Origin of the sequence: Chryseobacterium sp. VAUSW3, assembly GCF_002205795.1 — a bacterium.
Lineage (GTDB): Bacteria > Bacteroidota > Bacteroidia > Flavobacteriales > Weeksellaceae > Kaistella > Kaistella yananensis.
In genome coordinates this window covers 1-228985 of sequence record NZ_NIUY01000003.1, presented here as the reverse complement: position 1 = coordinate 228985, position 228985 = coordinate 1, and the positions used below count along the sequence as shown (strand labels likewise).

Here is a 228985-nt window from a genome sequence, read left to right as displayed (position 1 = left end):
ACTTTCTTCTTTGCCAAGCACCTGAAGAATATCCGGAACATCAGGACCTTTCAACTCCCCGACTAAAGCTAAACGCAGTGGCATCATCACTTTACCCATTCCTAATCCTCTGGTTTCAGCGAAATCGTGAATAATGTGTCTTAAATTCTCAGCTTCGAAGATTTCAGTTCCGTGCAATGCTTCCGCAAAATCATTCAGCAGGGATGAGGTTTGCTCGTTCCAGGCCTTTTTTACCGCTTTTTCGTCGTATGATGAAGGGGCTTCGAAGAAAAATTTACCGTCGGTATAAATATCTTTGATGAAGGTGGCTCTTTCCTTCATTAAAGAAATTATTTTAAGCAACTGGTCATCATCTAAATGACTAAGATTGATATCTTCAACTTTTTTAAATAATACGAGCGCTTCCTGATCGGAAGTCAACTTCAAATATTCGTGATTAAACCATTCTGCTTTTTCTTTACTGAAGCGTGCTCCGGCTTTATGAACTTTATGAAGATCGAATTCCTTTGTCATTTCCTCCAAAGAAAGAATTTCTCTGTCGTTGGCCGGACTCCAGCCCAGGAGCGCAACCATGTTGATGAATGCTTCGGGGAGATAACCTTCTTCTCTGTAGCCTTTAGAGACCACTCCGGTTTCGGGATCTCTAAAATTCAGAGGAAATACCGGGAAACCAAATTTATCACCATCTCTTTTGCTGAGTTTTCCTTTTCCTTCAGGTTTCAGAATTAAAGAAAGGTGCGCAAATTGAGGTCTTTCCCAACCCATTGCTTCATACAACAAATAGTGTAAACCAAGAGACGGCAGCCATTCTTCACCGCGAATAACGTGTGTAATTTCCATTTCGTGGTCATCAATGATGTTGGCAAAATGGTAAGTAGGCATTCCGTCGTTTTTTACCAAAACTTTATCATCCAGTGTATTGGTATTTACCGAAGATTTTCCGCGGATGATGTCTTCCAGATTCAAGATTCTGTCGATAGGCATTTTGAACCGTACCACGTATGGAACATTTTCTGCCAACAAACGTTCTACCTCATCTTTAGAAAGTGTAAGTGAGTTTTTCAGCCGGTTTCTTGTGATATAATTATAGGCGAAAACTTCGCCGTTTTCTTCGTATTCTTTACGAATTTCATCGAGTTCTTCAGGCGTATCAAAAGCCAGGTATGCGTAATCTGTTTTCAGGATTTCTGCCAGATGCTTATCATAGATGTCGCGTCTTTCCGACTGGCGGTAAGGAGCAAATTTACCTCCGTGCTTGGGGCTTTCATCGGGAATAATTCCGCACCACTCCAGGGCCTCCATAATATAATCTTCAGCACCTTCCACGTACCTTGCGGTGTCGGTATCTTCAATTCTTAAAACGAATTCGCCGCCCTGGTTTTTCGCGAAAAGGTAATCGTATAAAGCTGTTCTAACCCCGCCTAAATGTAAAGGTCCTGTAGGACTTGGTGCAAACCGCACACGTACTTTGCTCATTGTTGCTAAAAATTTAAGCTGCAAATTTAAGTAAAAATTGAGTTTATACAGGATTTGAGATATTTTATTTAGTTTTGCATCTTAAACATTTTTTAAAATGCTGGAAATTGGCGACAGACCTTGGGGAAAATATTATGTTTTGGCAGATGAAGCTGCCTATAAACTGAAGAGAATTGAAGTGAATCCTGGCCAACGACTATCATATCAATATCATCATCACAGACAGGAATTCTGGACTATTGTGCAGGGTGAAGCCGTGGTAATTCTTGATGAAGTTGAGCATACTGTAAAATATGGCGAAAGCATTTTCATTCCGCAGGGTGCAAAACATAGAATCGAAAACAGAACTAATGAACTTTTGATTTTTGTAGAAGTGCAGACCGGAACTTACTTCGGGGAAGATGATATTGTGCGGATTCAGGACGATTACGAAAGAAGGTAAAAATTGTGAAAAATTATGAGGTTTTGGAGTTTAAGAAAGAGATATAAGCAGCTTAAACGGGATATAAAGTTTAAAAAGTCTGCAAGATTTCTTAATACTTCGTTGAGAGATCTTTCCTTTTTCGAGAACCATTCCTTCAATTTCAGAGAAGAACCTGAACCGGAAGTAAGTATTATTATACCCGTTCATAACCAACTTCTTTACACCTTAAACTGTCTTTGTGCCATATCTGAATGTAACGACAATGTTTCTAAAGAAATCATTTTGGTAAATGACTGCAGTACGGATAATACCCAAAATGTCATCTCACAGATAAAAGGAATATTGCTCATTAATAACACCGAAAATTTAGGTTTTCTAAAAAGTGCAAATACCGCAATAAGACAGGCAAAAGGTTCTTATATTTATTTGCTCAACAACGACACAAAGGTTCAAAACAACTACCTAACTTCACTTTTATCTGTCTTTCAAACCCAGTCGAATGTTGGAGCTGTAGGCTCTAAAATCATTTTCGGGAACAATAGTTTGCAGGAGGCAGGCTGTCTCGTTTTCAAAAACAAAGTGATTGTAAACCGTGGAGCTACCCAGTCAATCGATGCTCCGCAATTTAACTTCCTGCGAACAGTAGACTATGTTTCAGGATGCAGTTTGCTATTTAAAAGACAAGATTCTAAGGGTAATCTGAATCTTTTCGATGAAGTTTATGCACCTGCTTATTATGAAGAAAACGATCTTTGCATGCGGCTGAAACATCGTCAGGGTCTGGATACTTACTATCAACCTCAGTCAGAAGTGATTCATTATGAAACCGTAAGTTATAAAAAACACCATTCGAACAAGCACAATTTGATAAAAAAAAATTCGGTTATTTTCTATGAAAAATGGCAGAATTTTCTTGAAAACATTTGGAAAGAAGGCGATGATTTTTATAGAATAAATGACGATGCCCAATATGACAAATGTATTTTGGTGGCCGAAGAGTATATGCCGAAATTCGACCAGGATTCAGGCTCTAACAGGTTTACTGAGATTATAAAAATTCTGGTAAATAACAATCACAAAATATACTTGCTGATAAAGAATGAATTTTCTGCTGATGATACTGATTACATAAAGAAATTTCAAGATTTGGGTGTTGAGGTTATAAGAGAATACTTAACCCCTGAACGGAAAATAATCCGGAAAGCAAAACAGCTTCAGCAAATAAAAAACTCCGTAGATTATATCTGGATTTTCCGACCGGAAGGCTACGAGTATTATAATGAGTTTATTAAACCAATCGGTTTCCGTGCGAAGATAATTTACGATATGGTGGATCTTCATTATCTCAGATTTTCAAGAGAGAAGGCGTATTTCTTGAAAAACAAAGCCACGTTAAAGAGGGAAAAAGAAGTTTGCGAATTAGAACGGAAAGCATTTCTACGCGCAGACGCCATCGTAGCAATAAGCGATCATGAGAAAGAAATTCTCGCGATAGAAAAAATAAGTACTGAAAAAATATTTATTGTAAGTAATATCCATTCATTAAAAAAGAATCTGAGGCAGAAATCTTTTCATGACAGAGAAGGCCTTATCTTTATTGGCGGTTTTCTTCACAAACCTAATGTAGATTCTGTGCTGTATCTGCATGACGAGATCATGCCGTTGGTATGGAAACAAAACCCGGATATTAAAGTGTATATCGTAGGCGGAAATGCCCCAGAAGAAATCACGACATTAGATTCCGAAAGATTCAGAATTTTAGGTTATCAAAAAGAAATTGACAATCTCTTTACAAGCGCAAAAGCGATGGTTGCACCGCTGAGATACGGAGCCGGAGTGAAAGGAAAAATCGGCCAGGCACTGGAGTATCAACTGCCCGTAATATCAACTAAAATTGGTGTGGAGGGAATGAAGTTAACACCGAATATCCATGCCCTTGTTGCAGAAATTTCTGATCCTGAAGCTTTTGCCAACTACATCTTAGATATTTATTCCAATGAAAAAAAATGGATTGAACTCTACGAAGGCAGTAAAGATGGATTGCAGTATTTTTCAACCGAAAATCAGGAAAAAAATATCAAAAACCTGCTGAAATATCTTAATAATTGAAAAAACATTACTCAGCCTGCTATTACTCACTTAGCATTCTGAAAATCCACTCGCTGAAACTGTACTTTTTTACTATGTGCTCCGGCAATTCTTGATAAGGTCTTTTCAGGAACTCTAGAATTGCAGCGTTGTTGTCGTTTTCAATAACGAAAATATTGTCTGGATGGTAGAAATCATACTTTTTAACCATCAGATTATCGGTAATAATTTTTTTTCTGTAATACAAGCCCTCGAAAAATCTGAAAGACAAACCAACCTGTCTCGGATCCACGAAATCTACAAGAACATCAGATTTTTTTACGAACTCTATGTTTTCTGCAAAGGAAATTCTCTTTGTGATATACTGGATATGAGGATTTTTATCGTCGTTCTTGTCAAATTCCTGTAAATAAAAATCGAGTTTAAAATCATTAATAACTGCAAACTCTACAAAATTATTAATCTTAGACCGTCTGATTTCCCAATCTAAACCTACGAAATAAAAAACTGGCGGTATATTCTGCACGGGAGTCTGAGCAGCTTTGTAATTATCAAAATCAAAGTAAAAATTTGTAGTTTTTTTCACATTGCTGAAACCCGGTACCGTCTCAAAACAAAAGAACGTATTGAAGAAAGAAAAATAATTTTTCACTTCCGGGAACTTTTCAATTCCATCCCACTGGTAACCGATATATTTTGTGGTTTTATCCTTTAACTTTTCTATAAAAGAAGTAGGAAATGAATCTGGTCGGATTACGAAAATATAATCAAACATTTCATCCAATTCAGCTGTAATTCTTGAATATTCCGTTTCCTCAAATTGAGCGATAAGTTTCTTTTTATAACTTTTATCTTTTAAAAAAGTCTTCCTTATAAAATTGACCACTCGTTCAGATCCACGGTATTTATAAGCCGGAATTTTATTAATAATTAAGGATGCCTGAAATCCCAACTTTTCTAAGTTTCTGATGAAAAGTTCGGGAAAATCCGAATAATCGGGCATTACCAGGAGAATTTTTTTCGGTCGCATCTATTAAGCTATTTTAGTAAATAGGTGATTTGAAATAATTTGAATCGCTTTCTGAGACTGTTCACCGGATTTCTGACATAATATTTTTTTATCTGGTCAAATGATTTAATCGTGAGTTTGTTCATCGCTCTGTAATAAACTTCATTTTTGTGAGATAAATAAGTTTGTGAGGGTAAATCTGAATACGTTTTAGCCAATGATTTTTCAAGTCTGCTGATCACTTCATCGCTTAATTTTTCACGTTCACGGATGGCAAAATCCAGAAAAAGTTTCTTAAGGTAAACGTTATACCATTTTGCAATATCAACGTTTCGCTTTTTAATGTATTTTTCATGCACTTCTTCCAGCACCGAAATATACGATTCCAAATTTCTGTCGCTTAATTTACTTGTAATCGAATTTTCGTTATCCGTTCTGTAAAAATAGGTTTCGTGGTTCACGAACTTTACATTTTTTGCTACAAGCATCGTTTCAAAAAACCACAATTCATCTTCGTGAAGAATTCCGTTCTTAAAGCGGAGATTATTTTTATCGATGAATTCTTTACTGTACAAACGATTCTGCGCAACAGGGGTTAATGCAGATTCCATCGCTTTTGTTAAAACCTCAAAATGATTATTGCCATAAGTGATATCGCCTTCTTTCGGAGGATATAAATGTGAAATTTTCGATATAACTTCACGATCAATTTTTGACGTCACCGTAATTCCGGTTACGATATCGTTGTTGTCCACAGACGAAACCAATGTGCTGATTGCATCAGAACTTAAAATATCATCTGAATCCAAAAAAAACAGAAAATCTCCGTTTGAAATTTCAATTCCCCTGTTTCTTGTTGCTGAAAGTCCGGCATTTTCCTGTGTAACTACCTGGAAACGCCGATCCTTGGTTTCAAAAGATTTAATAATTTCAAGCGTATGATCACTGCTTCCATCATTGATTAAAATGCATTCCCAATTTTGATATTCCTGCTTAAGGACGGAATCGACACATGCTTCAACATATTTTTCAACATTGTAGCACGGAACGACGATCGATACCAGTGGTGCAGAAATCATTATTTATGAGTTAATCGCGCGTATAAGTTTGGGAAATAGTAATATAATCTTAAATAGAAGTAGTATTCAATTCCGATATCTGTTGGAGAATATTTTAAAAATGAATTAAATGCCCTACGGATTTCCTCTTTTTCAGATTTCATTTCATCTTCTTTCGTATTTCTGGTAATTCTTTTCAGAACCATCAGAAGTTTCCTGACGATATTTTTAACGATTTTGTTTCGATCCCCAACCTTTGCAGAATTTCTCCAAAATTCAAAAACCTCCATAATTGCTAAAAAAAATTGGTAAGCGGTCGCCGGGGAGAGGTTATGTGAAAGACTGTCTTCCCGCTGTATGTAATGGTATAACTTTTCATTGGATTTTACCACTTTTACTGCTTTATTGAAAATCTTGAAAAGTGTAGAATAATCCTCGAAACATTTTAGATTTTCAGGAAAGCATACGTTTTTTAAAAGGTCTGCTTTAAACAGTTTACCCCATGGATGACTCTGGATTTCCTGATCCTCCAGCAACAATACTAAAGCTCTGTTGCCATCAAATATTTTCTCGTCCGAAATTGGTTTACTGCATAACACATTTCCATTTTCATCCTCGTAAGAAGCTTCTACGATAGAAATATCGGCATTTTCACCGACAAGTAAACTGTATAATTCCGAACAATAATTCAATTCAGCCCAATCATCGGAATCCACAAAGCAAATATAATCTCCTGTGGCTGCTTTTACACCAGTGTTTCGAGCTTTTGATACTCCCGAATTTTGCTGTTTTAAAACTAAGATCCTTTCATCATTACTTTGAAATTTATTATAAATCAGCGATGTCTCATCTGTCGAGCCATCATCGATAATAATGATTTCAAGATTAGCATAAGATTGTTGAACTACCGACTCTAAACACTTTTCCAACGTTTTTTCGGCATTGAAACAAGGTATAATTATACTTATCAATGGATCATTATTCATATGAATTGCAATAGGATGTGATGTGTTAATTACTTCGGGTAAGTTTCACAATAAGTATGAAAAGCTTTTATTAATAAGTAGTTTTGCCGTCTGTATAATAACGCAATTTAATTGAAATTATTAAGTTGGACAAATTTTTGAGATCGTGGTTTTTTATAGTAAATTTGAATCAAAACCTTCCACTTACTTCATCTTGAGGGTTTAAATTATAACTGTAGCAAAATGAATATCGTATATTTAGTTTTTGGCAATAATCTGGAGCATTATCAGCAAATATATTTCTCGATCTTTACAGCCATGGCTCGAAAAAAAGAAAATGACAGAATTGTTGTCATCGCAGAGGATCCTTCGTTGTTTAATTTTTTTGAAGAAAGCGTAGAAATAATAGAGATAAACAAAGAAATTATTAAACGGTGGGAAGGCCAATATCAGTTTTTTTGGCGGGTAAAGATTAAAGCGCTACAGTTAATCGCCGAAAAATATCCTTCCGAATCTGTTCTTTATTTGGATGGCGATACTTTTTTTTACCAGGATCTCGATACCGTTAGGGAAGGCATGAACAATGGACAAAATTTTATGCATCTTGAGGAAGGTAAGCTGTCTTCACTATCATCAAAAACCGAAAAACTGATGTGGAAACAAATGCAGGGGAAAGAGTACAATCATATCAAAATTGATAAAAATTCCACTATGTGGAATGCCGGATTAATTGGAATCTCTAAACAACACTTAGATTCTCTGCAGATTGTATTAGATGTAAATGATGCAATGTGCGCCGATGACGTCACCCGAAGGCTTATAGAACAGTTTGCGTTCTCTCTGGGATTGGGAAAAAATGCTGAACTTAAACCTGCGAATCATATTGTTGGGCATTATTGGGGCAATAAAAAGCATTGGAACATTATTATTTGTAATTTCCTGAAAGAATCTTTCATGAAAAAACACGATCTGCTGCAAATCATAGAAAACTTAAAAGAGATGGACCTTACTCAGAATCCTGTTTGGGTAAAGGAATCCAATACGGAAAAAAGACTAACTAAGTTCTTAAATAAATTTTATCAAAACAAGAAAACTACTTATATCAAAAAGTAGCGGCTATTATAGATCTCTTAGTGTTCGGTAAGTTTCGTTTACGTATAAACTTTGCAGGTAACTAATTCTTAATCCGTCTACTCCATCAAGAATTCCTAATTTCAGGAAATAGGTTTTCACAAATTTGAAGATCACTTTTATATAATGCACGGCAATTAAATATTTTTTTCCTGTTTCAGCGAGTTCTTCTCCCTTCAGACGCCCGTAATAAAGCATCTTACTCTTGAACGACGTATAGTTTTCAAAAGAATAATGCAGAAGTTTGTTCTTTAAAACCCCTGTTGTTCCTTTAACACCAAGTGTTTCGTGCACTTTTTTGTGCTTTACATAAGATGCTTTTGACTTCTTAAACAAACGGAAATTCTTATCATTTTGCGTACCCGAAAAATTTATTTTTTTCTTCCCCACAAAAAAAATTCTGTAGATGTAATAAGCGTCCTTTGCATCCGGACGACTGATAGTTTCTCGAATCTCTTTTTCCAGCTCAGGTGTAATCCGTTCATCTGCGTCAAGAAAAAGAACCCAGTCATTTTTTGCTGCATCCAGTGCAATATTCCTTTGCTTAGTGAAGTCTTCAAATCTATGTTGAATAATTTTCACTTTGGGATTCCGGGAAGCAATTTCAACAGTGTTATCAGAACTGAAAGAATCGACAACAATAATTTCCTCACAAAAATCAAAACATTCAAGAACTTCCTGAATGTTTTTTTCTTCATTAAAAGTGATAATTAAACCGCTGATATGTTCTGTAAAACTCAACCTTTAAGATTTCTTAAATTCCAAAACTGTTTTTTCGATAATCGATACGCAATCCAAAATCTCTTCTTCAGTTATTACCAAAGGCGGTGCCAAACGGATGATGTTTCCATGAGTTGGTTTGGCCAAAAGACCGTTATCACGCAGCGAAAGACAAAGATTCCAAGCGGTTTTGCTTTCCGGAGTATCGTTGATGAGAATCGCATTTAAAAGACCTTTCCCGCGAACACCTTTGATAAGATCAGTCTTTTCGATTAATTTCTGAATTTCATTTCGGAAAAGCTGCCCGAGTTTTTCGGCTCTTTCTGAAAGGTTTTCTTCTTCCACAACATCCAAAGCAGCTACTGCAACCGCACAGGCAATCGGATTTCCTCCGAAAGTTGATCCATGCTGCCCCGGTTTAATTACATTCATAATTTCATCATTGGCCAAAACTGCAGATACCGGATACATTCCACCGGAAAGCGCTTTACCTAAAATCAGAATATCAGGCTGAACATCCTCATGGTGACATGCGATGAGTTTTCCGGTTCTGGCAATCCCTGTCTGTACTTCATCGGCAATAAAAAGAACATTATACTTTTCACAAAGTTCCGAAGCTCCTTTTAAAAAGCCTTCATCCGGTACATAAACCCCAGCTTCACCCTGGATGGGCTCAACCAAAAACGCAGCGATATGGGCTGAATCATTTTTTAAAGTTTCTTCTAAAGCTCCAAGATCATTGTATGGAATTTTTATAAATCCAGGTGTAAATGGCCCGTAATTTCTGTTGGCATCGGGATCGTTGGAAAAAGAAACAATTGTGGTTGTTCTTCCGTGGAAATTATTTTCGCAAACAACAATTTTTGCTGTATTTTCTGCAATTCCCTTTACTTCGTAGCTCCACTTTCGGGCGAGTTTTACCGCGGTTTCTACGGCTTCAGCACCGGAGTTCATTGGTAAAACTTTATCAAACCCGAAAAGGTCGGTAATTTTTTTCTCGTACTCGCCTAAGTTGGCATTATAAAATGCACGGGACGTTAAGGCCAACTTCTGCGCCTGATTTACCAAAGCATCAACAATTTTCGGATGCGAATGTCCTTGGTTTACAGCAGAATATGCTGAAAGAAAATCATAATATTTTTTACCTTCTACATCCCATACAAATACACCTTTTCCTTTCTCTAAAACCACCGGAAGTGGGTGATAATTGTGGGCGCCGTATTTTTCTTCGAGTTCTATAAAGTAAGAGGATGTTTTGTTTACTGTATGCATGCTGATGTGGTTTTAAGTGAACACAAAAATACGCATTTATTTTTATCTGTTGAAGCGTTTGCAGCTAAACTAAGAGCAACAAAATCAGGTCTTAATTAAGAAAAGCATGGAAAAAAATCCCTTAATCATTCCAAAAAAAAACCGGCAATTTACTGCCGGTTGATATTCACTTCTAATAAAGATTTTAGTAATTAAATTTCTGATCCATCACAAAATCTTCCATGAATTTTGTGGTGTAATTTCCGGCAAGATAGTTTTCATCTTCCATCAACTGTCTATGGAAAGGAATTGTAGTTTTTACGCCTTCTATATAAAACTCTTCTAAGGCACGCTTCATCTTTGCGATGGCCTCATCGCGTGTTTGCGCTGTAGTGATTAACTTTGCGATCATCGAATCGTAATTAGAAGGAATTGTATAACCTGAGTACACATGCGTATCAACACGAATTCCATGACCGCCTGGAATATTCAGCTCGGTAATTTTTCCCGGAGAAGGACGGAAATCGTTAAAGGGATCTTCTGCATTAATTCTACATTCAATTGAGTGAAGTTTCGGATAATAATTGATCCCTGAGATTGGTGCTCCTGAGGCTAAAAGAATCTGCTCCCGGATAAGATCGTAATCCACCACCTGCTCTGTAATAGGATGCTCTACCTGAATTCGGGTATTCATCTCCATAAAATAGAATTTGCGATCCTTGTCCACCAAAAACTCAATAGTTCCCACACCTTCGTACTTGATATATTCCGCAGCTTTTACTGCAGCTTTACCCATTTCTTCACGAAGTTCATCGGTCATAAACGGAGAAGGAGTTTCTTCAGTTAACTTCTGATTTCTTCTTTGTACAGAACAGTCTCTCTCTGAAAGGTGACAGGCTTTTCCGTATTGGTCACCGGCAATTTGAATTTCGATATGTCGTGGTTCAACAATGAGTTTCTCCATGTACATTCCACCATTTCCGAATGCCGCAGTAGCTTCCTGAACTGCAGAATCCCAATGTTCCTGCAAATCTTCAGCTTTCCAAACCGCTCTCATTCCTTTTCCTCCACCTCCGGCGGTAGCCTTAATCATCACAGGGTAACCGATTTCGGCAGCAAGTTTTGCAGCGGTTTCATAACCGTCGATTAAGCCTTCAGAACCGGGTACACATGGAACTCCTGCTTCTTTCATGGTAGCTTTAGCGTTTGCTTTGTCTCCCATTCTGTCGATCTGTTCGGGAGTTGCACCAATAAATTTAATGCCGTTTTCCTGACAGATTCTGGAGAAATTAGAATTTTCTGACAAAAATCCGTATCCCGGGTGTATCGCATCGGCATTGGTAATTTCTGCTGCCGCAATGATATTTGAAATTTTAAGGTAAGAATCTTTGCTCATCGGAGGGCCGATGCAAACTGCTTCATCAGCAAACCTAACGTGCAGGCTGTCTTTATCCGCAGTAGAATAAACTGCCACAGTTTTGATTCCCATTTCTTTGCAGGTACGCAAAATACGCATTGCAATTTCGCCTCTGTTGGCAATTAATATTTTTTTGAACATCGTACTGGAAATTTTAAATTTTGAATTTTGAATTTTAAATTATTTTTAAATGAGCTCCATTTAAAATCTATAATCTATAATTTAAAATTTCTTAAGAAGGATCAACTAAGAATAAAGGCTGGTCATATTCAACAGGCGAAGCATCATCTACCAAAATCTTCACGATTTTTCCTGAAACCTCAGATTCAATCTGGTTGAATAATTTCATGGCTTCGATTACGCAGACAACTTTACCGTTAGAAACCTCGTCGCCAACATTTACGAAAACATCTTTATCCGGTGATGGTTTTCTGTAGAAGGTACCGATCATTGGGGATTTAATGGTTACAAATTTACTATCATCCGAAACAGCGTCAGCAGCTGGTGTGCTCGCAGCAGGTGCAGATGCTTGTGCAGCAGCAGGTGCAGCTTGCTGTGGTGCAGTATGGTAAACAGCCGGTTGCTGCATATAGCTTACCTCGCTTCCTCCGAGTGGAGTCTTAATCGTGATTTCGAAATCTTTTGTTTTGTATTTTACTTCAGAAACTTCTGCTTTAGACACAAATTTGATCAGATTTTGTATGTCTTTAATGTCCATTATATTTTATATTTGTTTGTTATGCCAAAGATACTAAAAAACAGCAAAAAACAACAAAAAACCACTCAAAATTGAAAAAATTGAGTGGTTTTAGTATAAAATTGAAGTTTTTTAAGATTTTTTGTCTTAATTTTCTTCTGTAGTTTCTACTGTTTTTTCCATTACTACCTTACCTCTGTAGTACATTTTTCCTTCAAACCAATGCGCTCTGTGGTAAAGGTGCATTTCTCCTGAAGTTGCATCTTTTGCCAATTGAGGAACACTTGCTTTGTAGTGTGTTCTTCTCTTATCTCTTCTTGTTGACGATTGTCTTCTCTTTGGATGTGCCATTTCTTATAATTTTGTTTGATGAGCGATGAGTAGTTGATTGCTCACTTCTCATCATTTTAAACTATTTAATTTTTATCTTTTAACTTTTTCAAAGCTTCCCAACGGGGATCGCTTTCCGGTTCTTCATCTACTTCGTCTTTCGGACTGAATTTTTCGAGAATTTCCAAATCTTCATCAGAAACATTCGGCGAAATTTTCTTCATCGGTATTGCAAGCATTACTACTTCGTAGATTAACTGCGCCACATTGAATGCGTGATCGGTCATCGGAATGGTAATCACATCTTCTTCGCTGTCATCATATCCTGCACCGAATTTTACCAGAACAGCTAATTCATTTTCTATCGGATGGTCGAAATTTTCGTTGGTGATATCACAAACTAAATTTACCATTCCGGAAGTTTTGATATTTACCTCTAAAAATGTGGTATGCTTATCCATTAAAACATCAGCCACGATTTTAGGTTCTGTAAATTCCTGTTCAGTATCGAAAAGTTGAAAGAACGTTTTATCTATCTCAAATTGGAATTCGTGTTTGCCGTTTTTTTGACCCGAAAACACGATGTCGTAGTTTCTTAACCTGTCCATAAAATGAGTGTGCAAAAATATGCAAATTTTTTAATATTACAAATAATTTTCAAAACAATTATTTAAGAAAAACAATTTTAAAAACTTTAACTGTGTTTTTCCTGTGGCAAATCCTCGTCTACGCCATTTGCTGCAGCATTTTTACGTGGCTGCATACGGTTGGTCATTAGATCATTATACTCTTTTCGGTTTTTAAAAATCTTTATCGCAGTGAAAATTGCTTCGGTAAAACTCGTTTCATCGGCAATATTCTGCCCTGCAATATCATAGGCTACGCCGTGATCCGGAGATGTTCGGATGAAGGGCAATCCGGCGGTATAATTCACTCCCTCTTCATAAGCCAATGTTTTAAAGGGCGCCAGACCCTGGTCGTGATACATCGCTAAAACTGCATCGAAATTTTTGTACTTCACGGGTTGAAAAAAACTGTCGGCCGGAAATGGTCCGAACGTTAAAACCCCGTTATCGAAAAGCTCTTTAATGGCAGGTGAAATAATTTCAATTTCTTCCTTACCAATTACACCACCGTCGCCGGAATGTGGATTTAAGCCTAACACTGCAATTTTAGGCCGCGGAATCTGGAAATCTTCAATAAGACACTGATTCAGCATTTTAATCTGCTTCTTTATTTTTTCTTTTGAAATGCTTTCGGCAACCTGAGCAATCGGGATGTGGTGGGTAGATACTGCTACCTTCAGATCATCGGTCACTAAAAACATCAATCCTTTTTTACCAAATTTTTCTTCAAGATAACCGGTGTGTCCTGCATGCGCAAAACCATGTTTCATCATTTCATCTTTATTGATGGGCGCAGTGACTAAAACATCTATTTCACCTTTCATTAATGCTTCTGTTGCCGCCTGCAGCGAATCAATTGCCATTTTGGTCGATTCTTCCGTAGGTTTTCCTAAGTCTACATTTACATTTTCTTTGGTAAGATTCACCATATTAATCTTATCGCCCACCGCCTGAGTGGCCTCGGTGATATAATTAAAATTGTGCTGAAGCTTAAAAATGTTTTTCTGATAAGTAAACAGTTTCCCGGAACCAAAAATGATGGGCGTAAAAAATTCGGTAATCGCTTTGTCTTTCAGTGATTTCATAATAATTTCCGGGCCTATCCCGTTGAAATCCCCGATTGAAATTCCTACCCTTACTTTATGGTGTTTAGCACTCATTTTTAATTTATCTTTGAAGATTAATAGAATTTCACAAATTTAGCAATTTAGAAATAACTATTCTGTACTTATTTGAAACTAAATTTTTCTTTACCCAAAAAAAAACGATCTTATGTTCACAGGAATCATCGAAGCTACCGCAACACTTGAAAAAATTGAACACAGCGGAGAGAATATTAATTTTACACTCACCTGTCCCTTTACTCAGGAATTAAAGATTGACCAAAGTTTGGCGCATAATGGCTGCTGCCTTACCGTGGTAGAAATCAACGATAGAAGTTACACCGTTACTGCCATTGCCGAAACCCTGGAAAAAACCAATCTCGGAAAATGGATTGTAGGAACAGAAGTGAATTTGGAACGCTGTTTGAAGTGGGATGGAAGACTGGATGGCCACATTGTTCAGGGTCATGTAGATAAAACCGGAACCGTTGAAAAAATTGAAGACAAAGACGGAAGTTTTTTTATCACCATTCAGTACGACGAAACCGATGATTATGTTACCGTTCCCCAGGGATCTATTACGGTGAACGGCATCAGTTTAACAGTTGCTTCCAGCGATTCGGGCAGGTTTTCGGTGGCCATTATTCCTTACACATGGGAATTCACCAATATGAAAAATCTAAAGCCCGGAGATGTGGTAAATCTGGAATTCGACATTATAGGAAAATATGTAACGAAACTGATGAAAAAAAATGCCCTTCTCTAAATATAAAGGTTATAGCTTAAGAAATAAAGTTTTCTGGGGATTTCTCCTGATCTGTTTACTCAGTATCGCGAGTTCCTCTACTCTTTCCTATTTTATTTTACGCAACAATGCAGTAGCACAAAGCCGTACGGATCTTCAGAAAAAATCTGAAGCCCTGATGTCGGCACTCGATTATTCAGTAAGCCATACGCAGGTTGAAACCAACGATTTACCAAAGATTTTAGCCAATGACATTTTCGAAATTGCCGACATCAATAACCAGGATATCATCATTTATGACTTATCAGGTAAATTTTTGATTTCCAATAAGGACATTAATCTTATCGCGCAGAAAGAAATTCCGCTCGAAGTAATAAACCGCGTACTTAAAAGCGATACCAGAATAGATTTTCAGACGTACGATAAAAAAATCGGGGCCAATGTTTCTTCTTCATATATGATATTGAAGAATAATATGCTGGAGCCTATCGGTATTGTATTTTTTCCTTTTTATCATAACGACGGTGCTTACTTCAGTGTTTTCAACAAATATGTAAATTACATTATTATTGTCAATCTTTTCATCATCGCCATCTCCGTTTGGCTCAGCTGGATTATCTCGAATAACCTTACGCGCGCCGTTACAAAGTTTTCAGACAAAATCAACCAGATTACGCTGTTTGAAGACGATCCAAAACCCATTAAATATTATCATAACGACGAACTGAACCAGCTGGTGAAAGCTTACAACAAAATGATTCTCCAGATTCAGGAACAGAAACAGCGCCTCAGTTTTAAGGAAAAAGAAGAAGCCTGGCGCGAAATGGCAAAGCAGGTAGCACACGAAGTTAAAAACCCGCTTACCCCGATGAAACTCACCATACAAAACTTCGAAAGAAAATTTGATCCGGCAGATCCCGATATCCGAGACAAAGTAAAACATTTAAGCCGCACATTGGTAGACCAGATTGATCTGGTGGCAACCGTTGCAAGTGCTTTTTCTCAGTTTGCACAACTTCCTGAAAAAAACAACGAAATATTCGACCTGAATAAAGAAATTAAGAACATCATTAATGTTTTCAGCGACGAAAAAATTTATTTCCATTCCAACAGAGATATTATTATGGTTGAAATGGACAAAATTTATCTCTCCAGAATCATTACCAATTTGGTGGCAAATGCCCGCCAGGCGAAACACGACGACCGCGACAATATCATTAATCTTGACGTGGAACAGCGCCAAAAAAGAGTTATTATTACCGTGGATGATAACGGAACAGGAATTCCCGAGGATCTTTACGACAGGATTTTCGAGCCTAATTTCACTTCAAAAACAAGTGGGACAGGTCTCGGTTTAACCATGGTAAGAAAAATGGTAGAAGATTACAAAGGCCAGATTTCAGTAAAATCTGAGGTCGGTAAAGGTTCTACATTTACCATTTCTTTGCCTACAAATATGTAGATTTTCTTATTTAATGAAACCTTTTCACTTCCAAAAATTCACTGTTAATCAATCAGCAAAAGTCTTCCGTGTAGGAACTGACGGAGTCTTGCTTGGCGCCTGGTCAACGGTTGAAAAGGCTGAAAACATTTTAGAAATAGGCACGGGCACAGGATTAATTGCTTTAATGATCGCGCAGCGAAATCCAAAAGCCTTTATAACTGCCATCGACCTTAATGAAGAAGCCGTAACTCTCGCCTCAGAAAATTTCAGGAATTCGCCATACCGCGACCGATTAAAAGCTATTTTGCAGGATTTCAAGCAAATCAAAACGGAGGAGAAATTTGATTTAATCGTTTCGAATCCACCGTATTTCGAAGAAAATTCTTCAGAAAAAGATATTCTGGCCCGGCAACAGACAGAACTTTCTTTTGTTGATTTAATCCGAAACGCCTCAAAAAGTCTTTCCAGAAAAGGAATTTTATCGGTCATTATCCCGTTTAATTCCGGAAATGATTTTGAAAGAATTTGTAGAGAACACAACCTCTTCCCAACAAAAAAGATTACCATTTTTGGAATAAAAACTGCTACTCCCAAAAGACTGATTCTGGAGTTTGGATTAAACGCCGGAAAAGTAATCGAAACCGAATTCGTCATCGAAAAATCACCAAGAAAATACAGTGATAGCTACCTCGAGCTGACCAAAGATTTTCACGTCTTCAGAAAATAAGCCAATTATTTTGGAGCATTCAGCGTAACTACAATATCTTTATTGATGTTTTTAACCGACGAATATTTAGCGTCGCACACTGAAGTGGTAATGGTATAATTTCCTTTATCAATGAGTAAAAAATTCTGATTGTGGGCCGGTACATCAAGATTATAAAACTTTCTTCCGCTGATTTTTACGATGAGATTGCATTTCGATTTGTTTATGATCTGTATGTATGCATTTTTGCTTGTAGGATCAGTATTGAACATGTGGGTTAACAACTCAGCCGTTCGTTTATTTTTTTCACTAACGCCACCGCTTCTTGCTACATCTTTTTTAATCTCCGTTTTTAATTTACTTGTACTTATGGGCTTAACGCTAGGTTTAGCAACATTTGCTCTTTCAGCCGGTTCTTTATCACCGTTGATTACTGCAAGAAGTTTACGTTTGAATTCCGGAGTTTTAGGATGAGTAGGGTTATACTTAATAAAATTAGCAATCACCTGCGGATCTGTGCTTTTCTCTACCTGTGCAGCAGTGTATTTAGACTGCGCCGTAGAAAAAAACGGAATAAAAAAAACGAGAATATATAGATATCTTTTCATTAATACGATGATTTATAGAAGTTTAAATTTTACTAATAACGAAGAATTGTTCTTTTTAGTTTGCATGAAATTTATTATCTTTGCAACGCTTAAAATTAAAGCTAAACTAATCAATTTTTAATATAAAAAATAAATTTTATGTATACACCCGTTGCTGCAGACGTAGCCAAATTAAGAAACATTACAGGAGCAGGAATGATGGACTGCAAAAAAGCCTTGGTTGAAGCTGAAGGAGATTTCGATAAAGCGATTGAAATTCTTAGAAAAAAAGGCCAGAAAGTTGCTGCAAACAGAGCCGACAGAGAATCTACGGAAGGTGCTGTTATCGCTAAAGTAAATGCAGACAATACTGCGGGAGTAATTATCGCGTTAAACTGCGAAACAGACTTCGTTGCAAAAAATGACGATTTCGTAAAGTTGGCTCACGTGCTTGCTGAACTTGCATTAGGAAAAACAAAAGAAGAATTTTTAGCTTCAGATTTTCAGGGAACTACTGTTGCTGAAAAACTAATCGAGCAAACTGGTGTTATCGGCGAAAAAATTGAGATCGGTTCTTTCGAAACAATCGAAGGTCCATTCTTGGGAGCGTACATCCACGCAGGAAACAAAATTGCTGCCATCACTTCACTTTCTGCTGATGTTGACGGGGCCTCTGAAGCTGCAAAAGCTGTATCAATGCAGGTTGCTGCAATGAACCCAATTGCACTTGATGAAACGATGGTTTCTCAGGAAGTTATCGACAGAGAGCTTGATATCGAAAGAGAAATCTTAACGAAAGAAGGTAAACCTGCAAACATCATCGATAATATCCTTAAAGGAAAAATGCAGAAATTCTACAAAGACAACACTTTGGTTCACCAGGCTTTCATTAAAGACAGCGGTGTTTCTGTAGCTGATTACGTAAAATCTGTAAACGGAGATTTAAAAGTGGTAGGTTTTGTAAGAGTAAGTCTTGCATAATTACTGTTTTTATTCATATAAAATCTCTTCTACAATTAATGGAAGAGATTTTTTTTTGCCAATTATGAAGTAATTTTGTCACCCGGAAAAACACATGTCCAGAGCCAGAATTTTCAGCACTTTTACCCTGCTTTTCATCTTATTCAATATTTCTGCAAACGCACAGCAATATATAAGTGTAGATACCTCTACCTATACCGCAGAACAACTTGTACGCGATGTTTTTATCGGTTCTCAGAACGCCGGTTGCATTATCGTATCCAACGTTTCCACTTCAGGCTGGCAGAATTTTGGCGGCACCGAGGCAAGCTATGGATATTTCGAAAAAGGCTCACTGCCGTTTGACATCAGCAAAGGAATTATACTGAGTACGGGAGCGGTGCGTAATGCGCCCGGTCCTAATAATGTACTCTTGGATGACCAAGACGATCAGTGGCCGGGCGATCCGGACTTGGCAGCTGCACTGCAGGAAAGCGTATGGAATTACCTGAATGCGACTTCTGTTGAATTCGATTTTGTAGCAAATAATACTTCAGGAATAAGTTTCGAATATCTTTTTCTTTCAGAAGAATACCAGAGAAACAACTGTACCTACTCCGACGGATTTGCATTTCTTATTAAAAAAGCCGGCACCACAGATCCATATACCAATATCGCTCTCGTTCCGGGAACTCAGGATCCCGTGACTTCGCTTTCGATAAATACTGCCCCAAACTGCCCCAGAAATACGGGATATTTTGGAAGTTTCAACGGAACCAACGTTCCTACTGCCTTTGATGGTCAAACCAAAGTTCTTACGGCAAAAACCGATATTATTCCCGGTGTAAAATATCACATCAAACTGGTTATTGCCGACCATTTGGCAGGTTCCGACCGAACAGGCCGTTACGATTCAGCGGTATTTCTGAAAGCCGGGAGTTTTGTGGGCAAAAAAGATTTGGGCCCAGATCTTTTAATCTCCACGAATAATCCCGTTTGCGAAGGAAGTTCAAAAGTTTTAGATGCCACCACGCCAGGCGCCACATCTTACCAGTGGTTTAAAGATGGAACACTCGTTGCGGGAGCAACACAACCACAGCTCAGTATCCCCGGCGTAACTGCGAGTAACGGGAATTACGGAGTTGAAGTAAATGTTGGCGGTTGTATTCTGACAGGTTCTGTACAAATAGAAATTCAGGAAAAACCTTCCCTGAATTTAGGAACATATTCTCTGTGTGATGATAATTTATCAGGAAGCGTTCCGGTAGATTTCTCGAATCTGGATTCACAGATTATTTCAAATTTCAATTCAGGATATCAGACAAAATATTACCTCGAAAAATCCGCTTCACAAAGCGGAACTCCGGGAACAGAACTACAGAACGGCTTGCTCCTCACCGCCGACACACCCATTTACATTCGAATTGAAAGCGCTTTTGGCTGTAACCCGGAATATGGTGAAATCATTCTTAAAATTGGCAACAAAACACCCTTGATCACTAATTCTTTTTCTGATGATGTATGCGACAACGACCGTGATGGAAACATCAGTATTGATCTGAAAAATTATCAAACACGGTTTACATCTTCATCGCAGGCGAATGTAACATTTTACAATTCTCCGCAAGATGCTAGAAACAAAGTGAATCCCATTCCAGAAAATCAAATAATCAGTAATTCCAAAGTTTTTGGAATCAGAATCGAGAGTTTATCGGCCTGCCCGAATGTAGCGACATTAAGCCTAAACTTTAAATCACCCAAAAAATCGGATGATTTAGAGGACAAAGTGATATGCAGCAATGCCACAACGAGTTTAGACGCAGGTCCCGGCTTCGATTCTTATACATGGAGCACCGGCGAAATTACCCAAGAAATAAATAATGTTGGTATAGGACAATATTGGGTTGATTTAGGCTCTAACGGATGTATTTACAGGCAAAACGTGAAAGTTTCCGCCGCAACTCTACCCCAGATTACGAACATCGATGTTTCCGGAAATACGGCAACAGTCTTTGTAAGCGGTGGACTTCAACCTTACGAATATTCCTTAGACAATATCACTTTTCAGAATTCTAATGTATTTACACATATTCCGCGTGGACTGCAAAAAATATATGTTCGGGATGCAAAAAAATGCCAAACCGTAGAAAAGGAATTTCTGATCATTAATTTGATTAACGTTATTACGCCAAATGGCGACGGAATCAATGATGTGCTTGATTATTCGGATCTGAGGATTAAAGACAACGTTAGCCTACAGATTTTCGACCGGTTCGGCACCCTGGTTTTCACCTCGAAAGAACATCAGTTTATCTGGGACGGAAAACTCAGCGGCAGAACTTTACCCACCGCTAATTATTGGTATTTGCTGAACTGGACGGAACCGGACACACAAATTCCGATATCCTACAAAGGCTGGATTTTACTTAAAAACAGAAATTAAATTTACCTGGAAATGGTATCAAACTGCCGGAAACCATTAAGAAAATCTTTTAAATTCATCCGTTTTTTACCTTCAAGCTGTAATTCTTCCGGATAATAAATTCCGTTTTTAGCAAAAATTTTAAAAGAATGTTTGTCAATTTCTATACTTCCCGGAGTTTTTCCGTGCGGCAGCACCTCAAATTTACCTTTATAGATTTTCAGGATTTTTTCGTCCCCGCCAATTTTCAAAGTCGTAAACGCACAAGGATAAGGCGACATTCCGCGGATGAAATTATGAACTGTTTCTGCGTCTTTTGTCCAGTCGATTCTGGTATCTTCTTTAAAAATTTTAAAAGCATTTTTCGGATGCTCTACATCAGGCTGCGGTTTTTCCTCGATTGAATTTTCTGCCAAACCGTCTAAAGTTTCCACCACAAGTTTTGCGCCCATTTCCATTAAACGGTCGTGAAGTTCGCCCGCATTTTCTTCTGGTGAAATTTCGATTTCCTGCTGAAGAAGAATGTTACCCTCATCAATTCTTTCATTGATAAAAAAAGTGGTTGCGCCGGTTTTCTTTTCCCCGTTAATTACGGCATAATTAATCGGAGCCGCGCCACGGTAATCCGGCAGAAGCGATGCGTGAAGGTTGAAAGTTCCTAATTTTGGCATTTCGAATAAGACTTTAGGCATCATTCTGAAGGCTACTACTACAAAAACGTCAGCTTTCAAATCTTTTATACTCTTTAAAAATTCCGGATTTCTTAATTTCTCAGGCTGAAAAACCGGCAGATGATTTTCTACGGCGAAAGTTTTCACGGGTGATTCATGAATTTTTTGTCCGCGTCCGCTTGCTTTATCGGCAACGGTTACCACCCCGACAATTTTGTGTTGAGATTGGTGAATAGCCTGAAGCGAGGTTTTTGCAAACTCTGGAGTTCCGAAAAATATGACTTTTAATGATTTCATTTTTTATTTAAAGTTTTAGGCAAAATTATGCTTACTCATTCAATGCGTAAGTCCGGAAATTCAGCATTTTTACTTTTCCGGAATCTAGCAGATAGATAAGATTTTCAAGAATATTTTCCTTTTCGTAGTAATTTAATCTAATGGCAACCTCTTCTATGCTGGAGGGTTTCTGTTGAAGGATTTCGATGATTTCGTGGGAGATATCTCTTCCGAAAACGCCTTCTTTCTGTTTCTCACATACTGTACAGTTACCGCAGTTTTTAACATTCTTCTCACCGAAATAAGACAGAATAAGTTTCATTTTACAGAAATCGGTATCCTGTACAAAAAACTTCATTTCTTCCCACTTCTGAAGTTTATTTTTCTGAATCTGCTCAAAAAGATTCCAGTATTTTCCTTTAATGGCACGATCGTCACGGTGTTTAAGGAATTTGATGCTCGCCAGTGCACCATCGATATATTCCAGATAATTTTTCTGCTGCAGTTCCTTAATCCGCTCTCTTATAAGATGCGGGTCAACATTCATCCTATTACTGAGGGTAAATTCGCTGAAGAGGATTTTGTGGGTCGTAAGTCCGGAATAATTCCGAAGCAGAAGTTCTATAAAATATGCATCCTTTTTTGCCAGCAGATCGAGCTCTTCAGGATTAATTTTTAATTCCAGAGAAGAAAGCGAACGGTTATTGTTGAAAAAAACAATTTCCTGGTTGTGAAGAAAATTCAGTACATTTTTAATTTTCGCCATGGAAGTTTTGGTAAAATTCTGAATTTTCTGAACATGTAGTTGAAATACATTTTCCGGCAAATCATTTTCAGCAATCTGAAAACTGGAATAGAGATAAGAAACGATATTGTAAAACTCCTGTTTGGTGGGTGTTTGGTTCCGTAAGATCTGATCAAAATTTGCAAGTTCCTGCTCATTCCAGAACAGAAACGTTGAAGACGGCTGCCCGTCGCGACCTGCCCGGCCGATTTCCTGATAATAATTTTCCAAAGACTGCGGCGGAGAAAAATGCACGACAAACCGTACATTATCCTTATCGATTCCCATCCCGAAAGCATTGGTGGAAATTAAAACATGTTGCTGACTTTTCAGCCAGAAATTCTGTTTTGCATTTTTTTCTTTTGCGGGCAATCCTGCGTGGAAAAAATCAACATTCTGGATTTTGTTGCTTTGCAGAAACTTTACCAACTCTTCAGATTCTTTTCTTGTCCTTACATAAACGATTCCCGACGAGTTGTTATATTTCAGCAGGTTGAAAATTCTTTGATATTTATCTGAAATTTTGTCTGAAATGATTTTGATATTGGTTCGGCGGAAACTTTTTTTGAAAACTTCGGGATTCTTTAGATTGAGTTTGACCTGAATTTCCTGAAGAACCTTCGGGGTTGCCGTTGCTGTTAGCGCCAGGCATGGAATTTCTTTAAAATGGTCCCGAAAATCTTTGATGTGCTGATAACTTGGGCGGAAATCCTGTCCCCACTCCGAAATACAGTGTGCTTCATCTACCGCAATAAATGAAATCTGAATTTCTTCGAGGTTTTGCAGAAAAGTCCTGTTTGTAAGTCTTTCCGGAGACACATAAAGTAGTTTGGTAAGTCCTCCCTTGCATCGGTTAAAGATGGTTTCAGCATCGAATTCATCCAGTTCTGAAGACAGGTATTCGGCTTCAATCCCGTTATTTTTAAGCTGATAAACCTGGTCTTTCATTAGAGCCAAAAGCGGGGAAATTACAATGCACGTACCTTCTAAAATGAGTGCCGGAAGCTGATAACAGAGTGATTTACCACCACCGGTAGGAAGCAAAGCCAATGAATCTTTGCCAGAAATTACGGTATCAATGATCTCTTCCTGAGAATCTCGGAATGTGCTGTAACCCCAAAAATTTTTTAAGGTCTCGAACTTTAGCCAGTGAAAATCTTGGGAAGAAATCATGGAGTAAAATTACAGAAACAAAATTCATAAAACAAAAAAAGCCACGCAATGCGTGGCTTTAATATGATAATTACTGAGAATTATTTAGCTTCGAAGTACACTCTTCTGTTTGCTCTGTTTTTCCATTCAGGGCATTTTGTCGCTGGGTCGCACTCCGGATATTTCAGGTCTTTTTCACCTCTACCGATCGCTTCAAGTTTACCCGCTTCTACTCCATTCTGGATGAGATAGTTTTTAACAGAATTCGCTCTTCTTTCTGAAAGCTTCTGGTTGTAAGCATCTGAAGCTCTTGTATCTGTACCTCCGATCACATTGTAAGAACCGGATGAAGAGTTGATATAGTTTACAGCGTTATTAAGAATTGGTGTATTTGAAGGAAGAATTCTATCAGAATCCAAATCAAATTCGATACCTTCTAAAGTTCTTGTGTTATCTGTAACTGTTCCGCCTGTAGGACAACCGTTGTTTTCCACAGGGCCTGGCACGGTAACACATTTGTCATAAAGATCGATTACTCCATCTAAATCTGTATCCAGTGCTACCCCTGCTCCATCAACTCTTGCACCTGCAGGAGTATCAAGCTGTCTATCCCAATCATCACATACGCCGTCGTTATCAGCATCTCCTTTCTTACATACTTCAACATCCTGGTTTCTGTCTGCCAAAACATCAAGTTTGTAGTAGATTTCCTGTAACGGATCGTGCCACATCAGGTGAGATTGGTGTTTTCCCAATTTTAGAGACAAACCAAGGGTGGCATTAAAGAAGTTATCGGAAACCTGATCTTCACGCTGATTGATCGGGCTGTATTGTCCACCGCCTCCATCGAATTCATCGTCTCCGGTTACAAAGTACATTACACGTCCTTCGATATCAATTTTTCTGTTGACTTTATATTTCAACCCTGCACCTGCCTGACCGAACATCGAGCTCAGCTTGAAGGGCTTAATCTCGGTCATTAATCTTTGTCCGGCAGCATCTTCAAGATAAGCTCTGTACGCTAAAGTACCTATACCAGCATAACCGTGCAATGCCCATCTGTAAGGTGATTTGTTATCAACTCTTCTCAATAAGTTTGAAAAATTGATATCTCCCAATAATGAGATTGCGTCGTATTGTGTTCTCGCACCTACATCCTGGTATGGATTTCCTGTTCCTGATGCGTTATCTGTTTTGGTATTGAACCATCCCTGTCGGGTTTCACCCCTGTCGTACTGCAAATTTAAACCAAAAGCATGGGTAATTGCTTTATCGATACTTAAATATGCAGAATATCCAAATACGTTCTTACCGTTTCCGTTTTTAATTGAAGTTAGGTCGGCAGACTGTACCAGCGGAACGCCGGCTCCAGCAGAAATTGACCAGTCATTAAATCTCTTAGATTCCTGAGTAAAAGGAGAAACATTTGCAGACCCTGAACTAAAAGTATTAGGATAACCTTCAGTAGAAACCGCAACTGAGTCTTGTGCGTAGATAGCAGCAGGTAATACTAGTGCTAAAGCAAAGCTTGTTAAATTTAGTTTCATAATTTATTTATTTGTAATGTGATGTTTATTATTGTCCTGTGCTGTTACCAGTATTTACATTTACAGCGGCACCAGAAGGACAGCCATTATTCTCAACAGGTCCGGGAACGGTTACACACTGATCGTACAAGTCGATAACCCCGTCTAAATCCATATCCAGTGCTACACCTGCACCATCCACTCTCGCGCCGGCAGGAGTATCAAGCTGTCTGTCCCAATCATCGCAAACTCCATCATTATCATTGTCGCCTTTCTCACAAACAATAAATTCATCTGGAGTGTTCTCTAGAGTAGTTGTTCTGCTATAAGCTTCATGTAAAGGATCGTGCCATGCCAGGTGGGTATCGTGTTTACCCAATTTAAAGGATAACCCGAGATTTACAGTAAGAAGGTCATCGCTGTAAGAATCATTAATCAGGTTATAGTTGATTCTTGGCGAATTAGTATCTCTTCGATCTCCACCACCATCGAATTCCTCGTCACCACTCATGATATACATGGTTCTAAGTTCCAAATCAATCAACTTTGATGCTTTGTACTTAAGTCCCAGACCACCTTGGTAGAAAAACGAATTAATGGCGAATTTTTGGTCTACAGCAAGCGGAAAAGTTCGTGGATTATAATTAGAAATATCCTGATCCAGGAGTAAAGTTTCATAACCCTGAATTCCTACACCCGCGTACCCATGAAGGGCCCACCGGAAAGCTGAGTTGTTATCAACTCTTCGAAGAAGGTTAGAAAAATTAATATCACCAAGTAGAGAAACCTGTTGATATTTGGTCCATGCATCGGCGACTCCTGCTTTAATACCTTCAGCACCAGGCAATTGTCCCCGCTGGTTGGATTCTCCCATTTGATATTGTAAACCAAGACCAAAGGTGTGTGTAATCTGTTTGTCCAAACTTACGTATGCGTTCCAGCCCCAGTTAATTTCATCACCATAGAAAGATGTTAAATCAGCTTTTGCCATCAATGCTGCACCCCCACCAACCGAGATTGCCCAATCATTGAATTTCCTCGATGAATTATTGAAGTTGTAAACATTGGCAGAACCGTTGGAAAACGTGTTTGGATATTTCTGATTATCCGCTATAGAAGTGCCATCTTGGGCATAGAAAGCAATAGGCAGAAAAAATGCTAAAAATAAACCTAATTTCATATTTATGTTTTTAATGTTTTCTGATGCTTAACAACAATTTTTTAGAAAATTCCCGTTCTTTAACATGTTTTTCGTGAGGAATTTTTAATCTGCTGCAATTAAAATTCAAGTTCCCATAAAAGACAATATCTATATCAATAACCCTGTCTATATACCCTTTCGTTATCAATGAATCTTCTGTTCTACCCATTTCAAACTCTATTTTTTTTATTGAATTCAGCAGTTCTATGGGAGAAAATTGTGTTTTTATACGCAATGCAATATTACAAAAAATATTATTACTAACAAATTCTACAGGTTTTGTGCGCAACATTTCACTGCGACCAACAACATTACCAAGTTCATTTTCTATTTTGCTGATTGCAGTCTCTATATTTCGTTCCGGAAAATCTAAATTGCTTCCAAGTAACAAAGTAACCAATTGCTGCGACATATCCTGAAATATATAAAGATTATGAAAAGTTTTTTTAAAAATGTCTTAGCAAATATAGTAGCAATTATGCTGATTGGCGGACTTTTTTTTATGTTTTTGGTGATGCTGGTTGCCGTATCTGCTTTTAGCGGTAACAAAAAATCTGCCATAAAAGACAATTCTGTACTTACTTTGGACTTTAAAACAAATATTATCGACAGTCCTGCCGAAGACAACAAAGATATTTTCGATTTCAGTGAGAAAGAAAATAATGTGATGTTGTATGATATTGTAGAGGCAATAAGAAAAGCAAAAACCGATGATAAGATCAAGGGAATAAGCATTGAAACCGACGGACTGCGTGCGGGCATGACGCAGTTGGATGCCGTACGTGCTGCATTAGAAGACTTCAAAAAAACCGGTAAGTTTGTGTATGCATATGGCAATAATGTATCCCAACCTGCATATTATTTAGGTTCTGTAGCGGAGCAATATTTCCTAAATCCTGCAGGCGGCATCGAACTTAAAGGTCTAAGCACAGAGGTACTTTACATGAAAAGTTTTACCGACAAATTCGGAATCGGGACAGAAATCATTCGTCACGGAAAATATAAATCTGCCGTTGAACCTTTTATGAGAGACGATATGTCGCCGGAAAACAGAGAGCAGATTTCTACGATGCTGAATGATTTATGGTCTCACAATTCAAATAAAATTGCTGCATCCAGAAAAATGGATGTAAACCAGTTCAAAACTGTGGTTGACAGCCTTTACGGCATCATTCCGGATTTGAGCCTGCAGTATAAACTTGCCGACCGGTTGATTCAGAAAACCGAATATGATGACCTTATAAGAGATAAACTTAAGATAAAAGAAAGAGATAAACTTAACAAAATTTCGTTCAGCAAATACATCAGTTCCTATGAAGAAGAAAACTTTAAAAAAGACGACCAGATTGCTGTTTTATACGCTTCAGGAGCTATTTACAACGGAGAAGGCTTCGATGCAGTATACGCTGATAACTTCGTAAAGGAAATCAAAAAAATAACTGACAACGATAAAATCAAAGCTGTGGTTTTCAGAATAAACAGCCCCGGCGGAAGCGCAAATGCTTCTGATGAGATCCTTTTTGAACTTCAGCAACTGAAAAAGAAAAAACCATTAGTCGTATCTTTTGGTGATTATGCAGCCTCAGGTGGATATTATATTGCAATGGCGGCAGATAAAATTTATTCTGAACCCAACACCCTTACCGGTTCAATCGGGGTATTCGGAATTATTCCCTATTTCAAAGAACTTGCTAATAAAAACGGACTGAATTCACAGGTCGTTACTACCAATGCCAACTCCAATATGTATTCGACATTCAACGGAGTTACGCCTGGCGGAGTTTCAATTCTCACTAAAAGCGTAGAGCAAACGTATAAGCGTTTTGTGCACTTTGTTACTCAAAACAGAAAAAAATCTTTTGAACAAATTGATGAAATCGGTGGTGGTAGAGTCTGGAGCGGCACACGAGCGAAACAAATCGGACTTGTTGACGAATTGGGCTCATTAAATGACGCTATCAATTTTGCAGCACAAAAAGCTAAAATGAAAAAGTACAATGTTGCAGCATATCCTAAAAAAGTTTCAAAATTCGAACAGCTGTTTAAAGATATAGAAGAGGAACAAATCTCCAACAGGTTTATTAAAAATAAAATTGGAGAAGAGAATTTTAAAATATTTGAGCAGATCACCAATCCACAAATGCAGAGCAGTGTGATGATGCAGATGCCTTACGGAATTAAATTCTAAACATTAAATAAAAATCCCGGACTGAAGATTCAGTCCGGGATTTTTCTATTTTTTAGCGATTAAGCTCTTCTTGTTGCCATACCGTAAATCCAGAGAACCAATAAAGCTCCGAGAACGGCTAGGAACATACTCTTAATGTCGAATTCATCAACAGTACCCCATCCTAACATACTGCCGATCCATCCTCCAACGAATGCACCTACGATACCTAAAATAATTGTCATCAGCCAACCCATTCCTTGATTTCCTGGCATAATGAATTTAGCGATTGCACCTGCGATAAGACCAAAAATGATCCAAGTTAAAATACCCATAGTTTTAAAATTTTAATGTTAATATTTAGTATTTGGTTTTCTAAAATTAAGAAAAAGTAATTAAAACTATGTAATAATTGTTAATTACGTTTTCTGAAAAATGAATCTACAAATTCCGTTCCATTAAATAATTGCAGGTCCGTCATTTTTTCGCCAACACCAATATATTTCACAGGAATTTGGAACTGATCAGAAATTCCAATGACTACACCACCTTTCGCAGTTCCGTCTAATTTAGTGATCGCCAATGCATTAACTTCGGTAGCGGCAGTAAACTGTTTTGCCTGCTCGAAGGCATTTTGCCCTGTTGATCCATCTAAAACCAAAAGCACTTCATGCGGTGCATCGGGTAGAACCTTCTGCATTACCCTTTTTATTTTGGTAAGCTCGTTCATTAAATTCACCTTGTTATGAAGTCTTCCGGCAGTATCAATGATGACTACATCGGCATTATTAGCAACAGCACTTTGTACGGTATCAAAAGCCACAGAAGCCGGATCGGAACCCATTCCTTGTTTAATTATGGGTACGCCTACTCTTTCGCTCCAAATCACCAATTGATCCACTGCAGCAGCACGAAAAGTATCTGCAGCGCCTAAAACTACTTTTTTGCCTTCGGATTTAAACTGATGGGCCAGCTTTCCGATGGTTGTGGTTTTGCCTACACCGTTTACACCAACAACCATAATCACATAAGGTTTTTTGGTTTCATCGATATTTCCTGATCCTGCATGGGGATTTTCCAAAAGCAATCCGGAGATTTCTTCTCGGAGAATAGCATCAAGTTCATCTGTGCTCACAAATTTATCACGAGCAACTCGGTCTTCAATTCTTTGGATAATTTTTATTGTTGTAGAAGCACCAACGTCGGAAGCGATCAGCACTTCTTCAAGATCATCCAACACTTCGTCATCAACTTTCGATTTTCCTACAACCGCTTTGGAAATTTTTTCGAAAAATCCCTGATTCGATTTCTCGAGCCCTTTGTCTAAAGTTTCCTTTTCTTCTTTTTTAAATATATTTTTGAACCAACTCATTTTTCAGTATCAGTTTTATGTTGCTTATGGTCTTCTGTTTTAGCGATAGCAAATATAACAAAAAAACTACCCAATTATTTTTGGATAGTTTTATATCATAAAAGCTGTAGAGAATTATTTTTTCAAATAACCTTCAACCTCGTCAGCATTCATCACTTTTTCTTCGAAAACGTAAGCACCTGATTTAGGAGACTTCACCATTTTCACTACTTTGGTCATTTTTTTAGACCCTGCACCACCCTGTAGGGATGCTACTACTTTCTTTGCCATTTTTTATTCGTTTAAAAAATTACTTGATTTCCTTGTGAAGGGTATATTTTTTAAGAACAGGATTGAATTTTTTCAACTCCAATCTTTCTGTAGTGTTCTTTTTGTTTTTGGTCGTAATGTATCTTGACATTCCTGCGACACCGGTTTCTTTGTGCTCTGTGCACTCAAGAATCACCTGAACTCTGTTACCTTTTTTAGCCATTACTTATCTTTTTTTATAAATCCGTTTCTTGCTGCTCTTTCAATCGCTTCTTCGATACCAATCTTGTTGATAACTCTCAATCCGTGTGCAGAAACTTTTAAAGTTACAGATTTTTCTTGCTCCGGAAGGTAAAATTTCTTCTCCAATAAGTTAATTTCAAAACGACGCTTCGTTTTGTTATTAGCGTGAGAAACATTGTTTCCAACCATGGCACGCTTTCCTGTTATTTGGCAAATTCTTGACATATCTCGATGTTCTTTTTTACTACTAAATATTTGAGAGTGCAAAATAACAAAGAATTTTCCACTTAGACAAATATTTATGAATTAATTATTTATATTTTTTTTTAATCTTTCCTGATGCTTTATATGTTCACACTTCATGAAAGACTGCACTCCTTTTATTCAGACAATATTTACTTCTCTTTCCAACCCGATACCGAATTTATCTTTCACTGATTCAATAATCATGGTTGAGAAATCATAAATCTCCTTGCCTGTTGCATTGCCTGTTTTGTTAACAATAACCAATGCCTGAAGTTCATGCGATGCCACATTACCAACTTGTTTTCCCTTCCAGCCGCACTGCTCTATAAGCCAGCCTGCTGGTATTTTTACCATTTCTCCGTTTGGATAGTTCGGCATTTGCGGATAACTGTTCTGCACTTCTGTAAATTGCTGCAGCGGAATGGTCGGGTTCTTAAAAAAACTGCCGGCATTTCCCAAAATCTGCGGATCTGGAAGTTTGCTTTGGCGGATACTGATTACTGCCCGCGAGACATCCTGAATCGTAGGATTTTCAATGCCAAGCTTATCGAGTTCGTTTTTTATAGCACCATATTCGGTCTTGATCTGATGATTTTTTGTAGAAAGTTTAAAGGTGACTTCCAGAATTACGCATTTTCCCCTTACTTCCCCCTTGAAAATTGAGTCACGGTAACCGAAACCGCATTCTTCTTTATTAAATTCTTCAATCTCTAAAGTTTGAATATTCAGCACTTTACACTTTACAAAAGTATCTTTAATTTCTGTTCCGTACGCCCCAATGTTCTGCATTGGCGAAGTCCCAACATTTCCAGGAATTAGTGAAAGATTTTCTAAACCTCCATAATTTTCAGACAGACAGAACTGCACAAACTCATGCCAGTTTTCGCCGGCTTTCGCAGTGACTAAAACTTCATTTTCATTCAAAAACTCTTCAGAAATTCCTTTTAAATTGAGTTTTATTACCAAGCCGCCAAAGTCTTCAGTGAACAATATATTACTTCCTCCTCCTAAAAAGAGAATTTCAAAGTGATTGATTTTAGCAAATTCGATGGCATATTTTAAGTCATCAACATCTTTAACTTCCGCGAAATATTTCGCAGAAACATCAACTCCGAAAGTGTTGAGATTTTTTAAAGAGTATTTTTCCTGAATTTTCATTGCGTTACAAACGTTAACTTTTAATTTAGGCTAAAGCCAAAAGGTTTCAGAATCAGAAAACGGGCTAAAGCCCGTTCCCAGTTTTCTACAGATTGAATTCGAGTTTATACTTCTGAAGTGCGTCGTTCAGCAATTCCACACTTCTGCGCAAATCTTCTTCTTTTAAAACATACGCAATACGGACCTGTTTTTTTCCGAGTTCAGGATTGCTGTAGAAACCGCTCATTGGGGCAACCATTACCGTTTCGCCGTTGTGTGAATAATGCTCAAGAAGCCATTGTGCAAAAACATCGGTATCCTCCACCGGAAGTTCGGCAACGCAGTAAAATGCACCTTTAGGTTTCGGGCAGATTACGCCTGGAATCCCGTTAAGTAAATCAACCAGTAAATTTCTTCGGTGCGTATATTCTTCGCGTACTTTTCGGATGTATGCTTCATCGTCGTGGTGTGCGGCGGCCGCAGCAATTTGTCCCAGCAAAACCGGACTTAATCTTGCCTGTGCAAAAAGCATTGCAGCATCATGAATTTTTTTAGAACGTGTAATCATGCAGCCAATTCTGGCTCCGCACATACTGTACCTTTTGGATTCCGAATCTACGATGATGCAGTTTTCGGCAAGTTCGGGGAAATCGAACATCGAAACCTGGTGTTTTCCGTCGTAAACATATTCGCGATAAACCTCATCAGAAATTACAACTATATCATGTTTCAGAGCAATTTCCGCAAGTTTCTGAAGCTCTTCTCTTGTATAAAGATAACCGGAAGGGTTTCCCGGGTTACAGATAAGGATTGCACGTGTTTTATCTGTGATTTTCTTCTCGAATTCCTCAATCGGCGGCAGGGCAAAACCGGTATCAATTGTTGAAGGAATGGCCACAACTTTTACGTTGATCGCGTTTGTAAAACCATTATAATTTGCGTAATACGGCTCAGGAATAATCACTTCATCACCATCATCACAAAGCGTTGAAATTGCAAAATTCAGCGCTTCAGACCCTCCGTTGGTTACAATAAAATTATCTGTCGTTAGATCTGTAAAACCCAAAGAGTGGTAATAGTCCTTCAGTGCGGTTCTGTAATCCAGATTTCCTTCAGACAGGGCATATTCCAGCACTTTCAAATCGATGTTTTTCACAGCATCCAGCGCTTTTTGAGGAGTTTCAATATCGGGCTGACCAATATTCAGATGATAAACTTTTATCCCTTTCTGTTTGGCTTGCAGCGCATACGGAACAAGCTTTCTAACGGGTGACGCAGGCATATTTTCTGCTCTGTGAGAAATTTTCGGCATTATGTTGAATTTTTACAAAAATAAGGATTTTTTTCGGGAGCAATCAAGGGTAGTTTCTCTCGCCAAAGATCATCCGGCTCTTCGCTGCAATCTTTTTGCCTGTGCAAAAAGGATTTCCGCTGCGATCCGGGCTAAAAGTTCTGCCATTTTCCTTTCGATAAGACATAAAAAAACCGCAGAAAATTTCTGCGGTTTCACTTGAATAATAGTTTATTTAATAAATCCTTTGTTTTTCAACAATGGCTTAATGTCCGGCGTTCTGCCAGTGAAATCTTTATACGCTTGATTTAAATCCACTGAGTTTCCAACCGATAGAATATATTTCCTGAAACGGTCTCCATTGGCTCTTGTCATACCGCCGTTGGTCGTAATCCAGTCCCAGGCATCCGCATTCAGCACGTCACTCCACATGTAAGCGTAATAACCGGCCGAATAACCGCCGCCCCAAATGTGTGCAAAATAAGGCGTGTGATATCTTGGCGGAACTTCTTTCAGATTGAAACCATATTTCGCCAAAACCTCTTTTTCGAATTCTAAAGCAGGCTTAAACTGCGATTCATCCGTCACCGAATGCCAGTTCATATCCAGCGTAGCTGCAGAAACCAGTTCTGTTGTAGAATATCCCTGGTTAAATGATGCTGCGTTTTTGATTTTATCAACCAAAGTCTGTGGCATTGGCTGTTTTGTTTGGTAATGAAGTGCATAATTCTTCAGGATGGAAGGTTCCAATGCAAAAAACTCATTGATTTGCGACGGGAATTCGACAAAATCCCTTGGCGTATTGGTTCCGGAAACCGAAACATATTTCTGGTTTGCAAAAAGGCCGTGCAGCGTATGCCCAAATTCATGGAACATTGTGGACACATCATCGTAAGAAATTAAAGATGGTTTTCCCTCAGCAGGTTTTTGATAGTTGAATACATTCACAATCACAGGTTTCTGACCAAGCAGATGCGACTGTTCAACGAAGTTGCTCATCCAGGCACCGCCGTTTTTGTTGCTTCTTGTATAAAAATCAAGATAATAAAGTGCCATGGATTTTCCGTCGTTATCGAAAACCTCATAAGCCACTACATCCGGATGATAAACCGGCAGATCTTTTCTTTCTTTAAAAGTGATTCCGTAGAATTTTTCAGCGGCATAGAACACCCCTTTCTCCAGAACAGTTGTTACTTCGAAATAAGGTTTTATGGCATTTTCGTCTAAATCATATTTTGCTTTTCTCACTTGTTCAGAATAGAAATTCCAGTCCCAAGGCTCTACAGTGAAGCCTCCTTTATGTTTGTCGATTAAAGCCTGAATCTCGCTGCTTTCTCTTTTGGCAGTTTCTACAGCTGGTTTTGCGAGTTGAGCTAAAAGATTCATAGCATTTTCTGGAGTTTTCGCCATTTGATCCTGAAGTTTCCATTCTGCGAAAGATTTTTTACCGGAAAGATGTGCTTTTTCCATTCTCAGTTTGGCCTGTCTTTCGAGGATGCTTCTGGTGTCATCAGCATTACCTTTTTCAGCTCTGTACCAGGATGCTTTAAAGAGTTTTTCTCTGGTAGCTCTGTTTTTCAGATTCTGCAAAAGTGGCTGCTGGGTTGTATTTAAAAGCGTTAATAGATATTTACCTTGGTGACCTGCCGCTTTCGCATCTGCTGCAGCTGCGGCAATTTCGTCAGCGGAAAGTCCGTCTAATTCCTTCACATCCGAAATCAACACGGCTCCGTTCTTTCTTGCATCCAAAAGTTTGCTGGTAAACTGGGTTGAAAGTGTCGCCAGTTCTTCATTGATTTTTTTTACTTTCTCCTTGTTTTCGGCAGAAAGATTGGCTCCTGCGATCTCGAAATTTGTTTTGTACAACTCAAGAACTCTTTTTTCCTCAGCGCCTAAATTCTCTGTGCTGATGGCTTTAATTCTTGAATATAGCTTTTCATTCAGATAAATTTTATCGCTTAACCCCGAAAAAACCGGCGCATATTCTTCTTCAAGTTTCTGTAAAGCAGGATTTGTGTTGGAACCGGTGAGGTTATAAAAAATAATCTGCGCTCTCTTCAGGATTTCGCCGCTGTTTTCGAGTGCAACAATGGTATTGGCAAAGGTTGGAGCACTTGGATTATTCGCAATGTTTTCGATTTCAGCAAGCTGAACCTTCATTCCGTAATCAAATGCAGGTTTAAAATGCTCATCTTTAATCTTATCAAATTCAGGCGCCTGATATTGCAGCGCACTTTTCTTCATAAAAGGATTGGAAGCTAAACTTGCATCGGGAACAGGAATTTCTGTAGTTGTGGAATCTGTAGTTTTCATCGTAGAACAGGCAGTATTAATTGCCAGAGAGGAAATTAATAATACGGATGTAATATTTTTCATTTTAGAACTGTTAATTGAAGTAAAGATATTAAATTTAAGCAAATTAAAAACCAAACCATATGAAAACACTTATTACCACAGTGGCAGTTTGTGGATCTCTCCTGTCATGTTCAATGAAATCCGACATTATTTTTCCCTTGAACCTGACTCAAAAAGAAGGCAAAGGAATCATTAAAACATCGCAGTTTGAAATGAATATCAACGAAATAAAAGTAGCGCAGTCGATTTCCGCCGAAGTTGTGAAATCCGATACCGAAAAAGTGGTTATTACCGCTCCTTCCGATATTATGGATGATATTTTGGTTGATAATGTAGACGGGAAACTCTTCATCCATTTCAAACCAAACATGAATATTTCGGCAAAAAATGTGGCTGCAAAGATTTTCGTGAAAGATTTTACGCGTCTTGAAGCCACTTCCTCAGCTAAAATTACAGTTGAAGATAAATTTACACAGGACAAAACCGATGTAAAAGTTTCGAGTTCGGGAAGCATTACCGGAAATCTGGAAGCGAATGACCTTTCGGTAGATGTATCGAGCTCGGGGAGTTTTTCTGGAGAAATCTGGACGGTAAATCTGGAGGCAGAAGCGACTTCTTCCGGCCACATGAAATTTTCAGGTAAAGCTAAAAACGCTGAGCTGAGAGCTTCTTCTTCCGGCAGTTTAAAAGCCCGCGATCTTAATGCTTCTTCTGCACAAATTCAGGCGTCCAGCAGCGGAAGCGTAAGTCTTTCCGTGAGTACGGAATTGGATGCAGCTGCAAGTTCTTCGGGTGATATTTCGGTGTACCGCACGGGAAATCTTACTATTAAAAATCAGAAGAAAAGCAGTGGTGGAAGTATTTCGATCCATTAACTTTACATAACTCTGCTCACCTTAAAAACAATGTATGCTTACCCAAGTCCATCCCAAAATACCGATGCGAAACAAGAAAATTACCCGTGAATTCTATATCAATTCGTTGGGTTTTGAGGAAATTGGAACCGTAGATTTTGAGGGGTATTTAATGATTAAAAGAGATCAAATCGAGCTGCATTTTTTTCTGCTCGAAACCATCAGTCCGCTGGAAAACTATGGCCAAATTTACATTCGGACAGATGATATTGAAGGATTATACGAAGATTTCATCCGAAAACAAATCGAAATTCATCCAAACGGTAAGTTGCAACGAAAACCTTGGGGACAAAAGGAGTTTTCCATCCTCGATCCGGATGGAAATCTGCTGACTTTCGGACAGTTTTCAGATTAATTCATAAAAAAATCAGTCTCCAAAAAGACTGATTTCTTTTTATTTTTTTTCGAAAAATTTCACCAACCCCCTGAAGCGCCACCGCCACCGAAGCTTCCGCCACCGCCAAAACCTCCAAATCCACCTCCGGAACCACCTCCAAATCCGCCGCCTCCAAAACCTCCCCCACCAAAGCTTCCTGGGAATGGGAAAAATCCGCCCGGATAGGTTCGCCGCCCGCGCCGCGAAAGAATCACATCGTCATCGTCATCATGATTTCCTCCCCCGCCTCTGTTCCTGAACAGGATACTTAGAATCATCATCACAAAAAATGCGATGAAAATGATTTTCACAATACTAATTTCTCCTTCTTCCGGGGTTTCCTTTATGATAGGTTTGAATTTACCTTCAACTACTTCCATCAAAGCGGTCGTTCCACGGTTGATTCCCTCATACCAAAGTCCCTGTTTGAAGTTTGGAGTTACGATATAATCAAGAATCTGCCCTGCCACAGAGGCAGTGAGATATCTCTCAACACCCCTGCCCTGCTGAATGGCAAATTTCCTGTCTTCTGTCGCTATCAGAAATACGATACCGTTGTCCTGTTCCTTTTCCCCGATTCCCCACTTTTCACCATACATGGTCGCGAGATAATTGATGTCCTCGCCTTTTGTGGTGGGAATAATAATCACTGCGATTTCGGTAGAAGTGGAGTCGTAAAATTTAATAAGTTTCTGGTTAAGCTGCTCCCTTTCGGTTGCATTCAGCAAGCCTACTTCATCTGTCACAGGAAATATTTTCGCTGGTTTTGCAGGGACTAACTGGGCAAGAACAAAGATGTTCAGCCCCAGAAAAAGAACAGAAAGAAATTTATTTAGAGAACGTAATCTCATTCGACAGTTCATTGTGATTTTCTCCCGAAACCGGGAAATGTTTTTTGAGTTCGAAACCGGTTTTAAGGATGGCATTCCTTAAACCGTCGTGGTAATTTCCTTTGGCAAATTCCGCTGTAATTTGATCGTGCAGTTGGTCCCAGAAATTCTGATGAACTTTCTGATGAATGCCGGCATCGCCAATAATGGTGAGGTAATGCTGCTCGAAATTTACATGAAAAAGCACCGCGTTTTTTTCCGCAGTTTTATCCTTGCAAAGGGTTTTGAAGACTTCAAAAGCAATCTCCGCATTGTTTCCTTCAGAATTGGAATCAATATGCACACGGATTTCGCCGGTAGAATGATCTTCTGCTGACTGAATGGCTTCCACAAGGGAAGCCATCTGTTCATCTGTAAGGAAATTGCTCATTAATTGGTGAATACTTCAGGTGCTTTTTCGGCTCCTGCTGCAGCTTTGAAATAAGGCTTTTCTTTAAAATTGGTAAAGTTGGCCAAAATATTATTCGGGAAAGTCTTGATCGAAGTATTATAGTCCTGAGCCGCTTCGTTATAATAAACGGTTTCGCTTCGGATGCTGTTTTCAATCGCGGTGTATTCCCTCTGGAAATTCATATACTGCTGATCCGCTTTTAAATTGGGATACTGCTCTACTACGGCCATCAACCTGCTCAACGCTCCACTTAATTCACCCTGTGCTGCCTGGAATCTTGCCATGTCGGCCTCAGTCATATTCGTTGGGTCTACCGTGATAGAAGTTGCTTTTGATCGTGCTTCAATCACTTTCGTTAAGGTTTCCTGCTCGAATTGCGAATAGGATTTCACTGTTCTTTCAAGATTTGGGATAAGGTTCGCACGCTTTTGGTACACCGTTTCCACGTTAGACCATTTTGTATTCACAGTCTGTTCCTTAATCGTGAAACTGTTATAACCGTTTTTGCCCCAGAAAAATAAAATTGCGGCAATAACGAGAAGAGCAATACCGATGGTTCCGGCGCTCATACAACCTCTGTTTCTCATAGTTTAATATTTTTAATGTTTAATGATAGGTACCCAAATATACAAATTATATGCTAAATTTGTGAAAATTTAAGAAAAATGATCACAATTGTAGTGGCGATGGGTTTAAAGAATGAGATTGGTGCTGACAATCAATTGTTATGGCATTTGCCGAAGGATTTAAAACATTTTAAGGACATTACTTCAGGACACCCGATTATTATGGGCCGAAAGACTTATGAAAGTATTGGCAAACCGTTGCCAAACCGTACCAATATTGTGGTTTCAAGAAAAAAAGACTGGTTCGAGGAAGGCATCCTGATTGTAGGGAGTATAAAGGAAGCGATAAAATTCGCAAAAAAGCTTGATGAAAACATCTTCATTATCGGAGGCGGCAATATTTACGAACAGACCATTGATCTGGCCGACAGACTGGAAGTAACCCAGGTGCAAGCAGAACTGGAAGCTGATGTGTTCTTCCCGAAAATTAATCCGAAAATCTGGCAGAAAACTTCAGAAACCTGCCATGAAAAAGATGAAAAAAACAGCTACGATTTCTGTTTCCAGACTTTCGAGAAAAAGTCTAAAGTCTAACTTCTGAAGTTAACATCAAATTTCTATCTTTGCACTCATAAATTTTAACAATGAACAAATACATAAAATTCGTTATCGCAGGTTTAATGATTGCCGCTGGAATTTATCTCATGATGAACCGTAACATTGGTTGGGGAATCGTAGTCGTACTCCTTTCTTCTATTCCGGTGCTTTTGTTCTTCAAAAATGAATTCATCCTGGCTGCATTCTGGTATCTGAGAAAGCAGAATATGGAGAAAGCGACCAAATGGCTTTCTAAAATCACCAATTTCGAATCCCAGCTTCACCGTTCTCAGTACGGATATTTCCATTATTTACAAGGACTTACTTTGGCGCAGGATCATCCTCAAAAAGTAGAACCTTTAATGAAAAAAGCGTTGGAATATGGCCTGAACATGAAACACGACCGTGCCATGGCAACGCTGAACATTGCTGCAGGTGCGATGCAGAAAGGCAGAAGACAGGAAGCTACAAAACTGCTCGAAGAAGCAAAAAGATTAGATTCTGCAGGAATGATGACCGAACAGATCAAGATGCTGAAAGATCAGCTGAAAATGCCGACGATGCAGAAACACATGCACAATCCGAACATGAGACAGCGTGGGAAATTCTATTAAAATGCTCTCACTGTAAATCATAAAATCCTGAAAATTTTCAGGATTTTTTTTTGGAAAAATATTTGTAACGATTAATGGGATATGATGCCCAGCTAATCAACCCTACAGAAATTTTACATTTCCGAATTCTGTTCCACACCATAAAATTTAGGCATCTGCCAATGGTATTTCACGGCCAGTGTACGTATTGCAACTATAAGCAAAATGGTGGAAATCTGCACAAAAGCATAAGATAACCGGCTGTAATTTACCAAAATAAGAAAAACACTTCCGCCTACAATACAAGCCGTGGCATATATTTCTTTCCTGAAAATAAGCGGTATCCTGTTGAGTAAAATATCACGGATAATACCGCCAAAACAGCCGGTAATAGTGCCCAAAGTAAGACAGATCAATGGATGAAGATCTGCATTCAAACCCTTCTGAATTCCAATAATGGTAAAAAGTCCCAGCCCGAAACTGTCGAAAATAAACAGCGTCACCTGGAATTTGTTCTCTATTGATTTAAAAATCATCGAAAAAATACAGGTAATAAAAATTACCGTACACATGATCAGGTCATGCATCCAGAAGACGGGAACATCAAGCAGTAAATCGCGCACCGTTCCGCCACCAACAGAGGTAATGAACGCAATAATTAAAACTCCAAAAGGATCAAGCCGTTTCTGCATTGCAGCGAAACTTCCCGACATGGCAAAAGCTACCGTGCCGAGTAATTCTATGGCGAGATTAAGATTTTCGTGAACCTGCAAAATATTATTTTTTTATTGGAACCCGCACTGTATCCGGAACCAAAAGCTTATAATCACCACCGAAGGTAATAATTTCTCGTACAATACTGCTGCTGATAAATGATTTTCCCGCTGAAGTTAAAAGAAAAATTGTTTCAATCTTATTTTCTTTAGTAAGTTCCCGGTTTGTTTGGGCAATGGCTTTTTCAAACTCAAAATCTGCGGGATTTCTTAGTCCGCGGAGAATAAAGTTCACATTTTTGCTGTGGCAATAATCGATAGTGAGACCTTCAAAATGATCCACCTCCACATTCGGGAATTTTTCAAATGTTTTCTTGATGAATTCTACGCGTTGTTCCAGCGAGAACATATATTTTTTCTGTGAATTCTGGCCAATCGCAATAATGATCTTATCGAAAAGCGGGGCAGCTCTTTCCACAATATCGTAATGACCAAGCGTAATCGGGTCAAACGAACCCGGAAAAACAGCTACTTTCATAGTTTTTCAGTTTAATTTTTTTGCAAAGCTTTTTGTACCTCATTTCCGCATAAATCTTTAATGGATATTCCATAGATTTTTGCCTGCTGCGGCAGGATTGAAGCCGGTGAAAATCCGGGATTGGTATTCATTTCCAACATGTACGGAATTCCGTTCATAATGATGAATTCGCTTCGGGAGAAACCGCTCATGCCTAAAGAATTATAGGCTTTTTTAGCAATTTCCTCCACTTTTTTGCGGGTTTCTTCATCAATTCTTGCCGGCGTAATTTCTTCGGAAGCGCCTTCGTATTTGGCTTCGTAATCGAAAAACTCTTTATGGGGAACAATTTCTGTAATTCCCAGAACAATGGTTTCCCCATTGAAATCTACAACGCCCACCGAAACCTCCATACCGTTCAGGAAACTTTCTATTAAAATTTCGTCGTCCTCCGCAAAGGCAAAATCTACTGCTTTAGCAAAATCTTCTTTTACTTTTACTTTAGAAATACCAAGGGAAGAACCGCTTTGATTGGGCTTTACAAACAGTGGAAGGTTCAGCTCTGCGATAATTTCATCAGCATTATATGAGTCTCCTTTTCTCAGATAAACACTTTTGGCAGAAGGGATTCCGTATTTTGAAAGCACCGCGAGGGTATCTTTTTTATTGAAAGTTAAGGCACTTTGGTAAAAACCGCAGCCGGTATATTTTTGTCCGATAGTGTCCCAATAAGCCTGCAGTTCACCATTTTCGCCCGGTTTCCCATGAATGATATTGAAACATACATCAAATTTCACTTTGTAATCACTTTCAAGGGTGACCGAAAAATCTGCTTTATTGATGGGCAGATTCTGGTCTCTGTCGTCTACGAAATACCATTCGTCTTTCAGGATTACGACTTTATATACGTTGTATAAATCACGGTCCAGGGAATCGTAAATAAGCTGTCCGCTTTTCAGGGAAACCTTGTACTCATCGGAATATCCACCCATTACTACGGCTACATTTTTCTTTTTCATGCCTTTTAATCTAATCTAGCAAATTTAAACAAAATGTTTAAAATTAGCGTGGTAGCGCCTAATTATTATCCTTAAGATCCTCAAAAATAAAACATCGTCATTTCATGAAAAATTAGTGAAACCTGACTTTTCTTTACTCCGAAAAATCCCTATTTTTGCAGCCTATGAAAAGATGGTATCTCTACCCTTTTTCCCTTGGTTATCATTTCGTAACAAGCATCAGAAACGTAATGTATGATTGGGGAATTTCTAAATCGACGAAATTTAAAACTCCGATCATCAATGTCGGAAATCTTTCTGTGGGCGGAAGCGGAAAATCTCCTATGGTAATGTATCTGGCAGAATTGCTCTCCAAAAATTACAGAACCGGAGTCCTGTCCCGCGGTTACGGAAGACTGACCAAAGGCTACGGCATTACCAATTACGACAGCAATTATAAAACAGTGGGAGACGAGGCGATGCAGTTGTTCGAACGTTTCAAAAACCGTTTTGTCATAGGGGTTTCGGAAGAAAGGGTGCCCGGTGCTAAAAAGATGATTGACGATATGGATCTAGATGTTCTGATTCTGGATGACGCATACCAGCACCGTAAAATAAAAGCGGGATTCAACATTCTGATGACCGATTATAACGATCCATATTTTAAAGATTTTGTACTTCCTGCAGGCGACTTACGCGAAAGCCGAAGTGGTGCAGCTCGCGCACAGATCATCATGGTCTCTAAATGTCCGGAGGATTTAACGGAAGAGAACAAGCAGTATTATATTTCGAGAATCAAACCGCAGCATTACCAGAAAGTATTTTTTTCGAGCATTGGCTACGACGAGAATGTTTACAGCAGAGATAAAATGCTGCCCGATAATAATCTGAGTTATTACGACATCCTGCTGATTACAGGAATTGCCAATCCAAAGCCTTTAATCAACCACCTGGCGAAATTCTCTCAACGGGTGAAACATCTCAAATTCAAAGACCATCATAATTTCACCGATCAGGACATTAAAAACATTGTCGCAGAATACAAAAAACTTGGCGAATATAAAATCATCCTTACCACCGAGAAAGATTACGTAAGGCTGAAAACTTTTGATTATCTGCGTGATCTGGTTTATTACTGGCCAATCAACGTAAATATCGATAAAAGAGAAGACTTCAATAACACCGTACTCAGCTATGTGGAGAAAAACCGGTAAAATTTATCACTTTTAATTATTCAGCTTATTCAAGTCAGGAAATTGATTAGGGATTTAAGATTCTGCAGATACAAAAAACTAAACCCCAAAAACTGAGGAATTTGAATTTAATCTGAAATCAGTACCTGAAGCCCAAACATAACTAAAAACTTCAACCGATGATTCAGCGACAGAATTTGCAAAAGTTCAACCGTCGGATCATCAGTTTTTTTTTTATGCTCTTTTCCGAAAAGCAAATTTCTTAATTTTGCTTCATGCTACCCCAACGCAAAATCATTCATGTCGATATGGACGCGTTCTACGCCTCCGTAGAACAGCACGACAATCCGGAGCTCCGCGGAAAACCCATTGCGGTGGGTGGCGGCCAGTATGGCGTGGTGGCAGCTGCAAGTTATGAAGCCCGGAAATTCGGAGTCCGTTCTGCAATGCCGGGGAGAATGGCGCTCGAGAAATGTCCGCAACTTATCGTCGTAAAGCCAAGATTTCAGCGGTACAAAGAAATTTCGCAGCAAATCCGGACCATATTTTATGAATACACCGATCTGGTGGAACCGCTGTCGCTGGACGAAGCGTATCTGGATGTTACTGAAAATAAAAAAGGAATAGAATCGGCCAACGACATCGCCAGAGAAATCAGACAAAGGATTTTTGAGGAAACCGGTCTCACGGCTTCGGCAGGAATTTCGGTGAATAAATTTCTGGCAAAAGTCGCTTCAGATTACAACAAACCCAACGGGCAGAAAACCATTCATCCCACCCAAATTCTGAAGTTTATGGAAGAACTTCCCATAGAGAAATTCTACGGAATCGGAAAAGTAACCGCCAACAGAATGCACGAAATGCACATCTTCAAAGGTGCAGACCTTAAGAAAAAATCTCTGGAAGAACTTATCCGCCTTTTCGGAAAATCCGGAAACTATTACTACAATGTGGTGCGCGGCATTCATAAAAGTGAGGTAAAACCGCACCGTATCCAGAAAAGTGTCGCGGTGGAAGAAACTTTTTGGGAGAATCTGCTCGATGAAGATTCGGTTTTTAAACAGCTTCAGCTCATCAGTGAAGAACTGGAAATCCGGCTAGCGAAAAAAGAGATCAAAGGAAAATCTTTAACGCTGAAAATCAAGTACAAAGATTTTACCCAATACACCCGCAGTAAAACCCAGGAAGTATATTTTGACGGTGCGACGGATTTCTTTGAAACCGCACAGAAACTCTGGGAGCTTCGCCCTTTCGACAAACCGGTACGCTTGCTCGGCCTTTCACTTTCTAACCTCAACACCCAGGAAAAAAAACAGATTTCCGTTCAGCTCAAAATCCCTTTCGAAGAATTTGAGTGAACGGAAATCTGGATATTTAAATGACTTAAATTACGAGCAGCAGCTGTCGCCGGCGCTGTCTTTAATTCCGAATTTCTCCAGAATATTCCCAAGCAAACACCAGTTGGTAAAAGCCGACTGAAAAAGGTTAATGCCTACAAATCCGGTAAGGAAAAACCAATTCTGGTGTACAAAATTCCCCAAAAGCAGGCTTACTAAAATCATGGTGCCGGCTACGGCGTGAATCGTTCTTGTTTTCATAATTGTTCTGTTTTTATTATTAAATAATCTGTTCTACTGCTACGGCAGCCAGGTGAATCCTGGACTCGAACTCCTGTTGTGTATTGAATTTACGGATGCGTTCAGTAATCTTTTCAAGCACTTCGTCATCTGCAAATACGGTAAACAATAAAGATTCGGTTTCTGCGCCTGAAGAGGCAAACCAGTTTTCGGAAGAAGATACCGAACCGTTGGACTTAAATCCGCGGACTTCGCCGTAAGAAAATGCCTGAACTCCTGAATGCAGCAAAATATCTTTTACTTTTTTCTCGAATTCCTTTACTGCAATAATATGAATGAGTTTCATTGTTTTGAAATTTAAAAGGACACGGCCGGCACAAAATCCGGCCGTGTCCTGAGATTAGTGATGAGTTATACTTAAATTATTCAGGTAAATTAAGATTTAGGTTGTGATTAAATTCTTCTTCATCAGACACATTTGCTGCATGTATTTTCTCCCATTTCTTCTTTTCGGTCATGTAATAGATCAATGGAACTACAATCAGCGTAAGCACTGTAGAAACGATCGCTCCGAACACCAGAGAGATCGCAAGCCCCTGGAAGATAGGATCAAATAGAATAATCACAGCTCCGATAACGACTGCTCCAGTTGTCAGTAAAATTGGGGTTGTACGCACCGCACCGGCTTCAATAATGGCCTGCTTCATAGGAATTCCTTCGTTCAGACGGATTTCGATAAAGTCGATGAGAAGAACAGAATTTCTTACCATAACTCCTGCCAACGCAATCATCCCGATAAATGAAGTCGCGGTAAAGAATGCGCCCAATAACCAGTGACCCAACACGATTCCCACCAAAGAAAGCGGAATTGCGGCCATCATCACCAACGGTGTTTTGAAATTCTGGAACCAGCCCACAATCAGCATATAAATAATGATAATTACTACAGCAAAAGCAACTCCCAGATCACGGAAGACTTCGAGCGTAATCTGCCATTCTCCATCCCATTTCACCGTATAGTCGCTTTCATCTTTTGGCTGCTCCATATACAGTTCGTTGATTTTATAACCGGCCGGAAGCTTAATGTTTTTAAGTTTTTCTTCCATTCCAAGAATCGCATACGCCGGACTTTCCAGTGCTCCTGCCATGTCAGCAAGAACATATACTACTCTTTTCTGGTCTTTGCGGTAGATGCTTTTTTCCAAAGGACCTCTTTCCACTTTTGCCACGTCGCTTACCGGCATCATATTTCCTGCAGCACCTTTCACTTTCAGCGCAGTGATATCCTGTATGTTTGATTTTTCACTGTTATCCAGTTTCATCACCATATTTACAGGCTGGCTGCTTTTTTCATCATAAAGTGTAGAAACCGGATATTCTCCTAAAAGATAATTCAGATTTCCAACAAGTTGCTGCGGCGCGATGCCGTTCAGCATGCTTTTTTCTTTATCAGGAATGATTTTGAATTCACCCTGTGGCGCCTCCACCATCCAGTCAACATCTACAACATCTTCTGTATTAATAAGGATTTTCTGAACCTCATCTGCGATTCTGATCTGTTCCTGATAATCCGGTCCGTACACTTCTGCAACAATGGTAGAAAGTACCGGCGGCCCTGGCGGAACCTCAACAATCTTGATGTTGGCTCCATATTTTTTCGCAATCTTTTGGATTTCCGGACGGATGGTTTTAGCAACATCATGACTCTGTTTTGAGCGTTCGCCTTTGTTAAGTAAATTAACCTGGATATCCGCAGTATTGCTCGCACCCCGCAAATCATAATGACGAACAAGTCCGTTGAAGGTAATCGGTGATGAAGCTCCAACATAATTCTGGTAATTCACCACTTCCGGAACGGTTCTCAGATACTGTGAAACCTCTTTGGCCACCACTGATGTTTTCTCAAGCGTAGTCCCTTCAGGCATATCAATCACCACCTGGATTTCATTTTTATTGTCGAACGGAAGCATTTTTACCGCTACCCATTTGGTAAAGAAGGCGAGCATAGAAATCAGCAGCAAAACTCCGGTAATTCCCAACATTACCCATCTTCTTTTTGAACTGTCCAGGAACGGCTGCTCAATTTTTTTGTACCATTTATAGATGAAACCGGTTTCCAATCCCTGTTCTTCCTGATGTTCTTTTTCATCTTTCACTTTAAGCAGATGATAACCCAGATATGGAGTTACCGTCAATGCAACGAAAAGTGAAAGCAACATGGCAATCGACGCTCCAATCGGCATCGGCGACATATAAGGACCCATCATTCCGGATACAAAGGCCATCGGTAAAATTGCAGCGATTACCGTAAAGGTCGCCAGGATGGTTGGGTTTCCAACTTCATTAATCGCATAAATTGCAGCCTGTTTAAACGGCAGTTTCTTCATGTGGAAATGCCTGTGCATATTTTCGGCAATGATGATACTGTCATCCACTACAATTCCCACCACAAAAACAAGGGCAAAAAGCGTAATTCTATTCAGCGTGTATCCCAACATATAGTAGCTGAAAAGCGTAAGGGCAAACGTAAGCGGTACTGAAAGGAATACGACCAAACCACCACGCCAACCCATCGCCAGCATTACAAGAATGGTTACTGCAACAATCGCCACACCTAAGTGAAGCAAAAGTTCGGATACTTTATGCGAAGCCGTTTCACCATAGTTTCTGGTGACTTCCACGTGAACATCATTGGGGATTAAAGTTTTCTTTAAAGATTCCACTTTCTCCAGAAGCTGCTCCGAAATTTTCATCGCATCCGCCCCTTTCACTTTTGAAACAGAAAGCGTAACTGCAGGATATTCTGAAGGATTTTTTGTTCCTTTTTCAGTTCCTTTCCCGAAGCCCATGCTTACGTAATTGGCAGGCGAAGCAGGTCCGTCCGTCACGGTTGCGATCTGTTTCAGATACACCGGCATTGATTGCGAAGTTCCGACCACCAGATTTTCAACATCTTCCTGAGAAGTGAGGAACTGGCCGGTTTTCAGCAAATATTCAGTATCGTTGCTCACAAAACTTCCGCTCTGTGCGCTGCCGTTGTTGGCCTGAATCATCTGCATTACCGTCAGCGGATCTACAGCACTTTCAGCCATTTTTTCACGGTCGAGGATGATTTTCAGCTGTCGTGGGCGGCCTCCGATCACGTTGGTTTGAGAAACATCTTTTTCTTTTTTGATTTCGGAAGCCAGTTCTTCAGTAATCTGTCTCAACTCAAAATCATTGTATTTTTCGCTCCACAACGTGAGTCCCAACATCGGAACATCATCGATGGAACGGGTTTTCACCATGGGTTCCGAAATACCCGGAGGAAAAATATTTTTATTCTTCATGAGCTCGTCATACAGCTTCACATAAGAACGTTCGGTATCTTCACCTACATAAAACTGAACGATGATCATAGCACGGCCGTTCATCGCCATGGCATGCACATGCTCTACTCCTTTAATATTGGAGATAATTTTCTCTAAAGGTTTAACCACGCGGCTTTCCACTTCTTTGGGACTGGCGCCGGCATATCCCACCATTACATCGGCCATCGGCACAATGATCTGCGGTTCTTCTTCTCTTGGTATTAATGTAGAACTGTACACCCCGATAATCATCAATGCAATCATTAACAGAATGGTTAATTTTGAATTGATAAAAAACTCGGCTATACGTCCTGCGATTCCTTTTTCCATAATATAATCAGGTAATTAGTTAGTGTGCTGATAAGATCATTAAATGCTGATAACAAATCAGCAGATCATGCGATCATCAGATCATCACATTATTTTGTGGTTACTTTTGCACCGTTAAACAGTTTTCCGTTGGCGGAAACGATATAAGGTTCTTTGGCGGAAAGGCCTGAAAGAATTTCCACCTGATCGCCCATCACTTTCCCAGTTTTCACCCAGCGGAGAAGCGCGGTATTGCTTGAGCTTACGGTGTAGATTCCGGTGAGCTGTCCGTTTTCAACCAGTGCTGATTTCGGTACGGTTACGGATTCCTGAAAGTCCTGATTGACGCTTCCGCTTCTTTTGAACGGAAACTGCACATTCACATACATTCCCGGCAGATATTCCTTGCTTTGGGGAACACTGATTTTCACAACGTACTGTCCGCCGGTATTTGTTGCTGAAAGACTTACTTCCGAGACCTGACCTGCAACTTCCTTATTGGTAGATTTCATCAGAACTTTTACCGGCATACCCGGTTTGATTAAGGTGATGTGCTGCTCAGAAACCAGAACCTGTGCAAGTAAGTTCCCGGAACTTTCAATCGTAAGGATCGGCATTCCCGGATTGGCAAGATCGCCCTGACTCGCATATTTTGCGGTCACGACTCCGGAAATCGGAGCACTGATGTTGGTGTAACGATACTGTGAATTCACTTCGCTTTTCATCATTCTCGCGCCATCCAATGTAGCTTTCGCCATTTCGTAACGGGCACGCATATCATCAAGCTCTTTTTGGGAAGCACTTTGTGAGTTATACAAATTCTGGAAACGCTGATAATCCTTCGAAGCACTGTTAAAAGCCGCCTGCGCCTGTGCAATCTGGGCATTCGCCTGTCCGCCTTTCGCCTGAATATCAGTATTATTGATGCTTACAAGGGACTGACCTGCACTTACGAAATCTCCCACATCCGCTCTGAGCATTGTAATATAGCCCATCATTCTGGTCGATACATTGACGGAGTTTTTTGCCACAAGTGTCCCACTTGCATTAACGTATCCCAATGCGTCGGTTGTTCCCGTGCTGCTAAGGGTTACCTGAACCGGCTTGGTGTTGTCGGCAATTGCTGCGGGATCGGAGGAACAGCTTGCAAGAAGGGCTGAACCAAGCAGTAATGAAAGATAAATATGTTTTTTCATAAGAGATTATTTTCTGAGTTTAGTTTTTTTGAGAAATCGATGATAACGGTAACATTAAAGATTGATCTGTAAAATCTGCGATATTTTACTTCAAAAATTTATAATATTCCAAAGCAGTATTGTATTCCAGAACAGACTGATGATATTCGAGTTCTTTTTTAGACATCAGCGTTTCTGCATTCAGAACATCGGAAGCTTTCTCAAGCCCCTGCTCATATCGGTTCTTGCGGATTCGGTACGCTTCTGCAGTTTGCTCCCACGCCTGTTTGCTGAGTTTCACTTTGTGGTCGGCATCGGTTACTTGGCGGTAAGCTTTGGTGAGTTCAAGGGTGCTCTGTTTTTGGTACTGTGCAACTTCTGTTTCAGATTTCGCCATATCGGCTTTGTATTTAGCGATTTCACTTTTGGCTTTCATGCCGTCGAAAATATTCCAGGAAAGTTCAACTCCTACCAAATAACCTTTGGCATTGAACTGATAGGGTTTATTATCATAAAGTTCAAAACTTCCGAATGCGTTCAACCTGGGCAAAAATTTAGCTTCTGAAGATTTCACCAAATAATCATAGGATTCCAGGGATTTACGGAAAGCCTGAAGGTCTTTTCGCTCCTTACTCAATACAGGATCCGGTGTAAGAAGATCTTCCTGATATTCGAGGGTTTCGGAAGGTTTCATCACTTTATTTTCCGGAGATTCATCCAGCAGATAGAAAAGATAATCGGAGGCGTTCTGCACATTCGAATTTGCAAAACGGATCTGGCTGTCGATTTCTGCAACGCGCACGTTCATATCCAGTACATCAGATTTCTGAATCATTCCGTTTTTAAAATAATTGTCGATGACTTTTTTATTGGCCAGAACGGTGGCTCTTGCGCCTTCCAACACTTCCACGTTTTTATATGCCATCTGGAGCTGCATATAAGCTTTGTTCAGTTCAAATTTCAGATATTCGCGGGTGCGCTCCTGTTTCAGTTTCAGCACTTCCACCTTTACTTCACCGGCTTTCTTCATGTACACCGCATCTTTATTGTAAATGGGCTGCTGCACTTCGAGCTTGGTGGCGAAGTTGAAAATATTCTTGGGATTGTTGAGGTTGGCGGGATTAAAATCCTCCATCGTCACCCGTTCCTGATTGAGTTTGGAACCAAAGGCCATCAGCGGATTGTTGGTAGAGATCCCCGTATAGCTGGCTTTTATGTTAGGCAAATGCATCGCGCGGGACATTAGCAGATCGGCCTCAGCAGAATGTACTTCTGCAGACGCAATTTTAAGCTGAAGGTTGTTACGCTCTATTTTCTCTTCCAGATCCTGCCTGGAAACCTGCACTGTTTCCTGAGCCCAAAGGACTGTACTCGAGAACATTGCAAATGCGGCAATCAATAGTTTTCTCATGTTCCGTATAATTTTGTGCAAATGTACCTGCTATACGGAGCAGAGAACGTAACCTGAGTTACATACAAAAAAACACGGCCGACTGGCCGTGTGTACTGTTTTCTATTTTAAATTTCTTAAAAATCCTTCAGCAGCTTGATCTGGTTACGGTACAGCAGCACTTTACCGTCGTTCTCCAGTTTTTTAAGAAGGCGGCTGATCACGACGCGGGAGCTGGCCAAATCGTTGGCAATCTCTTCATGAGAAACATTAAGTACGGTTTTTCCGGTGATCTTTGATTTTTCTCTGAGATAATTGGTGAGGCGTACATCAAGACCGTTGAAAACTACCATGTCCAGCGCTCTCAGCATCTCGTAAAAGCGGTTTTGCATGGTGCGCATCACGAAACTTTTCCAGCTGGGATATTTATGCATCCAGGAGTCCATGTACTCTACCGGAATCATCCACATTTCCACATCGTCTTCTGCTACGGCCATAATTTCACTTTTGGCTTCCTGCATGCAGCAGGTGAACGACATGGCACAGCCTTGATTTGCATTCAGGTAATACATTAGGAGTTCACGCCCGTCGGGCTGCATCATGGATACTTTTAAGGTTCCCTGAAGTACAATCGGCATGAAAAGCAAACGCTGCCCAATACTGATGATTACTTCACCTTCTTTGGCTGTTTTCTTTTTACCGACGGCAAGGATCTCCTCCATCAGTTCTGGCTCGAAAAGGTCTTTAATTGATTCAGTGATTTCCATCTTACAAAATTACGGAAATAAAGTTCTTTCTCACAGCCATCATTCAAACCTTAAGTAACACAGGTTACCAATCCGGCATTTCAGATTCACTAATTTTGCACTACAGTATTTAGGACTTAATATGATGACTATGAATCAACAGAACTTCTGGAACCAGCGTTACGCCGATGAACACTATGCTTACGGAACGTTACCCAATGATTATTTAAAGGAAAAATCTGCGGATCTACGTCCCGGAAAAATTCTGCTTCCTGCGGAAGGCGAAGGCCGGAATGCCGTATTTATGGCAAAATTAGGTTGGGAAGTCGAAGCCTTTGACCAAAGTACAGCGGGGAAAAACAAGGCGCTTCTTCTTGCAGAACATAGTGATGTTAAGATCAGTTATACCATTTCAGATGTTGAAAACATACGATATCCCGAAAACAGTTTTGATGCTTTGGCGCTCATCTTTGCGCACTTTCCGGGAGAAGACAGAAGAATTGAGCACCGGAAGCTGAGCAGATTTCTGAAACCCGGTGGACATCTTGTTATCGAAGGGTTTTCAAAGAAACAAGCCACTTTTCAGCAACTCAACCCAAAATCAGGCGATCCGCGCGACGTTGGGATGCTGTATGACCTCGAAGAACTGAAAAAAGATTTCAATGATTTTGAATTCATCGAAGCAACAGAAGAGAAAGTAGTTCTTGCTGAAGGAGAATTTCATCAGGGTGAAGCCTCGGTGATCCGGATTTTCGCCGTTAAAAAATAAGGTATCCGTTTTGATGCCTTAACAAAAACACGTAACAACAATTTAAAATTAAAATATATGTTCTTTAAACACATTTATGATACAAGTTTAGCACAGGGCAGCTATTTAATCGGCTGTCAGGCAAAAGGTGAAGCGATTGTAATCGACGCGAAGCGTGATGTGGATACCTATCTGGAGATCGCTAAAGAAAATAACCTTACCATTACCCATATTACCGAAACGCATATTCACGCCGATTTCCTTTCGGGTTCCCACGAACTGGCAGAAATTACCGGAGCACAACTGTATCTTTCCGATGAGGGCGGCGCGGACTGGCAATACGAATTTCCCCATGAAAGTTTGAAACACGGCGATAAAATTAAAGTCGGAAACCTGACCTTGGAAGTTATCCATACACCCGGTCACACGCCGGAAAGCATCAGTTTCCTGCTCACCGACCATCCTGCAACAGATGAACCCGTGATGATTTTCACAGGAGACTTTGTTTTTGTAGGCGATATCGGGCGTCCCGACCTGCTCGAAAAGGCAGCCGGAATTACCGGAACTCAGGAAAAAGGAGCTCACGAAATGTACCGTTCTGTACAGGATTTTTCAAAACTGCCGCCTCATATTCAGGTATGGCCGGGACATGGTGCCGGTTCAGCCTGTGGTAAAGCTTTGGGCTCCGTTCCAAGTTCCACCGTAGGGTACGAGAAAATCAGAAACTGGGCATTCCAATTCGAAAGTGATAAAGAAGGTTTTGTGCAATACCTGCTGGAAGGTCAGCCGGAACCACCGAAATATTTTGCCATGATGAAAAAGCTCAACAAAGTGGAACGCCTTTTACTGACCGAGGTTCCCAAACATCCGAAACTTTCCGAAACAGAGTTTCTCCAAAAATATAATGAAGGGATAAAAGTAATCGATACCCGCAATAAAGTGGAGTTCGCCAAAGGATTTATTCCCGGAAGCATCAACATCCAGAACAACAAAACGCTGAGTACTTGGGCGGGCTGGTTGCTGAATTATGATGAAGATTTCGTGATCGTAGCTCCCGAAGAAGAAATGGATGAAATTACCAGAAAACTCATGCGCATCGGTCTCGACCGGATTGCCGGATTTATTTCCGAAGTCAATTTATCGGGGATTAAACTCGAGCAAGCCGACGTTATCAATATCGAGGAATTTAAAACCTATCTTGGCAAGGAAGAGGTGCAGATCGTCGATGTAAGAGGGAAAACCGAATATGAAGATGGACATATTGAAGGCGCGGAAAATGTTTTTGTAGGAACGCTTCCTCAAAACCTTGATAAAATAAGCAAAGACAAGCAGGTGATCATTCACTGCCAGAGCGGCGACCGTTCGGCAATTGCATATTCGCTCTTAAAGAAATACGGATTTAATCACGTAAAAAACTATTCCGGTGGGATGAAGGAATGGCGCGAAAAAGGAAATCCCGTAACATCTTAAAAACCAAAATGATTCAGAATATCACAAAAAACTGGAATATCTTCCGAATTCTCCGTCTCGCACTCGGCCTTTTCCTGATGACAGAAGCCATCAGAACCGGCGTATGGTTCATGACGATATTTGCCGCGGCAATCATGGCCCTGCTGAACATCGGCTGCTGTGCCGGCGGGAACTGTTCGGTTCCGGACCGTAAATCATCCGGCTCAGATACGGATGAAGTACAATTCGAAGAAGTAAAATCAAAATAAAGTAAAAGACATGTCAAAATTTCACGAACTTATCAGTCAGGACAAACCTGTTTTGGTAGACTTTTTTGCAGAATGGTGCGGCCCGTGCAAAATGCAGGCTCCCATTCTGGAAGACCTTAAAAAACGGGTGAACGACCAGGCGACCATCATTAAAATCGATGTCGATAAAAACCAGGGCGTTGCAGCAAAATACGGAATCAGAAGTGTTCCTACGCTGATGATCTTCAAAAACGGCGAAATAAAATGGAAACAGTCCGGTGTATTTCCTGCCGAAGAACTCGAACGTTTAATCAAAGAAAATATTTAAAGATGTACAAAAACATCATCATCGCTCTTTTCGCTCTGGTCATGATCAGCTGCAGCAAAGCCCAGAACACCGCAAGCACAACATCACTTTCTGCGACCGAGTTTTCAGAAAAACTAAAAAAAACTCCTAATGCCCAAGTGGTGGATGTAAGAACCCTTAACGAATATAAAAAAGGGCATATTCAGAATGCGGTAAACATCGACTGGAATGCTGACGATTTCGCAGAGAAAGCCGCCACCCTCGATCCGGCAAAACCTGTTTTCGTCTACTGCCTCAGTGGACCTCGAAGTGCTGCGGCAGCTGAAAAACTTAGAGAAATGGGTTACACAGAAATCTATGAGATGAACAGAGGAATGATGGAATGGCGCAGCAAAAATCTGCCAGAATTGAAATCCGCAGCTGCTACTGAAGGCATGAGCCTGCAGCAGTATAATGAGGAGCTGAAAAGCGACCGCCTCGTTCTTGTCGATTTTTATGCAGACTGGTGCGCGCCGTGTAAAAAGATGGAACCTTACCTCAGCAAAATCGCTGCAGAAATGCCCGAAAAAGTAAAAATTGTAAGAGTGAATGCCGACGACAATACGGAACTGTGCAAAGCGATGAACGTTTCTGCGCTGCCGGTTCTTAAATTATATAAAAACAACGAAATCATTTGGGAGAGCCTGGGCTTTGTAGAAGAAGCCGAAGTGCGAAAACAGCTCCTGAAATAACATATCAACACTACTTTAAAATGGAGAAAATTAAAATATGGTTCAGGAAAAACTGGAGTACTGCAATTCTTTTTGCCTTCTTCGTCCTGCTGCTGCTAAGTCCCGACGCGAAAGCCTGGTTCATGCGCCAGATTATTTCTACAGGAATTATGAATTCCAGCGTGGAAAAGAAAACTGAAAAGGAGACCGAAGCCGGCGATACTAACACCATTACTGAAAATTTCACCGTAGCAGACCAGTCCGGTAACACCATCAGTACTGCAGACCTGAAAGGAAAAGTCGTGTTCATGAATTTCTGGGCCTCATGGTGCCCGCCCTGTCGGGCTGAATTTCCTTCGATCCAGAAGTTTTACGATAAATACAAAAACAATCCGGGCGTCGTTTTCCTTACCGTGAATCTGGATGACCAGGTTTCATTGGGTGAAAACTACCTTAAAAAGGAAAATTACACCCTTCCGCTCCTCGTTCCGGCAGGGAACATTCCTACGGCTTATTTCAACGGGTCACTTCCGACAACAGTCGTACTCGACAAAACCGGAAAAATCCGCCTTCACCACGCCGGGATGGCGGATTACAGCAAAGCTTCTTTTTTTGAAGAGATTGATGGGCTTTTAAATGAATAATAATCCAAAAATCGGTCTCTTATAAATTAATCTGATTGACATATTTTAATATTTTAACAAAAAAACACAACCATGAACAAGGTAACCATTTTTGCAGTTGGAGCTTTTATAGTCACGGCTTTAAGCTGCCAGAAAGAGCAGACCAACGTCACTGAAAACACAACAACTGAAATACCGGCGGGGAAAAGTGAAGCGATTCCGGACGGGGAAATTCTGAAAAATTATGCAGCAGAAGCCCAGCAGCTCCTCGGCTCGCAGCTGAAACAGAAGATTGCGGAAGGCGGACCCGAAAATGCCCTGCAATTCTGCAACATCAACGCGATACCGCTGACTGACAGTATTTCTAAAAAATATAGCGTCAGCATTAAAAGAGTGTCGGATAAATACCGGAATCCCGACAATGCCGCAAATCCAGCTGAACTTGCGGTTATTACCACGTACAAAGCCATGCTTGCCGCGGGTAAAATGCCTGAAGGCCTGCTAAAAGACAATCATTATTATGCCCCGATCGTCACGAACGCCATGTGTCTTCAATGCCACGGAACACCCGGAAAAGAGCTGGCGGAGAAGACCCATCTGAAAATTAAATCCCTTTACCCACAAGACAAAGCCACCGGTTATGGCGTGGATGAACTGAGAGGAATTTTCAGCATCGCGATAAATCCGTAACCTCATCCAAAACGACTGACTATGAAGTAAACGGCGCAGGATTTCGTTGGGCTGCAGTTTATACTTTTCGCCGGGTATGTGTAGGAATGGCTGCAGCGGGTAAAAATGCCGGCTGCACTTACCGTTACGGGATGGTTTTCGGCTATGGTAGTTGCTATCGCCGCTGCTGCTCTTCTGTCTGAAATCCACTTACGTGGAAAAGCAGCTCATGAAGAAATATCCCACCTATGCGGACTACCGCAGGAGGACCGGAAGATTTTTCCCAAAATTATTTTAAGTTCAATCGCTGATTTTTTAGGCAGAACATTCCTTAGAATCTGATAAGGAATGCGATATGAATCCGGCGGCGTACCCGTCATCGGCAGACCGTTCTGCTGCCATTTCACCAGACCGCCCATCACGGATGATACGTCCGCAAAACCCCTTTCAGCAAGAAACTGAACCGCTGTTCTGCTGCGCAGGCCGTTGTTACAGATGAGTAATGTTTTCCTGCTTTTATCCAAAGTCGGAAGTTCCTCATCGAATTCACTGAAAGGGATATTCTTCAGATTTGGAAAAACTCCGCGATAGGTATTGAATTCAAACCGCTCGCGGATATCGAGGAGCAGAAAATCTTCTCCTAAAGAAGCAAGGTGGGAGGGACAGATGGTATTCATTTCTTTTTTTACAAAGTTCGCTTAAATCCCTGAGGTTTCCTGTTACCTGGGTTACATAAAGGAAAATAAAAGACTGCCTGAGTTTTATTTTTTGTTTTGAAGTTTGGCAACCAGCTTCAGCAGGGCATCCCGGTTTTTGGCCTCGTGGTAAAAGCGCGGCAGTTTTTCAAGAAGGGTAAAGTGAGTACGGTCTTTGTGTTCGCGCAACGTGGCAGAAATATAAGCTTCCAGATAATCCAGATGTTCGCGGTTAAATGCGACGAACTCTTCACTTTTGAAGGGTGCCGTGTACCACAGTTCCGCGTCGAAATATGCATTTGCTGCCACCTTCAGATGTCCACGCATGCCCAGCACTTCTATCGCTGTACCGGTGATTTTCGAATAGCCACAGTGCAGACAGTTGATTCGGGCCTCTTTCTTTTCGTGGTCTGCAGTGACCGTTGCCTTTTTGCCGCAACCCGGACATACCACATCGACGTGATCCTGGAAATGGCTGAGGCGGTGGTTCTGGTCCTGGAAACGTTGGGTCATGGGAAATAGTTTGCCTGTAAATTTATTAATGTTTTTTGAAATTGAAATTAAGCCAACTGCGCTATGATATGACGCTCAATCAAGGGCTGCGCATGCGTATCTTTCCGGGGAGTGCTTGGTTCTTTTTACCAAAGTATTCGATGGCTATGGGATTTCTTACTGATGCCTTATATCTTAGGGAGACTTTCCTTACCCTTTAAGGAGACCAACCTTTGGTACAGTGCAACTACGGCTCAACCTCCGGGATGTGTTTTCAGTAAAGCGTTACAGGAGTTTTAAATGGTGATATTCTAGCGTTTTTACAGACTTCAGTTGATCTTATTGAAAACCAAGGCCGTTGTACAGTAACTGAGTTTTAAAGGTAAGGAAAAATGTGGAAAAAGAAGTTAGTGGAATTAATAAAAACTCCACCTCTTCGGGTACAGCAGGCATAGTGTGAAGATTCTATTAATTCGCGTATTTCATGAGAATTCTTCTGTACTCCCCGGCAATTTCGTTACGAAAACTTTCCGGGGAAATCACAGTGACCCTTTCGCCGTAAGAGAGTATTTCCTGTTTGAAATCGTAGGTCGGACAGAGTTTCAGCCGGATGCGGAGTTCGTTTTCATCATCTGTTACAATCTCCTGAGAATGATGCAGCGGCAGGGATTTGATATACTGACCCTGATGGGCATCGAAACTTAATATGATATCTTCCGGCGCATGACCGTTGCCGGAAATAATGCCGAAAAGATTACTGTATTCTTCTGCCACACTATATTTCTTACGCTTAAAGGTCGTGTTTTTGATTTCCAGTTCGGTCATCCTGTCAAGACCGTAAGCTTTTATTTTTAGCTCATGATCAGCTGAAGTCGTAGCCTCTCTGCTGAATTCCTTTGCCAGGAGATACCAGCGGTAACGAAACTCTTTAAGTGCGTAAGGCTCGAGCACAACGGTCTTTTGGTACTCCATGGAAACTGACAACCTCAGAATTTTCAATCATCTTTTGAGTGATGCTCCCGTATTACTTTGTCAAAGTTCTTTACATGCGCATCAACCTTTAACAAAGTTTATTTTGAGAATGGATGGAGGTTCTTATTCGAACTTTGTCAAAGTAATAGTCATGCTGTTTAAAACTTTGACAAAGTAATGAAGATTTTCTTCGGGAGTTGTTGCGGAGTTGTTGCCGCAAGCTTGCCAAAAGAAGGGTGTTTTGGCAACAGTTCCGCAAGGAGTCCCGAACAAGTCTGCAACAAAACCCCTCAATCCTGAAAAAAGAAACCGGCTGAACAGTTATCAGCCGGTTTTGTAAAATCAAAAAATGTACTGACTTACCCAAAGCCAAAGCGTGATGAAAGCGGAGCAACACTCTTCCCAATCACTCCGCTTTTCCGTGATTATTATTTCTTAATCACTTTGCCTGAAGCCATCACATTTCCGGAAGTATTTTTCACTTGATAAAGGTAAACGCCGGGTTTGAGTGCTGCCGGGTTCAGCACATTGGTTCCTTTCACCAAAGCGTGGCTGCCCACCATTTTGCCTGTCATATCGTAGAAATGTACGGTGGCTTTATCCTGTGAAGTAACGGTAAGTATCTCCCTGAACGGATTTGGATATACGGAGATGTTCTTTTTCAGCGGATCTGCAGTTGCGAGCGCACCAAGATTCATCACCGCGAAAGGAGAAAAACTGGTGATTCCTGTTCCGGTGATGGTGTAAGGATTGCTGCCGCTCACCGCACCGGAGTTTTCGGCCGTCCAGACACCGTTTACATAATGTCCGACGGTGGCATTGTTCGGGTTAAAGGTTCCGTTCTGTTGGGAAGCATTCCAGCCTAAGGAAATGGTGGCATTGCTTCCGCCTGGCGTACCTTCCGAGATGTCCCAGGTTGCATTCACCGCACCGCCTGGCGCGTTCGCAATTCCTTCAGAGACTTTCACTGAAAAAGTATCAGAAGTTCCGGAGTTCGCCAGCGTAAGGGGATTGTAATTGTTCGCTGTTCCAACCGGAAGGTTTACCGTTCCTCGACCGGCATTTACATTTTCAACATTCACGGTGCCGGTACCGTTAGTGACTATGTAATTATTGGTGTTACCGCCGGTGATGGCGGAAGATGTTCCCTTGAGATTCACAGCATTGTTATTCAGCGTAATTCTTGAATTTAAATCTAAGTCCCCTGCAAGGTTTAAACTGCCGGAAACAATATGAAGTGGCGCATTGAGCGCAAGATTTCTTGCTGATGCTGCAGATGAAATTTCAACATCCGAACCAGCAGGAACCAGAGTGTCTTCAGAAGAAAGCGGCACCACCCCAGTATTCCAGTTGCCGGGAGCGTTCCACGAATTGCCGGCTGACCTGTTGAAGGTATAGTCACCCTGAAACTGGTACAGTTTCATCGCATTTCCCAGTCCTGCAAAAAAATACAGATTCCCGTTTAATTCATGAAAGCCAAAAGGATTGGAGCCGATGTTATTAGTTCCCTGCATCAGCGTAATGATATCAAAGGTTTTTACGGTCTGAACGCCGTCGGTGCGGTGCGGTTCCGCGAAATCATTATTTCCGGACATATTGGCGGTTCCACCAGCATACCAGGCTGTACCTTTGTAATCGACGAGATTTCCTGCATTATAGGCACCTGTAGAAACAATTGAGTAACCGTTTTCCTGATAATTGGTCCGGAAGATGGTTTTCTGGCTCATATTAAAACAGTAAAAATTCTGATTGGTTTTGGAAAACATGGAGCCCGAGCTCGTTCCCGCATCTATGGCGTCAGCAGGCGAAATCTGCACGGTGCCGCCGAGCGTCCCATCGGTACGGTATAGCGTATGCCGGGTGTTGTCGGAAGCGTTATGCAAAGTTGAAAATAAGAGATAATCATCCGTTGATGTGAGATTAAAAGTTGTGAGACTGTACACATTATTGGTAAGCGGGGATGTATTGGTAAAAATTTTTGTTCCGGAAGGCGTACCGTCGGAGGACCATAACTCTACCCCATTGGTTTCATCAAAACCCATAAAATAGAGTTTGTTTTTAAACGCCGCCATGCGCATAGTAGCTACAATAAAAATATTCGGAACATCAATCAGTTCTACGCTTCCCGTATTGCCGCTGATTTTCCACAATTTAAAATCGGAAGCAAAATAAACGTCATTATTCAGTCTTGTCAGTGCATTACCGGATTTATCAGCAATCATTGAGGTACCAGCAGCAGTGCCGTCCGTTTTCCATATTTTTCTGCCATTACTACCTGTATATCCGTAAAAGTACATTTCATTACCACTGAGGGAGCGGTTTACTGCTTCATATTGGTCAGTGGTGATGGATATGCCTTCAGTAGTCGCTCCCCGTTCATCGAACCGTTTCAGCAATACAGTTCCTGCGTCTGTACCATCCGACTTCCACAGTTCATCATACTGAACATAGGGACTCCAACTTTTATATACATAGACGTGAATATAAAAGTGATCCTTTGCAGGAATTATGGCCTTTATTGCAGCACTTAGAACACCGGAATGCCCTAAATTTTTAATCACCTTTGTTCCCGCGTCGGTTCCGTCGGTTACTGCTATAGCGACACTGGGCGATACTGTTACCCCGTAGTAGTGCTTGCCGTTCCAGCGGTTGTTTTGCCATATAAAGTGCTCGTTATCGGTAGGTCTTAAACCCGTTGCAGATACGTCTTTCACAACTGTAAGCTGGGCGCTGCCTGTAATGCCCAGCATCATTAAACTGAAAAGTAGAATTTTTTTCATGTCTGAATATTTTAAAAGGTAAAAAACCCAGCGGATTTCAGGGTCCGCCCGGGTAGGAATACATCAAAATTTATTTCACCGGAATATCGGTAAAGGTGCCGTACACTGAGGTAACGGTTCCGCTCGTCCAGGTCGCGTTAAAGGTGCCGGAAGCTTTGCCGTTTGCATTGGCGGTGATGACCACTTCGCCGGTTGCGGGAGTGGCTGTATTTCCGTTAAAATAAAACGCATTGGTGGCATTCACGGGATAGGTCGCAGGGGAAAGTCCGGAAAGGTTGAACTCAAACACCGTTCCCGAAGTTGCCGTGGCACCCGTAAAGGCAAAAATAGATTTGTACTGCGTACGCACTTCCGAAGATCCTGCGGTTTTCAGAGGTGCCGTGGTGGAGTTCTCACGCCAGCTAAATCCTGCGGAGGCAGGCGGTGTGGTGCTTTCCGGCTCACTGTCTCTTTCGCATCCCGTCATCAGTAAGGTGACTAAAAACAGGGAGAAAAACACGTAATGTAACTTTTTCATAAGAGGAATTTTTAAAATGATTTCACTGACACAAGATACCGGTTCACAGCTTCAAAACTAAATGACCTTCCCGGTTTTACTGTTTAACGTCCATTCTCGAAACGAGCAGGCGGTCGCCGTTCGGGGTTTCGCTGAAGAAGTACGTGTAATCACCAATCTGCAATCGGTTATGCTTAGGGTACAGGTAGTATTTCTTCTTCTCTAGGTCGCCCAGCGTTCTGAATTCCGAAGATTTGCCGGTAGCCAGGTCGAGCTTGCCATATTCAATGCTGTAGAAAGGAGAATAGGATTTGGTTGTCGTAGTTGTGGAAGTTCCTGAAAAGAAATTACTGAAGGTGCTTACATCCGTATCCACATCAATGGCTTTTACAATTTCCATCACCCAGTTTACTGACTTGCCGTCCTTACTTTCGATCAGATAACCGATGGCAGGAAAATTATCTGCCGTCATGGGTGAATTGTTAAAGAATCCTTTTTTGTTTTTCTGATCCAGCTGCACCGTATAATTTCTTACAAGATTGCCCTCCGGTGAAAAGTGAAGCAGATACATTCCTTTGTAAATCCGGTCGTAGCTGTCGCCGCTTCTGCTGGTGGAAACTCCGGCCAGTGCGCCCAGCATTTTACCGCCCGGCAACCCGATTCCTTTTCCTTCGGGCTTGTAATCCTGAACACTCAGCATCATGGAGCCATCTTTAAGAATCTGGAAGTTGTTGGTCACAAATTTCTTACCGTCAAACTCCAGGGCTTTCTTCATATCGGGTCCGGCTACAGCTTTGCTGTTCAGTTCTGCCATTGGCGTGGCTCTGATCACCGACAGCTGCTGCCCGGAAATCTTGGCGATAATGAAGTCATCATATTTTTTTTCATCCAAGGCATTGTCCAGCGACTGTTGAGACGGTGCCATATCGTCTTTTCCGGAAACCATGTTGGCCATTTTCCCGAGGCCGCCCAGCATACCGCCGGTGGACTTGGCCGCCGCCTGCTCATTATCATCCATACTGGATGGAGATACAGTGGCTCCTAAGATTTCATCGGCATACTTGCCCTCTTTTTTAATGCCCATACCGTACAAAATCACCTCATTTCCTTTTGCATAAGCATTGAGGATGCGGTATCCCGCAGAAGGCGCCGTGAAATTGAACTGCTCTTTAACATTTCCTTCCGGAGAAATCCGGAGATAAGTCAGCTGATTTGGATTTCCTGCGCTGCCTTTGCCGTAGATTTTGGTAGGTGCCAGAACCACGATCCAGTCCCGTGGGAAATCATCGTTCGAAACATCGCGGCTGTTTTCATCGAGCAGCGGTTTGGAGAATATAGGTTTTACAGGGCTTGGCGTGGCAACAGACGCTATTTTTCTGGACTCACCCGTATTCGAAATCTTCACCAGGTCCAGGCTCTGCATGGCCGCACCTTTGGTATAAGGATAAGCCAGGGCGTAAATCGTGCTGTCCCGTTCTACCTCGTACGCGCCGCTAAAAAGGTACTCTTCACCGTTTTCACTGGTGAGTTTCTGGCGGTCGAGCAGCTTCACTCTCTTCACGTAATCCCCGGCAAGCCAGTTGTATTTCGCCTTGATTTCACGCTTTTTGAACATCATTTTTCCTGTGAGGTTGGTGCTTACAGAAGCTGCCGTCGTGGTATATTCATCGCCTTTAAAGTTGAAGAATTTCCATTTTTTCTTTACTTTCTCTACGTCCCATTCGTCTTTCATGGTGTTGGTAAGGTTGGCATCTTTGTCGAACGTATAGGCTTCCACCTTCACTTTTCTACGGCTCGAGGGCAGAAAGTACACCATCTCGAAACCGCCGTTTTCCTTGGCTTCTACACCACCCAGATAGCCTTTCTTGGCTTTGCGGGAAATTTCGTAATCTTTTTCAAGAACATTGAAAGTCGTTTGTTGCGCAGTCGCAAACGAACCTGCCAGAACAAACGATGCAAACAGAAGAGATTTTTTTTTCATCATTTGGGTTTTTTGTTGCAGTAAAGGTAGAGCAAAAGCCACACGGCGATCTACCCGGCAGTGGGTATTTTGAGGACGGTAAGTGAGAATTTTTTAAGCTCAGTCGGCCAGCAGGTCGAGATCAGCTACGGCCTGTATGAGCTTGGGAACGGAATGGGTTTCCGTTTTTCGGTAGATGTTTTTGCGGTGGGTTTCTACCGTGCTTTCGCTGATGAAAAGAGCGGTGGAAATCTCCTTATTGGTACACCCGTCGATCATCAGTTTCACGATCTGCTTTTCGCGCAGCGTGAGTTTTATTTCCGGATAAACGATGACTTTGCTCTTAAACTGCTTCAGCGCAGTCTCTGCCTCGGTGCTGAGGTGCATATATCCTAAATGTACATCCTCCAGCGCTTTCACCAGATCCTGGCGGCTTACTTTTTTAGAAAGATAACCGTCAATCTTTACTTTTTCTGTCAGTTCATAAACCGTCTTCGGGTCGCAGTTCATCGAGAGGATAATGATTTTGATAGCCGGGAAATCCCGCTTAAGGATTTTGGCACATTCAAATCCGTTGATCGTGGGCATCATTAAATCCATCAGGATGAGATCGGGATGTATTTCCTCTGCCCTCAGTTCGTGAAGAAAATCAAAGGCATCGGTATAGGTTTTCAGGATTGAGATATTTTTCTCCAGACCGAGAAGCATTTCAATCCCGTCGATAATGATCTGATGGTCATCAATAATAACGACTTTCATAACGCCTCTCCTTTAAACGGTTGGAATCTGGATGAATATTCGGGTGCCCTCGCCCGCCGCACTGTCTATACGCACCTGCCCTTTCAGCAGTTCAATGCGTGCGTTCATATTCTGAAGTCCGAGGCCGTCTCTCTTGTCCATCACTTTCGCAGGGTCAAAGCCTTTGCCGTTGTCTGCAATTTCTGTGGTGATTCTTTGATCGGTCTGGATGACGGAGATGTCAATTTTATCAGCACCGGAATGTTTAATGGTATTGTTGATGCATTCCTGAATGATGCGGTAGAGCGTAACCTGGATATTCTGGTCAAGATCGTTGTTGAGCCCCTCAATCTGAAGGTTCACGGTAAGTTTGGGCGATGAGATTTTCTCAATGAGATACCTTAAGGCATTGGTAAGCGAATTTTTAATGAGCATGTTAGGCATCATCTGATGAGAAAGGGTACGGACATCGTTGATGGCGTCTGCCAGGATACCCGAAGTCCTGTGAATGATCGTATTAAAATTCTCCGGATCATTTTTATAGTCATTCAGCACGCTCACATTCATGTTGGCCGCCGTTAAAAGCTGCCCAACACCGTCGTGAAGGTGGCTGGCCATTCTTTTGCGCTCATTGTCTTCCGCGGTAATGACCGCCCGGGTGGCCAGATCCTGCTGGTGCAGAATGGCTTTCTGAAGTTCGGCTTTCTGGCGGTGCTGGCGGTTGCGGTAGAACACTGCGCCCAGCAGCAGTACGCCTACCAGCGAGAGCAGGGCCACGTTTCTTTTCAGGATTTTGGATTTCTGCTGAAGGATTTCACTGTCTTTCTTCAGGGTCTGGTATTTCTTTTCAAGTTCAGCCGTGCTGCTGCTTACTCCCACATTTACGAGCTCATTATCGAGCGCGATGTATTTCTCAAAATAATACTCTGCGCTGTCCGGCTTTGCCAGGTGATGATACACATTCGTAAGCAGTTTGTAGGTGGAAAGCTGGTTTTCCTTTGAATTTTCTTTTTCGAATAGCGGCAGGATTTTTAAAAGCATGCGCTTTCCCTCCGGATATTTTCCCTGTACAATGAGATGCTGCGCGACGTCGATACTGTTGCTTTCCTGATCGATTTTGGAATTGAATTCTTCACGAACTTCCTGAGACACCTGCAGGTTTACGGCGGCCAGGGAATCTTTTCGCTGAAGGGTATACAGGTTGCCCAGGTTTCTGTTGGCGAACGAAAAACCCTGTTTGTTGCCGACTTTATTACAGATCTCCGAACTTTTCTGATACTGCAGTTCTGCCTCCGTATATTTTTTCTGCATCTGGAATGCTTTTCCAAGGTTCAGGTAATTTTCGCAGAGTTTGTTCTCGATTTCCACGCTTCTTTCCTGAGACTCAAAATATTTTACGGCTTCACCGATATATTTCACCGCATTAGGATTGTCTTTCAGATCCACAAACAGAAGCCCGATATTCGCCTTTGTAATGTTCGCATTTCTGGCATCACCCTTTGCTTCAAAATATTTAAGGGCTTCCAGATACATTTTCATCGCTTTGGTGTACTGAAAGCTGCTTTGGTACACGGAAGCAAGGTTATTATTAAGTTTGGCAATCCCCGCAGCATTCTTATGCTTTTTCCGGATCTGATAGGATTTCAGATAATGCTGTTCGGATTTCTTAAAATCATTATTCCGGAAATGAACCGCTCCCAGATCGCTGTGAACCTGGGCAAGTAATACGGAATCCTGAAGTTTTTCGGTGGCTGCAATGGCTTTTTTACCGTAGCTGAGCGCAGAATCCACAGAAACACTGGCGTAATACCAGGTGAGATCGGCATACACCGATGCGCGTTTCTTATCGTCTGGATTTTTGGTGAGTTCCGATTTTAGGTTGCTGATGACCTCAGAAAGATTCTGTGCCTGTAGAACAGGGAACGCAAATAAAAACACGAATAATAACGCACGGAAGCCAACGACTTTGGTCAGCCGCAATTCATATAATCTACGGCACCCAGAGGGTTTTCGGTGAGTTGAACAGGACGTGGGGAGAGCTGTTTTCATATTTCAGTGGTTCTTTCCGGCCTTCTTTTTCCGGCATGATGATTCAGGACAAAGATGTACAAACTGGTGTAAGGTAAAAATACGCTTTTGAGCGTATATTAAAACAGAATGCTTTAAAGATTATGCGCTTCGTGCTATTTTTTCCTCGTGTCTGCGGTTTGAAGCTGAAATAAGTGCTGTATCCGTCAATCACTGCTGGAACTGAAGACTGTCATCTCCCACCTTAATTTTTCTGATTTTACTGATGTTCTTTCTTTTTCCCGACTCTTCATCTATCGTATACCCGGTCTGTTTTACAGTGATGCTGTGCGCCTTATTGCTATAAGCAAAGTCGGTATTAAATTCATAGTACCCTTTGTGGTTCCTGTTTCGGTTGCCCCGGTTGTTTTCTTCGGTAATCAGGCTCAGCATCAGTTCACCTTCCCGGTAGAATTTGGTGCCCACCGAATTGATTCCCATTCCTTCGTACGGATCATCCACCTTTAAAAGCTCGTAGCCGTCGCCTAAGTTGATCATTGATAAGGTATATGACTTTTCGCCAAAGGAGCCGTGTGTCGCAAAATTGCGTTTGAACTTCTGAATATAAATGCTGTCATTCTCTATGGTGTAAGAAAAATATCCAAGACTAACTCCGCACATGTGGCAGCTGTTGGCATTCACAAATTCTCCATCTTCATTGGAAACCATTGGCGATGTTCGGAAAACTGTATAATATACATTCTCATTTCCACGCTTGACGGTCATTGTGGTGTCAATAAAAGAATATAAAACGCTGTTCTCCCCAAGCTGCCCGTTAAATTCATGTACATCGCCGGGCGTGGCCAACCATTTTACTGCCTTTTGAGTGGCCTGGTATTCACCGTCCAGCAAATCATTGAGTATTTCAGCAGGGGTAGTGGATGCTGGATAATTCCCCGGTGATATGGCATACAGGCTGTTCGCAAAAAGCAATAACAGCAGCAGCAGTCCGGAACTGTTTGGTTTTTTATAATAATTCCGGAAATCCACCACTATTGCCAGGTGACGCTTAGCAGTTTTTAGAAATGTATTCATGAAAATGATGTTGATGATGTATTTTTCATAATTGGAAAGGCCCCCTGTTCTGCTTCCTGACTTTGCTGTAAATCATCAGGGCTGTTCCCGACAGCAAAAACCGGAACATCCAAGTAAACCCTGTGTAACCATATACCCCATCATGCTGATCCTTGCTGCCCACCATCACCCAATCCGGGATGTTTTTACTTCTTTTTTCTTTTGGCACGTATCGAATATACGGCGTTGCTGCTTTTAATTGTTCTACAGTCGGCAACGGTTCGTGCTGGGAATAAAACAGGGAATAATTGTGTTCTAAACTGTCCGGTACGCCGTCCCGCATGTAGCTCAGCATCAATTTAATACTCACCGTACTTTTCCAGGGATTGGGTATTACTTCCGCCCACTTTACCGATGATTTCACCACCACACTTGCTTTTGCATAAGCATCATCACGCAGGTAGGAGCGCACGCCCAGCAGGCCGGAGATGATGCCGAGTATAATGAATATGATGCCAATAAATTTTATAGCGTTACTCAACAATATTGATTAATTTTTGCACTGTTATATCACTGTTTCTTCTCTATCTACCTGAAGTGTTGACTAATGGCATAATACAAACCGAAACCCGTTGCCAGCACCCCTACTACAATGCTGCCTTTAAATCCTAATACCTCAGCCACCCACATCAGCATTTCCTGCCTGCCAGCCTGCGTGCTCGACAGTGCGATGGGCGTGCCTTGTTCCATATCGTAAGCAAATGCAACCAGTAAAGTTGAAAAAATGAGGATGGCAATTGCGTAAAGCCAGCGTTTTAGTTTTTTCATCTTGACAATATTTGCCAGGAAATTATGTTTCGTTATCTGGAATCCAACCGACTTTTAACTTCCAAGGGAAGATCAAAAACGCCATTGGATATTTTCACCAGGTTTTTAGTGTCCATGCTGCCATCCTCTTTCTGCAATACACCGGTAAATGAGAACCTGCCTTTGATCCTTGAAGCGGTAATTTCATCAATAGAAACTGAGCCTCCTTTTACCTTACTGGCATCGCTCCACCAGAACAGAAAATTTTTATTTTCACCATATTCTGCCCTGACCATGAAATCTGATACAACATCTTCCGGTAAAATTTTATATTCTCCTTTCGTAATGGTTTTGCTGCTGTCAGCGGGGGTTATATTCAATACCACAATATTGGCAGTGAGAATATCTGAAGTGGTCTGTGCAAGAATACCGACCGAACCGTCCTCTTTAATGGTAAACGCCTGAATTTTTCCCTGGTCAAACTGCATGGACTTACCGTTGACATTCATCTGTAAATGTGCGGTCGCCGTGTTTGCAGGTGCGGGGTTTTGGGCAGTAACGACAGTAGGAAAAAACATTCCAGTAAGGAAGGTAATCGCTGAGATTAAAAAACAGAGCATGTGCTTTCGGTAATTGGTGATTGTTTTCATCCTTTGTTTATTTGTTTATTTATATTATTTTACTCCTTTTCCACCGCATTCTGTGCAGATATTTGGGAATAGAATATCACCATATCTTGTGGTCGTGGTGTAGTGGCCATTCAGGTATCGGTCTACGCTGAAATTTTTTGATGAATTGGTTATACTTACCCTTGAATATCCTGCAACCTCTTTTCCATTACAGCGGGTACAGGTCGTGGCGGTATGCGCATCATTTGTCTGTTGCATTGCGGCTTTCGTACGGTCTGCGGCTGGATTCACTATTTTTGTAATGCTGCCATTTTCGATTGATACTGTTTCTTCGGTGGCCGGATAATGATAATTTCGCTTTCTAGGAACGCAGTCTGCGTCTGCCTTCCCTTTAAAGGTTACGCCTTCACGGAACGCAGTTTGCGCAAAGGCTGAAAATCCCATCATGAAAAACATAATTAATTAAAATTTGGTTTTTTTAAGTCAGTTTATAATAACCATAATGTTTGATACGAAAAGAATTGCGCTTTGTCTTTATGGAAAGCCTGAGTGTATTTTTTGTTTTGAAGCGGTAAAATCATCATTCTCACTGCCCTACAGTACAAAGTTGTATAATTATTTCCGCGCAGTACATACGCTGAACAGCGTATTTATGTTGAATTAATCTGCTTACAGCCAGTTATTTTTACGCGCCAGCTCCATCATCTCGCTCTTCGACGAAAGATGAAGCTTCTTATACACATTGTTCACATGGGTACGCACTGTATTGGGACTGATGAAGAGCCGTGCGGCGATATCGGAATAGCGGTGCCCTTTCACCATCAGTTTCAGGACATCCATTTCCCGGTCGGATAGCAGCTGGCTTTCGGAGGGGGTGATGTTGGGCCGGTTTTCTTCACATAAAAGACGCATCGCACTTCGCGCAATGGCCGGACTCATGGGGATATTGTCGTAATTCAGCACACTTTCCAGAGCTTCCACAATATTCACGGCCTTGTCTTCCTTCAGCAGATAGCCGTTGGCACCCGCCTTTATGGCCTCGAAAATACGGTCTGTATCTTCGTAGATGGTGAGCACAATAAACTTGAGCTCAGGATATTTAACTTTTGAAATTGAAATAGCCGAGATCCCGTCCAAGAAAGGCATCTCCAGATCCATGAGTACGATTTGCGGATGTTGAGCGGGTGCAAGTTCTTTCAGTTTTTCCAGATAATCAGCACCGTTATCTGCCTCCAGCACGAGTTCCACTTCCGCGTAAGGCAAAAGCTTTTCCTTGAGGGTTTTCCGGTTAAGGAAGCTGTCGTCAACGATTGCGAGTCTCATGTTTTTGATGTAAAATTAGTTAAATGACTTCCGGCTTTCTATACGCGGTTGGGCGTATTTCTTCCAGAACCAGAATGCTCCCCTTACCTTCCTCTGATGACAGTGTTGCAGTAAAGCCGATATTTGCGGCTCTGGCCTTTATATTTCCAAGCCCATAGCCTTCATGATGATCATCCGCAATAAATCCCTTTCCGTTATCCCGCAAACTGATTCTTACCGTATCCCTGGAAATCATATAAAGTTCGGCCTCGGTGGCACCGGAATGTTTCATGACATTCTGCAGGCCTTCCTGCAGGATTCTGAAAAGGTTTATGGTGATTTCTGATGGCAGAATCCGGTTGTCCCTTATGTCTTCCTCAAAACGGATGGTTATGCCGCTGTTTCTGAAGCTTTTCAGCGCGTACTGCTTTACATGATCATAAAAATCTTCTACGGTGATGGTGTCATTGTTCAGCACCCAGAGGGTTTGCCGCAGCAGACCCAGAATACTTTCGGCATGTTCGCGGAGGTCCTCCAGTGCTCCCTTCCCCGCTTTCTCCTCCACCGCAAGATAGTCGATCTTTGAAATCAGGCTGGTGGCATAGGCGCCTATATTGTCATGAAGGTCCCGCGAAATGGCGATGCGCTGATCGCGAAGCCGGTTGTCTTCCTCAGCTTTGGAAACTGCGTACTGCATTTCCAGCTGTTTCGAGATCATATTACTTCGCACCGCGATCACCGCATAAATCAGCGGAAAATAAATGGGCATCCCGATAAGATCCAGGTAAGGTTGCGGCACCTGATAAAAGTAGGTAGCAACAATTATAATCACAAGAAAAGAAAAAACGCAGAAAAGAAGAAGATTGATGAATTCGTGCGACCATTGGATTTTGATCTTTTTGAGCATAGCCAGGGGATCGGCAGGTTGAATATGCAGACGCTTGAGATAGCGTTTTGAAAAGTAAAAATAGATCAGCGGGATGCTCATTACCAGTATGTTTAGGATATTGTACGAAAGATTCTGGGCCGCGTTCACTTCCCGGAAAACCCGCATTTTATCTCCCTGATCCATCTGAACATGATAAATTCCGTACAGAATGGCCAAAAAAGGAATAATAAAATGAATCCAGGGTCTTTTGATTTCTCCGCCATTGTTCAGCAACACATAAAAATAAATGGCCGGACCAAAAAGTAACGGAATAAACGCCTGCAGAAAGAGAAAATCAAAATACGCCACATCCTGAGTGTAAAACAGGGCCAGATTGGCCATGCAGTTTACTGCCACGATCATAAAAATTGCAGAGAACGAAAGCCTGACACCCAGTCTTTCCTTCGTGTTGAGGAGCGTGGGAACAATCAGCAGGATGAGGATGAATATGACGGTGAGGTTCAGCAACAGTACCCAGGGATCACGGTAATCGATGTTCATGCATAAAATTTTAAGTCCTTATCAAAAATAGCAAATTATTGCTTTTATCGGTGAGATTACTTTATGCTAATATATTTCCCGGAATCAGGTGATATTCACGTTGCCTCAGATTACACCACACGTTAAAAAATCCGATATCTCTTACCTCAGATCTGCCCCAAAATAACTGCCGGCAGATATATGGTTCCACCAAATTTTTAACTTTGCCTAAAATACGTCCTTTTGGAATCTTGCGCGAACGGGTGGAAGAACTGGAGGATGCAACAGGTTCATTTCTGTAAACTTTAAAAATTCCTGAGCGTTTCTTATCATACATCAATTCGGGGGCAGTTTTCAAAGGCTACTTTTGCACTCGAATTAAACAACTAATTATTTATACAATGAAAAAATTATCAATTTTGGCCCTTTCAGCAGTTCTGCTTGCCGTATCATGTAAAGAATCAAAAACCGACAGCGTTACCACTGCAACTGAGCAGGCTGTAGCTGAACAAACCGGCGAAACTTTTACCGTAAATACCGACAGCACTACTGTAAAATGGACTGCTTATCATAAAGGCGGATTGAACCCAAGATTCGGAACGACCAAAACCACAGGAACATTTTCTGTAGAAAACGGAAACCTGGTATCCGGAAGCCTCACTTCAGATCTTAACACTTTAACTACTGACCCGGCTGCGGTAGATCCTGCAATGAGCGACGGAAAAACTTCTGCTGACCTTGATGCCCACCTGAAAAGTGCAGATTTCTTTGATACTGCAAAATACCCAAGCGTGAAATTCGACATCACTAAAGTGGAAGACCTTGCAGCAGGAACTCAAAGCAAAGTTGCAGGTGCCAACAAAACAGTAAGCGGAAACCTTACTATTAAAGACAAAACCGTAAACGTAAGCTTCCCTGCGAAAGTAGAAGTTACTGAAAACGGACTGACAATGGTTTCAAACTTCACCATCAACAGACAGGACTGGGGATTGGCTTACGGAACTGAAGGAGATCCTAAAGACTGGATGATCTCTCAGGAAGTTGACCTTGAACTTAACGTAGTTGCAGGTAAATAATATCCTGTCATCAAATATCATAAAGACCGCTTTTTGCGGTCTTTTTTTTGTGGCGGCAAAAACAGTGGATTCCACATTCAGCAGATATTAAGGTAAATTAACAGACTATTTTTTTAATTTTTGGTAAAACATTTGATTACTGAAACGGATAATTTATTCTTTAGTAAGAAAAAAGTCAGTAACTCTAAAAACCTCTACCCAATGGAAAAAGTATCCTTAAAAAAAGTAGCAGCCATGATGAAAAATCTTGATTTTTGCATGATGGTGACCAAAGACGGGCGCAACACGCTTCATTCCCGCCCCATGAGCAACAACGGGAAAGTTGAATACGACGGAGATTCGTGGTTTTTCTCTTACCGTGATTCCAACAAAGTAAAACAGATCGAAAATAATCCGATGATTTCACTGATTTTCCAGACGGATGATATGACTTTTGTTGACTGCTACGGCATGGCAACCATCACTGAAAACCGCAAAATGCTTGAAGAAAAATGGGTGAAAGGGTTGGAAATGTGGTTTCCCGACGGCATTGAAACCGAAGGAATCTGCCTGATTAAAGTTTCGGCACACAGGATCCAGTTCTGGGGCAAAAACGGCGACGGCGAATACAGAGCAGAATAAATCTGGTTAACACCGGTAATTAAAGACTTATCCAAATAAAAATGCACAGCCCCGAACTGTGCATTTTTTTTCAATTTGGCTTAAAGAAGTTCGAAACCTCCATGCAGCACAGTACCATGTACATAACTTGCCGAAGCAGAACTCAGGAACAGTAATCCCTGTGCTACTTCGCGCGGTTCATCCAACCTGCCTTCGCGGCTCATGGTCGGGATAATGTTTGCTTCAGTAAGGTTAAGGCCATAGCTGTTTATACAGATGATAAAAAGCGCAGGTCCCGGTTCTAACATTGAACTACACAAGAAAATCTTCAGAAGAAAAATAAATCTGAATAAGAGGTCCTGAATATTGGGATGATTTTTGCTCATGCGTCGTATTAAACTTTAACGATGAATGCAACAATAATTCAATTTTTCCACTGGTATTCGGAGGGAGACTGTAAATTATATGACGAAGCTGCTAAGGCGGCTGATTATTTAAAGGAACTCGGGATTTCTGCGGTGTGGTTTCCACCTGCATATAAGGCTAATGGCGGCGGTTATTCTGTTGGTTACGATCCTTATGACCTTTATGATTTAGGCGAATTTGACCAGAAAGGTACCATCCCTACAAAATACGGTACTAAAGAACAATATGTGAACGCTTGCAAAACTTTACAAGAAAGCGGCATTTCTGTAATTGCCGATATCGTTTTGAATCATAAAGCCGGCGGCGACGAAAAAGAAAAGTTCCATGCCGTAAAAGTAAATCCCGAAAACCGACAAGAAAACATTTCAGAACCTTTCGAAATTGAAAGTTATACAAAATTCACTTTTCCGAATCGTGAAAAGAAATATTCAGACTTCGAATGGAATTTCACCTGCTTTTCTGGCGTAGATTATGCGGAAGGTCAGGAAGACGGAATTTACCAAATCATCCACGATTTCGGCGATGGCTGGGAAGAAATGATCGATACCGAAAAAGGGAATTATGATTATCTGATGTACAACGATATCGACCACAGAAACCCATTCGTTCGGGAAGAACTCGACAAATGGGGCAAATGGTATCACGACCAGATTCATTTCGATGGAGTTCGTTTAGACGCGGTGAAACATCAATCTCCGGTCTTTTACAAAGAATGGCTTTACAAACTTCGGGAAAATACTGCTAAAAATATTTTCGCCGTCGGTGAGTATTGGGCTCCTGGCGAAGTGAATCTTTTGCAAGATTATATAAATGCCACCGAAGGTTGCATGAGTTTGTTCGATTCTTCTCTTCAACAAAATTTTCACATTGCTTCGAAAGAAGGTGCAGATTATGATTTAAGAAAAATATTTGATGAAACCTTGACTTTACTGAATCCCGCATTTTCTGTAACCGTGGTCGATAATCACGATACACAACCGCTACAAGCTTTGGAAGCTCCTGTTGAAAAATGGTTCAAACCATTGGCTTATGCCCTTATTCTTCTTCGAGAAAACGGATATCCTTGTGTGTTTTATCCGGATTTATTCGGAGCGCACTATACCGATAAAGACAAGGAAGGAAACGATCAGGAAATATTTCTGGACAAAGTAGAAAAAATAGAAGAACTGTTGAAAGCGCGACAACAATTCGCTTACGGAGCGCAAAAAGATTATTTTGAAGACGCGAACTGTCTTGCCTGGACCCGGGAAGGTGACGACGAACACGCTGGTTGCGCAGTAGTTTTAAGTAATAAAGATGCTTACGAAAAACCAATGGAAATGGGTGAAAAATATTCAGGGAAGCAATTTTATGATTTTATGGGATGGTTTCCCGAAAAAGTAACCATTGACGAAAACGGATGGGGAAATTTTCCGGTTCCGGCAGGAAATGTCTCGGTTTGGGTTCCTGAATAGGTGAAAAAATTCAGATGAAAAAAATTATTATCGAAGGCAAAAACATTAATAACATCGAGACCTTCTACGAGGAAGTAAACCGAGTGTTTATGTCACAAGAAAACTGGAAAATTGCGCAGAGCTTAGATGCTTTCAATGATCTATTATACGGATCTTTCGGTGAGATTAAAGGAAAAGAAAAAATCCAGCTGATTTGGAAAGATATCGAAGAAAACCAGAAATCACTGGGCTTTCAAACTACCTTGGAGTTTTATCAAAACAAATTGAAATCTCCAGAAATTTTTAACCGTAAATTTGTTCTAAGCAAAATAGATGAACTGCATCATGGTGTAGGACTTACTTTCTTCGAAATTATCTTGGAAATCATTTCCGATCACGACAATATTACAGTAATTAATAATTAAAAATTAATCGAAAAAATTTGCCGCCTTTGCATTATTTTTACTGAAATTTTTTTGAAATGTTGCAAAATTTGGCCTTCTATCTTACGTTAGTCATTATCATTGTGCTTCTAATCATGCTTGGGCAAAAGATAAAAGTAGCGTACCCTGTTCTTTTGGTTTTAGCGGGATTGGGAATTAGTTTTATTCCAGGTACTCCAATTGTAGAGATCGAGCCAGAACTCATCTTCTTTATTTTCTTACCGCCCTTGCTTTATGAAGCCGCATGGAATTCTTCTTGGAAAGAACTTTGGAGATGGCGAAGAATTGTCTTTAGTTTTGCGTTTGTAGTTGTTTTTTTTACTGCAGTTGTGGTAGCTTTTGCTGCAAACTATCTTATTCCTGGATTTTCTTTGGCATTAGGTTTTTTGTTAGGCGGAATCGTATCTCCACCAGATGCAGTGAGTGCAGGAGCTATTTTAAAATTTGTAAAAATCCCGAAAAGATTCCAATCTATTTTAGAAGGAGAAAGTTTGTTGAATGATGCATCGTCCCTCATTATTTTTCGGTTTGCATTAATTGCTGTGGCAACAGGACAATTCATATGGCATCAAGCTATTATCGATTTCGTTTGGATGTGTGTAGGCGGAGCAGGAATTGGGATTTTAATTGCTTTTCTCTTTATGAAAATGCATAAAATACTACCGACTGACGCCAATATGGATACCATTTTCACCCTTGCAGCTCCGTTTATCATGTATCTCGCTGCGGAAGAATTTCATGCTTCCGGCGTACTGTCGGTCGTAAGCGGTGGATTATTTTTATCAGTTCGCCGACATCACTTTCTTAGTGGCGCATCGCGGCTTCACAGCATAAATGTTTGGCAAAGTTTCAGTTTTTTACTCAACGGAATGGTATTTATGCTGATTGGGCTAGATCTTCCGCTAATTGTTTCGGGGCTTGGCGACACCAGCATCTATCAAGCAACGATGTATGGGGTGATAATCACCGTAGTTCTTATTATCATTAGAATGTTCGCCAGTTATGGAGCGGTTGTTTTCACGTTAATTATGCGAAATTTCATCAATGTTGCAGATGCCGAATCTCCCGGTTGGAAAGTCCCAATCGTTCTCGGTTGGACCGGAATGCGCGGGGTGGTTTCGTTGGCAGCAGCACTTTCAATACCTGTGACTTTGGCAGACGGAAGCCCTTTTCCTCACCGTAACCTCATCCTTTTCATCACTTTTGTTGTGATTTTACTTACTTTAGTTTTGCAAGGTTTAACGCTTCCTCTTTTACTGAAAAAAGTCAAATTAAAAGATAAAGATTTCATTAAATCCGAAAAAGAAATCGACTATGAAATTCGAAGCGAATTAGCAAAAATTGCCGTCGAAAAAATTAAAAAAGAGTATCCCGAAAAGTTGGAACAATTCCCAGCGCTCAAAGAGCAATTTCAAAGCTGGGAAAACAGAATTAACAGTTCCGAAATCATCATTAATTACCCCGAATACCAACAGATTTTTGCTGATATTTTGGAGCATCAAAGAATGTGGCTCATCAATAAAAACCGAGAAGAACTTCTTCTCGATGAAGAAATTGTTCGAAAACATTTAAGATTGATTGATCTTCAGGAAGAGAGACTAAGTCTCGGGAAATAAATTTTCTCCCAACGTTTTATTCATAATAGTTAAAACTTTAAGAAGAAATTATGACAACTCCATTTTTCTATTTTATAAATTTGAAGTCTTAAAAAATCTATATGAATACATCCTCTGTAAAAGCCTTCGGAACCGAAGCAAAAGATAAAGATTTGCAACTGATGCAAATTGAAAGAAGAGAAGTAACACCTACAGATATTGAAATCGATATCTTGTACTGCGGAGTTTGCCATAGCGACCTCCATACGGCAAGAAACGACTGGGGCGGAACCAAATATCCTTCTGTTCCGGGACACGAGATCATTGGCCGAATTACAAAAGTAGGTTCTGCGGTAACTAAATTCAAAGTAGGCGATTTAGCCGGTGTTGGCTGCCTGGTAGATTCTTGCCGAGAATGTGAGAGCTGCAAACAAAACCTGGAGCAATATTGTCTCAATGGCTCTACAGGAACTTACAACGGAAAAGATCCATTTTTGGGTGGTCATACTTTTGGAGGTTACTCCGAAAAAGTTGTTGTTGATGAGGCTTTTGGGCTACATATCCCGGAAAATTTAGATTTAAAGGCTGTTGCACCACTACTTTGCGCTGGCGTTACTACGTGGTCTCCTCTGAAACATTGGGACGTGAAGGAAGGGAGTAAAGTTGCAGTAGTAGGATTAGGCGGTTTGGGACACATGGCGATTAAACTTGCCAAAGGTTTAGGCGCCAATGTTACTTTATTTTCCAGAAGCCCCGACAAAATTCAGGATGCCCTGGATTTGGGCGCCGATGCTGTAGTAATTTCAACGTATGAAAATGAAATGAAGGCCGTAAAAGGAAAGTTTGATTTAATTATTGATACTGTTCCTTACGACCACGATATTAATCCGTATATCAGCACCTTAAATATCAGTGGAACTCTCGTATTGGTAGGTTACATCGGAAAAATGGAAGATGCACTTTTCACTCCACCCATGATTGGTGGAAGAAGATCTGTAGCAGGTTCTGTGATCGGAGGAATCAAAGAAACCCAAGAAATGCTCGATTTCTGTGGCGAGAAAAATATCCTTCCGGAAATAGAAATGATCAATATGCAAAACATCAACGAAGCTTACGAAAGAATGCTGAAAAGCGATGTGCGCTATCGTTTTGTGATTGATATGCAATCTCTGAAAAAATAATTTTTTAGCTAAAAAAAATGAAATATCCGGTTGATTGCTCAGCCGGATATTTTTATATAAAGTCTATTTCAAAACCTTTTTTGCCGTTTTCGGTGAACCGTCAATAGTTTGGGAAACTTTTAATCCTAAAATTTCAGCAACCATCGGATAAAGATTCACATTCCGAAACTTTCCGATTTTTTTTCCTTCTTTAAAAGCCGGACCGAATGCAGCGAAAGTCGCCCTCATTTCCGGAACTTTAAATGGATTGTAACCATGCTTTCCAGGTGTTTTTTTAGATCCGGATTCCAAGAAAACCTTCGGAGCATTAGGAACTAAAAGAATCTGCCCAATCCTTCCGAAACGGTCATCAGAAGTACGATAATGCAATTTTTTAGGAAATTTATCGGTAAGATAGACTTGGTAATCTCTGGTTTTATTTTTCTTTAATTCACGATAAACTTGCTTTACTTCAGCTTCATTTTTCACCATAACACGAAGTAAAGTTTGAGCATTGAAATAGGTGAAACGGTTCTTATTCAAAAGTAGTTCAGGAATTTCCAGGGGATTTTCCAAATCGACATCAATCATCCCGTGGTCCGATACAAAAATGAAATTTACATTCGGAAGCTGCAATTCATTTACTTTCTGAATTAATTTCCCTACAGCATCATCTACAAACTCAACTGCTTGGCGCAATTCGGGAGATTCTGTACCATAAAGATGTCCTTTTTTATCCACTTCAGGGAAATAAAAAGTGATCAGATGTGGCCTCTTATCTTCCGGAAGTTTCAGCCAGTTGAGGACAATATTGATTTTTTCATCTGCCGTAAATTTTTCATGATATTGGTAATAATAGGTTGGCCGAGTTCCTCCCGCATCACTGTTGGAAGCTACCCAAAACAACGAAGCAGCAAGTGTTCCCTGCTTCTCGGCGAGACTCCAAAGTGGAATTCCGCCAAGCCAGGAACCGTCGGAAATCTTTGACTGCATGCTCATTCCGAAAAGATCATTCCTTTTTTTATCATAGAAATAATTATCAACAAAACCGGTATGCGAAGGGAAAAGTCCGGTGATCATCGTATAATGATTCGGCCCCGTAATCGAAGGATAAGAAGGAATCATCGCTTTTGCGGAAACACCTTTTTCGGCAAGTTTCAGTATGTTTTTCGCATGGTATTTTTTTGCATAATCATATCTGAAACCATCCGCAGAAATTAAAATCACATAAGGTTTTGTAAGAGAAGCGTCTGTATTTTTTCGGTTCGGAACCACGACTTGCGCAGTATCGGTTTGAGAAAACCCTAAAACAGACAGTACGATAAACAATACTAAAAATAATCGTTTCATAACTTAATTTATCGTGCAAATTTAATTGAAATTGTGATGAGTTAAGGTCAAGTTCAGCTAATATGGGTTAGAAAAAAATTAAGAAAAATTTTAGCTTCAGCAAGCTTGAGGTGCATTTTACGTAAATATAGTTAACATTTATTAACTATATTTCAGAAATTATTAATAAAATATTACATTTGTAAAGAACTCTATATTTTGCCATGAAAAAACTTCTACTCCTTCTCCTTGCCTTCATATCCATAGCTACCTCAGCACAGCTCGACCGCGAACACTGGTTTGCGCCAATGGTGGACCGTGTTGGTAACGGATCGCAATTCCAATCGATATATATGTCAACCAATGAAACTACTCCATTTAAGGTTGATGTTTACAATAATAATGTTGTTATCGGTTCCGTTATGATAAGCAAAAATAATCCTGCAAAATTCAATGTAACGAGAAGCATGATTATAACCACTTTCCAGAGCGATCTTTTCAGGCCGGTCACTAAGGGAATCTATCTTAAAGGAGACAAACCTTTCTTTGCAAGTCTAAGATTTTCTATTATGAACCATGGTGAAATTTTAACCTCAAAAGGAACCGCGGGGATAGGAACGGAATTCCGCGCAGTAATGGCACCAATTACCGTAAACAACAGCATTCTGAATTTTATGACGAGTGTGATGGCTACCGAAGACAATACCACGGTAACCGTTACCGAATTTAATCCCAATGTTGGATTTTCGGATAATGTTCCGCGTAGTCAGATTAATTTCATACTAAATAAGGGACAATCTTATATTATTGATGGAAGGGGAAATAACTTCCAGAATTATACTGGATTTATCGGTGCAAAAATTGTCGCCAATAAACCGGTCTCCATAACAAACGGTAACTTTAACGGGCAGTATGCGGGGAGTCATTCGACTTCTTCAGACATTCTGATGGATCAGGGAGTTCCTGTAGAGAAACTTGGTCAGGAATTCGTTTTGATGAAGGGAAATGGGACAACCGTTTCAAATATGGAGAAAGCCATTATTGTGGCTACCGAAGATAACACTCAAATCTACGTTAACGGCTCAGTCACTCCCGTTGCCACTCTTAATACCGGGCAGTTCTATACCACCGACAACAGCGCATACATTAACCAAGGATTTAACCATTATAACATGCACATTAAATCCACCAAGAACATATATGTTTACCAGTTACTGGCTGGCGATAGCGGCAGTTCTATGGTTGCGACGGGTGGATTCAATTATATCCCGCCTTTAAGCTGTTATTTACCAAAAAAAATTGATGAGATTGGCAGAATTGATGAGAACGAATATTCTTCCAACGGAGTTTCCTATAGTGCCACTGTACCTACTAAACTTAATATTATCACCGAAAGAGGTGCAACAGTGGACGTTAAGCGGAATGGCACATCTATAGTACTCAGCGCGCTGAACGGCCCCTTTAACGTCGTAGGTAATGCAAATTGGGTAACCTATTCTATTCCGGGTGTTTATGGCAATATCGCAGTTTTTTCTTCAAAAGCTGTTACTGCCGGAATTTCCGCGGGAAACGATGCCGTAGGTTACGGCGGATATTTCGCTGGATTCTCTTTTATTCCGGCGATTACCAAAACCGAAGGCGACTGTTTGCCGGGAGTAAAACTTGAGGTGACTGAAGGTTTCGATTCTTACGAATGGCTGATTAAAAATCCCGACGGAACGTACAGTCCGGCACCAGGAACCAACAATACTTTTACATACATTCCACCGCAGGCCGGAATTTACGCGGTAAAAGTAAAACAGGGATCGTGTGCGGAAATTCAGACTCAGGATTTTAAATTCTATAACTGTACCACCTTTACCAACTACGATTACAACAGCTGCGGAAATGAGATTATTACGCCTGCTTTTGCGCTTAGCAGCCAGGCTGTGAATCCTTCAACTGTTCAAATCGTTACGCCACCAACAAAAGGTACCCTAACGATTGCAGCTGACGGAAAAGTGATTTATACTGCCAATCCGGGCGTAAGCGGAATTGATACCTTTAAATTTTCCTTCTGTGGAATCGGACCTATTCCGGACTGCGAAACGGTACAGATCACCATTAAAATGATCGAGAAATACGACAGGATTCTTGAAGAATGCTCAATCAACGGCATCGCTACCTATAATCTATCCCTGGCGCCGGTTTCTCCTGACACTGATATTACCAAGACTTATTTTACCACCCAGAACGGTGCTGAAAATGACATCGCAGGTGACCGCATTCTTAATTTCACTGCTTATCCCTCAGCGAATACCTCAGTATATGTCCGCATTAAAAACAGTATTGGCTGCGTTGCCGTGGCAAAAATTGATCTTCGCGCAAAACTGGCCCCCGAGGTAAAGGAAAATCTCTACACCAAACTCCACTGCGACGAAGATGTTGACGGAAAGATTGACGGAATTTATAAAGTAGACCTGGCTACCATTACACCTGTTGTTTTGGTTCAGGCTTCCAACTTTGTGGTAAAATACTATTCGGATGCCGGCTTAAGCAACAACATTACCGGGGTTTACAGCTTTACAGGAGATACTTCGATCTGGATTAAAGTTGATGCGCCCAACGGATGCCCGTCTGTAACTAAAGAAATTCAGTTAAAGACCGGTGCCAAAAGTACATTGATCACCTCATCGGTAACCAAAGACGTCTGCGATCTTAATCTGGACAATTCGGAAGCGGTGAATCTTGCGGACTACCTCAGTTTCTTTACTGGAGCTGGCGGAACCGCAGTAACTTACTTCAACACCATTGCTGATGCACAGAACAATCAGAATCCTGTTACGGCCAACCAGACCATTACCGCTGACCGCAGTTTTTTTTACCGTATTACGGTGCCCAGTTCATGTGCAAACATTGGAACACTGAATCTGAAACTTTCTGCGGGAACACCTTCCACAACACTTCCGGCAACGGTAAATGTATGTCAGGGAGCAACAACTACTTTAAATGTCGGAACCGGATATACCGCCATTTCCTGGAGTACGGGTGCTACTACTACGACGATAAACGCAGGTGCTGGTACGTATTGGGTAGATCTTACCAATGCGTCCGGATGTGTGTACAGACAGACTGTAACGGTTGTCGATTCTCCAAAACCTCAATGGAATATCACAGCTTATAACGCCACAAACTGTGATGATAATTTCGACGGCATCATTAATGTGAGATTCTCCAACATTACCCCGCTGATCGTACAGAACTCCGCGCTCTTTACCGTGGAATATTCACTTTTCTCAGACTTTAGAACACTTTTGCCTAATGACTGGACTTATGCTGCAGACACCACAGTATTTGTAAGAGCGTATTCAACGGTTTGTCCCGCTGAAGTAAAGCAGATTGATTTAAAAATCGGGAATACACTTCCGCTCCTTACTCCTGCCACCACAGTAACAGTGTGCGACAGTGACGTGAACGGCACGGAAAACATCAACCTGGCAACCTACAGAAACCTTTTCACCACAGATGCTGCGGCAACCGTAAGATATTTCGCAACGCTGGCAAACGCTGAAGCAAACACTCCGACAATAAGTGCTGCACAGGCACTTACCGGAAACAAAACTTTTTATTATCGATTCAGTAAAGCAGGGTTCTGCGATGTGATCGGGACTTTAAATCTGGAACTGAAAGCTGCGACACCCACTGCATTGCTGGATTCCTATACGGTTTGTCAGGGAAGTTCGATCACCCTTAATGCAGAATCAAGCTATACCGCCTGGCTCTGGAGAAAAGGAACAACGACAGTTTCTACCACACAGACTGCTGTCTTAACTGCAGGAGTTTACACGGTATCATTTACAAATGCTTCAGGCTGTGTTTTCACGAAAACCATTACGGTCACTGATTCGCCTAAACCTCAATGGAATATCACAGCTTACAATGCAGTGAACTGTGATGATAATTTTGACGGTATCATTAATGTGAAATTCGCTACCATAACCCCATTGATTATACAGAACGCTGCGCTCTTTACCGTGGAATACTCACTTTTCTCAGACTTTAGGACACTTTTGCCTAATGACTGGACTTATTCTGCAGACGCCACAGTATTTGTAAGAGCCTATTCAACAGTTTGTCCCGCTGAAGTAAAACAGATTGATTTCAAAGTCGGAAATTCTTTGCCGCTTCTGCACGCGAGTGCTGCGGTAAAAGTGTGCGATGATGATTCCGACGCTGTTAAATCAGTTAATTTGGCGAATTATCTTAAGGAGTTCACCGCAGATTCGGGAGTAACAGCCTCTTATTATTTGACTTTAGCTGATGCACAAAATAACGTAAATGGAATTTCGAATCAGGTAAGTATTTCCGGTACTGCAACTTATTATCTGAGATTCCATAAAAATAATTTCTGTGATGTGATTGGGCAATTGACGGTAAATGTTCAGATTCCAAAGAAATCTACAGAACTAGCAGATAAGGAAATCTGTCCGGGAACTACGACGGTATTGGATGCCGGTCCTGGATTCGACGCCTACCTCTGGAGCAATGGAGCTACCACATCATCGGTAACAGTACCGGTGGGTAATTATTGGGTAGATCTTACGCATAATGGCTGCACGTACAGGCAAACAGTTTCGGTAACCGCGGTTTCACTTCCGGAAATCACAAGCGTACAAATCCAGGGAAGTACAGTAACCGTAACCGTCACAGGGGGTAACCCGCCTTATCAATATGCCATTGACGGTGGAACCTACCAATCATCAAATATATTTACGAATGTAAGAGGCGGCGACCATATCATTTCCGTAATTTCTGCTGATAACTGTTCACCGGTTACCGCAACCATTAACGTAATTGAGCTTTACAATGCCATTACACCGAATGGAGACGGAATTAATGATGTGCTGAATTATTCGGCACTTCTCCAGAAAGAAGAGCCGTTCCTACAGATTTTCGACCGTTACGGAAAGCTGGTGTTTACTGGTGATCAAAACAACCGATTTACTTGGGACGGACGAATCGTCGGAAAAGGTGTAGGCACAGGAACTTTCTGGTACGTAATGAGCTGGAAAGAACCGGGATTCACTGCGGTTACCGAATATAGCGGTTGGGTTCTTGTAAAAAACAGAGAATAACTGCTCTCCCACTATAATCAAAAAGCCTGAATCCGATGAATTCAGGCTTTTTTTTTCTAAGTAAATTATTAATCAACCAAATCGGTTAATTTCATGACTGTTTTTTCGGTTTCAGCCTTGAGGTCTTCAATATTGCTGTTGTTGTAGATGACAAAATCTGCTTTTTTCACTTTATCTTTTTCGGGCATCTGTTTATCCATCACCGCTTCAACTTCGCGGTAAGTTTTGTCGTCGCGGTCCATTACACGTTTGATTCTGATATTATCATCTGCCGTAACAAGAAGAGATTTATAGCAGCTTTCATGAAGCTTCAGTTCAAATAAAAGAGCGGTTTCTTTAAAGAGAAATTCAGCGCTTTGACTGGCAACCCAGTTTTCGAAATCCAGCCTCACGGCAGGATGAATTAGTCCGTTCAGCTGCTTTAGCAGTTCTTCATTATTGAAAACGAGATCTGCCACATATTTCCTGTTATATCTGCCCGATTCATCGTAAGCATTTTCGCCCAGAAGTTTGCTGATGTCATTTTTCAGATTTTCGTTATCATTCACGATTTCTTTAGCCCTCACATCCGAATAATACACCGGAAATCCCAGTTCCTCAATAAATTCGGCAACTGTAGTTTTGCCCGAACCGATTCCGCCGGTGAGACCGATAATTTTTTTGTTGTGATTAAAATATTCTTCTTCCATGCTGTTTTCAGGTTAATAGCCAAAAACTTCGTTCATGGAGAAAGTTTCATCCAGACGAACACCTTTTTCAGTCATCTTCAGGCTGGCTAGTTCGTTGTGGGCATCGTGTTCGAAAAACAACAGATATTCATTATCAACACACTGTTTCAGGAATTTTGCTTTTTCTTCCATCGTCAGCAGCGGTCGCGTATCGTAACCCATGACATAAACCTGGGGGATATGACCAACGGTAGGGATAAGATCTGCCGCGAAAACAATCGTTTTTTCCTGATACTGAATCACGGGAAGCATCTGTTTTTCGGTGTGTCCGTCTACAAAAATCACATCCATTTTCAGATCTGGTGCGAAACCGTAATTCCCGCTATTCGGTGTAGGCAGAAAATTGAGTTGTCCGCTTTCCTGCATTGGCAAAATATTTTCTTTTAAGAAACTTGCTTTCTCGCGCGGATTGGGTTCTGTAGCCCACTGCCAGTGATTTTCGTTGGTCCAGAAATGTGCATTTTTGAAAGCAGGACGATAGCCGGTTTTATCATCATTCCACTCTATCGCGCCCCCGCAATGGTCAAAATGAAGATGCGTAAGAAAAACATCGGTAATATCATCGCGCACGAAACCGTATTTCTGCAGGTTTTTATCCAGAGAATCATCGCCCCAAAGTGAATAATGTCCGAAGAATTTTTCGTCCTGCTTATTGCCGAGGCCGCAGTCGATGAGAATGAGTTTTTTACCGTCCTCCACTAAAAGGGAGCGGGTTCCTAGTTCTATTAAATTTCTTTCGTCGGCCGGATTGGTCTTTTCCCACAGGGTTTTCGGAACGACTCCAAACATAGCGCCGCCGTCTAATTTAAATTTCCCACATTGTATTGGATATAGCTTCATATATTTTGTTTTTGATTTTCCGTTTCTAATTTAGCAATTTATTTTATTTCAACGGACTTGGCGGCTCTCCTTTTCGCTTATTTTTAACACAAAGAACTTCGTTATAGGTTTCTCATTTTCTCAGCAATACGCTGCGAATTTCCGTCCGAAGATTCCTCTAATTCTTTAATGATATTTCTGAAATCACTTTCATTTCTGTTCTGACTTAATTTATTAACAATGAATATTTCCGTAGGAAAAATATGGATTCCGAAAGCGCCTTTCATTTCATTTTTCACATATTCATCTTCCATATTTTCAACCAGCATTGGGCATTTCTGGTCTTTTTCATATTTAAAAGTCAGCTTTCGTAGATGTTCATAAAGTTCATCATCATTCATCAATTTCACCTTTCCACGTACCTGAACCGCCTCGTAATTCCAAGTTGAAACATTTTTGTGATCATACCAAGATGACGAAATATAAGAATGCGCGCCAAGAAAATCGCACAAAACTTCGTCGCCATCTTTCAGAACTTTTGCCTGAAAATTGGCTTTTGAAATATGAGTTTCCAGATAAAAATTCCCTTCATTTTCATTCGCCAAAAACATGGAATGCGTCGCGGCTAATTTTTCTTTATCTGAAATTAAAAGTGCAAAACCGTTTTCACTAATGATTTTTTTCATCAGTTCTTGGTCTTCGCTTTTATAAAGTTTAGGAATGTACATACGGTTAAAAAAGCTGATCCGGTCTTTTCGGTATGGAAATATTCAAATGTTTATAGGCTTTCTCCGTCACTTCCCGTCCTCTCGGCGTTCTGATAATGAAACCTTCCTGAATGAGAAATGGTTCATAAACCTCCTCCAAGGTCTCCGGATTTTCGCCAATCGAAGTAGCCAAAGCGGAAATTCCCACTGGTTTTCCACGGAAATTTTCGATCATCACGCGCATAATTTTATTGTCCATATCATCCAATCCGAATTCATCAACATTTAATGAATTTAATGCGAATTTGGTAATTTCAATTTCGATTTCACCATTGCCTTTTATTTCCGCAAAATCCCGAACTCTTCTTAGCAGAGCGTTTGCAATTCTCGGTGTTCCACGGCTTCTTCGGGCTATTTCCAATGCAGCATCTTCATAAATCGGAACGCCAAGAACTCGCGCACTTCTTTCGATGATCATTCCTAAAAGTTCAACGGTGTAGTATTCCAACCGCGATTGGATTCCGAATCTTGCCAACATCGGTTTGGTGAGCATACCGGAACGAGTGGTTGCGCCAACCAAGGTAAAGGGATTTAAGCCAATTTGTACGGAACGCGCATTGGGACCGCTCTCCAGCATGATATCGATTTTAAAATCTTCCATCGCGGAATACAGATATTCTTCCACAATCGGCGACAATCGGTGGATTTCATCAATGAAAAGGACATCGTTTTCTTCAAGATTGGTTAAAAGTCCGGCCAAACTTCCGGGTTTATCCAAAACCGGCCCCGAAGTTATTTTACAGCCCACTCCCAATTCATTCGCAATAATATGTGCCAAAGTCGTTTTTCCCAATCCCGGCGGACCATGCAAAAGCACATGATCCAGCGAGCCGCCTCGATTTTTGGCCGCCGCCACGAAAACTTCTAGATTGTCCAATGTTTTTCGTTGTCCGGCAAAATCCTGAAAACTCTGGGGACGGATTTTTTCTTCTTGTAACAATTCTTCGTCGGAAAAATTTTCTTGATCTGGGTGAAGAAAATCTGGCATTTTTTTGTTTTAAATTTTAAGAATCAAAGATAATTCATTTTAATTATCTAAACACAAGACCCTAAATAAATCCATCATACATAAGGCTTAGTTTATCCATTGATAAAAAACTTTGCTGGCATAATGTTTAAATGTTAAATTTACCAATATGAAAATTACTGGACCTTTCAAACAAATCGTTACGCTTGCCAATCTGCCTTTGCGGGGGAAATTGGCAGATGAACAACTCGAAATCATCGAAAATGGAGGAATTCTCTCCGAAAACGGAAAGATCGTTGATGTTGGAAATTTTAATGGTTTAAAAACAGCATATCCAACCGCTCAAATTGAAAATATCACAGGGTCGCAAGTTGCTCTTCCTGCTTTCACCGATGCACATACGCACATTTGTTTCGGTGGAAACCGCGCCAATGATTTTGCGATGCGAAATGCCGGAAAAACCTATTTGGAAATTGCCGAAAGTGGCGGCGGAATCTGGAGTTCCGTGCAACATACGCGAGCAGCTTCGGAGGATGAATTGCTGAAAACCACTTTAGAAAGAATTAATTTTTTAATTTCTCTGGGAATTACCACGATCGAGATAAAATCCGGTTACGGTTTGGATGTGGAAAACGAGCTAAAAATGCTCCGCGTGATCAAGAAAGCGCAAAATTTTACCAAAGCAACTTTAGTTCCGACTTGCCTTTCCGCCCACTTGAAACCACGAGATTTCGAAGGTGATAATGTGGAATATCTTCAATATATTTTAAATGAAATTTTACCGCAAGTAAAAGAAGAAAAGCTTGCGAACCGCGTAGATATTTTTATTGAAAAATCTGCATTTCAACCGGAAGAAAGCCAAGATTTCCTTATGAAAGCCAAAGAAATGGGCTTTGAAATTACCGTTCACGCTGATCAGTTTACACCCGGAAGTTCGAGGATTGCTGTGGAAGTTGGCGCAAAATCGGCCGACCATTTGGAAGCTACAGCGGATGAAGACATCGATTTTATCGCCTCCTCGGAAACCGTTGCGATTGCACTTCCCGGAGCAAGTTTAGGTTTGGGAGAAAGATTTTCACCGGCAAGAAAAATTTTAGACAAAAATGGCATTTTAGCCATCGCATCCGACTGGAATCCGGGTTCCGCGCCTATGGGAAATCTTATTACCCAAGCTTCAATTTTGGCCACTTTCGAGAAACTTTCCACAGCAGAAGTTTTGGCGGGAATTACGTTCCGTTCGGCTTTTGCGCTCGGTTTGGAAGATCGCGGGAAACTGGAAAAAGGCAAAAAAGCAGATTTTGTAACCTTCAAAACCGATAATTTTCAAAACGTTTTGTACCAACAAGGAAGTTTGAAAGCAGAACGCGTTTTTATTGACGGAGAAAAAATTTAATAAAAATAATTATCTTAACGCCTCAAAAATAATACAATGAGCAACTTAGAAATGTGGGAAGTTTTCATCCAAACAAAACCCGGACTTTCCCACAAACACGCAGGTACAGTACAGGCGGCTACTTCCGAAATGGCTTTACAGAACGCACGCGACGTATATACCAGAAGAATGGAAGGAACCTCGATTTGGGTAGTTCCGAGCAAATATATGGTAACATCCGAGGGCATAGACAAGGAAGCATTTTTCGATCCGGCAGACGATAAATTATACCGCCATCCCACTTTTTACGAAATCCCGAATGACGTAAAAAACATGTAAATTCTTAGAAACAAGATTCAAGAACAAACAATGAAAACTCTTAAATCTTGGCTCTTAAATCTCAAATAAAAATGAATCCACTCTTTAATTATCTTTTAAAACTTGCCGATGACACGCTGATTTTCGGGCAACGATTGGGCGAACTCTGCGGACAAGGACCTTATCTGGAAGAAGATATCGCACTCACCAATATCGCACTCGATTATCTTGGGCAAAGTAACAATCTGTATCAATATGCTGCAAAGGTTCAGGATTTGGGAAAAACAGTAGACGATCTTGCTTTCCTGCGTTTGGAAAAAGAATATTTAAACTGCCAGCTTTCGGAAATACCAAACGGTGATTATGCACAGACAATTTTGAAAGTATATTTCTTCTCCGTTTATCAGAAAATTCTGTATACCATTTTACAGGTGAGTGAAGATGCCCAGTTGGCTGCGATTGCAGAAAAATCCCTGAAAGAAGTAAAATACCATTACACGCACACTTCAACATGGATTAAAATGTTTGCCGGCGGGACAGAAGAAAGCAAGACACTGCTGAAAAATGCAGTAGAAAACCTTTGGGAATATACCGCCGGAATGTTTGCAGAAACCGAAGGCGAAAAGGATCTTAGCCAACTCGGAATCGCGCCAAATGCACAGGATCTCTATGAAAACTGGAAATTTTTGGTTGCAGAGGATTTCAGAAATTTCGGTATTGAAATTCCGGAAAACGAATTCATGCAGAAAGGTTCCAGAACCGGCTATCACACAGAATATTTTGGTTATATTCTTTGCGAATTACAATATATGCAGCGAACGTATCCGAATTGTGTTTGGTAATCTTTCATCAAAAGTAAATAATGTACAACCTTCTCGACATACTGGCTGAAATCCCCGATCCCGAAATCCCCGTGATCAACATCGTGGAGCTCGGAATTGTGCGCGATGCAAAAATGATTTCCGAAAATGAAGCGAAAATCGTGATTACACCGACTTATTCTGCTTGTCCGGCGATGTTTAATATTGAAGAAGACATCATTAAACTTTTCAAAGAAAAAGGAATTAATGCAAAAGTCATCACCAAAATTTCCCCAATATGGACGACCGACTGGATCACCGATGAAGCGCGGGAAAAACTCCGCATTTACGGGATTACACCTCCGGAAAAAGGCGCTCACGAAGATCACCTCAACATTCCGAAAAAATGTCCGAGATGCGGTTCAGAAAACACCAGACAGATCAGCCGCTTCGGCTCTACACTCTGCAAAGCCAGCTATCAGTGCAACGACTGCCTGGAACCTTTCGACTATTTTAAATGCCACTGATTTAATTTACTGCATAGTTTTAATTCTTCCGGACTTAAAAAATATTGGTAAATTGGAGCCATATAAACTCAAAAATATGTACACTCATCTCGAAATAGAAACCCATCTTGAAGGCAAACTTCAGATCGCTTACCTCAACCAGCCTGAAACGTATAACAGTTTAAACAAAACTTTACTGAAAGAGCTCCGGACATTTGTTCATGACTCCTCGAAAAACCCAGAAGTGCGCTGTATCGCAATCTCAGGCCGCGGGAAAGCGTTCTGTTCCGGACAGAACCTAAAAGATGCGCTTTCTTACGGTGATGAAGGTGAAGAAAGAGTGATTCAGAGAATTGTGATCGATTATTACAACCCTTTGGTAAAGGAAATTTCCAAATGCAGAAAACCGGTTGTTTCTTTGGTAAACGGTCCGGCGGTAGGCGCCGGCGCGATGTTGGCTTTGATTTGTGATATTACTTTGGCAACAGAATCCGCCTATTTTTCTCAGGCTTTCGTGAACATCGGTTTAATTCCGGATACCGGCGGAACGTATTGGTTACCGAAACTTTTAGGCCGTCAGCAGGCAAATTATCTGGCCTTCACCGGAAAGAAAATTGCCGCTCCGGAAGCAAAAAATATGGGTTTGATTGCCGATGTTTTTGAAGACGCCAATTTCACCGACCAGTCACTGGAAGTTCTTAAAACGCTTTCTTATTTACCTACAAAAGCCATTTCGCTTACGAAAAAAGCATTTAATGAATCTTACGACAACAACCTGAGTCAACAGCTCGATCTGGAAGGAATCCTTCAGCAAGAAGCTGCGGAAACGGAAGATTTCCGCGAAGGTGTTGCAGCGTTTCTGGAAAAAAGAAAACCAAATTATCAAGGGAAATAGATAAAAAATGCAAGAACCAAGAAGCGAAAGCCAGAATCCTGCAATCTCAAATTTCAAACCTCAGATCTCAAAAGTAGGAATTATCGGTTCCGGAACCATGGGAATCGGCATTGCGCAGGTTGCGGCAACTTGTGGCTGTGAGGTTTTTTTGTATGATGCAAATGCTGCTCAAACAGAAAAATCATTAACAAACCTTAAAAAAGTCCTGGACAAATTGGTTGAAAAACAAAAAATATCTTCAGAAAAAAGCGAAGAAATTTTCAACAAAATAAAACCATGTACTGAACTTTCAGACTTTAAAAATTGCGATTTGGTCATTGAAGCCATCATTGAAAACAAAGAAATCAAAACCAATGTTTTTCAAAATTTAGAAAAAATTGTTTCGGAAAACTGCGTGATTTCGAGCAATACTTCTTCGATTTCGATCACTTCCCTATCATCAGAATTAAAAAATCCGGAAAGGTTTATAGGAATTCATTTTTTCAATCCTGCGCCGCTCATGCCTTTGGTGGAAGTTATTCCTGGACTTTTAACGGAGAAAACTTTAGCGAGAAAAATGTATTCTTTAATGGAAAATTGGGGCAAAACTCCGGTTATTGCGAAAGATGTTCCCGGATTTATTGTGAACCGAATTGCCCGACCTTTTTATGGTGAAGCATTAAGAATTGCCGAAGAACAAATCGCCACTCCTGAACAAATCGACGATGCAATGCGGACTTTGGGAAACTTCAAAATGGGACCTTTTGAATTGATGGATTTAATTGGAATTGATGTGAATTTTGCGGTAACAAAAACGGTATATCAGGATTATTTTTACGATCCAAAATACAAACCGAGTTTGCTTCAGCAGAGAATGAGCGAGGCGAAATTTTTGGGCAGAAAAACCGGAAAAGGATTTTATGATTATGCGGAAAATGCGGAAAAACCTGCTCTAGAAAAAGACGACGAATTGTACCAAACCATTTTCAACAGGATTATTTCCATGCTCATCAACGAAGCTGTAGAAGCAAAAAGACTCGAAATTGCCAATGATGAAGATTTGGAATTAGCGATGCAAAAAGGTGTGAATTATCCAAAAGGTTTACTTGCTTGGGGAAATGAAATTGGCTACGAAAAAGTTTCAAAAACGCTTCAAAATCTTTACGAAACTTATCAGGAAGAACGTTACCGACAAAGTCCGCTCCTGAAGAAAATGTAACTGATAAAAATTAAAATTTATGAATCCAAAAATACTTCCGGCGCTTATTTCTGTTGTTGTTTCTTTCATCGTTCTTACTGTTCTCAGTTTTTTCATGACAAAATTTTTATTGAATTCTAACCAGGATTTTATGACATTTTTCGAGGAAAAATGGTTAGTGACGCTGGCTATTGTGGTCGTTTTTGTAGGCTACAAACACTTTTTCAGCAACAGAAAATAATTTCATTAAACTTTTATTTATAAATGACCCCACTCGAAACCGCTCAATATATGCTCAATCAAGACCATTTCTCCCAATGGATGGGAATAAAACTGATTGAGGTCCGCGAAAAATATTGCTTAATAGAAATGCCGGTAAAACAGGAAATGATCAACGGATTGAAAACCGTTCACGGCGGTATTACTTTTTCCTTCGCCGATTCAGCACTGGCTTTTTCAAGCAACAATACCAACGAAGCTTCGGTCGCATTGAATTGCACCATTAATTTCACCAAAGCCGTGAAAATGGGCGATATTTTGAGAGCAGATAGCGTCTTAATTTCCGATACTCGAAAAACCGGAATTTACGATATCAAAATCACCAATCAAAAACAGGAATTGGTCGCTGCTTTTCGCGGAACGGTGTATAAAATTGATAAAAAAGTGACGGATTTGTAAATTCAATTCTTATAAAAATATTTCACAATTCCCATTTTGGGAATTTTTTTTGTTATATTTGTATCAAATTATTTGGTTTTGAGAGTGATAGCAAAAAAAATTCTTCGTGAATTTTGGGAAAAACACAATGATTGTGAGCAGCAACTAAAATCGTGGTTTAAGGAAGCAAGCGTTGCAGAGTGGAAAAATGCTCACGATATCAAAAGTGAATATCCAAGTGCAAGTATTTTAAATGATCAAAGAATCGTCTTTAATATTAAAGGAAATCATTATCGCCTCATTGTGAAACTCAATTACGATTATCAAATGATTTGGATTCGATTTATTGGTACTCACGCCGAATATGATAAAATTGACGCCAACGAAATTAAAAAAAATGGAAATTAAACCAATCAAAACTGAACAAGATTATTCCGATGCATTAATGAGATTGGAAGAAATTTTTGATGCAAAAAAAGGAACAAAAGAAGGCGATGAATTAGAAGTTTTAGGAATTCTCATTGAAAAATATGAAGATGAAAACTTTCCGATTGATTTGCCAGATCCTATTGAAGCAATAAAATTCCGGATGGAACAAATGGATTATTCCCAAAATGATTTGGCAAAAGTTATCGGTTTGAAAAGCCGGGCCAGTGAAATTTTAAATAAGAAAAGAAAACTTTCTTTGGAAATGATCAGAAACCTGCATTCCATCATGAAAATTCCCACAGAAGTGCTCATTCAGGCCTATTAAATTTTAGAAATTAATTTTCAAAACTCAACTTCAAAAAACAATTTTTGAAGTTTTTTTTATTTCGATGTAACATATTTCCGAACTTCGTTGTCTTACCTATAAACTAAACTATGACTCACGCAATCTTTAAAGAAACGGTATTCTGTCTCAAGGATGAGATGTATCGTTTTGCAAAAAGATTTGTGATGAGCAGTGACGAAGCCGAAGATATTGTACAGGATTTAATGATAAAATTCTGGCAAAAAAAAGAAGAATTGCCCACATTCGGAAACCTGAAATCATACGCGATGAAATCGGTGAAAAACGAATGTCTGAACCGGCTAAAGCACCACGATGTGAAAATGGGTTTTGCAGATTTTCAATTTCACCGGAGCGAGCTTTACCAAATCGAAACCAATAATTTGAAAGATCAAATTCTAGGCTTCATCAGGCAACTGCCGGAGAAACAAAAAGCCGTGATTCACCTGAAAGATGTTGAAGAATATGAAATCTCGGAAATCGCAAAAATGTTGGAAATGGAAGAAAACGCAGTAAGAATAAATTTAATGCGTGCCCGACAAAAAATTAAAGAACAAATCACCAAACTGATGAATTATGAAAACCGACAAATCACAGGATAAATACAACGAAATCTTCCAAGAGCTCAGGGAAGAAAAGATGAACTGGGATTTCGAAGATTTCTTGGCGGAAGCTGAAAAAGAAAAAAACCTTACCACTAAAATTTCAGAAAAGAAAAGCGCGTCTTTCCCGAAGTTTTATTGGATGGCAGCGAGTGTAGTACTGCTTGTTTCCATGGGAGTTTTCTATAAAATTTCCGACCAAAGTAAGATGGATGAACAAGATCAATTGGTAAAAAATGAAATCTTAAAACAAAAAAATGATTTCGGTAAAGGCAACGAGATTGTCGCGATCAATAGCTCGAAAGATTCTCTGAAAACAGCTGCTGATAGTTTGGTTACCGACTCAGTATCCATCAACGATGGTGATGATGTAATAGAAAAAATTCTTCCGAAAAGAGGAAGGATAAAAAGACAGACGCGGCCGCAGTTTGTCGATAATTCCACACCAGAAAAATCTGCAAGGGGCAAAACTGCCCAAAATCCCGAGTACAAATCCAACTACGTGATTATCAACGGGCAAAAAATAGAAAACGAACAGGAAGCCATCGATCTAACGAAATATTCGTTCCGAATTCTTTCTGAAAATGTATCTAAAACAGTAGCTTCGACTGAAGCAGTGAACAGCTTTATTACAGATTACTAAAATTTAAAATCATGAAAAAATTACTCTTAATATTCGCCCTTACTTTCTCGTATTTTATCCAAATAAATGCCCAGAAAGACAAATTAGATCAGCTTTTTGATAAATACCAGGAATCCGAAGGGGTTACCTCCATCAAAATTGCAAAACCGATGTTCAACATGCTCAACAAGCTGAATATTAACGATTCCGAACTCGAGCAAATAAAACCTTTGCTCAGCAAAATTAATGGTTTACGAATCCTTATTGTAGAAAAACCGACCGTAGCAAACAATACGGGAAGCCAAAACAAACTCAATTTAGGGAATTTTCAAAGTCTTCAATCCGACATTCACAATTCCATTAAAAACATGAAATATGAGGAATTGATGACTGTGAACAGCAAAGACAATAAAATTAAATTCCTTTCTTCTGATGCAACCAACGGAATTTTAGACAATTTGCTTTTAAATATCAGCTCTGAAGGGAATACCGTTTTAATGATGCTCGATGGGAAAATTTCTATGGATGATGTGAACAAGCTGATCAACGAGACGCAAATATATGCAACGGGTGGATCGGATGGCAATAACTCTTCAACTTCATCCGGCTCGGCAAGAGAAGAAGTACGTAAAGTTGCCAGTTTCAGCGGCATTCAGGTTTCATCAGGAATCAATGTTTCCTTCACTCAGGATTCTAAACAAAAAGTAGTGGTAGATTCCGACAGACCGGAATTGGTAAAGACCGAAGTTGTAGGTGATATTTTGAAAATTTATGTCGATAACAACAATAACCGAAATCTGAAATTCAAAAAACTGAGTGTGACTGTCTCTGCTCCGGAACTGAGCAAAATCGCGGTAAATTCAGGCGCAAATTTTAACACCCTGAATACCGTAAAAAGCAATTATTTTCAGATTGCCACAACTTCGGGAGCAAATCTGAAAGCCGATCTGGAAACCACGGGAAAAGTAGAACTCTCCACAACTTCAGGTTCAAACGTAAGACTAAATGTAAATGCAGACGAGCTCGAAATGAGTGCGACCAGCGGTTCTTCGGCAACATTATACGGAAAAATAAAAGAAACAACTTTCGATGTTTCCAGCGCGGCTACAGTGAACGCACAGGATCTGGAAACACAGAAATCACAAATCAACGCTTCATCAGCAGCAAATATAAAGGTGAACGCAACTGAAAACATTAACGTTACCGGAACCTCGGGTGCGAGTGTAAGATACCGCAGCAATAATAATGTAAAGCGTAATGCATCACTCACTGGCGGAGCGTCAATGAAACCTTTGTAAAAACTTTCACCATGAAAAATTTGATCCTTATTCCTTTAGCTTTATTACTGCTGAGTCTGCAATCCTGCATCGTATCGAGGACACCAAAAATGGGCTTTTTCGATAATCCTCATTACGACTACGGCGGTGCAAAATTTACCAGTGTTAATGTACCCATGTTTCTCGCTAAACCTATCGTGAAAAAAGCTTTGAAAGAAGATGGCGAAAGCGAAGAACTCATCAACCTCATCAAAAAAGTTTCAGATGTGAAGGTGATGACCGTGGAAAATGGCAACAAGGAAATGTTGGGTGATTTTGCCAAATACCTTACTTCCAATAATTTTGAAGAATGGATGACTGTAAAAAAGGCCAATGAAACCATTAATTTCCAAGCAAAACACAGCGGCGATGTGATTAAAAAACTCCTCATCACCGTGCATTCCGGAAAAGAACTGGTTTTTGTAGATGTCACAGGAAAATTCACCCCCGACGACATCTCACGAATCATCAATTATTCTGAGAAAAATGATGTAAAAAAAATGACTTTGAAATAAAAATTAGAAATGACAGCAACGCTATTGCTGTTATTTTTTTTGAAGATAACATTGCGTGATCGCTTTTTTTAATACGAAAGAAAAACTCAATTTCGATTTTCCAAAAAAAAACCATAATTTTGCAAGAAAGTAAAGATGTCTATTCACAACAAAATCGTAGAAACTGCCATCACTTTCGATGACGTTCTACTTATCCCTTCTTACTCAGAAGTTCTGCCTAATCAGGTTTCCCTTAAATCAAGACTTTCCGATAAAATTACGCTCAATGCACCGATCGTTTCCGCTGCGATGGATACAGTTACCGAAGCCGAAATGGCCATTGCAATGGCGAGAGTTGGAGGTATTGGTTTCATCCACAAAAACATGCCCATTACCGAACAGGCCGAGCAAGTTTACCGCGTAAAACGTTCGGAAAACGGAATGATTTCCGATCCGGTGACTTTATCCAAAGATCATACTTTAGCTCAGGCAAAAGAAATGATGGCTAATTTCAAAATTTCCGGACTGCCCGTGGTTGATGCTGATAACAAACTTATCGGAATCATCACCAACAGAGATGTAAAATACCAGGAAAACCTCGATGCAAAGGTGGAAGAACTGATGACCAAAGAACAACTCATCACTTCCGACAAAGAAACCAATCTCGAACAAGCTAAAGCGATTCTTCTTCAAAACCGAGTGGAAAAACTTCCAATTGTGGACAAAGAATTCAAATTGGTGGGTTTAATCACCATTAAAGATATCGACAATCAATTGGAATATCCCAATGCCAATAAAGACCAAAACGGTCGCCTCATCGTTGGAGCAGGCGTTGGTGTTGGCGAAGATACGATGGATCGCGTTGCTGCATTGGTAAAAGCCGGTGTCGACATTATCGCAGTTGATTCTGCTCATGGCCATTCGAAAGGAGTTTTAGATAAAATTAAAGAAATCCGTACGGCTTTCCCAGATCTGGATATTGTAGGTGGTAATATCGTGACTGCAGACGCTGCAAAAGACCTCATCGAAGCTGGCGCAAATGTGCTGAAAGTAGGTGTTGGTCCTGGCTCAATCTGTACTACAAGAGTTGTTGCGGGAGTTGGTGTTCCTCAACTTTCTGCTATTTATAATGTTTTTGAATATGCTAAGACAAAAAATGTAGCCGTAATCGCAGATGGTGGAATCAAACTTTCCGGAGATATCGTGAAAGCTCTGGCTTCCGGTGCAAATGCTGTGATGCTCGGTTCACTTCTTGCGGGTACTGATGAAGCTCCAGGTGAGGAAATTATTTTCCAGGGAAGAAAATTCAAATCATATCAAGGAATGGGTTCACTCTCGGCAATGAGACGTGGTGGAAAAGAAAGATATTTCCAAAGTGAAGCCAAAAAATTCGTTCCAGAAGGGATTGAAGGGCGAGTTCCTCACAAGGGAAAATTAGAAGAAGTTGTTTTCCAATTGACCGGCGGAATCCGCGCTGGTATGGGCTATTGCGGGACAAAAGACATCGACACTTTACAGAAAGACGGCAAGATGGTGATGATCACGGGAAGCGGACTGAAAGAATCTCATCCTCATGATGTTATTATTACTCAAGAAGCTCCGAATTATTCGCTTTAGGAACATTAAAAACATACAAAAGGCGGCCACAGAATCCTGTGGCCGCCTTTTTAATAAATGATTTAAAAATTACTTTTTAATAAATTTCAGTTCGGTAGTGGTAGAATCTGATGAAATAACCTTCAGAATATAAAGTCCAGATTTCAAACTACTTAAATTAAGTTTGGTGGTAAAATCTAAAGATTTCACAAGTTGTCCTCCAGAATTGAAGATCTGAAGCGAACTTGCATTCGAAACACCAGTAATAGTCATAAAATCCGAAACCGGATTCGGAAACATCTGTATTTTCCCTTTTTTTACTGCTGTTGCTCCGAGTATAGAAGTATGTACATCTCCACTAATTGTTGAGTTGGTATCAGTAAGATTTCCACCACAGGCGCCTTCAGTGATGGCAACATTTTCAACCCACGTTCCTACAGTATTACTGGGCGGGTTCAGTGCACTGCTGTTGCCTGTGGAGTTGTAATAAAGCAGATAAGGGTTCACGAAATCTCCGTTACCACTATCGGCTAGAAATTCCCACCGGTTCTGCGTAGTATTCCACTCTATTTTAAATTCGCAGGTACCCAACCCTCCACATTCCTGATCACCGTTTACGGGAGTAGTGATGTAGATCTTTTTATTATTGGTACTGACTCCTGTTTGGGTAAAGATAAAATCCTGATTTTCAAACAGATTATGACACCCATTGAAGTTAATGGTACTCTGAGCGAAGAAAAATGTACCCGCTGCTACTGTTAAAAAGCTAAAAATCTTCTTCATAGCTTATGGTCTTGACGGATAAATACCCTGAGTAGCAATAATGCATTTCAAAGAAAGGTAAGGTTGCATGTTGTTATGTGGTTGGCTTCCACCAGCTACTCCCACCATCTGCTGATTCATGGTAACATCCAGATTTGTACCCGTGCTGTATTCTTTATCCAGCGCTTTTGTATTCGCAGGTACAGCTCCAGTTGGTAAATTTGCATTTCCTTCATCACTGGTTGCTCTTACAATATGGCTGTGCGTAGGCATTTCAGTCGTAATTAATGTATGCGTTTCCGCTCCGCCAATTTGTCCCTGTGTTTTGGGAGAAAGGCCATTACCTGTTCCCGCATGAACAATAACCCTTCCACGCATATCCGGTAAAGCAAAAGTAGTTTGTCCGTTTCCGCCATACATAGTTCCAAGAAGGGAGAATAAAGCCGTGTTCTGGCTGATTGATAACAACTGTCCATTGCACTCCGCCCAACCTTGAGGAGCAAAATTAAATGCAACAAATGCAATCTGTCCTAAAAATGGCTCAGCTTGTGCTTTAATATTAATGGCGGAAGATACCAGCAATAACGTAAGTAAAGTTTTTTTCATGATTCTTTTTTTAATAGTTTAATATGGGTATTATTGATGAAAAATCATTTTGATGTGATTTTTAACAAAGTTAAAATAAATAATCCTATTTCATATTAATCTAATCATAATTTTTCGTACTGAGCTTTACATATTACATTTAAATTATTTTCATAAATTAGGTCACATGAAATACTTCAAAACGATCTCTTTATTTCTCACCCAATTACTGTTGTTTAACTGCAACGGATTGCGTACAAATTCCGGCTCCTATTCCGCTCCTTCAGTTTCTCCTGAATCCAGTGAGAAAAAAGAATTCGCAGACCTGATGGAAAAAGACCAAATCGATAAAAACAAGAAAACCGCCGAAGTGCTTACTTATCTTCTTAATGATACAGATCCTGCAGATCCCTACACGGTTGCGGTCATCGACAACCTGTCCGGGTGCAATATCATCGTAAGGCTGGTAGCGGTAAAGGGAAATGAAATTTACAATCTGCCGGTTCCGAAAAACAGCAAAAATCATTTTAAAATAGCCAAAGGATCTTATACGATGCGATCTAATGTATGCGAATCCAAATATTATTCTCAAAAATTGATTAATGAGCCGCTTATTCTGAAACTTTCTGCCCCCTGATTTTGCTAAATGAACCAAGAAAAATTAGTTCAGAAGATTAAAATGATAAAACTCATAAGGCATAATTTCCAGAAATGATTTAATTAGGATAAATTTGTCCTATTAAAAAACAACAAAAAGAATATTATAAATGAAACAGATTTTCACAACCTTTGCAGTGGCCCTTTTAACCCTTCAGGCGTGCAAACAGAACCCGACAGATTCATCGGCAAAGTCTTCCGAGAACACCATGGAAATTAAAGTAAGCGGAGAAACTGAAACCCAGCAGAAAGTAAATCCACCTACAGTTCCGGCACCCGTTGGCGACAGAGCTGCAAAAAAAGTAATTGTTCATCTGGAAGCAACTGAAGAAGAAGGCGAACTGGCCGATGGCGTTACCTACAAATTCTGGACTTTCAACAGTACAGTTCCCGGAACTTTCATCAGAATCCGCGTTGGTGACGAAGTAGAACTTCACCTGAAAAACGCAAGTAACAGCGTAATGCCTCATAATATCGACCTTCATGCTGTGAACGGTCCTGGTGGCGGTGCAGAAGCTACAAATGTGGCCCCTGGAAAAACCGCAATTTTTAATTTCAAAGCCCTTAATCCTGGACTGTATGTTTATCACTGTGCTGCTGCACCCGTTCCGATGCACATTGCCAACGGGATGTATGGTTTGATTTTAGTGGAACCTGCAGGCGGATTGCCAAAAGTTGACCGCGAATATTACATCATGCAGAGTGAATTCTATACCAAAGGAAAAACTGATGAAAAAGGTCTTCAGGACTTCGATCAGGACAAAGGTGTTGACGAAAACCCAACGTATGTAGTCTTCAACGGTAAGAAAAATGCACTGATGGGCGACAAAATGCTTGAAGCTAAAGTAGGTGAAACCGTAAGACTTTATGTAGGAAACGCAGGACCAAACCTTGCTTCATCTTTCCACGTAATCGGCGAAATTTTCGACAGAGTGTATGTTGAAGGTGGCTCTAAAATCAACGAAAACGTTCAAACCACATTAATTCCAGCTGGTGGAGCGGTAATCGTAGAGTTTAAAGTAGAAGAACCCGGCGAATATGTACTTGTAGACCACTCCATCTTCCGAGCATTCAATAAAGGTGCAATTGGAAAACTGAAAGTTACCGGAGAGAAAAATCCACAGGTTTACAATAAGGTTCAGTAATTATAAATCATCAATAAAAAAGAAACTGCTATGTACGCAATTTTAAAAACAGTCCTCTACTTCAGCGGTTTCTTTTTTATTTTACAAAGCTGCACAGAAACGGCTGCAGAAAACACCTCCAAAGAAGTAATCACACAAACAAAGGAAGTAAAAATAAATCCTGATGTGAAGATGGTTACCATAAAAGGAGGAAAATACCAGCCTTTTTATGGAAGCGACAGTGCTCTGGTAGAAGTTCAGGATTTTTTACTGGATGAAAGACCCGTTACCAACCAGGAATTTCTGGATTTTGTAAAGAAAAACCCCAAGTGGAAACGCAGCAATGTAAAAGCCATTTTTGCTGACGAAACTTACCTCAGAGACTGGCAGAATGACGAAACATTACCAAAAAATGCTGACCCTGATGCGCCCGTAACTTTTGTTTCCTGGTTTGCAGCGAAAGCTTATGCAAAAAGTGCCGGCAAACGCCTGCCTACCATGGATGAATGGGAATATGTCGCCATGGCCGACGAAGAAACTGCCAACGCCAGAAACAAACCGAATTATTCTGCACACCTCATCAATCTTTATAACGAAAAATTCAGGGAGCGGAACAAAGTAAAAATTTCAAAACCCAATTACTGGCGTGTCTACAACATGTTCGATCTGGTTTGGGAATGGACGGATGATTTTAATTCAATCATGACTACCAGTGATTCGAGAACCGGGGAGTACGATGACAAGGGACTTTTCTGCGCATCTGCTGCAACAAGTGCCACCGACGTGCTAAATTACGCTTCATTCATGCGCTATGCATTCCGATCGAGTTTAAAAGCGAATTATACCGTTGAAAACCTCGGGTTCAGATGCGCCAAAAACCTTCAATAACATGAAAAATATATTGCTCTTCCTTTTTTCGGTACTTACCATTTTATCGTGCAAAGAAAATACGGAACAAACTGCTCAGAATAAAGAAAATGCGAACAGTTCTATCTTTTTGCTCGATTCAAAATGGCAGAATCAGGATGCCGAGGAACTTCAGTTAAAAGATTTGAAAGGAAAGAATCTCGTCATGGTCATGATTTTCACCAGCTGCAGAACGGCGTGCCCTATTCTTGTTGGCGATATGAAGAAAATTCATGCTAAAATTGAAAAAAACAAACTGAAGGACACTTCACTGGTTCTTATTTCCATAGATCCGACGAACGATACACCAGAAGTACTGAAAAAATTCGCAGCAGAAAGAAATATGGATTCCGAACCGTGGATTTTCCTGAAAAGTGATGAAGAATCTACCCGCGAGTTTGCGAATGTACTTGCGGTGAAATACAAGAAAATTTCTCCAATCGAGTTTTCACACTCCAATATCATCAGTGTTTTCAACCGAAACGGCGAACTGGTAAGCCAGGAAGAAGGCTCCGGAATCAATTCGGACGCGGTCGCAAAAACCGTGAACGAACTTAAGTAATTTTTGAATGCGACTGTAATTGCATTCATTTTTCTTTGAGCCAGAAATACAGAACTATTTAACGCAATGCAGGGCTTTCATCACATCAATGTCCCGGCGTTCATTCTGCTTATCCAATTGATCGGCCTTTTCAAGCTCGATGCAAGCTTCTGGAATTCTGTTCAATTTAATATAAGCAAGAGATCGCCCATAGCTTGAATCTAAATTTTCTCCGCCAAATTTCACCATCATATCAATCGCATCTAAAGCCGCCAGAAATTCGCCATTTTCATAATACGTACTGGAAATCATATTGTAAATCTGTGGATTTTCGGGTTCTGTAATCGTCATCTTCCGGAAATTGATGATTGCTTCCTCAAACTTTCCTTGCTTCCTCAAAACATTTCCCATGCGTAAATAAAGGCCTGCATACACGGGGTTTTTCTCCTGGGCTTTCCGGTAATAGGCAATCGCATCTTCTGAGTTTCCCAGGTGAAATTCGCAGTCGCCCAAAATGGTATAAGTTTCCCAGGTTTTTTCTCCTTTTTCTAATAATTTAAGGTAATTTTCTTTTGTAGTAACAAAATCTCCTTTGCTCAACGCGGATAATCCCTGCCGCTTGAATTCTTTTTTAGATTGCCCGAAACACCAAGAAATTGTAAGCAATACAAATAAGACATTAAATGCTTTTCTCATTGATTTTTATTTGTAATACTATAAAATTATTTACCGAGATTGTCTTTAAAATCATCAATTCTCCAATTGGTTCCTGCATTTCCTTTTTCGATTTTTTCTTTGGAATATAAACGGAAATCGTTTTCTGTTTTTTCTAAAAGATAATCATAAGGACCCACTGACGAAATTAATTTCACCAAAACCGGAGAAATCTCCAGACAGATAAAAAGTCCCATGATGAAAGCTGCTGCGATGCCGATAATGGGAGTATTTTTTCCTAGCTCATCAAGCGCCTGCAGTCTTGCCGCAAACCCGTTGAATTTATCTTCGAAAGTTTCGGTTTTGTTTCTCTCCGTTTCTATATTGGTATAAACTTTAGAAATTTCTTTGTCTAAATATTCCAATCTTGGTGCGATCTGTTTTTGATAATTTTCCAAATCCTGGCGGCGCTGTTCTTTCAATTCAGATTTCCTTTTGGCATTGCTTCCGAAGCCCACTTTTCCTGATGTTAAGCCGCTTTGTTTCCCTAAAATTTCTTTTTCGAGCTCCACTGCGGCAGAGTCATATGATTTCTGATACGATTCAATTTTAGCAGAAATCTGTTTCTTTTCCGTTTCAAATGGTCCTGACTGCTGAAGGATTCGGCTGTTCATCTCCGCCTGAAGCTGCGTTTTATTTCTTTGGATGATGGTATTCAGCTGCTTATTGACTTCTTTTTCGAAAATCTTCAGTTCTAAAGGTTTAGAAATGATAATTCCTAAGAATGTGGCGAGAATTAGCCTCGGAAGTGCCATTAAAATCTGATTCCACCAGGTTCCTGTTTTTTTGATAGAGGACACAATATATCGGTCTAAGTTAAAAATCATCAGTCCCCATAAAAGGGCAAAAGCAATAGAAATCCAGATATCATCAAACACTGTAAACATGGCATAGCCCGCAGATAGTGTGGCAAAAATTGCCGTAAAGAGAACAATTCCGCCAATGCCTGCAAATTTATTCCATTCGCTGGGCGTTTTTCTTAAGATATGAATATTTCCGCCAGAACAGACGAGCAGAAACTTTTGAAACCAATTCATTTTGTGGTTTACAGGACTTATATTTTGAGGTGCTTTTTGCATTGATTTAAAGTAAATGTTGTTATAATTTTATACAATTGGTCTTTGAAAACGAAGCATTGTTACAAATAGTATTAGGTTTTGCCAAGTAAAAATTATTAGATATACACAAAACAATATTACTGATTATCAATTATTTAATAGTTATTAAGTAACAAAACGTCTGTAAGCAACCCATTAATTTCTCTTGAATTTGGCGATGATGCGCGCGGTTTAATACTGTCTTATGTTGAAGGATCTGGCGCTAATACAGCGGTTGCAGGAATATTTATAATGGATCCGGCTGATAAAAGGGTTAAATTAAAGCTGGCAGATGGCACGTGGCAAAATTTATCGGGCGCAGCACAAGTTACCAATTCAATTCTTAGTGCACCCAGCACTATTCAGGAAAATGCGACAGAACAGGTGATCATTGGTTCAACTTCAATAACTCCGGTCCAGGTTCCAGGTATTCTTGTGCATTCGGATCCCAACACAGCGATAATTTTACCAAAAGTACCTTCTCCACATCTAAATATTAAGAATCCGTCAGCTGGAATGATTGAATATGATTCCGGTGAGAAAATGCTGGCATTATTCAATGATACACAATGGGCATTTTGCAAGCCTTAGAAAATAATTTCTGCGAACACACTTCTCTTTCAACAGCTGTTGAAGAAATTTTTTTGCCAATAGAAAATACCGGTAGAAAATCATAAAACCGACTTTTATAATCTTAACCACGATTAAATTTAATACAATAATTTTCTAGTATTTGATTAACATAATATTTCAAATTAATGCATATATTTATCGCGGAAAAAATACGCGGAGTTTGAAAGGCCTTTTAACCCCTTAAATGCATGCAAAAACTTCCGAAAAAGTTACTGATCAATTTAAAACTTACAATGACCCAAAATTCTACCTATTCTTACCGAAAGTTATACCAGAAACTTATACAACTCACCTTATTTTTATTCACTATTTTTATTTTCGCTCAATCTGCACCACCTCCGGTAGAAGGCGATTACCGCTCAAAGATTACCGGTAACTGGACTGAAGTCTCTACCTGGGAAATATACACATGTACAGGTGGAGTTTGCGTATGGATTCCCGCCACTACGGTACCTGGCGTTGGCACAACAGCTACGGCGCAGGGCAATTATAATGTATTTATTACGCAGGGTACTGAAGTAACGGTGAATACAAGCCAAACTTATTATTTCGGGAATTTGTATATACTGGCAAATAATCCGGTTTTGAATGTATTTTCTTCTGTTTCCTCAGGACCCGATGTGGGAAGAATAAATTTAGAAAATGGCCCAATTGAATTTAAATTATTGGGCGATAATCAGAATATCTACATTTTTGGTGGTGTTTTCTACTTCAAAACACTTAGCGCTTCACTTGGGTTAAGGAGCGGAAACTCTATTGTCATCACAGATTACAACGCTCTGGGTACCGAAAGTGGTTTGGGATCCAATGGTCTGCAGCAATTGGGTATAACCTGTACCGGCGACCAGAAGATTAAATTTTATAACAGCGATGGCACCTTAGTAGAAACAGAGTATGGCGTTTGCGCTTCAAGTTCACCCTACAACTTTGTACAGCTAAACAATTTTGGAGGAAGTTTGGCTGCTCAACTGCAACTTTATCCCCTGAAAGTTTGTGTAGGCGATACCAAAACTCCTGTTAATCTTACAGCCCACTATACCGGACTTATTCCTCCCGGGAAAAATGTTACTTACGAATTAAAACTGGAGAGCGCACCTGCCGGGTACAATTTCCCCACCCTTAGCGGAACTTTTATAAGTCCGGGAGATGCGGCAAGCATTCCTGATCCCTCATTGGGACCTTTTGCGCTTGCTGGCGTTTATACTTATTCGCTTACAGTATCTTATCCTTTTGATGACACTTCTACTTCGCATCTGATATCTTCTACCAGGTCAGTTACGCTGGAGGTAAGCCCTGCAGGCTCTATCAATTGTGCTTGTTATAAAGATCCCGTGATTGATACTGTAAATAAGTACCCAACAAAACTAGGCATTACCGCATTGGGAAGCGCAGGAGCAACATCAGGTACGCCAACCGATTTCTGGCCCGAAAAAGTACAGGGGGGACATATCGCTCTGGAGTCCCGACACAAAGGATTCGTTATCAACAGAGTTGAAAATACAGGGGCAATCCTAATCCCGGTGGAAGGAATGTTGATCTTTGACATGAGCGATGGGCAACCGAAAATTTACACCGTGAAATCAGGTGATACCACACCGGCCTGGCATACCTTCACTACCCCAACCTGCCCACCTTTTTAATTTTTAATAAGACATGAAAACATTTTTCACCCTATCAGCATTTTTATTTTCTACCATAGTTTTCGCACAGGTAATTATTAACCCTGGAACTAAAACAGAGGTTACCAATTCATCAGTTTCAGTAGAATTCGGATCACAAGAGCGAGGTATTATTCTACCGTATGTGGAAGAATCCGAAGCTTTAAACGCTGTTCCGGGAACTTTAATCATGGATTACAAGGATCGCATTATGAAACTGAAACTGGGTAACGGAGCTTGGCAAAACCTAACAGGAAATGCCAATAAAACCAACGGATTTGTCAATACACTTTTAGCATTTCAAGAAAATCCCAACACAAAATCGATCATAGGGCCAACGACGGTTCCACAGGCACAGGTTCCGGGGATTCTTATCCTTTCAGATCCTAATAAAGCAATGATTTTACCTAAGGTAGCGTCGCCGCATTTAAACATTAAAAATCCTGCAGCAGGAATGATGGTTTACGATTCCGAAAACAAAATACTGGCAGTTTTCAACGGTACACAATGGTCTTTTTGGCAACCTTAGATCGGCACTGAAATGATAAAAAATCTCTTTCAAAATTTTTGAAGGAGATTTTTTTATTTCAAACGGTCCGGATTCTGTTTCAGGAAACTTTCCCAACCGGAATAACTTTTCTCAGAAACCGCATTTCCCGAGTTGAAGTGATGACATACCGCCACCGCCAGTCCATCGGAAGCATCAAGATATTTGGTCGGAAATTCTTTTAAATTCAGGAGATTCTGCAGCATACCTGCAACCTGTTCTTTACTCGCATTTCCGTTTCCGGTGATGGCCATTTTTATTTTCTTCGGCGAATATTCGGTGATCGGAATGTCACGGTGCAGCGATGCGGCGATTGCAACCCCCTGCGCGCGGCCAAGCTTCAGCATACTTTGTACATTTTTCCCGAAAAAGGGAGCTTCCAGAGCCACCTCATCAGGATGAAACTCGTCGATCAGCGCTAAAGTTTTATCGAAAATAACCTTGAGTTTGGTTTCGTGATTCGGATATTTTTTAAGAATAAGTTCGTGAATGGAAATCATTTCCATCTTTCCTTTCACCACAGAAATCAGCCCGAAACCCATAATGGTTGTTCCCGGATCAATTCCTAAAATAATTTTTTCGCTTTGCATTGCCGCAAATTTACACAAATCATCGCAACTTAAAAGCGATTTAATTTCTTCCGCATGGTTGATGAAAAATGTTTAATTTTAATAAAAATATACAAAATGAACCGAAAAGAATTTCTCGCTACCACATTCGCAGCAGGCTTAGGATTGGCTTTTGTGCCGAGTCTGGTAAACTGCAGTTCATCAAAAATTGTAAGTCAACAGTTGTTCGAACCCTTGAAGTTAAGTGCAGGAAACCTCGCAAAAGTTGTTGGCAATGTGAGCAGATATACCAATAAAGGCGGAACGGTGGGCATTTTTGAAACCAAAGACGGATTTGTGGTGATCGATTCTCAGTTTCCGGATTCCATCCAACCTGTTTTAGACGGAATTTCTGGTAAAGGAAAACCAGTACTTTACCTCTGCAACACCCATCATCACGGCGATCATACTTCAGGAAATATTGCTTTTAAAGATCCAAACACCAAAATAATTGCCCATAAAAGAGTACCTGAACTTCAGCGCCTGGCGGCAGAAAAAAGCAACAAACTCGCCGAGCAGCGTTACGCCAGCATTCTTTTCGAAGACCGTTACAAAATTGATTTAGGAAACCAGAAAATCACCGGTTACCATTTCGGGAACGGACATACTTTCGGAGACGTTATGTATCATTTTGAAAATGACAATGTTGTACATATGGGCGATCTGATGTTTACCAACATGATTCCTGTTTACCGAACAGCGGATGGTTCAGATTCACGGAACTGGATTAAAATTCTCGAAAAAGCGCAGGCGACATTTGATAATGATACGGTTTTTATTTTCGGCCACGGCAATAAACCGGAATTTACAACAGGCAACAAATCGAATTTAAAAGAAATGGCAAATTTTCTGGAAGCTTCCAATGAGTTTGTTTACGGCAATATGCTGGCCGGAATATCAACAGAGAAGATTCTTGAAAAACATCAGTTCATTCCCGGCTTTGAAAACAGAAAAACGCCTGAAAGATTCGCAGGATTTCTGGATGAACTAAGAAAAACACTTAGCTGATTATTTTAGTTCTGAAACGGCATTTTCAACGGCATCGACGATTCTTTTAACATCTTTATGAGGGTTAAAAATCACATTTTTTCCTTTCGATTCATCTGCAATATTCGATAAAATCACCACCGAAGTTTTGGTTTTCGGATAATAAATATTGAGCGACGGCGAACCTTTCACATATCCGGAATGAAAATAAGACTCTAATTTTCCTTCATCCATCATGATTCCGTACCCGTAGCCTACTTTCCCCAAAATTGGATGAGCGGTTTCTGAGGATTTAGTTTTTAATTTTTCGAGCGTTGCTGGTTTAAGGATTTTTCCGCCGAAAAGTGCGGCATTCCACCGGTGCAGATCTGAAGCCGTTGATAAAATGCCGCCGGCTGCGACAGATATTTCTTTTGAAGCTAACCTTTTTGGCATATTTGCAATTTTTTCAAATCGTACAGCATTTCCCAGATGCGCGCCAGCCAAATGGTTGCCTTCAAATAAATTTGCCGTGGAAGCATGCATCATTCCTATCCTTTCAAAAAGTTCTTTTGCATAGTGATCGAAAGTTTTTTCTGAAACCCTGGCTACAATTTCTCCCAAAAACCGATATCCTTTGTTGGAATAGTTAAAACTTTCTCCGGGTTTCGACTGAAGTCCGCTCCCAAAATCGCTGATTCCCGAAGTGTGGTTCAGCAACTGATGAACCGTAATATTTTCAAACTGTTTATTCTGAAATTCGGGCAAAAATTCAGAAACCCGGTCACCGGTATTTAGCTTTCCTTCATCTTCCAGCATTAAGATCATCACGGCTGTAAACTGCTTGCTAACCGAACCAATCGCAAAAACCGAATTGCTGTCAAGTTTAGCTTTCGTTTTAAAATCCTCAAACCCATTTTGTTTTTCATAAAGTTTTTCACCGTTTCGAATTACAGAAATACTGCCGTTAAATTTCGTCTTCGAAAACACAGAATCGATTTGCTGCGCCAGTAATTTTTTTTGGAAAGCGGTAATGGTGCTGTCAATAATGATATTCCGCTCCTGGGCGGCGGTGGCAGCAACTTTTACCGCATCAGATTTGCAGGAAAATAAAATTAAAAATAAAACGAGAAGACTACCGGGATAAATTTTTGATGACATATTTGAAGTTTGAGTTACAGAATTCTATGGAAAGCAAAAACCGTGTCAAGCATTAACTTTTAACACGGCTTTTAAATTTATAAGCAGTTAAAATTACATATTCCTCCTGTACATCCCGCCGACTTCAAACAGAGCGTTCGTAATCTGACCTAAAGAGCAGTATTTTACCGCTTCCATCATCAGTTCAAAAAGATTCTCCTGATTAATGGCGCCGTGCTGCAGTTGTTTTAGAGCATTTTCAGTGTTTGCGGCATTTGCGTTCTGATAATTTTCCAGATTTTTGATCTGCAGTTGCTTCTCTTCTTCTGTTGAACGGATTACTTCACCCGGTAAAACCGTTGGTGAACCATCTTTGCCAAGGAAGGTATTCACCCCGATAATTGGATATTCGCCGGTATGTTTCAGCCATTCGTAATGCATGGATTCTTCCTGAATTTTGGATCGCTGGTACATGGTTTCCATAGCGCCCAAAACGCCTCCACGTTCGGTAATTCTGTCGAATTCAGCATAAACTGCTTCCTCCACTAAATCAGTAAGTTCCTCAATAATGAAAGAACCTTGTAAGGGATTTTCATTTTTCGCCAACCCGAGTTCCTTGTTGATGATCAACTGAATTGCCATCGCTCTTCTCACCGATTCTTCGGTTGGTGTGGTGATCGCTTCATCGTAAGCATTGGTGTGCAGCGAGTTGCAGTTGTCATAAATCGCATACAATGCCTGCAAAGTAGTTCTGATGTCATTAAAATCGATTTCCTGCGCGTGAAGCGAACGCCCGGAAGTTTGTATATGGTATTTCAACATCTGGCTTCTTTCGTTGGCGTTGTATTTTTCGCGCATTGCTTTTGCCCAAATTCTACGTGCAACACGGCCGATTACCGCATATTCCGGATCGATCCCGTTTGAGAAGAAAAAGGATAAATTTGGAGCAAAATCGTTGATATCCATTCCGCGACTCAAGTAATACTCAACATAAGTAAAGCCGTTTGCAAGCGTAAATGCCAACTGCGATATCGGATTAGCACCCGCTTCAGCAATGTGATAACCGGAAATCGAAACCGAATAAAAATTCCTCACTTTTTCTTTAATGAAATATTCCTGAACGTCGCCCATCAATCTCAAGGCAAATTCAGTAGAGAAAATACAAGTATTTTGCGCCTGATCTTCCTTCAAAATATCCGCCTGAACTGTTCCACGAACTGTTGCGATGGTTTCGGCTTTAATTTTAGCATAGGTTTCTGCATCTAAAATTTCGTCGCCGGTAAGTCCTAATAATTTCAAACCTAAACCATTATTAGAAGGCGGAAGTTCGCCGCTGTAAACGGGTCTTTTCAGACCTTTATCATCAAATTTTTCTTTTAATCTCGCTTCAACTTTGTCCCAAAGATTATTTTCGTTAATGTATTTTTCGCAATTCTGATCGATGGCTGCATTCATAAAAAACGCGAGCAGCATTGGCGCGGGACCATTAATTGTCATCGAAACAGAAGTCATGGCGTTCACCAAATCGAAGCCCGAATACAGTTTTTTCGCATCATCCAGAGTAGCGATCGAAACTCCGGCATTCCCGATTTTTCCATAAATATCTGGCGGAAAAGCAGGATCCTGACCGTAAAGCGTCACCGAATCGAACGCGGTAGAAAGTCTTTTGGCATCCATTTCTGCGGAAACGTAATGAAATCTTCGGTTGGTTCTTTCGGGTCCTCCTTCTCCGGCAAACATTCGCGTAGGATCTTCACCGGTTCTTTTGAACGGATAAATTCCGGCGGTGAAAGGAAATGCTCCGGGAACATTTTCCTGCCCTTTCCAACGAATTAAATCGCCCCAATCCTGGAATTTCGGCAAAGCAATTTTCGGAACCTTAAGTCCTGAAAGCGATTCTGATTTTGTTTGCACCTTAATTTCTTTACCGCGAACGAAGTACGAATAAGTATCCGCCTGCAGTTCTTCTTTGAAATGATGCCAGCCGTGCAGAAAAGCAGCATTTTCTTCAGTAAGCTCTTTTTTTGTTTTCAGGAAAACCTTTTCCAGTTTGTCACGCGTATGCTGATCGTCCTCAATAAGCACCCTGGAACCATCAAGGAGGTACATTTTCCTGGCAATAAGCACCTGATTTTCTACCTCTTTATCGTAATTTCTGTTGGTTTCTACAATTTCAGAGAGATAACGCACTCTTTTTGGAGGAATAATGGTAGTGTCATCGGACACATTTTGCTCTACATAGCCGCTTAAATTAAGGCTCTCAAACTTTTCATTTACTTTTTTAATCAGTTCGTTAAAAAGTTCCGTAGTTCCCCAATCGTTGAATTGGCTGGCTTTTGTAGAATATACAGGCATTTCTTCCAAAGGCTTCTCGAACAGCAGATGATTTCTCTGAAACTGTTTTTTCACTGCTTGCAGTGCATCCAAAGCTCCGCGTTTGTCGGATTTATTTAACGCAACTAAATCTGCATAATCAAGCATGTCAATTTTCTCCAATTGGGTTGAAGCACCATATTCCGGGGTCATCACATACATGGAAACATCAGCAATATCGGTAATTTCTGAACCAGATTGCCCAATTCCGGAAGTTTCGAGAACGATGACATCAGGTTTTGCTATTTTTAAAATATTTAATGCGGAATGAATGTGCGGCGACACGGAAACGTTGTTCTCCCTAGTTGCCATAGACCGCATATAAACGCGCGAATCATTAATCGAATTCATGCGAATTCTATCTCCCAGAAGTGCACCTCCGGTTTTCTTTTTGGAAGGATCGATGGAAATGATGGCGATTTTTTTCTCCGGATTGGAACGTAAAAATCTTCTCACCAATTCGTCGGTTAAGGAGGATTTTCCTGCGCCACCGGTTCCGGTAATCCCAATAATCGGAATGGTCGAATCCTTTGCTCTCTCGTCGATTTCTTTTACTAAATCCGGTTTCGTTTCGGAGAAATTTTCTACTGCGGAAATGACTTCAGCAATTGATTTTGAATCTTCAAATTTAATTTTATCTAAATCTTGAACGGTAATGTTTTCACCAGTCGGGAAATCGGATTTTTGCACCAAATCATCGATCATTCCTTGCAAACCGAGTTCCCGGCCGTCATCAGGAGAATAAATTCTGGTCACGCCATAATCCATCAAATCTTTGATTTCTTCAGGCAAAATAACGCCGCCTCCGCCACCAAAAATCTTGATGTGAGAAGCGTTTTTTTCTTTTAATAGATCATAAATATATTTAAAGTATTCGTTGTGACCACCTTGATAAGAAGTTAAGGCGATTGCGTTGGCGTCTTCCTGAACCGCGCAGTTTACAACTTCTTCAGCGGACTTATCGTGGCCGAGGTGAATGACTTCTACACCAGTTCCCTGAATAACGCGACGCATGATATTGATGGCAGCATCGTGTCCGTCGAACAGTGCGGCGGCGGTAACGATACGGATTTTGTTTTTTGGAGAATATTTTTGGGTTTCCATAATTGAATGTTCGAAGATTCCAAATATAATCAATTCTTAAAAACTTAAAAGGCGCTTATATATTTTTGATTGCTAACGAATTAAATAAAACACCGATCGAATGAGAATCTCTTTTTTTCAGAAGCAATGCGAAATCCTGTATACATTACCAAAATTCATCGCATAGCATATAAATAAGTTGGTTTCAAATTTTTAATCTTTATTTTTGCGGAAATATTATTTTTATGCAGCGCGCGATTATCTATTTTTTAGCCGGAACCTTCGTGAGTTTTCTTCTGAATTATTTTCTTCTGGGAAGTCAAGGTTGGGCGCTGGATCTTTATTATGGTTTTGCATTCGGGGCTGCGTGGGGAATGGCGTATTTTCTGGATGACGAAAAATTCACCTTGTCTCAGAAGCTTGGAATCTCGTTTGTTGGAATGGCGCTTTTAGTAGTGATCGGTACTACTCTCTTCGATTTGGAAAAAGCGGTGCCTTCGGTGATAAAATTCTCAATGGTTTTTGTCGCGTATTATGTTTTTGCGAGTTTCAAAAGTTCGAAATCTTTAAGAAAATAAAATATTCAGTCCTATCCTAATTTTTTTTAGAAATTTCCTTCTGGATCAGTTTTTATGACCATTATCTCATCATAAAGCGAATAATTACCATAATTACGTGCAAAAGTAAACGCAAGCCGAAAACTCTTATCAGCCTCTTCAACAACGTCTGAACCTGCAATAATATGAGGAAAATCGTTATAATATTTTTTCCAGATTGTATTTCCCCTGGTATCAGTCAGGAAGTAGGTTCCAGATTTACCTTCTTTCCCTATAAAGAATAAATTACCTGAAGTAGTTTCGACTACGGAATAAAACATATTATACATTTGTGCCGGACTATAAATTGTTTTTGCCCATAACTCCTGTCCTTGTTTATCAATTTCGATAATTTTCTGAGAACTGCTTAGTAGATAATTCCCGTTCTTTCTTTTAATCAGTTGATGACCAAGGTTCGTTTCACTATTGTGAAATGTTTTTTCAAAAATCGTAAAACCATCTGTATCGGTCTTTCGAACATAGAAAGCCTGTCTCGACATATTCGAATTAGAATTTAGACCTGAAACATCAAGATCACCATATACAAGGAGCTGATTATCCTGTAAATCAACATCTATAAATCTTAGATACATTGATTTGCTACCAGTTTCTGTAAATGTTGATCCGTATTGCTTTTCCCAAATATATGCACCGTCCTTATCTAATTTTGTAATCATACCTTTTTCGTGGGTTTCATTGGTAATATCGGCCAATGTTCCTACTACATAAATATTATCTTCCGCATCAACGGTAAAAGAATTGATCGTAGAATCTCCATAACCATTATCATAGGTAGTAATTCTTTTTTTCCATCTTAATACACCGTCAAGATTTAATTTTGCCACGTAATAGCTGGCAGTCAGGATTATTTCACCATTAATCTCTTTCATCTTAAAGGTTGGTGGCGAACTTTCGCATGGGATATCATAACCTTTCCTCCAAATTAGATTTCCATTGTAATCGATTTTAGTTAAATATACCGAGTAACCTCCAAAGGTCCCTTCATAACCACCTATAAGATAATTTCCATCTGATAATTTTAAAATGTTAACTGCAGCACCATACGTCTGATCCGATACTGGAAAATTATAATATTTAACAAAAGTCAAGTAATATTTTTTAGTTTGAAACGTAAATGGTTTAGCGGTGATATTTTTATGAGAATCAGTTGCTATAATTTTTCCGCTGTAATTTTTCAGTTCCTCTAAATTTTGGAACTTATAGCTTTTAGAATCAGAATTTTGCAAAACGGTTCGTCCCTCTAATTCAACACTATATTTCACTTCGTCATTTTCAGGGTCAATGGCTGAATCCCATCTTATGTATGCAGAATTATGCGAAATACTATCTATCTCAAATTTTACTATTGATGGGGGTTCATTAATTTCCACTTTTGGCGTTTGTATTTCTTCTCTTTCGGAACATGAAACTACAACCCATATAAATAAGAACATATAAAAATACTTCATAACTTTTTCCGCTAGTTAACCAAATATATGAATTATTACCGAAGATGCCTAAAAAATAAACTCTCTGGCGTACATAAATTCCGATTATTTTAAAAGCGATTATCTGCATGAAATTAGATGATTCTAGCACAGTCTTTTTAAGTTCTTTATTTAATAAAACCATCATTTTCAAAACGTTAGAATATTCTTTCCTAAAATATTTTCAGTTCCAAAAAAAATCTTTACCTTTGCACACCCTATTTAGGGAAAATTATGTTTAATCGTTAAACGAAAAAGTGTGAATACATTAAGTTACAAAACCGTTTCAGCTAACAAAGCTACCGCTAATAAAGAATGGGTTGTGGTAGACGCTGAAGGACAACCGTTAGGAAGACTAGCTTCTAAAGTTGCAAAGATTTTGAGAGGAAAGCACAAAACGAATTTTACGCCTCACGCAGACTGTGGAGATAACGTAATCGTTTTGAATGCTGGGAAAGTAACCCTTTCCGGGAACAAGTGGGCTGACAAGACTTACATTTGGCATACTGGATATCCAGGTGGTCAGAAGTCGATGACTGCTCTTGAACTTCAGAAAAAAGATTCTTTAAAAGTATTGGAAAAATCTGTAAAAGGTATGCTTCCAAAAAACAGATTGGGATCTCAGTTATTCAGCAACCTTTATTTATATGAAGGAACTGAACACAAACATGAAGCTCAACAGCCAAAAGTTATTAATATTAACGAATTCAAATAATTAATATGTCAATAGTTCATAAAATCGGAAGAAGAAAAACTTCAGTTGCAAGAGTTTATGTGAAACCAGGTTCTGGAGTGATCACGATTAACAAAAAGGATTCTAAAGACTATTTCGGTACTGATGTATTGGTTTACAAAATCAACCAGCCATTTTTGTTGACAGAGACTGTAGGTCAGTACGACGTAACAGTGAATGTTTTCGGAGGTGGAATTACAGGTCAGGCAGAAGCAATCAGACTGGGAATTTCCAGAGCAATGTGCGAAGTAAACGAAGAGTTCAGAGGATTATTGAAACCTCACGGATTGCTTACAAGAGATGCAAGAATGGTGGAGAGAAAGAAACCAGGTCAGAAGAAAGCAAGAAAGAGATTCCAGTTCTCAAAACGTTAATCAAAAAGATTCGAGAAACGAGAAACGAGATTCGAGACTTTCAAAAATCTTTGTTCTTGGCTCTTGGTTCTATTATCTAATCAAAAAATGCCCCGTTTAGTTTAGCACCCAAACTCTTCTCCCATCTAAAGAAAAGTTGATTGCGAAAAAGCGGAACGTAAACTAAAAACAAAAAAGCGACATGGCAAAAGCAAATGTTAAAGACCTTTTAGAGGCAGGTGTACACTTCGGTCACATGACCAGAAAGTGGAATCCAAATATGGCTCCATACATTTTCATGGAGAAAAACGGTATTCACATTGTAGACTTACATAAAACAGCAGTAAAATTAGACGAGGCGTGCAACGCTTTGGAAAAAATTACTTCTGCAGGCAAAAAAGTTCTTTTCGTAGCTACAAAGAAACAAGCGAAAGAAGTGGTGGCAAAACACGCTGCTGATCTTAATATGCCTTATATTACAGAAAGATGGCCTGGTGGGATGTTAACAAACTTTGTTACCATCCGTAAAGCTGTTAAGAAAATGAACCACATCGATAAAATGAAGAAAGATGGTACTTTCGAAACTTTATCTAAAAAAGAAAGACTTCAGGTTGACCGTCAGCGTGCTAACCTTGAGAAAAACTTAGGCTCAATTTCCGATATGGTGCGTCTTCCGTCAGCAATTTTCGTTGTTGATATCATGAGAGAGCACATCGCAGTAACCGAAGCTAAAAAATTGGGTATTCCTGTTTTCGGTATCGTAGATACCAACTCAGATCCAAGAAAAGTAGACTTCGTAATTCCTGGAAACGATGATGCTTCTAAATCTATCGATATGATCTTGAGCGTAGTTTCATCATCTATCAAAGACGGATTGTCTCAAAGAAAAGCTGATAAAGAAAAATCTAAAGAAGAAGGAGAAAAAGTATCTGCTGATGCAGATGCAGATTTCGATACTGCTGCTGAATAAGATTTAATCTTCAATACAAGAAAAGCTCAGATTAATTTCTGAGCTTTTTTTATGTTTAAACGAAAATAATTTTAATAACTAAAATTGAATCGAAAATAGTTACTTAATTCTAAATTTAAGATAAGTAATGGTTTTTCCTTTTGCTGAAAATAACCCCTCGTAATAGGTTTTTATTTCTCTTAAAAGTGGCGTTCCCGGCTCGTATTCCGGCGCTCCGTAGATGTCATGATGGGCAGAAATAATCTCGTGGCCTTGCCCCTGCAGCAACCCAAGTGTATATCCGTGCAAAAATTCTGAATCGGTTTTCAGATGAACGATACCATCCTTTTTCAGAATTTTTTTATAACGCTCCAGAAAATCCGGGTGGGTCATTCTGTGCTTTGTTCTTCGGTATTTTATTTGTGGATCGGGAAAGGTAATCCAGATTTCATCCACTTCGTCGTGATCGAAAAAACAGTCTACCAGTTCAATTTGTGTTCTCAGGAAAGCCACGTTGTTTAGTTTTTTTTCCACCGCTTCTTTGGCTCCAAACCAAAATCTGGCTCCTTTAATATCGATGCCAATAAAGTTTTTATCGGGGAAGGATTTTGCTAAACCTACGGAGTACTCCCCTTTTCCGCAACCCAGTTCCAGTACGATAGGGTTATGGTTTTTAAAGACTTCGGATCTCCATTTTCCTTTTAAAGGATATTTATTGAGTGCCTCTTCTCTGGTTGGCTGAAATACGTTCGGAAGTGTTTTGTTTTCGGCAAATCTTGCCAGTTTATTTTTACCCATTTTCTACATTCAAAAACGTGCAAAAATAAATAAAATTGTTCAAGGCTTATTTTTTTTCCTGAACTTTAACTTATTTATAACTACTGGTTTCCTAATGCAACCATCACCGCTTTCTGAACGGTTTTCTGCGATGCATACTGGGCACCACAAACAAGGCTTGTGAAAAGATAATCGCCTTTGGCAACCACAATGGTATTATCGCTTTGCGAAGGTATTGCGAGCCTGTATTTGGTGTTACCAATACCTTCGATTCGCATGATAATATTACACTTCGATTTGTTTTCGATGAGTACGATGCTTTCTTTACTGTTCGGATCGTTATCAAAGAGAGAATTCAGGATTTTTACGGTATTGTTTTTATGTTCAATAGGATTTACCGACATCAGCATCTCGAATTCCGCCTCTTCCGGATTTACGTAACCGGATGATGCGCCGCCCGCAGATGTTGACGGGGCTGAAACACCGGCATTGCCGTAAACTTTGGTTACATAGTTACCTGGTTTCTTTGCGCTCTCTTCGCGGTATTTTGCAATTTGCTTCTGGCGGATGCTTTCGTTCATCTCGTCGAAACTTATTCGTGTGGAGGGTTTTCTACGCAAAAGTGCGAGCTTTTCCTGAAAATCCTTCACCCTTTGGTCTGATGGGTGTGCTGTTTTAATATATTCATTCAGCAGTTTTACGAGCCGGGGTTTCAGTACAGATCGTTTGGGGTCATCGGGATGCGCTATGCGCAGATAAGAATCGATCTCGTAAATATTGTTACTGCGGAGGATGTTGGTGTAATCTTTCCCCTTACGCTGGGCAGAGAGATTACAAAGTGACAACAACATTAAAAAACAAAATAAATTTTTAACAAACGACATTCAGTAAAATTTATGAGTTAACATAAGGCAAGGACACTAAAACGGCAATAAAATACCATCATCCTTAAACGCGCCGCCAAATATAAAACTTTTAATTTAACATAAAAAATTAAAAATCACGAAAAATCACTTTGCAGCCTCCATTAAGTGCGAATTCCGCAATCGGCGCTGGTAAATTGGCAGATATTTTTCAATGTAAAGTGATACCGCTTCGTAGTTATTGTGCTGCACGTAAGGCAGGATATTATCTGAAGTATAAACGAACTGCAGGAAGTTATCGATATAATTCGCGGGTATTTTCAGGTTGGTAAAATATTCAGTTCCGAAATAATTCCTTATTCCGGCCACAGCTCCATTCATTGTTTCGTATTGCTGGGCTCTTTCCTTCTTTTTCCGGTCACCGGAAAGAATGTCGTAGATACTTTCCAGGCTGAATGTAAGACCGCCGCCCGCAAAACCAGCTACGGGAAGTTGGGGTGGCGTACCATCCCCTTTCGGAGCCGGCAGGCCAATCATTTTCTGCAGGGCCATATTTTTTTCACCGTTTTTCAGGGAGCTTACGTCTTTCCGCAGGTTTCCTGTAGGCTTAAATTTACTGATTACCACCTCCTGAATGTCGTAATACGCAATCTTCAGTTCCACGAAATTACTTACATTCTGAAGGTCTTCAGCGGTAACGGTGACGTCTTTTCGGTCGGTAACAATAGAAGTAAACCTGATGACATCGCCAGGTTTTGCCGGAATCCTGAAAGCCCCGAAATAATCGGTATAAACCGTACTTTGAGAAGTGAGGTTTGTTACATACACCTGATTCAGGTAATACACCGACTTATCTCTGATGATAATTTCTCCGGAAAAAAACTGGGCCTGAACTTTAAAAATCAACAGTAAAGTGGCGAGCAAAAAAGACTTCTTCATATACACGGCAAAAATAAATGAAATATCACATAACGCACCGTGATAAGATGGTATTTTACGGTTAAAGTTAGGTTAAATGGAAGATAAAACTGTTAAAAAATCCCAAAGGATCAACGGCGTAAACCGCACTGAGGATGTTTTAAATGCACAAAAAAATCCCCGGTGGTATTCCGGGGATTAATTTCTATAAAAGATGAAAATTATTTTTTGATAAATTTCACTTGGTTTATCTGTCCGTTATTATCTACGGAAATCATATAAACTCCTTTCTCTAACTGAGACACCTGTACTTTACCATTGGTAACTTTACCTTTAGATACAGCCTGACCAGCCATGTTGTAAATGGTATAAGAAGCTTTATCAGAAACTTTAGTAACATTTAGCAAATCGATTGCAGGGTTTGGATATACCTGAACAGCACTTGCTTTTACATTATCATTTACGCCCAAAGTAGGTGAAATCATTACTGCATAATCTTCTACTTCCCCGTAAGTATAACTACCGCAAGGAGTCATTTGAGGAGTACTGAATTTTAAAGCAACCCTCATTCCTACCGGTTTATCTCCGGAATATGCATCTGCAGGAACCGAGAAAGTATCGGTAACAGGAGTTGTTTTATCACCTGAAGTAGACATTACAAATTCATCATCATCAAAAGTTCCGCTTCTGTCGAAGTCGATCCAAACCGTCACCGCTTCGTTGTAGATTGTTCCAGTCCAGGCTTTGGTAACAGAAATAGTGTTGTTATTTGTTCCTTTTGCCAAACGTACCAATCTTGCAGGATCAGAAGAATAATTGGTGTAAGTTGAAGCACCTGATGAGCTGTCCACACCAGCTGCACCTTCAGCGGTAATCTTTACATTAGAGATATACTCATCACTTGAGTTGGTTGATGTGAGTGTACAGTACTGAAGATTTAATGTTGTGAAGTTAGTTACCGCAGTATACGTGCCTGTTGTACCTGAACATACAGAAGCAACCTGAACATTATAAACTGTACCTTCATCTAAATTCGTGATGGTGTAAGTGTTGGCCGATACCGGAACTTCAGTCCAAGTAGCATCAGCAGCTTTTTTGTATCTCACGATATAGGTTGCACTTGCGATAGGATCCCATGCAACAACTGCAGAAGCGGTTGTAACACCAGTGACATTAAGTCCTGCAGGAGCAGTACCGTCGCACGCAACAATTGCAGAAACTGTAACCGGCGCAATAGCGTAGAATACGTTTCCGATTGCTGAGATTCTAACTTTCAGCGCAGTATTTGTTGGAAAAGATGCGAAACTGAAATCTTCACTTCCGTCATTTGGTGTAGAAGCAGCAAGCTCCGTCCAGGTTGCACCATTATCCGATGTATAATCAATCTTAACATTAGCAACGTTGAAAGGCGCAGCGTTTGTTCCAACAACATCCCATGTCAATGGTCCCGGAGCATTGTTATATACTTTAGTAGAAGTAATTTTAAACGGTCCGTTTGCGTGTACGGTCACTTTCTGTAAAGCAGACTGTGTTTGCTTCTGAGTAACATCTGCATTATTATCGCGTACGGTAACGCGGAAGTTGGTTGTTCTAGCTACGGTAGAAACCGCTTCCCAATCAGCATTGTTTTTAAGATTTCCTGCTAAAACGGTAGAAAACTTAGGGAAATAACGCGTAGGACTGGCCGTAGGAGTCCAGGATCTAAAAGTAGGTCCGTTGGTTAAAGTTCCAAGGTTGGCAATGGTAGTCGAAGTACTTGCATTGTCAACTTGCTCCCAAGTATAGGTTAATGGATCACCTTCCGCATCGGTAGCCTGCGCTGTCAAAACAAAAGCGGTACTTTTCGGGATGGTAACATCTGCCATCGCAGTAATTACTGGTGGATTGTTGTTCACTGGAGTTTCAATATCACAAGTTTTTGCGATAAGGTTGTTCTGCACCTGAATGATTGAGTTAACGTGGAAATAAGCATCAGAATGCTGCTGAACATTCTGGCTGGTAATTCCCGCATAACCCATGATGGTAGAACCTGAACCTGGTTCAACATTCTGTCCTGTACCTTCTAAACCATGAGAAAAAGTATGGTTTGCCCCAAGCTGATGACCAATTTCGTGAGCTACATAATCGATATCGAAGTTGTCTCCCATTGGGATCCCGTCTGCCGGAGAAGTAATTCCCGAGCCTTTACCGTTTCCTGTTGGTACACCAGAAGTATTTAATGGTGGACTTATACAAACACAACCGATACAACCAGCATTACCACCACCACCAGAAGCACCAAACATGTGTCCGATATCGTAGTTAGCTTCACCAGCTACTGCTGTAATTGCTTTCTGAGCAGAAAGGTTCCAGCTAGAAAGCGTAGTTGAATATGGATCGGTAGCAGGATCCGGATAAATCAATCCCGGGAAATCCTGAAGAATCAGGTGAAGACCAAAATCCATTTCAAAAATACCGTTACATCTTGTCAATGTTGCGTTAATTGCAGTCATTGCACCTGCAACACCTCCAAAATACTGGGTATATTCACCGTTTGTGGTCATCGCCAGACGCATGGTTCTGTATTTTTTATCAGAAGCCTTACTAAAATCTGTTGGATTATTGGTAAAAGACTTTCCGGACATATACATTTTGTCCATTTGTGCCTTGGTCAAAGGAGCTTCACTTGTAGAACAAACAAAAGCTTTATCTTCTTCAGTTTTATTGGTTTTTGGGTGAACACCGTATACTGTTTTTGAAGTATTCTGAGGCTCAATGAATTCATACTTGCCGTTTCTCACGATCATCGACTGGAAATCATTCGGCGCTACACTGAATCTTACAATCGCATTAGGATCATCAATCCCTACTCCAACATACGACCCTAACTGGTATCGGTCTGCAATAGATTTTACTACTACAGGAGAGCTGTAGACTGCAAATCTCTCAATTTTACCGTTAAGTGTTGGGAGTTTAATTTCTACGGGTACAGCGTTGCTGCCGGTTTCCTGCGCATTGGCAAGTTTCGATCTCATTGCATTAAGATCCAGGGAATAATAACTCTTGACGTTTGACGCCGTACGAATTTTCTCACCTTGCATCGACGTGGGGCTCCATTGGGCAAATGCAGCCGTTGTCATCAATCCGCAAAGTAAAGAAGTAAAAATTCTCTTCATAGATTAATATTTTTTTATTGAATTAATCCCAAAAGTAATTTTTTTTTCCAGACCGTCAAAATAATAATGATATAATTTTATTTAGTTCACAAAACATTTGCGAATTATTCCATAAATTAATTATATAATTCGGATAAAATATGCGAAATTAGTAATAAAAATATAATCGATAAAACAATTTTAAGAAATTTGACGCTGAAACCTGGCTGAAAATTTACAGGTAAATTATTCAACGCATAATATCATAATCAACTTAGAAAAGGTAGGCAATATTCCACGCGAAACCTACATTGAATTTTGCTGAGCTTTTGCCAAAGCCGGGAACAATCATCGGCTTGATGTCGTCCTGTGTTGTTGAGAACAGTAAATATCTCGGCTGGATATTCACATCGATATAAAACGGAGATTCAAAAAGCTGAACTCTTCCACCAACCGCAGCTTCCAGCCAGTAAGAACTTTGCGAAGAGGCAGGGAATGCTACAGTAGTGTCGCTCCCCCCGTAGCCACGAACCGGAACCGCTTTATATTCCTGACTATAAAATGAACCCGCAGCTTTGGCACCGGCATAAAAGCCGTTCAGCTCATTCTCTTTGTCTTTTGCCAGCATATAAAAAGCACCTAGCTTGAGAAACGGACCGTTGGCAGTAGCATCGTAGCCGTTTTTCCGGTAAATATTTTTTTCATAACCTGCTTCGGCGACCGCATGAATGTTTTTCGAAACCCTTGAAGAAACAAAACCCTGAAAAAGCTGTCGGTCAGCAAACACTCCGATTCCCGCATTCAACACATCAATTCCGACCATGAAATTGGGTTCATATTTCCATTTAGTTTGCAGAGTGTCCGGCGCTTTCTGAGCAAAAGCAGCAAAAAACAGAAGACTAAAAAAGAAGGAAAAAATGAGTCTTGGATTCATCGGAAATTTGGGTTTGGTTTTGTTCGATATCGATTACGGGATCCGGAACCTCCAGAATTGCGCTTGCATTTTCATACACTTTTTTGATTCCGCAGGCTGGCGAAACATACTCGGATTTTGTGGTATAATTAATTTTTACCTCTGAAGTAACAGCGGTTTTTGATAAACCAACATATATTTTGGTGAACGGCGCGTCATCAACCCGCAACGGAATAAGTACAGAGTCGGTCTTTGTTTTGGCAGCAATTACAGGAATCTGACCGTTTCCGTAATCCACGTTCACAAAAAGAGAATCCATTGTTTTGAGTTTTCCTGTGGCCTTCGTCTTAAATTTCAGTTTCATTCTGGGAGTTGCTTCTCCACTGATACAGATATCATCATCACTTCCGCAGGAGAAAAGCGAAAATAAAAATACGCTAACGAGAAAAATTTTCAGGAACTTCATGACTCAAATGTAATTAAATCTTTACCAGAAGCGCAATATTCTCCACATGATGCGTCTGCGGGAACATATCTACCGGGAGAATCTTCACCAATCGGTAATGCTCTTTCATCAATGCCATATCTCTTGCCTGCGTCGCCGAATTACAGCTTACATACACAATTTTCTCAGGCGATAGTTTCAGGATTTGTTCTACCACTTTCTGGTGCATTCCATCTCGCGGAGGATCCGTAATCAGGACATCAGCTTTCGGATGATTTGCAAGGAATTCATCATTGAAAATGTCTTTCATGTCACCACAATAAAACGTGCAATTTGATAAGCCATTAAGTTCTGCATGTTCTTTCGCTGCATTGATCGCTTCCTGAACCGATTCGATACCAATAACTTGTTTGGCATTTCTGGCAACGTACTGCGCAATGGTTCCGGTTCCGGTATATAAATCGTAAACTATCTCATTACCTTTCAGATCTGCAAACTCCAGCGTTTTTCTGTACAGTTCCAGAGCCTGCTTATAATTGGTCTGGAAGAAAGATTTCGGACCGATTTTAAACTGAAGACCATCCATTTCCTCCATTAAAAATCCGTCTCCGGAATAGGTGACCACATGCTGATCGTAAATGGAATCGTTCTGTTTTGAATTGATGCAGTACACTAAAGTTTTGATCTGCGGGAATTCTTTCAGCAGAAAATCGAATAATTTTTCGCGGTGCTCTTTCTCATCACGGAAAAGCTGGAATAAAACCATCCATTCGCCTTTTGAGTTTTGACGCAACATTAAAGTCCGTAAAAAACCGGTCTGTTCTTTCACATCGAAAAACTCAAGTCCGTTGGCTACAGCATACTGTTTTACGGCAAGTCGGATGAAATTGGAAGGATCTTCCTGAAGCCAGCATTCCTTAAGGTCGAGAATTTTGCTCCACATCCCCGGAATATGAAAGCCCAGCGCATCGCGGTTACCGAAATTCTCTTCCGAACTGATTTCGTATTGGGTAAGCCAACGCGCATTGGAAAAGGAAAATTCCATTTTATTACGGTAAAAATACTGTTCCTCACTTCCCAAAATCGGCAACGTTTCGAAATCCTCAAAACCGCCAATTCTTTTGATATGGTTAAAGACTTCGTCCTGTTTGAAATCCAGCTGTTTTTCGTAAGCAAGATTCTGCCATTTGCAGCCGCCGCAAACCCCGAAGTGAATACATTTCGGCTCCACTCTGAAAGGTGATCTTTCCACAATTTCGGCAACATCCGCTTCAAAATATTTTGATTTCGATTTTTTTACACGTGCATTTACCACATCACCGGGAACTGCGCCGGAAACCAAAACAGTTTTGCCTTCTTCAGTTCTGCCTACTGCAACACCTTTCGCACCTGCTGAAACCAGTTTTATATTTTCTAAAACGATATTTTTACTTTTCCTTTTCATCTACAATTATAATGAGCACAAAAGTAAGGTTTTGAAAATAAAAAAAAGGCGATAAATCGCTGGGAGGAATTTGAATTTCACTAAATTATTTTTTACTAAAATGCAGAATAAACAAAATTTAGTATAAAGTCAAATAATAATTTATAAAGAAATGCGCTAAAGCTCTTTGTTATTACATCAAACTTATAGTTATGCGGAATAAGATTGACGATTCCTTAAGTAAAAATATCCTACAAAAGCTGCAAAAAGTAGAAATCCCAATGTCCATAAAAATCTCGAAGGATTTTGATTTTTAAAAACATCAATAATAAGAACAAAAGCAACAATAAAATTGCACAACACCGCAACATATGATAATATTTTTCCCATCTGAAGTGAGATACCAAACGATGTAAGATCAAAACTTACTGAAAAAACAGTAAATATGATCCCGAAAAGGACCAACCAGTAAAGTATGCTTGGAGAAATAAGTAAATCGTTTTTCATGATTTAATTTTAAACGAATATAAAAAAATCCTGCCCAAATAAAATGAGCAGGAAATATTTCAATTTCTGATGGAAATTACTTTGTTGGAGCAACTTCTGGCTGTGGCGACATTAAATCGTTCTGTAGAGTTGCTTCAGGCTGCACGGTTGGCGCTTTAAGACCGGTAAGTTTATCCAAAACGGTGATCAATTCCGGATCTCCTAAGTTGTAGAAGAAGCGGCTTGCCATTTTTCCGTCTTTATCGATAACGACGAAAGAAGGAAGTTTGAAACCGTAAATTCCCAAATCTTTTGCAATCTGCGAGGTCAGTCCGCCCTCACCGTAAACATTGTTTCCGGGAATGCCTTTCATCATGGCATTGCTGGTTTTGGTGAACTGCTCTTTAGTATCATCTAAATTCACGAAAGTGAAATCCATTTTAGATTTATAGAAATTTACAACTTCTTTCAGAACAGGGACTGTACCTTCAGAAATGTACGGATTCCAAGATGCATAGAACATTACGAGGTTTGGTTTTCCTTTTACATCGGCCAGTTTAAAGGCGCTTCCGTCCTGTTTGATGAGTTTAGAATCCGGTGCAGCTTCACCAGCTTTCGGGCCGGCGATTACAAACTGAATTCGTTGCATATCTTTTTTAATGCCTGCATCTTTAATGTTTTCATTAATGATTTTATTAATTTTAGCAGTATTTTCATCCGTCATACCCGGCGTAATATCACCACTTGAAAGTACGAATGCCAGAAGATAATCTTTGGTCAGCTGAGAAAGGTCTTTTTTGGTATCTAGAAATTTTGCAAATAATTCAGAAGATAATTGGTTTCCTGCTGTTGCTTGCTTGCTTGCAAAAGCCTGAAATTCCGGGCTTAGTTTACCCAAAAGATAATTTCTGTAAATCGGTTGGTTTTTCAGAAGTCTGTCGCTGTCTGCATTAAGCTTAGCTTCAGCATCTTTGAAATTTTTTGACGCTTTGTATGCTGGGTTTTGCGTAGCCTGCGGATGGTTAACTTCGTACTGGCTCATTAATCCTAAGACACTCGCATTCAGTTCGTCTTTTTTATATTCTACCACTTCATTATCTGCTGAAGTTTTCTTGGCAGCAGCATCAATGCTGTTCCCGATATCGGTACGGATTTTTTCAGCAGCTTTCAGGAAATCGGCTTCATTTTTCATTACAAGTTCGCCTACATTGATTTTCCCTGCATAACCCTGAATAAATTTAGTTACCTCTAAAAGGAAATCGTTATTATTTTTGGCATCACCGGTAATGGTAAACTGATTGGGGAAGTTGGCTGCCTGGCCTGAAATATTAAGTTCCTGACCTCCTTTAAGATAAATCATCGCTGTTTTTCCGGCGTAAGACATAATGTACATGCCGTTTTTAGGTGCTTCGAAGCTTCCGGAAAAACTCCCTTTACTGTCTACACCCAAATTCAGCAGCGGAAGTGTTGCCACACCGGAGGCTTCTATAAACTCGATTCTTTCGAGCGGTGACCCGCCGGCAAAATTACCTTTTACCTCTACTTTTTTTGAACAGGACATTGCTACGAAAGCGAACATCAATAATAAAAAATATCTACTCATGTTTTTTTGATTGTATATAAATTTTTCGATTTTTAACTTCAAACGGTGTAAACTTAATTTGCGCAAAAATAAGTTATATAAAGACTTGTAGAAAATTTTAATCATATAATTGGCAAAGTTTAACAAAGAAAAAACCGCTTTCGGCAGTGAAAGCGGCATTTTCGTAATAATTTTCTGTTTTATCCTCTGTCGATATTGGCAGAAATGTATTCTCTGTTCATTCTGGCGATCACTTCAAGAGAAATTCCTTTCGGACACTCCACCTCGCATGCGCCGGTATTCGAGCAGTTTCCGAAACCTTCTTCATCCATGGCCTTCACCATATTCAGCACTCTTCTTTTAGCTTCTACACGACCTTGCGGAAGTAATGCGTATTGTGAAACTTTCGCTCCAACGAATAACATCGCGGATCCGTTTTTACACGTTGCAACACAGGCGCCACACCCGATACACGCTGCAGCATCCATCGCTTTGTCAGCATCTTCTTTAGGAACCGGAATCGCGTTTGCATCCAAGGTGTTTCCTGAAGTATTTACGGAAACAAATCCTCCCGCTGCCATCACTCTGTCGAAAGCGCTTCTGTCTACCACCAAATCTTTAATTACCGGAAAAGCAGCACTTCTCCATGGCTCGATGTGGATGGTTTCGCCGTCTTTAAACATTCTCATGTGAAGCTGGCAAGTGGTGATTCCTGTATCCGGACCGTGAGATCGCCCATTGATGTACAGCGAGCACATTCCGCAGATTCCTTCGCGGCAGTCGTGATCGAAAGCTACTGGTTCTTTTCCTTCGTTTACAAGATTCTCATTGAGCATATCGAGCATTTCGAGGAAAGAAGAATCCGTAGATACATCAGAAATTTTATAGGTTTCGAACTGTCCTTTTGATTTATTGTTTTTCTGTCTCCAAATTTTCAGAGTCAGGTTTAATCCTTTTTTTGCACTCATTTCTATATTAATTTTTTGGAGATTATTTATAACTTCTTGTTTTAACTTCGATGTTCTCGTACACCAGTTCTTCTTTGTGCAATACTTCTTGGTTAATGTCTGCCCCCTGATATTCCCAGGCTGCTACAAATTTGAAGTTTTGGTCATCTCTCTCCGCCTCACCTTCCGGTGTTGCATGATCCCAACGGAAATGTCCACCGCAGGATTCTTCCCTCTTCAACGCATCAATTGCCATCAGCTGTCCTAATTCAAGGAAATCTGCCACTCTCAGCGCTTTCTCGAGTTCCATATTCATTTCATCATTCGAGCCTGGTACTTTTACATTCTTCCAGAAATCGTTTCGTACTTCCTCAATTTCCTTAATCGCTTCCTGTAGACCTTCAGGAGTTCTTCCCATTCCCACCTTATTCCACATAATGTGTCCTAATTTTTTGTGGAAGTAATCTACAGAATGGGTACCTTTATTATTGATGAAGAAATTGATTTTATCTTTCACCTCTTTCTCTGCCGCTTCAAAAGCTGCAGAATCTGTAGGAATTGAACCTGTTCTGATGTCTGCCGAAAGATAATCTGCAATGGTGTATGGAAGAACGAAATAACCGTCTGCCAGACCCTGCATCAGCGCAGAAGCACCCAATCTGTTTGCTCCGTGATCAGAGAAATTGGCTTCACCCAACACGAAACATCCCGGAATGGTCGACTGCAGGTTATAATCAACCCAAACACCACCCATGGTATAGTGAACTGCCGGATAAATCTTCATTGGAGTCACATAAGGATTCTCGCCTGTGATTTTTTCGTACATCACAAAAAGGTTTCCGTATTTTTCTTCAACCCAAGCTTTTCCTAAATCATAGATCTGCTGATCGGTAGGATTGTGAATATTTTTCTCGAGTGCTGCCTCTTTACCTTTTTTGGTAATTTCTGTAGAGAAATCCAGGTAAACGCCTTCTTTCGTATCATTATTTTCAATTCCGTAACCTGCGTCGCATCTTTCTTTCGCTGCTCTGGATGCCACGTCACGAGGTACAAGGTTACCGAAAGCAGGATATCTTCTTTCCAGATAATAATCTCTGTCTCCTTCTTTAATGTTTTCCGGTCTTAATCTTCCTTCTCTAATCGCTTCTGCATCTTCAATTTTCTTAGGAACCCAGATTCTTCCTGAGTTTCTTAAGGATTCCGACATCAAAGTTAATTTAGACTGCTGTGTTCCGTGAACAGGAATACAGGTCGGGTGAATCTGTACATAACAAGGATTTGCGAAATAAGCTCCTTTTTTATGAATTTTCCAGGCTGCGGAAACATTGGATCCCATCGCGTTGGTCGAAAGGAAATAAACATTACCGTAACCACCTGAAGCAATAACTACAGCATGTGCAGAATGTCTTTCGATTTCTCCCGTTACCAGGTTTCTTGCGATAATACCTCTTGCTTTTCCGTCAACAATTACAAGATCAAGCATTTCATGACGGTTGTACATCTTGATTCTGCCTTTACCAATTTGGCGGCTCATCGCAGAATAAGCTCCTAAAAGTAGTTGCTGACCGGTTTGGCCTTTTGCGTAAAAAGTTCTTTTTACCTGAACTCCACCGAACGAACGGTTATCCAGCTGGCCACCGTACTCTCTTCCGAAGGGTACGCCTTGCGCAACACACTGGTCAATGATATTTGCAGAAACTTCTGCTAGTCTGTAAACATTTGCTTCTCTTGCACGGTAATCTCCACCTTTAATCGTGTCGTAAAACAATCTGTAAGTTGAATCTCCGTCACCCTGATAGTTTTTAGCTGCATTGATACCACCCTGCGCAGCAATGGAGTGCGCTCTTCTTGGTGAATCCTGGTAGCAGAATGCTTTTACGTTATACCCCTGCTCTGCCAGAGTTGCAGCGGCAGAACCGCCTGCCAAACCTGTACCTACAACGATAATATCAATTTTATCGCGGTTGTTTGGGGCAACAAGGTTCATGTGATTTTTATGGTTAGTCCACTTCTCGGCTAACGGGCCGTGTGGAATTTTTGAATCTAATTTGCTCATTTTTAGAAATTTTAAATTTTAAATTTTAGATTTTGAATGATTCAAAACTTAAAATTAAGACTGCGTTAAAAAGTGATACAGTGCAATGATGATAAATCCTGCAGGAATCAAAATGGAATACCATGTTCCAAGCGCTTTGATTACCGGCGTATATTTGGGATGCCTTGCTCCGACCGACTGAAAAGACGACTGGAAACCGTGGGCCAAGTGAAGACCCAACAATACAAAAGCGATGATGTAGAAAATTACCCTCCACGCATCAGCAAACTTCGCATGAAGTTCGTGCCAGAATCTTTCGTTATCTGGTGTATTCGCTTCAACATATTTGAAGTTGATCTCGTGCCACCAGAAATCGTACATGTGCAGTCCCAAAAATGCCAACACTACCAATCCGGAGATAATCATGTTTCTGGACATCCATGTAGAGTTTGCTGAGCCGTTGTTCATTGCGTACTTTACTGGTCTTGCGCTTCTGTTCTTAAGTTCAAGAACAAAACCCATCACAAAGTGAAAAATGACTGCAAACCCCAGAATTGGCTGCATAAGGAACTGAATGAGCGGGTTGTAACCCATAAATTCGGAAGCCGAATTGAACGCACTTGGACTGAATACTGAAATTAAATTCACCGAAAGGTGCATGATAAGGAATAGGAGCAAAAACATTGCAGACAATGCCATTGCGTACTTTCTACCGATAGTAGAACTGGTTAATCCTGCCATAATATTGTTTAAATTGAATTTTCACAAAGTTAAAAAAATGTTAAGCTATAGAAAAGTGAGAAATGTCAGAAAATTTCAGTTTGTAATCTTTCTAAATAAGAAATGTGAAAACTGTTCTATTTCAAGTGATATTCTTTGCCGCTGATCACTATTTTTTCAACATCATCAGAAATGATTTCTGTTTTAAATTTACGGATTCTCCTCGATGTTAAATAAGGTTCAATAACAAATTTTTCAACCTTTCCCAAATTAGTATTTGCCCTCATCAGAAACCGAACCTCATCCTTCGTTTTTACAGAAATAATTCTTTCTTTATAGTAGTGATGTACCAAAACCTCGTTTATTTGTGACGCTCTGTAATTCAACAAAAACCTCAACGCAACAAAAAGGATGATGAAATAAGAAATTTTAAGCACATTTTTCAAACTGAATGTAATCACTGCAAACCTTAAAAACCCAATAATCACAAAACCCACTGCCATTTCGAGCAGAGTCATTGGAATCATTCTGTAAAACGCAAGATCGAGATTGGCAAAGAAATGTATCAGTTGTAAAGCGCGGGTTACCACAGCATCATAAAGAAAATTCAGCCAGCCAATTTGTACCGAAAATTCAATGAGTACCGTCATTAATAATGAAAAAATAATCAGAATTTCCGAAAACGGAATGACGATCAGATTCGCGACAATGGAAATAATAGAATACTGATGGAAATAAAAAACCACCAGCGGCAGTGTAACGATTTGCGCAGCAATACTTATCGAAACCACATTCACCATAAGATTCTGAAATTTATTTTTGGGTTTGGGAAGGTATTTCAGAATCGGTTGATTTAGCCAGAAAATACCGAAAACTGCAACAAAACTCAGCTGAAAACCCACATCAAAAAACTGATTGGTATCTGCAATTAAAATCCCGAAAGCGGCAACCGCCATCGCGTGAAGAAGGTCGGGTTTCCGCTGCAGCACAACAGAAATATAATAAGCGGAAATCATGATACAGCTGCGCACCACCGAATTTCCGTAATCGATAAATATTGCAAAAGCCCAGATCAGACTAAGCGACATAATTATTTTGTAATTCCTGAACCTGGGCGGAAATATTGGATTTAAAACCAGCAGAATCAGCCAGAAAATAATAGCCATATGCGATCCCGAGATGGCCAAAACATGCATCAGACCAGATTTTGTAAAATCTTCCACCGTTTCTGCATCCATCTCGGTACGGTCGGCAAGGATAATTCCTTTGGTAAATTCTCGCGTTCGTTTGCTTAAATTCGCGCTGTCGATTTTACTTAAAGTTGAAAGTCTTTTCTGCCGGATTTTTTCAGAAAAACTTAAATCATTTCGTAAACCGCGCTGAAAAGAATTCGGCAGATAGGCCTGAAAATAAATATCCTTCCGCGAAAGATATTTACCGTAATCAAACTGAAAATCACTGTAAGGTTTCTGGAACCGGTTAATGTAGGCTTCCGCCTTGTAGTAATGAAGAAAATTAAGCTCAGTTTCAGATTTTGGGACGGAAAGCACACTCAGAAAAGGTTGTTTTCCTTTCCAGGCTGAGATTTCGTAACGCCTGTTTTTCTCGTTTGAATTGAGTTTTTTGGTGATTTTAAAAACGATAACTTCCTTGCTTTTCAGCTCAGGAAGAAGAGGTTTCTTTGAATTGAGAAAATGCGCAAAAATTCCCAATGAAAAGAAAAGAATGAATAGAGAAACATGCCTGAACTGGTGAAAATAAAAATCTTTAACCAGATACAAAATCATCAGCAGAAAACTGAAAACCAACAACATATAAATATATTTGATCTCCAGTGAAACAAAATCCTGCAGAAGAATCCCAAGAATAAAACAAATGCAGAGAATAAGCAGCGGCTGTTTGTGCAAAGTAGTTTTTAGAGATAAAAGTATCGAACTTTATCTGTAAAAACTACCGTAAAATCACCCATTTATAATAATTTCAGCGGCGTGGTCGCTGGCGCCCTTCCCGCCTAACTTTTGGCGTAGGAATTCGAAATTATCAAGCATCTTTTGTCTGGTTTCCCCTACCAAAATGGCGTTCAGTTCCTTTACCAGATTTTCGGTGTTAAGGTCATTCTGGATCAGTTCGGTTACAATTTCTTCATCCATGATTAAATTCACCAGCGAGATGTATTTGATGTTTTTCACCACTCTCTTTCCTATTTCATAAGAAATCCGGCTGCTTCGGTAACATACTACTTCAGGAATATTTAGCAATGCAGTTTCCAAAGTCGCCGTTCCGGAAGTCACCAGTGCGGCTTTCGAACTCCGTAGTAAATCATAGGTTTTATTGGAAACAAAATGTACATTCTCGTCCACATACCTTTCATAAAAAGATTTAGGCAAACTCGGAGCGCCGGCGATGACAAACTGATAATCCTTAAAAAACGGACGGACCGAAAGCATAATTTCCAGCATTTTAGCGACTTCCTGCTCTCGGGAACCCGGTAAAAGCGCAATGATGTCTTTACTGTTTAGGCCGTTTTCTTTTTTGAATTTTTCTGAATCAATAGGCTTCAGATCCGAAATCGCATCGAGTAAAGGATGACCCACAAAGTGCGCATCAACTTCATGTTTCCGGTAAAAATCTTTCTCGAAGGGAAGAATCACCAGCATTTCATCCACGTAATTCTTTATTTTCTCAACACGGCCTTCCTTCCACGCCCAAAGCTGTGGCGAAATATAATAGATAATTTTTATGCCTAAACTTTTTGCAAACGCTGCAATACGAAGGTTAAATCCCGGATAATCGACCAAAATCAGCACATCAGGACGATAAGCTTTAATATCCTCCTTACAGAATTTAATATTCTTCAGAATGGTTTTCAGGTTTTTTGCCACTTCCAGAAAACCCATGAAAGCAAGTTCTTTATAATGTTTCACCGGCTGAATTCCCGCCACATCAGCCATCAGATCGCCTCCCCAAAACCGGAATTCTGCGGCCGGATCTTTCTTTTTCAGAGATTTCATCAGGTTGGAGGCGTGCAGGTCACCGGAAGCTTCGCCTGCGATAATGTAATATTTCAAAGTGCTGGGTTTAAATTTTATGGAGTCTTTTAAAATAACTGAGTGCGTTTCTATGACTTATTTTCTCTTTCAACTCATCAGAAAACAGATCCGAAATTCTGCTGTTGATGGTTGAATACGCCGTTGAATCGCCAAATTCGGGAAAGAAAAACGGATATCTGTCCTGCTCAGGATGGGATTTATCATCAAAAAAATCGGCTCCAAAACAAAGATGGTCTTCTGCTCCAAGTTTTATGGCATGTTCGATATGACGGTAAATTTCATTGTGATTTTCGGGGTTGATAAAGTATTTCACAAAATTCAGTCCGATTAAACCGCTGCGGTTTATAATTTCTGTTACAAGTTCATCGGGAAGATTCCTGTTATGATCAAAAACCGCCCGCAAATTCGAGTGGCTTGCCAAAACCGGGATATCTAAATTATTTTGATCAATAAAATTTAAGATTCCGTACGCCAGTTGATCGCTGGTGTGGGATAAATCTATGGCGATTTTGCGGCCATCCAAATATTCAATCAAACGCTTACCGTCATTTTTAAGTCCGGCTTGCGTAAAATTTCCGCCTCCAAAACGGTTCTCAAGATGATGCGTTAATCCTACATACATGATTTTCGCCTGAGAAATCAACCAATCAAGATTTTTAAATGCATCTTCCATCGGCTGATCTTCTTCGCAAAGTCCGGAGGCGTTTTCCACCGCTGCAATAATTCCTAAACCTTCCTGAAGTTCGGCCTTTTCAGGATAAAATTCATAAATACCAGGAAGATTCAGTAGACCGCGGTAACGCTTAAGTTGTTCTCTAACCTCATCAACACTTCCTTTCCCTGTCGCGGAATAAAAAGCCATGACCTGCATTTTCACATGTCCTGTAAAAAGTTTATCTACTGAACAGCGTACATCTCCAGTGGGAGAAGAATTGGGCTGCAGAAGATAAGCAGTAAGATCACAGTGAAGATCAAGGTTTACTTCCATGGTGATTTAATTTTGTTCGCGAAAATTAACGTAATTTTGTGTCAAAGATAAAATAAAAATGTCGGAAGAATTTGAAATCAAAAATAAAGTTGCAGACAGTGGTTTGGTAAATTTCGACCTTTCAGAACTGGTTCCGAAAGGCACACGAAAAGGGATCGATCTGAAAGATTTTCTTTGGGAAGGAATGATTCTTCGGGAAAAGGATTTCAGAGATAAAGTCGCCGCAATAAATCCGGAAGATTACCGGGAATGCTATGTTTACATTTATAATTCTGCGGATGCAATTGTGCCGCTTTGGGCCTATTTCCTATTGACCGCGAAAATTACCGACGATGCTAAAAAAATAGTTTTCGGTAACCGCGAGGATCTGGAAGTGTTGCTGATGCATAACGCAGTGCAGACTTACGATTTTACAAAACTTACGGACAAAAGAGTGTTGGTAAAAGGGTGCTCTGATGTAAATATCCCTGAAAACGCTTACATAGAACTTGTCGAACAGCTGAAACCCCTCGTAAAGTCACTGATGTTTGGCGAAGCCTGCAGCAATGTTCCTATTTTTAAAAATTAAACTTTAACAGTATTTTATTATTGTAAATATTCCTTATCGGAATAGATTTTGGTAACTTTGAGAATCTTCATTCAAGAAAACCAAAAAAAATAAAATATGAACTTAATCGAATTAATTACCGGAAACGCCGGAAATCAGGTAGCTTCTCAGGCCGAAAACAAATTCGGCATCAGTAAAAATCAAATTATTGCACTTCTGGCGGTAGCCGCACCACTGGTTATTTCTTATCTAAGAAAAAAATCTCAGGAAGACCCCAATGAAGCGGAAGCATTAAACAACGCACTGGACAAAGACCATGACGGAAGTATTTTAGATAATCCTGCCCAGGTTGAATCCAGAGTTCAGGAAGGAGGCTCGATCCTCGACCATATTTTTGGCGGCCAGAAAGCTCAGGTTGAGAACCAACTTTCGCAAAACACTGGAATTTCCATGGATAAAATCGGGCCTGTTCTTGCCATGCTTGCACCGTTGATCATGGGATACATCGGCAAAGAAAAACAGTCGAGTGGGGTAAATTCCGGCGGCGGTCTTGGAGATTTATTGGGCGGTATTTTAGGCGGTGCGCAAAACCAGGCACAAGCAGAACCATCAAACCCTTTGAATGATATTTTGGGCAGCGTTCTTGGTGGCGGTTCGCAGCAGTCTTCGGGAAATCCATTGAATGATATTTTAGGCAGTGTTCTTGGCGGCGGCCAACAACAGCAACAACAGCAAGGTGGCTTAGGCGGACTTCTGGGAAGTATTTTAGGGGGTAAATAAACCTGAATTCAAATTAAAAAACCGAAGATTATTCTTCGGTTTTTTTTGTTTTCGCAGCTTTGGGTTTAGCTTCTTTTGTCTCTGCTTTTTCAGCTTTTGGTTTTGCTGTAGCTTTTGGTTTAGTTTCAGTGGACACTTCTGCATTTTCAGATTTCTCTGTAGGATATCCCACTTCTTTTCTTACTTTAACTTTTGAATCTTTCTTCTCATCTTCATTCAAAACCTTTACCGGAATATTTTTAACGGATTTCGATTTTCGCGGCCTTTTTTTACCATAACTTCCTGCAGTCACTTTTCCGCGTCTTGATTTCTGATCTCCTTTTCCCATAATTAATACTGTTTTTTTGTTATTGATTTACACAAAGTTAAATAAAAAACACAATCATTGAAGCCTAAATTTTCATAAATTTTGCACTTTATTGCGTTTTGATTTTCGCCAGCTCCAGGGAGCAATCGGATCTTTATCCCTCCAAAGGCCAACTTTCTTTTTTCTTGCCGCTGTTTCCAAATCTGCATAGTTTTCACTTTTCGAATAGCGTTTATAATGCCACGCCAACCCATTGCGCACCAGTTCTTTGTTTAGGTTTTGGTTGTTATAAAAAATTTCACCAATCCATCTGCCGTTGCGGTCTTTCTTACCATTCCCGATGACTACAACCGTCTTCCCGAAACAAAAATCTGAGGCAAACTGTTTTGCTCTATTGCCAAATGGCTGGTTTTTCTCCGGCGCGTCAACATGTTCAAGCCTTACAACAATTTCCTTTTTTTCATGGAGAACAACAAACGTGTCACCGTCTTTTACACCAACAACTTTCGCCGTAATTTTCTGTGAAAAAACAAATGCATAACACAATACAATACATAATAAAACCAGTAACCTCTTCTTCATTTACAAAAATATATTGCAAAGCTACCTAAAAAATATCATCGTTTAAATGGCCGGATTGCCGACTATGATATGCTGGTGACAACTAAAAAAACTTTTCGTTCGAGAGGTTGAACCGTAGTTTTACCGTACCAAAGGCTAGTCAAAGTAATGTTTAAGTAATGTAAGAGTAATATTTAAAGAAGATAAAACTTATGTCTTGCTTAAACGGGAGAAAAACAATCTGAAAGACTCTTTCAACCCTTCGTTTAACAAAGATTTTCTCAATCAAAAATCATATCTTTGCACCTATTGAAATTGGACGTTCTGAGACTGCTGCTTTAATGCATTCCCGGCGTTCCTTACAATGATTAAACAACCAGAAACGACAAACTGAATATATGTTTAGAACACACACCAACGGAGAATTATCGCTTAAAAATCTTAATGAAGAAGTAACCCTTTCCGGCTGGGTTCAGACCATCCGCGACAAAGGATTTATGATCTGGATCGATTTACGCGACCGCTACGGAATCACACAGCTGGTTTTCGACCAAGACCGTTCATCTGCAGAACTTATGGACGAAGCTAAAAAATTGGGTCGCGAATTCGTAATTCAGGTGACCGGAAAAGTGATTGAACGTGTTTCTAAAAACCCAAATATCCCAACCGGAGAAATTGAAATTTTAGTTGAAAATCTAACAATTTTAAATGAATCTCAACTTCCGCCCTTCACCATTGAAGACGAAACCGACGGTGGCGAAGAACTGAGAATGAAATACAGATATTTGGACATCCGCAGAAATCCAGTGAAAGACAAATTGATTTTCCGCCATAAAATGGCACAAAAAGTAAGAAATTACCTTTCTGATCAGAATTTTATCGAAGTTGAAACTCCGGTTCTCATTAAATCGACTCCGGAAGGAGCGAGAGATTTCGTGGTTCCAAGTAGAATGAATCCGGGCCAGTTTTATGCACTTCCGCAGTCGCCGCAAACGTTCAAGCAATTGTTAATGATTGGCGGAATGGACCGATATTTCCAAATTGTTAAATGTTTCCGTGACGAAGATTTGCGTGCAGACCGACAACCGGAATTCACCCAAATCGATTGCGAAATGGCATTTGTAGAACAGGAAGATGTCCTGGAAATTTTTGAAGGAATGACCGCTACTTTATTGAAAGATATCACCGGTAACGATTTCGGAAAATTCCCGAGAATGACTTTCGCAGACGCCATGAAAAAATACGGAAACGACAAACCTGACATCCGTTTCGGAATGGAATTCGTGGAAGTAAATGAATTGGTAAAAGGAAAAGATTTCAAAATTTTTGATGACGCCGAATTGGTTGTTGGAATCAACGTTGAAGGTTGTGCAGATTATACCAGAAAACAAATTGATGAATTAATCGACTGGGTAAAACGCCCACAAATTGGTGCTTCCGGAATGGTTTGGATTAAATTCCAAAATGATGGCGTTGTCACTTCTTCAGTAAATAAATTTTACAATGAAGAAGATTTAAAGAAAATCACAGAAAAATTCGGAGCAAAAGCAGGAGATTTAATCTTCCTCATGTCCGGAAACGAAACTAAAGTAAGAACCCAACTTTCTGCTTTGAGAATGGAATTGGGGAACCGTCTGGGTTTAAGAAAAGGAAAGGAATTTGCGCCACTTTGGGTCATCGATTTCCCACTTTTGGAATGGGACGAAGAATCCGGAAGATACCATGCAATGCACCATCCGTTCACGTCACCAAAACCGGAAGATTTCGAACTCATTCATACTGAACCCGGAAAAGTTCGCGCCAATGCTTATGATTTGGTCTTGAACGGAAATGAAATCGGAGGCGGTTCTGTAAGAATTTTCGATAAAGATTTGCAGAGCAGAATGTTCGATTTGTTAGGATTCACCAAAGAAGAAGCAGAAGCACAATTTGGATTTTTGATGAACGCCTTCAAATTTGGAGCACCACCTCATGCTGGTTTGGCTTTTGGATTCGACAGATTGGTTGCGATTTTGGACGGAAATGAAGTGATCCGAGATTACATCGCATTCCCTAAGAACAATTCCGGAAGAGACGTGATGATCGATGCACCGAGTCCGATTGCGGATTTGCAGTTGGAAGAATTGGCATTAAAAGTTGATACTAAGGAATAACTGTTTAACCGGAAAGTTTTATTGTTATTCGTTATATTTTTGAAAGCAGAAAACTTTTCCATCAAATCCAAGCGAACGTTTAATGCGAATTTATTAGCTCTTTCCTTGCTAAAATTTTGAAAATTTAAAAGTATTGTGGTTTAAAGAATTTCTAAAAATACAGAAGCAATCTCAATATTGGGATTGCTTCGTCATTTTTAAGAAAAATCAACGCAGTGACAACATATTATGGCAACTTCGCCACGAGACTTTCCGGTAAAATTTTAAGAATATTGTAAATCGCTTTCCATTTAAAATTAGGAACATTGACAAAAGAGTTTCCAACATTCACAATTTTTCCGGCAACATAATCCGGTTCCATCATTAGAGATTCGTTCAATTGTAAACCTTCATTAATTTTACTTCGGATGTAACCCAACACAAAAACATTTACCTTAATTTTTCTTGAAGAAAGTTCTTGCCGAAGTCCTGCAAGATAAGTGGTAAAGGCCGATTTTGTGCTTCCATAAACAAAATTGCTCTTCCGACCGCGAACTCCTGAAAGAGAGGACAAACCGATAATTCTTTCCAAATTTTCGTTGGTTTTATCCATCGCGATGATATTCAAAATGGAAACCGCACCTGAATAATTGGTGTGCATCATCTGTAAAGTCTTATCAAAATCCTGAAAAGCATCCTCATTTTGAACCAAAAACCCCGCTGAATATAATACAACATTTGGTTTGAAAGGCAATTCACTATAAAACTTTTGATGGGAAGCGAAATCCACCGCATCAAAATACAGCAAATCCATTTGATCAGCATTCAGATGATTTTCTTTGATGAATTTCTCCATCGATTCTAAATTTCTCGAAGCCATCATCACACGGAAATTTTTCTGCAAATACAGTTTCGCACATTCTTTCGCCACGTCGGAATTGGCTCCTAAAATCAAAACACTTTTTTCTGAATTCATTTGAAATCTCAAGAGAATTTTATTGTTTCATCCTCAATCTTTCCTTAATCTTTTGAATATTTTCTTTCGCAGAATCTTCTAGAATTAAACTTGCACTCATCAAAATTCTTTTTGGCATTAATTGATCAAAATCTTCGGATCCTTCCCACGAAACTTTCTTGATTAAAGCCAAAGCATCCGCGCTTCTTTCGGATAATTTCTTCATAAAAGCTTCAATTTTCGCATCCATTTCTTGAATACTTTCAGAAACGGAATGATAAACATCGTGCTTTTCACACCAATCGGCGCTTCGGAAATCGGCATCAATCGACATCGCTGAATAGGCAGATTTTCCGACTTTTCTTTCCACAAATGGGCCAATTACAAACGGTCCAATTCCCAAGTTCAATTCTGTTAAAGCCATAGCGGAATCTTTCGTGGCAAAACAGTAATCTGCTGCGCAGGCAATTCCTACACCGCCGCCGGTGGTTTTTCCCTGAACGCGCACGATGACTAATTTTCCGCAAGACCGCATCGCATTCAGAACTTTTGCAAAGCCACCAAAAAATATTTTTGAATTTTCCAAATCGTCAATTTCGAGCAACTCATCGAAACTAGCGCCTGCACAAAATGCTTTTTCTCCTGCAGATTTTAAAAGTATGGCTTTAACCTCAGGTTTGGCGCCTTCATCAAGAATAGTCTGAGCCAGTTTTTCCAAGACTTCTCCGGGTAAAGAGTTGCTTTTTTCGGTTCCGAAAGTGATTTCGGAGATTTGATTTTTGATTTCTGTATTTACGAATCCGTTGTTCATGAATTTTTATTTAGGGCAATTAAATATTTGTCGATATAAAGTTCTTTTTCCTTACTCTTATACTGCTGAATATATCTGGGATGTTCCAAAACCGTGATATTACCGAACAGTTTTTCCCGATCGTTGATCTTCTTTAAAAAAGTGGCATTCTTCACCCCAAGCACAAAAACCTCCGAAACGTCGAGTCCAAGGCTGATATGCTTCTTTAATGAATCTATCATGAAATCTTCCACCTTGCTGAAAAGCTCTTTGTCATCATAATAATTGGCATTCAGATAAACTCCGTTTTTGGTTTGTCTGGTGATCGCCAACGGAAATGGCGAATTGATATAAAATTTACTGTAAAACTTTTCTACGCCTCCCAAAGCTTCGATCATATCATAAATGAAAACTGAAGAAACTTCGTGAGTTCGTGCAGACTCCATTATAATCCCGCAGGCGCTTTCCAATCTTTTGGTATCGGTAAACGGAACGCCTGTAACTCCGGCGCCGTGGCGGCTTGGGTTGATTCCTATGATGAATTTTCGTTCTTTATGATCATTGTAAAACTTCTTGTAAAAAGCTGTCATAACACTGAAGGTTTCGGGATTGTCGAGAAACGGGTTCATTACCTGAAAGCCTGTCGGAAGCTTTCCGGTATATTTTAAGTTGCTGTTGAATTCTACGACTTGTTCTCCGAAGGTCACTCTGTTATAATGTTAAATCAGTAAATTAAACCAGATTAAACTGCTCAAAATGGTGCGTAAAATGTTTCCGGTGGAACAGTTCCATCATTTCTTTGTTCAGCATTCCGAACCTAGGATGGTAATGCTCGGCTTGCGGGTTCTCGCGGTAATAGATCAGGAATTCTTTTAAAGTTTCCAGGAGCTTTTCTTTTGCTTCCGTAAGATTCTTAAATCGTAACTGCGGTTCTTCTCCTTCTTTAAGGAGCGGATATTGTGCACCCGGCCTGATTTTCTGGTCCGTATAAATCCAGTCCTGAAGCAGCTCGAGTTTGTCGGCAGGGATTTCAGGAAAGTCAGAAGGCTCCAAAGAACCGAAACCATTTCGCAAAACCTCTTCCACATGTTCCACCATCAATTGAGGCGTCATCAAACCAAATTTTCTTTCTGAATTTTCGGTGAGATTATTTAATATTTTCTGAATTTCTTTTGTTTTTAAATCAACGAAAGGAGATTTTTTTGCCACCAAAGTCAAAATTGTCGCAACACAAACAATTTCATCGCGCTGATTGACAACTTCAACCAGCCATTTCACCACGCCACTCGGAATATTTCTTCCTTTTGCCCCTTTGTTGATTTTTTCTTTGGCCGTTAAATAAACCGTAATCGTGTCTCCTGCATAAACCGGTTTGAAGAAACTTGCATTTTCCAATCCGTAATTGGCGATAACAGGACCTTTTTTTCCGGAAACAAACAAACCAGCTGCTGCAGAAAGGATAAAGTATCCATGTGCCACGGTTTTATCGAAGATTGTTCCATTGAGAGAAGTTGCGTCGGTATGCGCATAAAAATGATCCCAAGAAACATTAGAAAAGTTCACGATATCTGCCTCTGTTACTGTTCTTCCCGCTGTTTCCAAAGAATCTCCAATCTCTACTTCTTCAAAATATTTTCTGAAAGGATGTCTATCTGAAAATTTCTGCGTTGCACCTTGTTGATAAATTTTAGTAATCGCCGTCAAAATATCGGGCGAACCTTGAATAGCTGTTTTTTGCAAGAAAAAATGCAACCCGTTCAAACCGCCCATTTCTTCGCCACCTCCGGCTCTTCCTGGCCCACCGTGCATTAAAGTTGGAAGCGGAGAACCATGACCTGTGGATTCTTTGGCATTATCTCGATTTAAGACAAAAATTCTTCCGTGGGTTGTCGCCATTTTCCAGGAAGTTTCTGCGACAAATTTCTCGTCGTGAGAAACGATGGAACCAACCAAACTTCCTTTTCCTCGTTTTGCCAAAGCAGCAGCTTCTTCCGCATCTTTGTAAGGCATCAATGTGGAAACCGGACCGAATGCTTCGACTTCGTGCGAACTATTTTTATCAAAAGGTTTGTCGTTCAAGAATAGTTTTGGGGACATAAATGCACCGTTTTCGTAATCCGCATCAACTAAATCGTGTTTTCCGTCGTAGATGAGTTCGGTTTCGGCTTTTAATAAATCTATTTTTCTTTGAACTTCATCAAACTGAATTTTTCCCACCAAAGAACCCATTCTAGTTTCTCGATTGAGAGGATTTCCGATTTTCGTTTGGTCTAAAGCCTTTGACAAAGCATTTTGAACATCACCTATTAAATTTTCAGGAACGATAATTCTTCGGATTGCCGTACATTTTTGTCCGGCTTTTGTTGTGATTTCATTGCGAACTTCTTTGATGAAAAGATCAAATTCGGGAGTTCCGGGTTTTGCATCCAAACCGAGAATAGAACAGTTCAAAGAATCGGCTTCCATATTGAAACGAACCGCGTTTTTGGCAACGGAAGGAAGTGATTTTAATTTTCGTCCCGTATTTGCAGAACCTGTGAACAAAACGCTGTCACCATCCTGAACGAAATCCAAAATATTTCCGGGTTCGCCGCAAACCAACTGTATGGCGCCTTCCGGAAGTAAACCACTTTCAATCATATCCTGAAAAACGGCGTTGGTAAGATAAGAACCATATGGCGAAGGTTTTACAATGCTTGGAACTCCTGCCAACAAAGAAGTTGACAATTTTTCCATCATTCCCCAAACCGGAAAGTTGTAGGCGTTGATTTGTACGGAAACACCTTCGCTTGGCGTAAGAATGTGAGTTCCAAGGAAAGTTCCGTTTGCGGAAATTTTCTGCGTGTCGCCATCCACCCAAAATGGGGTATTCGGTAACATTCTTTTTGCTAAACCTGAGTACGTGAAAAAAGTTCCGAAACCACCCTCAATATCTACCCAAGAATCTGCGTGAGTTGCTCCGGTTTTATAGGAAAGATCGTAATATTTCTTTTTTCTTTCTAATAAATACAAAGCTACTTTTTTCAACATTTCACCGCGATCATAGAAAGTCATGGAGGAAAGATTTTTGTACCCGACGGTTCGTCCGTAATGAAGGGCTTCTTCGAAATTAATCCCTTGTGTATCGGAAATGGCGACCAATTCTCCGTTTACGGCGTTGTGTAGGGAAATTCCGTTTCCGGTGCCTTCAATCCATTGTCCGGCTATATAGTTTTTGAGTTTCATGCTAAAGTTTTAAAATACCTGAAAAATTTAAAGGTGTTAAGATACTGAAATTTTCAAATTTTTGGTTTCATAATTCTTCGGAAGCTTTTCATTAGTTTTATATTTCACTGTATACTTAACACTCAGTTGCTAGAGATTAACATTTTCATAATTTTATCATCATTTTTTTATGAATTTGGCTAAAAAAATCAATAAAAATTATTGCGCAGCCATTTCTCACACTTGCGGAGTCATTTCTCACATTTACGGAGCCATTACTACTGGCTGCGGAACCATTTCAAAAGGTTGCGGGATTATTTCTTAGAGTTGCACACGGAAAACTGAGATGTGCGCCAAAAAAAATCCCTTCCAAAAAAAATTGAAAGGGATGGTATAAAGGTTTGCAAGAATTATCTTGCGCTTAAATCTACGTAATCGCGTTTTTGAGCTCCTTGGTAAACCTGTCTTGGTCTTCCGATAGGGTCGTTGTGCAAACGCATTTCTTTCCATTGAGATATCCAGCCTGGAAGTCTTCCCAGTGCGAACATTACGGTAAACATTTCAGTTGGAATGCCTAATGCTCTGTAGATGATTCCTGAATAGAAATCCACGTTTGGATATAATTTTCTGCTTACGAAATATTCGTCTTCAAGTGCTACTCTTTCCAACTGCATTGCAATATCCAATGCTTTATCTTCAATTCCTAAAGAGTTCAGGATATCGTCTGCCGCTTTCTTAATGATTCTTGCTCTTGGATCGAAGTTTTTGTAAACTCGGTGTCCGAATCCCATCAAACGGAAATTATCGTCTTTATTTTTAGCTTTTTCCACGTATTTTGCTACATCGCCTCCATCTTTCTCAATCATTTCAAGCATTTCGATTACGGCCTGGTTTGCACCGCCGTGAAGTGGTCCCCAAAGTGCAGAAATACCTGCAGAAACTGATGCGAATAATCCGGTGTGTGCTGAACCAACCATTCTTACAGTTGATGTAGAACAGTTTTGCTCGTGATCTGCATGGAGGATCAATAATTTATCTAAAGCTCCTACAACAACCGGATCGAGTTCAAATTCGATATTCGGACGACGGAAACACATTTTGTAGAAGTTTTCTACATAATTTAAGCTATTATCTCCGTGGTTGATTGGTAAACCTAATTTTTTTCTGTAAGTCCAAGCACAAAGGTGAGAGAATTTAGCAAGAAGCATTTCCGCAGCGTGATCCATCTCTTCTTTTGAGTTTACGTTAACCGCTTTAGGATTAAATGCAGTAAGTGCTGACGTAAGGGAAGACAAAACACCCATAGGATGCGCAGATCTTGGGAATACGTCAAGAATTTTCTTCATTTCATCGGCTACGAAGTTGTAATTTTTGATTCCACCTTCGAATTTAGCGAACTGATCCTTATTTGGAAGTTCACCATGAAGCAACAAATACATTACTTCGGTAAAATTAGATTTTTCGGCAATCTGCTCAATCGGATATCCTCTGTAATACAACTCCCCGTTGTCACCATCAAGGTAAGTGATGTCGCTTAAGGTAGCGCCTGTATTTTTGTATCCTAAATCTAATGTAATTAAACCGGTTTGGTCTCTAAGCTTTGAAATATCGATACCTCGGTCTCCGATTGTGCTTTCTACGATAGGATATTCAAAAGAATTCCCGTCATAGTTCAATACTACTTTATTATCTGGCATTATGTAATTTTTTACTAATTTATGAATACTGATAGAAAATGGCAAATGAAATTCACCGTTTTCAATCAATTTTTTCTATTATCGTTTTATTTTGAATGCATCTAATCCCGGGAACACTGCCGTTTCTCCCAAAGCCTCTTCAATTCTTAAAAGTTGGTTATATTTCGCCATTCTGTCGGAACGTGATGCGGAACCTGTTTTTATCTGCCCGCAGTTCATTGCAACGGCTAAATCAGCGATGGTAGAATCTTCGGTTTCGCCGGAACGGTGAGACATTACCGATGTATAACGGTTGTGTTGTGCCATCTGCACGGCAGCCATTGTTTCAGAAAGGGAGCCAATCTGATTAACTTTTACAAGTATTGAATTTGCAATACCTTCGTTCACCCCTCTTGAAAGTCTTTCAACATTGGTTACAAATAAATCGTCGCCTACCAGCTGAACGCGGTCTCCGATTTTTTCGGTAAGCATTTTCCACCCTGCCCAGTCGTCTTCGTGCATACCGTCTTCAATTGAAATGATCGGATATTTAGCAGCCAATTCTGCCAAATAAGAAACCTGCTCACTGCTGCTGAATACCGCTGAATCAGGAGTTTGAAATTTTCTGTAATCGTAGTTTCCGTCTTTATAAAATTCTGAAGCTGCGCAATCTAACGCGATCATCACATCGTCGCCTGGTTTGTAACCTGCCTTTTCAATGGCTTGAAGCAAAGTATCCAAAGCATCTTCAGTTCCTGTAAAGGTTGGTGCAAAACCTCCTTCATCACCTACTGCAGTGGAAAGTCCACGTGAATGAAGGATTGATTTAAGGTTGTGGAAGATTTCAGTTCCTTTTCTCAAAGCGTGAGAGAAAGAATCTGCTTTTACCGGCATCACCATAAATTCCTGGAATGCAATAGGCGCATCGGAGTGCGAACCACCATTGATGACGTTCATCATCGGAACAGGAAGTGTATTGGCATTAACACCACCCACATATTTGTAAAGTGGAAGACGAAGTTCGGTTGCGGCTGCTTTTGCGGCTGCTAATGAAACACCAAGAATGGCGTTAGCTCCTAAATTGCCTTTGTTTTTAGTCCCATCCAGCTCAATCATAATCTGGTCGATGAAATTCTGGTCATAAACCGGAAGTCCTACCAATTCGGGAGCAATAACCTCTCTTACATTTTCTACAGCTTTCAGGACACCTTTTCCCATGTAATCTGTACCGCCATCGCGTAATTCTACGGCTTCGTGCTCACCTGTTGATGCTCCTGAAGGAACCGCAGCACGGCCCATTGCACCGTTTTCTGTAAAAACGTCTACTTCTATTGTAGGATTTCCGCGGGAATCCAAAATCTGTCTTGCTTCAATGTAGGAAATGTAACTCATCTTATGATTTTTTAACTTTATTTTTGGTTTACAAATTTAACGAAAATAGAACTATTTTAAGAGTTTAAACACATGATTTTAATATGGTATGCGTTAAACTTTCGTTAATGGTAACGATTTTTTAATTTTTTGAAAAGTAATCGTAAATTTGATCTACCTAAAAAACAAGATTATTATGAAAAAGAGTGTTTTTATTGCGTCCGCAGTTATACTTTTTACCATTGTGGGCTGCAAGAAATCAACAGAGGGCAATAAAAGTATTATTGTGGAAGATTCTGCTGTAACGAGCAAAACTGAAGAACCGGTAAAAACTGACAGTGGGGCGGTAGTAAGCGAGAGCGAAAGCGGTGTGAAAAAAGGTGAATATACCGATCGCTATGTGGCTGAAGACGGGTCTTCAGCTTTGGTGACTTTTAAAAATTCGGATAAGGAAAATACGATTAGCGTACGGAGTAATAACAAAACGATTTCGGCGCCGAGAAAAGCAGGCGCGGGACCGGGAGTTTATGGAAATTTCGATTTTGAAATTGTGTCACGAAACGACAGCGTTATTATCACGCAAGGTAATAATATCATCGGTCTGAAAAAGGCAAGAGGACAATAGTTAAGACTTAATAAAATTATAAACTTTCGTAAAATAAAAAGCCGCTCAAGTCAATTGAACGGCTTTTTTTATGTAAAATCTGTGAGTATTACTCAGCAGCTTTTTCTTCTGTAGAGTCTGCAGCTTCTGCAGTTGGTTCTTCAGTTTTAGCATCAGCTTTTGCCGGAGCTTCCTTTACTTCAGCAGCAACTGCTTCAGCTTTAGGAGCGGCAGATCTTCTGCTTCTTCTTGTTGTTTTCTTTTCTTCAGCGTTCGGGTTGTAAAGTTCGTTGAAATCTACAAGCTCGATCATTGCAGTATCTGCAGCATCGCCTGGTCTGAATCCAGTTTTGATGATTCTGGTGTAACCACCGTTTCTTTCTGCAATTTTAGGAGCAACAGTTCTGAATAATTCAGTAACTGCTTCTTTGCTTTGCAGGTAAGAGAAAACTGTTCTTCTGTTGTGAGTTGTATCTTCTTTTGCTTTTGTTAAGATAGGTTCAACAAAAACTCTCAAAGCTTTCGCCTTAGCAACAGTTGTGTTGATTCTTTTATGCTCAATAAGAGAACAAGCCATATTAGAAAGTAATGCACTTCTGTGTGAAGCGGTTCTTCCTAAGTGATTGAATTTTTTACCGTGTCTCATTGTTTTTTATTTATCAGCGTCTAATTTATATTTAGCAACGTCGAAACCGAAGTTAAGACCTTTTGCATGCACTAATTCTTCTAATTCTGTTAAAGATTTTTTACCGAAATTTCTGAATTTCATCAAATCAGACTTAGTATAAGAAACCAGTTCTCCTAAAGTTTCCACTTCAGCAGCTTTCAAGCAGTTTAATGCTCTTACAGAAAGATCCATATCTGTTAATTTAGATTTAAGGAGCTGTCTTGTATGTAAAGTTTCTTCGTCGTATTGGATCGATGCTTTCACGGCTTCAGTTTCCAGGGTGATTCTCTCATCAGAGAACAACATGAAGTGATAAATTAATATCTTAGAAGCTTCTGTTAATGCATTTTGTGGGCTGATGGATCCATCAGTCTCAATATCCAAAACAAGTTTTTCGTAGTCTGTTTTTTGCTCTACACGATAGTTTTCAACACTATACTGCACTTTTTTGATAGGAGTAAAGATGGAGTCGATTGCAATGGTTCCGATAGGAGCGTTGCTGGATTTGTTTTGTTCTGAGGGAACATAACCTCTTCCTTTTTCGATATTGAAAGTGATTTCAAATTTCACATCTTTATTGAGAGTACAGATTACCAATTCCGGATTTAAAACATCAAATCCCTGAATTGATTTTCCTAAATCTCCTGCTGTTACAGTAGTTTGACCGGAAACTTTTGCTGTAACTGTTTCTGCAGTTGCAGATTCGGATTTAGCTTTAAGTCTTAATTGTTTCAGGTTCAGAATGATTTCTGTTACGTCTTCAATTACACCGGGAATTGTTGAAAATTCGTGCTCTACGCCTTCTATTTTAATAGATGAGATAGCATATCCTTCTAGAGAAGAAAGTAATACTCTCCTCAAAGCATTACCGATGGTAAGTCCGAAGCCTGGTTCTAATGGTCTGAATTCAAATTGACCTTTGAAATCATCAGAGTTAAGCAGGATTACTTTATCGGGTTTAATAAATGTTAAAATTGCCATATAATTTGGGGTTGAGCAAAAATTTGAAAAAAATTATTTAGAGTAAAGTTCGACGATCAACTGTTCTTTGATATCTTCCGGGATTTGGATTCTCTCCGGAGCTGATACGAAAGTACCTTGTTTTGTTTCGTCGTTGAACTGTAACCACTCATAGTTTGCTTTAGAAGCCAATGCATCAGTAATTACTTCCAGAGATTTAGATTTTTCTCTCACTGCAACTACATCACCAGCTTTAAGCAAATAAGAAGGAATGTTTACCAATTCTCCGTTTACAGTAATGTGTCTGTGAGATACCAATTGTCTTGCTCCTGCTCTTGTTTTTGCAAAACCAAGTCTGTAAACAACGTTATCTAATCTAGATTCACATAACTGCAACAGTACTTCACCTGTTACGCCTTTTGCTCTTTGCGCTTTTTCGTATAGGTTCGCAAATTGTCTTTCTAAAATACCGTAAGTATATTTAGCTTTTTGCTTTTCCATTAACTGGACAGCATATTCAGATTTTTTTGCTCCTCTTCTTTTGTTAACACCGTGTTGTCCCGGTGGTTGGTTTTTTCTTTTCTCGAAGTTCTTATCGTCTCCGTAGATTGCAGCACCAAATTTTCTTGCAATCTTAGTTTTAGGTCCAATATATCTTGCCATAATGGTAATTTCTAAAAATTATACTCTTCTTCTTTTCGGTGGTCTACATCCGTTGTGTGGCATTGGAGTCACATCTACGATTTCACTAACTTCAATTCCTGAATTGTGAATGGTTCTGATAGCAGATTCTCTACCTGCACCAGGACCTTTTACAAACACCTTTACTCTTCTAAGACCTGCATCGTGTGCAACTTGTGAGCAATTTTCAGCAGCCATTTGAGCTGCGAAAGGAGTATTCTTTTTAGAACCTCTGAATCCCATTTTTCCGGCAGATGCCCAAGAGATTACTTCTCCGTTTTTATTTGTCAAAGAAATGATGATATTGTTGAATGATGCCTGAATGTGTGCTTCGCCGATCGCTTCAACTTTTACTTTTCTTTTTTTAACAACTTTAGTCTGTTTTGCCATAATTCTTACCGATTATTTACTTGCTTTTTTCTTGTTAGCAACAGTTTTTCTCTTTCCTTTTCGGGTTCTAGAATTGTTTTTAGTTCTTTGGCCTCTTAAAGGTAATCCCAGTCTGTGACGTATTCCTCGTTGGCAACCAATATCCATCAATCGCTTGATGTTTAATTGAGTTTCAGAACGCAATTCACCTTCTACTTTAATGTTTTCAGTGATGTAGTTTCTGATCAATGCCAATTCATCGTCATTCCATTCGCTGACTTTCTTGTCTTCGCTGATGCCGGCTGCTTTCAGGATTTCGGATGAAGTGCTTCTTCCGATTCCGTAGATGTAAGTTAAGCCGATAACGCCTCTTTTGTTTTTTGGTAAATCAATACCGGAAATTCTCGCCATAATTTAATTTTAGCCTTGTCTTTGTTTAAATTTTGGGTTTTTCTTGTTGATTACAAACAGAACGCCTTTTCTGCGAACGATTTTGCAATCAGCACTTCTTTTTTTGATAGATGCTCTAACTTTCATTTGTTTTGGTTTAATTTTCCAACGGTTAGATGAACTCCAAGTGATTCCACCCCCTTTTGTTTAAATATTTAAATGACCAATAAAACCGAATGATTTTATTTAGTTTTCTTGTTATAATAATTTCCAGATTACTCTGTAATTAGTATCTAAATGTGATTCTTCCTTTCGATAAATCGTAAGGAGAAAGTTCTAACTTTACCTTATCACCAGGTAAAAGTTTAATGTAGTGCATACGCATTTTACCTGAGATATGAGCGATTAAGACATGCCCATTCTCAAGTTCAACGCGGAACTGCGCATTGGAAAGTGCTTCCGTAATAACGCCGTCTTGTTCTATATGTTTCTGTTTTGCCATTTATTAATTACAGGTTTGTTGTTCTGGATAATTTCGACTGCATCAACCCATCATAATGGTGGTTCAGCAAATACGTGTTGATCTGTTGAACTGTATCGAGGATTACCCCAACCATGATTAAAAGCGATGTACCCCCGAAAAACAGGGCAAATCTATCCGTCTGAACAAACGCTCCATGCACAATTGCAGGAAGGATTGCAAAGATAGCTAAAAATATTGAGCCGGGCAAAGTAATTTTTGAGAGAATATCATCCAGATAATCAGCGGTATCTTTACCGGGTCTTACCTTAGGAATCAGTCCACCGTTTCTCTTCAGATCATCTGCCATTTGATTCACCGGAATGGTAATCGCTGTGTAGAAGAATGAGAAGATAATAATTAACAGTGCAAACAATACATTATACTGCCAGCTGAATACATTTTTAAATCCTGCCAGGAAAGTGTTGGACTCATCAACTTTAGTTAAAAGTCCCGGAACAAACATTAAAGCCTGTGCAAAAATGATCGGCATTACTCCCGAAGCATTTACTTTAAGTGGAATCCACTGTCTTGCACCTTGCATTAAATTTCTGTTTGATCCGCCTCTTGCCTGCGCACGGCTTACATACTGAATAGGAATTTTTCTTACAGCTACTGAAAGGATGATTGCTAAAAGCACCACCAACATCCAGAATAAGACTTCAATTAAAATCATAATAGTCCCTAAACCGCCTTTACCGGTTTGTGTAGCAACCTCCTGAATAAATGCTCCCGGAAGATCTGCCAAGATCCCTACCATAATTAAGATTGAAATACCGTTTCCGATACCTTTATCTGTAATTTTTTCTCCTAACCACATTGCGAATACAGATCCTGCCACCAAAATTACGATACTTGGCAACCAGAACATAACCGATTCGGGATGCACGTAATATGCCGAACCGAACTGTGCGTGCGGTAAGAACATCTGCGTAATTGAAGTAAGGTAAGACGGTGCCTGTACCAAACAAACTGCAATCGTTAACCATCTTGTAATTTGGTTCAGTGTATTTCTGCCGCTTTCACCATCTTTCTGTAATTTCTGAAGGTAAGGAATTGCCATACCCATCAGCTGAACGATAATGGAAGCAGAAATATAAGGCATAATACCGAGTGCCATGATCGACGCCCGGCTGAATGCACCTCCCGTAAACGAAGAAAGCAACCCAAGAAGACCTGCTCCCTGCTTGTTGCCACCCTGGTTTTGGTAATGTTCCAAAAGATTCCCCACCTCGGCCATGTTAATGGCAGGTAGGGAAATATAAGATGCGAATCTATACACGAGGATCAACCCAAGGGTAAAAAGTATCTTCTCCCTAAGTTCCTTAAGACTCCAAATGTTTTTTAGTGTTTGTATAAATTCTTTCATTCGTGTAGATTAAAGAGTAATTGCTTTACCTCCTGCTTTAGCGATAGCTTCTTCAGCAGATTTTGTGAATTTGTGTGCAGAAATTGAAACTCCTGATTTCAATTCGCCTCTACCCATAATTTTCACGATTTCGCTCTTTTTAGCCAATCCGTTTTCTACTAAGATGTCTTTAGTAATTTCGGTGATGTTTTTCGCATCAGCCAAAAGTTGGATGGTATCAAGATTGATCGCTCTGTACTCTTTTCTGTTTACGTTATTGAAACCGAATTTAGGAAGTCTTCTTTGTAAAGGCATCTGTCCACCTTCGAATCCGATTTTCTGAGAATATCCGGCTCTGGCTTTCTGACCTTTGTGTCCTTTTGCTGAAGTACCACCTTTTCCGCTTCCCTGTCCTCTACCAAGTCTTTTTGAATTGTGAGTTGAACCCGATGCCGGTCTGATATTATTTAAATTCATTATTTTAAAATTAAAGGTTAAGGTTAAGGCAGAGGTTGAGCATTAACTCAACCTAATCCTTATCCTAAAAATTATTTTTGAACTTCTACTAAATGACTTACCGCAGCTACCATACCTAAGATAGATGGTGTAGCTTCGTGTTCAACAACTTGGTGAAGTTTTTTCAATCCTAATGCTTCAAGCGTTCTTTTTTGGGTTTTTGTTCTACCAATAGCGCTTTTTACTTGTTTTACCTGAATTTTTGCCATTGCTTTTATATTAACCGTTAAACACTTTACTTAATGAAACACCTCTAAGTTTTGCGATGTCCTCTGGTCTTCTGATATCCAACAATGCTTTGAAAGTAGCTTTCACCACGTTGTGCGGGTTAGATGAACCTTTAGATTTTGAAAGGATATCGTGTACACCTGCAGACTCCAATACCGCTCTTACCGCACCACCGGCGATAAGCCCTGTACCGTGAGAAGCTGGTCTTAAGAAGATATCAGCTCCACCGTATCTCGCAGAAGTCTGGTGAGGGATTGTGTGGTTGATTACCGGAACTTTCACTAAGTTTTTCTTTGCATCTTCTACAGCTTTAGCAATAGCGGAAGCAACTTCCTTAGATTTTCCTAAACCGAAACCTACGGTTCCTGCCTCGTCTCCTACAACTACAATTGCAGAAAATCCGAAAGCACGACCACCTTTGGTAACTTTGGTTACTCTGTTTACAGCAACGAGACGATCTTTAAGTTCTAATCCTCCCGGTTTTACTTTTTCTATATTATCTAGTCCTAACATATTTCCGAAATTTAATGATTAGAATTTTAGTCCGCCTTCTCTCGCACCGTCAGCAAGAGCTTTCACTCTACCGTGGTAAACGAATCCGTTTCTGTCGAACACTATATTTTCAATACCTGCAGCTTTAGCTTTTTCAGCGATTGCTTTACCTACTTCTGCAGAGATTTCTACTTTATTACCTTTTGCGTTAAGGCTTCTTGAAGAAGCTGATGCTAAAGTTTTACCTTGTTTATCGTCGATTAATTGCGCGTAAATTTCTTTATTGCTTTTGTAAACAGATAATCTTGGTAATTCTGAAGAACCGGAAATTTTCCCTCTTACTCTTCTTTTAATTCTATTTCTTTTTTCTAATTTGCTTAGTGCCATTTTCTTAAGTTTTAAAATTAAGCAGATTTACCAGCTTTACGTCTAACAATTTCTCCTACGAATCTAACTCCTTTTCCTTTGTATGGTTCAGGTTTTCTGAAAGATCTGATCTTTGCAGCAACCATCCCAAGAAGTTGTTTGTCGTGTGAAGACAAAGTAATAATAGGGTTTTTACCTTTTTCAGATAAAGTATCTAACGTAATTTCTTTTGGAAGGTCCATCACGATAGCGTGGGAGAATCCTAAAGCCATATCCAGTCTGTTACCTTGGTGTGATGCTCTGTAACCTACCCCTACAAGCTCCAATTGCTTAGTGAAGCCTTCAGATGTTCCAACGACCATATTGTGAATTAACGCTCTGTAAAGACCGTGTAATGCTTTATGTTGTTTTGAGTCGGACGGTCTTTCTAAAGTAAGTATTCCGTCTTCTTGTTTTAGAGTGATTCCTTCACTGATTTGCTGTGTAAGTTCGCCTTTCGGTCCTTTCACAGTTACTAAACCGTCTTTTTCGGTTATGGTAACATTAGCTGGAATTTCTATAATTGATTTACCAATTCTTGACATTTTCCTTTGATTAAAAATTAATAAACATAGCAGATTACCTCTCCACCTACTTTTTCTTGTCTAGCTTTTTTATCTGTCATTACTCCTTTAGAAGTTGAGATAATAGCAATACCCAAACCGTTCAATACTCTTGGAAGTTCTTCAGAACCTTTGTACTGTCTTAAACCTGGTCTTGAAGCTCTTTGAATGCTTTTGATTGCAGGTTTGTTGGTTTGTTTGTCGTACTTCAAAGCGATTTTGATATTTCCTTGAACAGCGCTATCTTCGAACTTGTAGTTCAGGATATAACCCTGGTCAAATAAAATTTTTGTAATCTCCTTTTTGATTTTCGATGCAGGAATATCCACCACTTTGTGGCCTGCGCTTTGTGCGTTCCTTACTCTGGTTAGGAAATCTGAAATTGGATCTGTTACCATTTTTCTATTTTAAATTATTGGTTTATGATAGTTAGTTTTGATTGAGATTCAAGAACCTAGACACAAGATTTAAGACTTACATCCTGGCTCTTGCTTCTTGGCTCTTGATTCTAACAATCAACTTTACTATCTCGATTGTTCTAAATTGTTACCAACTTGCTTTTTTCACTCCCGGGATCAAACCTGCGTTTGCCATTTCGCGGAAAGTTACTCTAGAAATACCGAAAGTTCTCATGTAACCTCTTGGTCTTCCTGTTAATTTACATCTGTTGTGTAATCTTACTGGTGAAGCGTCTTTCGGCAATTTTTGTAATGCTTCGTAATCTCCGGCTTCTTTCAAAGCTTTTCTTTTCTCGGCATATTTTGCTACTGTAGCTTCTCTTTTGCGCTCACGCGCTTTCATTGATTCTTTAGCCATCTTTTAGTTCTTTTTGAAAGGTAAACCGAAGTGAGTTAATAATGCTTTTGCTTCTTTGTCAGTTTTCGCGGTAGTAACGAAAGTAATGTCCATCCCTTGGATTTTTTTTACTTTGTCAATTACGATTTCAGGGAAAATGATTTGTTCAGTGATTCCCAAGTTGTAATTTCCTCTACCATCAAAACCATCAGCTTTAATACCAGAGAAATCTCTGATTCGTGGTAAAGCTGAAGAAGTAAGACGATCTAAGAACTCATACATTTGGTTAGCTCTTAAAGTTACTCTTGCTCCTACTGGCATTCCTTTTCTTAGTTTGAAAGCTGCCTCATCTTTCTTAGAGATTGTACCAACTGCTTTTTGGCCGGTGATTGCGGTAAGTTCTTCAACTGCATAATCCACAATTTTTTTATCGGCTGTAGCAGCTCCTAAACCTTGCGAAATAACGATTTTTTCTAATTTAGGTACCTGCATTACAGATTTGTACCCAAATTCTTCCATCATCGCAGGAACAATTTTCTCTTTATAATTTTGTTTTGGTCTTGCTATATATTGCATCGTCTTTTTAATTATAAGGTTTCACCGGTTGTTTTGGCAACTCTTACTTTCTTATCACCTTCCACTTTTACTCCAGTTTTGGTAGCTTTACCATTTTTGTCGATAAGTGCTACGTTTGAAATATGGATAGATGCTTCTTTTTCTACAATTCCGCCTTGTGGGTTTGCTGCTGAAGGTTTAGTATGTTTTTTAACGATATTTAAACCTGCAACGATCACTCTAGCGTCTTTGCCTTCTTTTCTGATCACTTCAATAACTTCACCTTTTTTACCTTTGATTTCTTTTCTTCCGGTAGTGATGATTACGTTATCTCCTCTTTTGATTTTTAACTTTGTCATTTTCTGTAAATTTTAAAATTAAAGTACTTCAGGAGCTAATGAAATGACTTTCATATATTCTTTATCTCTTAGTTCACGAGCAACGGGTCCGAATACACGGGTTCCTCTCATTTCTCCAGCTGCGTTAAGAAGAACACAAGCGTTATCGTCGAATTTGATGTATGACCCATCTTTTCTTCTTACTGCTTTTTTAGTTCTTACAACTACTGCTTTAGAAACGGTTCCTTTTTTAGCGTTTCCTTGTGGTGTAGAATCTTTGATAGTCACTACGATTTTATCACCAACTGAAGCATATCTTCTTCTGGTTCCTCCCAGAACTCTGATCACTAGTACTTCTTTTGCACCTGTGTTATCAGCAACTTTTAATCTTGATTCGGTTTGTAACATTACTTAGCTTTTTCAATGATTCGTACTAATCTCCATCTTTTACTTTTACTTAAAGGTCTTGTTTCAGTAATTAATACTGTATCGCCTTCAGTACACTCGTTGTTTTCGTCGTGAGCGGTATATTTTTTCGTTTTTAGAACGAATTTACCGTACATCGGGTGCTTTACTCTGGTAGTTTCACTTACAACAATGGTTTTTTCCATTTTATTGCTGGAAACAATTCCGATTCTTTCTTTTCTTAAATTTCTATCCATGATAAAATGAAATTCTTATTGTTGTTTTAGTGTTAATTCAGTTTCTAGACGAGCGATAGTTTTTCTCAGGTCTTTGATTTGAATTGGATTTTCAATCGGGCTGATTGCGTGTGCCAATTTCAATTTGTTGAAATCTGCTTTAGCTTCAGCTAATTTGTTCTGGATATCTCCTGCGCTTAGATTTTTGATGTCAGCTTTTTTCATAATAATTTAAGATTATTGAGGTTGAACAAAATCGTTAGCGACTACAAATTTGGTAACTACCGGTAATTTTTGTGCGGCAAGTCTTAGTGCTTCTTTCGCTACATCGTAAGGAACACCACCTACTTCGAACATAATTTTTCCTGGTTTTACTACAGATACCCAATATTCTACGGCACCTTTACCTTTACCCATACGTACTTCGGCTGGCTTCTTGGTGATAGGTTTATCCGGGAAGATTTTGATCCATAGTTGACCTTCTCTTTTCATATATCTTGTAGCAGCGATACGAGCTGCTTCAATTTGTCTTGCAGTGATCCAAGCTCCTTCAGTTGCTTTGATACCGAAAGTTCCGTAAGCAAGTTGATTCCCTCTTTGGGCAATCCCCTTCATTTTCATCTTGTGAACTTTACGGAATTTGGTTCTTTTTGGTTGTAACATAATTTCTTAAATTTTAGATTTTAGATTTTAGCTTTTAAAAAAGTAACGGTCATTTAAAACTGTCCTCTAAAATTTTATTAATTATTTTCTTTCTCTTGGTCTTCTGTCTCCTCTATCGCCTCTATCGTTTCTCTCACCTCTTCCTCCAGATGCTTTCTTTTGTTGGCCTACTAATGGGGATAAGTCTCTTTTTCCGTAAACTTCTCCTTTCATAATCCAAACTTTCACACCTAGTTTTCCGTACTGAGTCAATGCTTCACCGATATGATAATCGATATCTGCACGGAAAGTTGACAATGGGATTCTTCCTTCTTTGAAAGATTCGCTTCTTGCCATCTCAGCTCCGTTCAATCTTCCAGAAATCTGAACTTTGATTCCTTCCGCTCCCATTCTCATGGTGCTTTGAATTGCCATTTTCACGGCTCTTCTGTAAGAAATACGGTTTTCGATTTGTTTTGCGATGCTGTCAGCAACCAATACAGCGTCCAGTTCAGGTCTTTTGATTTCGAAGATATTGATTTGGATATCCTTATCGGTGATCTTTTTCAATTCTTCTTTTAATTTATCAACTTCCTGTCCTCCTTTACCGATGATTAATCCCGGTCTAGCGGTAGTGATGGTTACTGTTACTAATTTTAGGGTTCTTTCAATATAAATTTTTGAAATACCACCTTTAGATAATCTAGCTTCAAGGTATCTTCTGATTTTGTAATCTTCAGCGATTCTGTCGCCATAGTTTTTACCACCAAACCAGTTCGAATCCCATCCTCTGATGATACCTAATCTGTTACCAATTGGATTTGTCTTCTGTCCCATACCTTGATTATTTATTGTCTTTAGTACCTAAAATTAGTGTAATGTGGTTCGATCTTTTTCTGATTCTGTGTCCTCTACCTTGTGGTGCAGGTCTCAGTCTCTTCAATTGTCTAGCACTATCAACCATAATTTCTTTTACGATTAAGTTTGCTTCTTCGATATCCGCTCCTTCATTTTTAGCTTGCCAGTTTGCCATTGCAGAAAGAAGAACTTTCTCCAATTTGTTGGAAGCTTCTTTTTTAGAAAACTTAAGGATAGCTAAAGCTTTATCTACTTCTACTCCTCTGATGATATCAGCAACTAATCTCATCTTTCTTGGAGAAGATGGGCAATCATTATGTAACGCTTTTGCTACATCTTGGTTTGCTATTTTACGTGCTAATGCACTTTCTCTTTTTCTTGATCCCATGATTATCTACCTCCTTTATTTTTGTTACCACCGTGACCTCTGAAAGATCTTGTCGGAGAAAATTCGCCTAACTTGTGACCAACCATGTTTTCGGTTACATAAACTGGGATAAAAGATTTCCCGTTGTGTACTGCGATGGTTTGTCCTACGAAGTCCGGAGAGATCATTGACGCTCGAGACCAAGTTTTAATTACTGTCTTTTTATTAGACTCTATGTTTGCCTGAACCTTCTTATCTAAAGTATGATGAATGAAAGGTCCTTTCTTAAGTGATCTTGCCATAATTATTTTCTTTTAGATACGATAAATCGGTTAGACGCTTTGTTTTTCTTTCTAGTTTTGTAACCTTTAGCCGGTTTACCGTTTCTAGATCTTGGGTGACCTCCTGAAGAACGTCCTTCACCACCTCCCATTGGGTGATCAACTGGGTTCATTACTACTGGTCTTGTTCTAGGTCTTCGTCCCAACCATCTGCTTCTACCTGCTTTACCAGATACGGTAAGTTGGTGGTCGCCATTAGAAACAGATCCGATCATAGCCATACACTCAGTAAGAACCATTCTGGATTCTCCTGAAGGTAATTTTACGATTGCATATTTACCGTCTCTTGAAGTTAATTGCGCTGAAGATCCTGCACTTCTTGCCATTACCGCACCTTGACCAGGTTTTAGTTCGATACAAGATACCACAGTACCTAAAGGAATATTCTTCAACTTCATTGCATTACCTACGTTAGGTTCTGCAGCCTCCGCAGCCATTACTTTCTGGTCTACTTTGATACCGTTTGGAGCGATGATGTATCTCTTCTCTCCGTCTGCGTACTCAACTAGCGCGATGAAAGCCGTTCTGTTCGGATCGTACTCTACAGTTTTTACCGTTCCTTCAACATCAAACTTGTTTCTTTTGAAGTCGATAATTCTGTACTTTTGTTTGTGTCCACCTCCGGTGTAACGCATGGTCATTTTACCAGTATTGTTACGACCACCTGACTTTTTAATACCAACGGTTAGAGACTTCTCTGGTTTATTGGTAGTAATTTCCTCAAAGTTGTTTACAACTCTGAATCTCTGTCCCGGGGTGATAGGTTTTAATTTTCTAACAGACATTACTATTGTTTATAATTAATTAATTCGTTGCAAAAATATCAATTACTTCACCTTCTGCAAGGGAAACAACTGCTTTCTTCATTTTGTTGGTTTTCCCAACCTGTAATCCTTTTTTGGTGTATTTCGATGAAACTTTAGGAGCGTAAATCATTGTTCTTACGTCTGCTACTTTTACACCATAAGCATCTTCTACAGCTTTTTTGATCTGGATTTTATTCGCTTTTGTATTCACAAAAAAAGAATAAGCTCCTCTCAAATCGGTAAGATAGTTTGCTTTTTCTGAAATGATTGGTTTAATAATAATAGACATGATTTATTTTCTTAAGTTTTCCTGAAATTTCTCGATAGCACCTTCTAAAAATACAATCTCTCCAGCATTTACTAAATCATAAGAACTGATCTCGTTATAAGTCAATACTTTAGTTTTAGGTAAGTTTCTTGATGACAGATATACATTTTTGTTAGCTTCCGGTAAAATGTAAAGAGATTTTTTACCTTCAAATCCTAATGCATTGTTCAGTGTGATAAATTCTTTAGTTTTTGGAGCTTCAAAGTTGAAAGCTTCTAAAACTTTAATAGAATTGTCTCTCATTTTCTGAGAAAGCACAGATTTTTTCGCTAATCTTTTCAAAGCTTTGTTCAATTTGAATCTGTAGTCTCTTGGTTTTGGACCGAAAACTCTACCTCCACCTCTGAATGTAGGAGATTTGATATCCCCGTATCTTGCAGATCCAGATCCTTTTTGCTTTTTAAGCTTTTTAGTAGAAGCTGTAATTTCGCTTCTTTCTTTTGATTTATGTGTCCCTTGTCTTTGTGCAGCAAGGTATTGTTTCACTTCTAAGTAAACCGCGTGCTGATTTGGCTCAATTCCGAAGATTGCCTCGTCTAACTGAACTGTTCTTCCGGTTTCTTTTCCTGATGTATTGAATACTACTAGTTCCATTTTCTGATAATTACATAAGAATTTTTTGCTCCCGGAACAGCACCTTTTACTACTAAAAGATTTTGTTCTTCATCTACTCTTAACACTTGAAGGTTTTGTACAGTAACTTGCTTACCTCCCATTCTACCTGCCATACGCATTCCTTTGAATACTCTTGACGGGTCGGATCCTGCACCGATAGAACCAGGAGCTCTTAATCTGTTGTGCTGTCCGTGAGTCGCTTGCATTACCCCACCGAAGTTGTGTCTTTTAACAACCCCTTGGAAACCTTTACCTTTTGAAGTTCCTGTAACGTCAACAAATTCGCCTTCTGCGAACAAATCAACTTTCACTTCATCTCCAACGCTTAATTTGTCTACGAATTCATTATAGAATTCCACCAATTTAGCTTTTGGAGCAGAACCAGCCTTCTTGAAGTGGCCGGCTAACGCTTTACCAACGTTCTTTTCACTCTTGTCATCGAAACCAAGTTGAGCAGCTTTGTACCCATCTTTTTCTACGGTTCTGACCTGTAAAACCGAGCAAGGACCAGCTTGAATAACTGTACATGGCATGTTTTTGCCATTTTCGTCAAACAAGGAAGTCATCCCGATTTTTTTACCAATAATACCTGACATTATTTATATATTATATTAAGTTCACGTTTGTCAATCGAGGTTTAGGTGATTTCTATTTCTGAAATAGGCATACTTCTTCCCTAAATTGAGTGTGCAAATGTATGAAGTTTTTTTGAATTGACAAACAGTGAGTTAAAAATATTTTGCGAAAAATGCAAAAAATTTCAGCGCCTGCTGAAGTTCTGAAGTCATTGATTATGAAAGCAAAAGGATTTCGCTTAAATTGGGTGGAAAATGTCTTTTTCTAGGTCCGGAAGCGTTTATTTATTCGAGCCCAGTTCCTGCCCATATATAATTTAAAATCAATGCAATCAAAAACGCAGAGTTCCAGCTGCAGCTGTTGCCCATTCGGAAAAACGGTCAAAGAAATTTTTGTTTTGTTCGTTATCCATTTTAATTGATTTTTATTTCGATGATAAAAAAAGAAATACTATGCTAAATTTCTATGGAAGTTATTCAGAAAGAGAACATTACAAAAGATTCCCTCTTTGTTCGACACGGACGTTAAATATTTAATTACTAATCAGGATAACTAATTTTAAGACTTAATTCCAAAGGGTTATTATATTTTCTGATTCGATATCGCTCTGCGGTTTCGTAGGCGCGGAATTTTTGCTCATTGTCGATCTTTGTTCCGTCTTCGGTGATCAGCGGACTTTTTTTATAATCAATTTCCCGCGTAATGAGGGTTTGCAAGGGTGATTTATAATGCTGAAGGAGCATCTTCTCATATTGTGCGTAAGAAATTTCAACCGGTTTTATGAACTGATTGTTATACCACAGGTCGACGACGGACGTTTCTTTTATCAATTGAGAACGGATGAGTTTAAAGCTGAAATTATTGCCGTCATCGCTCAATTCAGCGATCAATCCCGGAAGTCCGGAGAATTTGTGAGGACCTTCCTGCAAGGGAATTTCAGCAGCAAACCAAGCTTCCCAATTTCTGCCGCTCCACGTCGTTGTTGCCTTCTGTAGTTTCAGGTTGCCTAACCTTTTGGTTTCCTGATGTATTTTCCAGTTCTGAGACGGTTGGTCTTTCATTAAAAAACTGTCAAATCCTTTAAATGTGATGGTAGAAACTTTGCCACCTTTTCTGTCCCTGGACAAAAGGTCCGTCATCTTTCCTTCGAACCCAAAAGGTTGATTGGCTTTTTGAAGCGAATCTGCAATAAAATACTTACGTTCGTAGAAATAGGATTTATCGGAGTTTACATCCAGATGAAAGTAGGCTTTTTTTGTCAGCGTATCTTCAGCACTTAATTTATATTGATAATCGTAAATAAAGCGGTGGGTTTGGGCATAGAAACCAACAGAAATGAGCATAAAGGCAGCGTACAGATTCTTCATTCATTATATTTGTGATGTAAATCTATAAAAAAATTCCCTTTTCTTGCGAAAAGGGAATTTCTATCATAGCATAGTAGCTTCTGGCTGAAGGCTAATAGCGCTTGGCTAAAAGCAAGCCGCCAAAATCACACTTTAATTTCTACGTCAACTCCTGAAGGAAGCTCTAATTTCATTAGGGCATCTACAGTTTTAGAAGAAGAAGAATAGATGTCCATCAATCTCTTGTGAGCTGAAAGCTGGAACTGCTCTCTTGCCTTCTTGTTTACGTGCGGAGATCTCAACACGGTGAAGATTCTCTTGTTAGTTGGCAATGGAATTGGTCCGTTTACAACAGCACCAGTCGCTTTTACCGTTCTCACGATTTTCTCAGCAGATTTGTCTACCAAATTGTAATCGTAAGATTTTAATTTTATTCTGATTCTTTGTGACATTTTAATCTAAATTTTAATATTAACCTCTTGCTTTAGCGATTACGTCTTCGGCAACGTTTGTAGGTGCTGCTTCGTATTTTTCAAATTCCATAGAAGAAGTTGCTCTACCTGAAGATAGGGTTCTAAGTGAGGTTACGTATCCGAACATTTCAGAAAGTGGAACGAATGCTTTAATTACTTTCGCGTTATTTCTGTCGTCCATACCGTTTACAGTACCTCTTCTTCTGTTCAAATCTCCTACGATGTCTCCCATATATTCTTCCGGAGTTACAACCTCCAGTTTCATAATTGGTTCCATGATCACAGGCTTAGCTTTCTTACCAGCTTCTTTGAAGCCCATCTTAGCAGCAAGTTCGAAGGAAAGTTGGTCAGAATCCACTGGGTGGAAAGACCCGTCTTTCAATACTACTTTGATACCATCGATTTCGAATCCAGCAAGTGGACCGTTTTTCATCGCTTCTTTGAAACCTTTTTCTACTGCAGGTACGAATTCTTTTGGAATGTTACCCCCTTTGATTTCATTTACGAATTCAAGACCAGCTTTGTTATCTTCTGCAGGACCAATTTCAAATACAATATCTGCAAATTTACCTCTACCACCAGATTGTTTTTTATAAACTTCTCTATGGTTAGCAACCATGGTAAGGTTTTCTTTGTATTCTACTTGAGGTTGACCTTGGTTTACTTCAACTTTGAACTCTCTTCTCATACGGTCAACAATAATGTCGAGGTGCAGCTCACCCATACCGGAAATGATTGTTTGTCCAGAAGCTTCGTCAGTTTTCACTGTGAAAGTAGGATCTTCTTCTGCTAATTTAGCAAGAGCGTTACCCATTTTATCTTGGTCAGCTTTAGTTTTTGGTTCAACAGCGATACCGATTACTGGATCAGGGAAAACCATAGATTCTAGAACGATTGGGTTCTTTTCGTCTGATAATGTATCTCCAGTTTTGATATCTTTAAAACCTACAGCAGCACCAATATCTCCAGCTTCAATAACTTCTACTGGATTTTGCTTGTTAGCGTGCATTTGGTAGATTCTAGAAATTCTTTCTTTGTTACCAGATCTTGTGTTCAATACATAAGATCCCGCATCTAGTTTCCCGGAATACGCTCTAAAGAATGCTAATCTTCCTACGAAAGGATCAGTTGCAATTTTAAATGCTAATGCGGAGAATGGTTCGTTTACGTCTGGTTTTCTAGTAATTTCAGCGTCTGTTCTTGGATCAGTTCCTTTGATATCGTCTTTATCCATTGGAGAAGGAAGATATTTACAAACTGCATCAAGCATGAACTGAACTCCTTTATTTTTGAATGAAGAGCCACAAGTCATCGGGATGATAGACAAATCGATGGTTGCTTTTCTTAATGCTTCGTTGATTTCTTCTTCAGAGATAGAATCTGGATCTTCGAAGAATTTCTCCATCAAAGTTTCGTCGTAATCAGCTACTGCTTCTACTAGTTTTTCTCTGTAAAGCAAAACATCCTCTTTCATATCATCAGGAATTGGAACTACTTCGAAAGTAGCACCTTGTCCTGCTTCATCCCAAACGATTGCTCTGTTTTTGATAAGGTCTACAACCCCTTTGAAATCTTCTTCAGCACCGATTGGTAAAACGATTGGAACTGCGTTAGATCCTAACATCTCTTTAACCTGGTTTACCACGTTAAGGAAGTCAGCACCTTGTCTGTCCATTTTGTTTACGAATCCCATACGTGCAACTTTGTAGTTGTCCGCAAGTCTCCAGTTGGTTTCAGATTGTGGTTCAACGCCGTCTACTGCAGAGAAAAGGAATACCAAACCATCTAGTACACGAAGAGAACGGTTTACCTCTACGGTAAAGTCAACGTGTCCCGGTGTATCGATAATATTAAAGTGGTATCCTTTAGTTTCAGGAAGAGTTTTTCCCTGATCGGTTGGGAAGTTCCAAGTACAGGTAGTTGCTGCAGAAGTAATAGTAATACCTCTTTCAGCTTCTTGTTCCATCCAGTCCATTGTAGAAGCACCTTCGTGAACCTCTCCGATTTTGTGGGTTTTACCTGTGTAAAACAAAATTCTTTCTGTTGTGGTGGTTTTACCTGCATCAATGTGAGCAGCAATACCGATATTTCTTGTAAATTTAAGATCTCTTGCCATTTCAGATTAGAATTTAAAGTGTGAAAATGCTTTGTTAGCTTCAGCCATTCTGTGCGTATCAGTTTTTTTCTTGAACGCAGCACCTTCTTCTTTTGCAGCAGCGATAACTTCAGCAGCTAATTTCTGAGCCATTGATTTATCGTTTCTTGCTTTCGAATATTTGATTAACCATTTCATTGCCATAGAAATTTTTCTATCTGCTCTGATTGGCATAGGAATTTGGAAGTTTGCACCACCGATTCTTCTTGAACGTACTTCTACGTGAGGCATTACGTTGGTTAAAGCATCTTTCCAGATTTCCAAAGAAGTTTTTTCATTATCTCCTTTTTTGCTTTCTACGATATCTAAAGCATCATAGAAAATTTTGAATGCGATAGATTTTTTACCGTCTAACATCAAATTGTTTACAAATCTCGTTACCAGCTGATCATTAAATTTAGGATCCGGTAACAACGGTCTTTTTTTCGCTTTCGTCTTTCTCATTGTTTCGTTTCTTTAAAAATTAATGATTACTTTTTCTTACCTTTTGCTGGTGCTGCAGCTGCCTGACCTGGTTTTGGTCTCTTAGCTCCGTACTTAGATCTTCTCTGAGTTCTTCCGTTTACTCCTGCGGTATCCAAAGCTCCACGAACAATGTGATAACGTACTCCCGGTAGGTCTTTCACCCTTCCTCCGCGTACCAATACTATCGAGTGCTCTTGAAGATTGTGTCCTTCGCCCGGGATATAAGCGTTGACTTCTTTACCGTTAGAAAGTCTTACCCTTGCAACTTTTCTAAGTGCAGAGTTAGGTTTCTTCGGGGTGGTAGTATATACTCTTGTACATACACCTCGTCTTTGTGGACAGGAATCAAGTGCAGCCGATTTACTCTTCTTGGTAAGTGCGACTCTTCCTTTTCTAACTAATTGTTGAATAGTAGGCATTTAATTGCTTTTTATTTTAGGGTGCAAAAGTAAGTAATATTTTTTAATCCGCAATAGGTTATCACTAAATATCTTACATAATTAATATTGCACAGGCTATATATAATGTTGTGACGCTCAATATGCTTCGATTATAATTAAATTAAACTCCTAGCGATCAAATCGAAGTCTAAGTTGCGAGGTATATAAAACCTGTGTTTTATCCTTAATTGTGTCATACTTCAACCATTTGATCTGCGGATTTACAGTGCCTCCGATAGACTGCTTCCACTCTCCTTTCTGTTTGTTAGTATGTTGATAGGTAAAAGATCTGTTGAGCACAGGAATATGATATACCGTAACATTCTTTATCTCTTTTTCATCATCAAAAAGATATTTTCTATTCTTAAACTCTGGCATCTGAAGTTCGATTATTCTTTTATTCTTAAGATAATTTTCCGGACTTTTCAGACTGTAAGCCGTTAAAAATATCAGAAAAAAAACGGCAGCCCTGAAAATAAATTTATCTGACTGTAAATCTTTGAAGTAAATAATCAGAAAAGAAAACGCGATACAAAAATTGGCTGCAGCAAGCATTCTTACATTCAGTTCCTCAATCTGCTGATAAAATCCAGAGATAAACATGGTAACCGTATAGATTCCGGCAATAATCCACAGCAGATAATGAAATTCCATCTGCAGGTTATCTTTTTTACGCTTCACCAACTTTACAAAATACCGCAGCAGCAATAAGTCGATTAACATAAGCCCCACTTGAAAAGCAATACTTATGATACTGTTAGAAGCCGGTTTAATTCCTATGAAAGGATCTATCACATTCACCATCGCCAGGATATTGCGCAAAACATAAACCGGATAAATCTGTGCAGGTGCTCCGCGCAGATGTTCCCCGGTGAAACTTCCGTACATTAAATAATTAAAAGCGAGGTACGCCAAAATTCCGGCGCCCGAAAACACCAAAACTTTTAAAACATCCTTTTGGAACTCGAAAAGCCGTCTTCTAAAAAGCATCCAAAGCCAAAAAATTCCAGTGCCCAAATAAATATAGATTCCAGAATAACGAACCGTAAATAATAAGATCAGGATTGCAGAAGCACAAAATACGAAATGTGTTGAACTGATTTTTTCCTGAAATCGCTCATGAAAAAGATAAAACAGAAAATAAAGCAGAAAAAGAAAAGGCCCTTCAGAAATCACCAAATTAAAGGCGAAAAAAAAGGTTTTAGCTGCAAAAAGCAAAACCGTTTCCCGGAAATAAAATTTCTTTACATCGGAAAATACCAGAATAATGATCACCATCGAAATATTCAGCATTTTGCCTGCCCAGAAATAATCCTGAAAAACGAAATGAAAAATCTTTATTAGAAACGGAAATCCCAACGGGAAAAGGTTGGTTTTCAATTCCGGTAAATCTGAAGCGATTCCAAAATAAGACAAACTGTCGGCCCCAATTCCGCCAGTGGGCAGAAAAAAAGACTGAAAAAAATAGATGACTATTACTGCAACAGCCAAAAACACATACTTTCTCATAACAGCGTAATCATTCTTTGCCGCAAATATGCAAATTTTTAATATCGTATCCCGCGTGTTTTAAGTTTTAATATATATTTGTAAACCAAAAAACACAGCATCTTTGAAGAAATTTCTATTTTTTTTATTCTTGTCGCAGCTATGTTTTTCGCAGAAGTGGAGCATTTCATTTGCGGAAAGAACAGCGCTCATCAATATTTACAACAGCACTTCCGGTGATCAGTGGAGCCAGAAATGGGATATGGATAAAGACCCCAAAAACTGGTATGGAGTACAAATTAAAAACGGAAATGTAACCGAAATTAACCTTCGCGGCAATGCTTTGAAAGGAAATTTCCCCACCATTTCAGGTTTTTCTAAATTACAGAAACTGGATTTGAGCTCCAATCAGCTTTCCGGAGAAATTTCTCCGTCGGTGGCTTCACTGAGCAATCTTGTCCGTCTCGACATCAGCAACAACCGTTTAACAGGCGATCCTACCTCGCAAATTCTTCCGCTTTCGAATTTGTCAGAACTTTCTCTCGGTAATAATCAGTTCACTTTTGTTGATATTGATGCTTTTCTGCAGAATTTCAGCGGAATTAAAGTTTTGGATTTATCGCGCACGGGCCTTACATCAATTCCACAGAAAATTTCATCATTGGCTCATCTTGAATCGCTCAATTTAAGCAACAATACACTGACTCAAAATTTCAGTAATTTATCTCCGCTTGTTCAACTCACCGATCTTAATCTTTCAGGAAACCAACTCACAAAAATCCCATCAGAAATAGGATCACTAAATTCTTTACGCACCCTCGAGGTAAGCAATAATAAGTTTTCCGCAAATTACGCATCAGCTTTACCAAATCTTAAAAACCTGGAATGGCTTTCTCTTCAAAACAATCAAATAACAGAATTTCCGGCCGAATTATCGCAACTGAAAAATTTGGTTCATCTAAATATGTCCGGCAATAAAATCTCCGGCGGTTTCGAAAGCCTTTTGATTTTAAAGAATCTGGAGCAGATTTATCTCGACAACAATTTAATTTCAGGCAATTTCCCTACCACCTTGCTTCAACTGGAAAAACTGCAGATGCTCTCTCTTACCGGTAATAAACTTTCGGGTGAAATCCCTGAAAACATTCCGCCGCTTACGTTTCTGGAAAACAATAGATATTCAAGACAGAACATCAAAAATTTTATTCTGAGAGAAAAAAAACTGGCAGATTTTACGTATTCGCCCCAAAGATACGATGAACCAAAAACCGTTTACGCCTCACTGGGAACTCCGGTAGCTATTTCTCAATCCATATCCGGAGATGATTATGCTTTTGCATGGTTTAAGGATTTAGACAAAAAAACACCAGTGACCACAGAAACCTTCCATATCAATAATGTAGAAGACGAAGATTTCAGCACTTACACCTGCGAAGCCTATGTTTTTGAAGAACTGCCGAAAGAACTGATGGAAATATCATTTTTTCGTGAGCCTGTAATTTTAGCTAGAGAATTGGGAACTGAAGAAATCAACCGCAATTTAAGTGTATATCCAAATCCGACAAAAGATTTCATCAACATCAAAACCAATAAAATAAATATTGAAAAAATATTTATTTTCGATTTGAGCGGTAAGCTACTCTTCACCTCGTCCGAACGAAGGATTAACGTGAGTAATTTGCCGGCGTCAACCTATATTCTTTCTGTTAAAACTCCTGATTCGGTAAAATCGTTTAAGTTTATAAAACTTTAAATTCTTACTCATAGCTAAACTCAATCGCTGATATTTTGTAAGACATAAAGGGTTTCGTAACTTTGTTAAAAGTAAAAAAATTATGAAAAACGCTACGATCATTGGGCTGCAGGAAAAAGACTGCAAAGCCATCGCCGAAAAATTAAACGAATTGCTTGCCAACTATTCTGTATTCTATCAAAATACGCGTGGCGCACACTGGAACATTAAAGGAAATGATTTCTTTACACTTCATCCAAAATTCGAGGAACTTTACAATAACTTAGTTCTTAAAATTGATGAAATTGCGGAAAGAATCCTTACACTTGGTGCAGTGCCTAACCATAATTATTCCGACTATCTAAAACTTTCAACAATTAAAGAAAGTATTGAAGTATCTGATGGTACCAAATGTGTAGAAAACATTTTGGCTTCTTTTAAAACTGTCATCGATCTTCAGCGCGAAATTCTGGACATGACAGAAAAAGCTGGGGATGAAGGTACAAACTCGCAGATGAGCGACTACATCACCGAACAGGAAAAAGAAGTTTGGATGTACAATTCGTACCTCGGTAAATAAATAAGCAACAAATCTTGTTTAAAAATCGTCTGTTTTAGGGCGATTTTTTTGTTTTGAATCTTTACATTTGTTAAAGATAATTTCCCAAATATGAGCGAAGTTCGTTTAAAATCAATCCTCGACAACGATTTTTATAAAATCACAATGCAGAACGCGGTAGTAAAACTCTTTCCGAGTGAAAAAGTTAAATACAGCTTCATCAACCGCGGAAAACACCATTTCCCCAAAGGTTTTGATGAGGAACTGCGCAAATCGGTCAATGCCATGGCAGAAATGAAACTCACCAAAGAAGAGAAAGAATATCTGCGGAACACCTGTCCATATCTCGATTTGCCTTATCTCGATTTTCTGGCAGGCTACCAGTACGATCCTTCCGAAGTGCAGATCGTACAGACAGAAAACGATTTGGAGGTTATCGTTGTAGGCGAATGGTACCGAACCATTTTGTGGGAAGTTCCTTTGCTGGCTGTAATTTCTGAACTTCATTATGTAATGAACGGCATAGAAAGGGATTCCGACGAAACCGTAATTCGCAACACCCTTGAAAAAGCCAAAGAACTCGATAATCTGGGAGTTAACTTCGCTGAATTTGGCACCCGCCGCCGGCATTCTTATCAGGTTCATGACTTGGTTGTAGATGCCTTAACACAAAATAAATCCTCAAAATTTACGGGATCTTCCAATGTACATTTTGCAATGAAATACGGTGTAAAACCCATTGGCACACACGCCCACGAGTGGTTTATGTTCCACGCTGCAGAATATGGTTTTAAAATGGCGAACGCTCTGTCGCTGGAACATTGGGTGGATGTTTACCGGGGCGACCTCGGTGTAGCGCTTTCCGATACCTACACCACAGAAGTTTTCTTCCAGCAGTTTGATAAGAAATTTGCAAAACTTTTCGACGGTGTGCGGCACGACAGCGGCGATCCTATTGAATTTGCCGAAAAAACAATTGCCCATTACGAGCAGAACGGAATTAATCCATTATTTAAATACATCATTTTTTCTGATGGGCTGAATCTGGAAAAAGTAGCAGAAATTACCCACGCCTGCAGAGGAAAAATTGGTATTTCTTTCGGAATCGGAACCAATCTTACCAACGATGTAGGCGTAAAACCGATGAACATTGTAATGAAACTTATAGCGGCGCAATCGGTGAACGGAGACTGGATTCCGACAGTAAAACTCTCAGATGAACACGGAAAATATACCGGTGATCCCAAAATGATCGAGCTTGCAAAGGAATTTTTGAGAATTAAAGATTAAATCCACAAACTGAAAAAAAACAACCGGCATCATGAAAAACCTTCTCTTGTTATCAGTGATTTCTCTCTACCTTTTTTCCTGTGCTGTTAAGCCAAAAGAAAAAGAAGCAAAACCAATTCTGAATGAAATGTCTTCCAATTTTGATCAGAAACTTGGCGATTCACTGGGTGCAGACGAAAGAGGAATGAAAAACTATATGCTCGTGATCCTGAAAACCGGACCAAACGATGCAAAAATCACTGATAAAACAGAAAGAGCCGAACTTTTTAAAGGACATTTCTCTAATATGACAGCAATGGAGAAAGCCGGAAAACTAAAAATGGCTGGTCCGTTTGCGACAAAAAACTCACTTGGATACCGTGGGATTTTTCTTTTGGATGTAAAAACCGAAGATGAAGCAAATAAATTGTTACAGAATGATCCAACGATTAAATCCGGTGTTTTTGACGTAGAAATTTTGCCTTGGTACGGCTCGGCAGCAATTCCCATGCATCTGAAATATCATCAAAAGATTTCCAAAGAAACTCCATAAACCTTTCACTTTTTAAGAAAATCTCTATTTTCTTCCTATTTTTGAAATATGGAAATCACTTCTTTATTTATAGGAATTGTCATCGGAGCAATTTCTGGCAGCATCGTACTATATTTCATTCTGAAATCCCGAAATGTTCCGCGCGAAATGTTCGACGAGCTTAACGGGAATTTCATCCGTTCAAATGCTGATTTACAAAACACACAACTGAAAATCAGTGAATTGACTAATTTATACCAAAACGAAAAAGAAGTAAATTTTCATCAAGCTAATCTTTTAAATGATCTTAAAAATGAAATCGCCAGTATTTCTGCAGTGCATCATGCTTTGCAAAATCAGTTTCAGGAGCTTCGCAAAGTAAACGCAAAACAGCATTCACAAATTGAAATTTTAACGGGTGAAAATCAAAAAATATTTGGGCGAAATGCAGAGCTTTCAGCAATCAATAACAGCTTACAGCAAGCCCTGAACAAGCAGAAAGCCGAAATCGAACAGATCCAGGAAACGGCTAAAAACGAATTTAAAAATCTTGCCAACGAAATCTTGGAAGAAAAATCCAAAAAATTTACCGAATCCAACAGGGAAAACCTCGATCTGCTGCTGAAACCGCTGGGCGAGAATCTCGAGACTTTTAAAAAGCGAGTAAACGAAGTCTATGAAAATGAAGCGCGCGAAAGATTTTCATTGAATAACACCATCAAATTGATGATGGAACAAACCACCAAAGTGAGTCAGGAAGCAAACAATCTCGCAACAGCCCTGAAAGGCCAAACGAAAACCCAGGGCGACTGGGGTGAAATGATTCTTGAAAGAATTCTGGAAGATTCGGGCTTAACAAAAGACCGCGAATATTTCTCGCAATATCATATAAAAAATGAACACGGAGAAAATCAAAGACCGGATTTTGTTTTAAAACTTCCAGGAAATCAGATTATTATCATTGATTCAAAAGTTTCTCTAAACGCTTATGAAAGAATGGTTTCTGCTGAAAATGAGGAAGAAAGGAAACAGAATCTTGCGCTTCATATCGCTGCGCTTAAAAAACACATCGACACGCTTTCACACAAAAAATATGATGATTTAAAGGATTCCCTGGATTTTACGATCATGTTTATTCCTGTGGAACCTGCCTTCCTCACAGCGGTTCAGTATGATACCCAACTTTGGAACTATGCTTATCACAAACATATTATTCTACTGAGTCCGACCAATCTTATTGCATACCTGAAACTGATTTCCGATGTATGGAAACGGGCAGATCAAAATGCAAATGCCCTTGAAATCGCTGAACGGGGCGGAAAACTTTACGATAAATTCGTAAGTTTTGTTGAAAATCTCGAAAAAGTGGGCAAAAATATAGATTTAGCAAAAAGTTCTTACACCGATGCCTTCAAACAGTTAGCCAGCGGAAAAGACAACCTTGTTACACAAACGCAGAAATTAAAATTGCTCGGCGCCAAAAACAGAAAAAACCTTTCATCAAGCTTGGTTGAAAATGCTGAAAATCAAATAGAATTCGGTGAATAGAAATTATTAAATTTGCAGCATGTTAATTGAAAGCCTTCACAACGAAAAAATAAAAAACCTCACCCGATTAATAACCGACAACCGTTTCAGAAAAAAATCCGGAACTTTTGTGGTTGAAGGGCAGCAGGAAAATACAATGGCCATAAATTTTGGCTTTGATGTGCAGGAATATTTTATCTGCGAAAGCATTTACCGGGAAGACTTTCCAAAAGGCAAAATCAATTTGGTTTCTGAAAAAGTTTACGATAAAATCGCGTATCGCGGTAGTTCAGAAGGAATTATCGGCATTTATAAATCCAAATATCCTAAATTGAATACATTTGTTCCTAAAGAAAATTCCTCTGTCATTATCGTTGAAAGCATTGAAAAGCCGGGAAATTTAGGTGCAATATTAAGAAGCTGTGAGGCTTTCGGGATTGAAGCGCTAATCATCACCGATCCAAAGGTTGATTTTTACAATCCAAATGTTATAAGATCCAGTGTTGGCTGTCTTTTCGGAATGAAAGTATTTCAATCAGCAAATGAAGAGCTTTTTGAATTTCTACAGGAAAACGGCTTTAATATTTTCACCACTTTAATGGATGAAAGTGCCGAGTATATTTATCATCAGAATTTTAAAGGAAAGAGTGCGTTGCTTTTTGGTACCGAACATTCCGGACTTAGCGATTTTTGGATTGGAAAAGGAAAAAACACCCTGATCCCTATGGCCGGCAGTATAGACTCTTTAAATTTAAGCAACGCCGTGGCAATAAGTTGTTATGAAATTCTACGACAAAAGCTAAATTAAAAGCATAAAAAAACCGCTTCTCTGAGAGAAACGGTTATTTTGTACTTGTGGAGTTAAATTATTTAACTTCAGCAGCAGCATCAGTAGCAGCTTCACCAGCAGCTTTAGCAGCATCACCAGCAGCTTCAACAGTAGCAGCACCAGCTTCAGCAGTAACAGCAGCAGCAGAATCAACAACAGCAGCAGCAGAATCAACTACAGCAGCAGCAGAGTCAACAGTTGCAACAGCAGCAGAATCAGTTGCGTTAGCAGTTTCTACAGTTTCAGTTTTTTTACAAGCTACAAGAGCTAAAGCAGCGATACCAGCTACGAATAATGACTTTTTCATAATAAATTAAATTTAATTGTTTTGTTTACTAATTTGTTTGTGTTCTCATTTATCATTTTGAACAGGACAAAGGTATGGTGAGAATTAAATTTGTGTTAGAAAATTAATTGTAATATATTTGTAAAATTGTTTTACAAAAAAAGATATTTGATAATCAATTCATTACGTAATTTTTAGCAATTGAGCGATTTAGATTTATTACACTTTGAACAACTGAAATCTGAGGTTCAGTCTCAGTATTTAAAAGATCACAGCCCTTCATTTGATGAAATTTCAAAATGGAAGGGAATTGATATCATCTATTTTCAGGAAGACCTACGAAAAAAGGCTAAAGGAAATATCAGCGAAAAGTCTTTTTACACCTACTTTAAAAATTCCCCTGTCACGAAACTCCCACGCATTGATATGCTAAATATTCTCTCTGTTTATGCGGGTTACGTGTCATGGTATGACTTTAAAAAGAACCATCTTTTTGCAGATGAAATCCTTAAAGATTACGAAGAATTACAGGAATCTGAAATTGAAGAACTCGAAAAAGAAGTTGAAAACACACAGATCCTAGAACCGAATCCTGAAAAAGAAGAAATCCCTCAAATTTCAATACCAAAAGAGACAAATTTAGCGGAAGAAAAATCTATTTTACAAAAGAAAGATATTGATAATCAACCAATTGAAATAAAAAAGGAAGAATTGTCGACGTATGATATTTCAGAAAATAAATCTACATTTTCTCTTGTAAAAAAATACATCTGGCTTGGTATTTCCGCAATTTTAGCAATTCTGGCAGGGCTTTTAGGTTTTAAAGATGAAATTTTCAGTAAAAAATATTATTACAGTTTTATTGATGCCGACAGAAATTCAAAAATTAACGCCGAACTACAGGTACAGATTCTTAAGGAAAACGAAACCCCCATCCTTTATGTAGCAAAGCCTAATGAGCCATTTGTGTACACAACTAAATCCAAATCGCTTACCATGGTGGTTTCTTCACCTTTTTACAGAACCGATACCATCCAGAGAAATCTGGAAACAGCTCCCGAAGCCGAAAATATTGAGCTGAAACCTAACGATTACGCGATTATGCTTTTCTATTATTCGAAATCACTGAAAGATTTAAAGAAGAAAAGAGTAAGCTTAAACTATCTCATCAGCGATCATGCGTTAATTTATCAGGTTTTCGACAACCAGTTTTATGGTGTAGAAACGATGGATAAGCAGCGCTATATCAATTTGGTGACCTTACCCTCTACGTCACTGGAAAAACTTGAAGTAATTGATACACAGACTGATAACTCAGGAAAAATAGTAATGATTAAATTTAAAATCGACAACGATGAAGAAAATAATTAAAACAGTTCCTCTGCTTCTGGCATTGGTTTTTATCGTTTTTTCGTGTAAGAAAGAAGTTACCGAACTTTCGGACCTGGAAAAGATTAGAAACAATAAAAACACGGTTTCCTATCCCGTGACAAAGATGGACAGCGCGCAGGCAATCTCATTTATTACCAAGCAGAAAATCCAGGAATTGCTCGATCTTTCAACGCTTTACACTTCCGGAAACCGCGATACAGAAATCGATTCTGTAATTTATTCGCAAATGAAAAGCTACTTTTCCGAAGACGACTCCACCAAACTTCAGCCTTTACTCAAGCAGCTCGACAGCTTCAAGGTAAAAACAGCAAAAGTTGGAAACATTACCGTGTCAAAGGAAATAATCGGCACCGATACTCTGGATTTTGCAAAATTTGATGTTGAATATTTTGATCACAAAAATAAATCGATAGGCACTTTTGAAAAAACCGCACAGTATATGCTGAAACTTTTTCCTGTAAAATTCAAAAAAGAATTTAGATTTTACTTTGTTGATTTTGATGCCGCTCCTAAAAAAGACAGCAGTTCGGTGGGAGTCACCAAATAATCTAACGGAATATCGTTTTCCCTAAGATCATCAATTTCTTCATCCGGCCCGAAAAAACTTAAGCCAATCTTCAGGGTCTCAGCATTTACGGTTTCAAAAAAACCATCATAATATCCTTTGCCGTATCCTACTCTATTGCCCTGCTGATCGCAGTACAGCAAAGGGGTGAGTACATAGTCAAAATCGCGCTCACCAGAATCTTCGTTTGATTCGGGCTCCGAAATTCCCCAGGAATTTTTAAGCAAAGGAGTTTCCGCCGTAATTTCCACCGAAATTAATTTTTTACGGTAAATTTTTGGAACAAAAACGCGGATATCTCTTTTAAAAAATTCATTCAAAAACAACTGTGTATCAACTTCTCCTTTTTCCGGAATCGAAAGAAAACAGTGAACTTTCTGATTTTCGCTGAGCTTAAAATTATCAGTAAAATTTCTAAAAATTTTTTCTGATAACGACAAAACCTGTTCTTTCGAAAAGCTTTCCCGTTTTTTCAGATATTTTTCTCTGAGATCACTCTTTTTCATCTTAAATTTCTTTTACCGAAATAATCTTTACCGGACAGGCTTTCGCAGCCTTTTCACAAGGATCAAAGGCTTCGTAATTGGGAGTTTTCAAGGTGTAAAAACCTTTTCTATCTTCCGTTTTCAACAAAACAGATTTGCCGTCTTTCTTCGACATCCGGAAATACTCGGGAGCAAATTCTGCACAGTAATTACAGCCGATGCATTTTTCGCGCTGCAGTGTAATAATCACCATCAGTTATTCTCAACGATTTTATACAGTTTGTCGGAAGGCCTTATTCTGAAATCTGTTTTAAAAGTAATGATATCAGATTTTGAAGCTTTTAAATCACCCGGCTTCTGATCAACCCGCATCGCTTCAAGAACCATTTCCTGAGAACCGGTCGTAGGTCCCTGAATCAGAACTCTGTCGCCTACATTTACATCATAAGCTTCAATTAAAAACTCTGCAATATTGGATTTTGCGTAGAAAGTTTTCCCTTTTCCGACATAAACTTTTTTCTGAGTTGCATTTGAACCGGAAGTGTCAGACCATTCTCCCAACTTTTGACCCAAATAATAACCATCCCAGAATCCCCTGTTGTAAACGGTTTCCAGCTGTTTCATCCATTCCTCAACTTTTTGCTGACTGAAAGTTCCATCAGCAATCGCATCAATTGCTTCTCGGTAACATTTAGTAACCGTTGCTACGTATTCAGGCGCCCGTCCACGGCCTTCAATTTTTAAAACTTTTACGCCTGCGCCCACGATCTGATCAAGAAAACCAATGGTACACAAATCTTTTGGCGACATCATGTATTCATTGTCCAGCTCAATTTCGAAGCCGGACTCCTGATCGATGACGGTATATTTTTTACGGCAATTCTGTTTACATGCACCTCTGTTTGCTGAAGAATTGTGAGAATGTAAACTCAAATAACATTTCCCGGAAACCGCCATACATAAAGCTCCGTGACCGAAAATTTCAATTTCAACCAAATTTCCGGAAGGTCCGCGCACATCATCTTTAATGATCTGATCGCAGATTTTTTTGATTTGGGTAATCGATAGCTCACGACTCATCACCATCGTATCAGCAAAAAGTGCATAAAATTTTACCGTTTCGATGTTGGTGATATTGATTTGGGTGGAAATATGAACTTCCATCCCGATTTGCCTCGCATAAGAAATTACGGCCTGGTCCATCGCAATTACCGCGGTTAGATTGGCGGCTTTTGCCTTATCTAGAAGCGTTTTGATGATTGACAGGTCGTGATCGTAAACGATGGTATTTAAAGTAAGATAAGTTCTCACCCCTTTTTCAGCACATCTTCTGGAGATTTCAGGCAAATCATCGATCGTAAAATTCATGGAAGCTCGTGCCCGCATATTAAGCTGCTCAACTCCGAAATAAATGGAATCTGCACCGTTATCCAAAGCCGCCTGCATGGCAGTGAAGTCGCCCGCAGGTGACATCAGTTCTATTTTTCCGCTTTTTGTCATGATGCTAAAATTTTATAAAGCTTATCGGATAAACGAACTCTGAACGGAACCGAAAAAGTAATCTGGTCGCCGGCTTTGGCTGTTTCACATGGATTTCCGTTGGCGAAGATTTGTGTCAATGTAATTTCCTGCTCGCCGGTTGTCGGCCCGGAAATCAAAACTTTATCACCTGCTGAAAGCTCACCATTTTCCAGTAAGAACTGGGCAATTTTCGATTGCGTGAAATAATGTTCGGCTTTGCCAAGTAAAGATTTTTTCACAGCAATTTTCTGGCGGATATTTTTGTTTTCAGTTTTTGCCAAAGGTTTATTTGGTAAATCACCGGAATTTTTAAATTTCAGCGCCGGAGATTTTCCTTTTCTGAAAATTTTGTTGCCTACATTAACTCCTTTTCTAATGTTAATCTGTTCTTCTAAAGGCAAATGGATAATATGCTGACATTCTTCTGAACAGCAGTTTTCCATGGCAGCTTTACATTCATCGCACTGAATAAAAAGTAAATGACAGCCATCATTCGCGCAGTTTGTATGATTGTCGCAAGGTTTTCCGCACTGGTGACACTGCGAAACAATATCGTCGGTAATCCGCTCGCCCAAACGGTGATCGAACACAAAATTTTTACCGATAAACTTGCTTTCCAGATTTTCTTCCTTGATTTGGCGCGTATATTCAATGATTCCTCCTTCGAGCTGAAACACGTTTTTGAAACCCTGATGTTTGAAGTAAGCGCTGGCTTTTTCGCAACGAATTCCGCCTGTACAGTACATCAAAAGATTTTTGTCTTCCTTGAAATCCTGTAACTTTTCATTAATAATCGGCAAACTCTCTCTGAAAGTCTCCACATCGGGGGTAATTGCTCCTTTGAAATGCCCGACTTCACTTTCGTAATGATTTCTGAAATCCACAACAATCGTATTGGGATCTTCGAGTAAAGTATTAAATTCTTTTGCCTTTAAGTGGATTCCTTTATTGGTGACATCGAAAGTTTCATCATTTAAACCGTCGGCAACAATTTTATTTCGGACTTTAATCGTAAGTTTTAAGAAAGAGTGATCATCATGCTCCACCGCTTCATTCAAGCGAATTCCTTTCATGAAATCGTACACATCCAGTGTTTCGCGGAAAGCTTCCAGATTTTCTTCAGGAATACTCATCTGGGCATTGATTCCTTCGTGGGCGACATAAATACGGCCAAGCGCATCGAGGGCGTTCCAGGCTATAAATAATTCGTCGCGAAATTTTTTGGGATCTGAGATTTTGGCGTACGCATAGAAAGACAAAGTAAGGCGCTGCTTACCGGCTTCATTAATTAACTGAGCTCTTTCTTCTGCGCTTAAAGTGTTATACAGTTGCATGCTATAAACGGTTTAAGTGAGAAAATTTTTGCAAAGATAAGCAATTTGAGCTACGCTAAAAATCGTGTCGGGTTAATATTCGGTGTAAATATGTTTCAGAATATTTTTGTCTTCTTCGGTAAATGTAACTTTTCTACGAGCCATTGCCAGTTCGGCAACTTCGTAGGCTTTTTCAAGTTTGAATTTTTCATCACCTTTCATTCCGCCCCAGGAGAAACTTTCGATAAGATTTGGTGGAAAACCACTTTTAAAAATATTGGCCGCAACTCCAACTACGGTTCCTGTGTTAAACTGTGTATTAATCGCAGTTTTAGAATGATCGCCCATGATTAATCCCGCAAACTGTAAACCTGTGTTTGCGAATCTTTTGGTTCTGTAATTCCAGAGTTTTACTTCAGCGTAATTGTTTTTAAGGTTTGATGAATTGGTATCCGCACCCAAATTACACCATTCGCCGATAACAGAATTACCCACGAAACCATCGTGACCTTTATTCGTGTAACCGAAAATCACTATATTATTCACTTCGCCCCCTACTTTACAATGAGGGCCGATGGTTGTAGCACCATAAACTTTCGCCCCTAAATTAAATTTGGAATCATCGCAAAGCGCGATTGGGCCACGAAGATTACAACCTTCCATCACTTCTGCATTTTTGCCGATGTAGATTTTGCCTGTTTTTGTATTTAAAGTTGAAAATTCCACCGATGCGCCTTCTTCGATAAATAAATCCTGAGCTTCACCAAGAAATCCGTTGGTGTTAGAAAGTTCAGCGGAAGTTCTTCCTTTGGTAAGCAAATCAAAATCGAAATTAATGGCCTTTTCGTTGTAAGAAAACAAATCTGTAGGCTGTTTAAAGAAAAGTACACCTTCGTGAATATCAGTCATTTTCTCGATCTGATTAAGGGAGAAATTCTTCATATTGATTCTGGCGACGAGCAGCTCGTTTTCATAAACCAAAGCTTCACCCAATTTCAATCTTTTAATTTGCTGCAAAACACTTTCGTCCGGCAGAAAATTGGGAACAATAAACAGACTTTCAATATCTTCCGGTTTCCTGTATTTTTCCTGCAGATAATCTTCTGTAAGGAATGAGACCTGGTTTATCTCTAATAATTTCTGCCATCTTTCGGAAAAAGTAAGGATTCCGCAGCGCATTTCGGCGACAGGTCTTGTAAAAGTGAGGGGTAAAAAATCTTCCCAAAACTGGGCATCAGAAAAAACGATTTGCATATTTCAAGTGCTTAAATTTCTATATTTTCAAAATTACAATAAAAAAAGTCTTTCAGAAACCTGAAAGACTTTAATATTTTCTTAGTCCGCAATAAATTATTTTGCGAATTTTTTGTATTTGCTCATGAATTTGTCAACTCTACCAGCAGTGTCAACCAATTTCACTTTACCAGTGTAAAAAGGGTGAGAAGTTGAAGAGATCTCCATTTTTACCAATGGATAAGTTTCTCCTTCATATTCAATAGTATCTTTGGTATCTGCAGTAGATTTGCAAAGAAACATCTCATCGTTACTCATATCTTTGAAAACAACAAGTCTATAGTTTTCCGGGTGGATTCCGTTTTTCATAATAAAAATTTTAATAAATTAAAGTTTTGCTTCAGAAGTAGTAATGGATATTCCTCTGCTAATTTTTAGACCGCAAAAGTACAATTAATTTTTTAATGTACAAACACTCAATATGATAATTTTAAAATTTTTCCGTTCGACTATTTTAATTAAATTTGAAACTTATATCTATTCAACCTCTTCAATGAACAAATTAAAACTTATATTGGCTTTATCGTTTTGGTTTCTGTTAACGGCAGTGTCCTGCAACAGAGACGAAATCAGCTTTGATGCACCATCTCAGCTTCTTCGTTTTTCGGCAGATACCGTTTTTCTTGATACCGTCTATAATCAGGTGCGATCCGAAACCTATGCCGTTAAAATCTACAACGACGAAGATAAAGATGTGATGATTCCCAAAATTTCTCTGCAAAACGGTTCGTCTTCACTCTATAGAATCAATGTTGATGGCAAAGCCGGGACCGATTTTACCAACATTCCTTTAAGAAAGAAAGACAGTCTTTATATTTTTGTAGAAATTGCGCCGGTTGCCAACGCACCGGAAGCGATTGCCGAAGAACGTATACAGTTTCAAACTCCAGCTGGAAGCCAGCATGTAACACTGTTTTCCGTAGTTCAGGATGCTGAATTTTTTATCCAGACAGACACCAATCCGAACATTTTAAGCAACAATACAAACTGGACGAACGAAAAAGCCAAAATAATCTTTGGAGATTTAACACTGGAAGAAGGCAAAACCTTAGATATACAGAAGGGAACCAAGATTTATTTCCATAAAAACAGTGGTTTGAAGGTTTCTAAAAATGCAAAACTCAATGTTTTTGGCGAATTAAATCACGAGGTTATTTTCCGGGGCGACAGAAACGACCCAAGGTACGACACGATCCCGAAAAACTGGAACGGAATTAAATTCGACACAGGTTCTACGCTAACCATGAACTATGCAAAAGTTTTTGGCGGAACAAGAGGGCTGGAAATGAATGAAACGGAGGCAACAATCAACAACACCATCATTCACACCTTTCAGGAATTCGGAATTTTTGCGGTAAAATCGAACCTCAACGCTTCAAATTTAGTGATGAACAACTGTGGTGAGGCGGCTTTAGGAATATTTAAAGGCGGAACTTATACGCTAACCCAAGCAACTTTAGCGAATTACTGGGATTTCAATTCGGCACTTCCAGGACTTGGGATTTACGCTACTAATGAATACCAGAACGGAACTGCTCTGGAAAACGGTCCATTATCTTTAAAAGTGAATAATTCAATTATTTATGGTTCTGCTGAAAACATGGTTGAATTAAAACCAATTTCCGGACAGACTTTTACGACAGAATTTAACTATTCGCTGCTGAAATATGGTACAAAAGCAACTTACGCAACAGCTAATTCCATCAAAAATCAGGATCCGAAATTTGTAAATTATTTCACGCAGAAAATGAATTTAAGGGTGCAAGAAGATTCGCCTGCAAAAGGAAAAGGAAGCTCAAGTTATGTATCTGGCTCAACTCTAAAAGATATTGTGGGTGTTACCAGAACCAATCCGCCAACCATTGGCTCTTATCAATAAATTATGGAGATTACCAAACTGCAGCAGGAAGTTGATGAATGGATAAAAACCGTGGGCGTACGTTATTTCAACGAACTCACAAACATGGCCATGCTTACCGAAGAAGTGGGCGAAGTTGCCAGAATTATCGCCAGAAGATACGGTGAACAGAGTGAAAAAGAAAGCGACAAAACCAAAGATCTCGGTGAAGAGCTGGCTGATGTTTTATTCGTAACACTATGTTTGGCCAACCAAACCGGAACCAATCTTCAGGAAGCTTTCGACAGAAAAATGAAACTGAAAACAGAAAGAGATCAGAAAAGGCACCTAAATAATGAGAAACTAAAATAATCTTTAATCCGTACAATGTTTTTAGAACACTCGCAATTAAAAGAAAATACAACCATAGAAATCAGCGGTTCGAAAAGCATTTCGAATCGTTTGTTGATTTTGCATCAGCTCTTTGAAAATATTCTTATCGAAAATCTTTCAAATTCTCAGGATACGCAGCTTCTACAAGCCGCTTTGCAAAGCGATTCAGAAATTATCGACATTCATCATGCTGGCACTGCGATGAGATTTCTTACTTCTTATTATGCCATCCAGGAAGGCAAAACCGTAATTTTAACCGGTTCTGAGAGGATGAAACAGCGTCCGATAAAATTTCTGGTCGATGCATTGCAGGATTTGGGCGCAGAAATTTCTTATCTTGAAAACGAAGGATTCCCACCATTGAAGATTACGGGAAAGAAGATTATAAGAAGCACAGTGCGGATTCCTGCTAATATTTCGAGCCAGTTTATTACTTCATTAATGCTCATCGGCGCAAAACTGGAGAACGGTCTGCAAATTAAATTGGAAGGTACAGTTACCTCAAAACCCTACCTCGAAATGACGCTGAAAATCCTTAGAACGGTAGGAATAAGCAATTATTGGGAAGGAAATGTCATTAAAATTCTGCCCAACATTCACACCGAAAAGCAATCGCAAAGTATTCCGTTCGTTGTTGAAAGCGACTGGAGCTCTGCCTCATATTATTATTCTCTCGCAGCGATTTCGCGAAAAACGATAAACTTAAAATGGTTTAAACCATATTCCCTTCAGGGCGATTCGGTAATTAAAGAAATTTACTGGAAATTTTTCGGTGTAAATACCATTTCCGAAGGCGCAGAATCCAGAATTTCTCTGCTTCCGGAGCATTATTTTCAGTTTCCGGAAAAAATTGTTTTAAACATGAATGATTGTCCAGACATTGCCCAAACCCTTTGTGTTACTGCAACAGCATTGAAAATCCCGTTTGAAATCACCGGCCTGGAAACTTTAAAAATAAAAGAAACCGACAGACTTCTGGCACTGAAAAAAGAACTTTTCAAAATCGGCTGTATTGCAGAAATTACCGATGACCGTATTGTTTCGCATAAATTTTTTGAGCCTAATGAAAATATTTCGATAGCAACATACAACGATCACCGAATGGCCATGAGTTTTGCTCCGTTTTGCCTTATAAAAAATTTAACCATCGAGAATCCTGAAGTTGTTGAAAAATCCTACCCAAGTTTTTGGCAGGATTTCGCTCAAATAACCGAAAAAACTAACTAAAACAATGACCATAATTATTACAGGAACTTCTACAGGAATTGGTTTCGCTTTGGCTGAATTTTTCGGAAAGAAAGGCCACCGAGTTTTCGGACTGAGCAGAAAAAATGTGGAATCCCAATATTTCAAGACGATTCCGACCGATATTACCGATAATCTGCAGGTTCAGCATGCCGTTTCAGAAATTGTAAAGACGGAAAAAAAGATTGATGTCCTTATTAACAATGCCGGTATGGGCATGGTTGGCGCGGTGGAAGATTCTACGAAAGAAGATATTCTAAAGTTATTTAATTTGAATCTGGTAGGCGCTGTACAAATGATGAGCGCAGTTTTACCCACGATGCGCGAGCAGAAATCAGGCAAAATCATCAACATCTCGAGTATTGGCAGCGAAATGGGATTGCCGTTCCGTGGGTTTTACTCCGCTTCAAAATCAGCATTAGATAAAGTGACCGAAGCGATTCGTTATGAAGTTTCTCCCTGGAACATCAATGTATGTACGCTTCATTTAGGCGACATCAAAACAAAAATCGCGGAAAACCGAGTGAAAACAAAAGTTTCTGAACCTTACCAAAAGACTTTTGAAAAAATATATTCCATCATGAATGCTCATGTAGATGACGGCACCGAACCTTTAGAAGTTGCTGAGTACATTGATAAACTTCTCACAAAAAAATCCTGGAAAGCCCATTATTATTTCGGGAAATTCGGACAAAAAATCGGCGTTCCTCTCAAATGGATTTTACCGCAGAATTTCTATGAAAACTTGATGAGGAAGTATAATCAGATGGATTAAGTGTGTCCAGTAAATATTCACCTACTAAAAAACATTAAAATGAAAGTATTTTTCAGTTTTATCGTCACAGTCTTAACCTTCTTTTCTTTAGAGGCACAACAACTCAGTCTAGGAGGGAATTCATGGGTAGCCAATTTCAAAAAAGCCTCTGATGAAGTAAATAACCTGGAAGAAAAACTTAAATATTCCGAAATCAAGGGAACTCCTTATTACAATCCTGATTTCGAATCGGCAAAATTTGATGATACTCCTACGGTTGCACCTATCAGATACAATACTTTTTTAGATGTTGTTGAAATCCTTATAGACAATAACACTTATGAGATTCCAAGAGAAGCTACCCCTAAAAAATTCACCTTTACAAAAACAAACGAGAGATTAATTGTTCTGGACACTCATGATGAATATGCAGGTTACTTTTTCGAAATTGCTGACGGGAAATACAAAATACTAAAAAAAATTAAAACTAAATTTTACGGAGCAGTTCCCTCTAAAACCCATTTTGCTGCGGGTACGGTTTCACGCTTCGAATCTCAACGGCCATTGTATTTTATCAAAGCAGAATCTAGTGAGGTAATAACTCTTAAAAACACAAAAGATCTTCTGACCTATTTTCCTGAGAAAAAAGATGAACTAAACAACTTCCTTAAAACCAATAAAATCAAGTTAACTGAAGAGTCGGATCTTGTAAAACTAGCTCAGTTTATTAATAATTAACGTACAGTTTCCGTTAATCCTGTCGTGCAATTTCTATGAAAATACGCTATGGAAATGTATTGGATTAATTTATTACATAAAATAAAACATCATTATGCAAAAATCTATTCTATTTATCTTACTTATTTTCAGCGGCATTGCTGTTTATGGTCAGCATTCATATAAGATATATACCGGTCCGCTTTTATCGGTCAGTAGAGATTCCGATAAGCCACAACACAATATAGTTGGCACGCCCTATTTCAATGTCAATTTTATGTCGGCGATTATAGGAAACACCAACGAAAAAGCACCGATAAGGTACGATGCACATTTGGACCGAATTGAAATTTTATTTGACGATAAGGTGTATGAGGTCCCTAGGAATGAAGACATTCCTGTTTTCAAATTCGAAATGATTAATACACCTATAGTTTATGTAAAAGAAACTAATGGCTATTACTTCAGATTAGTTGACGGAAAAAATCAGCTTTTAAAGAAAGAAAAAATAAAACTTAAGGAAATTAAAAGTTCAATTGAACCAAATTCTTTAATAAAGGAGGGATACATTAAATTTGAAAAACAAAATCCGCTCTATTTCATTAAAGCAGATGAAAAACTTTTACAGGTACCTAAGAATGCAAAAGATTTTGTAAGTATGTATCCAGACCGTAGAGCAGAGTTAGAAAGGTTTATTAAGGAAAACAATATTAAAATAAAACAGGAGGAATCACTGATCAAACTTGTTCAATTCATGAACAGATAATAAAAAAAGGACTTTACATGTCCTTTTAAAATAATTCTCCAGCAATTTTTTTAATATTATCACTTTTCCCCATCGAATAAAAGTGAAGCACAGGAACGCCAAAATCAATCAGTTCTCTGCACTGCTGTATTGCCCACTCAATGCCAATCTGTTTTACCGCTGTGTTGTCTTTAGCTTTTTCTACGGCAGAAATGAGTTCTTCCGGCAAATCAATTTTAAAGACTTTAGGAAGCATCTGCAGATGGGCTTTGGTGGCGATTGGTTTTATTCCCGGAATTATGGGAACATTAATCCCCATATCACGGGCCTGCTTCACAAAATCAATAAACTTTTTATTGTCGAAAAACATTTGCGTCACCACATAATCTGCACCTGCATCAACTTTTTCTTTTAGCCATTTCAGGTCGTAGTTCATGGAAGGAGCTTCAATGTGTTTTTCGGGATAACCGGCGACACCGATGCAGAATTTATTGTTTTCATCGCAGGCTTTCTCGTCATGAAGATATTTACCTCTGCCCAAATCGTTGATTTGATGAACCAAATCCACCGCATTTCTGTGGCCACCCACGGCAGGTTCAAAATATTGCTGCCCTTTCATCGCATCACCCCGCAACGCCATTACGTTTTCAATTCCAAGATACATACAGTCTACCAAAAGATATTCGGTCTCTTCCATCGTAAAACCTCCGCACAAAACGTGAGGCACTGTATCTACATTATATTTATGCTGTATGGCAGCACAAATCCCCAGAGTTCCCGGACGCATTCTGGTGATTTTACGCTCCATTAAGCCGTTACCTTTATCGAGATAAATGTATTCTTCGCGCGAAGTTGTGACATCAATAAACGGAGGTTTAAATTCCATCAGCGGATCGATGTTTTTGTAAAGATCTTCAATACCGATGCCTTTTTGTGGCGGTACCACTTCGAGTGAAAAAAGGGTTTTACCTTTTGCGTTTTTTATATGATCTGTAATTTTCATTCTTAAATATATTTTTTAAGCAAGATTAGGACTCAACCATTTTCTGGCAAATTCTATTTCGATATTTTTTCTGGATGCAAAATCTGCTAACTGATCTTCCGCAATTTTGCCGACACCGAAATATTTGGATTTCGGATGCGCAAAATAATATCCCGAAACTGCTGCAGTTGGGAACATGGCCAAACTTTCGGTAAGTTCTACGCCAATGTTTTCTTTAACCTTTAATAGATCCCAAATGGTAAGTTTTTCCAGGTGATCGGGACATGCAGGATAACCAGGCGCAGGCCGAATTCCGGAGTATTTTTCTGCAATCAAATCCTCATTCTGCAGGATTTCGTTTTGAGCATAACCCCAAATCCGGGTACGCACTTTATGGTGCAGAAATTCTGCGAAAGCCTCCGCAAGTCTGTCGGCTAAAGCTTTTACAATAATCGCCGTATAATCGTCGCCCTGGTCGTAATATTTCTGAGCGAGTTCTTCAGTACCGAAACCTGTGGTTACACAGAACGCTCCTACGTAATCCTGGATGCCGGAAGATTTTGGAGCGATAAAATCACTGAGTGCCAGATATTCTTTTCCATCAGATTTTTTGTGCTGCTGTCTAAGGGTGCGGAATGCAAATTCCTGCTGGTCATTTTGCAGAATAATATCATCGCTTTCGTTTGAATTGGCGGGGAAAATTCCAAAAATCCCTTTCGCGGTGAATAGTTTTTCATCCAGAATCATTTTCAGGATTTTCTGTGCATCATTAAAAAGTTCAGTAGCATGTTCGCCCACAACCTCATCAGTTAAAATCTGCGGATATTTTCCGTAAAGTTCCCAGCTTCTGAAAAAAGGAGTCCAGTCTAGGAAATCAAGCAATTCATTCAGATCCTGATTTTCGATGATTTGAATACCTAAATTGTTTGGCTTTACAGGAATTTCATTTTCCCAATCGATTTTATAGTTCTGTTTTCTGGCTTCTTCAATTGGAACATATTCTTTTTCTATCTGCCGGTTCAGGAATTTCTCTCTAAAGTCTTCATAATCGGCTTTAAGATCAGCTTTAAACTGTTCTCTGTTTTGATCCAAAAGTTGTGAAACCACGCCCACCGCTCTGGAAGCATCATTCACATGAACAACCGGCTGCGAATATTTAGGAAAAATCTTTACGGCGGTATGCGCTTTGGAAGTGGTTGCACCGCCAATCATCAACGGGAATTCCAGATTTTTGCGCTGAAGTTCATCCGCAACATGAACCATTTCGTCCAGACTTGGAGTGATGAGGCCGCTTAAACCAATGACATCCACTTTATGATCAATGGCAGCCTGGATGATTTTTTCAGCCGGAACCATGACGCCCAAATCCACGATTTCGTAATTATTGCAGCCTAAAACCACACTTACAATATTTTTTCCGATGTCATGAACATCACCTTTTACTGTAGCCATAAGGATTTTTCCGTTGGCTTTCTGGGTGTGGTCTTTTTGCGCTTCGATGAAAGGTTGCAGATATGCCACCGCTTTTTTCATTACACGCGCCGATTTCACTACTTGCGGGAGAAACATTTTTCCGCTTCCGAAAAGATCTCCAACAACGCTCATTCCGGCCATCAGGTTCACCTCAATCACATCCAGCGGTCGCCGGGTTTGCGTTCTGGCCTCTTCTACATCTTCAATAATAAACCGGTCGATTCCTTTGACTAAAGCATGCGTAATTCGCTCCTGAAGAGGATTTTTACGCCATTCCAAGTCTTCAACGGTTTCTTTTTTGGTTGATTTATGTTTTTCAGAATAATCTAAAAGACGTTCTGTAGCATCATCCCGGCGATCGAGCATTACATCTTCTACCAATTCGAGCAACTCTTTGGGAATTTCATCGTAAACTTCAAGCATCGATGGATTAACGATTCCCATGTTCATTCCGGCCTTAATCGCGTGATATAGAAACACCGAATGCATGGCTTCACGCACATTATCGTTGCCCCGGAAAGAAAACGACACGTTGGAGACGCCACCGCTTACAGAAACATGTGGTAGATTTTCGCGCACCCATTTTGTTGCTTCTATAAAATCAATCGCATTTCTACGGTGTTCCTCCATTCCGGTTGCAACGGGGAAAATATTAAGATCGAAAATGATATCTTCCGGTGGAAAGCCTACAATTTCGGTAAGAATTTTATAGCTGCGTTTACAAATTTCGATTCTGCGATCGTAATTATCAGCCTGTCCTTCTTCATCGAAAGCCATTACAATAACCGCGGCGCCGTAACGCTTTATTTTTCTTGCGTGGTCGATAAATTCCTGTTCGCCTTCTTTAAGACTGATGGAATTCACCACACATTTGCCCTGAACGACCTGTAAGCCGGCTTCAAGAATTTCCCATTTAGAGGAGTCTATCATGATTGGAATTCGGGCAATATCTGGTTCTGAAGCAATCAGGTTAAGGAATTTTACCATACAATATTTTCCGTCAAGAAGTCCGTCATCAAAATTAACATCGAGAATCTGTGCGCCACCTTCTACCTGATGTCTCGCAATATCGAGCGCTTCACTGAACTTCTCTTCTTTAATGAGCCGGAGAAATTTTTTAGATCCGGCCACGTTGGTTCTTTCGCCAACATTAATGAAGTTGGATTCTGGTGTTATAATTAAAGGCTCCAGACCGGAAAGTTTTAAATATTTCATAAATTGAATTTGAAAATTAAAAAATAAGATTTGGAAACTTTTATCTCAAAACATTAATTCTCCGGGGTTCATAACTTTTCACCAACTCAGCGATTGCTTTGATGTGAGGCGGCGTGGTTCCACAACAACCACCGATGATATTCACAAGTCCTTTTTCTGCATATTCACGGATTTGGGATGCCATAAATTCGGGGGATTCGTCGTACTGCCCGAAGGCATTAGGAAGGCCCGCATTCGGATAAGCAGAAATATAGTAATCTGAATTGTTTGCAAGCGTCTCCAGATAAGGCGTAAGCTGTTGCGCACCTAACGCACAGTTGAATCCTACACTCAATAAATTAAGGTGCGAAACAGAAATCAGGAATGCCTCTGCGGTTTGTCCGCTCAAGGTTCGGCCGGATGCATCGGTAATTGTACCCGAAACCATGATAGGAATCTCAATTTTGCGTTCTTCCTGAATTTCATCGATTGCAAAAAGGGCGGCTTTAGCATTTAATGTATCGAAAATAGTTTCTACCAGAAGAATATCTGCTCCACCATCCAAAAGCGCCTCAGCTTGTTGCCTGTACGCAACCCGTAACTCTTCAAAAGTAATGGCGCGAAAACCAGGATCATTAACCTCTGGGCTTAGACTGGCAGTTTTGTTAGTTGGACCGATTGATCCTGCAACAAAACGTGGCTTTTCAGGATTTGCTGTAGAAAATTCATCACAGACTTTTCTGGCTATTTTAGCAGATTGAAAATTAAGCTCGTAAACCAAATCTTCCATATGATAATCGGCCATGGCAATGGTGGTTCCTGAAAAAGTATTGGTTTCTATGATATCGGCGCCAGCTTCGAGATATTTTCGGTGAACTTCCTCAATCGCCTGTGGCTGGGTTAAAGACAGCAAATCGTTATTTCCCTTTAATGGATATTCCCAATTTGTAAATCTTTCGCCCCGGTAATCTTCTTCGCTGAATTTGTAGCGCTGAAGCATCGTCCCCATCGCCCCGTCGAGGACAAGTATTCTTTCGCTTAAAGCTTTATATAATTTATCTGAATTTTTCATTTTTTTGATTTCTCTGAATTTTTATTTAAAAACTTTCCCCGCAGCCCGTCTTGAGCGGAAATCCTTTTGTGAGGAGGAATGACGAATAAAAGATTGGCTACTTCATTATGTTTGGGAGCGGAAGGCGGATTAAGTTGCCCAAAAACATTAATCCAATGCCTGTTTCAAATCATTGATAATGTCATCGACATGCTCCAAACCAACCGAACACCTCACCAAACCGGCAGTAATTCCCACCTCGTTTCTTTCTTCCTCCGAAAGTTTAGAATGCGTTGTGGAAGCGGGATGCGTAACAATTGTTCTGGTGTCACCAAGATTTGCAGACAAGGAACACATCTTAATGCGGTTAAGAAAATTTCTGCCGCCTTCGATGCCGCCTTTTACTTCAAAAGCGACGATGTTACCGCCCATTTTCATCTGTTTTATGGCAGTTTCGTAGTTGGGATGGGATTTCAGGAAGGGATTTTTTACGAATTCAACTTTTGGGTGATTTTCAAGAAACTCAGCAACTTTCAAAGCATTTTCGCAATGTTTTTCAACCCGTACCGCAAGCGTTTCAAGGCTTTTACTTAAAACCCACGCGTTGAAAGGAGACATGGCAGGTCCTGTATTTCTGGCGAAAAGATAAATTTCTCTGATGAGATCTCCTTTCCCAACTGTAACGCCTCCTAAAACCCTGCCCTGCCCGTCAATCAGTTTTGTCGCCGAATGAACCACCAGATGGGCACCAAATTTTATCGGCTGCTGCAGATAAGGAGTGGCAAAACAGTTATCTACCACAAAAATAAGATTGTGTTTTTCGGCAATTTTTCCGAAAAATTCTAGATCGAGAACTTCGATCGCCGGATTTGTAGGTGTTTCGAGGTATAAAATCTTTGTGTTTGGCTGAATAAGCTGTTCAACATTTGCTGCATCTTCGGCTTTGAAGTAGGTTGTATTGATGTTCCATTTCGGAAAATATTTTGTAAATAAAGTATGTGTAGAACCAAAAACCGATTGGCAGCTAACGATATGGTCGCCCGAACTCAGCAGTGCAGCAAAAGTGGAATAAATTGCTGCCATGCCTGTACCAAATGCATATCCCGCTTCAGCACCTTCGAGACTCACCATTTTTTCGGTAAACTCGTTGACATTGGGATTAGAAAAACGGCTGTATAAATTTTTGGATTTTTCTTCGGCGAAGCTTGCTCGCATATCTTCAGCATCCTCAAATACGAAACTTGAAGTGAGATACAAAGGTGTAGAATGTTCGTCAAAGTGAGAACGCTGTGCCTGAATGCGGATGGCGTTGGTTTCAAAATTATCTGACATATGATTGTGGTTGAATTAAATATTATTTATTTTCCGAAAGTCTTAAAATATCACCGAAAACGCCTCGTGCAGTGACTTTCGCGCCTGCTCCTGCGCCCATGATGACTATTGGATTTTCGCCGTAACTTTCGGTATAGATTTCAAATATTGAATCTGAACCTTTGAGCTGACCCAAAGCAGAATCTGCAGGAACTGAAATCAGTTTTACGTCCAGCTCACCTTTTTCCTGTTGTAAATCACCGTGCAGATCGCCGGTAAATCTCAGCACATGGTTTTTCTGCTGCGAATTTTTCACCTCATCAAAAACTTCATCAAGCTCACTTAAACGCGCTATAAAATCATCTTTAGTGAGATTTCTAAAATTTTCCGGAACCAGATTTTCAATTTTAATATCACCGAATTCGTTGATTAAATCCAGTTCGCGCGCAAGAATAAGCAGTTTTCTGGCAACATCACTTCCGGATAAATCTTCGCGTGGATCCGGCTCAGTAAATCCCTTTTCCACCGCTTCTTTCAGAATTGTTGAAAACTTCTCGTCGCGCACGGAAAAATTGTTGAAAATATAGCTCAGCGATCCTGAAAAAACGCCTTTGATGCGGGTAATGTTCTCTCCGGACAAATGCAGCAGCTTAATCGTATCAATGAGCGGCAATCCTGCGCCTACATTGGTTTCGTAAAGGTATTTTTTGTTTTTCTTGTTAAGAATATGACGGAAATTCCGGTACTCGGAAATGGGTAGTGTATTGAAGATTTTGTTGGATGACACCAAATCGAATCCGTTTTCTGCAAGAACCGGATAATTTTTTACGAACTCTTTACTTGCGGTATTATCCACCACAATAAGATTTTCCAGCTGATTCTGCTGAGAAAAAGCAATAAGTTCTTCTACTTTTGACGGCCGTTCTGCCACCAGAATTTCTTCGTTCCAGTTTTCGCTGAATCCTGAACGGTTAAGCGCAATTTTTTTGGAATTGGCAACGGCAACAATCTTCAAATCGATTTTTTTTCTGTTCCGGATTTCTTCAGAACTTTCTAAAACCTGGTCTATCAAAGTACTTCCAACATTTCCGTGTCCAATGATTGCGAGGTGAACAGTTTTTGGTCTCGCAAAGATTTCAGCTTCAATGATATTCTTCGCTTTTTCGTCCTGAGAAGAAGTCACTACAATATTGACTCTGTTTTCTGCGGCCACCTGATTAAGAATCAACGGAAAGATATTGTTACGACCAAGTTCAGACATTATTTTATTGAAATCTTTAGAAACAAAACCAATGACCGAGACATTACTTATGCTGTAAATAAGGCTCACTTTTCCGGATTTTCTTTCCTGCTCAAACTCATTAATCAAACAGTTTACTGCTTTTTCTGCATCTGCCTCGCTCACCAGGACTGAAATCCCATTTTCGATCGCCTGTTGCGAGATAACGCCTACACTTATTCTGGCATAGGTAAGGGCTTTAAAGATTCTTCCGTCAATTCCGATTTCTCCCAGAAAATTTTTGCCTTCAAACTTAATGATGGCTCTATTTTTAATGAGTTTTACCTCTGTTTTATTTTTCATTAAATACTTTTTTTAAAATGTTTGTAAGTTGTTCATATTCCATAAGGAACGCGTCATGACCGTGAATGGAATTTATCCCGTGATAAAAGACATTTGGCCTTTTTGAAATTAAAAACTGATAAGCTTCCTTCATTTCTCGTGCGGGGAAAAACAAGTCTGAATCTACCGCCACAAGATGGATATCTGCAGAAATAAGATGCAGCTGGTCTCGATCAGCCCGGATACTCATCAATAACTGATTCATCAGTTTATATGCCTGTAAACTAAATCTTTCGGCCAGTTTTTTTCCATGAAAATTAAGCCAGTCTTCGGATTTTCGGAGTTCCTTATCAATGACACATTCATTTTTGAAACGGGAATTGAGTGATTCTGGCGTGCGGTAACAAAGCATCGCGTGAGCACGTGCTTTTTGCAATGGTTCTTCTTGCTGCTCCAAAAGAAATTTCTGCACCAAACATTGCGAATAAAGCCAGTCTGAAGTTCGAAAATCGCAGGCAACAGGAATGAAGTTTTCGGTAAGTCCGGGGTTTACTGCCAGCATTTCCCAACCGATGCCGCCCCCCAGTGAACCTCCGATGATGGTGTGAAGTTTTTCAATTTTTAAATACTTTAAACATTCAAGAAAAATTTTGGCGACATCTGATGTGATAAAATCCTGATAATTTTTTATAATATTTCCGTCATAACCATTTCCGGGAATATTAAAACACAGAACGGTAAATCGGTCGGTATCTATAATTTTTTCTTTACCAATAAGATCCTTCCACCATCCTTTTTCACCTGAAACGTTAGAATTTCCTGTTAGCGCATGATTCACGAGAATTACCGGCGCAGAAAATAATTCAGGCCCGAAAATTTGATACGACAAACTAATATCAAGAATTTTTCCTGAATGTAATTTAAACTGATAAAGAGTGATAAAGTTTAGCTGGTTTTCCAATTTTTAAAAAAATTAAAAATTGAAAATGCTACCGAAGAATGGTAAAAAAATTTGTGTTATCTGCATCGCCTAAGCGAATAGAATGTAGCACCTTCTCCGTTTCCGAAGGGTTGCCAAGGTTTCTCTGAGTCTAGTCTCTCCACCTTTCTTGATAACATTTTCAATATGTAAATGAACAAAATCTGTTGCAAAAGTAGTTATTTTTTCTAAAATATCCCTAAAAACCGAAAAGATTTTTATTTCATAATTTCGCACCTGAAATTTGAATTATGACAGCTGAAAGACAAAGAATGCTCGACGACCAATGGAAAAAATGGGGGCCTTATGTGAGCAACAGACAATGGGGAACGGTTCGTGAAGATTACAGCCACAACGGAAATGCGTGGGGACACACCACTTATAATGATGCCATCAGCAGGGCTTATCGCTGGAATGAGGATGGTATTGCTGGGATTTGTGATGACAAGCAATTGCTTTGCTTCGCATTTTCTTTCTGGAACCGAAAAGATAAAATGATCAAAGAAAGATTTTTCGGTTTAAGTAACTACGAAGGAAACCACGGCGAAGACATAAAAGAAATATTTTACTATCTCGACAATACACCTACACATTCTTACATGAAGATGGTGTACAAATACCCGATCCAGCGCTTTCCTTACGAAGAACTGATTGCAGAGAACGCCAGACGCTCCAAAACAGAACCCGAATATGAACTGGTTGATACCGGAATTTTCGACGATAATAATTATTTTGATCTCTTTATCGAATATGCAAAAATCGCTCATGATGATTTTGCCATACGTGTAACAGCCGTAAACAGAAGCAGGAATAAAGCACCGCTCGTCATTCTTCCAACGTTGTGGTACAGGAATAACTGGAGTTGGGGATACGGAACTTATGAACCATCACTAAAATCTTCGTCAAAAGGAACTATCGACATTTGCCACGATTCAATCCCTCAGAAAAAGTTTTATTCAAGAAATTCAGATACTGAATCATTGTTCTGTAATAATGAAACGAATCCGGCAAAAATAAATGCTCATCCTTCCGATCATAAATTTTTTAAAGACGGAATTAATGATTTTATAGTTCATCAGACAGAAAACACCTTAAATCCAGATCAAACAGGTACAAAAGCAAGCTTCTATATCACTACAGAACTTGAGGCCGGCGAAAGTAAGACTTTCGATTTCAGGCTGAGCCCACATGACATGGAGAACGCCTTCTTTGATTTCGACGAAATTTTTAGTCTTAGAAGACAGGAAGCCGAAGAATTTTATGCTGAACTGCAGTGTGACATTTCTGATGGAGACGAAAAAAACATTCAGCGGCAGGCTTTTGCCGGACTTTTATGGAATAAACAGTTCTATTATTACAACGTTGCGAAATGGCTGAAAGGTGATCCAAAATATGAAGCTCCAAGAAATTTCGATCATTATGTCCGCAATAAAGAATGGAAGCACATGCAGAACAAAGACATCATTTCCATGCCTGATAAGTGGGAATATCCCTGGTTTGCAACTTGGGATTTGGCTTTTCACTGCGTTCCGTTTGCGTTACTCGACCCGGAGTTTGCCAAATACCAGCTGACACTTCTCACGAAAGAATGGTATATCCACCCGAACGGGCAACTTCCGGCGTATGAATGGGATTTCAGCGACGTCAACCCACCGGTTCATGCCTGGTCTACCTTCAGGGTTTATAAGATTGATGAAAAAATGAATGGCAAACCCGATATTCCGTTTCTTGAGAGTGTTTTCCAGAAACTCCTGCTTAATTTTACGTGGTGGGTAAACAGGAAAGACAAAAAGGGAAACAATGTATTTGGTGGAGGCTTCCTCGGGCTTGATAACATTGGTGCATTCGACCGAAATATGCAGTTTAAAAACGGAGATCATCTGGAGCAGGCCGACGGCACCAGCTGGATGGCGATGTTTGCGCTCAATATGATGCGGATTTCCATGGAATTGGCACTTTATAACCCGGTATACGAGGATATGGCCATCAAATTTTTTGAACACTATCTATACATTGCAGAAGCGATGGAGAATATCGGTGGAGCCAAAGGCGGTCTCTGGAACGAAGAAGATGGCTTTTTCTACGATGTTTTACAGTTAAATGACGGTGATTCCATCTCCCTGAAATTAAGGAGTATTGTGGGGCTAATTCCAATGTTTGCTGTTGAAGTCATCGAACATGATACTTTGGAAAAACTTCCGAATTTCACAAAAAGAATGGACTGGATTCTTAAAAACAAACCGGAACTTGCCAATCTAGTTTCTCACTGGGAAGTGGAAGGCAAAGGCGGCAAGCATCTGATGAGCATCCTCAGAAAAACCAGACTCACAAGAGTGCTGGCGAGAATGGTTGATGAAAAAGAATTTTTATCCGATTACGGAATCAGATCGATGTCGAAAATTTATGAAGAAGAACCGTTTAGATTTACTGTTGATGGGCAAAATTTTACCGTAAAATATACACCTGCAGAAAGCGACAGCCGCATGTTTGGCGGCAACAGCAACTGGCGTGGCCCCATTTGGTTCCCTATCAACTTTCTGATTGTTGAGAGTCTGCAGAGATTTCATTATTACTATGGCGAAAGTTTACAGATTGAATTTCCTGCGAACAGCGGAGAAATGAGGAATCTGGAGTTTGTGTCTGATAATCTCAGCCAGCGTTTATGCTCTATTTTCCGTAAAAATGAAAGCGGAGAACGTGCTTTTAATGGCGGAAATTATTTACTGAACCATGATGAACATTTCAAAAATTACATTATGTTTAATGAATATTTTAACGGAGATACCGGAATGGGAATCGGCGCATCACACCAAACAGGTTGGACTGCAACGGTTGCTAAACTTATTAAACCCAGGATTTCGTAAAAAAAAACCAGACTTAAAATAAAACTCCGTATGTATCATTTTACATACGGAGTTTTTTATGCTTTATCGTTGTTGACATAAACTTCATAAGAAACGGTGACATTCGGCTCAAATGTTTTCGAAACCGAACAGTACTTTTCAAATGACAGTTCTGCAGCCTTCAGCGCTTTTTTCGGATCAATAACTCCCTGAAGGAAAAATTTCACAAGTATGCTTTTAAAAGGTTTTGCTTCATCAACCTGAATTCTCTCTCCCTCTACTTCTGCAGAAAAGCCTTCAATCACCTGACGCTGTTTTTTCAGGATCGATACGATATCAATACCACTGCATCCTGCAACAGCCATTAGAACGGTTTCCATTGGAGAAACTCCTTTCGCATCGGGTTGAGAGGTATTGTCGAGTATAATCTTATTTCCTGCCGCGTTGGTGCATTCAAATAAGTAATCATCGTTAATTCTGTTGAGTGTAATTTTCATTTATAAAATTTTTTTGAAATTAAAGTTTTTTTGGGGTGTTATGGACTTAAAAAATTAGAATCATTTTATTTTTACTAAATTTAGATATCCAAAATTACAAAAAATGAATTACGAAAATCATAAATCCGGAAACGGCGGCGTTATTACTTTAAAAAATGACTCCGAAGAAGTCGGAAGACTCACCTATACGATCTTCCCTGAAGAAAACAAACTTATTATTTCATTCGTATTGGTTCATCCTCAATTTGAAGGACGCGGAATGGGGAAATTTCTTGTTGAACATGCAATAGCGTTCGCCAGGGAAAATAACTGGAAAATCTACCCGCACTGTTCTTACGCACGAAGCGTAATGAACCGAATGAATGATGTAGGAGACATTTTATTACAACGCTAAAAACAAAAACTCAAAGAAAATCTTTGAGTTTTTTTATTGTATAATTAGATACTTTCCAGAAGTTCATCTGTTATTTCCATATTGTGGAATACATTCTGTACGTCATCATCTTCTTCAAACCGGTCGAGCATCTTCATATTGGCTTTAAACTGCTCCTGATTTACTTCTTTGGTGTTATTCGCAATTCTTTGCAATTCTGCACTCTTTACTTCAATCCCAAGACCATCAAGTTTATGTGAAAGCGTACCAAAATCTTCGAACGCTGTAGTAATCATTACTTCTTCATCGTCGCTTTCTACATCTTCGGCTCCTCCATCAATCATTTCCATTTCGAAATCATCCCAATCCATTTTAATTGAAGATTTATCAATGGAAAAAATTCCCTTACGGTCAAAGATAAAAGCTAATTCTCCGTTCTTTCCCAAGTTACCATCAAACTTGTTGAAAATTGCTCTTACATTAGCTACAGTTCTTGTAGGATTATTTGTGGTACATTCAACAAAAAACGCAACTCCGCCCTGCCCGTATCCTTCATACGTTACTTCCTCGTAATTTTCCGCATCCGCACCACTGGCTTTTTTTATAGCACGTTCCACGTTATCCTTCGGCATATTTGCACCTTTTGCGTTCTGAATGCACCTGCGAAGTGCAGGATTCGTATCCGCGTCCGGTCCTCCGGCTTTCACCGCGAGCGCGATATCTTTACCTATTTTTGAAAATGTTTTAGCCATCTTATCCCAACGGGCCATTTTAGATGCCTTTCTGTATTCGAATGCTCTTCCCATACTTTAGTTTTTTTAATCAATAAACGCTCTTCTTGCGAAGAGCGTTTATAAAATATTAGTTATAAGAAATTATTTCTTTTTAACGGTTTTCTTTTTTACCACTGGTAAATCAGATTTTTGCATTGCTTCCCAAGCATCAGAGTCAGCTGCAATAACTACAACTTTACGGTCTGCCATTCTTTCTTCATTAGAAGCGTTTTCAGCAACCTGAGCTTTTTGCTCGCCTACACCGATTGATTTAAGTTGGTTATCGTTAACTCCTCTTGCTTCAAGTGCTCCAACTACAGCTGCAGCTCTTTTTCTAGATAGTGTTAAGTTGTAAGCTTCTGAACCTTTCTTGTCAGTTTGACCTTCTACAATAAATTTACCACCATTAGAAGATTTCACGATTTCTGCAGCTTGATCAAGCTTAGCGTTAGATTCAGGTCTGATAGTTGCTTTGTCGAAATCAAATAGAATACCTTGTAATGCACCTGTAGCCTCTTCAGCGTACGCAGATTGTGGTTTAGGACAACCGTTGTATTGAGCAAGACCTGGAACTGTAGGACAAGCATCATCTTTATCTAATACTCCGTCGCCATCAGTATCTGGCCAAGGACATCCGTTATTTTCAGCTGGACCTGCAACTTCTGGACAAGCATCATCTTTATCAACAACACCGTCTCCGTCAGTATCTGGCCAAGGACAACCATTGTTTTCAACTGGACCAGCTACATCTGGACATTGGTCATCTTTATCTGGAACTCCATCTCCATCAGTATCAGGACAACCCTGGAATTCAGCTAAACCTGGAGTATCTGGACATAAATCATCTTTATCTAAGATACCATCTTTATCTCTGTCTGTATTTCCGAATCTGAACAATAAAGATGCAGAAGCTTGCCAAAAGTTAGCAACATCAGATTTATCAACAGGAGTTGATACATAATCACCCTGAATTCCAAGACCGAAGTTTTTAGTTATCCAGAAATTAGATCCTAAACCTGTAGCAACAGTGAAGTGATCTTTTCTTCTCTGCGTTGAAGGTGTGTTATCCGAAAAACCTAAATATGTTTGTCCGTTAACATCAGTTAATGGGAAATTAACACCCGAATAATCATGTCTTAAATAGTTCGCACCTACTCTTAAGTAAGGATCAAACCAAGAATCTTCATTCCAAAGTCCGTTAAACTTGAACTGAAGACCTAAACCTGTCATAAGGAAGAATTCTTTCCCCATTCCGATTCTCTTATTGTCAACATTCCCTACAGAAGTTTGCCAATCAAGAACTAAATACTTGTTTAAGTTTCTTGCAACAGTTAATTTTGAAAGCGGAGGTGTAATCGTAAAGTTGTCGATATTATACAACTCGCCACCATCTCCACCGCCAAAAGCACGTGGGAAAAAGTCTCCCACTTGTCCTCCAGCTGCAACATGATTTACTCCGTGAGCACCAACACCGATAAGCCACGGGTTGCTGGTCGTTTGAGCGAAAACAGTAGAGGCAACAGTAAGTGCCAATGCTGAAATTCCTAATTTTAGATTTTTCATAGAATTAAATGATTAAATAATTGATAATGCAAAATAAATATAATTTTTCCTTATAAACAAAGAATTTAAGAGAATTTTTAACTTTTCTTTAATAGTCGGTCGAGATTTCGTTTGTTTTCTCTATCTTTTATACTTTCCCGTTTATCAAAGAGTTTTTTACCTCTTCCGAGTGCAATAAGAATTTTAGCTTTCCCTTTTTCGTTAATATATAACTTAAGAGGGATTATTGTATTGCCAACATCTTTCAGCTTTTTTGCGAACTTTTGCAACTCTCTTTTATGCAGAAGCAATTTCCGTTCCCTTTTTGTTTTATGGTTATAAAATGTTCCCAATTTATACTCATCAATCATCATATTAATGATGTACAGTTCACCATCAATAAACTGGCAAAACGCTTCCGTGATACTTGCTTTTGAAGATCTCAAAGATTTTATCTCTGTCCCTGTAAGCACCATACCAGCTTCAATTTCCTCTAAAATTTCATATTCAAACCTGGCTCGTTTATTGAAAATATTAACTGTTTTTTCAATCTTCATTTCTCTGGAAAATATACTGAATTAATAATCTGTTAATTTTAAGAATTTTTAACGAAATTTTACATAACAACAGAAGAAAACGGAATCAACAATTGCTGGAAAATAGAAATGAAGCACAAAACCCAATTTCTTTTCGTAATTTTGCAGCAAATTTACAAAACTATATGTTAACAGTATCTAATTTATCTTTACAATTCGGGAAAAGAGTGCTTTTCGATGACGTAAACATCATGTTTACCAAAGGAAACTGCTACGGAATTATCGGTGCTAATGGTGCCGGAAAGTCCACTTTTCTTAAAATACTAACCGGACAACAAGACCCTACAACAGGAAGCGTATCTTTGGAGCCAGGCAAAAGAATGTCGGTTTTAGAGCAGGATCACTTTGCATACGATAATTTCACGGTTTTAGAAACCGTATTACGAGGAAATAAAAAGCTTTTCGAGATAAAGGAAGAAATGGATGCTTTATATGCTAAAGAAGATTTTTCTGATGCGGATGGGATTAAAGCCGGCGAATTGGGTGTACTTTATGACGAAATGGGAGGCTGGAATTCAGAATCTGATGCGATGACGATGTTATCGAATGTAGGAATTAAAGATGATATGCATTACCAGCTGATGAGTGAGCTCGAAAATCAGAATAAAGTAAAAGTACTTTTGGCTCAGGCGCTATTCGGGAATCCTGATGTTTTAATTTTGGATGAACCTACCAACGATCTTGATATCGATACGATTTCATGGCTTGAAGATTTCCTTTCAACTTACGAAAACACCGTAATCGTTGTTTCGCACGACCGTCACTTTTTAGATGCGGTTTGTACCAATATTGCGGATTTAGATTATTCGAAATTGAATCTTTATACTGGGAATTACTCGTTCTGGTACCAAGCGTCTCAGCTAGCCACAAGACAGCGTCAACAAGCTAACAAAAAGGCAGAGGAAAAGAAAAAAGAACTTCAGGACTTTATTGCAAGATTCTCTTCTAACGTTGCAAAAGCCAAACAGGCCACTGCAAGAAAAAAAATGATCGATAAACTTAATATTGATGACATTAAGCCGTCGTCAAGAAGATATCCGGCGATTATATTCGATACCGAACGAGAAGCGGGCGACCAGATTTTAGAAGTGAAGGACCTTGAAAAAACCAAAGACGGTGAGCTTTTATTCTCAAATATTGATCTTAACCTTAAAAAAGGAGATAAAATAGCGGTACTTTCTAAAAACAGTTTAGCAATTACTGAATTTTTCGAGATATTAGGTGGCAACAGCAGCCCAGACAAAGGAACTTTTAACTGGGGAATTACAACCACACAGTCGTATATGCCGCTCGATAATACCGCCTTCTTCCAGGAAGACATTAACTTAGTAGATTGGCTGAGACAATTTACTAAAAATGATGAAGAGCGACACGAAGAATTTATGAGAGGCTTCTTAGGAAAAATGCTTTTCTCCGGAGACGAAGCTTTAAAATCCTGTAAAGTACTTTCCGGAGGTGAAAAAATGCGTTGTATGTTTTCGCGAATGATGCTACAGAAAGCAAATGTACTTTTGCTTGATGAGCCTACAAACCACCTGGATTTGGAGAGTATTACCACGTTAAACAACTCTTTAACCAATTTCAAGGGAACAATTTTACTTGCTTCACATGACCACGAAATGCTTGAAACTGTCTGTAACAGAATCATTGAGTTAACTCCAAAAGGCATTATCGACAGAGAAATGTCTTACGACGAATATTTAGCCGACAAAAAAGTGAAAGAACTCCGCCAGCAAATGTATTCCTAATCACTAAGAATTTAAATTTCAAATGATAAAAAAACCGTTCAGTAAACTGGGCGGTTTTTCATTTGTTCCTTCATCACGCTACCATCTTTTTTCGTATTTTTGTGAGATTATGAGTCAAAAGTGGATATACAAACCAGAACCCGATGAAGATATTGTTGATAGCATAAGCTCCTCACTTGGCTTTGGCACCTTTGAGTCTAAAATCCTCGTGCTGAGAGGAATCGACAATTATCAGAAAGCAAGAGAATTCTTCAAACCCAATCTCAGCGATATTCATAATCCGTTTTTAATGAAAGACATGCAGATTGCGGTAGACCGTATTGCGACTGCTATAGAAAACGGCGAAAAAATTCTGGTGTATGGAGATTATGATGTAGATGGCACAACTGCTGTGGCTCTCATGTATCTCTACCTGAGCAAAATCGTTGACAAAAAGTATCTCGATTATTATATCCCCGACCGAAATTCAGAAGGATACGGAATCTCTACCGAAGGTATTGATTTCGCCAAAGAGAACGGATTTTCACTAATCATCGCTCTGGATTGCGGGATTAAAGCCATTGATAAAATTCAATATGCCAAAAACCTTGGCGTAGATTTTATCATTTGTGATCACCATTTACCAGGCGACGAAATTCCACAGGCGGTAGCTGTTCTCGATCCCAAAAGGAAAGACTGCAGGTATCCTTTCAAAGAACTTTCAGGTTGTGGCGTAGGTTTTAAACTTTGTCAGGGTCTGAATACCATCTATAAAATTCCCGAAGCCGAACTTTTCGAACTCACGGACTTACTGGCCATATCAATAGCAGCAGACATTGTTTCCATGACCGGAGAAAACCGGGTTTTGGCAAAACAAGGACTTAAAGTTCTTCGAAAATCCAGAAATTTAGGTTTAAGGATGTTGATTCCCGAAGATAAACTGGCCACTTTTGAAATCTCGAATATCGTTTTCGAAATCGCACCTAAAATAAACGCTGCCGGCAGAATCTCCCACGGGAAAGCTGCTGTCGAACTGATGGTTTCCGATAATCTGAAACAGGCTCAACAGATCGTCAACGATATTATTACACTCAACGATTCACGCCGCGAGATGGATATGAGCAGTACAACTGAAGCACTTCTGCAGGTGGAAGAAACTGGCCAGGTACAAAATTTCACGACCATTGTTTACGGATCCAATTGGAACAAAGGTGTAATCGGAATTGTTGCCTCACGCCTTATCGAATCCTATTACAAACCAACATTGGTATTTACCGATGGAAATAATGGGGAAATGGTAGCTTCTGCCCGCTCAGTTGCCGATTTCGACGTACACGACGCATTGGAAAGCTGCTCAGAATTTTTCCTGAAATTTGGCGGACATCCAGCTGCTGCAGGACTTTCTATGGAAAAAGATAAGTTTGATCTCTTCCGCGAAAAATTTGAAAAAATAGTTGCCGAAAAAATTCAGGAACACCAGAAAGAACCAAGTATAAAGATTGATTCTGATGTAGACATCGACGATCTGAACAAGGATTTTTTTAATTTCCACAGGAAACTGGCACCATTTGGGCCACATAATATGAAGCCGGTTTTGGTTCTGAAAAACCAGAAAGTTGCGGGTTATGTAAAAACAATGGGAAAAGACGCAAGCCACATAAAATTCTACATCCGACAGGAATCTACAGGAAGAAATATTGAATGCGTAGGCTTTAAATTAGGGAAATATGCAGATAATTTCCGGGAAAAATCTTTTGATATCGCCTTTACCGCAGAAGAAAATCACTGGAAAGGAAATGTAACCTATTACCTGAATATCCGTGACGTAAAATTTAATTAAGAACAGACGGAATCACAGCATTTTATGCCTTTCGAAAGCTTTGTTGCGGTCGAATATATAACGGTAGGTTGCGAGTTTTCTCGTAACTTCTGTTTCCAGATTCTCGGCAATACGAATCATTTTAGGATTAAAGTCGCCAATCCACTGCATTTCGTAATCTTCAAAATCTGTCGTTTTTCTGAAATGTTTTGTTCCTTCCCAAATCATATAACCATCGATCCCTTTTCGCTGCCATTCGGGAACAATACCAAAAACCAACCCGACCATCTTTCTATTTGTTTTGAATTTTTTTACCAAAAGAAACTTCAGTTTCTGCCATAACCCAAACTTTCCATCGAGATATTTAAACCATTGGTTTAGATCCGGGATATTCATCCACATCGCGATAGGTTTTTCATTTTCGTAAACAAACCAGGAAATATGCTCGTTGATGACTGGCTTCAATGTTGAAAAAAGCTTCAGCGTGTGGGCTTTTGTAATTTCTTTTCCTTCCCCATGATTTGCCCAGGCTTTATTGTAAACTTCAGTAAAATCTGCAGCGTATTTCTCCAGATCCTTTATCTTCATTCTTCTGGCTGAAATTGCCGGATTCTTTGAAATCCGTTCATGCATGCGGAGAAAATTTTCATTAACACCGTCATGAACTTTTCTGCCAAAACACAACTGATTGAAATAAACTTTAAACCCGTAATTCTCAAAAAGTCCTTTGTAATATGGAGCGTTATAATTCATTGCGTAAAGCGGCTCAGAAAAACCTTCAATCAGCAACCCCCAGAATTTATCGCGTTCACCGAAGTTTATCGGTCCGTCCATCGCTTCCATTCCTTTTTCCTGAAGACGCTTTTTTGCAAAATCGAATATAAAATTTGCGGTGGTCTGGTCGTTGATGCAGTCGAAAAATCCAATCCCACCTGTCGGTTGGGCCTGGCGGTACTTTTTATTGATGAAGACTGCAATTTTTCCTACCGTTTCATTTTTATCATTCAGAAATATAAATCTTTCACATTCGCCAGATCTGAAAAATTTATTTTTTTTAGGATCAAAAACCGCTTCAATATCCTGATCAAGCGGTCGGATATAATTTTTGTCATTAACAAAAAGCAACGATGGAAAATTCAGGAATAATTTTATATGATGATCTGAAACGACTTGTACTGCCTTCATTTCTCAAAAATAAGAATAATTTCTGTTGGTACTGAGGATTGATTTTGATTTTTTAATTAATTTTATGCAAACATATCCCCGTGAAAAAAACGCTTGTTGTTTTTGCACATCCTCATTTTGAATACTCCCACGCCAATGCGGAGCTTATAAAAGCATACGGCGATTTTCCTGAAGTTGATTTCAAAGACCTTTATGAAGAGTATCCGGATTTTCACATTGCCAGCTTTCGTGAGAGAAAAAGAATCCGGGATTATGAGCGGCTGGTTTTTCATTTCCCTCTAATTTGGTTTTCCTCTCCGCCTCTTCTAAAACTTTGGATTGACGAAGTTTTTGATTTGAAATGGTTGTCCGAAGACCAAAATCCCTTAAAGAATAAAGACGCTGTTATCATTGTGACCATGGGAGGCAAAGAAGAAAATTATTCTGAAAACGGACTTTACGGAACTACCATTTCTGATTTGATGAAATTTCTTACGCTTTCACTAAAAGTGAATTCCATTGAGGTAAAAGAAATTCTTGCAATTCACAATGCGGATGATCTCACCAAAGCTGAACTCACAAAATTTACCGATAAAATTAAGCACATCTTACAGATCCCATGAGCGATAATTCACTTGCAATGACCAGCCTAATATTTTTGGGTGCCGCGATTATCATGGTTCCTCTGGTTCGCAAGCTGGGATTAAGTTCCGTGATTGGATTTATTTTGGGTGGAATTTTAATCGGACCTTTTGGATTAAAGTTGACGGGAAATGATTCTGATGACATCATGCATGCCACAGAATTCGGTGTAATTATGCTTCTTTTCTTGGTTGGTTTGGAATTTGAGCCGAAAAAATTCTGGAAAATCCGGAAGAAAATCCTGGGAATGGGGTTAAGCCAAATGCTTATTACCATTGTCGTTTTATTTGCCTGTTTTTATTATGCAGAATGGCATACAGACCATGCATTAGTTACAGCGGTGTGTTTTGCACTGTCTTCTACAGCGATTGTTTTGCAAACATTAAAAGAAAAAAATATCTTCCGGACCGATGCCGGGGAAGCTTCTTTTTCGATTCTTCTTTTTCAGGATATGTCGGTTATTCCGATTTTGGCACTTTTGCCAATTTTAGCAAAAAGACCTGAAGAAAACGATCATCAAATCCTGTTGCAGTATCTTCCGGATTGGCTGCAGCCATTTTCGATAATTTTAGGTGTTTTAGTTCTCATCTTTCTCGGGCGCTTCGTTTTTGTTCCTTTTCTAAGATATGTTTCACGGTCGGGAATGAATGAACTTCTTACCGCATCATCATTATTTTTAGTCATCGGTGTATCAGAATTAATGGCTTCCGTGGGCTTAAGTCCGGCTTTGGGCGCATTTCTGGCGGGTGTAATGCTGGCAACAAGCGAATTCCGTCATGAACTGGAGAGTCAGATTGATCCTTTTAAAGGTCTTTTGCTGGCTGTATTTTTTGTTAGTGTTGGCGCCACAATCAACTTTTTTGTGATTATGCAGGACCCGATGTTTATTTTTACAACTACAATTGTGGTGCTGGCAGTAAAATTTGCGGTACTTTTCGGGGTTGGGAAGTTTTTCGGATTGAAAACTGATCAGAATTTACTGGTTGCATTTGCACTTTCCCAAATCGGGGAATTTTCTTTCGTACTGGTGAATTATGCAACAAAATTATATCTTTTAAATCCTGAACTTAATGCACAGCTGATGGCAATAACAGCAATCACGATGTGTGTTACACCAGTACTTCTTATCATTAACGAAAAATATTTCGAACCAAAATTTTTAAATATTCAAAACGATGCTTTTGAAAATACAGAACCCATCAAACAACAGAAAATAATTATTGTAGGTTTTGGCCACTTCGGCAGTACTGTAGGCCGACTCTTAAGAGTAAACGGAATACAGTCTACGGTGTTGGACAATGATCCGCAACGGGTGAATTTATTGAAATCGAATCATTTTAAAGTGTATTTTGGCGACGCAACCAAACCTGGAATCTTGCGTTCCGCAGGTGCAGAAACTGCAGATTTACTAATCCTGTGCCTGGATGATCCGGAAAAAAATAAATTCATCCTTGAATATGCGCGCAAAAAATATCCACAGCTGAAAATCTTTGTACGTGCAAAAAACCGTCTCGATGCTTATGATTTTTATAATAACGGAGTCGATAATATTTACAGAGAAACCCTAGGAACTGCAGTTGATATGGCAGTTGACATCCTGAAAGCAACAGGCATGCGTTCGTATGCCGCAAGAAGGCTTGGGAAAAGATTTATGTTGATCGACAAAGCGATGGTGAGGAAACTTGCAAAAGAACAGCTTAAAGATAAAATTACTTTCACCATGAAAGAATCGCTTGAGCGTGAAGCAGAACTTCTTGCTGAAGACAGCCATTCCTTTGACGAATCCCAGTGGAATAATAACGAAGAAATCTAAATCAGTACGCTGGGCAATCCTGTAAACTGATATTCGTTAGATTAAGAATCTTGCCATCCATTGTCACTTTTACCTGTGGAAAGATTCCGTAAACACAGTCGCTTACCATATCCTTAAAATCTCCATTACTGGCTTCAATGGATACACCATTGCCGGAAAGCGTATAATTATTCTCGTTAAAATCAAATCGGGTCAGGTCATAATTTTTTCCGTCGATATTGATTATTCCTTTATTTGAGTTCTGATCGAAATAAAATAATGTTATCCCATTTTGAGTAAAAACCGATCTTCCCTGTTCCGGAGAAATATGCTGAGGAGTAATTTCGAACGCCGGTGAATAATCTGGGTTTTTTATAACTGCCGTTTTCGAACTGTCAGTTGCGGAAAGTTCTACATTTTGTGTAATATTCTGTGTACTGACTTTATCGTTTTCTTTAACGCAGGAAAACAAAACCGCAAAAGTAATGAAGTGAAGCGTGTTTTTCATAGCTGGAATTAATGATTTTCCAGAAGCAAGAACTATTCCTTCAAATAATTTTATTTGTAATTTCCTAAAATCATTTTCCGAAACTCAAAATCGCGAGTTCGTAACCTTTAAGCCCGAAACCGCTCAAAACGCCATCTGTATTGGCTGCGGTAACAGATTTCTGGCGGAATTCTTCCCTTTTATATATGTTACTGATGTGAACTTCAATTTTCGGTTTAGAAATATTTTTGAGACAATCTGCAATTGCATAAGAATAATGGGTAAAAGCACCGGGATTAATTACAAGCGCACCAAAATCATCTTCCTGTATACGATTGATAATTTCACCTTCAACATTCGACTGGTAATAAGTAATTTGATGATCCGGAAATTTATGCTGAAGGTTACTCAGCTCATCTTCCATAGAAGTTGTTCCGTAAATCTCAGGCTCGCGCGTCCCGAGCAAATTAAGATTGGGACCGTTGACAATAAGTATTTTCATAAAATTAAAAACTCCTCAAATATAGCCATAAAAAAACTTCCGAAAAACTAATTTCGGAAGTTAAGTAGCCCGTAGGGGAATCGAACCCCTCTTACCAGAATGAAAATCTGAGGTCCTAACCGATAGACGAACGGGCCAGACTCTTTATTTAATTAAGCTAGTTTATTAACGTGCTTAGTTAATTTGCTTTTTAAGTTTGCAGCTTTGTTTTTGTGAATGATATTTTTCTTCACCAATTTATCTAACAAAGAGATTACTAAAGGCAACTGCTCTGTTGCAACTTTTTTGTCTTCTTCATTTCTCAGACCTTTCATAGCTGTTCTCGCAGTTTTATGATAGTATCTGTTTCTTAATCTTTTCTTTTCGCTTTGTCTGATTCTTTTCAGAGCTGAGTTATGATTTGCCATATCGTTTCCTAAATGTGGGTGCAAAGATATAAAATATTTTTATTACACCAAATAGTTTTTAATTTTTTTTAAAAAAATTTTCAATCTTTTGTAGCCTATAGGGGAATCGAACCCCTGTTGCAAGAATGAAAATCTTGAGTCCTTACCACTAGACGAATAGGCCTTTGTTTGAGGACTGCAAAAATATTAATTAAGTTTTAAACCTGCAATACCAAACCCATGTTTATTTTGAAACTTTTTGAATTACTGAATCATCAATACCTTTCAACTCAATGGCTTTCTGTGCTTTAACAGCTTCCTCCAGACTCGAAAATTTTCCGTAGGTATAATAAAATTTACCGTTTTCTTTTACCCGGTTCACATCCTTCAGTGTATTCAGCACTTTTGAATTGGAGCTGAGCTTCTGTGAAGTTACAGCAATTTCCAGAGTATAATACCCAATTCCCAGCTTCTGGTTCGGCACAAATGAGATTGAAGTTGCATTCTTGAAGCCAGCATCTCGCGCAGTTTTCAGGTTATTGTCTCTTACTGATGCTAAATTGGTGGTGCCATAATAATATTTGTACATGCCATTCTCTTTAATCGGAAGGATATAGTTCAAGCCTTTAAGCGCAGGATCCGTACTGTTATATTTTGATGGGGATGACATCAGTAAAATTCTGAAATCATTTTTAAGCGGTTTTTCTTCAGGCACAGGCTCGGGTTTAGGAGCCGCGGTGGCATTTCTGTCAAATGTTTTTTTATAATCGATAATCGCATCGTATATACTTCCTGCAATTTCGTTTTGTCCTTTTTCGGAAGCCAGATACATGGCATCATCATAATTACTGATAAAGCCGGTCTCAATTAATACAGACGGCATGGCATTAAGCCTCAAAACGTGTAAATTCTGTTGCTTTACCCCTCTTGAAAATCTTTTGTTCTTTTTTACGAAATTGCCTTCTACAAAACTCCCGAAAAGCAGACTGCTTTCCAAATACTTGCTTTGCTGAATTTTCAACGCAATTAAGGATTCTGGTGATTTGGGATCATAAGACGCAAACATTTCACGATCTTTCTCGTCCAGATAAATTACGTCGTTCTCAGCTTTTGCCACCTCAAGATTGGTTTTATTCTGGTCCGGTCCCTGTACAAAAGTTTCAGTGCCATAAGGGCTTGTTTTCGTGCTGGCATTGCAGTGAACAGAGATAAAAAGATCTGCTTTACTTCGGTTTGCCAATGTAGTACGTTCGGTAAGCGATGGATATTCGTCGATTTTACGGGTATAAATTATTTTGAAGTCTTTATTTTTCTCCAACATTCGCCCTACCTTCAGTACAACGGAGAGGGTTACATCTTTTTCCCGTAAAGTGCCAACTTCACTATAATAGCGGTTTGCACCATGATCCGAACCGCCATGTCCCGCATCAAGAACTACGGTGAATTTTTTTTGCGCTCCGATAACTGAAAAAAGAAGAAGAAAAAAGAGGTGAAAATATTTTTTAAAAGAAAAACTATAGTTAATCATCATTACATTTTAAAAATTATGCTAATTTTGACCACAAATTACAGAAAATATCGCTTTGGCCAAAACGAGCTCCAAAAATATATTACATATTCTAATTATCCTAATTTTTAACAGTTTTTTAGCACATACAGATGCTCAAATTCTGCCTGAAAATAAGATAGTTAATGATACTATTCCTAAAGTCGACACCATAATTATTGCACAGGAACAGCTTGAGGCAGTGGTGGAAACCAAGGCCGACAATATCCGAAATGATATACCAAAAAAAATGACTTACCTGAACAAAAAAGCTCAGGTAAAATATCAGGATATGCAGATTGATGCAGATTATATTTCGATCGACTGGAATAAATCGATGATTTTCGCAAGGGGTGAGCTCGATTCTTTAGGAAGAATAAAAAATCCGGCGGTTGCAGTACAGGGAGGCAAAAAATATGAATACGACGAGTTTTCTTACAACATCAAAACCCGTCAGGCCATAGCTTTCAATGCAAGAACTGAAGAAAGTGAAGGGGTAATTATTGCTGAAAAAACCAAGAAATATAATGATTCCGTTTTCTTTATGCGTCGCGGGAAATATACAACCGACGAATATTTCATTAAGAAAAAAGACACCATTGCCGATTATTATCTGCTTGCGCCAAACATCAAATTAATAAAAGGGAAAGACAAATCACAAGTAATTACGGGACCTATACAGATGTATATCGAGCAGGTTCCTACTCCGCTGATCATGCCTTTTGCGATACTTCCTTTTTCAGATAAACGGAGCGCAGGAATCCTGATTCCGAGTTTTGGTGAGAGAGAAGATGTCGGATTTTTCCTGAATTCTCTTGGATATTATCAACCTATCGGAGATCATTTTGATTTGAAAATTCTTGCAGACATTTATACTAAAGGCAGCTGGAATCTCCGGCCGGAAATGAATTACAAGAAAAATTACCGCTACTCCGGGAACTTTTCTGCAGATGTGGGGAACACTGTACGGGGAATTAAAGGTTTATCAGATTATTCCAAAAGCCGTACGTACAGGATTGCGTGGCGACATCAGCAGGACAGCAAAGCGAATCCTTTCCTTACTTTTTCTGCTTCTGTAGATGTGGTAAGTAATAAATTTTATAATAATACCGTAAATAATAATTACGCGTTCAACCAAAATAACCTTAATGCTCAGCAAAACTCCAGTGTAAGTGTTGTAAAAAGGTTTCTTACGCTTCCGATTACGATTACCGGAACGTCATCTTATTCCCAGAATTTCTCTACAGGTTTGGCAGATTTAAAACTACCGGTTTTGAATGTAGCGATTAATCAGTTTTATTTATTTAAACCTAAAACCGGAGTAAGACAGGGCCTTTTAGAAAACATCACCGTAAATACTGGTCTGAATTTTAATAACTATGTACAAACCAATGAAGGCGAACTTTTCACCCAAACGATGTGGGACAAAATGCAGACCGGACTGAAAAACAATATTACACTAGGCACTAATACAACAATTGCCAAGTATTTTACATTCTCACTTTCAGCCAATATTGACAATGCCTTAACGACAAAAACGCTTACAAGAAGTTACAACCCTATCACCAACCGTGTTGATGACATTCTGAATAAAAAAATCGCTGGATATTCTTCCTTTTCTACCGGAGCAAGTTTACAGACTGTACTGTACGGGATGCTGAACTTTAAAAAAGAATCTTCAATCCAGGCAATACGTCACATGATGACTCCACAAATTGGCTTCAGTTACTCTCCGGATTTTTCGGCAGCCAGTTTCGGGTACTATAAAACCTACGCCAATGATCGGGGCGAAATGACACCCTATTCCATTTTCGACCGCGGAATCATCGGTTCTCCAAATTCAGGTCTGGTTCAGGCGCTGAGTTTTTCAGTGAATAATAATTTAGAGATGAAAGTACGGTCTAAAAAAGATTCTACAGGCATCAAAAAAATAAAAATCTTCGAAAGTTTAAATTTCAACACGAATTATAACTTCGCGGCGCCAACCCACAAATGGTCAATCTTCAGTTTCAGCGGGCAGACCACAATATTTGAAAAGCTAAACCTGAATACAGGATTGAATCTGGAGCCTTACCAAATTATTTTTGCGCCAGGTGAAGACACCGGAATCCGGACCGAAAATTTTGGGCATTTCAGTGTTCAGGGTTTCAACGCGCAACTTTCATATCCTTTGAGCAGCGAAATTTTCGATAAAAAAGACAAAGAAGACCTGTCTAAAAAGTACAGTAAAAAAGGAGAAATCCGCAACGAAGATTATTACTTTGATGATGATAACTATGCACGTTTCACCCAACCGTGGACTTTAAACATCAATGCCCAGTACAGCTACACCAGAAGCCTGACGCGTTTTGGGAACAAAATGGCATCTATCGGATTAGATGGGAGTATAAAACTTACACCGTTCTGGAACATTACCGGAAACCTGTATTACGACGTTATTACAAAAGAAATTGCCAATACACAGCTTGGTTTTTCGCGCGACCAGCGTAGTTTTACGATTAATTTTAACTGGATACCTTATGGCCAGTACAAAGTCTACGATTTCTTTATCGGAATCAAAGCGAATATTCTGCGCGACGCCCTGAAATATAAAGACCGTAGTTTTACACAGCCAAATGCACCGTTTTAAATTTTAAAGAATTAAACATTAGTTTTATATTTGCCAATATTATCATTATGAAAAAAATAATTTCTACTTCTGATGCGCCTGCAGCAATTGGTCCTTATTCACAGGCTAATTTTGCCAACGGAATTTTATACATCTCCGGCCAGATTCCCCTGAATCCCCAAACTGGAAAGCTTGAAGAAGGCATCGAAAAAGAGACCCATCAAGTCATGAAAAATCTTGAAGCAATTTTGAAGGAAGCAGGAATGACTTTTAAAAACGTGGTGAAAGCAACGATTTTTCTAAAAAATATGGATGATTTCGCAGTAATGAATGATATTTACGCATCATATCTGGATCCTGAGAGTTTTCCGGCAAGAGAAACCGTACAGGTTTCCTGTCTGCCCAAAAATGTAGATATTGAAATTTCAATGATTGCACATCAGTTTTAAATGAATTTCATTAGGAATACGATTGCGGTTTTAGTAGGTCTCGCTGTTGCAGCACTCATCATTTCATTGGGAGTGAGACTTAATTCATCATGGATTACCTATGATGAATATTCGCCGTTCGGGAATTGGGAACAGCTTCTGAAAGCGATGGAAAACAAACCGTATTTCTTCGTCGCGTTGCTTATTTCTTCGGGCATTGCAGCTACTGTGGGTGGTGTTGTTACTGCAATCATCGTGAAATATGCCAAAGTTGCCTACGCAATTTTAATTGGGTTTATTTTACTCTTTATCGCGATGCTCGACATTATTATTTTCCCGTATCATCCTACTTTTTATAAGATTTTAATATTCCTGACATTCTTCCCCTTTTCATGGATTGGAGGAAAAATTACAGAAGTGATTTACGAACGGAAAAAGAAAAGATTAAAGAAAATTCAGCATAAAAAAAACGCAGCTCAATAAAAGCTGCGTTTTCGGTTTTTAAAATGGTTTAAGGCATTTTAAAACCTCTTGTTGTTATTCTTCCGTATTCGTCCACATATTTTACCTGAACGTTTCCGTTGTAACCCTGAAGGATTTTTTCCACATCTTTCTGCGAGTTTACAGGTTTTCCATTTACTTCAATAACGATATAATTATCAACTACGCCAATTTTCGACATTTCGCTGCCTGCCACAACGTTTTTAGCAATTACTCCGCTGTTCAGCCCATAATCTGTCTTAAACCGTTCGCTTAAAGGTTCGAAATCAGCACCAATTTTTTCGGTTACTGTAAGATCAGCTTTGCTTCTGAATGAAGTTCCACCCTTTTCGTCTCTCAAAGTTACATTTACAGTATTGGTTCTGCCGTTTCTTAAATACGTAACGGCTACTTTGTCGCCTGGTCTTTTGCTTCCGACAGCGAAAGAAAGATCATAATAGTTAGAGACAAGTGTTTCATCGACTTTGGTAATGATATCTCCAGGTCTTAATCCCGCAGCTTCAGCACCGCCTTTATCTACAACTTCGATGAGATATACCCCATCTCCGGATTTAATATTGGTTTTGTTTTGCTGGTTATAAATAGAAACCTGACGTGTATCTGATAAATCGAGTGATTTCACGCCAAGGAAACCGCGTTGCACTAATCCGAATTTCTTGATATCTTCAACCACTTTTCGGGCAAGATTCGATGGAACTGCGAAACCGTAACCTTCATAATAGCCGGTTTTCGAAGAAATTGCAGAGTTAATTCCGATCAGTTCACCATTAGGATTCACCAATGCTCCTCCTGAGTTTCCTGGATTAATTGCCGCATCGGTCTGAATAAAACTTTCAATCGGTGTTCTGGATTGCTGGCTCAGCAAATCGATACTTCTGCCTTTAGCCGAAACTATTCCGGCGGTTACTGTTGAATTTAATCCCATCGGGTTGCCGACAGCCAAAACCCACTGGCCTACTTCCACATTGTCGGAATTGGCAAAATTCAGGTAAGGCAATCCTTTTTCTTCAATTTTTAAAAGTGCAATATCTGTAGTGGGATCGGTCCCTACCAAATTAGCTACATAAGATTTTTTATTGGAAAGCACCACCTCCAGCTTACTGGCTCCCGCGATAACGTGGTTATTTGAAATAATGTAACCATCCGGCGAAATAATGACTCCGGAACCCATTCCTGAAGGCATATCTTTGGGAGCCTGCTGCTGTTTTGGCTGTCCGCCAAATGGATTTCCAAAAAACAGATCGAACATATCCTGCTCGCTTCTGTTCGAAGTTCTGTTGGAGTAGTTCTTAATACTTACTACGGCCGGCACCGTCATTTTAGATGCTTTCACGAAATCATCACCAACGCCGGTCATGTTAAATGATGCATATTTGGCATCCGTATTTTTGGGTGCGAAATACGAAAACTCAGCGTCTTCGTTATGCACATTAAAATAATTAATAGCTCCGAAAGTCGTAGCTCCGGAGATTACACCCACGAATGCGTAGGGAATTAGTTTTTTTAAGGTATCCTTCATCTTCATAAATTATATTGTATGATCTTAAAATATTTGTTGCTTCAAATTTAGCACTTAATAAGTATTAATGGGAAGTGATATGTTTCAGTTTTAACTAAAAATTAACAAGAATTATAAGATTTTAATTATATTTTCATATTGGATTCAACATCTGTATAAAAGTTAAATTAATTCCCAATTCACGGGCTTCAAAAAATCTTTTACGACAGTAAATTCTTATATTCTCAAATCCTTCAAAAATTTCCTCAACTCAAAACGTTTGTTTAAATTTGGGACAATCACTTTATTATGAGACTAAACATCAATAACGAAACTTCAAAACTGAGATCAGTAGTTCTTGGGATGCCCAATTCGATGGGTCCTGCTCACTCTTTGGAAGACAGTTACGACGCAAAATCGTACCATTCTATACAGCATGGAATTTATCCTAATGAAAAAGACATCATTTATGAGATGACCGAGTTCGAGAAAATCCTCATCAAACACGGTGTAGAAGTTTACCACCCTCACCTTATTGAAAACTACAATCAGGTTTTCGCGCGTGATGTGGCTTTCGTTATTGAAGATAAAATGATTATCTCGAACATCATCCAGGACCGATATGATGAGCAGGATGCGTACAGAAAAATTTTTGCGCGCGTAGGCTGGAAGAAAATCATCAATCTTCCGGATTCGGCACATATCGAAGGCGGCGATGTAATTGTGTGGAATGATTTCCTTTTTATAGGCACTTGTTTTTCAGAAGATTACAGGAATTTCAAGACCGCAAGAACCAACGAATACGCTATTGAAATCCTGAAAGAATATTTTCCTAAAAAAAGAATCATCGATCTGGAACTGAAGAAAAACGATACCGATCCCTATCAGGGAATTCTACATCTGGACTGTACTTTCAATCCCGTAGGAAAGGATAAATGCATTATTTACAAAGATGGTTTTGTTGATGAAAGTGATTACAGACTTTTAATCGACATTTTCGGGGAAGAAAACTGCTTCCATGTAACGCAGCAGGAAATGTTCGAAATGAATCCTAATATTTTTTCGATTTCTGAAGAAATTGTAGTTTCAGATTCTTCGTTTACACGACTGAACAATCACCTCCGGAATGAATGGGGAATTACAGTTGAGGAAATTCCGTACCGGGAAATATCAAAAATGGGTGGTTTACTCCGCTGCTCTACTTTGCCGCTGGTGCGTGATTAAGAAAAAGCAGAAGTTAAGAACTAAGCATTTTAAGTTTTTTAATTTCTTCCTCGCTTGCGAAAGTATCATATTTAAGAATTGCAGAAGAGTGAAAACTCGTTGCGCCGGTAAATTCTTTGAGCTGCTGAACATTTTCGGAGCGAACGCCGCCAACGATTAAAATTTCGATCTGATTACCGTATTTTGAAATGAGTTCTTTCAGATTCTCTTTCCCTTTCATAGCATCAGGTTTTCCGCCTGAGGTTAAAACGGTTTTAAAACCCAGGCTAATCAAGGTCTGAATGGATTTATCTAAATCCGCAGTCCGGTCGAACGCACGGTGGAACGTGCATGGTCTGTCTCCTGCAAGTGCAATTAACGCTGTATTTTTTTCTTCATCAATTTCATTATTCACATCCAAAACACCAAACACAAAACCATCTGCTCCGGCTTCGCGGAAACTGATGATACTGCTTTTCATTTCTGTAAATTCGGCTTCCGAATAAAAAAACGAACCGCCTTTTGGCCGAATCATCACGTAAATTGGCGTTGCATAATTTGATTTCAGATACCGGAATTCGTACAAATTGGGTGTTGTACCGCCAAGGTCGATATTATCGCAAAATTCGATTCGGTCTGCCACGGATTTAAGGGCAGTTTCGGCAGAGGTTATTTCAAAACAGGCAATTTCTAACATGATTTCTTTATTGTCTATAAATTTAAGTATTTTTGTTCAACCACAGATTAATACTAATAAAAACAATATTTCATGCAAACAGCCAGCACGGTTCTGATGGTGGAACCTATCGCATTCAGTTACAACGCCCAAACCGCCGAAAACAATTATTTTCAGGTCGAACAAAAAGATGCTGACATCCAGACAAAAGCTCTTGATGAATTCAACAGTTTTGTAGATAAATTAAAGAGCAAAGGCATCAACGTTATCACCGTTAAAGATACTTTGGATCCACATACTCCGGATTCTATCTTTCCGAATAACTGGGTAAGTTTTCACAGCGACGGGAAAGTAGTTCTATATCCGATGTTTGCACCAAACCGAAGAGTTGAGCGCAGAACTGATATCCTGGAAACTCTGAAAGACAAAGGTTTCGAAATAACAGAAATTGATGATTTATCTCATTTTGAAGATCAGGAAAAATTTCTGGAAGGAACCGGAAGCATGATTTTCGATCACGAACACAAAATAGCTTACGGTTCGGTTTCACTGAGGTTAGATGAGGAACTTTTCCGCCAGTTTTGCCAGAAATTCGGTTTCAGGCCTGTTGTATTTCATTCTTACCAAAATGCCGGCGACCAAAGACTTCCTATTTACCACACCAACGTAATGATGTGTGTTGCCGACAAATTTGTAGTGATTTGTCTGGATTGTATTGATGATGAACTGGAGCGTGAAAAAGTGCAGGAAGTCATTAAATCGACCGGAAAAGAAATCATAGAAATCTCGGAAGACCAATTGCAGCAGTTTGCCGGAAACATGCTTCAGGTACAGAATGAAGCCGGGGATAAATTTTTGGTGATGAGCGAGACTGCCTATAAATCTCTAACTCCCGCACAAATTCAAAATATCGAAAAATATTCCGAAATCATTTACTCAGATTTGAATACAATTGAAACCAACGGCGGCGGAAGTGCAAGATGCATGTTGGCTGAAGTGTTTTTGCCGAAGAATATTTAATAGGAAATTCATAAAAAAAACCAATAATCCCCGAAAAATTTCGGGGATTATTTTTAAAAATTTAATTAAGTATAGAAAAAATTATTTGGTTCTCGATTTTATTTCATCGGAAGCACTTTCGATGTTTCTCACCTTTTTCACCTTTTGATTTCCGAAGCTGTATACGATACTTGCGCCAACACTTTGTCTGTACATGTTGTTCTGTACGTAATTGTAATTGCCGTTTTCCTGATAATCCTCCACTTCTACAATGTTTGTTTTCAAAATATCGTTTACATTTACGGTAAAGGTCCAGTCGTTCCATATTTTTTTGAGACTCAAATCCAGACTTGAAAGGTTTTTAAGCATTCCCAGTTCAATCTGCTGTTTGTCTACATAAAAGAAATTCACGCCGGCAAACCAGGTTTTCTTTTGGTCCAAACGGATATTGTTATTGGTTTGCACCACAAAACTTGTAGAGCTGGTATTATTCGTGTACAGCGGGAAAATATCGCCAGTGGTAGGATCTACACTTAAACTGCCATTATTTTTGTTATGCTGCACCCCGATGTTGAAATTGGTCGTCCATGCCTGTTTGAAAAAAGACTTCTGAATCCCAAACATCGCAGACATTTCCTGTTTGTCGCCGAAATTGGTTCTGATATAACGCAGCTGATTCTGTGTGCCCACGCTTCCGTCCGCATGAACCGGAATTCCCTGTAAAGGAACCTGCGTGATAATATCTTTCTCCAAAGAGTGATTCAAAATCAGGAAATATGAATTTTTGAACATATAGGTAAGTTCCTGATTATAGCTTGAAGACGCTTTTACAAAAGGGTTGTTCTGCACATAATTATTCTCGGTAAGAATATTTTTAACCGGATTGATTTCCCAGAAACTCGGCCTTATCATTCTGCTAGAAAATGCATACGAAATATTGTTTTTTTCGTTAATCGCATAGTTCAGACTGAGATAAGGAAGAACATTGCTGTAATTTCTTTCAATGTTTCGCAAATTCACATCCTGTGCGTTATCCGAAGTCCCGGTACTTTTCGTCATTTCGTAACGGGTTCCGATTTTTCCGGAAAATTTATCCGAGAATTTCTTCTCAACCGTAACGTAAAGCCCGTAAATATTTTCGTCATACAGAAAATGGTTCGGCGTGCTCAAAGGATTATCTATTTTAATGCCTTCTGCGTTATATACTTCTGCCAAACTGCCATCTGCATTGAAGATCGAAGTTACACTCTGGGTGTCGTTATCGGTTTTTGTTTTATTATAATTTCCGCCGACGGAAACCGTCAAATCATTTTTTAATTTCTGGATATAATCTGCCATTCCTGAAAAATTATTGATAATCTGCGGTAGGCTCTGGGAAACATAACGCGATCTGTACAAATCAATCCCATCGGCTGTAGATTCATAGGTATTATTATCTGTACTCTGGAATCTTTTAAAATTCAAATAAGCGGCATTCAGATTTAATTTACTTCCCAGACTGTCCGTTTTCAGTTCATAATTTAAGTTTACACTGTTATTGTAAGAACGGGCGTCTTCTTTATTTCTAGATCTGCTGTATTTTGTTTCCCACACATTTCCCTGCTTCAGCGTTCTGATGGTATTAAAAAGATTAACGGTTGAATTATAACTTTTATTTGCCCAGGTATTCCAGGACAAAGCCATATTCGATTTTTCGGTTAACTGGTAATCAATATTCAGATAGCCGCCCAAATTTTTGTTAGGGTCAATGATATCACCAACAGATTCATTGGTTGCCTTACTGTTACCGTTTCGCAGAACATAACTTTGAGGTTGTATGTTTTCGCTGCCTGTTAAATTTGCAGAAATGCCTAATTTATCTTTTCTGTAATTTGCGGAAAAACTTGAGGAATTGCTGCTGTAAATATTTGCCGAACTCGCCATTCTGATGTTTCCGTTCAGTCCGTTGGTCATTTTCTTTTTCATCACGATATTGATGATTCCGTCCGAAGCTTCCACCTGAAATTCACTTCCTGGCATTGTAATCACTTCGATCTTCTGAATATTTTCCGCCGGCGTATTTTTAAGAAACTGCGCTAAAGACTGTGCATCCATATTGCTTTTCTTACCATCGATGTAGATGATTGCATTATTCTTTCCCGCAATTTTCAGGGTGCTTTCGTCGGTGGTTGAAATAAGAGGCGTCTGTTTAAGAATGTCAAAAGTTGTACTTCCTTTTGCAACAGGCGCATTGGAGATGTCGTACACGAAACGGTCGCTTTCTTTTTTGAAGACTTTTTTGGTCATTAAAACTTCCTGAATGTTGTGAACTTTTGCTGAATCATTCTTGACGGTTGCCTGCCCGAAAGCAATTATTCCGGAAAGAATTGAAAGTGAAATAATGAGTTTTTTCATGGTTAAAAGTTTTAAAAGAAAAAGAAGGAAGATGGGTTATTAGTTTTTGATTTGGTTATCAGTTGTGGTTGGTGATTAGTTTTTTCTTCCCTCCTTTTCTTAATTGGTTATTAGTTTTTTGTCGTATTAGTTTTGTATTGCAAAGATATATAATTAGTTTAGTATCATGCAATACAAAGTAGTAGATAAATAATTTTCCAAAATTAATTACTTGATTATCAGTAATAAAATTTTACAAGAGGATCTATCTTTATACAATTAGACAACTTGGACCAAAGAATTGTTACATTCGAAAATAAAAAAAGTGGAAAAAATTTCCACTTTGTGATTATAATGATGTATTAAAAAAGTATAAGGTGTTTAATTTTCTTCCCTGTTAAATTTGGCAAGTTTTGTATCTGCCCAAACAGTTGCGAACGGAAAAAATGCGGCAAGAAGCGCAAAAACGGTGTCTTCGTCATCCCAGTTATATATTTTTCTTGCGGGAAGCAGAAGAAGAAGATAAAGGGTGAAAAATAATCCGTGAATATTGCCTACAATAATAATATAAATCGTTGGTAAAAAGCCGTCGCGATCATACCTTATCCAGATCATTGCAGTGAAGAGAAAAAACCACGAAATCGCTTCTGCAATGCAGATTTTCTTAAACCAACTGATTACTTTTTCCTGAGGATATTTTGAGAAAAATTTTTCTATGATATTCATTATATTCATTATTTAAACCTACTATTACCTGTAGAACGCGCTTCCGTCAAGATAATCGAAAACTTCCGGCGGCAACATTGGTCGCACATTTTTTCCGTCTTTAATCATCTTTCGTATCTGTGTGGCCGAAATCTCGATAATAGGTGCCTGGATAAGGGAAATGTTTTCATGCTGAAGATATTCGTGATCTTTCTTTTCACCTTCAAAACTTCTGGGATAAACAATAATCTGATGATTTTTTACGAGTGTTTCTGAATTTTTCCATTTCGAAAGTCCTTCCAGATTGTCTTCTCCCATAATTAAAGCAAAGGAATAATCGGGATATTTTTCGTGCAAATAAGTTAGTGTATCGATTGTATAACTTGGTTTCGGAAGAGAAAACTCAACATTCGAAGCTTTCATTTTCGGATAATTTTTAATGGCGAGTTGCACCATATCGAGTCTGTTATGATCGTTCAGCAGCGATTTTTTTTCTTTGAAAGGATTCTGCGGACTTACAACAAACCAAAGTTCATCCATATCAGAATTCTCTAAAATATAGTTCGCCAAAATTAAATGACCGATGTGGATGGGATTGAAACTCCCGAAAAACAGCCCGATTTTCTTCATAAAATCAACTTGCAATTGTATTAATTCTTACTTTACTTATAAGTTGATAAAGGTAAAGAATTAATTTTTATAGCCGAAACAATTACCGCAGATACAGAGAATTTCACATACAATAAATTTTTTTTAAGATCATCAAATTGAAAAAATATAATTTCTAAAATATAATAAACTTGCGTAAATTGAGTTCAAATTCTGAAACTTCTTTTTTGAAATCCTTTTTCCACATACTTCTGATATTTTTTTGTGTTTCCTTGCAGGCGCAAGAGAAAGAATTTTGGCTGATTAATATACAGACTGACGAGAAAACTTTGGTTAAAGATTCGGTTTCCGCGGTTAAATTTCTCGATTCTCTTACCCAAAACAACTATTACTTAACTGAGCTGCGGAATGTAAAAAAAGAAGCAAACAGAACCGAAATCTATTTCGACACAGGGAAAAACTTTAATGAAGCAAACGTAAAACTAACTGAAGAGATTGCTAAAAACTTAAATCTTAAACAAGAGTTCTTTACCAAAAATCTGGATTCTCTTAAAAAAGAGATTAACGCGAGTTACCGGGCCAGAGGTTTTACATTCAATAGAGTAAAATCTAAATTTCTGGGAATGCAGCAAAATATTCCTCACATTGAAATTTCGGTAGTAAACGGTGAGCAGCGAAAAATAAACAGTTTTGTTATTAAAGGTTACGATAAAGTTCCGAAACGGTTTGTAAAGAATTTAGAAAAAGATTTTCAGGGAAAAATTTATGCTGATGAAAACCTGATCCGGATTAATCAGTCTTTACAAAATCACCCTTTCATTTCACTTGAAAAACCTGCACAAACACTTTTTACAAAAGATTCTACCCAGGTATTTCTTTTTCTGCAAAAAAGAAAGTCTAATTCTTTCGACGGAATAATTGGGTTTGGTAATGACAAGACAGAGAAATTTACTTTCAATGGAAGTTTAAATATGAACTTCCGGAACATGTTCAACAGTTTCGAAACAGTAAATATCTTTTGGCAGAGAAATCCCGACAAAGGTCAGATTTTCGATCTGAAAACCGATATTCCTTATCTTTTTAAATCGAACCTGGGACTGGATCTTAATGTTAACATTTATCGTCAGGATTCAACGTTTGCGAATGTTAAATTTATACCCAGCTTTTATCTTCATCTCAGCAACCGTCAGAAATTGGGACTCAGAGGAACTTTCGAAACTTCATCTGTTATGGATTCCTTATATATTCAGGGTAAAGATTTTGGGAAAAAAGGTATCGGAATTTGGTATGATTTTACCGAACCGTCTGAAATTGAGCTTTTTATGCATAAAACGAAGATTCGTGCCTCTGCAGATTATATTTCGACCTTATATTCGAACGATAACACCCAAATATCTCAAAATAATTTTTTCTTTTACGGGGAACGGAATTTCTATATTTCCGGTAATCATTATTTAAATCTTAGAGCTGAAACCGCACTGATAAACGCAAAAAATGAGTTGGTTGCAAACGAATTGCTTCGTTTTGGTGGCTGGAATTCTTTTCGGGGTTTCAATGAGAATGCTCTTTTTGCAGATTTTTACTATTTCGGGACTGCAGAGTATCGCTTTCTGGCAGGAAATCAGGCGTTCTTTGATGTCTTTGGGCAATATGGGGACCTGAATAACAAGAGCCTTTCTCTTAAGCCTAAACTATATAGTTTCGGGCTGGGATTCAACTTTTTTTTGCCGATAGGTTTAATGAGCTTTCAGATCTCCAACGGAAACGAATTTGGGAACCCTGTAAAATTTGGCGATACTAAAATCCACTGGGGTATTTTAAGTAAATTCTAAATACCAGATTAAATTAAATAGGTAAACCCTTAATTTTATACTAAACTATTACGTAACTCACATTACAAACCTATCGTTTCCGCTCCTTATTTGCATTGCAACTAAAACAATTAATTATATTAAGTTTATTGAAATAAAGAGCTGCGTTGAAATCCTCTTCCACTATTTTCCTGTCGGATATTCGTAAGCGATAAAGATTCTGGTAATTTCTGTACCGTTAGGAAGTTATTTAAACTGTATAACAGTCGTAAATTGAGTTGTATAAACACAAAAAATCCTCAATCAAATACATGAATGAGGATTAAAAAAACTGGCGGCGACAAACTCTCCCGCTTTCGCAGTACCATCGGCGCTAGAGGGCTTAACTTCTGTGTTCGGAATGGGAACAGGTGAGCCCCTCTGCTAAAAC

General features: G+C 39.4%; 236 protein-coding genes, 2 tRNA genes, 1 rRNA gene and 1 riboswitch (1 of these 240 cut by a window edge). Of the genes, 86 read left to right on the top strand and 153 right to left on the bottom strand.

Annotated elements, in window-relative coordinates:
- Positions 1–1476: the 5' portion of a glutamate--tRNA ligase gene (gene gltX / locus CDW55_RS10860; RefSeq protein WP_088469790.1), read on the bottom strand. It extends 39 nt beyond the left edge of the window; 1476 of the gene's 1515 nt are visible here — the first part of the coding sequence; it begins with the start codon at positions 1474–1476; its stop codon lies off the left edge, out of view.
- Positions 1477–1576: 100 nt separating this feature from the next.
- On the opposite strand from gltX, the gene CDW55_RS10855 reads away from it, so the two are divergent.
- Both CDW55_RS10855 and CDW55_RS10850 read left to right on the top strand, forming a co-directional pair.
- Positions 1577–1918, top strand: a complete 342-nt coding sequence (locus CDW55_RS10855) for a phosphomannose isomerase type II C-terminal cupin domain (protein WP_179285942.1) — start codon at positions 1577–1579, stop codon at positions 1916–1918.
- Positions 1919–2020: 102 nt separating this feature from the next.
- Positions 2021–4009, top strand: coding sequence for a glycosyltransferase (locus tag CDW55_RS10850; RefSeq protein ID WP_179285939.1), 1989 nt, complete (start codon positions 2021–2023; stop codon positions 4007–4009).
- A gap of 22 nt (positions 4010–4031) precedes the next feature.
- On the opposite strand, the gene CDW55_RS10845 is transcribed toward CDW55_RS10850, so the two are convergent.
- From CDW55_RS10845 to CDW55_RS10835, 3 genes are read right to left on the bottom strand one after another with little or no spacing between them, the layout of a single operon-like run.
- Positions 4032–5018: a hypothetical protein gene (locus tag CDW55_RS10845; protein ID WP_088469787.1), complete on the bottom strand. Its 987-nt coding sequence runs from the start codon at positions 5016–5018 to the stop codon at positions 4032–4034.
- Between the two features lie 8 nt (positions 5019–5026).
- Complete coding sequence (locus tag CDW55_RS10840; RefSeq protein WP_088469786.1) at positions 5027–6076, bottom strand: glycosyltransferase; 1050 nt, start codon at positions 6074–6076, stop codon at positions 5027–5029.
- Complete coding sequence (locus tag CDW55_RS10835) at positions 6076–7041, bottom strand: glycosyltransferase family 2 protein (RefSeq protein ID WP_088469785.1); 966 nt, start codon at positions 7039–7041, stop codon at positions 6076–6078. The genes CDW55_RS10840 and CDW55_RS10835 overlap by 1 nt, the downstream gene beginning before the upstream one ends.
- Positions 7042–7263: 222 nt before the next feature.
- Between CDW55_RS10835 and CDW55_RS10830 the strand changes: the two genes are divergently transcribed.
- Entirely contained in the window at positions 7264–8133 is an 870-nt protein-coding gene (locus tag CDW55_RS10830) for a hypothetical protein (RefSeq protein WP_088469784.1), read from the top strand.
- A gap of 6 nt (positions 8134–8139) precedes the next feature.
- Here the strand turns inward: CDW55_RS10830 and CDW55_RS10825 are convergent, their stop codons facing one another.
- The 7 genes from CDW55_RS10825 to pdxA form a co-directional block, all read right to left on the bottom strand.
- A complete protein-coding gene (locus tag CDW55_RS10825) occupies positions 8140–8892 on the bottom strand; it encodes a glycosyltransferase family 2 protein (RefSeq protein ID WP_088469783.1) in 753 nt (250 codons plus the stop codon).
- Between the two features lie 3 nt (positions 8893–8895).
- Positions 8896–10143 (bottom strand): ornithine--oxo-acid transaminase, encoded by a 1248-nt coding sequence (rocD, locus tag CDW55_RS10820; RefSeq protein WP_088469782.1) that lies wholly within the window; start codon positions 10141–10143, stop codon positions 8896–8898.
- Positions 10144–10327: 184 nt separating this feature from the next.
- On the bottom strand, positions 10328–11680 hold the full coding sequence (gene accC / locus CDW55_RS10815) for an acetyl-CoA carboxylase biotin carboxylase subunit (protein ID WP_088469781.1): 1353 nt from the start codon (positions 11678–11680) through the stop codon (positions 10328–10330).
- A gap of 91 nt (positions 11681–11771) precedes the next feature.
- Positions 11772–12257: an acetyl-CoA carboxylase biotin carboxyl carrier protein gene (accB, locus tag CDW55_RS10810; RefSeq protein ID WP_088469780.1), complete on the bottom strand. Its 486-nt coding sequence runs from the start codon at positions 12255–12257 to the stop codon at positions 11772–11774.
- A gap of 126 nt (positions 12258–12383) precedes the next feature.
- Positions 12384–12587 carry a 50S ribosomal protein L32 gene (rpmF, locus tag CDW55_RS10805; protein WP_088469779.1) on the bottom strand — a complete coding sequence of 68 codons (204 nt, stop codon included), beginning with the start codon at positions 12585–12587 and terminating at the stop codon, positions 12384–12386.
- Between the two features lie 65 nt (positions 12588–12652).
- Complete coding sequence (locus tag CDW55_RS10800) at positions 12653–13174, bottom strand: YceD family protein (RefSeq protein ID WP_088469778.1); 522 nt, start codon at positions 13172–13174, stop codon at positions 12653–12655.
- Between the two features lie 86 nt (positions 13175–13260).
- Positions 13261–14352 carry a 4-hydroxythreonine-4-phosphate dehydrogenase PdxA gene (gene pdxA / locus CDW55_RS10795; RefSeq protein ID WP_088469777.1) on the bottom strand — a complete coding sequence of 364 codons (1092 nt, stop codon included), beginning with the start codon at positions 14350–14352 and terminating at the stop codon, positions 13261–13263.
- A gap of 112 nt (positions 14353–14464) precedes the next feature.
- On the opposite strand from pdxA, the gene CDW55_RS10790 reads away from it, so the two are divergent.
- From CDW55_RS10790 to CDW55_RS10780, 3 genes are read left to right on the top strand one after another with little or no spacing between them, the layout of a single operon-like run.
- Positions 14465–15061 (top strand): riboflavin synthase, encoded by a 597-nt coding sequence (locus CDW55_RS10790; RefSeq protein WP_088469776.1) that lies wholly within the window; start codon positions 14465–14467, stop codon positions 15059–15061.
- Positions 15048–16502, top strand: coding sequence for a sensor histidine kinase (locus CDW55_RS10785; protein ID WP_088469775.1), 1455 nt, complete (start codon positions 15048–15050; stop codon positions 16500–16502). The genes CDW55_RS10790 and CDW55_RS10785 overlap by 14 nt, the downstream gene beginning before the upstream one ends.
- Before the next feature lie 13 nt (positions 16503–16515).
- Positions 16516–17211, top strand: a complete 696-nt coding sequence (locus tag CDW55_RS10780; RefSeq protein ID WP_088469774.1) for a tRNA1(Val) (adenine(37)-N6)-methyltransferase — start codon at positions 16516–16518, stop codon at positions 17209–17211.
- 5 nt (positions 17212–17216) lie between these two features.
- Here CDW55_RS10780 and CDW55_RS10775 read toward each other — a convergent pair whose 3' ends face one another.
- On the bottom strand, positions 17217–17798 hold the full coding sequence (locus CDW55_RS10775) for a DUF6759 domain-containing protein (protein WP_088469773.1): 582 nt from the start codon (positions 17796–17798) through the stop codon (positions 17217–17219).
- A 138-nt stretch (positions 17799–17936) separates the two neighbouring features.
- Between CDW55_RS10775 and tsf the strand changes: the two genes are divergently transcribed.
- Both tsf and CDW55_RS10765 read left to right on the top strand, forming a co-directional pair.
- A complete protein-coding gene (gene tsf / locus CDW55_RS10770) occupies positions 17937–18758 on the top strand; it encodes a translation elongation factor Ts (protein WP_088469772.1) in 822 nt (273 codons plus the stop codon).
- 94 nt (positions 18759–18852) lie between these two features.
- Positions 18853–21180 (top strand): choice-of-anchor L domain-containing protein, encoded by a 2328-nt coding sequence (locus CDW55_RS10765; protein ID WP_088469771.1) that lies wholly within the window; start codon positions 18853–18855, stop codon positions 21178–21180.
- A gap of 2 nt (positions 21181–21182) precedes the next feature.
- Here the strand turns inward: CDW55_RS10765 and fmt are convergent, their stop codons facing one another.
- From fmt to folK, 5 genes are all read right to left on the bottom strand, one after another.
- A complete protein-coding gene (gene fmt / locus CDW55_RS10760; RefSeq protein ID WP_088469770.1) occupies positions 21183–22127 on the bottom strand; it encodes a methionyl-tRNA formyltransferase in 945 nt (314 codons plus the stop codon).
- Positions 22128–22158: 31 nt separating this feature from the next.
- Positions 22159–24063, bottom strand: coding sequence for an ATP-dependent DNA helicase RecQ (locus CDW55_RS10755; protein ID WP_088469769.1), 1905 nt, complete (start codon positions 24061–24063; stop codon positions 22159–22161).
- An 80-nt stretch (positions 24064–24143) separates the two neighbouring features.
- Entirely contained in the window at positions 24144–25589 is a 1446-nt protein-coding gene (locus CDW55_RS10750) for an OmpA family protein (protein ID WP_088469768.1), read from the bottom strand.
- Between the two features lie 28 nt (positions 25590–25617).
- On the bottom strand, positions 25618–26748 hold the full coding sequence (locus tag CDW55_RS10745; RefSeq protein WP_088469767.1) for a flagellar motor protein MotB: 1131 nt from the start codon (positions 26746–26748) through the stop codon (positions 25618–25620).
- Positions 26749–26758: 10 nt separating this feature from the next.
- Positions 26759–27181, bottom strand: a complete 423-nt coding sequence (gene folK / locus CDW55_RS10740) for a 2-amino-4-hydroxy-6-hydroxymethyldihydropteridine diphosphokinase (RefSeq protein ID WP_088469766.1) — start codon at positions 27179–27181, stop codon at positions 26759–26761.
- Between the two features lie 21 nt (positions 27182–27202).
- Between folK and sppA the strand changes: the two genes are divergently transcribed.
- Positions 27203–28957, top strand: a complete 1755-nt coding sequence (sppA, locus tag CDW55_RS10735; RefSeq protein ID WP_088469765.1) for a signal peptide peptidase SppA — start codon at positions 27203–27205, stop codon at positions 28955–28957.
- Positions 28958–29016: 59 nt separating this feature from the next.
- Here sppA and CDW55_RS10730 read toward each other — a convergent pair whose 3' ends face one another.
- The 8 genes from CDW55_RS10730 to CDW55_RS10690 form a co-directional block, all read right to left on the bottom strand.
- Complete coding sequence (locus CDW55_RS10730) at positions 29017–29271, bottom strand: GlsB/YeaQ/YmgE family stress response membrane protein (RefSeq protein ID WP_088469764.1); 255 nt, start codon at positions 29269–29271, stop codon at positions 29017–29019.
- 80 nt (positions 29272–29351) lie between these two features.
- Positions 29352–30308, bottom strand: a complete 957-nt coding sequence (ftsY, locus tag CDW55_RS10725) for a signal recognition particle-docking protein FtsY (RefSeq protein ID WP_088469763.1) — start codon at positions 30306–30308, stop codon at positions 29352–29354.
- Positions 30309–30422: 114 nt separating this feature from the next.
- The gene (locus CDW55_RS10720) at positions 30423–30578 is read right to left on the bottom strand and encodes a DUF4295 domain-containing protein (RefSeq protein WP_088469762.1); all 156 of its coding nucleotides are present in this window, start codon (positions 30576–30578) and stop codon (positions 30423–30425) included.
- A gap of 19 nt (positions 30579–30597) precedes the next feature.
- Entirely contained in the window at positions 30598–30780 is a 183-nt protein-coding gene (gene rpmG, locus CDW55_RS10715) for a 50S ribosomal protein L33 (protein WP_015806891.1), read from the bottom strand.
- A complete protein-coding gene (gene rpmB / locus CDW55_RS10710) occupies positions 30780–31025 on the bottom strand; it encodes a 50S ribosomal protein L28 (protein ID WP_088469761.1) in 246 nt (81 codons plus the stop codon). The genes rpmG and rpmB overlap by 1 nt, the downstream gene beginning before the upstream one ends.
- A gap of 159 nt (positions 31026–31184) precedes the next feature.
- Positions 31185–32204: a UDP-N-acetylmuramate dehydrogenase gene (gene murB, locus CDW55_RS10705; protein WP_088469760.1), complete on the bottom strand. Its 1020-nt coding sequence runs from the start codon at positions 32202–32204 to the stop codon at positions 31185–31187.
- A gap of 85 nt (positions 32205–32289) precedes the next feature.
- On the bottom strand, positions 32290–33495 hold the full coding sequence (locus tag CDW55_RS10700) for a pyridoxal phosphate-dependent aminotransferase (protein ID WP_088469759.1): 1206 nt from the start codon (positions 33493–33495) through the stop codon (positions 32290–32292).
- 210 nt (positions 33496–33705) lie between these two features.
- The gene (locus CDW55_RS10690) at positions 33706–35850 is read right to left on the bottom strand and encodes a M3 family metallopeptidase (RefSeq protein ID WP_088469869.1); all 2145 of its coding nucleotides are present in this window, start codon (positions 35848–35850) and stop codon (positions 33706–33708) included.
- Positions 35851–35909: 59 nt separating this feature from the next.
- Between CDW55_RS10690 and CDW55_RS10685 the strand changes: the two genes are divergently transcribed.
- Both CDW55_RS10685 and CDW55_RS10680 read left to right on the top strand, forming a co-directional pair.
- Positions 35910–36704, top strand: a complete 795-nt coding sequence (locus CDW55_RS10685) for a head GIN domain-containing protein (protein ID WP_088469757.1) — start codon at positions 35910–35912, stop codon at positions 36702–36704.
- Between the two features lie 34 nt (positions 36705–36738).
- The gene (locus CDW55_RS10680; RefSeq protein WP_088469756.1) at positions 36739–37098 is read left to right on the top strand and encodes a bleomycin resistance protein; all 360 of its coding nucleotides are present in this window, start codon (positions 36739–36741) and stop codon (positions 37096–37098) included.
- A gap of 59 nt (positions 37099–37157) precedes the next feature.
- Here the strand turns inward: CDW55_RS10680 and CDW55_RS10675 are convergent, their stop codons facing one another.
- From CDW55_RS10675 to CDW55_RS10665, 3 genes are read right to left on the bottom strand one after another with little or no spacing between them, the layout of a single operon-like run.
- Positions 37158–37970: a TPM domain-containing protein gene (locus CDW55_RS10675; RefSeq protein ID WP_088469755.1), complete on the bottom strand. Its 813-nt coding sequence runs from the start codon at positions 37968–37970 to the stop codon at positions 37158–37160.
- Entirely contained in the window at positions 37948–38379 is a 432-nt protein-coding gene (locus tag CDW55_RS10670; protein WP_088469754.1) for a TPM domain-containing protein, read from the bottom strand. The genes CDW55_RS10675 and CDW55_RS10670 overlap by 23 nt, the downstream gene beginning before the upstream one ends.
- Positions 38379–38987, bottom strand: coding sequence for a LemA family protein (locus CDW55_RS10665; RefSeq protein ID WP_088469753.1), 609 nt, complete (start codon positions 38985–38987; stop codon positions 38379–38381). Before CDW55_RS10665 ends, CDW55_RS10670 begins: the two co-directional genes overlap by 1 nt.
- A gap of 78 nt (positions 38988–39065) precedes the next feature.
- Between CDW55_RS10665 and CDW55_RS10660 the strand changes: the two genes are divergently transcribed.
- Both CDW55_RS10660 and CDW55_RS10655 read left to right on the top strand, forming a co-directional pair.
- Positions 39066–39560: a dihydrofolate reductase gene (locus tag CDW55_RS10660; RefSeq protein ID WP_088469752.1), complete on the top strand. Its 495-nt coding sequence runs from the start codon at positions 39066–39068 to the stop codon at positions 39558–39560.
- A 50-nt stretch (positions 39561–39610) separates the two neighbouring features.
- A complete protein-coding gene (locus tag CDW55_RS10655; RefSeq protein ID WP_088469751.1) occupies positions 39611–40177 on the top strand; it encodes a hypothetical protein in 567 nt (188 codons plus the stop codon).
- A 113-nt stretch (positions 40178–40290) separates the two neighbouring features.
- Here the strand turns inward: CDW55_RS10655 and CDW55_RS10650 are convergent, their stop codons facing one another.
- The 3 genes from CDW55_RS10650 to CDW55_RS10640 are packed head-to-tail and all read right to left on the bottom strand — an operon-like array spanning position 40291 to position 42405.
- Positions 40291–40929: a trimeric intracellular cation channel family protein gene (locus CDW55_RS10650; protein WP_088469750.1), complete on the bottom strand. Its 639-nt coding sequence runs from the start codon at positions 40927–40929 to the stop codon at positions 40291–40293.
- A 4-nt stretch (positions 40930–40933) separates the two neighbouring features.
- Positions 40934–41407, bottom strand: coding sequence for a pantetheine-phosphate adenylyltransferase (gene coaD / locus CDW55_RS10645; protein WP_088469749.1), 474 nt, complete (start codon positions 41405–41407; stop codon positions 40934–40936).
- An 11-nt stretch (positions 41408–41418) separates the two neighbouring features.
- A complete protein-coding gene (locus CDW55_RS10640; RefSeq protein ID WP_088469748.1) occupies positions 41419–42405 on the bottom strand; it encodes a D-alanine--D-alanine ligase in 987 nt (328 codons plus the stop codon).
- Between the two features lie 164 nt (positions 42406–42569).
- Between CDW55_RS10640 and lpxK the strand changes: the two genes are divergently transcribed.
- Positions 42570–43598 (top strand): tetraacyldisaccharide 4'-kinase, encoded by a 1029-nt coding sequence (gene lpxK / locus CDW55_RS10635; RefSeq protein WP_088469747.1) that lies wholly within the window; start codon positions 42570–42572, stop codon positions 43596–43598.
- Positions 43599–43852: 254 nt separating this feature from the next.
- Positions 43853–44935 carry a DNA polymerase IV gene (gene dinB / locus CDW55_RS10630; RefSeq protein WP_088469746.1) on the top strand — a complete coding sequence of 361 codons (1083 nt, stop codon included), beginning with the start codon at positions 43853–43855 and terminating at the stop codon, positions 44933–44935.
- Positions 44936–44965: 30 nt separating this feature from the next.
- Here dinB and CDW55_RS10625 read toward each other — a convergent pair whose 3' ends face one another.
- The 6 genes from CDW55_RS10625 to CDW55_RS10600 all read right to left on the bottom strand — a co-directional run bounded on the left by CDW55_RS10625 (position 44966) and on the right by CDW55_RS10600 (position 52145).
- Positions 44966–45175 carry a DUF2892 domain-containing protein gene (locus CDW55_RS10625; RefSeq protein ID WP_088469745.1) on the bottom strand — a complete coding sequence of 70 codons (210 nt, stop codon included), beginning with the start codon at positions 45173–45175 and terminating at the stop codon, positions 44966–44968.
- A 19-nt stretch (positions 45176–45194) separates the two neighbouring features.
- Positions 45195–45500, bottom strand: a complete 306-nt coding sequence (locus CDW55_RS10620; RefSeq protein ID WP_088469744.1) for a P-II family nitrogen regulator — start codon at positions 45498–45500, stop codon at positions 45195–45197.
- A gap of 76 nt (positions 45501–45576) precedes the next feature.
- The gene (locus tag CDW55_RS10615; RefSeq protein ID WP_088469743.1) at positions 45577–48834 is read right to left on the bottom strand and encodes an efflux RND transporter permease subunit; all 3258 of its coding nucleotides are present in this window, start codon (positions 48832–48834) and stop codon (positions 45577–45579) included.
- An 89-nt stretch (positions 48835–48923) separates the two neighbouring features.
- On the bottom strand, positions 48924–50009 hold the full coding sequence (locus CDW55_RS10610; RefSeq protein WP_088469742.1) for an efflux RND transporter periplasmic adaptor subunit: 1086 nt from the start codon (positions 50007–50009) through the stop codon (positions 48924–48926).
- 85 nt (positions 50010–50094) lie between these two features.
- Positions 50095–51399, bottom strand: coding sequence for a TolC family protein (locus CDW55_RS10605; protein ID WP_088469741.1), 1305 nt, complete (start codon positions 51397–51399; stop codon positions 50095–50097).
- Between the two features lie 116 nt (positions 51400–51515).
- Entirely contained in the window at positions 51516–52145 is a 630-nt protein-coding gene (locus tag CDW55_RS10600) for a Crp/Fnr family transcriptional regulator (protein WP_088469740.1), read from the bottom strand.
- Positions 52146–52275: 130 nt separating this feature from the next.
- On the opposite strand from CDW55_RS10600, the gene CDW55_RS10595 reads away from it, so the two are divergent.
- The 7 genes from CDW55_RS10595 (at position 52276) to CDW55_RS10565 (ending at position 56899) form a co-directional block, all read left to right on the top strand.
- Positions 52276–52893: a class I SAM-dependent methyltransferase gene (locus CDW55_RS10595; protein WP_088469739.1), complete on the top strand. Its 618-nt coding sequence runs from the start codon at positions 52276–52278 to the stop codon at positions 52891–52893.
- A 57-nt stretch (positions 52894–52950) separates the two neighbouring features.
- Positions 52951–54342: an MBL fold metallo-hydrolase gene (locus CDW55_RS10590; RefSeq protein WP_088469738.1), complete on the top strand. Its 1392-nt coding sequence runs from the start codon at positions 52951–52953 to the stop codon at positions 54340–54342.
- 8 nt (positions 54343–54350) lie between these two features.
- On the top strand, positions 54351–54590 hold the full coding sequence (locus tag CDW55_RS10585; RefSeq protein WP_143756230.1) for a hypothetical protein: 240 nt from the start codon (positions 54351–54353) through the stop codon (positions 54588–54590).
- Between the two features lie 10 nt (positions 54591–54600).
- Positions 54601–54897 carry a thioredoxin gene (gene trxA / locus CDW55_RS10580; protein ID WP_088469736.1) on the top strand — a complete coding sequence of 99 codons (297 nt, stop codon included), beginning with the start codon at positions 54601–54603 and terminating at the stop codon, positions 54895–54897.
- Positions 54898–54899: 2 nt separating this feature from the next.
- On the top strand, positions 54900–55607 hold the full coding sequence (locus CDW55_RS10575) for a thioredoxin domain-containing protein (protein ID WP_088469735.1): 708 nt from the start codon (positions 54900–54902) through the stop codon (positions 55605–55607).
- 20 nt (positions 55608–55627) lie between these two features.
- Entirely contained in the window at positions 55628–56230 is a 603-nt protein-coding gene (locus CDW55_RS10570) for a TlpA family protein disulfide reductase (protein ID WP_088469734.1), read from the top strand.
- Between the two features lie 72 nt (positions 56231–56302).
- On the top strand, positions 56303–56899 hold the full coding sequence (locus CDW55_RS10565; RefSeq protein WP_088469733.1) for a DUF3365 domain-containing protein: 597 nt from the start codon (positions 56303–56305) through the stop codon (positions 56897–56899).
- 206 nt (positions 56900–57105) lie between these two features.
- Here the strand turns inward: CDW55_RS10565 and CDW55_RS10560 are convergent, their stop codons facing one another.
- From CDW55_RS10560 to CDW55_RS10490, 15 genes are all read right to left on the bottom strand, one after another.
- Positions 57106–57555, bottom strand: a complete 450-nt coding sequence (locus tag CDW55_RS10560; protein WP_088469732.1) for a rhodanese-like domain-containing protein — start codon at positions 57553–57555, stop codon at positions 57106–57108.
- An 84-nt stretch (positions 57556–57639) separates the two neighbouring features.
- Positions 57640–58086 (bottom strand): hypothetical protein, encoded by a 447-nt coding sequence (locus CDW55_RS10555; protein WP_088469731.1) that lies wholly within the window; start codon positions 58084–58086, stop codon positions 57640–57642.
- 447 nt (positions 58087–58533) lie between these two features.
- Positions 58534–59049 carry a WYL domain-containing protein gene (locus tag CDW55_RS10550; protein ID WP_143756229.1) on the bottom strand — a complete coding sequence of 172 codons (516 nt, stop codon included), beginning with the start codon at positions 59047–59049 and terminating at the stop codon, positions 58534–58536.
- 416 nt (positions 59050–59465) lie between these two features.
- The gene (locus CDW55_RS10545) at positions 59466–61817 is read right to left on the bottom strand and encodes a T9SS type A sorting domain-containing protein (protein ID WP_088469729.1); all 2352 of its coding nucleotides are present in this window, start codon (positions 61815–61817) and stop codon (positions 59466–59468) included.
- A gap of 70 nt (positions 61818–61887) precedes the next feature.
- Positions 61888–62334, bottom strand: a complete 447-nt coding sequence (locus CDW55_RS10540) for a hypothetical protein (protein WP_143756228.1) — start codon at positions 62332–62334, stop codon at positions 61888–61890.
- Positions 62335–62410: 76 nt separating this feature from the next.
- Positions 62411–64297 (bottom strand): hypothetical protein, encoded by a 1887-nt coding sequence (locus CDW55_RS10535; protein ID WP_143756227.1) that lies wholly within the window; start codon positions 64295–64297, stop codon positions 62411–62413.
- A 96-nt stretch (positions 64298–64393) separates the two neighbouring features.
- The gene (locus tag CDW55_RS10530; protein ID WP_088469726.1) at positions 64394–65032 is read right to left on the bottom strand and encodes a response regulator transcription factor; all 639 of its coding nucleotides are present in this window, start codon (positions 65030–65032) and stop codon (positions 64394–64396) included.
- Positions 65033–65044: 12 nt separating this feature from the next.
- Entirely contained in the window at positions 65045–66802 is a 1758-nt protein-coding gene (locus CDW55_RS10525) for an ATP-binding protein (RefSeq protein WP_410492779.1), read from the bottom strand.
- A gap of 447 nt (positions 66803–67249) precedes the next feature.
- Positions 67250–68113, bottom strand: a complete 864-nt coding sequence (locus tag CDW55_RS10520) for a hypothetical protein (protein WP_088469724.1) — start codon at positions 68111–68113, stop codon at positions 67250–67252.
- Positions 68114–68138: 25 nt separating this feature from the next.
- Positions 68139–68636: a hypothetical protein gene (locus tag CDW55_RS10515; protein WP_179285937.1), complete on the bottom strand. Its 498-nt coding sequence runs from the start codon at positions 68634–68636 to the stop codon at positions 68139–68141.
- 44 nt (positions 68637–68680) lie between these two features.
- On the bottom strand, positions 68681–68920 hold the full coding sequence (locus tag CDW55_RS10510; RefSeq protein WP_088469722.1) for a hypothetical protein: 240 nt from the start codon (positions 68918–68920) through the stop codon (positions 68681–68683).
- A 32-nt stretch (positions 68921–68952) separates the two neighbouring features.
- A complete protein-coding gene (locus tag CDW55_RS10505; RefSeq protein WP_143756226.1) occupies positions 68953–69549 on the bottom strand; it encodes a hypothetical protein in 597 nt (198 codons plus the stop codon).
- A gap of 24 nt (positions 69550–69573) precedes the next feature.
- Positions 69574–69975, bottom strand: coding sequence for a hypothetical protein (locus tag CDW55_RS10500; RefSeq protein ID WP_143756225.1), 402 nt, complete (start codon positions 69973–69975; stop codon positions 69574–69576).
- Between the two features lie 222 nt (positions 69976–70197).
- Positions 70198–70851: a response regulator gene (locus tag CDW55_RS10495; RefSeq protein ID WP_088469719.1), complete on the bottom strand. Its 654-nt coding sequence runs from the start codon at positions 70849–70851 to the stop codon at positions 70198–70200.
- A 19-nt stretch (positions 70852–70870) separates the two neighbouring features.
- On the bottom strand, positions 70871–72259 hold the full coding sequence (locus tag CDW55_RS10490) for an ATP-binding protein (RefSeq protein ID WP_088469718.1): 1389 nt from the start codon (positions 72257–72259) through the stop codon (positions 70871–70873).
- Between the two features lie 380 nt (positions 72260–72639).
- On the opposite strand from CDW55_RS10490, the gene CDW55_RS10480 reads away from it, so the two are divergent.
- Both CDW55_RS10480 and CDW55_RS10475 read left to right on the top strand, forming a co-directional pair.
- Positions 72640–73314 (top strand): YceI family protein, encoded by a 675-nt coding sequence (locus CDW55_RS10480; protein WP_088469716.1) that lies wholly within the window; start codon positions 72640–72642, stop codon positions 73312–73314.
- A gap of 201 nt (positions 73315–73515) precedes the next feature.
- Positions 73516–73935, top strand: a complete 420-nt coding sequence (locus CDW55_RS10475) for a pyridoxamine 5'-phosphate oxidase family protein (protein ID WP_143756224.1) — start codon at positions 73516–73518, stop codon at positions 73933–73935.
- Positions 73936–74015: 80 nt separating this feature from the next.
- Here CDW55_RS10475 and CDW55_RS10470 read toward each other — a convergent pair whose 3' ends face one another.
- Entirely contained in the window at positions 74016–74300 is a 285-nt protein-coding gene (locus CDW55_RS10470; protein ID WP_143756222.1) for a hypothetical protein, read from the bottom strand.
- A gap of 21 nt (positions 74301–74321) precedes the next feature.
- Between CDW55_RS10470 and amyA the strand changes: the two genes are divergently transcribed.
- The 4 genes from amyA (at position 74322) to CDW55_RS10450 (ending at position 78992) form a co-directional block, all read left to right on the top strand.
- The gene (gene amyA, locus CDW55_RS10465; RefSeq protein ID WP_088469713.1) at positions 74322–75794 is read left to right on the top strand and encodes an alpha-amylase; all 1473 of its coding nucleotides are present in this window, start codon (positions 74322–74324) and stop codon (positions 75792–75794) included.
- A gap of 14 nt (positions 75795–75808) precedes the next feature.
- Complete coding sequence (locus tag CDW55_RS10460) at positions 75809–76198, top strand: ribonuclease inhibitor (RefSeq protein WP_088469712.1); 390 nt, start codon at positions 75809–75811, stop codon at positions 76196–76198.
- Between the two features lie 56 nt (positions 76199–76254).
- The gene (locus CDW55_RS10455; protein WP_088469711.1) at positions 76255–77832 is read left to right on the top strand and encodes a Na+/H+ antiporter; all 1578 of its coding nucleotides are present in this window, start codon (positions 76255–76257) and stop codon (positions 77830–77832) included.
- 101 nt (positions 77833–77933) lie between these two features.
- A complete protein-coding gene (locus tag CDW55_RS10450; protein WP_088469710.1) occupies positions 77934–78992 on the top strand; it encodes an NAD(P)-dependent alcohol dehydrogenase in 1059 nt (352 codons plus the stop codon).
- 63 nt (positions 78993–79055) lie between these two features.
- On the opposite strand, the gene CDW55_RS10445 is transcribed toward CDW55_RS10450, so the two are convergent.
- A complete protein-coding gene (locus CDW55_RS10445) occupies positions 79056–80321 on the bottom strand; it encodes an ectonucleotide pyrophosphatase/phosphodiesterase (protein WP_088469709.1) in 1266 nt (421 codons plus the stop codon).
- A 203-nt stretch (positions 80322–80524) separates the two neighbouring features.
- Here CDW55_RS10445 and CDW55_RS10440 point away from each other — a divergent pair, with 203 nt between their 5' ends.
- On the top strand, positions 80525–85414 hold the full coding sequence (locus CDW55_RS10440; RefSeq protein ID WP_088469708.1) for a T9SS type B sorting domain-containing protein: 4890 nt from the start codon (positions 80525–80527) through the stop codon (positions 85412–85414).
- Between the two features lie 68 nt (positions 85415–85482).
- Here the strand turns inward: CDW55_RS10440 and coaE are convergent, their stop codons facing one another.
- The 4 genes from coaE to ruvB all read right to left on the bottom strand — a co-directional run bounded on the left by coaE (position 85483) and on the right by ruvB (position 88716).
- Positions 85483–86103, bottom strand: a complete 621-nt coding sequence (gene coaE, locus CDW55_RS10435) for a dephospho-CoA kinase (RefSeq protein ID WP_088469707.1) — start codon at positions 86101–86103, stop codon at positions 85483–85485.
- A gap of 12 nt (positions 86104–86115) precedes the next feature.
- On the bottom strand, positions 86116–86982 hold the full coding sequence (locus CDW55_RS10430; RefSeq protein WP_088469706.1) for an MBL fold metallo-hydrolase: 867 nt from the start codon (positions 86980–86982) through the stop codon (positions 86116–86118).
- Between the two features lie 101 nt (positions 86983–87083).
- On the bottom strand, positions 87084–87689 hold the full coding sequence (locus CDW55_RS10425; protein WP_088469705.1) for an FMN-binding negative transcriptional regulator: 606 nt from the start codon (positions 87687–87689) through the stop codon (positions 87084–87086).
- 4 nt (positions 87690–87693) lie between these two features.
- On the bottom strand, positions 87694–88716 hold the full coding sequence (gene ruvB, locus CDW55_RS10420; protein WP_088469704.1) for a Holliday junction branch migration DNA helicase RuvB: 1023 nt from the start codon (positions 88714–88716) through the stop codon (positions 87694–87696).
- Between the two features lie 148 nt (positions 88717–88864).
- Between ruvB and hutI the strand changes: the two genes are divergently transcribed.
- From hutI to guaB, 15 genes are all read left to right on the top strand, one after another.
- Entirely contained in the window at positions 88865–90088 is a 1224-nt protein-coding gene (hutI, locus tag CDW55_RS10415) for an imidazolonepropionase (RefSeq protein WP_088469703.1), read from the top strand.
- A gap of 36 nt (positions 90089–90124) precedes the next feature.
- Positions 90125–90406 (top strand): 1,2-phenylacetyl-CoA epoxidase subunit PaaB, encoded by a 282-nt coding sequence (gene paaB, locus CDW55_RS10410; protein ID WP_088469702.1) that lies wholly within the window; start codon positions 90125–90127, stop codon positions 90404–90406.
- A gap of 71 nt (positions 90407–90477) precedes the next feature.
- Complete coding sequence (paaC, locus tag CDW55_RS10405; protein ID WP_088469701.1) at positions 90478–91227, top strand: 1,2-phenylacetyl-CoA epoxidase subunit PaaC; 750 nt, start codon at positions 90478–90480, stop codon at positions 91225–91227.
- Positions 91228–91247: 20 nt separating this feature from the next.
- Positions 91248–91712: a 1,2-phenylacetyl-CoA epoxidase subunit PaaD gene (gene paaD / locus CDW55_RS10400; protein ID WP_179285936.1), complete on the top strand. Its 465-nt coding sequence runs from the start codon at positions 91248–91250 to the stop codon at positions 91710–91712.
- A 76-nt stretch (positions 91713–91788) separates the two neighbouring features.
- Positions 91789–92586: an enoyl-CoA hydratase-related protein gene (locus tag CDW55_RS10395; protein ID WP_088469868.1), complete on the top strand. Its 798-nt coding sequence runs from the start codon at positions 91789–91791 to the stop codon at positions 92584–92586.
- Between the two features lie 7 nt (positions 92587–92593).
- Positions 92594–93784, top strand: a complete 1191-nt coding sequence (locus CDW55_RS10390) for a 3-hydroxyacyl-CoA dehydrogenase NAD-binding domain-containing protein (protein ID WP_088469699.1) — start codon at positions 92594–92596, stop codon at positions 93782–93784.
- Positions 93785–93803: 19 nt separating this feature from the next.
- Positions 93804–94004: a hypothetical protein gene (locus tag CDW55_RS10385; protein ID WP_088469698.1), complete on the top strand. Its 201-nt coding sequence runs from the start codon at positions 93804–93806 to the stop codon at positions 94002–94004.
- Between the two features lie 23 nt (positions 94005–94027).
- Entirely contained in the window at positions 94028–94441 is a 414-nt protein-coding gene (locus tag CDW55_RS10380; RefSeq protein ID WP_088469697.1) for a PaaI family thioesterase, read from the top strand.
- Between the two features lie 78 nt (positions 94442–94519).
- Positions 94520–94828, top strand: coding sequence for a type II toxin-antitoxin system HigB family toxin (locus CDW55_RS10375; protein WP_088469696.1), 309 nt, complete (start codon positions 94520–94522; stop codon positions 94826–94828).
- Positions 94818–95174, top strand: a complete 357-nt coding sequence (locus tag CDW55_RS10370; RefSeq protein ID WP_088469867.1) for a type II toxin-antitoxin system HigA family antitoxin — start codon at positions 94818–94820, stop codon at positions 95172–95174. Before CDW55_RS10375 ends, CDW55_RS10370 begins: the two co-directional genes overlap by 11 nt.
- Before the next feature lie 110 nt (positions 95175–95284).
- Positions 95285–95794, top strand: a complete 510-nt coding sequence (locus tag CDW55_RS10365) for an RNA polymerase sigma factor (protein ID WP_088469695.1) — start codon at positions 95285–95287, stop codon at positions 95792–95794.
- A complete protein-coding gene (locus tag CDW55_RS10360; RefSeq protein ID WP_088469694.1) occupies positions 95769–96437 on the top strand; it encodes a hypothetical protein in 669 nt (222 codons plus the stop codon). The genes CDW55_RS10365 and CDW55_RS10360 overlap by 26 nt, the downstream gene beginning before the upstream one ends.
- Before the next feature lie 11 nt (positions 96438–96448).
- Complete coding sequence (locus CDW55_RS10355) at positions 96449–97714, top strand: DUF4252 domain-containing protein (protein WP_088469693.1); 1266 nt, start codon at positions 96449–96451, stop codon at positions 97712–97714.
- 11 nt (positions 97715–97725) lie between these two features.
- Positions 97726–98247 carry a DUF4252 domain-containing protein gene (locus CDW55_RS10350; RefSeq protein ID WP_088469692.1) on the top strand — a complete coding sequence of 174 codons (522 nt, stop codon included), beginning with the start codon at positions 97726–97728 and terminating at the stop codon, positions 98245–98247.
- Between the two features lie 135 nt (positions 98248–98382).
- On the top strand, positions 98383–99843 hold the full coding sequence (gene guaB / locus CDW55_RS10345) for an IMP dehydrogenase (protein WP_088469691.1): 1461 nt from the start codon (positions 98383–98385) through the stop codon (positions 99841–99843).
- A gap of 69 nt (positions 99844–99912) precedes the next feature.
- On the opposite strand, the gene CDW55_RS10340 is transcribed toward guaB, so the two are convergent.
- Positions 99913–100605 (bottom strand): T9SS type A sorting domain-containing protein, encoded by a 693-nt coding sequence (locus CDW55_RS10340; protein ID WP_088469690.1) that lies wholly within the window; start codon positions 100603–100605, stop codon positions 99913–99915.
- A gap of 3 nt (positions 100606–100608) precedes the next feature.
- Positions 100609–101190 carry a phage tail protein gene (locus CDW55_RS10335; RefSeq protein WP_088469689.1) on the bottom strand — a complete coding sequence of 194 codons (582 nt, stop codon included), beginning with the start codon at positions 101188–101190 and terminating at the stop codon, positions 100609–100611.
- 166 nt (positions 101191–101356) lie between these two features.
- On the opposite strand from CDW55_RS10335, the gene CDW55_RS10330 reads away from it, so the two are divergent.
- The 4 genes from CDW55_RS10330 (at position 101357) to CDW55_RS10315 (ending at position 104418) form a co-directional block, all read left to right on the top strand.
- Positions 101357–101806 (top strand): DUF6759 domain-containing protein, encoded by a 450-nt coding sequence (locus CDW55_RS10330; protein ID WP_088469688.1) that lies wholly within the window; start codon positions 101357–101359, stop codon positions 101804–101806.
- Between the two features lie 130 nt (positions 101807–101936).
- Positions 101937–102971, top strand: coding sequence for a copper-containing nitrite reductase (gene nirK / locus CDW55_RS10325; protein ID WP_088469687.1), 1035 nt, complete (start codon positions 101937–101939; stop codon positions 102969–102971).
- 30 nt (positions 102972–103001) lie between these two features.
- Positions 103002–103838 carry a formylglycine-generating enzyme family protein gene (locus CDW55_RS10320; protein WP_088469686.1) on the top strand — a complete coding sequence of 279 codons (837 nt, stop codon included), beginning with the start codon at positions 103002–103004 and terminating at the stop codon, positions 103836–103838.
- A 1-nt stretch (position 103839) separates the two neighbouring features.
- Positions 103840–104418, top strand: coding sequence for an SCO family protein (locus CDW55_RS10315; RefSeq protein ID WP_088469866.1), 579 nt, complete (start codon positions 103840–103842; stop codon positions 104416–104418).
- Between the two features lie 54 nt (positions 104419–104472).
- Here CDW55_RS10315 and CDW55_RS10310 read toward each other — a convergent pair whose 3' ends face one another.
- Together CDW55_RS10310 and CDW55_RS10305 are read right to left on the bottom strand one after the other, a co-directional pair.
- Complete coding sequence (locus CDW55_RS10310) at positions 104473–105093, bottom strand: tetratricopeptide repeat protein (RefSeq protein ID WP_088469685.1); 621 nt, start codon at positions 105091–105093, stop codon at positions 104473–104475.
- Positions 105094–105119: 26 nt separating this feature from the next.
- Entirely contained in the window at positions 105120–106190 is a 1071-nt protein-coding gene (locus CDW55_RS10305; protein WP_088469684.1) for a DUF4407 domain-containing protein, read from the bottom strand.
- 270 nt (positions 106191–106460) lie between these two features.
- Between CDW55_RS10305 and CDW55_RS10300 the strand changes: the two genes are divergently transcribed.
- The 3 genes from CDW55_RS10300 to CDW55_RS10290 all read left to right on the top strand — a co-directional run bounded on the left by CDW55_RS10300 (position 106461) and on the right by CDW55_RS10290 (position 109028).
- Positions 106461–106799 carry a hypothetical protein gene (locus CDW55_RS10300; protein ID WP_088469683.1) on the top strand — a complete coding sequence of 113 codons (339 nt, stop codon included), beginning with the start codon at positions 106461–106463 and terminating at the stop codon, positions 106797–106799.
- Positions 106800–107074: 275 nt separating this feature from the next.
- On the top strand, positions 107075–108481 hold the full coding sequence (locus CDW55_RS10295; RefSeq protein ID WP_143756220.1) for a hypothetical protein: 1407 nt from the start codon (positions 107075–107077) through the stop codon (positions 108479–108481).
- A 13-nt stretch (positions 108482–108494) separates the two neighbouring features.
- Entirely contained in the window at positions 108495–109028 is a 534-nt protein-coding gene (locus CDW55_RS10290) for a hypothetical protein (RefSeq protein WP_088469681.1), read from the top strand.
- Between the two features lie 53 nt (positions 109029–109081).
- On the opposite strand, the gene ruvC is transcribed toward CDW55_RS10290, so the two are convergent.
- Positions 109082–109636 carry a crossover junction endodeoxyribonuclease RuvC gene (ruvC, locus tag CDW55_RS10285; protein WP_088469680.1) on the bottom strand — a complete coding sequence of 185 codons (555 nt, stop codon included), beginning with the start codon at positions 109634–109636 and terminating at the stop codon, positions 109082–109084.
- A gap of 96 nt (positions 109637–109732) precedes the next feature.
- On the opposite strand from ruvC, the gene CDW55_RS10280 reads away from it, so the two are divergent.
- The gene (locus tag CDW55_RS10280) at positions 109733–110662 is read left to right on the top strand and encodes an MBL fold metallo-hydrolase (protein WP_179285935.1); all 930 of its coding nucleotides are present in this window, start codon (positions 109733–109735) and stop codon (positions 110660–110662) included.
- Here the strand turns inward: CDW55_RS10280 and CDW55_RS10275 are convergent, their stop codons facing one another.
- The gene (locus tag CDW55_RS10275) at positions 110663–111781 is read right to left on the bottom strand and encodes a serine hydrolase domain-containing protein (RefSeq protein WP_088469678.1); all 1119 of its coding nucleotides are present in this window, start codon (positions 111779–111781) and stop codon (positions 110663–110665) included. It abuts the gene before it with no gap.
- 93 nt (positions 111782–111874) lie between these two features.
- Positions 111875–115237 (bottom strand): methylmalonyl-CoA mutase family protein, encoded by a 3363-nt coding sequence (locus CDW55_RS10270; protein ID WP_088469677.1) that lies wholly within the window; start codon positions 115235–115237, stop codon positions 111875–111877.
- Between the two features lie 224 nt (positions 115238–115461).
- On the opposite strand from CDW55_RS10270, the gene CDW55_RS10265 reads away from it, so the two are divergent.
- Positions 115462–115794, top strand: coding sequence for a hypothetical protein (locus CDW55_RS10265; protein WP_088469676.1), 333 nt, complete (start codon positions 115462–115464; stop codon positions 115792–115794).
- Between the two features lie 26 nt (positions 115795–115820).
- On the opposite strand, the gene CDW55_RS10260 is transcribed toward CDW55_RS10265, so the two are convergent.
- Positions 115821–117266 carry a hypothetical protein gene (locus CDW55_RS10260; RefSeq protein WP_143756219.1) on the bottom strand — a complete coding sequence of 482 codons (1446 nt, stop codon included), beginning with the start codon at positions 117264–117266 and terminating at the stop codon, positions 115821–115823.
- Between the two features lie 292 nt (positions 117267–117558).
- Here CDW55_RS10260 and rplM point away from each other — a divergent pair, with 292 nt between their 5' ends.
- The 3 genes from rplM to rpsB all read left to right on the top strand — a co-directional run bounded on the left by rplM (position 117559) and on the right by rpsB (position 119355).
- On the top strand, positions 117559–118014 hold the full coding sequence (gene rplM / locus CDW55_RS10250) for a 50S ribosomal protein L13 (RefSeq protein WP_027376676.1): 456 nt from the start codon (positions 117559–117561) through the stop codon (positions 118012–118014).
- Between the two features lie 5 nt (positions 118015–118019).
- Entirely contained in the window at positions 118020–118406 is a 387-nt protein-coding gene (gene rpsI / locus CDW55_RS10245; RefSeq protein ID WP_088469673.1) for a 30S ribosomal protein S9, read from the top strand.
- Between the two features lie 181 nt (positions 118407–118587).
- Positions 118588–119355 (top strand): 30S ribosomal protein S2, encoded by a 768-nt coding sequence (gene rpsB, locus CDW55_RS10240; RefSeq protein WP_088469672.1) that lies wholly within the window; start codon positions 118588–118590, stop codon positions 119353–119355.
- 99 nt (positions 119356–119454) lie between these two features.
- Here rpsB and trmB read toward each other — a convergent pair whose 3' ends face one another.
- The 15 genes from trmB to CDW55_RS10165 all read right to left on the bottom strand — a co-directional run bounded on the left by trmB (position 119455) and on the right by CDW55_RS10165 (position 137615).
- Positions 119455–120132 carry a tRNA (guanosine(46)-N7)-methyltransferase TrmB gene (gene trmB, locus CDW55_RS10235; RefSeq protein WP_088469671.1) on the bottom strand — a complete coding sequence of 226 codons (678 nt, stop codon included), beginning with the start codon at positions 120130–120132 and terminating at the stop codon, positions 119455–119457.
- 80 nt (positions 120133–120212) lie between these two features.
- A complete protein-coding gene (locus tag CDW55_RS10230) occupies positions 120213–120962 on the bottom strand; it encodes a DUF6759 domain-containing protein (RefSeq protein ID WP_228399643.1) in 750 nt (249 codons plus the stop codon).
- Positions 120963–121121: 159 nt separating this feature from the next.
- Positions 121122–121913 carry a hypothetical protein gene (locus CDW55_RS10225; protein ID WP_088469669.1) on the bottom strand — a complete coding sequence of 264 codons (792 nt, stop codon included), beginning with the start codon at positions 121911–121913 and terminating at the stop codon, positions 121122–121124.
- A 200-nt stretch (positions 121914–122113) separates the two neighbouring features.
- The gene (locus CDW55_RS10220) at positions 122114–125047 is read right to left on the bottom strand and encodes a reprolysin-like metallopeptidase (RefSeq protein WP_088469668.1); all 2934 of its coding nucleotides are present in this window, start codon (positions 125045–125047) and stop codon (positions 122114–122116) included.
- A gap of 253 nt (positions 125048–125300) precedes the next feature.
- A complete protein-coding gene (locus CDW55_RS10215; RefSeq protein ID WP_088469667.1) occupies positions 125301–125960 on the bottom strand; it encodes a DUF6048 family protein in 660 nt (219 codons plus the stop codon).
- Positions 125926–126405 carry a DUF6452 family protein gene (locus tag CDW55_RS10210; protein WP_088469666.1) on the bottom strand — a complete coding sequence of 160 codons (480 nt, stop codon included), beginning with the start codon at positions 126403–126405 and terminating at the stop codon, positions 125926–125928. Before CDW55_RS10210 ends, CDW55_RS10215 begins: the two co-directional genes overlap by 35 nt.
- Before the next feature lie 13 nt (positions 126406–126418).
- A complete protein-coding gene (gene rlmD / locus CDW55_RS10205) occupies positions 126419–127828 on the bottom strand; it encodes a 23S rRNA (uracil(1939)-C(5))-methyltransferase RlmD (RefSeq protein ID WP_088469665.1) in 1410 nt (469 codons plus the stop codon).
- 189 nt (positions 127829–128017) lie between these two features.
- Positions 128018–128314: a hypothetical protein gene (locus tag CDW55_RS10200; RefSeq protein ID WP_088469664.1), complete on the bottom strand. Its 297-nt coding sequence runs from the start codon at positions 128312–128314 to the stop codon at positions 128018–128020.
- A gap of 76 nt (positions 128315–128390) precedes the next feature.
- Positions 128391–129896, bottom strand: a complete 1506-nt coding sequence (locus CDW55_RS10195; protein WP_088469865.1) for a TlpA family protein disulfide reductase — start codon at positions 129894–129896, stop codon at positions 128391–128393.
- 179 nt (positions 129897–130075) lie between these two features.
- Positions 130076–130843 (bottom strand): succinate dehydrogenase/fumarate reductase iron-sulfur subunit, encoded by a 768-nt coding sequence (locus tag CDW55_RS10190; protein WP_088469663.1) that lies wholly within the window; start codon positions 130841–130843, stop codon positions 130076–130078.
- Positions 130844–130865: 22 nt separating this feature from the next.
- Entirely contained in the window at positions 130866–132878 is a 2013-nt protein-coding gene (locus CDW55_RS10185) for a fumarate reductase/succinate dehydrogenase flavoprotein subunit (protein WP_088469662.1), read from the bottom strand.
- A gap of 54 nt (positions 132879–132932) precedes the next feature.
- Positions 132933–133598, bottom strand: a complete 666-nt coding sequence (locus CDW55_RS10180) for a succinate dehydrogenase cytochrome b subunit (RefSeq protein WP_088469661.1) — start codon at positions 133596–133598, stop codon at positions 132933–132935.
- A 116-nt stretch (positions 133599–133714) separates the two neighbouring features.
- Positions 133715–135484, bottom strand: coding sequence for a ComEC/Rec2 family competence protein (locus tag CDW55_RS10175; RefSeq protein ID WP_088469660.1), 1770 nt, complete (start codon positions 135482–135484; stop codon positions 133715–133717).
- A gap of 54 nt (positions 135485–135538) precedes the next feature.
- Positions 135539–136645 carry a lipid-A-disaccharide synthase gene (gene lpxB / locus CDW55_RS10170; RefSeq protein ID WP_088469659.1) on the bottom strand — a complete coding sequence of 369 codons (1107 nt, stop codon included), beginning with the start codon at positions 136643–136645 and terminating at the stop codon, positions 135539–135541.
- Between the two features lie 10 nt (positions 136646–136655).
- Positions 136656–137615, bottom strand: a complete 960-nt coding sequence (locus CDW55_RS10165; protein WP_088469658.1) for a dipeptidase — start codon at positions 137613–137615, stop codon at positions 136656–136658.
- A 58-nt stretch (positions 137616–137673) separates the two neighbouring features.
- Between CDW55_RS10165 and CDW55_RS10160 the strand changes: the two genes are divergently transcribed.
- On the top strand, positions 137674–138183 hold the full coding sequence (locus CDW55_RS10160; RefSeq protein ID WP_088469657.1) for a DUF2480 family protein: 510 nt from the start codon (positions 137674–137676) through the stop codon (positions 138181–138183).
- Between the two features lie 96 nt (positions 138184–138279).
- Complete coding sequence (locus CDW55_RS10155) at positions 138280–138942, top strand: DUF937 domain-containing protein (RefSeq protein WP_088469656.1); 663 nt, start codon at positions 138280–138282, stop codon at positions 138940–138942.
- Between the two features lie 28 nt (positions 138943–138970).
- Here the strand turns inward: CDW55_RS10155 and CDW55_RS12600 are convergent, their stop codons facing one another.
- Positions 138971–139270, bottom strand: coding sequence for a 30S ribosomal protein THX (locus CDW55_RS12600; RefSeq protein ID WP_088469655.1), 300 nt, complete (start codon positions 139268–139270; stop codon positions 138971–138973).
- A gap of 72 nt (positions 139271–139342) precedes the next feature.
- Positions 139343–139831, bottom strand: a complete 489-nt coding sequence (locus tag CDW55_RS10145) for a thermonuclease family protein (protein WP_088469654.1) — start codon at positions 139829–139831, stop codon at positions 139343–139345.
- A 377-nt stretch (positions 139832–140208) separates the two neighbouring features.
- Between CDW55_RS10145 and aspS the strand changes: the two genes are divergently transcribed.
- Positions 140209–141963, top strand: a complete 1755-nt coding sequence (gene aspS, locus CDW55_RS10140) for an aspartate--tRNA ligase (RefSeq protein ID WP_088469653.1) — start codon at positions 140209–140211, stop codon at positions 141961–141963.
- A gap of 226 nt (positions 141964–142189) precedes the next feature.
- Here the strand turns inward: aspS and CDW55_RS10135 are convergent, their stop codons facing one another.
- The 6 genes from CDW55_RS10135 to eno form a co-directional block, all read right to left on the bottom strand.
- Positions 142190–142918, bottom strand: coding sequence for an SDR family NAD(P)-dependent oxidoreductase (locus tag CDW55_RS10135; RefSeq protein ID WP_088469652.1), 729 nt, complete (start codon positions 142916–142918; stop codon positions 142190–142192).
- A 19-nt stretch (positions 142919–142937) separates the two neighbouring features.
- Positions 142938–143708 carry an enoyl-CoA hydratase/isomerase family protein gene (locus CDW55_RS10130; RefSeq protein WP_088469651.1) on the bottom strand — a complete coding sequence of 257 codons (771 nt, stop codon included), beginning with the start codon at positions 143706–143708 and terminating at the stop codon, positions 142938–142940.
- The gene (locus CDW55_RS10125; protein ID WP_088469650.1) at positions 143705–144394 is read right to left on the bottom strand and encodes an SMUG2 DNA glycosylase family protein; all 690 of its coding nucleotides are present in this window, start codon (positions 144392–144394) and stop codon (positions 143705–143707) included. Before CDW55_RS10125 ends, CDW55_RS10130 begins: the two co-directional genes overlap by 4 nt.
- Before the next feature lie 25 nt (positions 144395–144419).
- On the bottom strand, positions 144420–146912 hold the full coding sequence (gene paaZ / locus CDW55_RS10120; RefSeq protein ID WP_088469649.1) for a phenylacetic acid degradation bifunctional protein PaaZ: 2493 nt from the start codon (positions 146910–146912) through the stop codon (positions 144420–144422).
- 389 nt (positions 146913–147301) lie between these two features.
- Positions 147302–148588, bottom strand: a complete 1287-nt coding sequence (locus CDW55_RS10115) for a citrate synthase (protein ID WP_088469648.1) — start codon at positions 148586–148588, stop codon at positions 147302–147304.
- Between the two features lie 78 nt (positions 148589–148666).
- Positions 148667–149959 (bottom strand): phosphopyruvate hydratase, encoded by a 1293-nt coding sequence (eno, locus tag CDW55_RS10110; RefSeq protein WP_088469647.1) that lies wholly within the window; start codon positions 149957–149959, stop codon positions 148667–148669.
- Positions 149960–150134: 175 nt separating this feature from the next.
- On the opposite strand from eno, the gene CDW55_RS10105 reads away from it, so the two are divergent.
- Positions 150135–150563, top strand: a complete 429-nt coding sequence (locus CDW55_RS10105) for a hypothetical protein (protein ID WP_088469646.1) — start codon at positions 150135–150137, stop codon at positions 150561–150563.
- A gap of 88 nt (positions 150564–150651) precedes the next feature.
- On the opposite strand, the gene rplQ is transcribed toward CDW55_RS10105, so the two are convergent.
- The 34 genes from rplQ to CDW55_RS09935 form a co-directional block, all read right to left on the bottom strand.
- Positions 150652–151188: a 50S ribosomal protein L17 gene (gene rplQ, locus CDW55_RS10100; RefSeq protein ID WP_088469645.1), complete on the bottom strand. Its 537-nt coding sequence runs from the start codon at positions 151186–151188 to the stop codon at positions 150652–150654.
- A 6-nt stretch (positions 151189–151194) separates the two neighbouring features.
- Complete coding sequence (locus CDW55_RS10095; protein ID WP_088469644.1) at positions 151195–152190, bottom strand: DNA-directed RNA polymerase subunit alpha; 996 nt, start codon at positions 152188–152190, stop codon at positions 151195–151197.
- A gap of 33 nt (positions 152191–152223) precedes the next feature.
- Positions 152224–152832, bottom strand: coding sequence for a 30S ribosomal protein S4 (rpsD, locus tag CDW55_RS10090; RefSeq protein ID WP_088469643.1), 609 nt, complete (start codon positions 152830–152832; stop codon positions 152224–152226).
- A gap of 18 nt (positions 152833–152850) precedes the next feature.
- Positions 152851–153240: a 30S ribosomal protein S11 gene (gene rpsK, locus CDW55_RS10085; protein ID WP_088469642.1), complete on the bottom strand. Its 390-nt coding sequence runs from the start codon at positions 153238–153240 to the stop codon at positions 152851–152853.
- A 12-nt stretch (positions 153241–153252) separates the two neighbouring features.
- Positions 153253–153630 carry a 30S ribosomal protein S13 gene (rpsM, locus tag CDW55_RS10080; RefSeq protein ID WP_088469641.1) on the bottom strand — a complete coding sequence of 126 codons (378 nt, stop codon included), beginning with the start codon at positions 153628–153630 and terminating at the stop codon, positions 153253–153255.
- A gap of 9 nt (positions 153631–153639) precedes the next feature.
- The gene (gene rpmJ, locus CDW55_RS10075) at positions 153640–153756 is read right to left on the bottom strand and encodes a 50S ribosomal protein L36 (protein WP_007839480.1); all 117 of its coding nucleotides are present in this window, start codon (positions 153754–153756) and stop codon (positions 153640–153642) included.
- A gap of 139 nt (positions 153757–153895) precedes the next feature.
- Positions 153896–154111: a translation initiation factor IF-1 gene (infA, locus tag CDW55_RS10070; RefSeq protein WP_031503426.1), complete on the bottom strand. Its 216-nt coding sequence runs from the start codon at positions 154109–154111 to the stop codon at positions 153896–153898.
- Positions 154112–154118: 7 nt separating this feature from the next.
- Positions 154119–155498, bottom strand: coding sequence for a preprotein translocase subunit SecY (gene secY, locus CDW55_RS10065; protein WP_088469640.1), 1380 nt, complete (start codon positions 155496–155498; stop codon positions 154119–154121).
- A 9-nt stretch (positions 155499–155507) separates the two neighbouring features.
- A complete protein-coding gene (gene rplO, locus CDW55_RS10060) occupies positions 155508–155954 on the bottom strand; it encodes a 50S ribosomal protein L15 (RefSeq protein ID WP_088469639.1) in 447 nt (148 codons plus the stop codon).
- A gap of 71 nt (positions 155955–156025) precedes the next feature.
- Positions 156026–156202 carry a 50S ribosomal protein L30 gene (gene rpmD, locus CDW55_RS10055; protein ID WP_088469638.1) on the bottom strand — a complete coding sequence of 59 codons (177 nt, stop codon included), beginning with the start codon at positions 156200–156202 and terminating at the stop codon, positions 156026–156028.
- Between the two features lie 10 nt (positions 156203–156212).
- Positions 156213–156734: a 30S ribosomal protein S5 gene (gene rpsE, locus CDW55_RS10050; protein ID WP_088469637.1), complete on the bottom strand. Its 522-nt coding sequence runs from the start codon at positions 156732–156734 to the stop codon at positions 156213–156215.
- A gap of 18 nt (positions 156735–156752) precedes the next feature.
- Positions 156753–157100, bottom strand: a complete 348-nt coding sequence (gene rplR / locus CDW55_RS10045; protein WP_088469636.1) for a 50S ribosomal protein L18 — start codon at positions 157098–157100, stop codon at positions 156753–156755.
- A 17-nt stretch (positions 157101–157117) separates the two neighbouring features.
- The gene (gene rplF, locus CDW55_RS10040) at positions 157118–157663 is read right to left on the bottom strand and encodes a 50S ribosomal protein L6 (protein WP_088469635.1); all 546 of its coding nucleotides are present in this window, start codon (positions 157661–157663) and stop codon (positions 157118–157120) included.
- 17 nt (positions 157664–157680) lie between these two features.
- A complete protein-coding gene (gene rpsH / locus CDW55_RS10035; protein ID WP_055041716.1) occupies positions 157681–158079 on the bottom strand; it encodes a 30S ribosomal protein S8 in 399 nt (132 codons plus the stop codon).
- 148 nt (positions 158080–158227) lie between these two features.
- Complete coding sequence (gene rpsN, locus CDW55_RS10030; RefSeq protein WP_031503409.1) at positions 158228–158497, bottom strand: 30S ribosomal protein S14; 270 nt, start codon at positions 158495–158497, stop codon at positions 158228–158230.
- A gap of 3 nt (positions 158498–158500) precedes the next feature.
- Positions 158501–159052, bottom strand: a complete 552-nt coding sequence (rplE, locus tag CDW55_RS10025; protein ID WP_055041717.1) for a 50S ribosomal protein L5 — start codon at positions 159050–159052, stop codon at positions 158501–158503.
- An 11-nt stretch (positions 159053–159063) separates the two neighbouring features.
- Complete coding sequence (gene rplX / locus CDW55_RS10020; RefSeq protein ID WP_055041718.1) at positions 159064–159390, bottom strand: 50S ribosomal protein L24; 327 nt, start codon at positions 159388–159390, stop codon at positions 159064–159066.
- A gap of 18 nt (positions 159391–159408) precedes the next feature.
- A complete protein-coding gene (gene rplN, locus CDW55_RS10015; protein ID WP_031503404.1) occupies positions 159409–159777 on the bottom strand; it encodes a 50S ribosomal protein L14 in 369 nt (122 codons plus the stop codon).
- Positions 159777–160034: a 30S ribosomal protein S17 gene (rpsQ, locus tag CDW55_RS10010; RefSeq protein WP_088263399.1), complete on the bottom strand. Its 258-nt coding sequence runs from the start codon at positions 160032–160034 to the stop codon at positions 159777–159779. Before rpsQ ends, rplN begins: the two co-directional genes overlap by 1 nt.
- Positions 160035–160046: 12 nt before the next feature.
- Entirely contained in the window at positions 160047–160235 is a 189-nt protein-coding gene (gene rpmC, locus CDW55_RS10005; protein WP_055041719.1) for a 50S ribosomal protein L29, read from the bottom strand.
- A 12-nt stretch (positions 160236–160247) separates the two neighbouring features.
- The gene (gene rplP / locus CDW55_RS10000; RefSeq protein ID WP_031503399.1) at positions 160248–160673 is read right to left on the bottom strand and encodes a 50S ribosomal protein L16; all 426 of its coding nucleotides are present in this window, start codon (positions 160671–160673) and stop codon (positions 160248–160250) included.
- An 81-nt stretch (positions 160674–160754) separates the two neighbouring features.
- The gene (rpsC, locus tag CDW55_RS09995; RefSeq protein WP_055041720.1) at positions 160755–161489 is read right to left on the bottom strand and encodes a 30S ribosomal protein S3; all 735 of its coding nucleotides are present in this window, start codon (positions 161487–161489) and stop codon (positions 160755–160757) included.
- Between the two features lie 7 nt (positions 161490–161496).
- The gene (rplV, locus tag CDW55_RS09990) at positions 161497–161898 is read right to left on the bottom strand and encodes a 50S ribosomal protein L22 (protein WP_031503600.1); all 402 of its coding nucleotides are present in this window, start codon (positions 161896–161898) and stop codon (positions 161497–161499) included.
- A gap of 2 nt (positions 161899–161900) precedes the next feature.
- On the bottom strand, positions 161901–162179 hold the full coding sequence (gene rpsS / locus CDW55_RS09985) for a 30S ribosomal protein S19 (RefSeq protein WP_028122169.1): 279 nt from the start codon (positions 162177–162179) through the stop codon (positions 161901–161903).
- Between the two features lie 2 nt (positions 162180–162181).
- The gene (rplB, locus tag CDW55_RS09980) at positions 162182–163003 is read right to left on the bottom strand and encodes a 50S ribosomal protein L2 (protein ID WP_088469634.1); all 822 of its coding nucleotides are present in this window, start codon (positions 163001–163003) and stop codon (positions 162182–162184) included.
- Positions 163004–163022: 19 nt separating this feature from the next.
- Positions 163023–163313 carry a 50S ribosomal protein L23 gene (gene rplW, locus CDW55_RS09975; RefSeq protein WP_088469633.1) on the bottom strand — a complete coding sequence of 97 codons (291 nt, stop codon included), beginning with the start codon at positions 163311–163313 and terminating at the stop codon, positions 163023–163025.
- Positions 163314–163316: 3 nt separating this feature from the next.
- Positions 163317–163946, bottom strand: a complete 630-nt coding sequence (gene rplD, locus CDW55_RS09970) for a 50S ribosomal protein L4 (protein WP_055041723.1) — start codon at positions 163944–163946, stop codon at positions 163317–163319.
- Positions 163937–164563: a 50S ribosomal protein L3 gene (gene rplC, locus CDW55_RS09965; protein WP_088469632.1), complete on the bottom strand. Its 627-nt coding sequence runs from the start codon at positions 164561–164563 to the stop codon at positions 163937–163939. Before rplC ends, rplD begins: the two co-directional genes overlap by 10 nt.
- Positions 164564–165082: 519 nt before the next feature.
- Positions 165083–165910, bottom strand: coding sequence for a GLPGLI family protein (locus CDW55_RS09960; protein ID WP_088469631.1), 828 nt, complete (start codon positions 165908–165910; stop codon positions 165083–165085).
- 125 nt (positions 165911–166035) lie between these two features.
- Positions 166036–166341 carry a 30S ribosomal protein S10 gene (gene rpsJ, locus CDW55_RS09955; protein ID WP_031503579.1) on the bottom strand — a complete coding sequence of 102 codons (306 nt, stop codon included), beginning with the start codon at positions 166339–166341 and terminating at the stop codon, positions 166036–166038.
- Between the two features lie 19 nt (positions 166342–166360).
- On the bottom strand, positions 166361–168478 hold the full coding sequence (fusA, locus tag CDW55_RS09950; RefSeq protein ID WP_088469630.1) for an elongation factor G: 2118 nt from the start codon (positions 168476–168478) through the stop codon (positions 166361–166363).
- A 6-nt stretch (positions 168479–168484) separates the two neighbouring features.
- Positions 168485–168961, bottom strand: coding sequence for a 30S ribosomal protein S7 (gene rpsG / locus CDW55_RS09945; protein ID WP_055041728.1), 477 nt, complete (start codon positions 168959–168961; stop codon positions 168485–168487).
- A 26-nt stretch (positions 168962–168987) separates the two neighbouring features.
- Positions 168988–169401 (bottom strand): 30S ribosomal protein S12, encoded by a 414-nt coding sequence (rpsL, locus tag CDW55_RS09940; protein WP_031503575.1) that lies wholly within the window; start codon positions 169399–169401, stop codon positions 168988–168990.
- 150 nt (positions 169402–169551) lie between these two features.
- On the bottom strand, positions 169552–170931 hold the full coding sequence (locus CDW55_RS09935) for a hypothetical protein (protein ID WP_088469629.1): 1380 nt from the start codon (positions 170929–170931) through the stop codon (positions 169552–169554).
- A gap of 103 nt (positions 170932–171034) precedes the next feature.
- Here CDW55_RS09935 and CDW55_RS09930 point away from each other — a divergent pair, with 103 nt between their 5' ends.
- The 6 genes from CDW55_RS09930 to CDW55_RS09905 all read left to right on the top strand — a co-directional run bounded on the left by CDW55_RS09930 (position 171035) and on the right by CDW55_RS09905 (position 177337).
- Positions 171035–172663: a leucine-rich repeat domain-containing protein gene (locus CDW55_RS09930; protein ID WP_143756217.1), complete on the top strand. Its 1629-nt coding sequence runs from the start codon at positions 171035–171037 to the stop codon at positions 172661–172663.
- Positions 172664–172745: 82 nt separating this feature from the next.
- A complete protein-coding gene (locus CDW55_RS09925) occupies positions 172746–173222 on the top strand; it encodes a Dps family protein (protein ID WP_088469627.1) in 477 nt (158 codons plus the stop codon).
- A gap of 90 nt (positions 173223–173312) precedes the next feature.
- The gene (pncB, locus tag CDW55_RS09920) at positions 173313–174491 is read left to right on the top strand and encodes a nicotinate phosphoribosyltransferase (RefSeq protein WP_088469626.1); all 1179 of its coding nucleotides are present in this window, start codon (positions 173313–173315) and stop codon (positions 174489–174491) included.
- Between the two features lie 31 nt (positions 174492–174522).
- Positions 174523–175023 (top strand): YciI family protein, encoded by a 501-nt coding sequence (locus CDW55_RS09915; protein WP_088469625.1) that lies wholly within the window; start codon positions 174523–174525, stop codon positions 175021–175023.
- A 48-nt stretch (positions 175024–175071) separates the two neighbouring features.
- Complete coding sequence (gene rmuC / locus CDW55_RS09910) at positions 175072–176550, top strand: DNA recombination protein RmuC (protein ID WP_088469624.1); 1479 nt, start codon at positions 175072–175074, stop codon at positions 176548–176550.
- A 19-nt stretch (positions 176551–176569) separates the two neighbouring features.
- A complete protein-coding gene (locus tag CDW55_RS09905; RefSeq protein WP_088469623.1) occupies positions 176570–177337 on the top strand; it encodes a TrmH family RNA methyltransferase in 768 nt (255 codons plus the stop codon).
- Positions 177338–177395: 58 nt separating this feature from the next.
- Here the strand turns inward: CDW55_RS09905 and CDW55_RS09900 are convergent, their stop codons facing one another.
- Positions 177396–177665, bottom strand: coding sequence for a hypothetical protein (locus CDW55_RS09900; protein WP_088469622.1), 270 nt, complete (start codon positions 177663–177665; stop codon positions 177396–177398).
- Between the two features lie 180 nt (positions 177666–177845).
- Here CDW55_RS09900 and CDW55_RS09895 point away from each other — a divergent pair, with 180 nt between their 5' ends.
- Positions 177846–179015, top strand: coding sequence for a hypothetical protein (locus CDW55_RS09895; protein ID WP_088469621.1), 1170 nt, complete (start codon positions 177846–177848; stop codon positions 179013–179015).
- Positions 178999–179583 (top strand): hypothetical protein, encoded by a 585-nt coding sequence (locus tag CDW55_RS09890; protein WP_088469620.1) that lies wholly within the window; start codon positions 178999–179001, stop codon positions 179581–179583. Before CDW55_RS09895 ends, CDW55_RS09890 begins: the two co-directional genes overlap by 17 nt.
- Here CDW55_RS09890 and CDW55_RS09885 read toward each other — a convergent pair.
- The 6 genes from CDW55_RS09885 to CDW55_RS09860 form a co-directional block, all read right to left on the bottom strand.
- Positions 179520–180107 (bottom strand): 5-formyltetrahydrofolate cyclo-ligase, encoded by a 588-nt coding sequence (locus CDW55_RS09885; RefSeq protein ID WP_088469619.1) that lies wholly within the window; start codon positions 180105–180107, stop codon positions 179520–179522. The two genes, CDW55_RS09890 and CDW55_RS09885, sit on opposite strands and share 64 nt — an antisense overlap.
- Before the next feature lies 1 nt (position 180108).
- The gene (locus CDW55_RS09880; protein ID WP_088469618.1) at positions 180109–180339 is read right to left on the bottom strand and encodes a ferredoxin; all 231 of its coding nucleotides are present in this window, start codon (positions 180337–180339) and stop codon (positions 180109–180111) included.
- On the bottom strand, positions 180339–181586 hold the full coding sequence (locus tag CDW55_RS09875) for a peptidase U32 family protein (RefSeq protein WP_088469617.1): 1248 nt from the start codon (positions 181584–181586) through the stop codon (positions 180339–180341). Before CDW55_RS09875 ends, CDW55_RS09880 begins: the two co-directional genes overlap by 1 nt.
- Positions 181583–182941 carry a rhodanese-related sulfurtransferase gene (locus tag CDW55_RS09870; protein ID WP_088469616.1) on the bottom strand — a complete coding sequence of 453 codons (1359 nt, stop codon included), beginning with the start codon at positions 182939–182941 and terminating at the stop codon, positions 181583–181585. The genes CDW55_RS09875 and CDW55_RS09870 overlap by 4 nt, the downstream gene beginning before the upstream one ends.
- A 72-nt stretch (positions 182942–183013) precedes the next feature.
- Positions 183014–184174 (bottom strand): GlmU family protein, encoded by a 1161-nt coding sequence (locus tag CDW55_RS09865; protein WP_088469615.1) that lies wholly within the window; start codon positions 184172–184174, stop codon positions 183014–183016.
- 96 nt (positions 184175–184270) lie between these two features.
- Positions 184271–184522 (bottom strand): type B 50S ribosomal protein L31, encoded by a 252-nt coding sequence (locus tag CDW55_RS09860; protein WP_088469614.1) that lies wholly within the window; start codon positions 184520–184522, stop codon positions 184271–184273.
- 184 nt (positions 184523–184706) lie between these two features.
- Here CDW55_RS09860 and CDW55_RS09855 point away from each other — a divergent pair, with 184 nt between their 5' ends.
- The 6 genes from CDW55_RS09855 (at position 184707) to CDW55_RS09830 (ending at position 189925) form a co-directional block, all read left to right on the top strand.
- A complete protein-coding gene (locus CDW55_RS09855; protein ID WP_088469864.1) occupies positions 184707–186092 on the top strand; it encodes a hypothetical protein in 1386 nt (461 codons plus the stop codon).
- Positions 186093–186095: 3 nt separating this feature from the next.
- A complete protein-coding gene (locus tag CDW55_RS09850) occupies positions 186096–186422 on the top strand; it encodes a nucleotide pyrophosphohydrolase (protein WP_088469613.1) in 327 nt (108 codons plus the stop codon).
- Positions 186423–186437: 15 nt separating this feature from the next.
- Positions 186438–187670 (top strand): 3-phosphoshikimate 1-carboxyvinyltransferase, encoded by a 1233-nt coding sequence (locus CDW55_RS09845; RefSeq protein ID WP_179285934.1) that lies wholly within the window; start codon positions 186438–186440, stop codon positions 187668–187670.
- 4 nt (positions 187671–187674) lie between these two features.
- Positions 187675–188463 carry an SDR family oxidoreductase gene (locus tag CDW55_RS09840; RefSeq protein WP_088469611.1) on the top strand — a complete coding sequence of 263 codons (789 nt, stop codon included), beginning with the start codon at positions 187675–187677 and terminating at the stop codon, positions 188461–188463.
- Between the two features lie 39 nt (positions 188464–188502).
- On the top strand, positions 188503–189180 hold the full coding sequence (locus CDW55_RS09835; RefSeq protein WP_088469610.1) for a hypothetical protein: 678 nt from the start codon (positions 188503–188505) through the stop codon (positions 189178–189180).
- 256 nt (positions 189181–189436) lie between these two features.
- Positions 189437–189925: a hypothetical protein gene (locus CDW55_RS09830; protein WP_088469609.1), complete on the top strand. Its 489-nt coding sequence runs from the start codon at positions 189437–189439 to the stop codon at positions 189923–189925.
- Positions 189926–189950: 25 nt separating this feature from the next.
- Here CDW55_RS09830 and metF read toward each other — a convergent pair whose 3' ends face one another.
- The 6 genes from metF to CDW55_RS09800 all read right to left on the bottom strand — a co-directional run bounded on the left by metF (position 189951) and on the right by CDW55_RS09800 (position 198437).
- A complete protein-coding gene (gene metF, locus CDW55_RS09825) occupies positions 189951–190907 on the bottom strand; it encodes a methylenetetrahydrofolate reductase [NAD(P)H] (RefSeq protein ID WP_088469608.1) in 957 nt (318 codons plus the stop codon).
- 15 nt (positions 190908–190922) lie between these two features.
- Entirely contained in the window at positions 190923–193574 is a 2652-nt protein-coding gene (gene metH, locus CDW55_RS09820; protein WP_088469607.1) for a methionine synthase, read from the bottom strand.
- A gap of 40 nt (positions 193575–193614) precedes the next feature.
- Positions 193615–194625, bottom strand: a complete 1011-nt coding sequence (locus CDW55_RS09815) for a homocysteine S-methyltransferase family protein (RefSeq protein ID WP_088469606.1) — start codon at positions 194623–194625, stop codon at positions 193615–193617.
- A 147-nt stretch (positions 194626–194772) separates the two neighbouring features.
- Positions 194773–195936, bottom strand: a complete 1164-nt coding sequence (locus CDW55_RS09810; RefSeq protein ID WP_088469605.1) for a trans-sulfuration enzyme family protein — start codon at positions 195934–195936, stop codon at positions 194773–194775.
- A 22-nt stretch (positions 195937–195958) separates the two neighbouring features.
- Complete coding sequence (locus CDW55_RS09805) at positions 195959–197497, bottom strand: ACT domain-containing protein (protein WP_088469604.1); 1539 nt, start codon at positions 197495–197497, stop codon at positions 195959–195961.
- A complete protein-coding gene (locus CDW55_RS09800; RefSeq protein ID WP_088469603.1) occupies positions 197487–198437 on the bottom strand; it encodes an alpha/beta fold hydrolase in 951 nt (316 codons plus the stop codon). Before CDW55_RS09800 ends, CDW55_RS09805 begins: the two co-directional genes overlap by 11 nt.
- Before the next feature lie 53 nt (positions 198438–198490).
- Positions 198491–198595, bottom strand: a riboswitch (SAM riboswitch).
- Positions 198596–198706: 111 nt separating this feature from the next.
- On the opposite strand from CDW55_RS09800, the gene CDW55_RS09795 reads away from it, so the two are divergent.
- Positions 198707–201319 carry an MGH1-like glycoside hydrolase domain-containing protein gene (locus CDW55_RS09795; protein ID WP_088469602.1) on the top strand — a complete coding sequence of 871 codons (2613 nt, stop codon included), beginning with the start codon at positions 198707–198709 and terminating at the stop codon, positions 201317–201319.
- Between the two features lie 56 nt (positions 201320–201375).
- Here the strand turns inward: CDW55_RS09795 and CDW55_RS09790 are convergent, their stop codons facing one another.
- Complete coding sequence (locus CDW55_RS09790; RefSeq protein WP_088469601.1) at positions 201376–201795, bottom strand: OsmC family protein; 420 nt, start codon at positions 201793–201795, stop codon at positions 201376–201378.
- Between the two features lie 67 nt (positions 201796–201862).
- Here CDW55_RS09790 and CDW55_RS09785 point away from each other — a divergent pair, with 67 nt between their 5' ends.
- Complete coding sequence (locus CDW55_RS09785) at positions 201863–202189, top strand: GNAT family N-acetyltransferase (protein WP_330697470.1); 327 nt, start codon at positions 201863–201865, stop codon at positions 202187–202189.
- A gap of 44 nt (positions 202190–202233) precedes the next feature.
- Here CDW55_RS09785 and CDW55_RS09780 read toward each other — a convergent pair whose 3' ends face one another.
- The 3 genes from CDW55_RS09780 to smpB form a co-directional block, all read right to left on the bottom strand.
- Positions 202234–202974: a YebC/PmpR family DNA-binding transcriptional regulator gene (locus CDW55_RS09780; protein ID WP_088469599.1), complete on the bottom strand. Its 741-nt coding sequence runs from the start codon at positions 202972–202974 to the stop codon at positions 202234–202236.
- 69 nt (positions 202975–203043) lie between these two features.
- Positions 203044–204504 (bottom strand): OmpA family protein, encoded by a 1461-nt coding sequence (locus tag CDW55_RS09775; protein ID WP_088469598.1) that lies wholly within the window; start codon positions 204502–204504, stop codon positions 203044–203046.
- A gap of 77 nt (positions 204505–204581) precedes the next feature.
- Positions 204582–205040: an SsrA-binding protein SmpB gene (smpB, locus tag CDW55_RS09770; protein ID WP_088469597.1), complete on the bottom strand. Its 459-nt coding sequence runs from the start codon at positions 205038–205040 to the stop codon at positions 204582–204584.
- Between the two features lie 164 nt (positions 205041–205204).
- Between smpB and CDW55_RS09765 the strand changes: the two genes are divergently transcribed.
- Together CDW55_RS09765 and recJ are read left to right on the top strand one after the other, a co-directional pair.
- The gene (locus tag CDW55_RS09765) at positions 205205–206827 is read left to right on the top strand and encodes an ABC-F family ATP-binding cassette domain-containing protein (RefSeq protein WP_088469596.1); all 1623 of its coding nucleotides are present in this window, start codon (positions 205205–205207) and stop codon (positions 206825–206827) included.
- Between the two features lie 109 nt (positions 206828–206936).
- Complete coding sequence (gene recJ / locus CDW55_RS09760) at positions 206937–208646, top strand: single-stranded-DNA-specific exonuclease RecJ (protein ID WP_088469863.1); 1710 nt, start codon at positions 206937–206939, stop codon at positions 208644–208646.
- A gap of 12 nt (positions 208647–208658) precedes the next feature.
- Here recJ and CDW55_RS09755 read toward each other — a convergent pair whose 3' ends face one another.
- Positions 208659–209810, bottom strand: a complete 1152-nt coding sequence (locus tag CDW55_RS09755) for a hypothetical protein (RefSeq protein ID WP_088469595.1) — start codon at positions 209808–209810, stop codon at positions 208659–208661.
- Between the two features lie 80 nt (positions 209811–209890).
- Between CDW55_RS09755 and CDW55_RS09750 the strand changes: the two genes are divergently transcribed.
- Positions 209891–210412, top strand: a complete 522-nt coding sequence (locus CDW55_RS09750; RefSeq protein WP_088469594.1) for an NAD(P)H-dependent oxidoreductase — start codon at positions 209891–209893, stop codon at positions 210410–210412.
- Positions 210409–212244, top strand: coding sequence for a monovalent cation:proton antiporter-2 (CPA2) family protein (locus CDW55_RS09745; RefSeq protein WP_088469593.1), 1836 nt, complete (start codon positions 210409–210411; stop codon positions 212242–212244). The genes CDW55_RS09750 and CDW55_RS09745 overlap by 4 nt, the downstream gene beginning before the upstream one ends.
- A gap of 1 nt (position 212245) precedes the next feature.
- Here the strand turns inward: CDW55_RS09745 and CDW55_RS09740 are convergent, their stop codons facing one another.
- The 6 genes from CDW55_RS09740 to CDW55_RS09715 form a co-directional block, all read right to left on the bottom strand.
- Positions 212246–212731, bottom strand: a complete 486-nt coding sequence (locus tag CDW55_RS09740) for a hypothetical protein (RefSeq protein ID WP_088469592.1) — start codon at positions 212729–212731, stop codon at positions 212246–212248.
- A gap of 70 nt (positions 212732–212801) precedes the next feature.
- Complete coding sequence (locus CDW55_RS09735) at positions 212802–213212, bottom strand: type II 3-dehydroquinate dehydratase (protein WP_088469591.1); 411 nt, start codon at positions 213210–213212, stop codon at positions 212802–212804.
- A gap of 65 nt (positions 213213–213277) precedes the next feature.
- Positions 213278–213349, bottom strand: a tRNA-Glu gene (locus tag CDW55_RS09730).
- Between the two features lie 15 nt (positions 213350–213364).
- On the bottom strand, positions 213365–213619 hold the full coding sequence (gene rpsT / locus CDW55_RS09725; RefSeq protein WP_088469590.1) for a 30S ribosomal protein S20: 255 nt from the start codon (positions 213617–213619) through the stop codon (positions 213365–213367).
- 91 nt (positions 213620–213710) lie between these two features.
- A tRNA-Glu gene (locus tag CDW55_RS09720) sits at positions 213711–213782 on the bottom strand.
- A gap of 60 nt (positions 213783–213842) precedes the next feature.
- The gene (locus tag CDW55_RS09715) at positions 213843–215126 is read right to left on the bottom strand and encodes an N-acetylmuramoyl-L-alanine amidase (protein WP_088469862.1); all 1284 of its coding nucleotides are present in this window, start codon (positions 215124–215126) and stop codon (positions 213843–213845) included.
- A 55-nt stretch (positions 215127–215181) separates the two neighbouring features.
- On the opposite strand from CDW55_RS09715, the gene CDW55_RS09710 reads away from it, so the two are divergent.
- The 3 genes from CDW55_RS09710 to CDW55_RS09700 are packed head-to-tail and all read left to right on the top strand — an operon-like array spanning position 215182 to position 218663.
- Positions 215182–217773: a putative LPS assembly protein LptD gene (locus CDW55_RS09710; RefSeq protein ID WP_088469589.1), complete on the top strand. Its 2592-nt coding sequence runs from the start codon at positions 215182–215184 to the stop codon at positions 217771–217773.
- 47 nt (positions 217774–217820) lie between these two features.
- Positions 217821–218201 (top strand): RidA family protein, encoded by a 381-nt coding sequence (locus CDW55_RS09705; RefSeq protein WP_088469588.1) that lies wholly within the window; start codon positions 217821–217823, stop codon positions 218199–218201.
- The gene (locus tag CDW55_RS09700; RefSeq protein ID WP_088469587.1) at positions 218202–218663 is read left to right on the top strand and encodes a hypothetical protein; all 462 of its coding nucleotides are present in this window, start codon (positions 218202–218204) and stop codon (positions 218661–218663) included.
- A gap of 28 nt (positions 218664–218691) precedes the next feature.
- Here CDW55_RS09700 and CDW55_RS09695 read toward each other — a convergent pair whose 3' ends face one another.
- Positions 218692–220200, bottom strand: coding sequence for a trypsin-like peptidase domain-containing protein (locus CDW55_RS09695; RefSeq protein ID WP_088469861.1), 1509 nt, complete (start codon positions 220198–220200; stop codon positions 218692–218694).
- A 288-nt stretch (positions 220201–220488) separates the two neighbouring features.
- Here CDW55_RS09695 and CDW55_RS09690 point away from each other — a divergent pair, with 288 nt between their 5' ends.
- Positions 220489–221403: a dimethylarginine dimethylaminohydrolase family protein gene (locus CDW55_RS09690; RefSeq protein WP_088469586.1), complete on the top strand. Its 915-nt coding sequence runs from the start codon at positions 220489–220491 to the stop codon at positions 221401–221403.
- Positions 221404–221416: 13 nt separating this feature from the next.
- On the opposite strand, the gene CDW55_RS09685 is transcribed toward CDW55_RS09690, so the two are convergent.
- Positions 221417–222079 carry a copper homeostasis protein CutC gene (locus tag CDW55_RS09685; RefSeq protein WP_088469585.1) on the bottom strand — a complete coding sequence of 221 codons (663 nt, stop codon included), beginning with the start codon at positions 222077–222079 and terminating at the stop codon, positions 221417–221419.
- A gap of 72 nt (positions 222080–222151) precedes the next feature.
- Here CDW55_RS09685 and ctlX point away from each other — a divergent pair, with 72 nt between their 5' ends.
- Positions 222152–223078, top strand: a complete 927-nt coding sequence (ctlX, locus tag CDW55_RS09680; protein ID WP_088469584.1) for a citrulline utilization hydrolase CtlX — start codon at positions 222152–222154, stop codon at positions 223076–223078.
- Between the two features lie 81 nt (positions 223079–223159).
- Here ctlX and CDW55_RS09675 read toward each other — a convergent pair whose 3' ends face one another.
- From CDW55_RS09675 to nadD, 3 genes are all read right to left on the bottom strand, one after another.
- Positions 223160–225451 (bottom strand): outer membrane beta-barrel family protein, encoded by a 2292-nt coding sequence (locus tag CDW55_RS09675; protein ID WP_088469583.1) that lies wholly within the window; start codon positions 225449–225451, stop codon positions 223160–223162.
- Positions 225452–225811: 360 nt separating this feature from the next.
- A complete protein-coding gene (locus CDW55_RS09670) occupies positions 225812–226156 on the bottom strand; it encodes a DUF3817 domain-containing protein (protein ID WP_088469860.1) in 345 nt (114 codons plus the stop codon).
- A 24-nt stretch (positions 226157–226180) separates the two neighbouring features.
- Positions 226181–226765, bottom strand: coding sequence for a nicotinate (nicotinamide) nucleotide adenylyltransferase (gene nadD, locus CDW55_RS09665; protein ID WP_088469582.1), 585 nt, complete (start codon positions 226763–226765; stop codon positions 226181–226183).
- Between the two features lie 251 nt (positions 226766–227016).
- On the opposite strand from nadD, the gene CDW55_RS09660 reads away from it, so the two are divergent.
- A complete protein-coding gene (locus tag CDW55_RS09660) occupies positions 227017–228576 on the top strand; it encodes a hypothetical protein (RefSeq protein ID WP_228399642.1) in 1560 nt (519 codons plus the stop codon).
- A 308-nt stretch (positions 228577–228884) separates the two neighbouring features.
- On the opposite strand, the gene rrf is transcribed toward CDW55_RS09660, so the two are convergent.
- Positions 228885–228985: ribosomal RNA gene (gene rrf / locus CDW55_RS09655) — 5S ribosomal RNA — on the bottom strand; the annotation flags it as partial.

What these genes read in the sequence shown, in the direction of transcription:
- CDW55_RS10845 (WP_088469787.1), bottom strand. Translation starts at nt 5,018, where the DNA reads ATGCGACCGAAAAAAATTCTCCTGGTAATGCCCGATTATTCGGATTTT.
- CDW55_RS10840 (WP_088469786.1), bottom strand. Translation starts at nt 6,076, where the DNA reads ATGATTTCTGCACCACTGGTATCGATCGTCGTTCCGTGCTACAATGTT.
- CDW55_RS10835 (WP_088469785.1), bottom strand. Translation starts at nt 7,041, where the DNA reads ATGAATAATGATCCATTGATAAGTATAATTATACCTTGTTTCAATGCC.
- CDW55_RS10830 (WP_088469784.1), top strand. Translation starts at nt 7,264, where the DNA reads ATGAATATCGTATATTTAGTTTTTGGCAATAATCTGGAGCATTATCAG.
- rocD (WP_088469782.1), bottom strand. Translation starts at nt 10,143, where the DNA reads ATGCATACAGTAAACAAAACATCCTCTTACTTTATAGAACTCGAAGAA.
- accC (WP_088469781.1), bottom strand. Translation starts at nt 11,680, where the DNA reads ATGTTCAAAAAAATATTAATTGCCAACAGAGGCGAAATTGCAATGCGT.
- accB (WP_088469780.1), bottom strand. Translation starts at nt 12,257, where the DNA reads ATGGACATTAAAGACATACAAAATCTGATCAAATTTGTGTCTAAAGCA.
- rpmF (WP_088469779.1), bottom strand. Translation starts at nt 12,587, where the DNA reads ATGGCACATCCAAAGAGAAGACAATCGTCAACAAGAAGAGATAAGAGA.
- CDW55_RS10800 (WP_088469778.1), bottom strand. Translation starts at nt 13,174, where the DNA reads ATGGACAGGTTAAGAAACTACGACATCGTGTTTTCGGGTCAAAAAAAC.
- pdxA (WP_088469777.1), bottom strand. Translation starts at nt 14,352, where the DNA reads ATGAGTGCTAAACACCATAAAGTAAGGGTAGGAATTTCAATCGGGGAT.
- CDW55_RS10790 (WP_088469776.1), top strand. Translation starts at nt 14,465, where the DNA reads ATGTTCACAGGAATCATCGAAGCTACCGCAACACTTGAAAAAATTGAA.
- CDW55_RS10785 (WP_088469775.1), top strand. Translation starts at nt 15,048, where the DNA reads ATGCCCTTCTCTAAATATAAAGGTTATAGCTTAAGAAATAAAGTTTTC.
- CDW55_RS10780 (WP_088469774.1), top strand. Translation starts at nt 16,516, where the DNA reads ATGAAACCTTTTCACTTCCAAAAATTCACTGTTAATCAATCAGCAAAA.
- CDW55_RS10775 (WP_088469773.1), bottom strand. Translation starts at nt 17,798, where the DNA reads ATGAAAAGATATCTATATATTCTCGTTTTTTTTATTCCGTTTTTTTCT.
- tsf (WP_088469772.1), top strand. Translation starts at nt 17,937, where the DNA reads ATGTATACACCCGTTGCTGCAGACGTAGCCAAATTAAGAAACATTACA.
- CDW55_RS10765 (WP_088469771.1), top strand. Translation starts at nt 18,853, where the DNA reads ATGTCCAGAGCCAGAATTTTCAGCACTTTTACCCTGCTTTTCATCTTA.
- fmt (WP_088469770.1), bottom strand. Translation starts at nt 22,127, where the DNA reads ATGAAATCATTAAAAGTCATATTTTTCGGAACTCCAGAGTTTGCAAAA.
- CDW55_RS10755 (WP_088469769.1), bottom strand. Translation starts at nt 24,063, where the DNA reads ATGATTTCTTCCCAAGATTTTCACTGGCTAAAGTTCGAGACCTTAAAA.
- CDW55_RS10750 (WP_088469768.1), bottom strand. Translation starts at nt 25,589, where the DNA reads ATGAAACTAAATTTAACAAGCTTTGCTTTAGCACTAGTATTACCTGCT.
- CDW55_RS10745 (WP_088469767.1), bottom strand. Translation starts at nt 26,748, where the DNA reads ATGAAATTAGGTTTATTTTTAGCATTTTTTCTGCCTATTGCTTTCTAT.
- folK (WP_088469766.1), bottom strand. Translation starts at nt 27,181, where the DNA reads ATGTCGCAGCAATTGGTTACTTTGTTACTTGGAAGCAATTTAGATTTT.
- sppA (WP_088469765.1), top strand. Translation starts at nt 27,203, where the DNA reads ATGAAAAGTTTTTTTAAAAATGTCTTAGCAAATATAGTAGCAATTATG.
- CDW55_RS10730 (WP_088469764.1), bottom strand. Translation starts at nt 29,271, where the DNA reads ATGGGTATTTTAACTTGGATCATTTTTGGTCTTATCGCAGGTGCAATC.
- ftsY (WP_088469763.1), bottom strand. Translation starts at nt 30,308, where the DNA reads ATGAGTTGGTTCAAAAATATATTTAAAAAAGAAGAAAAGGAAACTTTA.
- CDW55_RS10720 (WP_088469762.1), bottom strand. Translation starts at nt 30,578, where the DNA reads ATGGCAAAGAAAGTAGTAGCATCCCTACAGGGTGGTGCAGGGTCTAAA.
- rpmG (WP_015806891.1), bottom strand. Translation starts at nt 30,780, where the DNA reads ATGGCTAAAAAAGGTAACAGAGTTCAGGTGATTCTTGAGTGCACAGAG.
- rpmB (WP_088469761.1), bottom strand. Translation starts at nt 31,025, where the DNA reads ATGTCAAGAATTTGCCAAATAACAGGAAAGCGTGCCATGGTTGGAAAC.
- murB (WP_088469760.1), bottom strand. Translation starts at nt 32,204, where the DNA reads ATGAAAATTCAGGAAAAATACTCTTTAAAAAATCTCAACACTTTCGGA.
- CDW55_RS10700 (WP_088469759.1), bottom strand. Translation starts at nt 33,495, where the DNA reads ATGCCGAAAATTTCTCACAGAGCAGAAAATATGCCTGCGTCACCCGTT.
- CDW55_RS10690 (WP_088469869.1), bottom strand. Translation starts at nt 35,850, where the DNA reads ATGAAAAATATTACATCCGTATTATTAATTTCCTCTCTGGCAATTAAT.
- CDW55_RS10685 (WP_088469757.1), top strand. Translation starts at nt 35,910, where the DNA reads ATGAAAACACTTATTACCACAGTGGCAGTTTGTGGATCTCTCCTGTCA.
- CDW55_RS10680 (WP_088469756.1), top strand. Translation starts at nt 36,739, where the DNA reads ATGCTTACCCAAGTCCATCCCAAAATACCGATGCGAAACAAGAAAATT.
- CDW55_RS10675 (WP_088469755.1), bottom strand. Translation starts at nt 37,970, where the DNA reads ATGAGATTACGTTCTCTAAATAAATTTCTTTCTGTTCTTTTTCTGGGG.
- CDW55_RS10670 (WP_088469754.1), bottom strand. Translation starts at nt 38,379, where the DNA reads ATGAGCAATTTCCTTACAGATGAACAGATGGCTTCCCTTGTGGAAGCC.
- CDW55_RS10665 (WP_088469753.1), bottom strand. Translation starts at nt 38,987, where the DNA reads ATGAGAAACAGAGGTTGTATGAGCGCCGGAACCATCGGTATTGCTCTT.
- CDW55_RS10660 (WP_088469752.1), top strand. Translation starts at nt 39,066, where the DNA reads ATGATCACAATTGTAGTGGCGATGGGTTTAAAGAATGAGATTGGTGCT.
- CDW55_RS10655 (WP_088469751.1), top strand. Translation starts at nt 39,611, where the DNA reads ATGAACAAATACATAAAATTCGTTATCGCAGGTTTAATGATTGCCGCT.
- coaD (WP_088469749.1), bottom strand. Translation starts at nt 41,407, where the DNA reads ATGAAAGTAGCTGTTTTTCCGGGTTCGTTTGACCCGATTACGCTTGGT.
- CDW55_RS10640 (WP_088469748.1), bottom strand. Translation starts at nt 42,405, where the DNA reads ATGAAAAAGAAAAATGTAGCCGTAGTAATGGGTGGATATTCCGATGAG.
- lpxK (WP_088469747.1), top strand. Translation starts at nt 42,570, where the DNA reads ATGAAAAGATGGTATCTCTACCCTTTTTCCCTTGGTTATCATTTCGTA.
- dinB (WP_088469746.1), top strand. Translation starts at nt 43,853, where the DNA reads ATGCTACCCCAACGCAAAATCATTCATGTCGATATGGACGCGTTCTAC.
- CDW55_RS10625 (WP_088469745.1), bottom strand. Translation starts at nt 45,175, where the DNA reads ATGAAAACAAGAACGATTCACGCCGTAGCCGGCACCATGATTTTAGTA.
- CDW55_RS10620 (WP_088469744.1), bottom strand. Translation starts at nt 45,500, where the DNA reads ATGAAACTCATTCATATTATTGCAGTAAAGGAATTCGAGAAAAAAGTA.
- CDW55_RS10615 (WP_088469743.1), bottom strand. Translation starts at nt 48,834, where the DNA reads ATGGAAAAAGGAATCGCAGGACGTATAGCCGAGTTTTTTATCAATTCA.
- CDW55_RS10610 (WP_088469742.1), bottom strand. Translation starts at nt 50,009, where the DNA reads ATGAAAAAACATATTTATCTTTCATTACTGCTTGGTTCAGCCCTTCTT.
- CDW55_RS10605 (WP_088469741.1), bottom strand. Translation starts at nt 51,399, where the DNA reads ATGAGAAAACTATTGATTGCCGCATTTGCAATGTTCTCGAGTACAGTC.
- CDW55_RS10600 (WP_088469740.1), bottom strand. Translation starts at nt 52,145, where the DNA reads ATGGAAATCACTGAATCAATTAAAGACCTTTTCGAGCCAGAACTGATG.
- CDW55_RS10595 (WP_088469739.1), top strand. Translation starts at nt 52,276, where the DNA reads ATGAATCAACAGAACTTCTGGAACCAGCGTTACGCCGATGAACACTAT.
- CDW55_RS10590 (WP_088469738.1), top strand. Translation starts at nt 52,951, where the DNA reads ATGTTCTTTAAACACATTTATGATACAAGTTTAGCACAGGGCAGCTAT.
- CDW55_RS10585 (WP_143756230.1), top strand. Translation starts at nt 54,351, where the DNA reads ATGATTCAGAATATCACAAAAAACTGGAATATCTTCCGAATTCTCCGT.
- trxA (WP_088469736.1), top strand. Translation starts at nt 54,601, where the DNA reads ATGTCAAAATTTCACGAACTTATCAGTCAGGACAAACCTGTTTTGGTA.
- CDW55_RS10575 (WP_088469735.1), top strand. Translation starts at nt 54,900, where the DNA reads ATGTACAAAAACATCATCATCGCTCTTTTCGCTCTGGTCATGATCAGC.
- CDW55_RS10570 (WP_088469734.1), top strand. Translation starts at nt 55,628, where the DNA reads ATGGAGAAAATTAAAATATGGTTCAGGAAAAACTGGAGTACTGCAATT.
- CDW55_RS10565 (WP_088469733.1), top strand. Translation starts at nt 56,303, where the DNA reads ATGAACAAGGTAACCATTTTTGCAGTTGGAGCTTTTATAGTCACGGCT.
- CDW55_RS10560 (WP_088469732.1), bottom strand. Translation starts at nt 57,555, where the DNA reads ATGAATACCATCTGTCCCTCCCACCTTGCTTCTTTAGGAGAAGATTTT.
- CDW55_RS10555 (WP_088469731.1), bottom strand. Translation starts at nt 58,086, where the DNA reads ATGACCCAACGTTTCCAGGACCAGAACCACCGCCTCAGCCATTTCCAG.
- CDW55_RS10545 (WP_088469729.1), bottom strand. Translation starts at nt 61,817, where the DNA reads ATGAAAAAAATTCTACTTTTCAGTTTAATGATGCTGGGCATTACAGGC.
- CDW55_RS10540 (WP_143756228.1), bottom strand. Translation starts at nt 62,334, where the DNA reads ATGAAAAAGTTACATTACGTGTTTTTCTCCCTGTTTTTAGTCACCTTA.
- CDW55_RS10535 (WP_143756227.1), bottom strand. Translation starts at nt 64,297, where the DNA reads ATGATGAAAAAAAAATCTCTTCTGTTTGCATCGTTTGTTCTGGCAGGT.
- CDW55_RS10530 (WP_088469726.1), bottom strand. Translation starts at nt 65,032, where the DNA reads ATGAAAGTCGTTATTATTGATGACCATCAGATCATTATCGACGGGATT.
- CDW55_RS10520 (WP_088469724.1), bottom strand. Translation starts at nt 68,113, where the DNA reads ATGAATACATTTCTAAAAACTGCTAAGCGTCACCTGGCAATAGTGGTG.
- CDW55_RS10510 (WP_088469722.1), bottom strand. Translation starts at nt 68,920, where the DNA reads ATGAAAAAACTAAAACGCTGGCTTTACGCAATTGCCATCCTCATTTTT.
- CDW55_RS10505 (WP_143756226.1), bottom strand. Translation starts at nt 69,549, where the DNA reads ATGAAAACAATCACCAATTACCGAAAGCACATGCTCTGTTTTTTAATC.
- CDW55_RS10500 (WP_143756225.1), bottom strand. Translation starts at nt 69,975, where the DNA reads ATGATGGGATTTTCAGCCTTTGCGCAAACTGCGTTCCGTGAAGGCGTA.
- CDW55_RS10495 (WP_088469719.1), bottom strand. Translation starts at nt 70,851, where the DNA reads ATGAGACTCGCAATCGTTGACGACAGCTTCCTTAACCGGAAAACCCTC.
- CDW55_RS10490 (WP_088469718.1), bottom strand. Translation starts at nt 72,259, where the DNA reads ATGAACATCGATTACCGTGATCCCTGGGTACTGTTGCTGAACCTCACC.
- CDW55_RS10480 (WP_088469716.1), top strand. Translation starts at nt 72,640, where the DNA reads ATGAAAAAATTATCAATTTTGGCCCTTTCAGCAGTTCTGCTTGCCGTA.
- CDW55_RS10475 (WP_143756224.1), top strand. Translation starts at nt 73,516, where the DNA reads ATGGAAAAAGTATCCTTAAAAAAAGTAGCAGCCATGATGAAAAATCTT.
- CDW55_RS10470 (WP_143756222.1), bottom strand. Translation starts at nt 74,300, where the DNA reads ATGAGCAAAAATCATCCCAATATTCAGGACCTCTTATTCAGATTTATT.
- amyA (WP_088469713.1), top strand. Translation starts at nt 74,322, where the DNA reads ATGAATGCAACAATAATTCAATTTTTCCACTGGTATTCGGAGGGAGAC.
- CDW55_RS10460 (WP_088469712.1), top strand. Translation starts at nt 75,809, where the DNA reads ATGAAAAAAATTATTATCGAAGGCAAAAACATTAATAACATCGAGACC.
- CDW55_RS10455 (WP_088469711.1), top strand. Translation starts at nt 76,255, where the DNA reads ATGTTGCAAAATTTGGCCTTCTATCTTACGTTAGTCATTATCATTGTG.
- CDW55_RS10450 (WP_088469710.1), top strand. Translation starts at nt 77,934, where the DNA reads ATGAATACATCCTCTGTAAAAGCCTTCGGAACCGAAGCAAAAGATAAA.
- CDW55_RS10445 (WP_088469709.1), bottom strand. Translation starts at nt 80,321, where the DNA reads ATGAAACGATTATTTTTAGTATTGTTTATCGTACTGTCTGTTTTAGGG.
- CDW55_RS10440 (WP_088469708.1), top strand. Translation starts at nt 80,525, where the DNA reads ATGAAAAAACTTCTACTCCTTCTCCTTGCCTTCATATCCATAGCTACC.
- coaE (WP_088469707.1), bottom strand. Translation starts at nt 86,103, where the DNA reads ATGGAAGAAGAATATTTTAATCACAACAAAAAAATTATCGGTCTCACC.
- CDW55_RS10430 (WP_088469706.1), bottom strand. Translation starts at nt 86,982, where the DNA reads ATGAAGCTATATCCAATACAATGTGGGAAATTTAAATTAGACGGCGGC.
- CDW55_RS10425 (WP_088469705.1), bottom strand. Translation starts at nt 87,689, where the DNA reads ATGTACATTCCTAAACTTTATAAAAGCGAAGACCAAGAACTGATGAAA.
- ruvB (WP_088469704.1), bottom strand. Translation starts at nt 88,716, where the DNA reads ATGCCAGATTTTCTTCACCCAGATCAAGAAAATTTTTCCGACGAAGAA.
- hutI (WP_088469703.1), top strand. Translation starts at nt 88,865, where the DNA reads ATGAAAATTACTGGACCTTTCAAACAAATCGTTACGCTTGCCAATCTG.
- paaB (WP_088469702.1), top strand. Translation starts at nt 90,125, where the DNA reads ATGAGCAACTTAGAAATGTGGGAAGTTTTCATCCAAACAAAACCCGGA.
- paaC (WP_088469701.1), top strand. Translation starts at nt 90,478, where the DNA reads ATGAATCCACTCTTTAATTATCTTTTAAAACTTGCCGATGACACGCTG.
- paaD (WP_179285936.1), top strand. Translation starts at nt 91,248, where the DNA reads ATGTACAACCTTCTCGACATACTGGCTGAAATCCCCGATCCCGAAATC.
- CDW55_RS10395 (WP_088469868.1), top strand. Translation starts at nt 91,789, where the DNA reads ATGTACACTCATCTCGAAATAGAAACCCATCTTGAAGGCAAACTTCAG.
- CDW55_RS10390 (WP_088469699.1), top strand. Translation starts at nt 92,594, where the DNA reads ATGCAAGAACCAAGAAGCGAAAGCCAGAATCCTGCAATCTCAAATTTC.
- CDW55_RS10385 (WP_088469698.1), top strand. Translation starts at nt 93,804, where the DNA reads ATGAATCCAAAAATACTTCCGGCGCTTATTTCTGTTGTTGTTTCTTTC.
- CDW55_RS10380 (WP_088469697.1), top strand. Translation starts at nt 94,028, where the DNA reads ATGACCCCACTCGAAACCGCTCAATATATGCTCAATCAAGACCATTTC.
- CDW55_RS10370 (WP_088469867.1), top strand. Translation starts at nt 94,818, where the DNA reads ATGGAAATTAAACCAATCAAAACTGAACAAGATTATTCCGATGCATTA.
- CDW55_RS10365 (WP_088469695.1), top strand. Translation starts at nt 95,285, where the DNA reads ATGACTCACGCAATCTTTAAAGAAACGGTATTCTGTCTCAAGGATGAG.
- CDW55_RS10360 (WP_088469694.1), top strand. Translation starts at nt 95,769, where the DNA reads ATGAAAACCGACAAATCACAGGATAAATACAACGAAATCTTCCAAGAG.
- CDW55_RS10355 (WP_088469693.1), top strand. Translation starts at nt 96,449, where the DNA reads ATGAAAAAATTACTCTTAATATTCGCCCTTACTTTCTCGTATTTTATC.
- CDW55_RS10350 (WP_088469692.1), top strand. Translation starts at nt 97,726, where the DNA reads ATGAAAAATTTGATCCTTATTCCTTTAGCTTTATTACTGCTGAGTCTG.
- guaB (WP_088469691.1), top strand. Translation starts at nt 98,383, where the DNA reads ATGTCTATTCACAACAAAATCGTAGAAACTGCCATCACTTTCGATGAC.
- CDW55_RS10340 (WP_088469690.1), bottom strand. Translation starts at nt 100,605, where the DNA reads ATGAAGAAGATTTTTAGCTTTTTAACAGTAGCAGCGGGTACATTTTTC.
- CDW55_RS10335 (WP_088469689.1), bottom strand. Translation starts at nt 101,190, where the DNA reads ATGAAAAAAACTTTACTTACGTTATTGCTGGTATCTTCCGCCATTAAT.
- CDW55_RS10330 (WP_088469688.1), top strand. Translation starts at nt 101,357, where the DNA reads ATGAAATACTTCAAAACGATCTCTTTATTTCTCACCCAATTACTGTTG.
- nirK (WP_088469687.1), top strand. Translation starts at nt 101,937, where the DNA reads ATGAAACAGATTTTCACAACCTTTGCAGTGGCCCTTTTAACCCTTCAG.
- CDW55_RS10320 (WP_088469686.1), top strand. Translation starts at nt 103,002, where the DNA reads ATGTACGCAATTTTAAAAACAGTCCTCTACTTCAGCGGTTTCTTTTTT.
- CDW55_RS10315 (WP_088469866.1), top strand. Translation starts at nt 103,840, where the DNA reads ATGAAAAATATATTGCTCTTCCTTTTTTCGGTACTTACCATTTTATCG.
- CDW55_RS10310 (WP_088469685.1), bottom strand. Translation starts at nt 105,093, where the DNA reads ATGAGAAAAGCATTTAATGTCTTATTTGTATTGCTTACAATTTCTTGG.
- CDW55_RS10305 (WP_088469684.1), bottom strand. Translation starts at nt 106,190, where the DNA reads ATGCAAAAAGCACCTCAAAATATAAGTCCTGTAAACCACAAAATGAAT.
- CDW55_RS10300 (WP_088469683.1), top strand. Translation starts at nt 106,461, where the DNA reads ATGGATCCGGCTGATAAAAGGGTTAAATTAAAGCTGGCAGATGGCACG.
- CDW55_RS10295 (WP_143756220.1), top strand. Translation starts at nt 107,075, where the DNA reads ATGACCCAAAATTCTACCTATTCTTACCGAAAGTTATACCAGAAACTT.
- CDW55_RS10290 (WP_088469681.1), top strand. Translation starts at nt 108,495, where the DNA reads ATGAAAACATTTTTCACCCTATCAGCATTTTTATTTTCTACCATAGTT.
- ruvC (WP_088469680.1), bottom strand. Translation starts at nt 109,636, where the DNA reads ATGCAAAGCGAAAAAATTATTTTAGGAATTGATCCGGGAACAACCATT.
- CDW55_RS10280 (WP_179285935.1), top strand. Translation starts at nt 109,733, where the DNA reads ATGAACCGAAAAGAATTTCTCGCTACCACATTCGCAGCAGGCTTAGGA.
- CDW55_RS10275 (WP_088469678.1), bottom strand. Translation starts at nt 111,781, where the DNA reads ATGTCATCAAAAATTTATCCCGGTAGTCTTCTCGTTTTATTTTTAATT.
- CDW55_RS10270 (WP_088469677.1), bottom strand. Translation starts at nt 115,237, where the DNA reads ATGGAAACCCAAAAATATTCTCCAAAAAACAAAATCCGTATCGTTACC.
- CDW55_RS10265 (WP_088469676.1), top strand. Translation starts at nt 115,462, where the DNA reads ATGCAGCGCGCGATTATCTATTTTTTAGCCGGAACCTTCGTGAGTTTT.
- CDW55_RS10260 (WP_143756219.1), bottom strand. Translation starts at nt 117,266, where the DNA reads ATGTTCTTATTTATATGGGTTGTAGTTTCATGTTCCGAAAGAGAAGAA.
- rpsI (WP_088469673.1), top strand. Translation starts at nt 118,020, where the DNA reads ATGTCAATAGTTCATAAAATCGGAAGAAGAAAAACTTCAGTTGCAAGA.
- rpsB (WP_088469672.1), top strand. Translation starts at nt 118,588, where the DNA reads ATGGCAAAAGCAAATGTTAAAGACCTTTTAGAGGCAGGTGTACACTTC.
- trmB (WP_088469671.1), bottom strand. Translation starts at nt 120,132, where the DNA reads ATGGGTAAAAATAAACTGGCAAGATTTGCCGAAAACAAAACACTTCCG.
- CDW55_RS10230 (WP_228399643.1), bottom strand. Translation starts at nt 120,962, where the DNA reads ATGTTGTTGTCACTTTGTAATCTCTCTGCCCAGCGTAAGGGGAAAGAT.
- CDW55_RS10225 (WP_088469669.1), bottom strand. Translation starts at nt 121,913, where the DNA reads ATGAAGAAGTCTTTTTTGCTCGCCACTTTACTGTTGATTTTTAAAGTT.
- CDW55_RS10220 (WP_088469668.1), bottom strand. Translation starts at nt 125,047, where the DNA reads ATGAAGAGAATTTTTACTTCTTTACTTTGCGGATTGATGACAACGGCT.
- CDW55_RS10215 (WP_088469667.1), bottom strand. Translation starts at nt 125,960, where the DNA reads ATGAATCCAAGACTCATTTTTTCCTTCTTTTTTAGTCTTCTGTTTTTT.
- CDW55_RS10210 (WP_088469666.1), bottom strand. Translation starts at nt 126,405, where the DNA reads ATGAAGTTCCTGAAAATTTTTCTCGTTAGCGTATTTTTATTTTCGCTT.
- rlmD (WP_088469665.1), bottom strand. Translation starts at nt 127,828, where the DNA reads ATGAAAAGGAAAAGTAAAAATATCGTTTTAGAAAATATAAAACTGGTT.
- CDW55_RS10200 (WP_088469664.1), bottom strand. Translation starts at nt 128,314, where the DNA reads ATGAAAAACGATTTACTTATTTCTCCAAGCATACTTTACTGGTTGGTC.
- CDW55_RS10195 (WP_088469865.1), bottom strand. Translation starts at nt 129,896, where the DNA reads ATGAGTAGATATTTTTTATTATTGATGTTCGCTTTCGTAGCAATGTCC.
- CDW55_RS10190 (WP_088469663.1), bottom strand. Translation starts at nt 130,843, where the DNA reads ATGAGTGCAAAAAAAGGATTAAACCTGACTCTGAAAATTTGGAGACAG.
- CDW55_RS10185 (WP_088469662.1), bottom strand. Translation starts at nt 132,878, where the DNA reads ATGAGCAAATTAGATTCAAAAATTCCACACGGCCCGTTAGCCGAGAAG.
- CDW55_RS10180 (WP_088469661.1), bottom strand. Translation starts at nt 133,598, where the DNA reads ATGGCAGGATTAACCAGTTCTACTATCGGTAGAAAGTACGCAATGGCA.
- CDW55_RS10165 (WP_088469658.1), bottom strand. Translation starts at nt 137,615, where the DNA reads ATGGAAGTAAACCTTGATCTTCACTGTGATCTTACTGCTTATCTTCTG.
- CDW55_RS10160 (WP_088469657.1), top strand. Translation starts at nt 137,674, where the DNA reads ATGTCGGAAGAATTTGAAATCAAAAATAAAGTTGCAGACAGTGGTTTG.
- CDW55_RS10155 (WP_088469656.1), top strand. Translation starts at nt 138,280, where the DNA reads ATGAACTTAATCGAATTAATTACCGGAAACGCCGGAAATCAGGTAGCT.
- CDW55_RS12600 (WP_088469655.1), bottom strand. Translation starts at nt 139,270, where the DNA reads ATGGGAAAAGGAGATCAGAAATCAAGACGCGGAAAAGTGACTGCAGGA.
- CDW55_RS10145 (WP_088469654.1), bottom strand. Translation starts at nt 139,831, where the DNA reads ATGAAGAAGAGGTTACTGGTTTTATTATGTATTGTATTGTGTTATGCA.
- aspS (WP_088469653.1), top strand. Translation starts at nt 140,209, where the DNA reads ATGTTTAGAACACACACCAACGGAGAATTATCGCTTAAAAATCTTAAT.
- CDW55_RS10135 (WP_088469652.1), bottom strand. Translation starts at nt 142,918, where the DNA reads ATGAATTCAGAAAAAAGTGTTTTGATTTTAGGAGCCAATTCCGACGTG.
- CDW55_RS10130 (WP_088469651.1), bottom strand. Translation starts at nt 143,708, where the DNA reads ATGAACAACGGATTCGTAAATACAGAAATCAAAAATCAAATCTCCGAA.
- paaZ (WP_088469649.1), bottom strand. Translation starts at nt 146,912, where the DNA reads ATGAAACTCAAAAACTATATAGCCGGACAATGGATTGAAGGCACCGGA.
- CDW55_RS10115 (WP_088469648.1), bottom strand. Translation starts at nt 148,588, where the DNA reads ATGCCAGATAATAAAGTAGTATTGAACTATGACGGGAATTCTTTTGAA.
- eno (WP_088469647.1), bottom strand. Translation starts at nt 149,959, where the DNA reads ATGAGTTACATTTCCTACATTGAAGCAAGACAGATTTTGGATTCCCGC.
- CDW55_RS10105 (WP_088469646.1), top strand. Translation starts at nt 150,135, where the DNA reads ATGAAAAAGAGTGTTTTTATTGCGTCCGCAGTTATACTTTTTACCATT.
- rplQ (WP_088469645.1), bottom strand. Translation starts at nt 151,188, where the DNA reads ATGAGACACGGTAAAAAATTCAATCACTTAGGAAGAACCGCTTCACAC.
- CDW55_RS10095 (WP_088469644.1), bottom strand. Translation starts at nt 152,190, where the DNA reads ATGGCAATTTTAACATTTATTAAACCCGATAAAGTAATCCTGCTTAAC.
- rpsD (WP_088469643.1), bottom strand. Translation starts at nt 152,832, where the DNA reads ATGGCAAGATATATTGGACCTAAAACTAAGATTGCAAGAAAATTTGGT.
- rpsK (WP_088469642.1), bottom strand. Translation starts at nt 153,240, where the DNA reads ATGGCAAAACAGACTAAAGTTGTTAAAAAAAGAAAAGTAAAAGTTGAA.
- rpsM (WP_088469641.1), bottom strand. Translation starts at nt 153,630, where the DNA reads ATGGCGAGAATTTCCGGTATTGATTTACCAAAAAACAAAAGAGGCGTT.
- rpmJ (WP_007839480.1), bottom strand. Translation starts at nt 153,756, where the DNA reads ATGAAAGTTAGAGCATCTATCAAAAAAAGAAGTGCTGATTGCAAAATC.
- infA (WP_031503426.1), bottom strand. Translation starts at nt 154,111, where the DNA reads ATGGCAAAACAGAAACATATAGAACAAGACGGCGTTATTACGGAAGCA.
- secY (WP_088469640.1), bottom strand. Translation starts at nt 155,498, where the DNA reads ATGAAAGAATTTATACAAACACTAAAAAACATTTGGAGTCTTAAGGAA.
- rplO (WP_088469639.1), bottom strand. Translation starts at nt 155,954, where the DNA reads ATGAATTTAAATAATATCAGACCGGCATCGGGTTCAACTCACAATTCA.
- rpmD (WP_088469638.1), bottom strand. Translation starts at nt 156,202, where the DNA reads ATGGCAAAAATTCAGGTAAAACAAGTAAAAAGCGCTATTGGTAGAACA.
- rpsE (WP_088469637.1), bottom strand. Translation starts at nt 156,734, where the DNA reads ATGTTAGGACTAGATAATATAGAAAAAGTAAAACCGGGAGGATTAGAA.
- rplR (WP_088469636.1), bottom strand. Translation starts at nt 157,100, where the DNA reads ATGGCACTAAGCAAATTAGAAAAAAGAAATAGAATTAAAAGAAGAGTA.
- rplF (WP_088469635.1), bottom strand. Translation starts at nt 157,663, where the DNA reads ATGTCAAGAATTGGTAAATCAATTATAGAAATTCCAGCTAATGTTACC.
- rpsH (WP_055041716.1), bottom strand. Translation starts at nt 158,079, where the DNA reads ATGGTAACAGATCCAATTTCAGATTTCCTAACCAGAGTAAGGAACGCA.
- rpsN (WP_031503409.1), bottom strand. Translation starts at nt 158,497, where the DNA reads ATGGCTAAAGAATCAATGAAAGCGCGTGAGCGCAAAAGAGAAGCTACA.
- rplE (WP_055041717.1), bottom strand. Translation starts at nt 159,052, where the DNA reads ATGCAATATATAGCAAGACCAAAACAAAATTATAAAGAGAAAATTGTT.
- rplX (WP_055041718.1), bottom strand. Translation starts at nt 159,390, where the DNA reads ATGACAAAGTTAAAAATCAAAAGAGGAGATAACGTAATCATCACTACC.
- rplN (WP_031503404.1), bottom strand. Translation starts at nt 159,777, where the DNA reads ATGTTACAAACCGAATCAAGATTAAAAGTTGCTGATAACACAGGTGCA.
- rpmC (WP_055041719.1), bottom strand. Translation starts at nt 160,235, where the DNA reads ATGAAAAAAGCTGACATCAAAAATCTAAGCGCAGGAGATATCCAGAAC.
- rplP (WP_031503399.1), bottom strand. Translation starts at nt 160,673, where the DNA reads ATGTTACAACCAAAAAGAACCAAATTCCGTAAAGTTCACAAGATGAAA.
- rpsC (WP_055041720.1), bottom strand. Translation starts at nt 161,489, where the DNA reads ATGGGACAGAAGACAAATCCAATTGGTAACAGATTAGGTATCATCAGA.
- rplV (WP_031503600.1), bottom strand. Translation starts at nt 161,898, where the DNA reads ATGGGATCAAGAAAAAGAGAAAGTGCATTAGCACGTAAAATAGCAAAC.
- rpsS (WP_028122169.1), bottom strand. Translation starts at nt 162,179, where the DNA reads ATGGCAAGATCACTTAAGAAAGGACCTTTCATTCATCATACTTTAGAT.
- rplB (WP_088469634.1), bottom strand. Translation starts at nt 163,003, where the DNA reads ATGTCTGTTAGAAAATTAAAACCTATCACCCCGGGACAGAGATTCAGA.
- rplW (WP_088469633.1), bottom strand. Translation starts at nt 163,313, where the DNA reads ATGTCTATTATTATTAAACCAATCATTTCAGAAAAAGCAAACTATCTT.
- rplD (WP_055041723.1), bottom strand. Translation starts at nt 163,946, where the DNA reads ATGGAACTAGTAGTATTCAATACATCAGGAAAAGAAACCGGAAGAACA.
- rplC (WP_088469632.1), bottom strand. Translation starts at nt 164,563, where the DNA reads ATGTCAGGTATTATTGGTAAAAAAATCGGGATGACTTCCTTGTTTGAC.
- CDW55_RS09960 (WP_088469631.1), bottom strand. Translation starts at nt 165,910, where the DNA reads ATGAAGAATCTGTACGCTGCCTTTATGCTCATTTCTGTTGGTTTCTAT.
- rpsJ (WP_031503579.1), bottom strand. Translation starts at nt 166,341, where the DNA reads ATGTCACAAAGAATCAGAATAAAATTAAAATCTTACGATTACAATTTG.
- fusA (WP_088469630.1), bottom strand. Translation starts at nt 168,478, where the DNA reads ATGGCAAGAGATCTTAAATTTACAAGAAATATCGGTATTGCTGCTCAC.
- rpsG (WP_055041728.1), bottom strand. Translation starts at nt 168,961, where the DNA reads ATGAGAAAGACGAAAGCGAAAAAAAGACCGTTGTTACCGGATCCTAAA.
- rpsL (WP_031503575.1), bottom strand. Translation starts at nt 169,401, where the DNA reads ATGCCTACTATTCAACAATTAGTTAGAAAAGGAAGAGTCGCACTTACC.
- CDW55_RS09935 (WP_088469629.1), bottom strand. Translation starts at nt 170,931, where the DNA reads ATGAGAAAGTATGTGTTTTTGGCTGTTGCAGTAATAGTCATCTATTTT.
- CDW55_RS09925 (WP_088469627.1), top strand. Translation starts at nt 172,746, where the DNA reads ATGAAAAACGCTACGATCATTGGGCTGCAGGAAAAAGACTGCAAAGCC.
- pncB (WP_088469626.1), top strand. Translation starts at nt 173,313, where the DNA reads ATGAGCGAAGTTCGTTTAAAATCAATCCTCGACAACGATTTTTATAAA.
- CDW55_RS09915 (WP_088469625.1), top strand. Translation starts at nt 174,523, where the DNA reads ATGAAAAACCTTCTCTTGTTATCAGTGATTTCTCTCTACCTTTTTTCC.
- rmuC (WP_088469624.1), top strand. Translation starts at nt 175,072, where the DNA reads ATGGAAATCACTTCTTTATTTATAGGAATTGTCATCGGAGCAATTTCT.
- CDW55_RS09905 (WP_088469623.1), top strand. Translation starts at nt 176,570, where the DNA reads ATGTTAATTGAAAGCCTTCACAACGAAAAAATAAAAAACCTCACCCGA.
- CDW55_RS09900 (WP_088469622.1), bottom strand. Translation starts at nt 177,665, where the DNA reads ATGAAAAAGTCATTATTCGTAGCTGGTATCGCTGCTTTAGCTCTTGTA.
- CDW55_RS09890 (WP_088469620.1), top strand. Translation starts at nt 178,999, where the DNA reads ATGAAGAAAATAATTAAAACAGTTCCTCTGCTTCTGGCATTGGTTTTT.
- CDW55_RS09885 (WP_088469619.1), bottom strand. Translation starts at nt 180,107, where the DNA reads ATGAAAAAGAGTGATCTCAGAGAAAAATATCTGAAAAAACGGGAAAGC.
- CDW55_RS09880 (WP_088469618.1), bottom strand. Translation starts at nt 180,339, where the DNA reads ATGGTGATTATTACACTGCAGCGCGAAAAATGCATCGGCTGTAATTAC.
- CDW55_RS09875 (WP_088469617.1), bottom strand. Translation starts at nt 181,586, where the DNA reads ATGACAAAAAGCGGAAAAATAGAACTGATGTCACCTGCGGGCGACTTC.
- CDW55_RS09870 (WP_088469616.1), bottom strand. Translation starts at nt 182,941, where the DNA reads ATGCAACTGTATAACACTTTAAGCGCAGAAGAAAGAGCTCAGTTAATT.
- CDW55_RS09865 (WP_088469615.1), bottom strand. Translation starts at nt 184,174, where the DNA reads ATGCAAATCGTTTTTTCTGATGCCCAGTTTTGGGAAGATTTTTTACCC.
- CDW55_RS09860 (WP_088469614.1), bottom strand. Translation starts at nt 184,522, where the DNA reads ATGAAAAACGGAATCCACCCGGAAAACTATAGACTTGTTGTTTTCAAA.
- CDW55_RS09855 (WP_088469864.1), top strand. Translation starts at nt 184,707, where the DNA reads ATGAACAAATTAAAACTTATATTGGCTTTATCGTTTTGGTTTCTGTTA.
- CDW55_RS09850 (WP_088469613.1), top strand. Translation starts at nt 186,096, where the DNA reads ATGGAGATTACCAAACTGCAGCAGGAAGTTGATGAATGGATAAAAACC.
- CDW55_RS09845 (WP_179285934.1), top strand. Translation starts at nt 186,438, where the DNA reads ATGTTTTTAGAACACTCGCAATTAAAAGAAAATACAACCATAGAAATC.
- CDW55_RS09840 (WP_088469611.1), top strand. Translation starts at nt 187,675, where the DNA reads ATGACCATAATTATTACAGGAACTTCTACAGGAATTGGTTTCGCTTTG.
- CDW55_RS09835 (WP_088469610.1), top strand. Translation starts at nt 188,503, where the DNA reads ATGAAAGTATTTTTCAGTTTTATCGTCACAGTCTTAACCTTCTTTTCT.
- CDW55_RS09830 (WP_088469609.1), top strand. Translation starts at nt 189,437, where the DNA reads ATGTCGGCGATTATAGGAAACACCAACGAAAAAGCACCGATAAGGTAC.
- metF (WP_088469608.1), bottom strand. Translation starts at nt 190,907, where the DNA reads ATGAAAATTACAGATCATATAAAAAACGCAAAAGGTAAAACCCTTTTT.
- metH (WP_088469607.1), bottom strand. Translation starts at nt 193,574, where the DNA reads ATGAAATATTTAAAACTTTCCGGTCTGGAGCCTTTAATTATAACACCA.
- CDW55_RS09815 (WP_088469606.1), bottom strand. Translation starts at nt 194,625, where the DNA reads ATGAAAAATTCAGATAAATTATATAAAGCTTTAAGCGAAAGAATACTT.
- CDW55_RS09810 (WP_088469605.1), bottom strand. Translation starts at nt 195,936, where the DNA reads ATGTCAGATAATTTTGAAACCAACGCCATCCGCATTCAGGCACAGCGT.
- CDW55_RS09805 (WP_088469604.1), bottom strand. Translation starts at nt 197,497, where the DNA reads ATGAAAAATAAAACAGAGGTAAAACTCATTAAAAATAGAGCCATCATT.
- CDW55_RS09795 (WP_088469602.1), top strand. Translation starts at nt 198,707, where the DNA reads ATGACAGCTGAAAGACAAAGAATGCTCGACGACCAATGGAAAAAATGG.
- CDW55_RS09790 (WP_088469601.1), bottom strand. Translation starts at nt 201,795, where the DNA reads ATGAAAATTACACTCAACAGAATTAACGATGATTACTTATTTGAATGC.
- CDW55_RS09780 (WP_088469599.1), bottom strand. Translation starts at nt 202,974, where the DNA reads ATGGGAAGAGCATTCGAATACAGAAAGGCATCTAAAATGGCCCGTTGG.
- CDW55_RS09775 (WP_088469598.1), bottom strand. Translation starts at nt 204,504, where the DNA reads ATGAAAAATCTAAAATTAGGAATTTCAGCATTGGCACTTACTGTTGCC.
- smpB (WP_088469597.1), bottom strand. Translation starts at nt 205,040, where the DNA reads ATGAAGATTGAAAAAACAGTTAATATTTTCAATAAACGAGCCAGGTTT.
- CDW55_RS09765 (WP_088469596.1), top strand. Translation starts at nt 205,205, where the DNA reads ATGTTAACAGTATCTAATTTATCTTTACAATTCGGGAAAAGAGTGCTT.
- recJ (WP_088469863.1), top strand. Translation starts at nt 206,937, where the DNA reads ATGAGTCAAAAGTGGATATACAAACCAGAACCCGATGAAGATATTGTT.
- CDW55_RS09755 (WP_088469595.1), bottom strand. Translation starts at nt 209,810, where the DNA reads ATGAAGGCAGTACAAGTCGTTTCAGATCATCATATAAAATTATTCCTG.
- CDW55_RS09745 (WP_088469593.1), top strand. Translation starts at nt 210,409, where the DNA reads ATGAGCGATAATTCACTTGCAATGACCAGCCTAATATTTTTGGGTGCC.
- CDW55_RS09740 (WP_088469592.1), bottom strand. Translation starts at nt 212,731, where the DNA reads ATGAAAAACACGCTTCACTTCATTACTTTTGCGGTTTTGTTTTCCTGC.
- CDW55_RS09735 (WP_088469591.1), bottom strand. Translation starts at nt 213,212, where the DNA reads ATGAAAATACTTATTGTCAACGGTCCCAATCTTAATTTGCTCGGGACG.
- rpsT (WP_088469590.1), bottom strand. Translation starts at nt 213,619, where the DNA reads ATGGCAAATCATAACTCAGCTCTGAAAAGAATCAGACAAAGCGAAAAG.
- CDW55_RS09715 (WP_088469862.1), bottom strand. Translation starts at nt 215,126, where the DNA reads ATGATTAACTATAGTTTTTCTTTTAAAAAATATTTTCACCTCTTTTTT.
- CDW55_RS09705 (WP_088469588.1), top strand. Translation starts at nt 217,821, where the DNA reads ATGAAAAAAATAATTTCTACTTCTGATGCGCCTGCAGCAATTGGTCCT.
- CDW55_RS09700 (WP_088469587.1), top strand. Translation starts at nt 218,202, where the DNA reads ATGAATTTCATTAGGAATACGATTGCGGTTTTAGTAGGTCTCGCTGTT.
- CDW55_RS09695 (WP_088469861.1), bottom strand. Translation starts at nt 220,200, where the DNA reads ATGAAGGATACCTTAAAAAAACTAATTCCCTACGCATTCGTGGGTGTA.
- CDW55_RS09690 (WP_088469586.1), top strand. Translation starts at nt 220,489, where the DNA reads ATGAGACTAAACATCAATAACGAAACTTCAAAACTGAGATCAGTAGTT.
- CDW55_RS09685 (WP_088469585.1), bottom strand. Translation starts at nt 222,079, where the DNA reads ATGTTAGAAATTGCCTGTTTTGAAATAACCTCTGCCGAAACTGCCCTT.
- ctlX (WP_088469584.1), top strand. Translation starts at nt 222,152, where the DNA reads ATGCAAACAGCCAGCACGGTTCTGATGGTGGAACCTATCGCATTCAGT.
- CDW55_RS09675 (WP_088469583.1), bottom strand. Translation starts at nt 225,451, where the DNA reads ATGAAAAAACTCATTATTTCACTTTCAATTCTTTCCGGAATAATTGCT.
- CDW55_RS09670 (WP_088469860.1), bottom strand. Translation starts at nt 226,156, where the DNA reads ATGAATATCATAGAAAAATTTTTCTCAAAATATCCTCAGGAAAAAGTA.
- nadD (WP_088469582.1), bottom strand. Translation starts at nt 226,765, where the DNA reads ATGAAGAAAATCGGGCTGTTTTTCGGGAGTTTCAATCCCATCCACATC.